Consider the following 224,916-nt stretch of genomic DNA (forward strand, 5'->3'; position numbering starts at 1 on the left):
GGCACCCCACCGAAGTCGCACTCGATAACCATTACACCGGCTCCCTCGAGCAGCCTCGTCAGGTTTCGAACAGGACCGTTAGGCAAATTCCACGCCACGCGTAGCGCCCTAGCGCACGCGCAAGCGGACCCATAGTCATCGATGCTTAACCTTGGCAAAGGCCGAACCTGCTGCACATCTACGTGATCAAGCATCCGCTTGACATGTATGCGCAAGACGTTAACCAGACCTGAGATCTTTCGACGCTCTCCTGCCTTCAACTGGCGAGTGCGCGTGAACACCGAACTGCTACCGTAAGAAAAGCGTTGTTCTGCCAGGCCGAAGAAGCCCACAGGAAAACCAAGTGCCCCCGCAACGGCTTGCATCTCAGCTTCAGTCAAATCTGCGCCTGTCCCTGCTTCAATTCGCGCGACGCGCGGCTGAGTGATACCTGCCGCGCTGGCGAGATCTGACTGAGTCAGCTCTCTAAATTCACGCGCCAGTATCACCATTTCCGGATTGGGCTTCATTGGACTTGTCCTGCTTTGCCTTCGTCGCGATGACCGCGCCGGCGGGCTCTTCATTAGAGGTGTTGCTGGCCCCGAACAGGCTCACAACCGTAGTTGTAGCGGGAGCCTCGTCATTGAGTTCGGAGACCCACATGTTGGAACGTGGTCCGGAAGGACAGATCAAAAACACGCTCTGCAGGTTGCCGAGCACGTCTTCCTCGTATCCCAAGTCCAGATGAACCGCTTGGGGCAGCCCGTCCAAGGCTTGGTGGGTGCGGAACTTTACGACCTGCTGTGTCAGATGACCAGAGGGCAGGAGATCGCGGTCGACCTTTTTGAACCGGATGATGAAACCCTCTGAGAACTGCAGCATGCAGAGCTTCTTCAACTGCTCAAATCGAACCCCAGGTGTCCGATCAGCGTATGCCCTGGCGTGATGGAAGAAGTGATCGTGGATCAGCGAAGCCTTACTGCGACCCGTGTGCACATTTCTGAGGAACGGGCTGTACATCTCCCTGTAGTCCGCTACAGCTCGACCAACCATCTCCCGCAAGGAAGGTAGATAGCTCTCCAGAACGAGATGAACTCGAGACTGATCGATTTCCATGCCAGGTCCGCCGCTGAGGTTGGACGTAGTAGACACCGAAGAACTACTTTGATCAAGCATTTTATGCAGATCCAATTCACTCAGATAATATTGCTATAAGATTCAATAACTTAAACATACAATCCCGGCTTCAGGGCGATGCATCTGGATGATCAAGCGCGGTTGATCCAATAATGGTTGAGCAACATCCGTCCGACGGGCTTGAGCAACTGACGCTAGAACGGCAGGTCCTCGCCCAGATCCAGGCCTACAAGTCGGCTTGCGGCGCGCTGATGACTGCTGGCCGTGGCACGCAGCCGTTGCGCGCTCTGCCGGCGGCGCGCGCGGCTACGCCAAGTCCCCGAGGTATCTCGTTCAAGGTCTGATGCCTGCTGCAGCTTGGCCGCAGCCTTGGCCTCCAGTGAGGCCGGATCCTTTTGCCAGTTCGCCATCGCTGCAGCATGCCGGCGGAGCGTCGCGGAGACCGCGACTGCCGCGGCGCCAGAGACTCCATGCGAAACGCGTTCAGCAAACGGACTGGGCCATGCGCCGGCCATCCATTAGTAATTGCACTAAGATGCGGGCCGTCTCGACCATTGAGACACGCCGCTCCCAGAGTACGCCCATGCAGTCCCTACCCTTCCCCCATAGCCTGGCGCAGCCCATCGGGCCCGCGCTAATCGACGGCCCCGCGCAGTTCGTGCCTCTGGCGGCAGCGCGCGCCCGACTTGGCTTTCCGTCGCCGGCCGACGACTTCATGGATGAGGCCATCGACCTGCACCGGCTGCTGGTCCGCAACCCGGCCGCCACCTTTCTCTACCGTGCCGATGGCTGGTCCATGAGTGGCGCCGGCGTCAGCGACGGCGACATTCTGGTGGTGGATCGGTCCGTCACGCCGCAGGGCGGCGACCTGGTCATTGCCATCTGGGATGGGAATCAGCCCACGTGCAAGGTGCTGCAGCTGTTCGAAAGCCACATGGAGCTGCACTCGGCCAACCCCGACTTCCCGCCCATCGTGCTCGAGCAGGCCACCGAGGTGGAAGTGTTCGCCGTCGTGGGGGTTGTCCGCCAGATCAAGCGCCGAGGCGGCCATGTTCGGGCTCGTTGACGGCAACAACTTCTACGCCAGCTGCGAGCGCGTGTTCCAGCCAGCCCTGCGCGGCGTTCCGCTGGTGGTGCTGAGCAACAACGATGGCTGCGCCATCGCGCGCTCGGCCGAGGCCAAGGCCCTAGGAATCAAGATGGGCCAGCCTGCCCACGAACTGAAGCACTTGGTGCGGCGGCACGGTCTGCAGATGCGCTCTGCCAACTTCGGGCTCTACGGAGATATGAGCGCTCGCGTTGTGACGATCTTGCGGGAGGCCGCGCCACGGGTGGAGGTTTACAGCATCGATGAGAGCTTCATAGATCTGGACGGCGTACGGGACCGCGAACGATTTGCGCGGGACCTCCGGCAGCGCGTGCACCGGTGGACCGGCATTCCCAACTGCATCGGCATAGGGCCGACAAAGACGCTGGCCAAGCTGGCCAACAAGCTGCAACAAGCTGGCTAAGAGCGCTGACGGAGTGATCGATCTCGGGAGCGCTGGCTACAGGGACACCGTGCTGCGCACCTTCCCCGTTGGGGATCTGTGGGGCGTCGGCCGCAGGCTGGCGCCGCGGTTGGAGGCGATGGGCATTGCCACTGCCGCCGCGCTGCGCGACGCGCCGGCGGACGACATCCTGGCGGCCTTCGGAGTCACGCTGGCACGCACCCAGCGCGAGCTCCAGGGGCATCCATGCATGGAGCTGGAGGAAGTCGAGCCGGATCGGCAGCAGATCATGGTGAGCCGATCCTTCGCCGATCGGGTGGAAGATCACGAGGCAGTTGCGCAAGCGCTGGCGACCTTCGCCGTCAGAGCCTGCGAGAAGCTACGCGCACGCGGCCTGGTCGCCGCCGGCGTATGGGTGTTCGCCCATTCCGACACCTTCCGGCCGGAGCTGCGCCAGCACAACGCTACGCGGACGGTAAGCCTGCCCGCCTCCACGGCTGACACGATGGTGGTGCTGGGTGTCGTGCGCCGGCTGCTTCGCGGCCTGCTGCGGGAGGGCATCGGGTACAAGAAGGCAGGTGTGGCGCTGCTCGACCTAGCCCGGCCGGAAGAGCTGCAGGCGGATCTGTTCGGACCGACGGTGGTCGGCAATGAAAAGCTGATGGCCACCATGGACCGGATCAACCAAAAGTTCGGCCGCGGCACTGCGGGCCTGGGCGCATCGGGTTGGCAGGCACGGCCTGCTTGGGGCATGCGGCAGCACTTGCTTTCACCGAACTACACGACCTCCGTTCACGAGATCCCGCCAGCTCGGTGCTGAAAACGGCATTGCACTGCTCCAAAAAAATGCCTTGCCGACAACTGCGGCCGCCAAATGGCGGCCGCAGACTGGGAAGGTCAGACGCTACTTGCAAGCGCCGCCAGCACCGTCTCCTTCCACTTCAACTGCTGCACGTCCGTGCCAGCCTGCTGCTTCTTGTGAACCTGCAGCAAAACGCCGAAGGCCTTGCCCGCTTCAGTGGCACACCATAGCCCATCGCGCTTCTCTTGCAGCCCGTGTTCGACCAGGAGACGGTTGAACTTCTGAGCAGACACACCCAACCGCCGTCCCAAGTCCGTAGGTGTGAAGTAGCGAACCCCGTCGATGTGCACAGGCGTCGGGCCAGGCAGCAAAATTGGAACGACCAGCACAGGCACCGCCGCGTTGGCCGCCGCCTGCAGCTGCGCTGGAGGGACGCCAAGGGTTTCGCTCAGTCGGAAAGATGACATCGGTTCCAATTTCGCAATTTCGGAAATTGGTGAACTCACAACCGGTTGATTTTGTTGCATTTTCTTGCTCCGTCGAGAGCAAGCATGAACCACCGAGACGTTGACGTAACGTCCTAAAACGTTATTATCGGTTTCACTGAAGCTCACAGCCGAGAAGTCGCCTGGGAACATCAGTGGAAGCTTTGATCGACGCCAATCGATCGGGGCTTCTCTGGGTGGCCATGCTGCCCGTACTACCGTTGATGAAATGCGCAGACCCTGAGGCTACCCGTCGAAAGATGGCCTTGGGGTTTTGCGTTCTTGGACCGCACACGGACCCGGCGACTAGAGGTCGCCACACCCGCGAAAATAAAGATAGTGGGGGTATTGTGGTCCGTCAACGCCAAATGTAGTGAAATTCGGCAATCCCTTGCGCCGCAACGATCGTGCCAACGGCGCCCGGTTTGGACACTTTGGACCTGCTGGAACGGGCTGCGCAGTCAAGCCCAGAACGCGCAGTGGTGGTGGCAATCAGCACGCCACAACTGGAACGATGACAGCTTCACATGACAGAGCAAGCGCCACTTCTGAAAGCGTAATAGCGGGCGCCATTCAGGCTGCGATTTGATGCTCGTAGAACGGGTGCCGCTTGTCGTCAAAGATCCGGTACAGCGCTGCCAGGTCGGCAGGATCAGGGTTCAGCCAGGCGTCGACGTGCTCGGGCTTGATGTTGATGATCGTCCGGTCGTGGCCGGCGGCGGCCACCTCGGGTTACCAAGGCGGTCGTTGTACACGGCAATGCAGAGGACATTGCGCTGTCGTTGGATTCCATCCATAGCGATAGGGCCTGACCGGAATCGAACCGGCGACCTCGCCCGTTGCACGGGTGCAATGCGCTCTACCGCTGAGCTACAGGCCGCATCGCTATAGATGGAGCGGGCCATGGAGCCAGACCCGTATTGCGGTGACACCTACTTGCTGCCAGAAACGACGAACCGCAGGTGACTGGACCTCCCGAGTCCAGGCCTGCGGCCGTTGAGTGCGGGAAGGTTGGAACCTCGCCCACGGTATTGATTGGACAACAATGCTGGTTCCCACTGCAACTGCGGTAAGGTTCCTTACCGCATTCGGGCGAATGCGGTAAGTTTCGCGGCGACTGCGGTAATGTTGCTTAAGATCGAAGGCTAGCTAACCTCGCCATCTTTTTCGTCGCCGCTCCGCGAGCCTCGATTTCTGGCAAAGCCAAGGACCTCGGATTTCTGAATCAACACGTCCAGCGACTCGACAACCTCTTTGGCGAGGTCCAGCGTGCGCCGCATGGCTTCAGGCGTAGCAGACGAGTGTTCAACTTCATTGATCATTTCAACGGCGGCCACAATTCCGCTTGCTTGGCTCGGGGTAATCACTGACTTTTTCATCAATTGAGTCATCATGCTCACCGTAGACAACCCGAGCGCCGGTATCGAGTTGATATGGCATAGGTACCGCAGGCTGCGCATCATGATCTCCCTTATGCCAGACAGCTCAGCCCTACTGCTGCTCTTGGCGGGAAGCAGAGATGTGCGCAGCTCCAACTCTGAGAGATCGTCAGCGGGACGTGCGCCGGTTTTGATGCGACTAACGAATGAGCCGTCTATCTGCCAGCGGTGAGCACTTTGCCGGGATTGCGGGCTTCCGCTGGCTTTGTTGGGCTCCTGTTTCTCCGCTTCTGTATTCACGTCATCACACGCAGCTTGGGTGTCTGGTAGAGCACGCCCCAGTTGTTCAGCCTCTTGAATCCCGTCTGGCAAATTTGGCGCATCATCCTGAGTTGGCAACTCGGAGGCTTCAATTGCCTTAGCTACTTTCTCGACGTCATTAAGCTCAATTTTTCCAACTCCAGCCACCTCAATTGACTTGATCGCAGATCTAATCCATGGAGCCACCCCGACGATCAAAAGGCCAATCGAGACAGCGTCCATCTTGAAAATGTTGGGAAATAGATTTCTCAGTACGATCAGCGCCAGACAGAGCATGCTGATGGTGATCCCCACCCACGGCAGGCTCCTAATCCACGTAATTCCCTTTGCCATATCCCGCCCCCTGTCGTTAAGCAAAGGATGAGTCGACCCGTTCATCCGGTCAACCTACCCCCGTTGGCTGGAGAAAAGCCTGGCACTGAACTCTGCGCGGGCATCTTCCAGCGCCTGCGACAACGCGGAGCTGGCAATACCGTAGACTCGTAGATATGCGCTCTTGCGCATCTTGGCCGCCTTAGCCGCCTCCTGCGCAGCGACCCTTCGTTCAGGCCATACCAAGTCATTCACCGCATCCTGCAGTACCAGGCGCATCCGCCAACGGTCTGCAGGCTCGTCCATTCGAAGCGCGAGCTCGGCCCCATTTCGACGTTCCCACTGGATCTGCCGCATCACACGCTTGGCCAGCGTCCGCCCAAGCGTGGATAAGGACACGCCTTGCCCCCGCAGCGCAACAGCTACAGCAGCCTGCTTGGCCACAGGATCCCGCATCAACCCGACGGCTCCTGCAATGTCGGCGGACGTCAATGGCTGTATGGACGACCGGCCGTTCGATGGCTCGCGGAAACTGCCGCCGACCAGCATGCGGGCGATCAACTCGAGCGGATCTCGCTGCAAGGTGGGTGCCGGCATCGGCATTCTGCCGCGCACCACTCCCACTGCCGGCGGCGCCGTAGGCACATGGGGTTTGTGTACCCATGCCCTGGCCGCCTGAGATTCCGCATCTGCGCCGACGCACAGCTCACCGCGGGCGCTGCAACTCGCGCAGATCACCTGCGCGGTGCAACGGCTGCCGGAACTGCCCCGCATGCGCATACGAACTTCGTCGCTGCCGCAGTTGCCGCAAGACGTCAGAGCCACTGCGGACGCGGCCTCAGCCGACATCAGGCCACCTCGCAGTTGTTGACCCAGCGGGACCGGCCGTCCTGCCACACCTCCCACAGACTGCCGTCTACGTGGCACCTGATGGTGCCCTCTTGCCCTGCCAGGTACAGGTGGTGGGTTGCCTCGTCCAGGCTGTGGAATTGAGGAATCATCGGGAGCTCTCCATGGTAGTCACGTTCTTTGTTTCCAGGGCCGCGCCCTGCTGTTGAAGGAATTGCTGGGCCAGCGCGCGGAGCTGGTTCTCGCCAACGTCCAGACGCTCCACCAGGTGTTCACCGGGGCTGCGCACGCCTTCGATCTGCTCCCGCTTCACCCCGAGCACGTCCGACACAATCGGGTCGCTGCCGCTGTCGGACAGCAGGAAGTACGCCATGACCGGCTCGGTCTGGCCGTCGCGGTGCACGCGGCCGATGCACTGCTCGTGCACACCGGGCGACCAGTCCAGCTCGCCGAACACCGCGGTGCTGCACACGTGCTGCAACCCATCGATGCCGGCCCCAGAGCGGAGGCTGATCAGCATCACCTGGCTGTCGCCGGCGATGAATGCCTCCTTCGCGGCCTGCTTCTGGTTCGGCGACTCGCTGCCGGTGTACATGACAGGGTTGTAGGCAGCCAGTTTCTCCTGCCAGATGCTGTAGACCTCCCGGTGCCACCCGAATAGCAGCACCTTCTGGCCGCTCTCCAGCAGCAGCCTGACGAACTCGGCCACGTAGGGTGCCTTGGCCACGCCGGTCGCCTGCCGCAGCAGCCGGTCGAACTCTCCAGCTGCCTGCATCTTCTCGCCCCGGTACTGCTCGTTTGCCCTGAGGATGATCCGCGCCAGCGCTGCGGCGTCACCGGTGATGGCGCCCAGCGCTTTGGCATCGGCCTCGACCTCGTGCGGGATCTTCGACAGCGCCGGCAGCTCGCGCCCCACTTCCTTTCGAGTGCGGCGCAGCATGATCCCTTGGCGCCGCAGGTACTGGCCGAACTGCTCAGCGTCCTGAAGCTTGGCCTTCTCCCCCGGGGCTGAGATGCACCACTCCCGGAGGAACTCGTCATAGGTGCCGAGGCAGCCCGGCAGCAGCGGGTCGACTACGTGGAAGAACTCGCACCCGTAGTTGTAGATCGGGGTGGCGGTCAGCCCCATACGCAGGCGCGCGCGGCTGGCCAAGTAGCGACAGGCGCGGTGGCTGCTGCTGTCTGGGCTGCGCAGCTGCTGGCATTCTTCGAACACCACGTACTGCGCGATCTCCCCCAACGTCTCAGCCCACCCGCGGAGCTTGTGGTAGCTGACCAGGATTACGTCTGGCAGCGTGTCCCACAGATCCTTGATCCTCTGCTTCGGCTGCAGCACGAGCGGGTACGGCGCCCCCTTCCTGATGTGGTGCACGCGCAGCTGAGGCGCGAACTCAGCCAGCTTCTCCGGCCAGTGGTTCGGCAGCGCCGCCGGGTACACCACCACCGCCGGCAGGTTTCCCGGAGCGGCCATCGGACAGATGCCGGTGACCGTCTTGCCGAGGCCCAGATCATCCGCCAACAGCAGGCCGCCACGGATGGACAGCTGCGCCCCCGCCATGCGTTGGTACTCGCGCGGCGGCTTGGCCAGGGTGAACTCCGGGATCTGCACGCGGCCGGCCAGCAGGTCGCCCAGGCTGCGCTCCATGTCCACATGCTCGTCGGCCAGTTGCTGCAGCGCGCGCTGGGTGTCTGCATCCATCGACAGGGGGTAGCGCTGTGTGAACCACTGCAGCTCCCGGCTGTTCTCTGGCGTGGCCGACAGGTCAATGTGCTCTGCGGCGTGCTGACGCACCCGGGGAAACACACGCTTCATCCGCGCACGCACCTGAGGCTCGCAGATCACCCGCCAAGTGTTGCCGGCGGCGCTGTACTGGAGGGTTCCATAGGTCGTCTGCATCACAGTGCCTGCCTCTTCAGGCGGATGATGTTGAAGGGCTTGCCCTGCCAGACCGGCCGGGCCACGAGCGGGCGTTCGCCCCAGCGTTCGGTGGTGGCCAGCAGCACGCCGCGCACCTGCGGGAGAGTGATGTAGCGGCCGACCTGCCGCAGGGCATCAGCGAGCGAGCCGGCCACCTTGACCTCGATCACGAGACCATCCAGCCAGAAGTCAGCGCGGTTGCTGGCGTCCAGCCGGTATTCGCGCACGTGCGCATGGCCCGCCTGGTCCAGAACGGTGGCCAGTGCCTGACCGGAATGAAGAAGAGCTACATCTACCGCGAGATGGAGAGGGGCACCTTCCCACCAAAGCAGAAGGTCGGTGGCGGCACTCGCTGGTACCAGAGCGACATCCAGCGTTGGATTCGCGCACGCAGGAACGCTCCGCAGTGGACGCCCAAAGATGCAGGGCAACCGCGGCCAACTGCGACAGCAGCGGAGCGTAAACGGTCACCGAGCGGTCACCGGGCGGGGATGGCTTGACGAAGAAGGCACCGGGGATGATCCTAAGTGCCTGATTCGATGGTGGGCCCACCAGGATTCGAACCTGGAACCAAGGGATTATGAGTCCCCTGCTCTAACCGTTGAGCTATAGGCCCGGCGCAGCGTCTTAGTGTAGTGGAGCACGGCCAGAGTCGGCTACTCAGTCGGCAGTAGCGAGTGCCGCAGCAACATGCTGCAACCGCTTCTCGGCTATCCCAGCCAACCGCTCCATCTCCTGCAGATGCGCTTGGAATAGCGCCACCACCCTCATGGCCCCCTCCAGGCCCCTCTGATTGCCATTACCGAAGCCCTCGACCAATCCCGCGCCAGACTGCGTCAGCAGCGCGAACGTCGCGCGCCTAGCGAACCCCAGCCGATCCTCCCGCTCGTCCTGCAGCACTTCAACCCAATCCAGCAGGGGCGGGAAGTCACACGTATCTGCGCTAACCCGGTCGCCAGCACGCTTGCCGGCTATCGCCTTCAGTCTCATTTTGGATCTCCTACGATTCGTCGAACCTCTTCCGCCTCCTGTTGAGAGAGGCGACCGGGTGCTTCAACACGGTCGTAGGGCCGCCCGCAGCTTTCCCCTTTGCAGGGTCTTCTATGGCTGCGCGCCACCCGGCCAGAAACCATGGACCCACCACAATGGCGAGATGTGTGGCTTGGCCTTGGACTGTCTGCCGATGCGGTAGACAGTCCGCCTACGTCGGTGTGTTGAGCACCTGCCGGAGACTGTGTGCAAGCCAAGGTAGTAGGTTCAATTGGTGATTGCGACAACACGCCCGAGAGCCGCATCTGGTCGGCGCGCTCTACGCATTGAGGCGGTTGGGGCCTGGACTTTGATCGCACCTAACAGCCGCGACGGGCTCTTCAACAATGCTCAAGCCGGTCGCGTCATAGGGCGCGGGATTTGGTGAGCGAAGAGAGCGGAATTTGGACAGATGCGCCATCGCCAAATACAGCCGAGCATGACTCGGCTCTATAGAAAAGCGGCCTGAGCGGTGAGTGCCCCGGCGCAGCCCCCAAAGAAAAACCCCGCCGAAGCGGGGTTTCCCTCAACACGTCAGCACTACCTGGATATCAATCGATATCCAGGAAGCTGCGCAGCTGCTCCGAACGGCTCGGGTGACGCAGCTTGCGCAGGGCCTTCGCTTCGATCTGGCGGATGCGCTCGCGGGTCACGTCGAACTGCTTGCCGACTTCCTCGAGGGTGTGGTCGGTATTCATGTCGATGCCGAAGCGCATGCGCAGCACCTTGGCTTCCCTCGGGGTGAGGCCGGCCAGCACGTCGCGCACGGTTTCAGACAGGTTGATGTTGGTGGTGTTCTCGATCGGGGACTCCACGTTGGTGTCCTCGATGAAGTCGCCCAGATGGGAATCCTCGTCGTCGCCGATCGGGGTTTCCATCGAGATCGGCTCCTTGGCGATCTTCATCACCTTGCGGATCTTGTCTTCCGGCATGTCCATTTCCTTGGCCAGCTCCTCCGGCGTAGCCTCGCGGCCGTACTGCTGGAGCATCTGGCGGGAAATGCGGTTCAACTTGTTGATCGTTTCGATCATGTGCACCGGAATACGGATGGTGCGCGCCTGGTCGGCGATCGAACGGGTGATGGCCTGGCGGATCCACCAGGTCGCATACGTGGAGAACTTGTAGCCGCGGCGGTACTCGAACTTGTCCACGGCCTTCATCAGGCCGATGTTGCCTTCCTGGATCAGGTCGAGGAACTGCAGGCCGCGGTTGGTGTACTTCTTGGCGATGGAGATCACCAGGCGCAGGTTGGCCTCGACCATTTCCTTCTTGGCCTTGCGCGCCTTGGCTTCGCCATAGGCCATGGCACGGCTGAGTTCCTTCAGCTCGTCCAGGTCCAGCAGGGTGACCTTCTCGATGTCGATGGTGGCCTGCTGCTCGGACACGATCTGGTCCTTCACTTCACGCAGCGCCGAAGACCACTTCTGCTTGCGCTTCAGTGCGTCTTCCACCCACTCCAGGTTGGTCTGGTTGCCTTCCCAGGAGCGGATGAAGTCCTTGCGCGGCATGCGGGCAGTGACGGTGGCCAGGTTCAGCACGCGGCGCTCGTGGGCCTTGATGCTGCCCATGGTGTCGCGCAGCTGCTTGGTCAGCACGTCGGTCAGCGGCAGCGGCAGCTTCAGGGTGACGAACACCGCCGACATCTCCTCGCGGAGCTTCAGCAGGTTCTTCTTGTCGCCCTTGGCGGCAGCCTTCTTGAAGGCGTTGAGGGCATCGCCCAGCGCCTGCATGCGCGCAGCCACTTCCTCCGGATCCGGACCGGTCGGTGCGGCTTCTTCATCGCCGCCGTCGACGTCGTCTTCTTCCTCGTCGGCGTCGGCATCGGCGTCGTCCGCGTCATCGGCCACCACAGCGGCCGGGGCCGGCACGTCGTCGGTCAGGTCGTTGAAGCCGACGATCACTTCGGCAAGGCGCTTGCGGCCTTCCTTGTGCGCTTCGTAATCGGTCAGCAGCGATTCGACCGACACCGGGAACTGGCCGAGTGCGGCCTGGACCTGGGACAGGCCTTCTTCGATGCGCTTGGCAATGGCGATTTCGCCTTCGCGGGTCAGCAGCTCGACGGTACCCATTTCGCGCATGTACATGCGCACCGGGTCGGTGGTACGGCCACCTTCGGTGTCGAGCGCGCTCAGCGCGGCGGCAGCTTCTTCGGCTGCGGTGTCGTCGACCTCACGGTTGCCCGTGTTGCCGTCGTTGAGAAGCAGGGTTTCCACATCCGGAGCAACTTCATGGACATCAATGCCCATGCCGTTGATCATGCCGATGATGTCTTCGATCTGTTCCGGGTCGACCATGTCGTCGGGCAGATGGTCATTGACTTCGGCATAGGTCAGGTAGCCCTGTTCCAGGCCCTTGCTGATCAGTTGCTTGATTTCGGATTGGGCAGGACGTTCGTTGGCCATGTAGTGCTCGCGCCACCGGCTAGGGGGAAATAGGGAACGTAGCATTATACCAGCCCGGGGCCCGGCCTGCCGGGCGGTGGTCCCGGCGGCCTAGGGCCTGAGGAGGAAGGTCACGGGACCGTCGTTGACCAGGCTGACGACCATATGGGCACCGAAGCGGCCCGTTTCCACCCCCGGCGCGTGATTTTCACGACAGATGTCGACAAATCGATTGAACCCGCGTTCAGCCTCCTGCGGCGGTGCCGCGCTGGTGAAGCTTGGCCGCATGCCGGAACGGGTGTCCGCGGCCAGGGTGAACTGGCTGACCAGCAGCAGGCCGCCGCCGGTATCACGCAGCGAGCGGTTCATTTTTCCGGCCTCATCTGCAAACACACGGTAGCCGAGCAGGCGTTCGGCCATCCGCTGCAACTGGGCCTCGTTATCGCCCGGCTCCATGCCGACCAGGGCCAGCAGGCCGGGACCGATCTGCCCCACCGCCTCACCTTCCACATGCACGGCAGCCTGGCTGACACGTTGAATCAGGACGAGCATCGGCGGGCTTCCAGGCAAGGGGCCGGCCACGATAGCAGCGCCCTTGGCTAAACTGGGCCCGATGAATCCACACCGCAAAGCCCGGCTGGTCTACCGCGCCACCACCCTGTTCGCCCGCCTGCCCTGGCCATTGCTGCGCGGGTTCGCGCGCGCCCTGGCCTGGACGTGGGTGCGCCTCGATGCCCGCGAGAGCCGCGTCACCCGCCGCAACCTGGAGCTGGCCTACCCCGAGCTGGACGCGCCGGCGCGCGACCGCCTGCAGCGCGAACTGCTGCGCTCCACCGCCCTGCAGGCCATCGAGACCCTGCGCCTGTGGAGCCGGAAACCCGCCGACAACCTGCGCCTGCACCTGAAGGAGCGCCACGGCCAGGCGCTGTACGACGCGGCCCTGGCCAGCGGCAGGGGCGTGATCGTGGCGGCCCCGCACTACGGCAACTGGGAGCTGCTGAACCAGTGGCTGGCCTCGCGCGGCCAGATCGCCATCGTCTACAAGCCGCCGGAGGACGAGGCCAGCGATGCCTTCCTGCAGATCGTGCGCGGCGGCGACAACGTGCAGCAGGTGCGCGCCGAAGGCCCGGCCGTGCGCCAGCTGTTCAAGGTGCTCAAGGACGGCGGTGCCACCGGCATCCTGCCCGACCAGCAGCCCAAGGCCGGCGACGGCGTGTTCGTGCCGTTCTTCGGCGTGCAGGCACTGACCATGACCCTGGTCAACCGCCTGGCCGAGCGCACCGGCGCGACCGTGCTGTATGGCTGGTGCGAGCGCATCGGCCCGGACATGGAATTTGCCCTGCACATCGAGCCGACCGACCCGGCCGTGGCCGATCCGGACCCGCACGTGGCGGCCACCGCGCTCAACGCGGGCATCGAACGCATCGCCCGCCGCGACCCGGCGCAGTACCAGTGGACCTACAAGCGCTATACGCTGCGGCCACCGGGCAGCGGCGAGGAAGACCCGTACGCGACCGACGAACATCCGCACTGAGAGCCGCTGCACCGGCCTGCGACACACCGCCGCAGCACGTTGAATACGACGCTGGCGCCCCCATAGAGACACCGATGTCCGCCTCCCCCGGTCCTGCCATGTCTGCTTCCTCCCTGTTCGGTGATCCGGCAGCGATCCGCTGCGAGCGCGCGGTCGCCGAACTGCGCGCCGGTCGCCCGGTCCTGCTCCACGATGGCCAGGGCCAGCGCCTGGCGGTGATCGCGCTGGACAGCGCCACTGCCAGCAGCTTCGCCGCCTTCGCCAGTGCCGCGCGCGAGCGCCATTACCTGTACCTGACCGCCACCCGCGCCCGCGTGCTCGGCGTGGAGGCACCCGAGGGCGCACGCCTGCCGCTGGCCGGCGTTGCCTTCGATGCCCTGCCCTCGCTGGGCTACCTGCGCGAACCCGGACCGATGCCCGCGGCCTGGAGCGCAGGCGATGCGTTCGATGCCGGCGCGGTGGAACTGGCCCGGCTGGGCCTGCTGCTGCCGGCGATGGTGGCCGTGCGCCTGGATGCAGACGACGCCACGTTCGATGGCGCGGCCGAGGTTGCCCTGTGCGATCTGGCCGAAGGCGCCGCGCACGCCGCACATGATTACGAACTGGTGGCGCGTTCTCCGGTGCCGCTGCGCGACGTCGGCATGACCACCTTCGCGGTGTTCCGCGGTGGCGTCGCCCAGCGCGACCAGGTAGCGATCATCGTCGGCGAACCGGACCTGTCCGCAGTGGTGCCGGTGCGCGTGCATTCGTCCTGCCTCACCGGCGACCTGTTCGGTTCGCTCAAGTGCGATTGCGGCGACCAGCTGCGGCGCGGCCTGCGCAAACTGAAGGAACTGGGCGGCGGCGTGCTGCTGTACCTGGACCAGGAAGGCCGCGGTACCGGCATCGCCGCGAAGATGCGCGCCTACGGCTACCAGCATGACGGCCTGGATACCATCGACGCCGATGCGCAGCTGGGCTTCGGCGCCGACGAGCGCCGCTATGGCAGCGCGGTGGCGATGCTGCGCGGGCTGGGTGTATCCCGTGTTGCCCTGCTCAGCAACAACCCGACCAAGGCACAGCGCCTGCGCAATGCCGGCATCGAAGTGCTGGACTGCATTCCGGTCACCGGCGAGATCACCGCCGAGAACGAGCACTACCTGCGCACCAAGGCCGACCGCGCCGGCCATCTGCTGGATGTCGATGCGCTGATCCAGGCCGCCCAGTAACGCGGGCGACCTGCTAACGTCTGCGCAGTGCGGTCATCACCGCGCCTGCCCGCCCTGCTGCCCGACGGACGCCCGCGTGACCGAACTGCCCTTGCCTGTTGCTGCTGCCGAAATGCCCCTCGACCACTGGCAACCCCTGCCGCGGCGCGCTGCCCGGTTGGCGGCGCTGGAGGGCGCCTTCGGCGGACTGTTCATCCCCGGCGCACCGCTGGCGGCCCTCTGGTGGTTCTTCGATCTTCCCGGTGGCCTGTGGGCAGCGATGCTGGGCCTGCTGGTCGGCCTCGCCTTCGGCGCCTGGATCGGCCATCGGCGCCTGACCCGCACCCGCTGGCGGCTGGACGCGCAGGGCCTGGGCCTGCGCCGCGACCTGATGTGGCAGCTGGAGACCCGCATCCCCATTTCGCGCGTGCAGCACCTGGACCTGCGTCGCGGGCCCCTGGAGCGGCGTGCAGGCCTGGCCACGCTGATCGTGCATACCGCCGGCACCCGCCTGAGTGCGGTCACCGTCAGCGGCCTGGACGAAGCCGATGCCGAGCGCCTGCGTGACACCCTGGCCCATCAGCTCGACCAGGACGCCGACGCCCTGTGAGCCTGCCCCCGCCCCTGCCGCCCTCGCTGCCCAGCGGTGGCGACGAGCATCGCCTGCATCCGTGGTCGTGGCTGTTCGTGCTGCTGATGCAGCTGCGCCACTATTTCCTGCCGCTGGTCGCGTTGCTGGTGTTCGGCCAACGCGGCGACCGCGACCCGATGTGGGCACAGTTGATCCCGTTGACCGCCATCGCCGCGCTGGTGCTGGTGTCGGTGCTGCAGTACCTCAGCTACCGCTATCGCATCGGCAACGATGCGATCACCGTGCGCAGCGGCCTGCTGGCGCGCAACCGGCGCGAGATTCCCTTCGCCCGCATCCACAACGTTGAAGTGCGGCAGAACCCGTTGCACCGGTTGTTCGGGGTTGCCGAACTGCGCCTGGAATCGGCCGGCGGGGTGCGTCCGGAAGCGGAGATGCGCGTGCTGCGGCTGGACCAGGCGTTGGCCCTGGAACAACTGGTGCGCCAGCGTGGACAGGCGCCCCAGCCGACGCTGGGCGACGTGCCGGCTGCCGATGTCGTGCCATCCGACGACGAGCAGGTATTGCTGCGCCTGTCGAGCTGGGACGTGCTGCGCATGGGCCTGCTGTCCAACCGTGGCTGGGCGCTGGCGATCGCCGCCTTCGGCGTCCTGTTCCAGACCGTACCGCGCCCGGTGATGGACGATGCCATCCAGCGTGGCGGGCGCGAGGCCTTCGGCTACGCCAGCCACCTGCATGCCGGGGTGACCGGCGGGCTGGTGCTGTTGGCGGCCGCGTTGCTGCTGGGCTGGCTGCTGCTGCGGGTGTTGTCGGTGGTGTTGACGCTGCTGCGCTACCACGGCTTCACCCTCAGCGAGCGCGAGCGGCGCCTGACCGTCTCCACCGGCCTGCTCAGCCGCACCCGCAGCAGCGTCGCGCGCCGCCGCATCCAGGCATGGACGCTGGGCGAGAGCACCCTGCAACGCTGGTTCGGGCTGCGCCAGCTGCGTATCGACAGCGCTGCCGGTGGCCCCTCGCGCGACGACGACCGCGCGCTGCGCGAACTGGCACCGCTGGCTGGCGCAAGCGCCTGCGATGGGCTGGTGCGCCACCTGCTGCCGCAGCTGCAATGGCCGCCGCAGCAGTGGCAACCGATACCGCAACGCGGATGGTGGCGATTGTCGCTGTCCACCTTGCTGGTGGTGCCGTTGCTGACCGCCGCGCTGTACTGGCGCTGGGGCCTGCCGGCCCTGGCACTGCTGGCCTGGCTGCCGGTCAGCCTGTTGATCGCGCACCGGCAGATGGCGCAGATGGGCTGGCACCTGGATGGCCAGTTCGTGGCGGTGCGCGGCGGCTGGTGGAAGCGCTGGTGGCGCTGGGCCGAGCTGGACAAGGTGCAGGGCCTGCGCCTGCAGCGCTCGCCGCTGGACAAGCTGTTGGGTACGGCCAGCCTGCAGCTGGACACCGCCGGTGCGCATGGCGATGTGGCACTGGCACTGCGCTACCTGCCGCAGGCGCGTGCACATGCCTTGATGGAAGAACTGGCCACGGCGCTGGCACGGCGCAAGCTGCGCTGGTAGCGCGGCCGATCGTTGAATCGCCATCCACGCATGGCGTGGATCTACTGCACCACCCACGCATGGCGTGGATCTACTGCACCACCCACGCATGCCGTGGATCTACTGCACCACCCACGCATGGCGTGGATCTACTGCACCACCCACGCATGGCGTGGATCTACTGCACCATCCACGCATGGCGTGGATCTACTGCACCACCCACGCATGGCGTGGATCTACTGCCCCCCACGCATGGCGTGGATCAACGGTAGTGCCGGCCGCTGGCCGGCAAACGCAGGCACTCCGGTGGTTGCCGGCCAGCGGCCGGCACTACCCACATCACCGCTGCGACGGACCCCAGTAGCCCAGGTCCTTGCGGATCTGCAGGTCCCGGACCCAACTGCCAAACGGCTTGCGACGCAGCACGCCCATTTCGCCGGACAGGAAATCCTCGGTGGCGGCGATCACCCGCTCGCTGGACCGGCCATCGCGATAGGGGTGGATGGCATCGGCGTAAAGCACGATCTCCGCCTGCAACGCCGCGTCGGGATGCAGCGCGCGCGCCAGCATAGCCGGCAGCTGCTGCGGATCATCGAAATCGATCATGTGCGGCTTCGGCACGCGGTTGCGGAAGGTCACCACCGGCTTGTGCTGGACGATGAACTCCGAAACGATCGATGAGGTGTCCGACACCAGCACGTCGGCGGCGCGCTGGGCGGCCATCACCTGCTCCGGCTCGATGAAACGCGCATTGGCGCCGGCCAGCGCGCGGTAGCGTTCGAACAGTTCCGGCGGGCACTTCGGGTGCAGGGTCAGCAGCCAGTAGTGCTGCCCGGCGGCGATGTCGGCCGCGATCTGCGCATGCAGGTGCGGGGCGGCGCTCAAGCGCTCGGTGAAGGTTGAACCGAACAGGATCACCGGGCGGCCGCCGGCTGCACTGCGCAGCGCGGCACTGTCGCCACCGTCGTCGCGGAACAGCGGGTCCAGCTTCGGCCAGCCGGTTTCCGCCACGGCGAAATGGCCCTGCACTGCCGCGATCTCGCGGAACGGCGCGGTGGTGGCAGGGCCCTGCGTGCAGTACAGGTCGAACATGCCGCGCACCCGGAAGTGGCCACGCGCACTGTCGCGCTTTTCCACGTTGAAGCCATGGAACAGCTGCACCTTGGCCCCCGACAGGAAGGTCGGCACCCAGTTGGCCGCGCTGAACACCGCCCGCGGCCGCATCGCCAGGGCCTGCTTCAGGCCGATGTTCGGCACGCCGGGCAGCTGGCTGCCAGCCGCACCATCTTCGAACCAGGCCGCCACTTCCTGGCCGGAAGCGTGCAAGGCCTGCACCAACGGGGCGAGAATAGGCAGCGCATAGCGCTCCGTCGCAAACAACAGGTACCCGGCCATCATGTCCTCCACGACCGCTCCCATCGAACGGCCTCGCATCTCGGCCTGCATTATCGCGTTCAACGAGGCCGGGCGCATCGGCGACTGCCTGGCCTCGCTGGCCTTCTGCGATGAGATCGTGGTGGTGGACTCGCAGTCCACCGACGCCACGGTGGCCATCGCCGAGGCGGCCGGCGCCCGCGTGCTGCAGCGTCCGTTCGATGGCTTCCGCAGCCAGAAGGCATTCTGCGTCGAGCAGGCCACCCACCACTGGGTACTGTGCCTGGACGCCGACGAGCGCATCAGCCCGGAACTGCGCACGGCCATCGAGCAGGCCCGCGACGGCGGCTTTGCAGGTCATGCGGGTTACCGCTTCGCCCGCCTGTCGGAGTACTTCGGCAGGTTCCTGCGCCACGGCAATGCCTATCCGGACCGGGTGCTGCGCCTGTTCGACCGCCGCCACGGCGGCTGGCGCGGCAAGCGCGAGATCCATGAGGCGGCCAGTGTCGATGGCACGGTCGGCACCCTGCGCGGGGACCTCATCCACTTCCCCTACCGCTCGCTGCAGCAGCAGCTGGCCAAGACCGAGAAGTACGCACGGATGATGGCCGAACACGAGTTCGCGCGCGGCAAGCGGGCCACCCTCGGCAAGCTGGTGCTGGCCCCGGCCTGGCGGTTCTGGCGCGGCTTCCTGTTCCGTGGCGGCTTCCGCGACGGCTGGCATGGCCTGGTGTATGCCTACGTGCGCGCCAACTACGTACGTCAGAAGACCATCATGCTGTGGATGCTGGGCAATGGTCAGGCTGTGTCCGATCCGCCCAACCCCTGAGTGCGGAGCCGAGCGTGGCTGAACGCTACCGGGCGTTCTTTGCCCGGTGCCGGGCACCTTCCACGATCGACAGGCCGGTCAGCAGGCCGACGATGGTGACGTAGAAGCTTGCGGTCATCTGGTGCGCGAACATCGACTGGGTCAGCCCGCACAGGATGTAGGACACCACCACCATCACACCGGCGGCGGCAGGGCCGCGGAAGGTGGCGTGCCCGCTGCGCCGGTGCAGGCGCACGAATACCCACAGGGGCACGCCATACACGGCCAGCAGCAGCAACACGCCCGGCAGGCCCTGGGTAGCCCCCCACTCGGCCAGATCGTTGTGCGCATGGCGCAGGTGGCAGCGGATCTCCTGCGGGTTCTCGCGGCAGGCCGGCACCCGCTTCATGGCCGTGTCGAAGTGGCCGATGCCTACCCCGGTCAGCGGATGATCGAGGAAGGTCTCCCACGCCACCTGCAGGCGCTCGACGCGCGCCCCGGCCGAAGAGTCGCTGTCACCCTGCTCCATGCGCTGCACATCGCTGTGCAGTTCGGACAACCGCACCTGGTGGCGCAGCTCGGGCACCGACAGCAGCAGGGTCGCGCCGATGGTCAACATGCCGGCAAGCACCGACAGACGCGCCACGCCAGTACGCCAGCGCAGGCTCAGTGCCAGCGCCACCAGCAGTGCCAGCAGGGCCGCGAACACGCCCCGGCTTCCGGTCAGGATGATGGTCCCGCAACCAGCAGCCATGCCGACGATCACCAGCGACCAGCGCCGCGACGGCCGGCAGAACACCAGCAGCACCATCAGCATCATCACGATGTCGGCGAGCACGATCGCGTTGGTGAACAGTTCGGCGCGTGCCGCACCCTGGAACACCTGCAGCGCCGAAAGCACGAAGGTGCCCACCAGTCCGGCGAACGCACCGCGCCACAGCCAGCGCATGTCCGGGCGCAGCGCACACACCCACAGTGCGATCCACGGAATGACCAGGAAGCGGGATCGATTGTCGACATCGCGCAGGCCCTGTTCGAACAGCGCGACCGACACGATGGCCATCACCAGCACCGCCAGCATCAGCCAGCTGAGGACCTTGATCGGCTGCTTGTCCATACGCCGGGCCTGCCACAGCAGGCCGGGCACCATCGCCGTGCTGACCAGCAGCAGCAGCGCGTAGGGCAACAGGTTGATCGGGATCGTCAGCACCAGTGCCGGCATGCAGAACAGGCCGATCTGCGCCAGCCAGTGCGCCGCGCGCGGGCGCCGGCCTGCGGGGACGCCCAGCGGATCGCCGATCGTGGATTCCAGGTTGTGCTGTGAAGCTGCCACGTCGAAAAAGTTCGCTGCAATCCGGCGGAATGAACGGGATCACCGGCACGGCCAATCCCACGCTGACGTTTTACTGCCTTTGCTGTCGCTTGGGCAGTCTGGACAAGCACGGGCCAGGATGGTTATTCCTCACGTTGCAGCCGTCGTTCACGTTCGCGTTCCTCCGCGCTGGCCACGCACCGGCCCTGCACGGCAGCAGCCGGTACCAGCCACCAGCGGCGGCGGTTGGCGATCCCGGCCAGCTCGGCACGGTCGCGGTCGATGCAGGGCAGCAGCGCGTCTTCGTGGACCAGCAACCAGCGCCGCCGGGGCGCCAGCTGTTGCCATTCCACCGCCGCAGCCAGCTGTGCATCCCAGGGCTCGTTGAAACCGAAGGTGGCTGCCGGGCGGTCGGCCATCAGCAGATTCTGCTCTTTCCAGGCCACCAGTCCCAGCTCGGCATCGGCGCCGATACGCTGGCCGGTGTGCCGCATCAGGCCGCGGGCGGAACTTGAATCATTCAGCAGCGGATAGCCGATCAGGCTGTACAGCACCCAGACGGCAGTCAGGGTCGAGACCAGGGCCAGCTCGCGGCGGCCGCGCCCGAACAGCAGCAGGCTGGCCACACCCCAGCCGCCCATCGCCATCGCCGCCCAGGCCAGGGCGTTCATTTCGCCATTGCCGATGCCCCGCGTCTGCATCAGCCGCACTTCGAAGCCGGGCTTGCCCATCAGGGCAGACAACCCCGCGGCCAACGTCCCCAGCGACAGCAGCAGGGTGAACGCGCCCAGCAGCCACTGCACATCGCGCCGGCGCAGCAGCCCCGGCAGCAACGGCGCCAGTGCCAGGCAGAACATCGGCAACGCCGGCAGGATGTAGACGTCGCGCTTGCCATTGGGGATCGAGAAGAACAGCACGATCAGCGCCCACCAGCCCAGCAGCAACAGATAGCGTGCGTCCCGGCGCTGCAGCCGGCGCCGCCAGGCGAGGATCGCCCACGGCACCGCCAGGAAGGCCGGAATCCACATCGACGGCATGGTGCCCAGGAAGTACCACCATGGCTGGTGGTGGTCCCACGATTGCGCATAGCGCTTGGCGGTCTGCCGGAACAGGATGTCGTCCATGTAGGCCAGGTATTCGCCGGAACGGGTGGCCAGCGCGGTCATCACCATCGGCACCAGCCACAGCGCGACGGCCAGCACGAACGCCAACGGCGCCAACCAGAAGCGCAGGTCGCGTGCATGCAGCCGCACCCGCGGCCAGTGCAGCGCCGAACCGATCACCGCTGGCACGATCATCAGCAGCGCGATCACGCCCACGCCCTTGGTGATCACCCCGATGCCGGCAAAGAACCAGCCCAGCCACCACCAGCGCCAGGCAGGCCCCAGCAGCAGGTGGCGCAGCAGACCATAGTTGGCCAGGGTGATGAACAACACCACCAGCGGGTCGATCTGCGCTTTCTTCGACTGGAAGGTGAACTGCAGGGCGAACAGCAGCGCCCAGCCAGCGTACAGACCGACCTGGCGTGTCCACAGGCGCCGGCCGAGGTCGACCACGCACCACAGCGTACCCAGTGCAGCGATCAGCGAAGGCAGCAGGAACGCCACGCGCCAGTTGCCGATCACGCTGTACAGCGTGGCCTGCCACCACATCAGCATCGGCGGCTTGTCCGAGTACAGCTCCAGCCCACGGTGCGGGAACAGCCAGTCGCCGCTGTCCACCATCTGCTTGGCGACCAGGGCGAAGCGCGGTTCGTCCGAGGGCCAGGGATCGCGTAATCCCAGGCCGGCACCCAACACCAACAGGGCCATCACAACGAACAGCCATGTCTGGCGTGACGCGCGGGTTTTCAGCATGGGGGCTCGGACAGCGGTTGGGTCAGCCCTTTTTTAGCAGACGCGCGTAGAAAAATCCGTCAGCATCGTTTTCACCGGGCAGGCGCTGGCGAGCAATACCGTCACAATCCAGACCAAATGCGTCATCCAGCGCGACCGCTTCCGCATCCGCGTGCCATTTCAGGAAGCCCTTTACCTGATCGACGTTTTCCGCGCGCAGGATCGAGCAGGTGGCATACAGCAACACACCACCGGGGCGCAGCATCGACCAGCAGGCTTCCAGCAGGCGGGCCTGGATGCCGACCAGCGCATCGATGTCTTCCGCACGGCGATGGAACATCACGTCCGGTTGCCGGCGGATGACGCCGGTGGCCGAGCACGGTGCGTCCAGCAGGATCGCGTCGAACGGAACGCCGTCCCACCATGCCCCCGGATCGCTGGCATCGGCCACCAGGACCTGGGCGCCTTCGCCCACACCGGTGCGGGCGAACGTATCCCTGGCGCGCGCCAGACGACGGGCATCGATATCCAGCGCCAGCAATCGCAGGCTGGGGTCACGCTCGAGCAGGTGCGCCGACTTGCCGCCCGGGGCGGCACAGGCGTCGAGCACGCGGCTGCCTGCCGGCGGCGCCAGCGCGTCAGCAGCACACTGCGCCGACAGATCCTGCACCGACAGCAGGCCTTCGCCGAAGCCGGGCAGCTGGTTCACCGGAACCGGCACGGCCAGCCGCAGCGCATCGGCACTCAGCGCGCTGGCCTCGGCGGCAATGCCCGCCTCGGCCAGGGCCGCCATCATCTTGTCGCGCCCGCCCTGCTGGCGGTTGGCACGCAGCCACAGCGGCGCTGGCTGCAGGCTGGCGGCGAAGATCGCCTCGGCCTGTGCCGGCCAGTCGTGCTCGACGGCCTCGGCCAGCCATGCCGGAAATGCGTCGCGCGCCGGTTGTTCGGGGAAGCCTTCGCGCTGGGCCCGTCGCAGGATCGCATTGACCAGGCCAGCCTGGCGTTCGCGGCCAAGTGCGCGTGCAGCATCGACCGTCGCCGACAGGGCCGCATGGGCAGGCAGTTCCAGCACATCCAGCTGGGCGAAGCCCACCATCAGCAACGTGCGCAGGTCGGCATCGCGTGCGGACAGCGGCTTCTGCATCCATCCCTGCAGGGCGGCGTCATAGGTGCTGCGACGGCGCAGCACCGCAAAGCACAACGCTTCAAGCAGCGCGCGGTCGCGGGTGTCGGACAGCTTCGGCAGCGCCCAGGCCAGTTCCGCCTTGAGCGAACGACCGCGGGTGAACACCTGCGCCAGCACGCGCGCAGCCAGCATGCGGGTGGCCGCGCCCGGCGCCGCCTTGGCGATGGAAAAATCGTTTGCCTTGCTCACCCGTCAAACCCCCACGCGCAGATCACGGCGCGCATTGAGGTAGTCGGCAGCGGTGATTGCCTTGCCGCCTTCGCGCTGCAGCACGCGCAGGCGCAACGCGCCCTGCCCGCAGGCGATGTCGATGCCCTCGCGGCCCGCGGCCAGCACCGTGCCCGGCGCCTGGCCATGCGTCACATCCAGCGCAACCGCGCCGTGGATGCGCACGCGCTCACCGGCCAGCAGTGCCTCGGCAATCGGCCACGGATTGAATGCACGCACCGTGCGCGCCAACGCTTCTGCGTCCTGCGCCCAGTCAAGTTTTGCCTCGGCCTTGTCCAGCTTGTGCGCGTATGTCACGCCCTGCTCCGGCTGCGGCCGTGCGATCGGCTTGATGCCGGCGCGCAGCAGGCCCAGCCCATCGGACAGCACCTGCGCGCCGAGCTCGGCCAGCTTGTCGTGCAGCTGGCCACCGGTATCGGTAGCGGCGATCGGCAGCTCCTGGTGCAGAAGCACCGGGCCCGTATCCAGGCCGGCTTCCATCTGCATCAGGCAGATGCCGGTCTTGCTGTCACCGGCCTGGATGGCGCGCTGGATCGGTGCGGCGCCACGCCAGCGCGGCAGCAGCGAACCATGCACGTTCCAGCAACCGTGGGTCGGAATGGTCAGCACCGCCTTGGGCAGGATCAGGCCATAGGCCACCACCACCATCAGGTCCGGCTGCAGGTCACGCAGCTGCTGCTGGGCCGCTTCGTCCTTCAGCGTTTCCGGCTGGTACACGGGGATGCCACGGGCGACCGCTTCCAGCTTGACCGGCGAAGGTGCCAGCCCACGGCCGCGACCGGCTGGGCGATCGGGTTGGGTATAGACAGCCACCACCTCGTGATGACGCGCGGCCGCGCGCAGCGACGACACCGCGAATTCCGGCGTACCGGCAAAGACAATCCTCATGGCAACCCCACTTGCAGGATGAAATCGTGCAGGAAAAAAAACGGCGCCGTCGGCCGGCGCCATGCAGCCCGCGCGTCACGCGCAGGCGCGGGCCACCCCGAAGGGCGGCCCGGAGCAGCGATCACGCCACGTGCTTGCGCTGCTTGGCCAGCTTCTTGCGGACCATCTCGCGCTTCAGCGGCGACAGGTAATCGATGAACAGCTTGCCGTCCAGATGGTCCATCTCGTGCTGCACGCAGACCGCCAGCAGGCCGTCGGTGGTCAACTCCTGCGGCTGCCCCTGGCGATCCAGGAACTTGACGGTGATGGTGTCGGCACGGGTCACGTCGGCGAAGATGCCGGGCACCGACAGGCAGCCTTCCTGGTACACCTGGCCCCCGTCCTTGGCGACGATTTCCGGGTTGATGAAGACGCGCGGCTCGTTCTTTTCTTCGCTCACGTCGATGACCATGAAGCGCTGGTGCACGTCCACCTGGCTGGCAGCCAGGCCGATGCCCGGGGCGTCGTACATGGTCTCGAACATGTTGTCGAGCAGCTCCTGGAACGCCGGCGTGGTCACTTCGGCGGCATCGATCAACGCAGCCTTGGTACGCAGGCGCGGATCGGGGAACTCAAGGATGGGGAGTAAAGCCATGGCAGTTTCCGGGGTTGGGGCCGGGGTACGCCGGCATACGTCGCAGATTCTAGCTCCAACGCTTGCCTTGCGCCCCGGTTTCTGGACTATAGTGCGCGAACCTGTTGGGGAATCAGGGCTTCACACCTATGTTGCTTCGTTTTCGTACGGTCGTCGCCGCGGCGATGCTGACCGTGGCTGCCTATGCTACCGCCGTGGAAGTGAATGGCGGGCACCCGGACACCTATGTGGTCCGCAAAGGGGACACCCTGTGGGACATCGCAGGACGATTCCTGCAGAAACCATGGCTGTGGCCGGAGATATGGCAGGCCAATCCGCAGGTCGCCAATCCACACCTGATCTATCCCGGTGACGTCCTCAGCCTGGCCTACCTGGACCGCGTGACGGCCCAGCCCGGCCCGCGCCAGGAAGCCCCGGTAACCGGCGTGCCGCTGGCCCAGGTCGAGCCGTTCCTGAAGCAGCTCAGCGTGGTCGACAGCATCGAACAGCTGCCCTATGTGGTCGGCCTGGAAGACAACCGCCTGCGCGCCACCGGTGGGCAGACCGCCTATGTGCGCCTGGCCGACGCCCAGGTCGGGCAGCGCTGGGCCGTGGTCCGCCCGACCGTGCGCTACGCCCAGCCCAAGCCCACCGAGGACCTGACCGCCAACGGCGACGTCACCCCGGGCAGCGGCAATCTCTGGAAGGCGTTCAGCGCACCCAACCACCGCCGCGGCGTGCTGGGTTACGAGCTGGCACAGGTCGGCACCGGCACCATCACCCAGGTGGCTGGCGGCAAGACCGAAGCGTCAACCCTGGTCCTGGACAACGCCAGTGGCGGCCGTGAAGTGCGTGCCGGCGACCGTCTGGTGCCGGTCGAGGCCACGCCGTACGACCTGCAGTTCTTCCCGCATGTCCCCGCCGCCGGCGTGGAAGGCGTGGATGTACGCGTGCTGGCAGTCACCGACATGTTCAGCACCGGCGGTCCGCGCGATGTGATCGCGATTTCGGCTGGCCGCGCCCAGGGCGTGGACAACGGCACCGTGTTCTCGCTGTGGCGCCAGGGCAGCCACGTGGCGCACCGGATGAAGTTCCCGGGGTCCTCGCGCATGGACGACTCGGTCAGCACGGGCGCCGGCCGGGTCAGCCTGCCCGATGAGTACGCCGCGCATGCCATGGTCTTCCGCACCTTCGACAACGTCAGCTACGCGTTGGTGATGCAGGGTGTGAAGCCGGTGCGTGTGGGCTACAGCGCGCTGCATCCGGACACGAAATGATCCGGCGCCGGGCCCCGACCGGCCTCGGCAGGGAGTGCCGGCCGCATCGGCCGGCAACCTCCGGGATACCCTGACAGCAATACGCGAAGGCGCCCTAGGGCGCCTTTGTTGCGTGAGGCCGATAGTCGGGGGATGACTGAGCATGGACATGAGGCGCTGCTGCGCCTGTTGATCGCAGCTGGTTCCCTGGCACCCAGGCGCGCGCTGCTGCAGACCACCGGCAATGCGGATGCAGCGTTGGCGCTCGGTGTTGCCGGCTGGCGGGCCCACGGCTGCACGGCGGAACAATGCGCTGCGCTGGAGCGTCCCGACACCCGCGCCCTCGCGCTTGCGCAGCGCTGGCTGCAGCAGCCTGATCATCATCTGCTGGCCTGCAACGATGCGGCTTTCCCGCCCCTCCTGCTCGATGCACCCAACCCGCCCCTGGCGCTGTTCGTTGCCGGGGATCCAGCCATCGCCTGGCGTCCTGCGGTGGCCCTGGTCGGCAGCCGTTCACCCACCCCCGCCGGCCGTGCCCTGGCCGCCCGGTTTGCCACCTGCTTCGTCGAGGCCGGGCTGGCGGTGACCAGTGGATTGGCGGCAGGCATCGATGCAGCCGCCCACCAGGCGGCACTGGACGCGGGCGGCTGCACCCTCGCGGTGATAGGCACTGGCCCGGACCGCGCCTATCCCACCAGCCATGCCCGCCTGCAGGCAAGAATCGCCACCGACGGCGCGGTGCTCAGCGAGTACCTGCCAGGTACGCCCGCACGGCCGGGTCACTTCCCCGCGCGCAACCGGCTGGTGGCCGGGTTGGCCCTGGCCACGGTGGTGGTCGAGGCCGCACAACGCTCGGGCGCCCTGATCACCGCCCGGCTGGCAGCCGAAGCCGGCCGCGAGGTCTGCGCGATACCCGGGTCGGTGCTCAATCCGCGCGCCGCCGGCTGCCACCGGCTCATCCGTGAAGGGGTTGCCCTGGTCGAACGGCCCGAAGAAGTGCTGGAACTGCTGGCCCCGGCACTGCGTCACCAGCTTCCGGACTTGCAAACCCGGCTTGCCACCCCCACTGAACAGGCAGCGCCGGCGGACCTGCCGGCATGCTGGGCGAACGACGCTGACTACCAGCGCTTGTGGCGGGTGCTGGAGCACGACCCAATCAGTATGGATTCACTGATCACGCAGTGTGGATTGACGGCGTCGGAGGTGTCCTCCATGCTGCTGGCCATGGAACTTGCGGGGATCGTGGTGTGCGTACACGGCCGCTACTGTCGACGTCCCTAGTTTCTTCACCTCCACAGCGTCGCGCGACGCAGGCCGAGGGGCAATGAAAGAGAGCATCCTGGATGTACTGTTGTACCTGTTTGAACACTATTTCAGCGAAGATGCGGACCTGATCCGTGACCGCGACTCACTGCAGAATGGCCTGATCCAGGCCGGTTTCAGCCCCACTGAGATCAACAAGGCATTCGAATGGCTCGATGCCCTGGCAGCGCAGCGCCCAAGCGCGGCCCAGGCCCGGGTCGATGGCCCGGTGCGCATCTATCACGGCCCGGAGCTGGACAAGCTTGACGTGGAGTGCCGTGGTTTCCTGCTGTACCTGGAACAGCACGGCATCCTCGATGCCGGCCAGCGCGAGCTGGTGCTGGACCGGGCGATGGCCCTGGACCAGGACGAACTGGACCTGGACGACCTGAAATGGGTCGTGCTGATGGTGCTGTTCAACCAGCCCGGCGCCGAGGCGGCCTACGCCTGGATGGAAACGCAGATGTTCGTGGACGAGCCAGAACCCCTGCACTGACCGTACACTTGGGGACCGTGCGCATTCAGGAGCGTCCCCGTGAGTGAGTGGTTCCATGCCGAAGGCAACCGCCAGCAAGGCCCGTTGCCCTCGGAACAGTTGATCGAGCTGTTCCGCAGCAACCAGATCACCCTGGACACCCTCGTATGGCGCGACGGCTTGCCGCAATGGCAGCCGTTGCGCAACGCGGTCGACGAACTGGGCCTGATCGTGCCCGCCGTTGATGCAGCCGCCACGGCACCACCGCCGCCGCCTGCCGCCCCTCTGCCGCCCACCCTTCCCCCCGCCTCTCCGTACGCGACCACGCCGATGGACGCTGCCCCGGTCGCGAAGAAGGGCCTGTCCGGCTGCGCGTTGACCGCCATCATCGGCGGCGTCGCACTGCTGGTGGTGGTGCCGATCCTGGCCATCCTGGCCGCGATCGCCCTGCCGGCCTACAACGACTACACCATCAAGGCCAAGGTCGCCGGCGCGGTCACCGTGCTGCAGCCGCTGAAGGACAAGGTCCAGCACTTCGCCGATGACCAGGGCCGCTGCCCGGGCGCCAACGACGCCGGCTTCCCGGCGGCGGACGAATTCGCAGGCCAGGGCCTGTCGGCCGTGCATATCGGCCGCTTCAACAATGGCCACTGCGGCATCGAAGCGACGCTGGCGGTTCCCGGCAAGAGCCAGGATGGCGACCTGCTCTGGCTCGAATACGACCGCGACAGCGGGCGCTGGGAATGCAGCGGCGAAAGCGACGACAAGTATCTGCCCACGCAATGCCGCGGCTGAGCCGCGCACCGGGCAACCCACCAAGGACGACCCAACAGGGGACATGCAATGACTGAGTGGTACTACGCCGAAGGACAGCAACGCCAGGGACCGCTGGAGGTCACCGAGATCCGCCAGCGCTTTCAGCGTGGCCAGTTGAACCTGGACACCCTGGTCTGGCGCGAAGGCATGGGGCAGTGGGCGCCGCTGCGGCAGATGGTGGAAGAGCTGGGCCTGCAGACCCTGGCCGATGCCAGCACATCCACCGCCACCGGTGGCTTCGACCTGCGCAACGACTACGCCGCGATCGACAACGGCACCGCGCCCCTGCCGGGCACCGGCGCCCTCAGCAGCTCGCCGTACACCGCGCCCGGTGCAGGTGGCAGTGACTACTCGCAGCCGGTGCAGGGCGGCGAGGTGGTCTATGCCGGCTTCTGGAAGCGCTTTGCCGCCTACCTGATCGATTACTTCGTCCTGCTGATTCCCAGCGGCGTGGTCGGTGGCGTACTGGGCTTCGTGCTCGGCGCGGGCATGGGCGCTGCCGGCAGCGGCGAAACAGCGGTGGAAGTGGTCACCCAGCTGATCAGTGGCCTGGCAGGCCTGTTCATCGCCGCCGCCTACTACGGCTGGTTCCATGCCTCCCGCGGCGGTGCCACCCTCGGCAAGATGGCCATCGGCATCAAGGTCGTGCGCGGCAATGGCGATCGCCTGACCCTGGGCCGCAGCATCGGCCGCTATTTCGCCACCATCCTCAGTGGCCTGACACTGTGCATCGGCTACTTGATGGCCGCCTTCACCGAGCGCAAGCAGGGCCTGCATGACCTGATCTGCGACACGGTGGTGGTCGACCGCTGGGCCTATACCGACCAGCCGCAGCTGCAGCGCCGCGAGATGGGCACGGTGACCATCGTGATCCTGGTGCTGGGCGGCCTGCTGATGCTGGCCGGTTTCGCCGCGATCATCTTCGCCGTCGGCGTCATCGCCAACATGGCGTCGTGATCGCGGATCGAGGGCCAATGCGCCGTCGCGGACGGCCATCCTCACGCCCCCCTGCTTGACAATGGCAGGCCGGGCGTGATTCCTCTAATAAGGTGAAACCTGAACGCCCGGCACAGTCCCGGGCGTTCAGTTTATTGATTTGCCCGTGGCCGCTTCACTAATGCGGCCGTTTGCTCCACCCTAGCGGCCCTTCCCCGCGGCTTACCCACAGACCCTGCTGCCATGCCCAAGCACCTGCTCATCGTTGAATCGCCGGCCAAAGCCAAGACGATCAACAAATACCTCGGCAAGGACTACACGGTCCTGGCCTCGTATGGGCACGTGCGTGACCTGATCCCGAAGGAAGGCGCGGTTGACCCGGACAACGGGTTCGCCATGCATTACGACGTGATCGAGAAGAACGAAAAGCATGTCGATGCGATCGCCAAGGCCGCAAAGGGCGCCGACGACATCCTGCTGGCGACCGACCCGGATCGCGAGGGTGAAGCGATCAGCTGGCATATCGCCGAGATCCTGAAGGAGCGTGGGCTGGTCAAGGACAAGCCGATGCAGCGCGTGGTGTTCACCGAGATCACCCCGCGCGCGATCAAGGAAGCCATCAGCCAGCCGCGCGAGATCGCCAGCGACCTGGTCGACGCCCAGCAGGCGCGCCGCGCGCTGGACTACTTGGTCGGTTTCAACCTGTCGCCGGTGCTGTGGCGCAAGGTCCAGCGCGGCCTGTCCGCAGGCCGCGTGCAGAGCCCGGCGCTGCGCATGATCGTCGAGCGCGAGGAAGAGATCGAAGCCTTCATCGCCCGCGAGTACTGGTCGATCGCCGCCGAGTGCGCGCACCCCTCGCAGCATTTCAACGCCAAGCTGGTCAAGCTGGACGGGCAGAAGTTCGAGCAGTTCACCGTCACCGACGGCGACACCGCCGAGGCCGCCCGCCTGCGCATCCAGCAGGCCGCACAGGGCGCCCTGCATGTCACCGACGTGGCCAGCAAGGAGCGCAAGCGCCGCCCCGCGCCGCCGTTCACCACCTCCACGCTGCAGCAGGAAGCCTCGCGCAAGCTCGGTTTCACCACGCGCAAGACCATGCAGGTCGCGCAGAAGCTGTACGAAGGCGTGGACATCGGCGGCGACGAAGGCACGGTCGGCCTGATCTCGTACATGCGTACCGACTCGGTGAACCTGTCACAGGACGCGCTGGCCGAAATCCGCGACGTGATTGCCCGTGATTACGGCATCGCCTCGCTGCCCGACCAGCCCAACACCTACCAGACCAAGTCCAAGAACGCCCAGGAAGCGCACGAAGCGGTGCGCCCGACCTCGGCACTGCGCACCCCGTCCCAGGTCGCGCGGTTCCTGACCGACGACGAGCGCAAGCTGTACGAGCTGATCTGGAAGCGTGCAGTGGCCTGCCAGATGATCCCGGCAACGCTCAACACCGTCAGCGTGGACCTGTCGGCCGGCAGCGAACATGTGTTCCGCGCCAGCGGCACCACGGTGGTCGTACCCGGCTTCCTGGCCGTGTACGAGGAAGGCAAGGACAGCAAGAGCGCCGAGGATGACGATGAAGGCCGCAAGCTGCCGGCGATGAAGCCGGGCGACCGCGTGCCGCTGGAGCGCATCGTGGCCGACCAGCACTTCACCCAGCCGCCGCCGCGCTTCACCGAAGCGGCGCTGGTGAAGGCGCTGGAAGAGTACGGCATCGGTCGTCCTTCGACCTACGCCTCGATCATCCAGACCCTGCTGTTCCGCAAGTACGTGGAAATGGAAGGCCGCAGCTTCCGCCCGTCCGATGTCGGCCGTGCGGTGTCCAAGTTCCTGTCCAGCCACTTCACCCAGTACGTCGACTACGACTTCACCGCCAAGCTGGAGGACGAGCTCGATGCCGTCTCGCGTGGCGAGGAAGAGTGGATTCCGCTGATGTCGCGCTTCTGGGGACCGTTCAAGGAACTGGTCGAAGACAAGAAGGAATCGGTCGACCGTGCCGAGGCCAGTGGTGCGCGCGAACTGGGTACCGACCCGAAGACCGGCAAGCCGGTCAGCGTGCGCCTGGGCCGGTTCGGGCCGTACGCGGCCATCGGCAGCACCGCCGAGGATGCCGAGGACAAGCCCAAGTTCGCTTCGCTGCGGCCGGGCCAGTCGATGCACACCATTTCCCTGGAAGACGCGCTGGAGCTGTTCCTGATGCCGCGCGCGCTGGGTGAGGACAAGGGCGAGGACGTCAGCGTCGGCATCGGCCGCTTCGGCCCGTTCGCCAAGCGCGGCAGCACCTACGCCTCGCTGAAGAAGGAAGACGACCCGTACACCATCGACCTGGCCCGCGCCGTGTTCCTGATCGAAGAGAAGGAAGAAATCGCGCGCAACCGGATCATCAAGGAGTTCGAGGGCAGCGACATCCAGGTGCTGAACGGTCGTTTCGGCCCGTACATCAGCGACGGCAAGATGAACGGCAAGATCCCCAAGGATCGTGAACCGGTATCGCTGACCCTGGCCGAGGTGCAGCAGTTGATGGAAGAAACCGGCAAGCCGGTGCGCAAGGGCTTCGGCGCCAAGAAGGCCGCCGCCAAGAAGGCACCGGCAAAGAAGGCGGCAGTGAAGAAGGAAGCCGCGCCGAAGAAGGCTGCTGCCAAGAAGGCGCCGGCCAAGAAGGCGGCTGCGAAGAAGGCCGTGGCCAAGAAGGCACCGGCAAAGAAGGCCGTAAAGAAGGCGGTCAAGAAGGCTGCCAAGTAGATCCACGCCATGCGTGGATGATCTGCCAAGGTGAGCGGACCCACGCGGTCCGCCCCCACCGCTCCACCCGCTCTGCACGCAGCGGGGGGATAATGAAGGCCCACGCCGGGCCCGGTCGCCGCCATGAAAGAACTCACACTGGACACCGCAGTCGCCACGCTCCGCAGTGGCGGGGTGATTGCCTACCCGACCGAAGCGGTCTGGGGCCTGGGTTGCGATCCTGCGCACGAGGCAGCGGTGCACACGCTGCTGCGACTGAAGCAGCGCCCGATCGAGAAAGGCATGATCCTGGTGGCCGCTGACCTGTCGCAGCTGCAGGGCTGGGTGGCCCTGCAGGCGCTGCCCGATGCACGCCAGCGCGCAGTGCTCGCCAGCTGGCCCGGCGCCAACACCTGGATCCTGCCCGCCGGTACCCGCGCGCCCGGCTGGATCACCGGCGAACACAGCGGCATCGCGGTACGCATCAGCGCCCACCCGCTGGTCGCAGCGCTGTGCCAGGCCTGGGGTGGCCCCCTGGTATCAACCAGCGCCAACCTTGCCGGCGAGCCCCCCGCGCGCAGCCGCGAAGAACTGGACCCACGCCTGCTGCGCCTGCTCGACGGCATCCTCGATGGGCAGACCGGCGGCCTGGCCCAACCCACGCCGATCCGCGACGCGCTCAGTGGCAACGTACTGCGCTCCTGACAGGTCGATTGCGTCGGCGTTGCCGATCGCGCACGCTGCGCCCATGACCCTGCTGCGCCCTGTCCTGTCTCTGGCCCTGCTGCTGTCGTTGCCGGCCCTTGCCGCCGACGACGTGCGGGTCTACCGCTGCGTCGCCAGCAATGGTGCCGTCGCGCTGCAGGACAAGCCCTGCACGGCCGGCCGCCAGCAAGTGCGCGACCTGCAACGGCCGCGCGACCCGCCGCCACGGGTGGTCAGCACCGAGGCCGCGCCGCCCGCACCGGTGCAGACGCCAGCGATGCGCGAGCGCGAGGTGCGCCATGTCTACATCCAGCCGCCACAGCCGATGTACGAATGCGTGAGTGAAGACGGCGACCGCTACACCAGCGACAACAACGAAGGGAATCCGCGCTGGGTGCCGCTGTGGACCACGGTCTGGTACCCGCATGGTCATCCTGGCGGTGCGTACCCCGGACCGCATCCGGGGCCGCGTCCGGCCGGCAGCGGCAACACCATCGGTACCCCCATCGGCGGCGGGCCTGCGGTGTATCGCCCGCCGTCAGTGGGCGTCGGTGTCAACGTGCCTGCCGGCAACATCCTGGTGCGCGATACCTGCCACGCCCTGCCCCCGCAGGAAGTGTGCGCACGCCTGCGTGATCGTCGCTGGGAACTGGACCGGCGTTACAACAGCGCGCTGCAGAGCGAGCGCACCGCGATCAGCAAGGAGCAGCGTGGCATCGACGCGCGGCTGGCGCAGGACTGCGGCGGCTGAGCCCTGCGCTGGGGGCCATGCCCCCGCTTTGGTAGACGCCCACCTTGGTGGGCACTGGCAAACAGCGGTGCCAACCAAGGTTGGCAATTACCGGGGCATCTGAGCCCTGCGCTGGGGACGGTACCCCCTCTTTGGTAGATGCCCACCTTGGTGGGCACTGGCAAACAACGGTGCCAACCAAGGTTGGCAACTACCGGGGCATGGACCACCGCTGTAGGCTGCTCGCATGAGAAGACTGATCTGGCTGGCCATGGCCCTGTTGCCCGGCAACGCGTTGGCCGATGACATGGTGATCTACCGCTGCATGGGCAGCAGCGATGTTCCTACGTTGCAGCGCACCCCCTGCCCCGCCGGCACCCGCCAGCAGATCCAGCGCGTCCCTGCGCCAGCCGCCGCAGCACCCGCTGCGCCGGTGCAGAACAGCCCCACTCCGCCGCCTGCAGCGATGCCGTCCGTGGACGTCGCCGCCGAGCCTGCCGCGACGCAGCCACGTGAGGGCCGAACGATCATGGAAGCACGCATGGTCGAGCACGAAGGCGGCGACGCCATACTCGACAGCGCGGTGCTGCCACGTTCGAGCGACGCCACGTCGGGGGATGGCAACACACCGTCAAAGCCACCGCTGCCGGCGATCTATCAATGCCTCGGCAGCGAGGGAAGCTCGTACCTGCATGAGTACGAGGCTGCACCAGGCCGCTGCGAACTGCTGAACGTGCAGGGCCTGGGCGGAGCGACACCGGTGAACGCCGCCAGCTGCGAGGTGGTCCGGGACCGCTGCACTGAAGTGGCCGAAGCGCAGCGCTGCGGCAGCTGGCAGCAGCGCTTCCGCGATGCACGCGGTCGCGAGCGCTTTGCTGCGCCCGAAAACCAACCGGCAGCGCGCGGCGAACGCGAACGCCTGCAGGCCGTGCTGGAAGCCAGCGACTGCCCCGTACCGAAGTAGAGCATCCACGCCCGCCGTGGATGCCTCCATCCGCAGCGGGCGGTCCCGTCAGAACCCGTATCGCAGGAAGCCGCCATCCACCGCGATGCATTCGCCGGTGACATAGCTCGATGCCGGCAGGCACAGGAAGCCCACGGCCGAGGCCACTTCCTCCGGTTCACCGATGCGCCGCATCGGCGTGCGTCCGATCACTTCCTCGTAGTAGTCGGTATCGGACAGCGGGCCCGAAGTGCGACGGGTCCGGATGTACCACGGCGCTACTGCATTGACCCGGATGCCGTCCTCGGCCCACTCCACCGCGAGGTTGCGGGTCATCTGGTGCATCGCCGCCTTGGTCATGCCATAGACCACGCCGCTGCGCACATGGGTCAGGCCGGACACGCTGCCGACGTTGACGATGGCCGATGAAGCGTGGCGCGCGAGCAACGGATGCGCATAGCGCGACAGCTCGAACGCCGAGAACAGATTGGTCTCGAAAATGCCGCGCCACTCGTCTTCGGAATATTCCGTGGCGGGCTTGGTGATGTTGCCACCGGCATTGTTGACCAGGATGTGGAGGCCGTCGGCGTGGTCCTCAACCCAGTCCAGGATCTGCCGGCGATCTTCGTCATCGGACACATCGGCGGCCAAGGCATGCACCTGGTGCTGCGGATACACATCCAGCAGTTCGTCGCGGGCACTCTCCAGCATGTCCAGGTCGCGGCCGACGATCATCAGATCGGCGCCGAGACCCGCCAGTTCATGCGCGATCGCCAGGCCGATACCGGCGCTGGCACCGGTGATCAGGGCCGTCTGCCCATCCAGGCGCCACCGTTGCTGGGTCATATGTCCTCCGGGGCCGCGCCCACTGTGTTTCGATGCGGCAAGGATACGCGCTCACGACCGTCCGCCGCCCGGGATGCGACACTGGCTGCACGTCCCTCGTGGAGAGCTGCCATGCGCGTCCTGATTCCCGTCCTGCTGTCGGCCGTCGCGCTGGCCGGGTGCCAGCGCCCTGCACCGCCCAATCCCGAACGACCACCGCAACCGCAGGCGATGGCCAAGGCGATCAATCAACCGCTGGACCGCGCAAAGGCCGTGCAGAAGACCCTGGACGAGACGGCCGAACGCGAGCGCAAGGCAGAGGCCGACGCGCAGTAGAACCCCGCATGCAACAACGCCCGGCCAAGGCCGGGCGTTGTGCGTTCAGTAGATCCACGCCATGCGTGGATGGGCCATCAGAACCCGCAGAAGCAATACGCCAGCGACTTCACCGGTGCACCGTTGCCCTTCTCGCGGGCCGCGTTCTCAACGAAGCGCAGCTGCGTATCGATTTCCGGCATCGTGCGCGCCAGCATCATCCGGCCCACGCCGGAATCGGCCAGCATCCAGGCGCCGGCGTGGCTGCCAGCGAAGCCGCTGACGAACTGCGCGAACGGCGTCGCCGCCTTCTCGATGTAACGCACGCGGTACTTGTCGGTCGCGCCCAGCTTGGCCCGGCCAGCAGCGTCAGCCACGGCGTCCTTCAGGCCACCGAAGGCATCGACCAGACCGCGCTCCTTGGCCTGCGCACCGCTCCAGACGCGCCCACGGGCCACTTCGTCAATCGCCTCGACCGGCTTCTTGCGGGCCTCGGCAACACGGCCGGTGAAATCGGCATAGCCCTTGTTGATCACCGACTGGATGACCTGGCCCACCGCCGGGTCCATCGGCCGGGTGACGTCGAAGGCACCGGCGAAACGGGTAGTGCCGACGCCATCGGTGTGCACGCCGAACTTGTCCAGCGCACGGCTGAAGTTGGGGATCATGCCGAAGATGCCGATCGAACCGGTGATGGTCGACGGATCGGCATAGATGCGATCGGCGTTCATGCTGATCCAGTAACCACCCGATGCAGCGAGGTCACCCATGGACACCACCACCGGCTTGCCCGCAGCCTGCAGGGCCACCACTTCGCGACGGATCTGCTCGGAGGCGTAGACCTCGCCACCCGGCGAATCCACACGCAGCACCACAGCCTTGACGTCGTCATCGTCGCGCGCCGCGCGCAGCAGCGCCGAGGTCGATTCACCACCGATACGGCCGGCCGGCAGATCGCCGCCGCTGATTTCACCGGAGGCCACCACCACGGCGACCTGCGGACGGGAATCAACCGGGTTGCGACGCGCATCGAGCTGGGCCATGTAGGTGCCGAAATCGATGTTGCGGAAGCCGCCGTCGGCGTCTTCGTCAGCCACGCCGCGCTCGATCATCAGATCCTCGAATTCCTCGCGGGTCTTCAGCGCGGTCACCAGCTTCTGCTGCAGGGCGAACTTGGCCAGGTCGCCGCCGGCGGCAGCGACGCCTTCAGGCAGGGTGTCGATACCGGCCGCCAGCTGTGCCGGATCCAGGCGGCGGGCCTTGGCGATATCGCCGAGGTAGCGCTGCCACACATCGTTCATCCAGAACAGATCGGCTTCCTTGGATGCCGGCGATGCCGCGTCGAGCACGTACGGCTCGGCGGCCGACTTGTACTCGCCCACCTTGAACAGGTGCACGTCCACGCCCAGCTTGTCCTGCAGGCCGGTGCGGAAATACTGGCGGTAGCGACCCAGGCCTTCCAGCACCACCGAACCCATGGGGTCCAGGTAGACCTCGTCGGCCTGTGCGGCAAGCAGATACTGCGACTGCCCCATGCTCTCGCTGAAGGCCACCAACTGCTTGCCCGAAGCGCGCAGTTCCTGCAGCGCGGCGGACACTTCGCGCAGCGAGGCGAAACCGGACGGCTGCAGCTTGTCCAGTTCCAGCACCACCCGCTCGATCTTCTTGTCATCGCGCGCGCTCTCGATCACCCGGATCAGATCGCGCAGCTGCACTTCCTCGGCACCGTTGTCACCGACGGCCTTGGCCAGCGCGCGGCTGACCGGATCGGCACTGTACTGCTCGACCAGGCGGCCTTCCGGCGCGATCACCAGGGTGGTGCGGTCCTGCAGCGCCTTGCTGGCACCAGCGCCCATGCCCGCAGCGACGATGAACATCACCAGCACCAGCAGCAACAGGCCGAAGAACACCAGGTTGAGGATCAACCGGCGGGTGAAATTCATCACGTCCCACAGCCCGATGAAGAAGCTGGCGACAGGATTGCGGTTCGCCGGGGGCAGCGGCGGCACGGGTTGGTTCATGGAGCACTCCGGATGGCTTCTTGCCGTGGTAACAGCATAGCCGGTGCCGCGTGAGGCAGCATCGGACACAAGTCAGGGGATCGCCAGTCACGGTTGCCCGGGACCGGCGTGATGTCAGGCCAGCGTGGACTGGCCAATGCGTTTGCTGCTGCGGCTCAGGCGCCAGCCCATCAGGATGGCGGCGGCGGTCAGGCCGACGATCAGGCCGATCCACATGCCCTGCGGCCCCATGCCCAGGCCCAGGCCGAGCCCGGCGCCCAGCGGCATGCCCAGGCCCCAGTAGGCGAACATGGCGATGAACATCGGCACGCGGGTGTCCTTCAGGCCGCGCAGCGCGCCGGCCGACAGCACCTGGATGCCATCGGGGAACTGGAAGGTGGCCGCGTACAGCAGCAGGGTCGAGGCCAGCCCAGCCACGGCCAGGTCGTTGGTGTAGACGCCGACGATGGCGTCGTGGCCGAACAGCAGTGCCGCCGCCGACAGCGTCTGCGTACCCATGATGATCGCGTAGCCGGCCCACGCCGCACGGCGCACGCCGAAGCCATCGCCACGGCCAACCGCATGGCCGACCCGCACGGTGGTCGCCTCGGCCACGCCCATCGGGATCATGAAGCACAACTGCGCCACGTTGATCGCGATCTGGTGCGCGGCCGCTTCATTGGCGCCCAGGCGACCAATCAGCAATGCGGTGACGATGAACAGGCCACCTTCCATCAGCACGGTGATGCCGATCGGCAGGCCGGTGCGCAGCAGGTCCCAGATCGCTGACCAGCGCGGCCCCTCGAAGTGCGAGAACAGCTGCAGGTGGGCAAAGCGCTTGGTGAACCACAGGTAGGTACCAAAGGCGATCGCCTGCAGCCACATCATCACCGCCGAGGCGATGCCCAGGCCTTCAGCGCCCATTTCCGGGAAGCCCAGCTTGCCGTTGGCCAGCACGTATCCCATCGGCGCCAGCACCAGCAGGCCACCAAAACCGAGCAGCATGGTCGGCAGCGTCCAATGCATGCCTTCACTGAGGTAGCGCATGCAGAAGTACAGCGTCAGCGCCGGGCCACCCCAGCGCACCGCATGCAGGAAGGCCGTTGCGCCGGGCACGATGTCCGGGGCGATGCCGAATGCCGGCAGCAGCGGCGGCACCACGGTGAGGAAGGTGAACATGATCAGGCCCAGGCCCAGCGCCAGCCACAGCGCCTGCCGGAACAGCGGGCCGATCTCGCGCTCACGGCCGGCGCCATGCAGCTGCGACACCGAGGCGGTGAGGGAGATCAGCGTGCCGATCGGGATCAGCATCGGCAGCCACAGCAGCGCAGTGCCGATGGTCACTGCGGCCAGGGTGGATGTCGCATGGTGGCCGGCAATCACGTTGTCGACGAAGGAGATCAGACCGGTGGAGACGTGCCCGAGCACAAGCGGCAGGGCAAGCAGACCGGTAGCGCCGACTTCCTTGCTGAAGCGCGGCGTGGAGGTTGCAGTAGACATAAGGTGCTTGACGCGAACTACGGTTGCGCGCGAAGGGCACAGGCACCGGGTTGCGGCCGGCCATCTTACGCGCGCCGGGCGGTCATTCCCATGACTGCCCCATAAAGGGGACGGAGGGAATTAAGTCGTATCCGGCACAGTCGAGCCAAAAACGACTTAATTCCCTCCGTCTCCTTTTCGCTTATTGGCCGGCCTGGCGCTTGAGCCAGGTGTCGCGTTCGGCGGCGGGGACCGTCAGGAATGCGCTGCGTACGCTGTCGCGTTCCTGCGGCGGCGTGCGCTGGGCGACCAGGGCCAGCTGCCCCAACTGCGACGGACTCAGCTGGCGCAGCACAGCAAGCATGGCGTCGCGCTGTTGCGGCGGTACGAAGCCGAACAGGCCGTGCAGCTTGGGGAATTCGGCGCCCAGTTGCGGGCCCAGCCGCCAGCCTTCGCGGAAGGCCTGGTCCTGTGCCTGGAACTGCGCGCGCAGGCGTTGCTGCTGGTCGGCCGGCAACGCGGCGAAGCGGGCGGCGGCCTGGCGGATGCGTTCGCGCTCGCCCTCGGGCAGGGCGCGCCACGCGGCGTAGTCGCTGCGGCGCTGCCGTTGCTGGGCGGGATCGAGTTGCGCGAATGCCGCCGCGGCAGTGGGCACCGCAGTGGGCGCGGCCGATGGTGTTGCCGACGGTGCGGGCAGCGGCACGTTCACTGATTGCGGAGCGGCCGCCAGCGACAGCGGCAGGGCCAGCAGCAGGCCGGCGAAGAGGAGCTTATTCATCGGCAGCAGAGGTTTCCAGCGCTGCGCCGACCGGTTCCGGACGGGTCGGCTTGGGTTGTGACTCGTCCACCGGCAACGGGCCACCGGCGGCACTCCAGGCATGCATGTCGGCCTCGGCCAGCAGCGGGTAATCGCGGTCGGCCAGCATCGCGGCATCTTCGCTGGCCTGCGCATCGCTGCCCGCAGCGGGGCGGACATCGCTGGCTGGCAGCGCCTCGACGGTGACCGGCCCGGCCTCACCCACCACGCCTTCGGGCAGGGGGCCATCGGCAGTCAGCGCACGGCCCTGCCAATGGCGCCAGCCCAACGCAGCCAGCAGCAGCACTGCCACGGTGATCAACAGGATCACCGGGCCACGCCAGCGCGGCTTGGCATTGGGGCGGCGACGCTTGCCGCTTGCAGATGCGCGTTCGTCGCGCGGCGGTGCACGCCAGCTGGACGCAGGCGCCTGGTTGTTGGCCGCTGGCGCGGACGGTTGCTGCAGTTGCTGCAGGCGCTTGGCCGGCAGGTCGCGGACACGCAGCTGCACCTGTTCGGCCAGAGCGCGCCATGCAGCGGCGTCGGGCTGGCCATCGGCATCGCGTGGGCAGGCCGTGGCCAACAGGCGCTGATAGCCTTCTTCGTCGACATCCAGAACGCGGGTGGCGATGCCCTCGTCCAGACTGCCCCCCACCCGCAGCAGCAGGGCCAGCCGCGGCAAGGGGGCCATCTCGCCCAGCGCGGCCAGCGACGGTGGCCACTGCCCGGTGGCCGGCTCGCGCAGCGCCTGGCGCTGGCCCAGCAGGGTCCAGAAGCGGCTGGGCCACTGTGCCATCGGCAGGTCGCTGGCGACCGCGGCGAAGGCGCGCATCACCGCCACCAGCGTCTGTTCGGCACGGGCGGGGTCACCGCACTGCAGTTCGGCCACGACCAAGGCACGGCGTTCGACGCCACGCAGAAATGCCGACAGCGCGCCGGCCGCGGTCGAGGAAACAGGGGCGGGCACAGCCGTCATCGGTCACTCCAAAGGTCTGCCGGCATGATAGCGGCAGCCCATCACTGCCCGGCAGGACTTGCGATTGCAGACGCTTTCTGCTGCAGGTTGTGCACAGCACCACGCGGGAACCGGGCGATTCCTGCGTGAATGGCTGAATTCACCCTGTTTCAGCAATGTTTCACACTTAAGTTGTTGATTTCAATTGAATTTAAAGTGTGGCTATTTTTTGACCAACCGAAGCGTGAGGCCGTCGCCATCGGCCTCATACGGCGCCATGAGCCGCTAACGCACAGACTTATCCACAGAAGATGTGGATAAGACTGAATCTCCAATAGACACCGATATTTAGGTGACATTTATGATTCGCCGGAGGGCATGCCAGTCGCATCTGCCACTGCCATGCGCCCTCGCATGGGCCGTTACACTGACCCGATGCTCGCCCCTGAATCCGGCCCTGTCCCGACCCTGCAGGTCGCCCTGCCCGTGCCCCTGCCGCGCCTGTTCGACTACCTGCCACCGCAGGGCGAAGGCCCGACGGTAGCGGTCGGCTGCCGGCTGAAGGTGCCGTTCGGCAACCGCGAACTGATCGGCGTGGTGGCCGGCCACGGGCAAACCGAGGACAGCCAGGGCCTGCGCCAGGCACTGGCCTGGTGTGACACGACACCACTGCTGCAGGGCGAGTTGTGGCAGAGCCTGCAGTGGCTGGCCCGCTATACCCACGCCCCCTGGGGCGAAGTACTGAGCACCGCCCTGCCTGGCCCGCTGCGGCATGGCGAACCGCTGCCCGACACCCATCACTGGGGCTGGCAGCTGACAGCCGAAGGCCATGCCCAGCGCGAGAAGCTGCGCGCCGGCAGCCGTCCACGGCAATTGGCCGAGCTGCTGGCCGAAGCCGTGGTGGACGAAGATGTCCTGTCCGCACGCATGCAGGACTGGCGGGTGGCCGCACGCAGCCTGGGCAAGCGCGACCTGGCCGAGCGCATCGCCCTGAGCGTGGCGCCGCAGCACGCCCAGCCCCTGCCCGGCCCCACCCTCAATGCGGAGCAGGCCGAAGCGGTGGCCGCGATCACCGCCGCCGAAAGCTTCCAGGCATTCCTGCTGGACGGGGTGACCGGCAGCGGCAAGACCGAGGTCTACCTGCAGGCCATCATCCATTGCCTGGCGCAGGGCAGGCAGGCCCTGGTGCTGGTGCCCGAGATCGGCCTGACCCCGCAGACCCTGGCGCGCTTCCGCGGCCGTCTCGGCATCGCCGTGCACGCGTTGCACTCGGGGCTGACCGACAACGAACGCGCGCGGGTCTGGGCTGCGGCCTCGCGCGGCGAAGCACGGGTGATCGTGGGCACGCGTTCGGCGGTGTTCATTCCGCTGCCGCAGCCCGGCCTGCTGATCGTGGACGAAGAGCACGACGGCAGCTACAAGCAGCAGGACGGCATCCGCTACCACGCACGTGATTTCGCTCTGGTGCGGGCCAAGGCGCAGGGCATTCCTGTGCTGCTGGGCAGCGCCACGCCGTCATTGGAGACCCTGCACAACGCCTATGCCGGCCGCTATGCGCACCTGCGCCTGAAACAGCGCGCCGGTGATGCCCGACCGCCGCGCGTGCGCATCCTCGACGTCCGCAAGCGTCCGCTGCGCGATGGCCTTTCCGCCGACGTACTGGCCGGCATCGGCGAACACCTGCAGCGTGGCCAGCAGGTGCTGGTGTTCAAGAACCGCCGTGGCTATGCGCCGGTGCTGCTGTGCCACGACTGCGGCTGGACCGCACCCTGCAACCGCTGCGATGCACCGATGACCGTGCATGGCGGTGGCCGTCGCCTGCAATGCCATCACTGCGGTGCGCGGCAGCCGGCACCACTGGCCTGCCCCGCCTGCGGCAGCCTGGCCCTGCAGCCACAGGGCATCGGCACCGAGCGGCTGGAAGAACACCTGGTCAGTGCCTTCGCCGATTTCCCGGTGGTGCGCATCGACCGTGGCACCACCGCCCGCCGCGATGCGCTGGAGCAGCAGCTGGCCAAGCTCGGCAACGCGCCCGGCATCCTGGTCGGCACGCAGATCCTGGCCAAGGGCCACGACCTGCCCAAGCTGACGCTGGTGGTGGTGGTGGGCATCGACGAAGGCCTGTTCTCGGCCGATTTCCGCGCCAGCGAAAAACTGGCGCAGCAGCTGATCCAGGTAGCCGGCCGCGCCGGTCGCGCGCGCGATCCGGGTGAAGTGTGGCTGCAGACCCATCATCCGGGCCATCCGCTGCTGGAGACACTGGTGAACGGTGGCTACCACCCGTTCGCGCAGGCCGAACTCAACCAGCGCCAGGCAGCCGGGTTCCCGCCCTTCGCGCACCTGGCATTGATGCGTGCCGAAGCGCAGCAGGTCGAGCATGCCAACGCGTTCCTGCTCGCTGCGCGGAAACTCCTAGGTGAAAAGGACATGGTGGAGGCCTACGGGCCGATGCCGGCGCCGATGCCACGCCGTGCCGGTTATCAGCGCACGCAGCTGCTGCTGTCGGCGGCACAGCGGCCGCCGCTGCATGGGGTACTGGCACAGCTGGTGCCGCAGTTGTACGCGCTGCCGGAGGCACGCAAGGTGCGCTGGTCGCTGGATGTGGATCCGACGGATCTGTACTGAGGGCAATGCGCTGGGGTCAGAGCCCACCCGCTGGGTGGGATCCGACCCCGATGGCTTGAGGTCGGATCCCTTTCCGCAGAAAAGGGCTCTGACCCCGAACGTCGCGCCTTCGCTTACGTCATCGGTGACATCACGCCGCGCTGGTACGCCGGGCGTTCGCGCAGGCGTGCATACCACTCGGCCAGGTGCGGCAGGTCCGGGCGCTGGATCGGCAGTTCGAACCAGGCGTAGATCAACGAGCCCAACGCGATGTCACCCATGGCGAACGTGTCGCCCGACAGCCACGGCTGCTTGGCCAGGGTTGCGTTGGGCAGCGCCAGGAAATCACCGGCGCGCACGATCGCTGCATTGATGCGCGCCTCATCGCGGTCGGCCGGTGCGGTGCGCATGATGCCCCAGATCAGTTCGGAGTACAGCGGCGCCATCCGCGAGGTGCTCCAGTCCATCCACTTTTCGGCCTGGGCGCGCTCCATCGGATCTTCGGCATACAGCGTGCCCAGCGAATAGCGCGCACAGAGGTAGCGCACGATGGTGTTCGACTCCCACAGCGGCAGGCCGTGGTCTTCGATCACCGGCACCAGGCCGTTCGGGTTCATCGCCACGTACTCCGGCGACTGCGTGCCACCGTGGCTGCCACCCACTTCGATGGACTCGTACGGCAGGCCGATTTCCTCGGCGCACCACAGCACCTTGCGGACGTTGCTGGAATTGCGGCGGCCCCAGATCTTCAACATGCGGGTTTCCTTGCGTGCAGCAGTGCGCCGCGATGGCGCGGAGCCGCTACGATACGCCCATCCGCAGGGAGAGACGACATGACCGCATGGGATGCAGTGAACTACACGCTTCTGGCAGCAGGACTGGTGATGCTGGTGCTCGGGTACCGGCGCTCGAACCGCAACATGCTGCTGTGCGCCGGCGTGCTGCTGCTGGCCTTCAATGGCGTTGAAGACTTCGCCAACGGATTTGCGGAAGGCTATGCCGGCTCCAGCGCACGTACGCTGTAGCCACACCATGTCTTCTGCAGTGCTGCGCGACCGGCACACGCTGGGCAACGCCCGGCGCTACCGGTTCTTCTTCGGCAGCGCGCGTACGTAGGAGGACTTACCGTCCTTCTTCAGTTCGAACAAACCGATCGCCGCAAGCAGGTCACTGAGTTTGCCGTAACCGTAGTTGCGCGGATCGAACGAGGCCTGGTTGCCGATCTGGCTGCCGACCGGACCCAGGTGCGACCAGCCATCCTCGCCTTCTGCCGAGGACACCGCACGGCGCAGCATCTTCACCAGACGCGTGTCGCTGCGCATTTCCGCCCCGCTCTTGCGTGGGCGCGCATCATCGCTGGTGGCCTGCTCGCTGGGCGCCTGTCCGTTCGATGATTGTTCGTTCGCTGCCTGCTCCACATCCTGCACGCTGGCGTGGGTCTGGCCCAACGCTTCGAGGTAGGTGAACTTCGAGCACGCGTTGACGAAGGGTTCCGGGGTTTTCTTTTCGCCGAAGCCATACACCTTCACGCCATCGGTCAGCAGGCGCATCACCATCGGGGTGAAGTCGGCATCGCTGGACACGATTGCGAAGCCATCGAGGTTCCGCGCGTACAGCAGATCCATCGCGTCGATCACCATCGCCATGTCCGACGCGTTCTTGCCCTTGCTGTAGGCGAACTGCTGGATCGGGCGGATCGCGTACTCGTGCAGCACCGCCTCCCAGCCTTTCAGCCGAGGGCTCTTCCAGTTGCCGTAGGCACGGCGGACGTTGGCCACACCGTAGCGCGCGACCTCGGCCAGGACTTCGTCGATCTTCGAGGCCGGTGCATTGTCGGCGTCGATCAACAGGGCGATGCGCTTTTCCGGTTCGCTCATGGACTCCTCACGGGCAGTTGCCTGAACCCGAGTATCGCCGATCCCGATGCACGCTGACGTGACAAGGAGCGGCCGTGCGAAGATGCCAGGCACTTCCCCCATGCCCCCCTGGAGTGAGTCGATGAGTCGTGATCGCGTCCCCCACCTGGTCGTTGTCGGCGGCGGTTTCGCCGGCCTGTGGGCCACCCGTGCGCTGGCCCGCGAACGCATACGCATCACCCTGGTCGACCGTCGCAACCACCACCTGTTCCAGCCGCTGCTTTACCAGGTGGCCACCGCTGGGCTGTCCGCTCCGGATATCGCCGCACCGCTGCGCCACATCCTCGGCCACCAGCGCAACGTGGAGGTGCGGCTGGGCGAAGTGGTGGCCATCGACAAGCAGGCCCGCCAGGTACGCATGGCCGATGGCAGCACGCTGGACTACGACAGCCTGCTGCTGGCCACAGGCGCCACCCACGCCTACTTCGGCCACGACGAATGGGCGGACGATGCGCCCGGCCTGAAGACCCTGGACGATGCCATCGCCCTGCGCCGCAAACTGCTGCTGGCGTTCGAACGCGCCGAAGCCGAACCGGACCCGGAAAAGAAGGCGGCATGGCTGAGCTTTGCCGTGGTGGGGGGGGGGCCGACCGGGGTCGAGCTGGCCGGCACCCTCGCGGAAATCGCCCGACATACACTGCGCAATGAATTCCGCCACATCGATCCGGCCAGCGCCAAGGTGCGGCTGGTCGAGGCCGGTCCGCGCGTGTTGTCCACCTTCCCCGAAGTGCTTTCGCTGAAGGCACGCCGGCAGCTGGAAAAGCTGGGCGTGGAAGTGATGACCGGCACGCCGGTGAGCCACATCGATGGACAGGGCTTCAAGCTGGGCGACCAGTTCGTGCCCGCGCGCACCGTGGTCTGGGCCGCCGGCGTGGCCGCCTCACCGCTGGCGCGCACGCTGGACGTGCCGCTGGACCGCGCCGGTCGCGTGCAGGTGCAGCCCGACCTGACCCTGCCTGGTCATCCGGAACTGTTCGTGGCCGGCGATCTGGCCGCACTGAACCAGGCCAACGGCAAGCCGGTACCGGGCGTTGCGCCTGCCGCCAAGCAGATGGGCAAGTACGTGGCGGACGTGATTCGCGCGCGCCTGCATGGCAAGGCAGCACCCGGGCCGTTCAAGTACGCCGACTTCGGCAACCTGGCCACCATCGGCCGCATGGCCGCGATCGTGCACCTGGGCAAGCTGCAGTTGTCCGGCGTGCTGGCCTGGTGGTTCTGGCTGGCCGCGCACGTGTTCTTCCTGATCGGGTTCCGCAACCGCGTCGTGGTGCTGTTGAACTGGGCGGTGGCGTACTGGAGCTACCAGCGCAGCGCGCGGATCATCTTCGGCGATGACCGCGAAGACCGGCGACCGAAGCGGTAGGTACTGCCGTGGGTGACCTCTCGACCGACAGAGTAGAGCCACGCCATGCGTGGATGAATTTCTGTGCAGGCCGCAGGGAGCGTAGCCACGCATGCAGTGGATTCACCGTTTCATCGGGCCGCCGGGCACACGCCGTTTCGACCATGCCCGGCAGAAATCCTCCTTCCTCGCGGTGTCGGCAATCTGCGCCGCACTCCAATGCCGGGTGATCCAGATCGTCAGTGCGCTGCTGCTCAGGTGCCAGCGCAGCATGTCGTGCTGCGGCTGCCGCATCAGGTGGCGGCGTGCAACCCAGAACGCTTCGCGCTCGATATCAGTCGCTTTCTTCAGCGCTCCAGGATCGAAGAACCGCGTCGTGAAGCTCCATGGATTCATCGGCTGGAATCCCATGCGCGGCTCACCGCTGCATGCGGCCACACCACTGGGCGCGCGATCAGCCGGCTGCGGCCAGCCTTCCACCATCGCCAGCCCCAGCAGGTACAGTAGGCCGGGCAGCAGCGCGATACCGGCTGCCAGCAGGACGACCGAGAGCCACGCTTTACCGGCGGCGCGCATTGCTCACTCCGCCTTCGGCTTCGGGTACCACAGCGCGTTGACGATGACCCAGCGCTGCTCGAAGCGGCCCATGTGGAAGTAGTCGACGAACCACGGGGTTTCCAGCCGCACCGATGCGGCGTTGCCGGTCACGTCCAGCACCGTGCAGCGGCGATCCCATTGATCTTTCGGGGTCTTCAACGCGCCCTGCTTCGTCAGCGCAACCAGCTCTTCCTTCGACATCCGGCGCAGGCCCAGGCGCTCGTCCGGTGTATCACCGAGCACCGCGCGCTTGGCCAGGTCCGGATGCAGGGAGCGGGCGACGCGCTGCGGGTCGGCTTCCAGTTGACCGTCGACGTAGTCGTGGCAGGTGGCTTCGATGGCTGCGATCGTGGCGGCGTCGGCGGCGGGGCTTGCTGCTGCGGAAAGTGCGAACAACAGGGCAACGGTGGACATCCGGGTCTCCAGCGCTGAGGGCTGGGCGATCATGGCATGGCCGGACGCGCCCCATCCAGGCATGGTGTGGATCTACTGCAACAGCCACGCCAGTTTGCGTTCGCGCGGCTGCCGCTTGAGCTCCCATTCGGCGCGCGAGGCCGCTGCCCGGTCCGGGTACTCACGCACCGCCAGGACCCGCAGTGGCGGCCGCGACCGGGTGTAGCGGGCCCCCTTGCCGGCCTGGTGGGCAGCAAAGCGGGCCTGCACGTCGGTGCTGATGCCGGCGTAATAGCTGCCGTCGCGGCATTCGAGCAGGTACAGGAACCACGGGCGGGAGGGCGAAACCATGGCCGGATTATGCCGTGCTGCACTGCAGCGGATATACTGGCGACCGAATGCAGGAGAGAGGCGCCGCGCTGGCGCCCGCCGAAGGCGCAGGCTCCCATGATCGCTCAGGCCGGTGGGCTGGAATCCCACCAACCATGCATTCGACTCGCCGAGCTGGAGAGAGGTCACCGGGCACGCCCGGGACGATCCGCCGAAGGGGCACGCGGCTCACGCCGCTGAACTCTCAGGCAAAAGGACAGCGGGAGCGGCACCGGTCATCGTCATCCCGTCATTGCGCAGGCAGTGGCGGTATGTGCGCATGGCCGGCCCCACCGCGCCCGGAGCTTGTCCCATGCTGCTGTCCATCATCTACCTGATCGCCATTTCCGCCGAAGCCATGACCGGTGCCCTGTCTGCCGGCCGCCGCCGCATGGACCTGTTCGGCGTGGTCATGATCGCCTGTGTTACCGCCCTCGGTGGCGGCTCACTGCGCGACATCCTGCTCGGCCATTACCCGCTGGGCTGGGTGAAACACCCGGAGTACCTGGGCTTCACCGTGTGCGCGGCACTGATCGCCACCTGGGTGGCGCGCTGGATGCATCACTTCCGCCGCACCTTCCTGGTGCTCGATGGCCTGGGCCTGATCGCCTTCACGTTGATCGGCTGCTCGATCGCGCGCGAGGCCGGCCATGCACTGCCGATCGTGCTGATCGCCGGCATGCTCACCGGCGCCTTCGGCGGCGTGCTGCGCGACATCCTCTGCAACGAGGTGCCGTTGATCTTCCAGAAAGAGCTGTACGCCATCATCTCGCTGCTGACCGGTGCGGTGTATCTGCTGTTGCTGCACTGGGGCGTGGCCGATGCTACGGCGATCCTGTGCTGCTTGGGCGGTGGTTTCGCCGTGCGTCTGCTGGCCATCCACTACCGCTGGGAAATGCCCAAGTTCGTGTACCACGACGAAGTGCATTGAGCGGCGCGGGCCGGCACTACCGGCGGGGTGGCATGACCAAGGTCACGCGGCGACCGCCCGCGTAAACCGCTACCATTGGCGCCCCGTCGCACGCGCGACGGCATCCAGCCACGCCGCGCCTGCGGCCCCGCCAGACAATCCCCCTCCCCCGCTGCCCGTGGCCCTTCGTGGTGCCGACGGGCCCGCATGACCCTGCGTGCACGCAGGGCGCAGGATGCCCATGTCTGTCGCCGAAAATTTCCGCTCACCTCGTGCCCGCCTGCTGCTGGTCGTTGCCGGTCTTGCCCTTGTCGCTGGCCTGGCGTGGTGGCTGTGGCCGCGGGTCGAGGCGGGCAGTGGCGAAGCCGGCAGCGGCAAGACGGTGCCTGTACGCATCGCCCTTGCCAGCGCCGAGCCGCTGGTGCTGCGGATGAAGGCGGTCGGTACGGTCACTCCGCTGCACAGCGTGGTGGTGCGCAGCCGCGTGGACGGCGAACTGATGCGCCTGCATTTCCAGGAAGGTCAGCAGGTCAACGCCGGCGACCTGCTGGCACAGATCGATCCCCGCCCCTATCAAGTGAAGCTTGCGCACGCACAGGGTACGCAGCAGCAGAACCTGGCCGAGCTGGAGAATGCCGAGCGCCAGCTGCAGCGCTACCGCGAACTGCAGCGACAGAACTACGTGTCGGCACAGGAACTGAGCGACCAGCAGAGCAAGGTACGGCAGCTGCAGGGGCGCCGCCTCAGCGACCAGGCATCGGTGGACGAAGCACGCCTGCAGTTGCAGTACACGCGCATCATCGCCCCGGTCAGCGGCCGTGTCGGCCTGCGCCGGCTGGACGTAGGCAACCTGGTGCACGCCAGCGATACCGAAGGCCTGGTCACGCTGGCGCAGACGGCGCCGATCAGCGTGCTGTTCACCGTGCCCGAGCCGGAGCTTCCCGCCCTGCTCGATGCCGTGCAGGCGCAGCCGGCGCTGGCGGTGGAAAGCTGGGACCGCGAAGAACGACGGCAGCTCGCCAGCGGCACCCTGTCCAGCGTCGACAACCGCATCGATACCGCCACCGGCACGCTGAAGCTGCGCGCGCAGTTCGACAACGCCGACCAGGCGCTGTTCCCCAACCAGTTCGTCAATGTGCGCCTGCAGCTGGGTGAGCATCCCGCGCTGCTGATTCCCGATGCCGCCGTGCAGTTCGGCAGCCAGGGCAACTACGTGCACATCGTCGACAAGGACAACAAGGCACAACGTCGCTCGGTGGTGCTCGGTCCGGCCGACGACGGACGCGTGGCGGTGCGTTCCGGCCTGGTGGCTGGTGACAAGGTGGTGATCGAAGGCATCGACGGGCTGGAAGACGGCACCGCGGTGGAGATCATCACCGAGGAGGCATCGACCAGGGCCGGCGCATGAACCTCTCGCGCGCCTTCATCCTGCGCCCGGTCGCCACCACCCTGCTGATGGTGGCGCTGCTGCTGTCCGGGGTACTGGCCTATCGCCTGCTGCCGGTGGCGGCGCTGCCGCAGGTCGACTATCCGATCATCCAGATCACCACGCTGTACCCCGGTGCCAGCCCCGAGCTGACCACGCGCACCATCACAGCGCCGCTGGAGCGCCAGCTCGGGCAGATTCCCGGCCTGAAACAGCTGTCGTCCACCAGTTCCGGTGGCGCCTCGGTGATCACCCTGCAGTTCGGCCTGGAGGTGTCGCTGGGCGTGGCCGAACAGGACGTGCAGGCGGCGATCAACGCCGCCGGCAGCTTCCTGCCCGGCGACCTGCCGGTGCCGCCGGTGTATCGCAAGGTCAATCCGGCCGACACGCCGATCCTGACCCTGGCAGTGACCTCGCAGGGCCTGTCACTGCCCCAGGTGCATGACTTGGTCGATACCCGCATCGCCCAGCGCTTGGCGCAGTTGCCGGGTGTGGGCCTGGTCAGCCTGGCCGGTGGCCAGCGCCCCGCCGTGCGCATCCAGGTCAATCCGGCCGCGCTGGCCGCCAACAACCTGGGCATGGACCACATCCGCACAGCGATTGCCGCAGCCAACGTCAACCTGCCCAAGGGCAGCTTCGATGGCCCGATCCGTGCGGTGATGCTCGATGCAAACGACCAGATGCGCAGCGTTGCCGAATACCGCGCACTGGTGCTGGCCTGGCGTGAGGGCGCACCGCTGCGGCTGGGCGATGTCGCCACCATCACCGACGGCGCCGAGAACCGCCAGCTGGCGGCATGGAGCGGCACCACACCGGCGGTGCTGGTGAACATCCAGCGCCAACCCGGCGCGAACGTCATCGCCGTGGTCGGACAGGTGCGTGCGTTGCTGCCGCAGCTGCAGGCCACGCTGCCGGCCGGCGTGCAGATGACCGTGCTCAGCGACCGCACCGAATCGATCCGCGCGTCCGTGCGCGGCGTACAGAAGGAACTGGTGCTGGCCATCGCGCTGGTGGTGCTGGTCACCTGGGTATTCCTGCGCAACCTGCCGGCTACGCTGATTCCCAGCGTGGCGGTGCCGCTGTCGCTGATCGGCACATTTGCGGTGATGCTGCTGGCCGGCTATTCGCTCAACAACCTCACGCTGATGGCGTTGACCATTGCCACCGGCTTCGTGGTGGACGATGCGATCGTGATGCTGGAGAACATCGCCCGCCACTTGGAAGACGGTGAAAGCCCGCGCGAAGCGGCGCTGAAGGGCGCCAGCGAGATTGGTTTCACCCTGGTATCGCTGACGGTCTCGTTGATCGCCGTGCTGATCCCGTTGCTGTTCATGGCCGACCTGGTGGGCGCGCTGTTCCATGAGTTCGCAGTGACGCTGGCGGTGGCCATCGGCATTTCGCTGCTGGTGTCGCTGACCTTGACGCCGATGCTGTGTGCGCGCTTCCTGAAACCACATGCCAAGGGGTCAGCGCCCCACGGGGATCTGACCCCGCCCGGGTCGGATCCGGTCAGGGCTCCGACCCCGAAGCGCGACGTGTTCGATCGCATCATCGCCCTCTACGACCGCCAGCTGCGCTGGGTACTGCAGCGCCAGCCACTGATGCTGTTGGCAACCGTGGCCACGCTTGCGCTGACGGTGGCGCTGTATTTCGCCGTGCCGAAGGGCTTCTTCCCGGTGCAGGATGCCGGCCTGATACAGGGCATCAGCGAAGCCCCGCAGGCGATCTCGTTCCAGGCCATGCGCGAGCGCCAGCTTGCCCTGGCCACGGCCATTGAACAGGACCCGGCCGTGGCCAGCCTGTCTTCCTACATCGGCGTGGACGGCAACAATGCCGCCCTCAACACCGGCCGCCTGCTGATCGAACTGAAGCCACACGGCGAGCGCGAGGGCGCCGACGTGGTGATGGCGCGGCTGCAGCAGCGCGTGGCGAGGATTCCCGGTATCACCCTGTACCTGCAACCGGTGCAGGAGCTGGGCATCGAAGACCGCATCAGCCGCAACCAGTACCAGTTCACCTTGACCACGCCGGACCTGCAGACGCTGGAAACCTGGACGCCGAAACTGTTGCAAGCGCTTCGCCAATCGCCGGCGCTGCGTGATGTGGCCAGTGACCTGCAGATGCAGGGCCGGCAGGCCAGGGTGAGCATCGACCGCGATGCCGCCGCACGCCTTGGCGTGAGTGTGGAAGCGGTGGCCGACGCACTGTACGACGCCTACGGGCAACGGCAGATCTCGACCATATTCACCCAGGCCAGCCAGTACCGGGTGGTGCTTGAGGCCGATCCCGCGCGGCAACCGGGGCCGGAGGCGATCAGCGGCCTGCGCGTGCGCAGCAGCAACGGCCAGACCGTGCCGCTGGGCGCGGTGGCGCGCGTCGAGCAGGGGCCAACGGCGCTGCTACGCAACCATGTCGGTCAGTTCCCGGCGGCCACGCTGTCGTTCAACCTTGCGCCCGGCGCATCGCTGGGCGAAGCGGTGGATGCCGTGCATGCCGCGCAGGCACAGGTGGCATTGCCGCAGAGCATCGAGCTGCGCCTGCAGGGCGCGGCGGCGGCCTTCAGCAGTTCGCTGTCGAGCACGCTGTGGCTGATCCTGGCGGCGGTGGTGGTGATGTACATCGTGCTGGGCGTGCTCTACGAGAGCTTCATCCACCCCATCACCATTCTTTCCACCCTGCCCTCGGCGACCGTGGGCGCCCTGGCCGCGTTGTGGGTGAGCGGACGCAGCCTGGACCTGATCGCAGTGATCGGCATCGTGCTGCTGATCGGCCTGGTGAAGAAGAACGCGATCATGATGATCGACTTCGCGCTGGACGCGCAGCGCACGCGCGGCATGAGCCCGCGTGAGGCGATCCACCAGGCGGCGCTGCTGCGCTTCCGGCCGATCCTGATGACCACCCTGGCCGCGCTGTTCGGCGCGGTACCGCTGATGCTGGCCAGTGGCTCGGGCGCCGAGCTGCGGCAGCCGCTGGGGTGGGTGATGGTGGGTGGCCTGCTGGTCAGCCAGGTGTTGACCCTGTTCACCACGCCGGTGATCTACCTGGCCTTCGACCGGCTGCAGCGTGGCCGCGCGACAGCACCGGCAACCGCTGGCGAGGCCGGCGCATGACCCCTGTGGCACGCCTGGCACAGGCCTGCGTGCAGCGTCCGGTGGCGACCCTCCTGCTGGCGGTGGCGCTGGTACTGGCCGGCCTGCTGGCGCTGCGCCTGCTGCCGGTGGCACCGCTGCCGCAGGTCGACTATCCCGCCATTGAAGTCAGTGCCAGCCTGCCCGGCGCCTCGCCCGAATCGATGGCGGCCACCGTGGCCACGCCGCTGGAGCGTGCGCTGGGCAGCCTGCCCGGCATCTCGCGCATCGACTCGGCCAGCACCCAGGGGCAGACCGAGATCGAGCTGAAGTTCGTGCTCGGCCGCGATATCGACGAGGCCGCGCGCGAAGTGCAGGCCGCGATCAACCTCGCCCGCGGCCAGCTGCCCAGCGGCATGCCGGGCATGCCGCAGTACCGCAAGGTCAATCCGTCGCAGGCGCCGATCCTGGCGCTGGCGCTGACCTCCGATACGCTCTCGCCGGGCCAGCTGTACGACCTGGGTTCGACTGTGCTGGCACAGAAGCTGTCGCAGGTGCCGGGCGTGGGCGAAGTGCAGGTGGGCGGCAGCGCGCTGCCGGCGGTTCGCGTGTCGCTGGACCCCAATGCTCTCAATCACGCAGGCCTGGCACTGGAAGACGTGGCACAGGCGATCAGCCGCGCCAATGCAGTACGCCCACTGGGTGCGGTCGCAGGCGCGCAGCAGCACTGGCAACTGGAGGCGCCGCTGCAGCTGCGCCAGGCCGCGCAGTATCGCCAGCTGGCGCTGAAGTCCAGCGATGACCGCCTGCTGCGGCTGGGCGATGTCGCTGCCGTCGTCGATGGCGTGGAGGACCGCTATGCCAGTGGCTTCCACAACGAACGCCCCGCCGTGCTGCTGATCGTCAGCCGCCAGCCCGGCGCCAACATCATCGCCACCGTCGATGCCATCCAGGCGCAGTTGCCGCAGCTGCACGCCCTGCTGCCCAGCACGGTGGACATGCGCCTGGTGATGGACCGCTCGCCGGTGATCCGCGCCACCCTGCACGAAGCAGAAGTGACCCTGCTGCTGGCGATCGCGCTGGTGGTACTGGTGGTGCTCGGCTTCCTCGGCCACTGGCGCGCAGCACTGGTGCCAAGCGTGGCGATTCCGGTGGTGCTGTTCGGCACGCTGGCGTTGATCGCGCTGATGGGCTTCTCGCTCAATACGCTCTCGCTGATGGCCCTGATCGTGGCGGCGGTACTGGTGGTGGACGACGCCATCGTGGTGCTGGAGAACATCGCGCGCCATCGCGAACTGGGCGCCGACCGCTGGCAGGCGGCGGTGCGCGGTGCATCGGAAGTGGGCGCTACGTTGCTATCGATGAACCTGGCGCTGGCAGTGGTGTTCGTCTCGATCCTGTTCCTGGACGATTTCGTCGAGCGCCTGTTCCGTGAATTCTCGCTGACCCTGGTGGCGGCGATGACGGTGTCGGTGCTGGTGGCACTCAGCCTGGTGCCGATGCTGTGCGCGCGCCTGTTCGTCGATGACGCACAACAGCCCACGCGCTGGCAGCGCGGCAGCAATGCGCTGTTCGAGCGCGTGCGTGGCGCCTATCTGCGCACCCTGCAGGCCAGCCTGCGGCAACTGCGCTGGCCATTGCTGGCCTTCGTGGCAGTGATCGCACTCAATGCCTGGCTGTTCCAGCAGGTACCCAAGGGCATCGTTCCGCAGCAGGACACCGCACAGCTGCGCGGCTTCGCGCGTGGCGATGACGGCCTGTCCTTCCAGGCGATGCAGCCGAAGATCGATGCCTACCGCAGACTGCTGCTGTCCGACCCGGCCATCGAGGACATCATCGGGTATATCGGTGGCAGCAACGGGGTCAACAACGCCTTCATCATGATCAAGATGAAGCCGCTGGCCGAGCGCGGTGTCTCCAGCCAGCAGGTGATCGATCGACTGCGTGCGCGCCTGCCCAAGTTGCCTGGGGGCAACCTCTATCTGTGGGTGGACCAGGACATCCGCCTGGAAGGCGCCGGCAGCAGCGGCAAGTACGAATTCCAGTTGCTCTCGGCCGATACCGCGCCACTGCGCCAATGGGCACCGAAGGTCGCTGCTGCGCTGCGTGGCCTGCCGGAACTGGTGGACGTGGAAGCGCAGGGCGAGGCCGGCATGCGCCAGGTGATGCTGGACATCGACCGCGAGGCAGCGGCGCGCCACGGCGTGGACCTGCGCACCGTAGCCAACATGCTCAACAACGCCTTCAGCCAGCGCCAGGTCGCGACGTTGTACGACAGCCTCAACCAGTACCGGGTGGTGATGGAGCTGGACCCGAAGCACACCCAGGACCCGGGCACGCTGGCACGGCTGCAGGTGATCGATGGCAGCGGCCAGCGCATTCCCCTGTCGAGCATCGCCAGCTGGCGCTATGGCATGGCGCCGGACCGCGTGTACCACAGCGAGCAGTTCGCCTCGATCTGGATCGAGTTCGCGCTGGCACCCGGCGTGGGCCTGGAACAGGCCACTCGGGCGATTGATGCGGCGATGGCCAAACTGATGCTGCCGCGCTCGGTGCAGGCCAAGCTGTCCGGCGAGGCCGGCGGCCTGGAGCAGCTGCGTTCGCGCCAGTTGTGGCTGGTACTGGGTGCGACGCTGGCGGTGTACCTGGTGCTGGGCATCCTCTACGAGAGTTTCCTGCAGCCCTTGGTGATCCTGTCCACGCTGCCGTCGGCCGGCATCGGGGCGCTGTTGGCGCTGTGGCTGTTCGGCAACGAACTGAACCTGATCGCCCTGCTCGGCCTGTTCCTGCTGGTGGGCGTGGTGATGAAGAACACGATCCTGCTGGTCGACTTCGCCCTGGCCGGCGAACGCCGCGGGCTGAGCGCGCAGGATGCGGTGATGGAAGCGGCACGACTGCGCCTGCGGCCGATCCTGATGACCTCGCTGGCGGCACTGCTGGGTACGTTGCCGCTGATGCTGGCCAACGGTGAAGGTTGGGAGCTGCGGCAGCCGCTGGGCATCGCCATCGTCGGCGGGTTGCTGGTCAGCCAGTGGTTGACGCTGTACACCACGCCGGCGATGTATCTGGCGTTGGCGCGAGTACGGGCGGGGCGGTGAGCCGGTCGGCTTCATCCACGCATGGCGCGGATCTACTGCGGCCATCGCCGGAGCGGGTTTCACACCACCCCGGCGATGTACCTGGCGCTGTCGCACATACGCAGCGCCAGGCGCATCGCCGGTGCAGACGGGCCGGTCTCCAACTCCGACCGGCCCTGATCGCGGCCGCACCCCCGCAGGCGCTGGCCGCCATCCACACACGTGCCGCACTCAAGCGGCTTCGGACACCTTCACTTCACGGCGGGCGCGCACGGCAGCGGCGAGCCGCTCCAGCACCTGCACGGTGGTGTCCCAATCAATGCAGCCATCGGTGATGCTCTGGCCGTAGACCAGCGGCTGGCCTTCGACCAGCTCCTGGCGGCCACCCACCAGATGGCTTTCAATCATCACGCCGACGATGCGCTGCTCGCCGTCTTCCAGCTGGATGGCGATGTCTTCGATCACCTTCGGCTGGTTTTCGTGGTTCTTCAGGCTGTTGGCGTGGCTGGCATCGATCATCAGGCGCGTCGGCAGCTTGGCTTTGGCCAGTGCCTGACAGGCATCGGCCACGCTGGCCGCGTCGTAGTTCGGCTGCTTGCCACCACGCAGGATCACATGGCAGTCCGGGTTGCCGGTGGTGGAGACGATGGCCGTGCCACCCTGCTTGGTGACCGACAGGAAGTGATGCGGATTCGAGGCTGCGCCCACGGCATCAGCGGCGATCTTGACGTTGCCGTCCGTGCCGTTCTTGAAGCCAACCGGGCACGAGAGCCCCGACGCAAGTTCACGATGCACCTGGCTTTCGGTGGTGCGTGCGCCGATCGCGCCCCATGCCACCAGGTCGGCGATGTACTGCGGCGAGATCACGTCGAGGAACTCGACGCCGGCAGGCAGGCCCAGCTTGTTGATGTCGCGCAGCAGGCCGCGGGCGATGCGCAGGCCCTTGTCGATCTTGAAGCTGCCGTCCAGGTCCGGATCGTTGATCAGGCCCTTCCAGCCCACCGTGGTGCGCGGCTTCTCGAAGTACACGCGCATGACGATTTCCAGCTCGCCGGCCAGCGCATCGCGCAGCGGCTTCAGGCGCTGTGCGTACTCGATGGCGGCTTTCGGATCGTGGATCGAGCACGGCCCGACCACCACCGCCAGGCGGTCGTCGCGGCCATGCAGGATCTGGTGCAGGGCGGCGCGCGAAGCGCTGACGGTGTCGGAGGCTTCTTCATCGCAGGGCAGCATCGCCAGCAGCTGGGCAGGCGGTGTCAGCGGTTCGATGGTGCGGATACGCAGGTCGTCGGTGTGCGGGGGCATGGTGAGGGGTCTCTACGGAACGTTGGGGGTCCGCAGCGTGGCGACATGAAAAAAGCCGCCAGGTTCGCTGGCGGCTTTCGGGAATGCGTCTGAAGCTTTCTTCAGGGTGAGCGCAATCCTTCCTCCGCCGGGGGCTTCGGAAAGTAATACCAATAAAAGCTGGCGTGGGCTGCGTTCATGGGATCTATTGATAACACAGGGTTTTGGCGGGTGCCAACTGTTTCATCCGCAACTGCGGGCGCGGTTCAGCGGACTATCGGCCGCCATGCACTTCCACATCCAGCAGCAGCGTCTCGTGGATGTCGACCCAACGCTCCACCACGCGGTCCAGTTCCTGCCTGGCCTCATCAAGCTGTTCGGGGTTGAGCATGGACCTGGCCGTATACAGATCGGACACCAGCTGCCGCAGGGTGGCTTCCTGGATGGCCACCACCGGCCCTTCCAGGCCGGGCACCTGCAGCGCTGGACTGCTGCCCAGCGCTCCGTACAACGTCACCTGGATCTTGCTCTGCATGCTCGACTTCCCTGCGGGTGGACACGGCCGAGCGCCATCTTTACCCGGAATGGATGACACGCGCATGTGCCACGAGGGTGCTGGAATGCCGTCCGATGAGGCGATGGCGCATGGGGTTGCCGGCCAGCGGCCGGCACTACCGGGAAACGCGGGTGAACGGTACGGTGCTACAGCGAGCGCAGCGCGCGCTTGCGGATGTATGTATTGGCTGCGCTGTCGTGCGTTGACTGCCACCGTGCGCATACATCGCGCACCCATCCGGGCTGGCTCTTGCCGGCGTCGTTCAGCCAGTTGCCGACCGAGTCCTGCACATAGCGCTCGGGATCGTCAGCAAGGGCCTCCAGCAAGGGCAACGCGTGCTCGGGTTGCTGCTTGAACAGCGCAATGTGCGTGGCCCACACACCGCGGGGGCGAAGCGCCTCACAGGCGAAGCGGCGCTGATTCGGCGAACGCTGCAGCGTCCAGGGTTGCAGCAGGGCAAGCGCTTCCAGCGGCTCGGCGACGATATCGCTGCGCAAGGCCAACCATGCCCATTCGCGCACACCGAAGTGCGGATCATCTGCCAGTGGACGCATCGCCTGCAGCTTGCCGGCCAATGTCGCCTGCGCGTCGGCACCGATCAGATAGCAGGCCCATCCGCGCACGGTGTCCGAGGGATGCGCCTGCCAGCAGTGCACGTCACCCTGCCCTGCCTCGCGCAGCACCGCTGCGGCCAATGCCATGCGCTGGGTGATTCCCTTGCCTGCAGCGGCGCGCATGCGCTGCATGGATGCCTCGGGCAAGGTTGGTGCCACCGCCTGCAGCAATGCGGCGAAATCCACTGCGAGGCACTCGGCCAGGTGCGTGCTGGATACGCTGCCCGCATTGAGTGCCTGCAGGCGTGCCGTGCCGATGGTGCCGCTCATGTGCCTGTTTCCTGGCCTGCGTCGGTGTGTCGCCAGACTTTTTCCAGCAGCAGCGACAACTGCGCCTGCTCGCCGGAATCAAGGCCGTTGAACAGTCCGCCGATCCATTGTGTGTGCTGGTCGAACAGATCGCCGGCCAAGTGCTTGCCGCGGGCAGTCAGCACGATCTGCAGGCGGCGGCCATCCTCGGCATCGCTGCGCCGCTGCAGCAGGCCGTCCCGCTGCAGGCCATCAAGCAGCCCGCTGATGGTGGCGCGGGTGACGCCAGCGCGCTCGGCCAACTCGTGCGGAGGCAACGTGCCACCAGCACCGTGCAGCAGGAACAGCACAATGAAACGGCCCTCGCTGAGGCCGTGCGGCGCCAGGCGTGAAGCGCAGTCACGGTCGATCGCGCTGGACAGCGAAAGCAGCTGGAAGCACAGGCGCAGCTGGGCCAGGTGGGGATCGCCGCGACGGCCAGCCTCCTGGATGAGAGCCGTGTGTTTTGCTTCAAGCATCCATCAAATCCATGATGATTAGGCGCCTTATTATATTTTCTAACCCGCAGGGCGCAAGTCCGGACCGGGCCGCCGCAGGGCATGACGCGGCGCCGCCCCGGGGCCTGGATGGGGTCGACAGGCGCCAACAGCCAAAGCTGCGGTAGCATCGCGCCACGTCCCGCCAGGAGCTCCACGCATGTGCCGTGTCGTCCTGTTGTTGCTGACGCTGTTGCCGATGGCCGTAGTCGCTGCGCCACCACCGCTGCCATCGCCAGCCCGCATTGATGCCCAGGCGCAACGGCTGATGCAGGCCGCACACGCACGTGGCATGGCGCTGGCGGTGATCGACGCTGGCAAGGTGGTGCACGTGGCCGCCTATGGCGAGCGCAACGCCGCCGGCGAACCGCTGCGTACCGACACCGTGATGTACGCCGCTTCGCTGACCAAGATGGCCTTTGGCCACCTGGTCGCGCAGCTGGCGCAGGACCAGGTGATCGCGCTGGACGCCGGCATTGCCACGTATCTGGACAAGCCATTGCCGGACTACCCCGTCGATACGAAGCACTACGCCGATTACAGCGTATTGGCTGGCGACGAACGCTGGCGCCGGCTCACCCCGCGCCTGCTGCTCAATCATGGCAGCGGCTTTGCCAACTTCGCGTTTCTGGAACCGGATGGCAGGCTGCAATTCCATTTCGATCCGGGCAGCCGCTACGGCTATTCCGGCGAAGGCTTGATCCTGCTGCAGTTCGTGCTCGAACGGGGGCGCCTTGGCCAGGACATCGGCGCGCTGATGCAGCGTCGCGTGTTCGACCGCTTCGGCATGCCCCGCACCAGCATGATGTGGCGCGAGGATTTCGCCACCAACCTGGCCGACGGCTGGACCGCCGATGGCACGCCCGAGCCGCATGACGAGCGCAGCCGGGTGCGGGCCGCCGGCTCGATGGATACCACCATCGCCGACATGGCCAACTTCGCAGCGGGCTATGTGCGCGGCGAAGGCCTTTCAGCGGCGATGCGGCAGGAGCTGGTACGTCCGCAGCTGCCGATCACCACGGCCAGCCAGTTTCCAACCCTGCAGGCGGAACTGCCGGTAGCGGAGCGGCGCAGGGACCTGGCAGCCGGCCTGGGCGTGGTCACCTTCCGCGGACCGCAGGGGCCCGGCTTCTACAAGGGCGGCCACGATGACGCGGTGGGCAACACCCTGGTGTGCATCGAGCAGGGCCAGCGCTGCGTGGTGATGCTGGGCAACGATGTCCGCGCCGAGGCGGCGTTTCCGGCGCTGGTGGCGTTCGTGCTTGGCGATACCGGAGTGCCGTGGGACTGGGAGTACGGCGCGGAGAAGGTGTTCGTGCGCTGACGCCATCCACGCATGGCGTGGATCTACTGGCGTGGACCCATGGGCATGGATTCATTGGCATGGACACATGGGTATGGACCCATTGGCGTGTGCCCATTGGCGGCAACACGCCACCCACAAAAAAACCCCGCCTTGCGGCGGGGTTTTTTCATTGCAGCAGTGCAGCGGGACTTAGAAGTCCATGCCGCCCATGCCACCCATGCCGCCCATGCCACCAGCGCCACCCATGGCCGGCTCGTCCTTCTTCGGAGCGTCGGCAACCATGGCTTCGGTGGTGATCATCAGGCCAGCGATCGAGGCTGCGTTCTGCAGCGCCGAACGGGTCACCTTGGTCGGGTCCAGGATGCCGAACTGCAGCATGTCGCCGAACTCGCCGGTAGCGGCGTTGTAGCCGAAGCTGCCGGTGCCTTCCTTGACCTTGTTGACGATGACCGACGGCTCTTCACCGGCGTTGGCAACGATTTCGCGCAGCGGGGCTTCCATCGCGCGCAGGGCGATCTGGATGCCGTGGTTCTGGTCTTCGTTGGCACCCTTCAGGCCAGCCAGTGCGGAGACCGCACGGACCAGGGCAACGCCGCCGCCCGGGACCACGCCTTCTTCAACGGCTGCACGGGTCGCGTGCAGGGCGTCGTCGACGCGATCCTTCTTTTCCTTCATTTCGATTTCGGTCGACGCGCCGACCTTGATCACTGCAACGCCACCGGCCAGCTTGGCCACGCGCTCCTGCAGCTTCTCGCGGTCGTAGTCCGAGGAGGTGTCTTCGATCTGGGTCTTGATCTGCGCAACGCGCGAATCGACCGCAGCCTTGTCACCCACGCCATCGATGATGGTGGTGTTTTCCTTGGAGACCTGCACCTTCTTGGCGCGGCCCAGGTCCTTGATGGTGGCCTTTTCCAGCGACAGGCCGACTTCCTCGGAGATCACGGTGCCGCCGGTCAGCACGGCCATGTCTTCCAGCATCGCCTTGCGACGGTCGCCGAAGCCCGGAGCCTTGACGGCCACGACCTTGACGATGCCGCGGATGGTGTTGACCACCAGGGTCGCCAGCGCTTCGCCTTCGACTTCCTCGGCAACGATCAGCAGCGGCTTGCCAGCCTTGGCGACGCCTTCCAGCACCGGCAGCAGGTCACGGACGTTGGAGATCTTCTTGTCGTGCAGCAGGATGTACGGGTCATCCAGGTCAGCGGTCTGCGACTGCTGGTTGTTGATGAAGTACGGGGACAGGTAGCCGCGGTCGAACTGCATGCCCTTGACCACGTCCAGCTCGTTGTCCAGGCCCGAGCCTTCTTCGACGGTGATCACGCCTTCCTTGCCGACTTCCTTCATCGCGTTGGCGATGATCTGGCCGATCGACTCGTCCGAGTTGGCCGAGATCGTGCCGACCTGGGCAATGGCCTTGTCGTCAGCGGTCGGCTTGGAGATGTTCTTCAGCTCGGCGACGGCAGCCACGACGGCCTTGTCGATACCGCGCTTGAGGTCCATCGGGTTCATGCCGGCAGCAACGGCCTTGGCGCCTTCGCGGATCAGGGCCTGGGCCAGCACGGTGGCGGTGGTGGTGCCGTCGCCGGCGTCGTCGTTGGTACGCGAGGCGACTTCCTTCACCATCTGCGCGCCCATGTTCTCGAACTTGTCAGCCAGTTCGATTTCCTTGGCGACGGACACGCCGTCCTTGGTGATGGTCGGGGCGCCGAAGCTCTTCTCGAGCACGACGTTGCGGCCCTTCGGGCCCAGGGTGGCCTTGACGGCATTGGCGAGAACGTTGACGCCGCGCACCATGCGCGAACGGGCGTCTTCACCGAAACGAATATCCTTGGCAGCCATTGCGTTTACCTCATTGGTAGCGCCGGGCCATGCCCGGCGGCTGGGTGTTGGAATCAGGGGATGAAGCAGGTCGCGCCGACGCTCAGCCGATGACGGCGAGCACGTCGTCTTCGCGCAGGACCTTGTACTCGACGCCTTCGCTCTTGTACGAGCTGCCGGCGTACTGGCCGTAGATGACCTTGTCACCGACCTTCAGCGACGGAGCGCGCACGTTGCCGTTGTCCAGCGGCTTGCCCGGGCCCACGGCCACGACTTCACCCTTGGTGGACTTTTCCTTGGCGGAGTCCGGGATCAGGATGCCACCGGCGGAAACTTCGTCGGCTTCGATCGGCTTGACCACAACGCGGTCGTGCAGCGGCTTGATGCTCATGTGGGACCTCTTAAGTTATTGATTGGTCTGAAAAAGTCCGGCGATGTTAGCACTCGCACCAAGCGACTGCCAGCAACGCGCGTGAAAAAGCCCGACAGGTCGGGAGCACGACAGAGATGGAGACCTCCGGAGGCCTTTCAAGGCCCGCCCCCGAAATTTTTACCGGCGGCCCGGCGGCACTCCATCCCCGCGCGGACGCCTTTATAGGGATGCGTCGCGGCAAGCCAAGGGGGAATTGGCCACCATTTGGTGACCGCCGTCGCACTGTCAGATATCTGGCGTTCATTTACGACAAAGTGTCACCGGATCGGCTTTAGGGTGGCCCGGCATTCCCAATCACAAGGAGTAGTCGATGCGATTGCTGTCCCCGCTCGCCGCCGCCTGCCTGCTGGCCCTGGCTGCCGCGCCGGCCCAGGCCGAGGTCTTCATCAACGAACTGCACTACGACGACAGCACCGCTGCCGGTGACGTCGGCGAAGCCATCGAAGTGGTCGCCACCGCCGGCGAAGACCTGTCCGGCTACCGCCTGTACCTCTACAACGGCAGCAACCCGTCGGCCGCCACGGTCTACGCCAACAACGCGGTGCCGGCCGGAACCGCGGCGAGCTGCGGCAGCGCCACCCTGGCGGTGGTCACCTACCCCAGCAACGGCCTGCAGAACGGTGCCAACGACGGCATCGCCCTGGTCGACGCCAGCGGCAAGGTGGTCCAGTTCCTCAGCTACGAGGGCGCGATCACCGCTTCCGGTGGCCCCGCCGCCGGCATGACCAGCCAGAACATTCCGGTTGCCGAAACCAACAGCACCGCGGCGGGCACCTCGCTGCAGCTGACCGGCAGCGGCAGCCAGTACGCGCACTTCACCTGGGCCGAATCGGCCAGGCAGACCTTCGGCAGCTGCAACAACAACCAGACCTTCAGTGGCGGCGGTACCCCGGGCCCGAACACGCCGCCGTCGGTGTCCACCACCACGCCGGCACAGGGCAGCAGCACCTTCCCTGCCGCCGCCGACCTGGAAGTGGTATTCAGCGAGACGGTCAACCTCGCCAGCGGCGCCTTCGCACTGACCTGCGGCACTTCGGGCAGCGTGCCGCTGACCTGGCCGGCCAGCGGCAAGAGCGTGAAGCTGTCGACCAACACCGCGCTGGTCGCCGGTGAAGCCTGCCGCTTCGACATCCGTGCCGCACGCATCACCGATGCGCAGGGTGCCCGCCCGGCGACCGACAGCCGCATCGCCTTCACCGTGGCCACCACCACCGGCAATCCGGACCCGGGCAATCCCGGCGGCCCGGCCGGTTACTACTCGAAGGTCAACACCAGCAGCCCCAGCCAGCTGCGCTGCTCGCTGCACGCCACCATCAAGGGCCACACCGCGTATCCGTACAGTGGCTCGGGCACCAGCACCTGGACCATCCTGGAAATCGCCGACGAAGATCCGAACAACAGCGGCCGGATCCTCGATGCCTACCGCAACCACAGCTTCGCCAAGGTGACCGACCGTGCAGGCAGTGGCAGCGGCCTGAAGTACAACCGCGAGCACACCTGGCCGAACTCGCTGGGCTTTGCCAGCACCACCGGCGACAAGGGCCTGCCGTACGCGCCCTACACCGATACCCACATGCTGTACCTGACCGACGCACAGTGGAATGCCGACCGCGGCAACAAGCCGTTCGGCAAGTGCGATGCCAACTGCGGCGAGCGTGCCACCGAAGCCAACAACGGCCACGGCGGTGGCAGCGGTGGTTACCCGGGCAATTCGAACTGGGTACGTACACCGGACGGCAATGCCGGTACCTTCGAGGTGTGGGGCCATCGCAAGGGCGACATGGCACGCGCGGTGATGTACATGGCCATCCGCTATGAAGGTGGCAAGGATGCGGCCACCGGCCAGTCCGAACCGGACCTGGAACTGACCGACGACCGCAGCAAGATCGTCAAGACCAGCAGCTCGCCGGCCTACATGGGCCTGCTGTCGACCCTGATCGACTGGCACCTGTCCGATCCGCCGGATGCCGCCGAGCAGGCGCGTAATGACGTGATCTACTCGTTCCAGGGCAACCGCAACCCCTTCATCGACCACCCCGAGTGGGCCACCCCGGGCCTGTTCACCTCGGCCAAGCCGGCCACCTGCCAGCTGGCCAACTGACCGCGCAACGCTGCGGTCCACTGCCGTCGCCGGGCCCTGCCCCGGCGACGGCCCTATACTCGACGGTCATGTCGACCGTCGATCCCGTCCTGCTGCTGTTGACCACCTGCCCGGACCGGGCCAGTGCCGAGCGCATCGCGCATGCGCTGGTCGCCGAGCATCTGGCTGCCTGCGTGACCCGCCTGGACGGCGCTCAGTCGACCTACCGCTGGCAGGGTGAGGTCACCACCGACACCGAGCTGCAGCTGCTGGTGAAGACCACCGCAAGCCGTGTCGATGAAGCCATCGCCCGGATCGTCGAACTGCATCCGTATGAACTCCCGGAGTGCATCGCGGTCGAAACCCGGGCCGGCCTGCCGGCGTATCTGGACTGGATCCGGGCACAGACCCGGGAGGACACTGATTGAAGACTCTGTTTGCGCGTGGCGCCGCCTTGTGCGCTCTGTTGTGGCTTTCATTGCCGGCCTTCGCGCTGGATGAGAAGGATCTGCTGCCGGTGGACCAGGCGTTCGCGCTGACCGCCAGCGCGCCCGAGCGTGGCCAGATCCAACTGCAGTTCAAGATCGCCCCGGGCTACTACCTGTATCGCCACCGCACCACGGTGAAGGCCGATCCGGCGTTCAACGCCGCTGCGCTGCAGATGCCCGCAGGCAAGAAGCACCACGACGATTTCTTCGGTGAGGTGGAGACCTACCGCGAGCGCCTGCAGGCCACCCTGCCTGGCGCGCCCACCGATGCCGCCGGCACCATCAGCCTGGAAGTGCGTTACCAGGGCTGCGCCGATGCTGGTGTGTGCTACCCGCCGCAGAAGCGCGTGGTGCAGGTGACCCTGCCCGGTGCAGGCGTTGCGGCGGCCACGCTGCCGACCGCACGCGCCACCGGCGCCAGTGCATTCAACAACCCGCTGGCCGGGGCCGGCAGTGGCGGTGGCCTGCGACTGCCGGGCACCAGCAACAGCCAGGCACTGCCGCTGCCGTCGGATCAGGCATTCGGCTTCGATGCCATCGCCAGCGATGGCAACACCCTGCTGCTGCGCTTCAGCCCGACACCGGGCTATTACCTGTATCGCGACCGCACCTCGCTGAAGCTGGAAGGCAGCGCCGGGGTACTGGCCGACAAGCCGCGTTGGCCGGCGGCGCAGTCGCACCGCGACGAGCACTTCGGTGATGTGGCGGTCTATTTCAACCAGGTGGAAGTGCCGGTGCCGCTGCGCCGCAGCCGCGCCGAGGCGGTCGACAGCACGCTGGTGGTGACCTTCCAGGGTTGCCAGACCGATGGCATCTGCTACCCGCCGATGACCCGCCGGGTGAAATTGTCGATCCCCGCCGGCAAGGCCAACGCCACCAGTGATGCACCTGCCGCACGCGACGAAGTGATTCGTTCGCTGCCGGCTTCGGCCACTGCCGGCACCCGCGAGGGCGCCAACGGCACACCGCTGCGCCTGCTTCCGACCGTGCCCAACGACGCGCCGGCCGCCACGGGTGGTGCCGACGCCAGCAGCGGCTCGCGCGATGCCTTCGCCGCCGACGCGCAGCAGGACAATGCGCTGCGTACCAAGGCTCCGAGCCGCGTACCGAAAACCGACAGCTCGCTGCTGTGGGTACTGCTGCTGGCACTGGGCGGTGGCCTGGTGCTGAATCTGATGCCCTGCGTGCTGCCGATCCTGTCGCTGAAAGTGCTGAGCCTGGCGCAGAGCGGTGAAAGCGCCGAGCGCGCCCGCAGCCATGCCATGTGGTACACGCTGGGCGTGCTGGTCGCCTTTGCGGTGATCGGCGCGCTGATGGTCGGCCTGCGCATGCTCGGCAATGCGGTCGGCATCGGCTTCCAGCTGCAGCATCCCGGCGTGGTCGCGGCGTTGGCCTACATCATGTTCGCGGTGGGCCTGAGCCTGTCCGGCGTGTTCACCATGGGCGGCGGCATCGGCAACTTCGGCCAGTCGCTGGCGCGACGCAGTGGCCCGGCCGGCGATTTCTTCACCGGCGTGCTGGCCTGCGTGGTCGGCAGTGCCTGCGTGGGACCGTTCTTCGGCCCGGCGGTGGCCTATGCCTTCGTTGCACCGCCGGTAGCGGCGATGCTGGTGTTCCTGTTCCTCGGCCTGGGCCTGGCCCTGCCGTTCCTGCTGATCGGCTTCGTGCCGGCGCTGGCCCGTCGCCTGCCCAAGCCGGGCCAGTGGATGGAAACCCTCAAGCACGTGCTGGCCTTCCCGATGTACGCCGCCGCGTTGTGGCTGCTGTGGGTGCTGGGCAAGCAGCGCGGCGTGGATGGCATGGCGCTGGCGCTGGGTGGCCTGCTGCTGCTCACCGGCGGCCTGTGGCTGTTCGAGCGCAGCCGCTGGCGCAGCCAGCGCGCGGCCGGGCTGCTGGGCGTGCTGCTGGTGATCGCCGCGCTGGTGCCGGTGTGGGCGGTGACCCAGCTGGCACCGCCGGCACGTGCCGCGCAGGCGAGCAGCGAGAACGTGGTGGATTACTCGCCGCAGATGCTGGACCGCCTGCGCGCCGACAACCGCGTCGTGTTCGTCAACATGACCGCCGACTGGTGCGTGAGCTGCAAGGCCAACGAGCGCGCGGTGCTGTCGCGCCCGGAGTTCAAGGAACTGCTCAAGCGCACCAACGCGGTGTACATGCGTGGCGACTACACCAATGTCGACCCGCAGATCACCGCGTTCCTGGATGAGCACAAGGCCGTGGGCGTGCCGCTGTACGTGGTGTACGGCCCCGGCGCCCCGCCGACGGTGCTGCCGACCCTGCTGACGCAGGCGCTGGTGGAAGAAGCGCTGCTGCGCACCGCGCGATGAAGTGGCAACGGCCAGCGCTGCTGTGGACAGCAGTGCTGGCTGCCGGTCTTGGCCTGTGGGCCGGCAACCGGCTGGCGCCGGAGCCGGCGACGGAAGCTGCAGCGCCTGTTGCGGTATCGCCGCCGGCGCTGCCGATGCTGCGGCCCGGTGATCCGCTGCCGGCGCTGGTGCTTGCCGATGCTGAAGGTCACGCGCTGGATATCCGCGAACGCTTCAAGGGCCACCCATTGCTGGTCAATGTGTGGGCCAGCTGGTGCGGCCCCTGCGTGGAAGAGATGCCCGAACTGGCCCGCTTTGCCGAGGGCCAAGGCGCGCACGGCGTGCAGGTGTTGGGCCTGGCACTGGATACGCCGGACGGCGTGCATGATTTCCTGCAGCGGGTGCCGGTGGACTATCCCATCGTGCTCGATACCCCCGGCCCACGCGATGCCAGCGTGCAGTTGGGCAACGGGCAGGGTCTGCTGCCCTACAGCGTGTTGTTCGACGCACAGGGACGGATGGTGAAGGCCAAGCTCGGACCGTTCGCGCACGGCGAAATCGAAGGCTGGGCGAAGTAGGTCGGCAGGGCTGCGCCCTGCACCTGCAGATGCTCTCAGGCAACAGCAACAGCAACAGCCGAAGCAACGGCCAAAGCGGCATTGCGTGGGATGGCGGGGCGGTGTCGGAGTGCGGGGGACGCCGCAAGTACGTCCTTGTAGGCTTGGCAGCCGCTTGCTCGTGTGCGCTGTCCTGCGCACACGGCAAGACCGGGGTTGGGCGTCCTGCCCAGCCCGCCCGAGGCATGCCTCGGGCCCATACGGCTGACACCCCGCACTCCGACACCGCCCCGCCTCTGACAGATTTCCGGTGTCTGATGGATCCACCCCGTGCGTGGATGAATCTTCATCGGAATCGAATATCTCGACAATTGAACGAAGAGCATCCACGCGTGGCGTGGATCTACGTGTCGACCAAGGTCGACACCTACCAACAGCGGCGGGGAATTGTCGAAGGCGGGGCGATGAATCTTCATAGGAATCGAATATCTCGACAATTGAGCGAAGAGCATCCACGCGTGGCGTGGATCTACGTGTCGACCAAGGTCGACACCTACCAAGAGCATCGCAGAACGCCATTCCGGCAGATCGCGGAAAACTGTCGAAGGCGGGGTGGGTCCGGTTGCGGGGGTGTCCGCGGCATGGGCCCGAGGCATGCCTCGGGCGGGTTGGGCAGGACGCCCAACCCCGGCCTTGCCGTGTGCGCAGGACTGCGCACACGAGCAAGCCGCGGCCAAGCCCCCATGGATGGGTTTACGGCGTCCCCCGCAACCGGACCCACCCCGCCTACCCTCAGGAAACCAGCTTCGGCTGTTGCCGTTGCTGTTGCTGTTGAGGTTTCCGGCCAACGGCCGGCACTGCGGCGGGTGCAGGGCGCAGCCCTGCCGGCAAACCCTCCTTGACCGCAGCGGCCCGCGCCCCGGAGAATTACGAGATTAATTCTCATTTGCTGTTGCGCAGGATGCGGGCGGCAGCCTCGACGGCCCTCGATCCCGATGTTCAAGAACGTCCTCTTCCAACTGCACTGGCTGCTGGGCATCAGCGCGGGTGCCATCCTGGCCGTGATGGGCCTGAGCGGTGCAGTCCTGTCGTTCGAGGATGAACTGCTGCGCGCGGCCAATCCCGGCTTCGCCGAGATCGCCGAGCACCATGCCGACAACCAGCAGCCGCTCGCCCTGAGCGAGCTGGTGCCGTTGCTGCAGGCAGGCAGCGAGCGGCCGCTGCAGCGCCTGCGGGTGGATGCCAGCGGCCAGCGGCCGTCGGTGGCACGCTTTGCCGGCGGCAAGGACCACTGGGTCTATTTCGACCCCTACAGCGGCGAGCGCTTCAGCGCGCTGCGTGGACAGGCCTTCTTCGATTTCGTCGAAGACCTGCACCGCCACATGGTCGCCGGTGAACGCGGCTCGTGGATCACCGGCAGCTGTGCGATCGCGCTGTTGTTCTTCACCCTGTCCGGGCTGTACCTGCGCTGGCCACGCCGCTGGTGGCACTGGCGCAGCTGGCTGGCGGTGGAATGGGCGCGCAAGGGCCGGGGCTTCCTGTGGAGCCTGCATTCGGTGATCGGCACCTGGGTGCTGCTGATCTACCTGATGAGCGCACTGACCGGGTTGTGGTGGTCGTTCGACTGGTATCGCAACGGACTGACCCAGCTGCTGGGTGTTGCGCCTCCCGCCAAGCACAAGGTCGCCACGGATCAGCCCCTGGATCTGCACAGGGTCGAGGCCACGCTGTATGCACTGCCCGGCGTGCGCCAGGGCTTCATCGACCTGCGCCTGCCGGAGAAGCCCGGTCAAGCGCTCAACGTACGGGTGATGTCGGCGGATCCCGCACAACGGGGCGGCCATCACGACCGCGCACATGACCTGCTGCAGCTCGACCCGGCCACCGGGGCGGTCCTCGACGCGCGCCCCTACGCGCGCCAGGGTGCCGGCGGCCAGCTCACCACCAGCATGTTCGCCCTGCACTCGGGCAGCTTCTTCGGCATGCCCGGGCGCATCGTGGTGATGCTCAGCAGCCTGGGCATGTGCCTGTTCTTCGTTACCGGCTGGCTGTTGTACCTGGACCGCCGCCGCGGCCAGCGTGCCGCCCGCGCGCTGCGGCAGACCGTGCCGGCAGCAGCACCCCATGCCGCGGGCACGCCGTGGCTGGTGGTGCATGCCAGCCAGAGCGGCCTGGCCGAACAACTGGCCTGGCGTGCGGCGGCGCAGCTGCAGGCGGCCGGCCACGCGGTGCAGGTACTGCCGCTTGCGCGCGTAGCTGCCACGCAGCTGCAGGCCTCCACGCAAGCGCTGTTCGTGCTCAGCACCTTCGGTGATGGCGAACCACCGGACAACGCACGGCGCAGCGCGCGCCAGTTGCTGGCACAGCTTCCGGATCTTTCCGGGCTGCGTCACGGCATGCTCGCGCTGGGTGATCACCAGTACGCGCAGTTCTGCGGATTCGGCGTGCAGATCGACGACTGGTTGACGCGCTCGGGCGCGCAACCCTTGTTCGCCCGCATCGACGTCGATGCTGCTTCGGTGGTGGCGCTCCGCCAGTGGCAGCTGCAGCTGACCGCACTGACTGGCATCGGCACCGACGACAGCGTGTTGCCGGCCGCCACAGTGATGCACGGCTGGCGCCTGCTCGGCCGCACCCTGCTCAACGCTGGCAGCGTCGGCGGCCAGATCTGGAAGATCCGCCTGGCACCGCCGGCCGATGTCGATTGGCAGGCCGGCGACATCCTGCACATCGCGCCCCGCCACGACGCGATGCATGCCAGCGCGGTACTGCGCGCGCATGGCCTGGATCCCCAGCAGCCACAGCTGATCGACGGCGTTGCGAAGACCCTGCTGGAACTGGCCAGCGAACGCGTGCTGCCCGAACCCGGCCGTGCGTTGCAGGTGCAGGATGCAGGCCTGTGGTTGTCGGGCCTGCCGTCACTGCCTGGGCGTGAGTACTCGATCGCCTCATGCGCCGCCGATGGCGAAGTGGAGCTGGTGGTGCGGTTGGTCCACGACGCAGCAGGCCGCGCAGGACTGGGCTCGGGCTGGCTGGCCCTGCATGCGCCGCTGGACGGTGCGATAGCGGCCCGCGTGCATCGCAACTCGGGCTTCCATCGGCAGCCGGGCGCGCCGATGCTGCTGATCGGCAACGGCACGGGCATCGCCGGCCTGCGCAGCCTGCTGCGCGAAGCCGCGCACCAGGGCGAGCACGGTCACTGGCTGCTGTTCGGCGAGCGTCAGCGCGCGCACGATTTCCTGTTCGCCGACGAGATCATCCAGTGGCAGGCTGACGGGCATCTGCTGCGCTTGGATCAGGCCTATTCGCGTGATGTGGACGATGGCAGCTACGTACAGCATCGATTGCGCGCTGCGACAGATCAACTGCAGGCGTGGTTGGCACGGGGTGCAGTGATCCATGTGTGTGGATCGCTGCACGGCATGGCCGAAGGCGTGGACCAGGTGCTGCGCGAGGCACTGGGCGATGAAAGGGTGGAACTGCTGCTGGAGAACGGGCGCTACCGGCGCGACGTGTATTGAATCCGTTCGCCGGGCATTGCCCGGCGCTACCCGTCATGGGTTTCAACGGTAGCGCCGGGCCATGCCCGGCGAAGGCGATCAGGCCATCACGCTGCAGCCCGTGCCCGGCGCTCGGGCTGCAGCCGGAACGCGGCCACCGCTTCGGCCAGCGCGCGCACTTGGGTCTGCATCTGCGCAGTCGACGCGCCGGCCTCTTCCACCAGGCTCGCATTGCGCTGCGTGCTGGCCTCCATCTGTACGACGGTCTGGTTTACCTGGGCAATGCCCGCATGCTGTTCGTGCGAGGCACTGCGGATACCGGCCAGCAGGCCGGCCAACTGCTGCACGCTGCTGACGATCTCGTCCATCGTCGTACCCGCCTGCTCGGCCTGCGTACTGCCCTGGTCGACCCGCGTCACCGAATCCTCGATCAGCCCCTTGATCTGCTTGGCCGCATCGGCACTGCGCTGGGCCAGCAAGCGCACTTCGGCCGCCACCACCGCGAAGCTTCGGCCCTGCTCGCCTGCACGCGCGGCCTCCACTGCCGCGTTGAGGGCCAGGATATTGGTCTGGAAAGCGATGCCATCGATCAGCTGGATGATGTCGCCGATGCGCCGCGATGCGTTGCTGATGCCCTGCATGGTGGCCACCACCTGGCCGACCGCGGCGCCGCCGCGCTCGGCAACCCGGGCGGCCTCACGTACCAGTCCATCGGCGCGCTCCGTCGCATCGGCGTTGCGGCCTACGGTATCGGTCAGTTCATGCATCGATGCAGCGGTTTCTTCCAGGTTGGCGGCCTGCTGTTCCGTGCGCTGGGAAAGATCGTGATGGCCGGCGACGATTTCGCCCACCCCCACATCCAGGCGGACGGTGGCCTGCTGGATGCGGGTGACGATGTGGCCCAGCTGCGCGACAGTGGCGTTGGCATCGTCACGCATGCGGGCGAACACGCCCTGCAGGTCGCCCTCCAGGCGCACGCTCAGGTCGCCGCGTGCCAGTGCGGCCAGCAGTGCCTGCAGATCGCCGAGGTTGGTCTCGAAGGTGGACAGCAGGCGATTGATGCTGGTCGACAGCGTGCGCACGAAGCCTTGCTTGCCCTCCAGTACGATGCGCCCCTGCAGCTCGCCATGCGCCGCCGCGTCGACCAGTGCCGCCACTTCGGTTTCCAGCAGTGTCTCCAGCGCGCGGCTGCGCCATTCCACTGCCACGCCGAGGAAGTGGTCGTCCTCGACGATGGCGTTGGCGATCAGCTGGTAGCGGGTACCGGCGTGGCCGATCTCGCGCTCTTCGCGCTGACGGACACCAATCAGCCCCGCCAGTACCGGGTGCAGGCGGACCGCGTCGCTGCCAAGCAACGTCTCTGCAGGAAGATCCAGCAGCTGCAGCAGCGCTGGATTGGCGTAGGCCACCTGCCCTTCCGCGTCGACCACCATCAAGCCGGTCTGCGCGCTGTCCAGCGCTTGCCGCACGCGCGTATTGCCGCGCGCAACCGCGCGCTCGGTTTCGATCCGCGCACGCAGGCGTTGCTGCATGTCGACCAGGCACTGCGCAAGCTGGCCGATCTCATCGTTGGCGTTGTGCACGCGCAGCGTGGTGTCGAGCCGATCATCGGCGATATCGCCAGCGAAACGCAGGGTGTCCTGGATCGGTCGACGCACCGCGCGGACGACCAGCACCAGGCTGGTGATCAGCACACCGGCCACCAGTAGCAGAGTGGCCACAAACAGCACGCTGGCCATCCGTGCGCCCGACTGTTGACGAAGCTGCGCCTGGGCCAGTGCCGCAGTCTGTGCCTGCTGGAATGCGGCCAGTGCCGGGCCCACGGCTGCCGCCGTCTCGAGCAGCGACTGTGCTTCCACGTCCAGGCCGACACGCGCGGCGGTATAGCCCAGCAGCGCGGCCTGGTAGGCCTCCATGCCCGTGCGCACGTGCTCCTGCACCTCGGCTGGCAGGCCCGCCAATGCCAGATCGAAGGGCAGCTTTTCTTCGCTGGCACGATCGGCGTGGGTGGAATCGCCATCGAGCAGCAGCAGCGCTTCCTGGCGCCGCATCCGCTGCACATGCAGGGAAAGCGCAGGGCGCTCCAGCGCGTCCACCTGTGCCTGCAGTGCGTCGGCGGACTGCTGCAGCTGCGCGGCCAGGCCTGCGTCGCCGCGCCCCATCTCATCCACCCGCTCGAACAACGCGGCGATGCCCTGTGAGAATGCGTCGACGGCTTCAGTCATCGCCTGCAGCACCTTGCGCCGACCCGCATCCATCGGCATTGCACGCAACGCCTGCAGATCCTGCTTCAACATCCGTTGCGTGGCCAGCAACTGGCTGCGGTCGGCATCGTCGAAACTTCGCGCATACTGGGTCTGCAGGCGCCGGGCCTCGGCCACCCGCGCTGCCAGCGAAGCGACGCGGTCACTGCCCTGCTGGTAGCTGGCCTGATCGCGCGCCGCCTGCTTGCTCGCATGGCTGGTCCAGGCATGGACGGCGGCAATGGCCACCAGGCCCAGGCTGCAGACCAGCAGGGTCGCCTTGAGCTTGTCGGCGACGCTCAGCCGATGGGGCTGCAACCAGCGCAGCAGGCCAGGGAAACGCGAACGCAACCCGGCAACGCGGCTACGCAGGGACCGAAGGTGGGGAACGACGGCCGACATGACAGACTCCAGGCGGAAGGACGCACCTTTATCGACTGGTTGCAGCAGAACTTTAGCCCCGGATTGATTCCTGCCACGAGCGGCGGGCAGTTGTCGCTGTTGTACCGGCCGCAGACGACCGGGGGATGACACCGGCGGGATGCGCTTGACCTCAACCCCGGTTGCGGTATCACAGTGGAGCCCCCCGCCCGTGATGCCTGCCATGCCCATCGACGTCCCCCGCTACCTGCAGCGCCTGCAGCTGGATGCCCCGCCCCCGCTCACCCTGGCCGGGCTGACCCTGCTGCAGCAGCGCCACAACGCCCTGCTGCCGTTCGAGACCCTGACCAGCCTGCTGCGCGACGCGGTGGCAATCGACCTGGACAGCGTCCAGCACAAGCTGCTGCACGCGCAGCGCGGCGGTTACTGCTTCGAACTCAATGGCGCGTTCCTGGCGCTGCTGCAGGCCTTGGGCTTCGATGCGCAGCCACTGAGTGCGCGGGTGCTGCTGTCGGCCACCGAGGGCGAGCTGACTGCGCGTACGCATCTGCTCCTGCGGGTGCGTCTGCAGGAAGAGGATTGGCTGGTCGATACCGGCTTCGGCAGCCTGACCCCGACCGTACCGCTGCGCCTGCACGAAACCGCAGTGCAGGACACACCGCACGAGCGTTACCGCGTGCGGACGCTGGATGATGGCGACTTCATGCTCGCCGCCGAGGCGGGGGATGACTGGCGGGCGCTGTACCGCTTCGACCTGCAGCCACCGGCGCCGATCGACAACGAGGTAGGCAACTGGTACGTGTGCACGCATCCGCAGTCGAGCTTTCCCGGCCAGCTGCGTGCATCACTGACCGGGCCGGATTGGCGACGCACCATCGGCAGCGGCAACTACACCGAATACCGCCCGGGCCAGGCGCCGGCCAAGCGCCCGCTGCGTGATGTGCAGGACGTGCGCGAGGTGCTGCAGCAGGGCTTCGGCATGCGCCTCCCCGACGATCCGCGGTTGGATCCGGCCATCGCCGACTGGCTGCAGCGATCACGGGCCACGTCCGTGTAGCGCCGCGCCATGTTCGGCTGCCGTCCTTGCCGCTATGGGTTGACGGGTGCCTGCAAGGCAATCCGGTTGCCCTCGCTGTCGCGGATCTCGGCCACCCGCCATCCACCGGCGACGGCCGGGCCAAAGCACAGCACCGCGCCGGCCTGCAGGGCACGCTGCAGGCTCCGGTCCACATCGTCCACGCCCAGGTAGATGCGCGGGCCGTGCTCCGACGGCACGTAGTCGGTGCCGTGCACCAGCGCCATGCTGGCACCTGCGGCGTCGTCGTTGAACGACAGGTAGGCCATCCGGCAGTCATGCAGGTCGATCGGCGATTCAATGCTCACTTGCAGCCAGTGCTCGTAGAACGCCACGGCGCGTTCGAGATCGGCGACCGGAACTTCAACATGCAGGATGGGATTCATGGTGATCGTGCTCGGCGTGCAGGTGGATGAAAGGCAGCATCGCAGCCCTGTGCACTGCACGATACGGCCCCGACTGGCATGCTGGACAGCCTGCCACCGTACTGGAAGCGCCCATGTCCCTGGCCGATCACCGTCATGCCCTGGCCCCGATGGGCCACCTGCGCGTTGCCATCAACCTGGGCAACCCGGTACTGGCCCAGGGCGACGCCAATTCACCACGTGGGCCGTCGGTGGAACTGGCCACTGCGCTGGCACAGCGGCTGGGTGTGCAGGCACGCTTCAGTTGCCACGACGCGGCCGCATCGGTGGTTGCAGCGGCGAGCGACGATGCATGGGATCTGGCCTTCCTGGCGGTGGACCCGGCACGTGCCGACCGCATTGCCTTCAGCGCGCCGTATGTGGAGATCGAAGGCACCTATCTGGTGCGCGATGACAGTCCAGCGCAACGGGTTGCAGACCTTGATCGCAACGGGCTGCGCATCGCGGTGGGACGCGGCGCCGCCTACGATCTGTTCCTCAGCCGTGAGCTGCGGCACGCGGCGATTGAACGTGCCGACACCTCGGCCGCGGCCATCACCCTGTTCGACCAGCAGCGGCTGGATGCAGCGGCCGGCGTACGCCAGCCCCTGCTGGCCTGGGCGCAGGCACATCCCGGCCATCGCGTGCTGGCCGATCGCTTCACCGTCATCCAGCAAGCGGTTGCCGCGCCCATCGCACGACCCGCAGCGGCGTTGCAGGCGCTGTTTGCGGAAGTGCAGGCGATCAAGGCCGGGCCGCTGCTGGGCGAGGCCTTCGCGCGTGCCGGGCAGGCAGTCACGCTGTTGCGGTGACGCGCACTCCATGGCGTCGCGCCTGCCCGCGTGGCGCTACCCCGCGTCTGCGGCCTGCATGTGCCGCACATGCTCGGCCGCCTGGGCGTGCAACCATTCGCGGAAGGCCAGGAAACCACGGTGCCGCACCGAGCGCTGGGGATACACCAGCCAATGCGGCCATGCGGTTTTCAGGCGCCGGTCCGACAATGCAACCAACTGGCCGGAATCCAGCAGCAGCCGCGCCCGCGTCACCCGTCCCAGCGCAACACCGACGCCATCCAGTGCGGCGCGATGGTGGGCTTCGGAATCATCCAGCACCGCCACGTACCGCGCCGGCGGGCGCTGCCCGGTCAGCGCGAACCATGCACCCCACGCGCCGTCGGGGTCTCCCAGCAGCGGCCACTGTGCCAACGGCAGGTGGCCGATGCCGCCCATGCGCTCGATCAGTGCCGGGCTGGCCATGGGCAGCAGCCATTCGTCGAACAACGGTTCCACCACCAGCCCCGGCCATTGTCCGCTGCCCAGCCGCAGTGCTGCGTCGAACTGCAGTTGCCGGTCGAAGTCGATCAGTCGCTCGCTCGACTGCAGATTGATTTCGATCTGCGGATGCGCCGCCACGAAGTTGCCCAGGCGTGGCACCAGCCAGGCGCTGGCCATCGACGGCACGGCGCTGAGGGTGAGCACATGCTCCGGTCGCGCGGCGTAGGGCTGGAAGGCTTCGTTGATCGCATCCAGATGAGGGCCGATCTGATCCAGCAGGCGCTGCCCTTCCAGGGTCAAGGCCACACCGCGTGCCTGCCGTATCAGCAGCGGCTGGCCCAGGCGTTCCTCGAGCTGGCGCATCTGATGGCTGAGCGCACTGACCGTCAGGTTCATCGACGCGGCGGCGCGGGACAGGTTGCCCAGGCGTGCGGCAGCGACGAAGCCCTGCAGGGCATGCAGCGGTGGGCGGGACATAAGGCTTGAATTCCTCTCAAGTCGACCTTGCGGAAATGTCGCTTTTTGCACCGCCATGCTGCCCGTATCGTGCATTCCACTCAAGTGGAGGCACGATCATGAACATCTTCAGCGGTCTGTTGTTCCTGCAGGGTCATGTGACCAACGTTGCCCTGGCCCAGCGCCTGGCCAGCCCCGTTGCCGCAGCGCCCGATGCACGCCGGGCACCCCGTCCGGGCAACACCCCGGCCGCCCCGGGCAGTGTCACCACCCGCGCTGCAGGTGCTCGGGCAACCACGGCTGCGGATCGATAGCGAGCGCGCGATACGCATTGATGGCGTCGCGCAGTGCGGCCACGCCGACGGGCGAACGCAGGCTTTCCTCTTCCGGCACCTGCACTGCGGCCCAGTCATGCAGCCGGTCCAGGCGCTGGACCATTGCAGCCCGCAGCCACAGCCGCAGCGGATAGGTGTGATAGCCCTGCTGCGCCAGCGCTTGCACAGCCTCGGCCAATGCAGCGTTGGCCCCGCGCACCCACTCGGTGTGCCCACCGGCCTTGTCCTGCACCGTCATCGGTGCCGGCGCACGATGCAGCTTGAAGGGCCGGCGCAACTGCAGTTCCAGGTCACGCGCATCCCGCTCTGATTCCGCCTCGACCAGCGCGCCTGCTTCCAGATCGAAGAACTCGAACCAGCGCCGATGCAGCGCACTGATCCGGCCCAGCGGATCGCGCGAGAAGCCGATCTTCGCGTAGTCCTCCCAGGCACAGGGAAAGACATAGGCGAACACGCGGCCATCGATGCGGATGTCGGAATCCATTTCCACAGGATCGCGTGGCGGGTATTCGCAGGATGTGCAGGCAATGCCCACGGCATGCGTACTTCCGGCTACGCTTGCGCGACCATGTCTTCATTGCACGCCCCTCGCTCGCCCGTGTCATCGATCACGATCGGTGCCGTCTCGCTCGACATCCTGCAGCAGCAGCACGCGGATCTGCGACGACCACCGGCCTCGCTGACCAAGCTGATGACCGCCTACACCGCCTACGACCTGCTCGCGCGGTCGGGCGGTTCGTGGTCGGACATGATCACCATCGACCCGCGCGACGTGCACGAGGTGGCCGACGATGAAACGCGGATGGGCCTGGTGCCCGGCGAAAGCATCGCCCTCGGTAGACTGCTGGAGGGCCTGATGGTGGTTTCCGGCAACGACGCAGCGCTCGCCCTGGCACGTCATCTGACTGGATCACAGGCGGCGTTCGCGCGGCACATGAACGATCACGCGCGAGCGCTGGGCCTGCACGATACGCACTTCATTTCCGTGTCCGGCATCACTACCCCGGGGCATCTGTCGACCGCACGCGACATGGCGATATTGGCCGCGCAGGTGCTTGGCCGCTACCCCGATCTGCTGGCGATCACCGCACAGCGCAGCTTCGTGCACCGCACCCTGCACAAGGCCAACCAGAACGCGCTGCTGGGCGAAGACGGCGTGGATGGTTTGAAGACCGGTTACACACAGGCTGCAGGCTTCTGCCTGGCAGCCACCGCCCGTCGCAGGTGCGCTGGGCACGCGCTGCCACTGCGCCTGATCACCGTGGTGCTGGGCGCTGATTCCCGTGCGTCGCGCGATGAGCAGGTGCGTGCGCAGCTTGATGCAGGCTTCGCCAGCGCCGGAATGGCCGACGCCCAACGCGCGTGACCGGCAGGCTGGGCAGACACCACGGGCAATGCGCTCTATAGTCCAGCGCCCGAAGGAGTACCCCCACCGATGGATCGACGACTGCTGTGCTGGATGCTTGCGCTGTCCTGCATGTTCGCCGCTGCAATCACCCATGCCGGCGAACTCAGCCCTGCCGAGACCGACGCGCTGCAGCAGGATGTGCGTTCTCTGCTCTCCACCTTCGCGCGTGGCGATACCGATGCCATGATCGAGCGCACGCATCCGAGCGTGAAGCGTTTTGCCGGCGGCGACGCGGCGTATGCGAAAGCCGCGCGCGATGCGATGAAGGCACTCGGCGACATGGGCCTGAAGGTCATCAGCGATGATGTCGGCGAACCGACCCGCACCTACGCTGCCGGCGACGAAGAAGTCTGCTTCGTGCCGCGGACCACGGTATTCACCACCGACGCACAGACTGTGAAAAGCCTCACCTTCATGGTCGCCATCCGGCAGGTCGGTGGTACGCAGTGGCGCTACATCGATGGTGCCGCCATGCAGGCAATGCCGGAGCTGCTGCGACAGCTGTTGCCGGACCTGCCGCGTGACGTGCCACTGCCATCAGTCAGCGTCGAGCAACTCTAGGCCGCTTCGCCCACACGATTCAGCTGCCACGCTTGACGATGGCGACGATCACGCGCTCCAGCTCGGCCTCGGCGGCCGTGTGTTCGACCGCACCGGCCGCAACCGCTTCAGACAGGGTTTCGGCGGCACCGAGAATGGCCCACAGCCCGGTAGCCGGCACGGCCTCACCCGCTGCGAACGGGCCGAGCCACTGCGCGCACTTGTCGATGAAATCCTGCTGATAGCAACGGCGTACCGCACGCAGTTCCGGTGATCCGGCCAGCGCGGCGAGAATGTCCTGGATCTCGCTGCCCTGCGACAGCACACAATCGATGTAGCCCGAGGCGATGGCATGCGCGCGATCCTTCAGCCGGGCCTTCGCACTGCCGATGCGCTCATCGAAGACCACGGTCTGCTTGTGGTCATAATCGGCATACAGCGCGGCCAGCAGACCGTTGCGTGTTTCGAAGTGGTCGTAGGCCAGCGGCTTGGTGACACCGGCCGCCTCGGCCAGGCGGGCCAGGGTCAGCGCATCGGTGCCCTCTTCGCCAACCAGCGCCCACGCCGCGTCCAGCAGCTGCCGGGCGCGCTGTTCACGGGTCAGGCGGCGACGGGGCTCGGGCGCGGCAGGTCTGGAAGGCAAGGGAGATCGTCAGGGCGCGGGGGTTCCGATCTTACGTCCGATGTCCACTGCCGTCTGCAGATGCGCTTCGGCCATGCCGCTGTCGGCGTCCAGCAGCAGCGTGGAGGACAGCACCGGCGCCCCGCAGTAGTCGAAGATGCCCTGGTCGATCTGGGTCTTCATCGCCGCGCCATAGCCACGCCGGTCGATCATCTGCTGGCCCGCGCCGCCCAGCCCGACCAGATGCACCTGCAGCCGCTGCAGCTTTTTTTCCACCTTGCCGTCGGCACCTTCGTCATAGGCCCAGCCCTGGGTGAAGACGCGGTCGATCCATCCCTTCAGCAGCGCCGGGAACGACCACCAGTAGAGCGGGTAGACCAGCACCAGCGCATCGGCCGCATCCAGCCGGGCGTGCTCGGCGGCGACATCGGCCGGCAGCGTCGTGGTCCTGCGGAAGAACGCGTGGTCCTGGGCGTTGAAACGTGGATCGAAGCCTTCGGCCATCAGATCCACCGAGGTGACCGTATTGCCGGCATCGGCGTTGGCGATGGCCTCACCGATCCGCGCGGCGACCGCGTGGGTGAGCGAGGCCGGGTCAGGATGTGCCACGACAATATGGGTATGCATGATGGGGCTCTGCTGTTCACTAATTACCAATGGTAACTACGATTGCAGCCAGCACCAGCACCATCGGTGGAATGCTGTTGCGCGCTGCTGTCGCTGTTGTGCACATCACAGCCACACCGGGCTGCCACGGCCTTGATGCCGGTAAGCGGATGCTTGCCGGACCAACGCAGCATTCGCACGACAACACACCATGCAGAGCAACAACGAACGACCCGCACCGCTACCCCGCCTGCTCCTTGTGGAAGACCAGCTCGATCTGGCTGATCTGATGGAACAGGCCCTGACCGACGAAGGCAACGAAATCGCCCACGCCAACAGCGTCTTCGAGGCATTGGGCATGCTCGACAGTGGCCACTTCGATGGCGCCGTGCTGGACGTGGAACTTCGTGATGGCGTGGTATTCCCTGTGGCCGATCGGCTGCTCGAACTGGGCATCCCCTACCTTTTCGCTTCAGCGGTATACGACCAGCTGGTGCCGGTCAGGCATCGGCGCGCGCCCTTCCTGGCCAAACCGTTCCATGTGCAGGGCCTGCAGCGCGCGGTGCGCGAAGCGCTCGGCAGGACGGCCGCCCCGCCGACGCCGCCGCACTAGCCTGCACGCACCTACGGCTTGAACAACCCGTTGAGCTCGGCACCGGACGGGGTGGCCGGCAGCGCATCGAATGATCCACTGGCAAGCAACTGCCGGGAGGCGTCGAGAAAGCCGGACCACGCGCTGCGGGCCAGCGCACCGCCGACACTGACCCGGCGCACGCCCAGACTGGCGGCCTGCTGCAGCGTCATCACGCCGGGCGCACCGATCAGCAGGTTGACCGGCTTGCCACCGGCGGCCTCCACCACGGCGCGGATCTGCTCTGCGGTCCGGATGCCGGGCGCATACAGACAGTCGGCACCCGCCTGCGCATAGGCGCGGATGCGAGCCAATGTATCGTCCAGATCGGGTCGCCCGACGAAGAAGTTTTCCGCGCGCCCCACCAGCATCACGTCGTGCCCGCTTTCATCGATGGCACGGCGCGCGGCCTGCAGCCGGGCCACGCTGTCCTCGATGCTGCGCAGCGGATGGTCCGCATCGCCGGTGGAATCCTCGATCGACAGGCCGGCCACACCGGTAGCGATCGCCATCGACACGCTCTCGTGCACCGCCTCCGGGCTGCGGCCAAAACCATCTTCGAAGTCGGCGTTCACCGGTAGATCGGTCGCCGCCACCATCGCCTGCAGATGAGCGAGGATCTCGCTGCGACCCATCGCCCCGTCAGGCTGCCCGTGGGCCCAGGCATGGCCGGAACTGGTGGTAGCCAGTGCCTGGGCACCCAGCCGCGCCAGCGCCACCGCACTGCCCACGTCCCATGGATTGGGCAGCAGGAAGCAACCGGAGGCATGAAGCGCCCTGAAGGCAGCGCGGCGGTTTCGGATGGCGTCGGCACTCATCACAGACTCCTGGTGGATACGTCTTCCCCGGCTGCTGCCCGCGCAGTGGTCACCTGGCAGCGGGCTTCACGGCGGCGCGGCCCGGCTGCGTTGTCGTCTGCAACTGCAGCCCCTGCAACAGTGCCTTGTCCAGCTTCGCCGCCACGCCCACACTGCGCCCGGCCAGATTGGCCACCTGGTACTGCACCGCCACGCCCAGCACCTGGGTCGCCTCGGACAGTGTCAACCCATAGGCCTGGCGCAGCCACTGCAGCATGCCCGAGGTGGCGGTGCGCAGCGCATCATCGCTGGAGCCGTCCTGGCCCAGGGTCATGATCTGCGTTGCCGATTCCACCCGCGGCGTTGCGATCGCATGCTGCTTCAGCAGCTCGACCTTCACCACCACATCCAGCGATGTCTCCAGCGCCCACTGCGTGGTTTCGCCATCGCCCTGGAGCGCATGGCCATCACCCAGGTACATCAGGGCACCAGGCTGCTGCACGGGCAGGTAGACCGTATTGCCTTCGACCACGGCGTTGAAGTCCATGTTGCCGCCGAAGTCACTGGTATCGCCGGTTGAAAACGGCGGGTAGCCGAAGCCCGGCGCCAGCGCCAGGCCGCCGAGCATCGGCTTCACCGGCACTTCGAAATGCCGCAGGCCACCACCTGCGCCCTGCGGACGGGCGACGCCCCTGCTGCGGTCCAGCTGCCAGCGCACCGGCTTGCCCAGCCCAGTGGCTTCGGCCGCCACCCGCGGCGTCTTCAAGCGTCCCACCAGGCCATCCAGGCTGTCGGCGTAGTCACGGTTGAGCTTCAACGAGGTGAGCGTGATCGCCAGCGTGTCGCCGGGTTCGGCGCCGACCACGAAAAACGGCCCGACCTGTGGATTGCCGAACAGCGCGCGGGTGACGCCCTTCTCGTCCACGCCGCCGGAGTCCAGCGTACGGGTCTGCACCGAGTCCCCCGGCCAGATCACCAGCACCGGCGCACGGTCGGCGCTGAACGTATTGGAGTAGTCCGTCGGCGTGAACACATGGTGCTGAGGTGCGGTCGAAACCCGCGCCGGTACTTTCCAGGCGCTGAAGGCGTGGACGGCACGCGCCTCGCGGTTGTTGGTGTCCGGCTGATCGCTCTGTCCCTGCATCCGCGCCCCGTCAATGCGCCCGTCGAACTGGTAGCGCTGACCCTGGCCGTCGGTTGCGGTGAATACCATCTGCCCGGCACCCAGGGTGCCGGTGACCGGGTCGGCGTCCAGACGGCCGGCGATACGCCCGTCCTGCACGTCCACCTGCAGGGTCTGGTAGTTCCTGTTGCCCCACAGGTCGGTGGCAACGATCCATTGTTCGGCAGCCAGCGCATTCAAGGGCAGCAGCGCCAGCAGCACTGCAGGCAATCGCATGGGGGTGGGCACGGCGCGAGCATCCAGGAGCGCCGACATGGCGGGTTGACCCAGTGTAGGAACACCCTGGCAACCTCCGCAGTGTCGAACGTAATGCGGTCCGGCTGCGGTCTCCGGGGCTGAGGGATGGTCGGCACGCGCAGTTTCCACTGTCTATAGTGAGCAGACATGCGGCGCACGGCCTTTTCAAACAATCGCTTTAAACACCACTAATTTCGCCGAACTGGACAGCATCCTCAGCTTCCGCCAGACTGCCGCCCTTTCCCGTCAATCGGATCCCATGGCGAAGCTGCTGGTCCTGCATGGCCCCAACCTCAACCTGCTCGGCAGCCGCGAGCCGGAGGTCTACGGCCACACCACGCTGGCCGACATCGACCAGGCGCTGGCCGCCCAGGCCGCTGCCGCAGGTCATGCGCTGGAGAGCCTGCAGTCCAACGCCGAGCACGTCCTGGTGGATCGTGTACAGGCCGCACGCACCGACGGAACCGCCTTCATCCTGATCAACCCGGCCGCCTTCACCCATACCTCGGTTGCCCTGCGCGATGCGCTGGCGGCGGTGGCGGTGCCGTTCATCGAGATCCACCTGTCCAACCCGCATACCCGCGAGCCCTTCCGCCAGCACAGCTATTTCAGCGACAAGGCGGTGGGCGTGGTGTGTGGCTTCGGTGCCGACAGCTACCGCTATGCGATGGACGCGGCATTGGCGCGCGTGCAGGCTGCCGCCGCATCATGAGCCTGTCGCGCGTCCTCGCCAGCGTTGTGCTGTGGGCCGGCCTGTGCGGCGCTGCCAGCGCGTTCGACCGCAAGGACGAGGGCATCGACTGCGCGCATCCGACCACCACGATGGAGAGCGACCTGTGCGCCTCGGACGTGGCAGCGGCCGCCGACGTCGAACTCAACACCGTCTACGCCCAGGCACGCAGGCAGCTGCGCACGCCGGCCAACGGCGGCACCTGCAGCTACTGCGGCAACGCCGAACAGGAACTGGTGCTGGCCCAGCGCGCATGGATGCAGCTGCGCGACCACGACTGCCAAGCGGTGTACGCCCTCAACTCCGACGGCACCGCGCGCAATGGCGCACAGATGCGCTGCCTGATCACCCTCGCGCGCGACCGTACCCGGCAGCTGCGCGACTTCTACGAACTGCTTTGACCCGAGCGCAACGCGCTTCCCACCACACTGACATCAAAGAGCAAAGAGGCCACCATGGATCTCCGCAAAATCAAGAAGCTGATCGACCTGCTGGAAGAGTCGAACCTGGCTGAAATCGAAATCAAGGAAGGCGAAGAGTCGGTGCGCCTGTCGCGCGCTCCGGTGTCCGGCTACGGCATGATGCAGGCCCCGCCGCAGATGATGATGGCCGCTCCGGCCGCCGCCCAGCCGGCCACCCCGGCCATGCCGATGCAATCGCCGACCGAAGCCTCCACCGGCGGCACCGCCAAGCCGGGCAACGCGCTGCCGGAAGGCCACGTGCTGCGCTCGCCGATGGTCGGCACCTTCTATGCCTCGTCCGCACCGGACAAGCCGGCGTTCGTCAGCATCGGCCAGCAGGTCAAGGCCGGCGAGACCCTGGCCATCATCGAAGCGATGAAGATGTTCAACCCGATCGAAGCCGATGCGTCGGGCACCATCGTCGCCATCCTCGGCGAGAACGGCCAGCCGGTGGAATTCGACCAGCCGCTGTTCGTGATCGGCTAAGGGGCGGCTGCCATGCTCGACAAAGTCGTCATCGCCAACCGAGGGGAAATCGCGCTGCGCATCCTGCGCGCGTGCAACACCCTGGGCATCCGCACGGTGGCCGTGCACTCCACGGTCGACCGCAATCTCAAGCACGTGGCCATGGCCGATGAATCGGTCTGCATCGGTCCGGCGCCGTCGGCGGAAAGCTACCTCAACATCCCGGCGTTGATCGCCGCGGCCGAGGTCACTGACGCCCAGGCCATCCACCCCGGTTATGGCTTCCTGTCCGAGAACGCCAACTTCGCCGAGCGCGTGGAAGAGTCCGGCTTCATCTTCATCGGCCCGAAGGCAGACACCATCCGCCTGATGGGCGACAAGGTCGAAGCGATCCGTGCCATGAAGTCGGCCGGTGTGCCGTGCGTGCCCGGTTCGGGCGGCCCGCTGGGCGACGACATCGTCGCCAACACCAAGATCGCCCGTGAGATCGGCTACCCGGTCATCATCAAGGCGGCCGGCGGCGGCGGTGGCCGCGGCATGCGCGTGGTGCACGCCGAAGCTTCCCTGAAAACCTCCATCGAAACCACCAAGAGCGAGGCCAAGGCCGCGTTCGGTAATGGCGAGGTCTACATGGAGAAGTTCCTGGAGAACCCGCGCCACGTGGAGATCCAGGTGCTGGCCGACGGCCAGGGCAACGCCATCCATCTCGGCGAGCGCGACTGCTCGATGCAGCGTCGTCACCAGAAGGTGGTCGAGGAAGCGCCGGCACCGGGCATCACCGCCGAGCAGCGCGAGCAGATCGGCAAGGTGTGCGTGGAAGCCTGCATCCGCATCGGCTACCGCGGCGCCGGCACCTTCGAGTTCCTTTACGAAGACGGCCGCTTCTACTTCATCGAAATGAACACCCGCATCCAGGTGGAACATCCGGTCACCGAGATGGTCACCGGTATCGACCTGGTCGCCGAGCAGCTGAAGATCGCTGCCGGCCAGAAGCTGTCGATCAAGCAGAGCGATGTGGTGCTGACCGGTCACGCGATCGAGTGCCGCATCAACGCCGAAGACGCCGAAACCTTCGTGCCGAGCCCGGGCACCATCACCGGCTTCCACGCACCGGGTGGCCCCGGCGTGCGCGTCGATACCCACATCTACAGTGGCTACCGCGTGCCGTCGAACTACGACTCGATGATCGGCAAGCTGATCGTGCACGGTCCGGACCGCGAGACCGCCATTGCCCGCATGCGGGTGGCGCTGAGCGAGATGGTGGTCGATGGCATCAAGACCAACATCGCCCTGCAGCAGCGGATCATGCGTGACAAGGGCTTTCAGGCCGGTGGCCAGAACATCCATTACCTGGAAAAGCGCCTTGCCGAGCGCAAGAGCAAGCCAATCGCGTTGACCTGATCGGCAACTGCAGTCGCTGCACATGAAAAGGGCGGGGTTTTCCCCGCCCTTTTTGCGTTTTTACGGTAGCGCCGGGCCATGCCCGGCGGCCTTCCATCGCCACCGCCCACCCGCCGGGCATGGCCCGGCGCTACCGGCGTGGCGTCAGCGCGCGTCGGCCGCGGTCGCCGGAATCTGCGAGTTCGCCAGAGGACGCACGCCGTTCGGCGAGGTCGGATCGACGATCACCATGGTCTCGCTGGACCCATCGGGCCACACCACCTGGAAGGTGCTGCCGGCCGGCAACGACGAGAACGGCACGCCGCTCTGCGCACGGTAAACGGCGGCAACCTGGCTGGCGCCGGCACGGCGTACGTCCTCCTGTGCCTTCACCGAGGTCAGCTCCACCTTCGACAGATGCCGGTAGCGGTCCTCGTAGGTGTCGATCATCAGCAGGCCTACCGCACCGGCCGAATAGGCCACGAACAACACCACCCAGAACCAGAACTTGGCCCCATGCAGGAATCGACGGTAGTTCATCGCCCGTCCCTCGTTCCAATCAATCGCTTGATCCATTCCTTCATTTTCCCCGCACCTTGCCGCGAAACCGCGGCGTCATACACAAATTCACGGAAGTCCTGCGTTCCATCCGGCGAACAGATCCCTCCATTCGCGCAAAAACTGTTGACCAGCACGCTGTCGGCTCCACAGGGAAGACCGAGTTCGCAGGCCGCAACCCGCCATGCCAGTTCACTCAGCTGTTCACCGGCCACCATGCCGGTCAATGCCTTGTCGCCCGCCGCACGCAATCCCATGCCCGGCGCGATCGCCATGTACGCCTCCGGATCGCGCGAGGTACGTACGCGTTCAACCAGGTCGCGGCGGTACTGCTCGCTGTCCTGCAGTGGCTCACCTTCGGCAAACAACGCCGCTTCGGCCGCCAGGTTGCCCTGCTGGGCCGCACGACGACGCTCGCCGATCACCAGTGCCGGGCCCAGCTTGTCGCCGGGCACGAAGCCACCGCAACGCTGCGCCACCCGTTCGCGCGCCTCCACCATCTCCGGCGCCGCACTCAGGCCGAGGCCGGACAGCACGCTGTTGTCCAGCCGGTAGCCGCCCGGGTCAACGGCGTACTGCGCGCAGTAGTCGTAGACCCGGCTGAGCATCCAGCGCGCCTCGTGGTTGCCCTGGTCGGCCTGCACGCGCAGGCGCTGCGCGTAGGCGTACAGATCGGTGGCACTTTCGATGTCGGCGCGGATATCCAGCGGCAGGCCCGACGGCAGCGCGGTGCCACGTTCGAAAGCCGCGAGGCGGCGTGCCAGCGCTTCGGGCATCACCGGTGCCAGCGCGCCCTGTGCATCGCTGGCCTGGGCGGCCAGCGGCACGTCGACATGCGCGTCCATGGCCCGGCTGTGGCCGTTGGCCCGATAACCGGCCACACCCAGCACGGCCACGGCCGGCAGGACGAGCAACCAGGTTTTCAGGGTCGGGGCGAAAGCCATCGGCAACGTTCGTGGTACGGCGCACAGGAAAGCGCCGAGTTTAGCAAGGCCCGTGAGGCCTGTCTGAATCGGCTTCGTTCATCTCAAGGCATACGGAGACGCCCTGATGGTCTAGCATGGCCCCCTTTCCCGCGATTGCCCTCACCGCCATGCCGTTCCTGGAACTGACCCTGCGTTGCACCGAAGCCACCCAGCCCCGCTATGAGAATGCGCTGGAGGATGTGGGCGCGCTGGCGGTGACCCTGCTTGATGCCGAAGCCGACACCAGCAACGAACAGGCCATCCTCGAACCCGGCGTGGGCGAGACCCCGCTGTGGGACACCCTGGTGCTCAGCGCGCTGTTCCCGGCCGACAGCAATGCCTTGCTGCTGCTGGCCGCGCTGGAAGCCTTCGATCCGGAGCTGGACTGGAGCAACGGCAGCTTCCGCGCCGTGGAAGACGAAGACTGGGAGCGCGCGTGGCTGGACCAGTTCCAGCCGATGGACTTCGGCAGCCGTACCTGGATCGTGCCGTGGAACCACGAGCTGCCGGAAGCCGCGCAGGCCACCGACGCCGCCATCGTGCGCCTCGACCCGGGCCTGGCCTTCGGCTCGGGCACCCACCCGACCACCGCGCTGTGCCTGCGCTGGCTGGACCAGTTGGCCGTTGATGGCCAGCTGCAGGGCCAGCGCGTGCTCGACTTCGGCTGTGGTTCGGGCATTCTCGCCCTGGCCGCGCTCAAGCTCGGTGCCGCCCAGGCCATCGGCGTGGACAACGACCCGCAGGCGTTGATCGCCACCGCCGACAATGCCGAACGCAACGGCGAACAGGCGCGCATGCAGGTGTACCTGCCGCAGGACGAACCGGTCGCCACCTACCCGATCGTGGTCGCCAACATCCTGGCCTCCGCGCTGGATGCACTGGCCGAACTGCTGGCCGCCCGTGTCGCCAGCGGTGGTCGCATCGCCCTGTCGGGCATCCTGCATGGCCAGGAAGACGAACTGCTGCAGCGCTATGCGGCGTGGTTCGACGACCTGCAGGCCACCCAGGATGGCGACTGGATGCGCATCACCGGCGTACGCCGCGCCTGATCGTGGTTGAATGACCGCTGGATCCGAGCCCGCGCCCTGAGCATGTCCGAGCCGAACCCACCGCGCCGCCCCCTGGCCACGTTCCTGCGCACCGCGCCGGGACGCGATGCCACGCCTGAAGCCACCGAACCGCGCGAACCGGCGCCGACCGATGCAGCGCCGGTGATCGAGGACGTCGACCCGGCAACGGACATCGTGGCGGCAACCGAAACAGAACCGCTGGCCGCCGCTGATCCAATCATCGAGCCGGACTTCACCGCCACACCCGGCATCGCTGCCGTTGCCGCCGATGCGCCCAGCTTCCTTGGCGTGCGCCCGCGGGCGCTGCCCACCCCTCGCTGGCATTGGCTGCTGGTGGCCGCGCTGGCGCTGCTGCTGTTGCTGCAGAGCGTGCTTGCCGATCGTGCACGGCTGGCCGCCGATGCCAGTACCCGGCCGTGGATCGGTGCGCTGTGCAGCGTGCTGCGCTGCGAGCTGCCCGCCTGGCGCGAGCCCACTGCATTGACCATGACCAGCCGTGAAATCCGCCCGTTGCCGGCCCAGCCCGGCGTGCTGCAGATCCAGGCCAGCATCCGCAACGATGCGCGCTGGCCGCAGGCATGGCCGGACCTGCGCCTGTCGCTGTCCGATGCCGATGGTCGTGTGATCGGCACCGGCGTGTTCGCACCAGCGCAGTACCTCGGCGAAAACCCGGGTGCGGCCCCTCTGGAACCGGGCCAGAGCGCACGCATCGCCTTCCGCGTGCAGGAGCCTGCCGCATCCACGGTCGCATTCACCTTCGAGTTCCTTTGACCTGGGCCTGACCGTCCGGCCGTGGCAGGTCGGGCACGCTCGCGCTAGACTGACCGCCATCACCTCATCCGGTCCGGCGCCCCGCGTGCATGGACCAACCAGATCGGGAACCCCCTTGAACGCTGTCCTTTCTCGTCCTGACAACAGTCGTGGCGCTGCCCGGCCACCGCTGCGCGAACATGTGGCCCAGTCCGTGCGCCGTTACCTGCGCGACCTCGATGGTTGCGATGCGGACGATGTCTACGAGATCGTACTGCGCGAGATGGAGATTCCACTGTTCGTGGAAGTGCTCAACCACTGCGAAGGCAACCAGAGCCGCGCGGCGGCGATGCTGGGCATCCACCGCGCCACCCTTCGCAAGAAGCTGAAGGAATACGGCATCAGCGCGTAAGCGCAGCATGGGTAGTGCCGGCCGCTGGCCGGCAACCGCAACACACTGTCATCATTCATGGGGTTGCCGGCCAGCGGCCGGCACTACCGGCTCCGGTAGATCCACGCCATGCGTGGATGAATCTCCCCCGCAGCTCAACCGCCACCACCCGCCTTCCAGTAGTAACGCACCACGTGGAAGAACACCGGGGCGGCGAAGCACACTGAATCCAGCCGATCGAGCATGCCGCCATGGCCCTCGATCATGTTGCCCCAGTCCTTGATGCCGCGGTCGCGCTTGATCGCCGACATCACCAGGCCGCCCCAGAACCCCATCAGGTTGATCAGCAGCGACAGGCCGAACGCCTGCAGCGGCGTGAACGGGGTGATCCACCAGAGCGCGGCGCCCAACGCGCTGGCACAGAGCACGCCGCCGACGAAGCCTTCCACCGTCTTCGACGGCGACAGCTTCGGCGCGATCAGGTGCTTGCCCAGCAGCTTGCCCCAGATGTACTGCAGCACGTCCGACGACTGCACCACGATCACCAGGAAGGCGAACAGCAGCACGTTGCGCGCCGGATCGTAGCCCGGCACGCGCAGGTTCAGCAGCAGCGGCACGTGCGAGATGCAGAACACGCAGATCATCAAGCCCCACTGCACCTTCGACGTGCGCTCCAGGTAGTGGGTGGTGTCACCACCGATGGTGGCCAGGATCGGCAGGAACAGGAACGCGTACACCGGGATCAACAGCGTGTACATGCCATACCAGTCGATCCACACCAGGTAGTACTGCCACGGCAGCACGATGTAGAACGCGGCCAGCAACGCGTAGTAGTCACCTGATCGTGTTGGCGCCAGGGTGATGAATTCGCGCAGTGCGAACAGCGAGATGATGGCGAACAGCACGATCACTCCGGCGCGCCCGAAGAACAGCGCCAGCCCGACCACGATGGCCATCACCCACCACGCGCGGATGCGCGAGACCAGGTTGGCGATCACCGCGCTGGGCTGTCCACGCTGGCGCCAGCGCAGGGTTTCGGACACCAGCGTGGCCAGCACCAGCACCGCGCCTACGCCCGCGAACAGCAGCCCTGTCTGCTGGCCCACACTGCGTGCGGCAAGATCACCGGACACATCGATCATGAAGCTCATGCATGGCCTCCGTTCGGGGCAAGGGCCAGCAGCGCCTGCCGGCTGCGTGCCAGGAACGCCGTCTTGTCCTCATCGGCCTGCAGCCGCAGCGGCGTACCGAAGGTTGCCGTGCACAGCAGCGGCAGCGGCAGGAAACGCCCTTTCGGCATCACCCGCTTGAGGTTGTCGATCCACACCGGCACGAACTCCAGCTCCGGGCGTTGCCGGGCCAGGTGGTAGATGCCGCTCTTGAACGGCAGCAGTGGCTCATCACCGATGTTGCGCGTGCCTTCCGGAAACAGGATCAACGAACAGCCCTCGTCCACCGCGTCACGCAGCACCTGCAGCGGATCCTGATGGCGGTTGCCGGCCTCGCGCTCCACCAGTACGCCATTGAATACCGCGTCGATCAGATAACGACGCAGACCGTCGCGCTGCCAGTACTCGGCGGCGGCGACCGGCCGCACCTGGCGCCGCAGCGCCGGCGGCATCGACGACCAGATCAGCACGAAATCACCATGACTGGCATGGTTGCCGTAGTAGACGCGGTGCTCGCTGGACGGCGCGCAGCCAACCCACAGCGCGCGTGCGCCGGTCACTACATGGATGGCCGCGCTGCAGGCGCGGGCGATCAGTTCAGCAAACATCGGCACCTCCGGTCAGGTCTGCGGCCACAGCACGGCCAGCAGCAGGGCAGCGAACTGCAGCAGCGTGGCGGCGTACTGGCGCATCAGCAGACGCCGCATGCCGGTCCAGCGCGCATCCCAGCCACGCGTCGGCGCCTCTGCGTCCAGCCTGCGCAGGCCAGCGGTGTGCAGCGCCTGGTCCACGCGTTGTGCTGCGTCTTCACCCTGCAGGCCCTCCTGCTGCAGCAGGCGCAGCAGGCTGGCGTCCAACTGCACCCGCACCGCGTAGTACGCCTGCACAACACCTGCAACCAGGCTCAGCAGCAGCAGGCCAGCGGCGAACATCGCCAGCCCAGGCTCGATGCCCAGCAGCAACAGGGCCACCAGCAGCAGGCCCAGCGACAACGTGGCAGGCACTCGCCCCTGCCGCAGCAGCAGATGCATCATCGGCAGATCGGGCACGGCGCTCATGCAATGGTCTCCTGCGCGGCAGCGGCCGCGATCACCTGTAGATGAACGTCATGCAGCACGATCGACGGCCGCGCGCCACGCACGATCGACACCGCGTCAGCCACATCGCGCGCACGGCCGGTGCGCAGCAACCAGGTCGCCACGCTGGCCGCGCTACGTGAGTACCCCAGCGCACAGCAGACCAGGACGGGGCCATGGCCGCGCAGGCGTTCAATGGCATCTGCCGCGGCACGCAGCTGCGCCGCCGAAGGCACCACCAGGTCCAGCATCGGCACGCTGGCGTACGCTGCTCCCGGCGCGCGGCAGGACAGCTCCGCACAGGTGTCGACCACGCCCACCAGCGGTGCCGGCAGTGCGGTACCTGGCAGGCGACCCAGCCAGACAGCGTCGACGACCGGCACCGGCTGCGGCGCGCGGCGCGTCCACAACCGCGAGTTGATCCACGCCGCACCCAGGTACGGTGCCAGCAGCCAGCGCGCGGCCATCGTCAACCGGCCATCGGCGCGCTTCTGGAACACCGCTGTGCCCAGCCCGGCATAGGCCAGCGACACCAGCAGCAACGACACCACGGGCCACAGCAGCCACAATGCGGTGCCGCGCAGCATCACCACCGGCACCAGCAGCAGGCCGGCACCCAACACATACAACGCGGCCAGCCGCCAACGCTTCGGGTCACCTGCAGCCTGCCAGGCACGCAACGGCGGCGTGCCCTGCTCTGGCCACAGCCACACGCACAACCAGCCGGCCAGCAGCCCGGTGGGAATGTCGATGAAGTGATGCTGGAACGTGGTCAGCACCGAAATGCCGATCAGCAGCGCCCACACATGCAGCACCAGCCGCCAGACCCCGTGCAGGTACTGCGCGAACTTCACCCACAGCACGATCAGCAGCACGATATGCAGCGACGGCGCCTGGTTGAATGGCTTGTCGAAGCCCAGCAGCACGTCGAACAACCAGCCGAACACACCGCCGATTTCCGGCCGTTCGAAGCTGAAGCGCAACGGCCACAACAGGAAGCACGCCACCGCGATCACCTGCGCGCTGAGCAGGCGCAGCGCGTGCCGGTCCAACTCCAGCCGGCGCCGGCACAGGAAGAACGAGATCGCATAGAACAGGTCGATCGACCAGTACGGCACGATCGTCCACGGCACGAACGGAATCCGCGCCTCCCAGGCAAATGCCATCACCGGCAGCTGGGCATGACGGCCGGCCATCCAGTTGGCGAAGCCATAGCTGGCGAAGAAGAACGGACCGAGCAGGGCCAGCCACAGCAGGGCGCGCCGCCAGGGGCGCGCCTCGCTGGATGATGCGGTTGCCGCCAGCGTCGCCATCACGCGATCCGTCGTGCCAGCGATACGGTGAAGATGCCGAAGTCATCGATGCGCTGGGCCACCTTCTGGAAGCCGGCCAGGCGCACCAGTTCGTCCATCTCGTGCTGGGTACGGCGGCGCATCACCCACGCCGCGCCACCACGATGGCTGGTCAACGCACGCGCGATGAACTCCAGCTGCGGATGCCACGGCTGCCCGGTATAGGCCAGGTAACCGCCCACCGGCACCGTCGCAGCGATGCCCTGCAGTGAACGCAGCACCGCATCGTTGTCGGGGAACAGTTCGTAGAGGCCGGACACCACCGCCAGCGTCGGCGCCGGTTCCACTGCTGCCAGCTGCGCCGGATCGAACGCATCGCCCTGTTCGAAGCGGGCGATGTCGGCCGCGCCGAGGCGCTCGATCAAGGCCTTGCCCTGCGTTACGTTCAGATCGCTGAAATCGCGCAGCACGATGCGGTCGGCACGCTGTTCGCCCTGGCCGAGTGCTTCCAGCACGTAACGGCCATGGCCGGCCGCCACGTCCAGCACGCGCACCGGCGCGCCCTGCCCGCGCAGTCGCTGGGCGGCATCGCGCAGCAGTTCCTGCAGGTGCTTGCCGCGCACGCGGATGCCGCGCCAACCGATCGCATCCAGATAGTCGCGGTCGACCATCCGGCCCAGCGGGCCCTTGCCCCGCGCCTCATCACGGTAGATGTAGTCCAGCGTGCTGCCCGAGTCGAAACCGGTCTGCAGGCCCAGCGCGATGCCCTCCGACAGCGTGCCGCCGAAACGCAGGCCACCGCGCACCACGCGCCAACGCAGGTCGGCCAGGCTGTTGCGCTCCGGTGGCCACGACAGGATCTCCGATTCCTCGAAGGTCGGGCCATGCCGATGCGCATCGCGCCGCGACAGCTCCTGCAGCGGTTCGGCAAAGCGTGCCTGGATGAAGCTGCGGATACGCGCCAGCGCCGGTGCACGGTCACGCTCGCCGAGGGTGTCGTGGAAGAAGCCCGGCAGGTGCACGCGCTCCTTGATCGGGCTGGACAGGCGTTCGTAGAAGCGGTCCTGCGGGCCGCGATGCACCACGAAGTCCGAGCCCGATACCAGCAACTGCACCGGCACGCTGATCGCCTGCGCGTCGGCCACGATGCGGTCGGCCGCTTCGTACAGGCCCAGCAGCACGCGCACCGAGATCGGCCGGGTGATCAGCGGATCGGTGCGGTAGCTTTCCACCCGTGCCGGGTCGTGGGTCAGCCACTGCGGCTTGACGTAGCTGTTGACGAAGAAGTTGCCGCGCAGTTTCTGCATCAGCGCCAGTCCAGCGCGTGCGAACGGCACGTACAGCTTCACCTTGAATGCCGGCGAAGCCATCACCAGCGCGCGCAGCCGCGGCGCATAGTCATGCACCCAGGTGGCGGCAACCACCGCGCCCACGCTCTGCGCGATCACCACGATGTCCTCCACCGCGATGCCATGCTCGGCACTGATGTGGGCGATGAAGCTGTCCAGGTCGCGCACCAGCGCCGGGAAGCCCGGTGCGTCGCCGCGCGTGCCGGGCGAGCGACCATTGCCGCGCGCATCCCACGCGAAGAACGCGGTGTCGGGCAGGTCCAGCTCGTCGACCAGATGGGTGACCCGGCCGGAGTGTTCATGGCCGCGATGCAGCAGCACGATGGCCTTGGCCGGCGTGGTTGCCGTGGTGCTCGGCCAGTACCGGTAGAACAGCGGTACCTGGTCGAAGCTGTGGAATTCCCGTTCCTGCGCCTGACGCATGCAATCTCCGTATGGATAGGGCGTGTAATCGTGTTGTGCTTACCGCTGCGATATCGCCGCGGCTTCCTTCAATCCCTGGCGTACGCGACGGACCACCGTCACCCCACACAGCAGTGCGGCCAGTGCGGCGACCGCGCTGACCACGGTTGCGCCTGCCCAGCCAAACGCCAGCAGCAGGCCCAGCACGCCGATCACGAACGCACGGTCGCTCTTGCCCATCGGGCCGTCATAGCGGCGGCTGGCGCCGACCATCAGGCCCAGCACGCCGGCGTACTCGCTCAGCGCGGCGGCCCAGGCCAGCAGCCACAGTGCCTCGGGGCGCACGCCCGGTACGCTGAGCAGGCTCAGGTACAGCGCCGCGTCGGCGATCACATCGCACAACTCGTTCAGATAGGCGCCCAGCCGCGATTGCTGGCCGAATTCGCGGGCCAGCATGCCGTCGACGGCGTTGAGGGCCATGCGCAGCAGCATCCACAGCGGCAGGGCCAGATACAGCAGCGGCTGGGTGGGAGCGCAGCACCACACCGCAGCGGCCACCAGCAGCGAGACCACGGCCGCAGCCACGGTCACCGTGTTGGCGGTGATCCCCACGCGGTACAGGCCGTGTACGGCCGGACGCAGCAGGTCCTGGAAACGTCCTTTCAATGCATAGATCGACACGATCTGAACCCGCTAATCCTTGGCAGTGCGGGCACAGCCTACCTGATTGCGACAGCGCCACGTATCGAATTGCGCCCAATGCCGGCCCATGCAGGTGCTGCCGGGCGGACCAGGACGGGAGTCTGCACCGGCCAATTTCCCCCACCAGCGCCCGCCACCGGCCCCCACCGCCTACAATATCGGCCCCGCTCCGCTGCCGATTGCCCTGTCCCCATGACTGCTGATCTGTTGCCCGTCCGCCGGGCCCTCCTCTCCGTTTCCGACAAGACCGGCCTGGTCGAGCTGGCCACCGCGCTGGCTGCACGCGGCGTGGAGCTGCTGTCCACCGGCGGTACCGCCAAGGCGATCCGCGATGCGGGCCTGCCCGTGAAGGATGTCGCCGAGGTCACCGGCTTCCCGGAAATGATGGATGGCCGGGTCAAGACCCTGCATCCGATGGTGCATGGCGGCCTGCTGGGCCGCTCCGGCCTGGACGACGCGGTGATGGCCGAGCACGGCATCGGTGCCATCGACCTGCTGGTGCTGAACCTGTACCCGTTCGAATCGGTCACTGCCAAGGCCGACTGCACCCTGGCCGACGCGGTGGAGAACATCGACATCGGCGGCCCGGCGATGCTGCGCTCGGCGGCCAAGAACTTCGCCCGCGTGGCGGTGGCCACCGACCCGTCGCAGTACGCCGAACTGCTGGCCTCGCTGGATGCCAACGACGGCCAGCTGTCGGCCGGCACCCGTTTCGCCTTCTCGGTGGCCGCATTCAACCGCGTTGCCCAGTACGACGCGGCGATCAGCAACTACCTGTCGGCCGTCACCGCCACCGACGCCGCCGTGCCGGTGCGCGCCGAATACCCGGCGCAGATGAATTCCACCTTCGTGAAGGTGATGGACCTGCGCTACGGCGAAAACCCGCACCAGAGCGGCGCGTTCTATCGCGACCTGCATCCGGTGCCGGGCACGCTGGCCACCTTCCAGCAGCTGCAGGGCAAGGAGCTGAGCTACAACAACCTGGCCGATGCCGATGCAGCCTGGGAATGCGTGCGCCAGTTCGACGCGCCGGCCTGTGTCATCGTCAAGCATGCCAACCCGTGCGGCGTGGCCGTTGGCGCCGGCAACGGCGATGCCTACGAGCTGGCCTACGCCACCGACACGACCAGCGCCTTCGGCGGCATCATCGCCTTCAACAAGCCGCTCGATGCAGCCACCGCGCAGGTGATCCTGGACCGCCAGTTCGTTGAAGTCCTGATTGCGCCGGACTACGAACCGGCCGCGCTGGAATACGCGCAGAAGAAGGCCAACGTGCGCGTGCTGCGCATCCCGCACGGCGATGGCCTGAACAACTTCGACAACAAGCGCGTGGGCTCCGGCCTGCTGCTGCAGTCGTCGGACAACCGCGGCATGACCCGCGACGAACTGAAGGTGGTCAGCAAGCTGGCACCGACCGACAAGCAGTTCACCGACCTGCTGTTCGCCTGGAAGGTCGCCAAGTTCGTGAAGTCCAACGCAATCGTCTACGCCAAGGACAACCGCACCATCGGCGTGGGTGCCGGCCAGATGAGCCGCGTCTACTCGGCACGCATCGCCGGCATCAAGGCGGCCGATGCGAACCTGGTGGTCGAAGGTTCGGTGATGGCCTCCGATGCGTTCTTCCCGTTCCGCGACGGCATCGATGCCGCTGCCGCCGCCGGCATCAAGGCAGTGATCCAGCCGGGCGGTTCGATGCGCGATGCTGAAGTCATCGCCGCCGCCGACGAACATGGCCTGGCCATGGTGTTCACCGGCGTCCGGCACTTCCGCCACTGATTACTGGAGCGACACGGATGTCTGCAGTCTCTTTGAAACCGCTTGCCGTGCTCGCCTTCGCTGGCACGACCCTGCTGGCCGGCTGCAAGCCGGCCGCCGAGCCCGCATCTGCCCCGCAGGCAGATGCGGCAAAGCCCGCCGCCAGCGAACCGGCAGCGCATGCCAGTCGCACCGCGCGGCTGCAGGCGTTCCTGACCGAGCGTTACGGCAAGGACGCCAAGCTCTCCGGTCAATGGCGCGGCAGCTGGACCCAGGACAGCGATGTGCGCGCGACCGACTGGCAGGTCTGCGCCGAGCAGCCGGTGGTGACCGGCGACAGCTGGCAGCAGCTGCTGGCGGTGTGTGGTTCGCCGCTCGACGGCGCCCACCCGGATCCGGGCGCCATCGACTTCTTCGTGCTGCGACCCAGCGGCGATGGTTTCAGCATCGCCGCCGAGCTCACCGGGCAGAACTTCGGCAGCCAGGGCCAGCCCGGCACGGTCAGCATCATCCGCGCCGGCAGCGACTTCTACGGTTTCCGCATCGAGCACGGCTGGTTCGGCCAGGGCTATTCGCTGATCTCGCAGAATCTCGTGCTGCCGGGCCCGAACGGACTGATCGACGCTGGCGGCCTGCGCAGCCATATCGACAATGCCGCCGCCTATGACTGCGACGATGCAGAATTCGCCGAAGAGTGCCGGACCGGCGTGTTCAACCTCGACTTCGCCCTGCGCTTCGACAGCAGCGACCCCAGCGCGCGCATCTGGCCGCTGACGGTCGAAGAGGTCGGCAGCAGCTGCGGTGGCAAAACGGTAAGGCAGGAACATCGCTTCACCCTGGACCCGAAGTCCTGGATCTACTCCTTCCCCGAATCGCTGCAACGCGAAGGCTGCGAATGACGCACACGCGCCGCCGGGGACCTGGAACTTCCCTTCCCACGCAATCTGGAATCTCGTGATGAACGTACTTGTCATCGGCTCTGGCGGCCGCGAACACGCCCTGGCATGGAAGCTGGCCCAGTCCTCCCGTGTCACTGAAGTGCTCGTGGCGCCCGGCAATGCCGGCACCGCCAACGAAGACAAGTGCCGCAACGTGGCGGTGAAGGTCACCGACATCGATGGCCTGCTCGCCCTGGCCCAGGCCGAAGGCGTGGCGCTGACCGTGGTCGGCCCGGAAGTGCCGCTGGTGGCCGGCGTGGTCGACCGCTTCCGCGCCGCCGGCCTGCGCATCTTCGGGCCGACGGCGGCAGCCGCGCAGCTGGAAGGCAGCAAGGCCTACGCCAAGGACTTCCTGGCACGCCACAACATCCCCACCGCGTTCTATTCGGTGCACACCGAGGTGGACGCGGCACTGGCCTACCTGCGCGAGAAGGGCGCGCCGATCGTGATCAAGGCCGACGGCCTGGCCGCCGGCAAGGGCGTGATCGTGGCGATGACCCTCGCCGAAGCCGAAGACGCGGTGCGCGACATGCTTTCGGGCAACGCCTTCGGCGATGCCGGCGCGCGCGTGGTGATCGAGGAATTCCTCGACGGCGAGGAGGCCAGCTTCATTTCGATGGTCGATGGCGTGCATGCACTGCCGATGGCCACCTCGCAGGATCACAAGCGCGTCGGCGACGGCGACACCGGTCCGAACACCGGCGGCATGGGTGCGTACTCGCCGGCTCCGGTGGTGACACCTGAAGTGCATGCACGGGTGATGCGCGAGGTGGTGAACCCGACCGTGCAGGGCATGATTGCCGACGGCATCCCATTCACCGGCTTCCTCTACGCGGGCCTGATGATCGATGCCAGCGGCGCGCCGAAGGTGATCGAGTTCAACGTGCGTTTCGGCGACCCGGAAACCCAGCCGGTGATGCTGCGCCTGCAGTCGGACCTGGTGGACCTGGTGGACGCGGCGATCGATGGCTGCCTGGACCAGGTGGATGCGCAGTGGGATCCGCGCCCGTCGCTCGGCGTGGTGCTGGCAGCCAAGCCGTACCCGGAAACGCCGATCACCGGCGAGGTGATCTCCGGCCTGGATGATGTGCCGGCAACGGCCAAGGTGTTCCATGCAGGAACGACGCTGGATGCGCAGGGCCAGGTGCTCAGCGCAGGTGGCCGCGTGCTGTGCGTGGCAGCACTGGGTGACAGCGTGCGCGAGGCGCAGGCGAACGCGTACGCGGGCGTGGCGAAGGTGACCTGGGCCAACGAGTTCCACCGCACCGACATCGGCTGGCGCGCGATCGCGCGGGAAATCTGAGACCGCGCTGATCCACGCGTGGCGTGGATCTACTGGATCGCGACGTAGATCCACGCCAGGCGTGGATCCAGCAGGAAAAAAAAGGCCCGGCAATGCCGGGCCTTTCCATTACTCAAACGCTTCGCCGCCTTATGCGGTGAACAGCGCCTTCATCTTCTTCAGCGCGTTCGCTTCAACCTGGCGGATACGCTCGGCCGATACGCCGTACTCGTCCGCCAACTCCTGCAGCGTCACCTTGCTGTCCGCATCCAGCCAACGGCGGCGGATGATGTCGCGCGAACGCGCATCCAGTTCCGCCAGGCCTTCGCGCAGCAGCTGCATCTGGTTGTCTTCGCTGTCCTCGCGCTCGTAGGCCATCGACGGATCTTCGTCATTGGCCACCAGATACGCAGCCGGCGACGGCGGCGCGTGGTCGTTGTCTTCATCGGTGGGGGCATCGAAACCGATATCGCGGCCGGACAGGCGCGATTCCATTTCCAGCACCTCGCGCTCGGACACGTTCAGGTCCTTGGCCACCGCACTGACTTCGGCCGCGTTCATCCAGCCCAGGCGCTTCTTCGACTTGCGCAGGTTGAAGAACAGCTTGCGCTGCGCCTTGGTCGTGGCGACCTTCACGATGCGCCAGTTTTTCAGGATGAACTCGTGCATCTCGGCACGGATCCAATGCACGGCGAAGGACACCAGGCGCACGCCCATGTCGGGGTCGAAGCGCTTGACCGCCTTCATCAGGCCGATGTTGCCTTCCTGGATCAGGTCGCCCAGCGCAAGGCCGTAGCCGTTGTAACCGCGGGCCACGTGCACCACGAAGCGCAGGTGCGAATGCACCAGCTCACGGGCAGCGTCCAGATCGTTGCCGTCGCGGAAGCGACGGGCCAGGTCCTGTTCGTTATCGACCGACAGCACCGGGATCTGGTGCACGGCACCGATGTAGGCGTCCAGCGAACCGAGCGCACTGGGAATCGGCAGATTGTTTGCCACAAGGGCAGTAGAGGTGTTCTGGCTCATAGGCACCCATCTTAGCAGTCTGGGATTTGGACTGCTAAAGGAGGAAAAAGTTCCAGCATTCCACTGATGAAACACTGGTCCCAAACAGAACCCTACCGTAACGCGATTTGATGACAGTGGCGAGCGCGCTTTTCGGGATACACAATCCCTTGGAATTCAACCCACTAGCCCGGAAAGCGCGGCTATTCCGGGTCAAAGGCAGCTGAACGGGTGGCGGTTTCGCCCAGTCAACAGGGGGCAGCGTTGTTCGCCGTTCAGCCCGATGGCGCCAGGATCGCCCGCGGCGGCAGCGACCAGTCGATCGGCGCCTGCCCGCGGCGTTGCAGGTACTCGTTGGCCATCGAGAAATGACGGCAGCCGAGGAAGCCGCGGTGGGCCGACAGCGGCGAGGGATGCGGGGCTTTCAGCACGCGGTGGCGGCCGGTATCGATCACCTTGCCCTTCTGCTGCGCGTAGGCACCCCAGAGCATGAACACCAGGCCCTCGCGCTCACGGTTCAACACGTCCACCACGTGGTCGGTGAAGCCTTCCCATCCGCGCCCCTGGTGCGCACCGGCCTTGCCCTCTTCCACCGTCAGCACCGCGTTGAGCAGCAGCACGCCGCGCTGCGCCCACGGGATCAGGCAGCCGTGGTCCGGGCGGGCAATACCGAGGTCACCCTCGATTTCCTTGTAGATGTTCAACAACGACGGCGGCACCGGCACGCCCGGCTGCACCGAGAAACTCAGGCCATGGGCCTGTCCACGGCCGTGGTACGGGTCCTGGCCGAGGATGACCACTTTCACCTGATCGAACGGGGTCGCATCAAAGGCGGCGAAGATCTGCGGTCCAGGCGGGAACACCGCCGCACCGCTGGCCTTGCGCTGCCGCAGGAAGCTGGACAGCTCGCGCATCTGCGGCTGCAGCAGGTAATCGCCCACACGCTGTTTCCAGCTCGGTTCCAGCTGGATCGCCGGGGTGTCCACTACTTCATCGATCATCGCAACACGTCATCGCAACAGGGGTCCATCATTCAACCGGGCCAGCCGCAGCTGGAACAGCACCTTGGTGATCAGCAGGCGCTCTTCGATCGGCTTCAGCACCAGATCGTTGGCGCCGGCCTGCAGCAGGCCGGTCTGGTTGTGCGGATTGCCATCGCCGGTCATCACCAGCACCGGCAGGCGGCGCTTGCCGTAGCCGAAGTCCACGCGCACGCGCTGCACCACGTCGCGGCCGCTCAGCTCTCCCTTCAGGGTCACATCGGTCAGCACCAGATCGATGCGATGGCGGCTGCGCCCGAGCGATTCGGCGGTGAGCAGGGTAAACGCTTCTTCGGCGCTGACCACATGCATCACATTGAGCTGCTGGCGCTCGAGCATGCGCTTGGTCGCCTCGGCCACCACCCGGCTGTCCTCGATGTAGAGGATGGTCGCGCCGGGGATGGTCTGCGGCTGCACGTAGCCGCGCACGAAGGTCGCCAGGGCCTCGTGGCCCAGCGATTTGTCGAAGTAGTCGGTGACGTACTCGGTGAAGCGGCGCTGCTCCAGGTGCTGCTGGGCGTCGCCGGAGACCACGATCACCGGCACATAGGCCTGCCCTGCCGCTTCGCGCACCATCCGCGCCAACGCCAGGCCGTCGCCATCGCGCAGGGTCAACGAGGTGGTGACCAGATCGACCGGCCCCTGCGCCAGCGCATGCTGTGCGTCTTCGATGCTGTCGCAGCCGATCACCTCCACGCCCGGCAGATCGCGCTGCAGGACGTCGGCGATCAGCTTGCGCACCAGCTTGGAGCCGTCAACCACCATCACCCGCGTCGCGGGCCCTTCAAGGTGCTTCAGCGCTTGCGGTTGCATGCCGGTCTCAGGTGTCGGTCGGGCGGGTCTGGCGGAGGAAGTGGCCGGTCACCAGCCATGCACCCAGCCAGCCCAGCAACAAGGTGCCAAGCAGCACCAGGCTGCCATGCAGCAGGTCCAGGCCATGCAGCACGAACGGGCTGCCGTAGCTGCGCGACAGCTCGGCCAGCGGCGCGCGCAGGGCGGCACCGGCAATGCCGATCAGGCCCAGCGCGACCGCACCGGCGCCCAGGCCATACCAGGCACCCAGGTACAGGAACGGGCGGCGGATGAAACCATCGCTGGCGCCGAGCAGCTGCAGCACGCCGATTTCCTCGCGGCGGGCCTGGATGTCCAGGCGCACGGTGTTGCCGACCACCAGCGCGGCACCGGCGCCGAGCAGCACCGACAGCACCTGCACCAGCCGCGCACCAAACGCGAGCCAGGCATCCAGGCGCTGCCGCCACAGGGCGTCGTGCTGCACCAGGTCGGCACCGGGCAGGCTTTCCAGCGCGCGTGCCAGCCGTGCATCGTCCTGGCCCTGGCCGGGGGTGACCACCAGCAACGAGGGCAGCGGGTTGTCGTTGAGTGCGTCGATGGCTTCGCCGAGGCCGGCCTGGCGCAGTTCCTCCAGGCCCTGTTCCGGCGTGCGCACGGTGACACTGGCCACGTCCGGGCGATCGCGCAGCTCCCCGGCCAGGCGCAGCGCACCCGGGCCGTCGACGTCCGCCTTCAGGAAGACATTGATGTCGCGCGACTGCTGCACGCTGCCGGCAAACTGCTTGAGGTTGTCCAGCGCGATCGACAGGCCCAGCGGCAGCGCCAGGGCCAGCGCCATGACCATCACGGTCAGCAGCGTCGCCCACGGTTTGCGGCAGGCACGGCCGAGGCTGAACACCACGCTGTGCACGTGGTGCTGGAACCACACGCCCAGGCGCGACGGCGCAGCGGCTTCGGTGTTTTCGTTCTTGGCCATGGTTACTCCGCCAGATCCTGCGGCGAGATGTCGTCCACCAGCCGGCCGTGGTCGAGGATCAGCACGCGCTTGCGCATGTGGCGCAGCAGCGGCAGGTCATGGCTGACCACCAGCACGCTGGTGCCGCGTGCGGGCAGCTCGGCGAACAGGGACATGATCTCGGCCGCCAGGGTGGGATCGAGGTTGCCGGTCGGCTCGTCGGCCACCAGCAGCTTGGGCTCGCCGACGATCGCACGGGCGATGCCGACGCGCTGCTGCTCACCGGCCGACAGCTGCGAGGGCAGCGCCTTCTCGCGGTGGCCAAGGCCCATGCGCTCGAGCACCGAACGCACGCGCTTGTTGATGTCGCCACGGCGGGTACCGCGCAGGATCAGCGGCAGGGCCACGTTCTCGGCGATGGAGCGGTCCATCAGCAGGCGGTGGTCCTGGTAGACCGCGCCGACCGCGCGTCGATGCCGCGGCACATCACCGCCGCGCACCTTCAGCAGGTTGCGCTCGTCGAACATCACCGCGCCGCGGCTGGGCCGCTCGTCGAGGTGGATCAACTTGAGCAGGGTGCTCTTGCCCGCCCCGGAGTGACCGGTGACGAACAGCATTTCGCCCGGCGCGACCTCGAAGCTGACATCGGTCAGGGCTTCGTGGCCACCGGCGTACTGTTTGCTGACATTGTCGAAGCGCAGGACACTCATGCGCCGATTATGCAGGACCGGCGCGACAGATCGGTAGCGCCGGGCCATGCCCGGCGAAAACCTTCCGGCATCGCGGCCCCGGACGGAGGCCGCTGCGCTCGCCGGGCGTGGCCCGGCGCTACCGGCTTAATTGCCGGACAGCATCCGGCGGATCTTGCGGCCGATACGGGTCAGGAACGAGTCGCCGGCATCGGCGCTGGTACGCACCGGCTTGGCCACCACCTGCACCGGGGTGACCGGGCTGGCGCCGTTGCCGGCGTTGCTTGCCACACCTTCGGCGCCCTCGACCGGACGGCCGTGGCGACGACGACGACGCTTGCGCGGCTTGCGCTCGCCGTCCACCGCACCTTCCGGCGCAGCTTCAGCGCGCGGCGGACGCGGGGCCTGCACGGCAGCAGCTTCAGCCGTCACTGCACCCTCGACTGCGGCGGCAGCAACCTGCTCACCTTCCACACGCGGCTTGCGCGGGCCACGCGGACGGCGTTCGCCGCTGCGCTCGCCATCGCGGCCACCACGCCCAGCGCCAGCACCACTGCCGGAACGACCGCCACTACGGCCGCCGCCACGACGCTCTTCCTCGGCGGCGCGCGCTTCGCGTGCTTCGCGGAAGATCTGGCCGACGCTTTCATTCTCGTCACCTTCCTCGCCCGGTGCCGGGGCGGCACGCTCAGGGCGCGGCAGCGAAGTCAGGATCTCGCTGGTGACCGCTTCGACCGGGATCTTCTGTTCGATGTAGGCCTCGATGTCCGGCAGGCCCATCGCATAGCGCTCGCAGGCGAAGCTGATGGCATCGCCTTCCTCGCCCAGGCGGGCGGTACGGCCGATGCGGTGCACGTAGTCTTCGGCGTCGAACGGCAGGTCGTAGTTGTAGACGTACTTGATGCCGTCGATATGCAGGCCGCGGGCGGCCACATCGGTGGCCACCAGGATTTCCAGCTGGCCCTTCTGGAAGCGGTTGAGCAGGCTCTCGCGCTTCTTCTGCGGCACGTCGCCGGACAGCACGCCGACGCGGTAGCCGGAACGCTCCAGCGAACGGGCCACGCGCTCGACGAACACCTTGGTGTTGACGAAGACCATGGTGCGCGCGCCTTCGCTGCGCGACAGCAGGCCCAGCAGCAACGGGATCTTCTCTTCGTCGGCCGGGAAGTAGATGCGCTGGCGCACGCGCGCGGCGGTGATGGTCTCGGCTTCGACCACCAGCTTCTGCGGCTCGTTCATGTGCTCATAGGCCAGCTCGAGCACGCGGTGGCTCAGGGTGGCGCTGAACAGCAGGGTCTGCCGGGTGGAGCGCTCGGGCATGCGGCGCAGCAGGAAGCGGATGTCCTTGATGAAGCCCAGGTCGAACATGCGGTCGGCTTCGTCCAGCACGCAGATTTCGCAGGCGTGCAGCGACACCACCTTGTGCTGCTTGACGTAGTCGATCAGGCGGCCGGGGGTGGCGATGATCACGTCCACGCCCTGCTGCAGGATCTCGCGCTGCTTGTCGTAATCAACGCCGCCGTAGACCAGCGCGAAACGCAGACCCAGGTCCGAACCGAACTTGACCGCATCCTTGTGGATCTGGATGGCCAGTTCGCGGGTGGGGGCCAGGATCAGCGCGCGCGGGTCTTCCGGCTTGCGATCGGCCAGTGCCGGGCGGGTCAGCAGGCGGTTCACGACAGCGACCAAGAAGGCCAGCGTCTTGCCGGTGCCCGTCTGGGCCTGGCCGGCGACGTCGCCACCAGGCAGCGCGACCGGCAGGGTCAGCGCCTGGATGGGCGTGCAGCGGGTGAATCCGGCTCCTTCAAGACCGGCCTGCAGGGCCGGATGCAGATCAAAGGAGGAAAAAGTCAAATCGGTCAGCGGTTTGTCGCTCATGTGTCCGTCTTGGTATGGCCACGCGCCTGCGGGCGGCGGCACTGAAATCTGTCTGGGGCTCCGTCGCAAACTGCGGCCCCTGCGGCGGGTCGGGCTGGCCGGGACCCCTCGGGTCCGCGCGCCGCACAATGCCCCAGTTTACCGCACTCGGGCCAGCAAACCGGAATCGGGCGTCTCATGACCAACGGAGACGCACTTCTTCACCCCGCAGTACCGCGCTTGAACAGCGGCGCGGGCTCCCATGGCCTACCGCGCCAGCACCCCCATTTCAGCCATGGACAGTGACATCGGACACATACCGGGCTCAGCATCGATCACGATACGCTGGGTTCCAGCCAGCATCTGTCCCTGCCCTGCGATAGGGGTACACTGCCGGCCGTGAGCGTCCAGGCATCCCGCCGAACGCACCGTGGCAGTCCGCCGCGAGGCAACGACGAGGGTCACGCCACCGGGCATGGCCCAGTTCACCCACCTCCGGCCTGGCCGGGTGCAATCCAAGACGAGAAACCAAGATGAGCGACAAGGTTGTACACGTCGGCGATGCCGACTTTGATAGCGCCGTACTGAATTCCAAGGAACCGGTGCTGGTCGATTTCTGGGCCGAGTGGTGTGGCCCGTGCAAGATGATCGCCCCGGCGCTGGATGAACTGGCCGATGCCTACCAGGGCCGCGCCAAGATCGCCAAGGTCAACGTGGACAACAACCGCGCCCTGGCCGCCAAGTACCACGTGCGTTCGATTCCCTACCTGGTCGTCTTCAAGGACGGCGAGAAGGTGGGCGAGCAGATCGGTGCCGTTGGCAAGGCCCAGCTGGCCGGCCTGCTGGACAAGGCCCTGGCCTGATCCCGCGCTTTCCGGCAGCCGTTTTCGACGGCTGCCGGGCAGGCGCCCCGGCGCCTGACTGAATACCGTATCCGGCGACCCTTGCGTGGCGCCGCGGGCCGATGATAGTGTCGGCACATCCGGCCGCGTTCGCGTGCCGCATCTTCTGGACGCAGTTTCTTCCAGACCCATTCCCAATGTTCGCCGCCCCAGCCGGGCGCTCGCACCTTCAAGCGAGGAATAACGCTCTTGTCCGATAACACTCCCGAAACCGGTAGCGCTGATGCGCCCGCCGAAAAGCGCGTGCGCAAAGCCCGCGTAACCAAGGCTGCCGCTCCGGCCGCCGCCGAAACCAGCGCCGCCCCTGCGCAGCCTGCCCTGCCGCTGGCAGCCGCGCCCGAGGCGCCGGCACCGGCCGCAGCGCCTTCCGCGCCGAGCGCACCCGCCGCCGAGGCCCCTGCCAGCAGTGGCGGCGGCGAAGGTGGCGAGGGCCGCGAATCCGGCCAGCCGCGGCAGTCGCAGCAGAACAACCAGGGCGGTGGCCAGAACCAGAACCCCTACAACCAGGGCGGTCAGCAGGGCCAGCAAGGCCAAGGCAACCGCCGTGACCGTTTCCGCAACCGCCGCGACCGTGATCGCAATGGCGGCGGTGGTGGTGGCGGTGGTGGCAACGGCGGTCGCTTCCGCGACGACGGCATGCCCAACGACAACGGCGAACAGCAGCCGTTCGTACCGCGTCCGCACGCCAACGTCCCCGAAGGCTTCCCGGTCTATTCGCTGAGCGACCTCAAGCGCATGCCGGCCCAGAAGCTGCTGGAGATCGCCGAGCAGCTGCAGATTTCCGAAGGCGTGGCCCGTGCCCGCAAGCAGGACGTGATCTTCGCGCTGCTGAAGGTGCTGACCCGCCACGGCGACGGCGTTGCCGCCGACGGCGTGCTGGAAATCCTGCCGGACGGCTTCGGCTTCCTGCGCGCGGCCGAGGCCAGCTACCTGGCCGGCCCGGACGACACCTACATTTCGCCCAGCCAGATCCGCCGCTTCAACCTGCGTACCGGCGACCACCTGTCCGGCCGCATCCGCTTCCCGAAGGACGGCGAACGCTACTTCGCGCTGTCGATCGTGGACACCATCAACGGTGAGCCGCTGGAAGCGTCGAAGAACAAGGTGCTGTTCGAGAACCTGACCCCCCTGTTCCCGCGTCGCCGCTTCACCCTGGAGCGCGGCAACGGTTCGTCGGAAGACATCACCGGCCGCATCCTCGACCTGATGGCACCGCAGGGCAAGGGCCAGCGCTCGCTCATCGTGTCCCAGCCGAAGGCCGGCAAGACGATGATGATGCAGCAGGTGGCCACGGCCATCACCACCAACCATCCGGACGTGCACCTGATCGTGCTGCTGATCGACGAGCGCCCGGAAGAAGTGACCGAAATGCAGCGCACCGTGCGCGGCGAGGTCATCAGCTCGACCTTCGACGAACCGGCCGCGCGCCACGTGCAGGTGGCCGAAATGGTCATCGAGCGTGCCAAGCGCCTGGTCGAGCACAAGAAGGACGTGGTGATCCTGCTCGACTCGATCACCCGCCTGGCGCGTGCCTACAACAACGTCGTGCCGAGCTCGGGCAAGGTGCTGACCGGTGGTGTGGACGCCAACGCCCTGCATCGCCCCAAGCGCTTCTTCGGTGCCGCGCGCAACGTGGAAGAAGGCGGCAGCCTGACCATCATCGCCACCGCGCTGGTCGATACCGGCTCGAAGATGGACGAGGTGATCTACGAAGAGTTCAAGGGCACCGGCAACAGCGAAGTGCACCTGAGCCGTCGCATCGCTGAAAAGCGCGTGTTCCCGGCCATCGACATCAACCGTTCGGGCACCCGTCGCGAAGACCTGCTGATCGAGCCGGAGCTGCTGCAGAAGATCTGGATCCTGCGCAAGCTGCTGCATCCGATGGATGAAATGACGGCGATGGAATTCCTGCTCGACAAGATGAAGAACACCAAGTCCAACGACGAGTTCTTCGGTTCGATGAAGCGCTGATCGCGCGGCATTGATGGAATACGGAAAGGCCCCGCAGTGCGGGGCTTTTTCTTTCAGACCGACGACGATCCACCGCGCGGAAGGGTTCTATTGGCAGACCTGCCGGGGATCCAGCCCCAGGTCGCGGCAGACCTGATCGTGGACCCTGCACACCCCCCGCGATCCCGAATGGATCATGTGCATCCAGATCGGCAGCGGTGGAATGTAATACTCCCAGAATTCCGCCTGGAGCCGACCGCGCAGTGCTGTGAACAGCAGGCGCGCCTCATTCGTGGCTCCGCAGAAATAGGCGGCGAGTGCGAATGATTCGAGGCAGACCACATGGTAGTCATCACCATGGGTGGCGATGATCGAGCCAATGCGGCGCTGCAACGTCTCGGGCGTGGCGCCAGCCCACTTCAGGATGGCCTGCCGGAGCCAAGCGGCAGCATCCTCATCACGGAGATGCTGGGCGATCTGTCTGATGTCATCGATCTCTTCGGATGCGCTCAGCGCATCATCCAAAACCGCCTGCGCCGCAATCACCAGCGAGCAACTGCCGGCAGGCGCGTTCTCCACTACCCAGGCGGCAAACTGGTAGTGTTCGTCCACCTCTCCACCCCATCGTGCATATGTACCTCGCGCGTACTGCACGATGACCGGACAGTGAAACGGCTGGGCCAGCATCGCCGCATGCATCCATTGGTCCCGATGACCGTCACCAGCGCCGATCACCACATTGCAATGGATCAGGCCGGCCAGCGCCATCGGATTGCCGGGATCGGTCTCGATGATGCCGAGGAACTTCTCGTAAGCCTGATTCATGATCTTCGGAAACCTGCGCCGGCGCAGGAACGGAATGTCCCTTGCGTAGGTTTCACCGCGAACTTTCCATGCGTTGGAGATGTCGACATAGGCCGAAAGCAGCGCTGGATGAGGCGACTGCGGCATTGCCCGTGACCACGTCTTGAGCCATCCAGGTGTCTGACGATCATCTGCCAGACGCCAGACGAAGTGCTCATAGGATTCGGCAGGCAACTGCGCAAGCTGCGACTCAAGCAGCGCGAAATCCCCCGTTTTGAGATGAATGCGCGCCTGTGCAAGAAAAGGTTCGATGAAGCGAGGGACAACGCGCGCACAGGGGGTTAGTCGGAGAGTCTGCAGAAGACGTCGCATGGAATTGGGACCAGCCAAAGAATCAATGTTCCCAGCCTCATGGTCCCCGTTCCATTCAACAAATTGCAGATTGTCCGTCGATGACCAGCGGCTTCACTTCGCGACTCGTTGATTTGGCGATAATCTGCGGGACAAATGCCTGACTCTCCGCCCCGGCCGCGCTGGCCGGGCCGCCGATTCCCGCTGTTGCCCCATCCGGAGGATCCGGCGGGTCCAGCCCTGCCCGATCCTTCAACCGCATGCGCACACTGTCTCCCCGGCTCAACCTGGGCAAGCTGATCCTTGCCCTGGCCCTGCTCAGCGCCGTCATTGCCCTGGCCAATACGCTGCTTGCCAGCTATCGCGTGCAGCGCGACCAGCTGGTGGGCAACACCCTGGAAGCCAACCGCGTGTACGCCACCAAGCTGGCCGAGACCACGCAGAACTTCCTGCTGGCCGCGCAGCAGCAGCTGGCCTATGCCGCCACCCGGCTTGGCGACAGCGACATGGATCCGGCCCAGGCGCAGGATGAGGCCCGTCGTCTGCAGCTGCAGTCCAGCAGCTTCAACTCCTCGCTGGTGGTGGCCAACGACGGGCGGGTGATCGCGACCTCGCCGCAGAGCCTGCAGCTGCAGGGCGAGATCCTGCGCAGCGCTGGCAACAAGGCAGCGTTGGAACGGCGCCAGCCGATGATCAGCGATCCCTACCAGTCAGCCACCGGCAAGCTGCTGATCTCGATCTCGCACCCGGTATTCGACCGCAGCGGCCAGTACCGGGGCTATGTGAGCGGCACCCTGTACCTGCGCCAGCGCAGTGCACTCAACACCCTGCTGGGTACGCACTACTACCGCGATGGTTCCTACCTGTACGTGGTGGATCGCCATGGCCGCCTGATCTATCACAACAACCCCAAGGAAGTGGGCACCTACGCGTTGAACAACCCGGCGGTGAAAGAAGTGATGCGCGGCCAGCGCGGTGCGCAGCAGGTGCGCAACAACCACCAGGTGGCGATGCTGGCCGGTTACGCGCCCGTGGCGGCAACCGGCTGGGGCATCGTCGCGCAGCGCCCGACCGAGGCGACGCTGCAGCCGCTGTCACGCCTGATGTCGGCGGTGATCTGGAATGCCATTCCGCTGGGCGTGCTGTCGCTGCTGATCACCTGGTGGTTCGCCCGCCGCATTTCGCTGCCGCTGTGGCAGCTGGCACGCAACGTGCAGGACGGCGAAGACACCGGCAATGCGATCAGCCACGTCAATGGCATCCGTGCCTGGTACTTCGAAGTGGCGCAGCTGAAACAGGCCGTGCTGTACAGCTTCAATGCGCTGCAGGACCGGATCGGCACGCTCAACCGCGCCAGCCGTACCGATCCGCTGACCGGCCTGCTCAACCGTCGCGGGCTGCAGCAGGCGCTCGACGCGCTGCAGGCGCAGGGCCTGCCGTTTGCGATCCTGACGCTGGATATCGACCGCTTCAAGTCGATCAACGACAGCCACGGTCACGACGTCGGTGATGCGGCCATCGTCCATATCGCCGAACAGATGCGCCGCCATTCGCGCGAGACCGACGTGCTGTGCCGCGCCGGTGGCGAGGAGTTCCTGGTGCTGCTGCCGGGCGTTGGCATCGAAGCGGCCCGGCAGACCGGCGAGCGCCTGCGCCAGGCCATCGCCGACGAACCGTTTGCTCCGGTGGGCACCATCACCGTGTCACTGGGAGTGGCCCACTTCCCCAGTTTCCATACCGATCCGGAACAGGCACTGCGCTTGGCCGACAAGGCCCTGTACCTGGCCAAGGAACAGGGCCGCAACCGGGTGGTGGTGTACCCGCACGCCGATTGAGCACATCGATTCAAGCGGGATGCACCGGGGCAGGCCCGGCGCATCCCGAAATGACGCATCAGCCCAGCGGGGTGAGCAGGCGCGGGCCTTCCTGCGCACGACCCACCATGTACACACCGCCTTCGGGCAGCAGATCGCTTCCGGCGGCCAGGGTTTCCTCACCGGTCTTCCACGGCGCCTGCTGGCGCGGGCCGGGAATGTACGCGGTCCAGCGGCCGTAACGCTCACGCGAATCCTGGAAGGCGAAGCGCACCGGTACGCGCACGGTCCAGAACTCGCGATCCTTGTCCTCGCCGGTTGTGGGCGGGTTGAACGTCCAACGCTTGGCGCTATTGACGCTGGCCTTGGCCAGGATATCGCGCAGCTGGTTCATCGCGCGCGCCGTACCAATCACGGTCAGATTGGTCTGCTCGGCAATCACATCAGCTACCCTGCCATCGCGGCCGACCTTGACCATCAGCATGACCGTGCCCTCCCCCTGCATGGTCACCGCCTGCGGTGGGTAATCCGGTCCCCGCAGTGCATTGCTGGTCACCCTGTCGGTGCCGACCTCACGCTCGCCATCCACCTTGCTGAAATTGGCATCGACCAGGCGGACCCGCATGGTGCCCTCGGCAGCATTGTCGGCCATCAGCCGCAGGCGCACCGCAGTGCGTGCCTGCACGGGCGCACCATTGACCAGCACCGGGTCGAAACGCCAGCCCTGCACGGCCTTGTCCACGAAATCGGCAATACCCGCGTCGATCTTCTCGCGACGATCGAGCTGGAACCCTTCAACCTGGCCTTCGCGGCCGATGTCGATGACGCCACCAAGGGTCATGCTGGCCTCGGCCTGCCTGCGTACCTCGCGCGCGGTCTGCGCATCGGCGGTATCGATCAGGGCGGCACCGCCCGACACCGCAAGGGCCAGTGCCAGGAAAAGAGAAGAACGCATCACAGCCACTCCTTGTGCATGAAGATGATGAAGTCTGACCCCCGGGCAGGGGCCGATGAAACGTGGGGGCGGTTGACCGGCATCATTGCTCGGCAAGCGGAGTCAACAGACGCAGCCCGCGGGTAGCGCTATCGACCATGTAGACGCCACCGGCCGGCAACAGATCGGTACCGACCTGCGCGGCATCGTCGGTGGTGCGCCACGGGGCCTGCTGGCGGGGGCCGGGAATGTAGGCCTGCCAGCGGCCGTAAGGAGTGGGGGGTTGCTTGCTGCCCTTGTCGTTCAGCGCGAAGGTGACCGGCACGCGCACGGTCCAGAACGCCAGGCCTTTGTCCCCGCCGGAGGTCGGCGGAGTGAACGTCCACTTGCGGGCCTCGCTGATGCTGGCCTTGGCCAGCATGTCGCGCATCTTCTGCATCGCGTGCTCGGGTGCCACCACGCCCATGTTCACCTGTTCGGCGATGACGTCGGCAACCGCACCATCACGCTCGACCTTGACCAGCAGCATCACCTCGCCCTGTGCGCCGACGCGGAATGCCGCCTCCGGATAGCGCGGAGGCCTCATCCGGTTTCCGGTCACTGCGTCGGTGGCCTTGTCGTCATACTCGCTGAAATCCACGCTGGTCATGCGCACTTCCGTGCTGCCATCGGCGCCGGGCCTGCCCAGCAGACGTACGCGCAACGGTGCATGTTTCGCCACCGGCTTTCCGTCCACCACGGTAGGTTCAAACTGCCACCTGCGGATCGTGCCATCCACGAACGCGGCGATGGCCGGTGCGATGGACGCCTGCTGGTCCAGCACAAGGCCACTGACCGCGCCATCTGCAGCGACATCGATGTTGCCGGTCAAGACCATGCTGGCTTCGGCGGTGGCACGCACCGCGCGTGTGCTCTGCGCTGCCGCATCTGTGCTGAGCAGGGCGCCAGCCGAGCCGATCGCAAGCGCGAAGGCGAGAAACAGGGGAGAACGCATCATTGCCGATCCTTGGTGATGAAAGTGCCGAGATTACCCGAGTTCCTCGCAGTCGGCGCGGCCAATCACGCCAACCGCTGCGCAGCCGAATACGGTGGCGTGTCCGGATAATCGCCCGCCGCAAAGCGCGCCTGCAGCCCCTGCCACCAGGCGGGATCGAACAGATGGCGATAGTGCTCGCGCACCGCTGCCAGTTCCTGCGCCGGCAGGCCCATGAACGGCCCGAACCGCTCGGGGAAAACATCGCGCGGACCGACATGGAACCAGGGCTCATCGGCCATCGCTTCTTCCGGAGAGCTTGGCTTGGGCCAGGCCCGGAATACGCAGTCGCTGACCAGGCACAACTCGTCGTAGTCGTAGAACACGGCACGGCCGTGGCGCGACACGCCGAAGTTCTTCGGCAGCATGTCACCGGGGAAGATGTTGTTGCGCGCCATGTCGGTGATCGCCTGCGCGTAGTCGAGTACCGCTGCGCGCACGGCCTCGCCAGCCTGTTCGCGCAGATAGAGATTCAATGGCCGGAAGCGACGCTGCACGTAGCACAACGCAATCTCCACCTCGTCGCCATCCACGCGCACACTCTGCGCGCACTGCTGCAGCAGCTCGTCCAGCAGCACCGGGGCGAAGCGTTCGCGCGGGAAACGCAGATGCCGGTAGGGCTGTGCGTCAAGCAGGCGACCGACACGGTCGAGGTTGAACACCAGGGCGTACTTCTCCTCCACCTGCTGCCGCGACATCGTCTTGGGCCAAGCGAAACGATCGCGGATCAGCTTGAACACCAGCGGGTAACTGGGCAGGGTGAACACCGCCATGACCATGCCCGGCGTGCCTTCGGCATGCGCCAGACGCTCGTTCGGATGTTCATTGAAGTGGCGGAAGAACGTCCGGTAGCGCTCGGTCTTGCCCTGTTTGGCGCGTCCGAGCACGGTATAGATCTCGTCGATCGGCTTGCCCGGCAGCAGGCTGCGCAGGAACACCACCGCATCGCCAACCGTACCCAGGTCAGCCTGGAAATAGCTGCGCGACACGCCGAACAGATGGGCCACATCGCGACGCCGGGTCAGCACGGCATCGGCGCGCAGGCCATGGTCGTCATTGACCAGCGCGATCACGCACGGCGAGAAACGGTGTTCACCGAACACGCGCCCGACCAGATAGGCGCGGCGCTCGCGGTAGAACACGGTATCTAGCAGTTCAATGCTGCGTACCGGCGTGTCGCCCCAGTGCGCCAGATCGTCCTGCAGGCGCACGGCGATGGCGGCGGCACAGCGCAACTGGTGCGCATACGGAACATCGAAGCGGTAGTCGGCCAGCACCCGTTGCAGCGCCTCTACCGGCCGCGTCGGCGAGACCGCGTAGGTGTGGCGCGCCACCGGATGGGTGATCGCATCGGAGGGCTCGACATCGAAGGCGATGAACTCCACTTCCGGATCCACACCGCGGATGGCGAACAGCCGCCGCGACAGCGTGTTGTAGAAGGTCTTGTAGAGCTCGGCGTCGATCAGGCCCTGCAGCAGGGCACTGAAGTGCGCGTGCACCTGCAGCCACAGCGCGCGTTCGCTGATGGCGTCACCAGCCAGCCGACGCAGCGCATCCATCTGCTCGGCGATGCACTGGTCGTACAGGGCGATGCGCTCCACCGCATCGTGGCGCGCCGCCGCCCAGTCGCGCTGCTGGAAACGCAGCCGGGCACGCGCCGTGATCGCGGCAAAGCGGGCGTGATACTGCTCGAAACCATCGCGGATGGCCTCGGCGATGCGCGGTGCCAGTTCGGTTGCAGTGACAGGATCGGACATGCACGACGTATCCGGGGAAACCGATCTCACCATACGCTGGCGTGGGGTAGCTTGTGTAGAGCCGAGCCACGCTCGGCTGCTGCTGCCTCAGAGAACCAGACAAACGCAACCATTCCTACAGACCCCGGGCGACTGCATTGCCTACTCTTTCAGGCCCATAACGGCATGAGGTGACGCATGCAGCAAATGACCCTGATCCCACGCATGGAGGAAGGCAACGTAATCCCGCAACGGGTACGCGACGGCTACATCAGCGCGACGGCGCTCTGCCAGTCAGTGGGCAAGCGCTGGTCGGACTATCGGTCGCTGAAATCCACCGGTGAGTTCATCGAGGAGCTGACCCTGCAGACCGGCCTCCCGGAGGACCAGCTCATCCATGTGGTGTCCGGGGGCAATGCGGCGATGCAGGGCACCTGGATCCACCCTTACCTGGCCATCAATCTCGGCCAATGGTTGTCACGCAAATTCGCGGTGAAGGTGTCGCAATGGGTGGTGGAATGGCAGCAGGGCCGGGCGAACGCCGTCATGCCCGCCCACATCGAGCGCTACATGCAGAACCGCTCGAAAGTGCCCTACACGCATTTCTCGATGTTGAACGAGCTGACCCTGAACCTGATCGCGCCACTGGAGCAGGCGGGCTATACGCTGCCGCAGGAGCTGGTGCCGGACATCTCCGAGGGCCGGCTGTTCTGCAAGTGGCTGCGCGATCACAAGGGCATCGATCCCAACACCTTCGACACCTATGAGCACAGCTATCCAGACGGCCGCAACGTGCAGGCAAAGCTCTATCCGAACGAGCTCTACGAAGACTTTCGCCGGCACTTCAACGAAACCTGGCTCCCACTGCATGCGCCCAGATACTTTGCTACGCGCGACAGGCAGGCGCTGACCTTCGTACGCACGCTTCTGCTGCCTTCGACATGACATCACAGCGGACCGATCCCTGGGCTGCCGTGCAGCACCAGGGATCGGTCCCACCGAGCCGGCTCAGATCGCCAGTTCGGCCTCCACGTCCTGCACCTTGCGCCGCGCCAGGGCGAGGTTGGACTTGGTCCGGTCCAGCACGATGTAGAAGAACAGGCCCTTCTTCTTCGCCACCGGGCGCATGATGTGATACGCCTTGCCGAGCGAGATCAGGATGTCCTCGATGCCATCGTTGAGGTTGAGCGAGGCGGCGGTTTTCATCTTCGCGCGGATCACTTCGGTGTTGCCGGCCGCCGCCACTTCCATGTCCATGCCCGAACCGGCCTCGCCCAGCAGCATGCCGCTTTCGTAGTCGACCAGCGCCACGGCCTGCGCGCCATCGATACCCATCAGTGCAGTCAACGAATCATTCAATCCAGCCACGTTGCACCCCTCTCAATGTTGGTTCGAGCCCCTCGTTCCCCTGCGGCCGGGCTCACGATCCGCTGAGTTCGGCCAGGATCGCCTGGCCACATTCCCTGCTCTGCCACAGCACCTGGCCGATCACGCTGCGCTGGTCGCAGGCCGCCATCAGCAGCAACGGCGCTCGCCCCTCGGCCTGGATGGCCAGCATCAGCACCTTGCCACCGGCGGCCTCCAGCATCAGCGTCTGCAGATCGCCCAGTGCCAGTTCGCGCCCCACTGCTGCAGCCAGGGCCAGCATCGCGCTGGTCATCGCCGCCAGGCGTTCGCCACGCCCCTCCGCACCAGCACTGACCAGGGCAAAGCCATCGACGCTGGCCAGCACCACGGTCCGCACCCCTTCCACCCGCTGCTGCAGGTCCTGCAGCAACGGCCGCAGGCGCTCGCGCTGCTGCGCGTCCGGCAACGGCGCGCCTTGTCCATCAGCCATGTGCGGCCACCAGTGCATGCGCTTCCATTTCGCTCATCAGTACGTCCATCAGCAGCAGTCCTTGTTCACGATCACGGGCATCCACCGCCAGCAACGGCAGCGGCTGGCCATCGAGCCGGGCGCGCTCGGCCCAGTCATCCAGTGCCGCTGCCGGCACCTGGTCAAGATGGGTCACCGCCACCACCAGGGCCAATGCCGGACCGAACGGGCGCAGCACCTGCAGGTAGGCGTCCAGCTCGGCGGCCACCCCGGCACGGCGCGCGTCCAGCAGCAACACCGCACCGCGCGCACCCTGCAACAGGATCGGCCACAGGAAATCAAAGCGCTGCTGGCCAGGCGTGCCATACAGGCGCAGCCTCTCGCCGTTGGGCAGGTCGATATCGGCGTAGTCCAGCGCCACCGTGGTAGAAGCCTTGTCGGCACCCGCGCGGTCACTGTTGGCTACGTCGGTGTCGACCACCGCACCGGCGGCGATGCTGCGTACCAATGTCGACTTGCCGCTGCCCATGCCACCGAGCACCACCACCTTGTGCTCACGCATCGCGATCACTCCCGCGCAGCGTGCGCCACAGGCGTGCGAGCAGGCCGTTGTCGGCATTGCTGGCACGCGCACCCGCCAGCGGTACTGCAGGTGCGACCTGCAGCTGCGCATAGCCGCACAGGTAGGCGGCGTGGATGAAATCGCGCACCGCGGCGGCGGGAAGATCCAGCAGCATCGCGCATTCGTCCACCGTGCAGGCACGCTTGAGCAGCAGCGAACAGAGACGGAAGCCATCGTGATCGTGGCCGAGCACGCGGAAGTCCGGCCAGCGCAGCAGCTTCACCGACGCCCCGCGCAGGCGCTCATCCAACGCCTGCCAGTGACGGCTGCGCTGCGCCCATTGCCACAGCAACGGACGCAACGGCAGTCGCGCGCGGTCACCCGCCAGTGCCTGCAGCTGCGCCGGCAGCAGCGCATCCAGATACAGGTGCTCGAAGCCCTGCGCCAGCCGTTCCACCAGCACCGTAGCCGGCTCGTGCAGCAGCACCGCCTGGTCCTGTTCCAGATCCAGCAGCAGCAGCGGTTCTCCACCCTCGCCCAGCAGCGCCTGGCCCTGCCGCGATGGCAGCCGCTCGCGCAGCAGGCGGGTGATCGCATGCGCGCCGTCAGCCAAGCGGATCGGTGTCGCATCGGTGCCGGTCTGCATGCCGCGCAGCGCCCGTCCTATCGCGCCATCATCCAGTACGTCCTGGCCGCCATCGCCTTCGCGCAACTGGCCGCCGAGGTCCTCGATCCAGCAGTGCAGGCGCGGGCGCTGCTGGCGCATGCGCAGTGCCGCGTTGCGCAGCGCCGGCGTATCGCGGATCACCAGCAGATCGCAGTCGTCCAGGTCCTGGCTGCGGCGGATCTGCCCGTCCGGCAGCGCCGAGGCCAGCCGCAGCCTCTGCAGCAGGGCCTGTTCGCCCTGGATGTCGGTTCCCACTACGAGCACGCGTGCCATCCGTGTTCCCCGTGCGACCACCTCCCCGGCGGTCTCGCATCGCCAAGGCTAGGCCATGGCTTGCCGCCATCGTCGTGATCGACTGCTCATATTGGGGGCGGTGGTGAACATGCATGCGTCCGTTCTGCGACGGCCATCGCGGGCAAGTTTCATGCCGTGTTGACGGCGTTCCGACAGATGACGGATTTCACGGTTCCGGGCCCGAGTACATCCACGCCATGGGTGGGGTCAGATCCCTCTGCGGTACAGAGGGATCTGATCCCAGGCCCGCAAAAAAGAAACCCGCGCCGAGGCGCGGGTTTCTTTCCAGGTCTCAACCGGGCGGCGATGAATCAGCCGCGCAGCTGCTCCAGCGCGGCATTGAAAGTCGCGCTCGGACGCATTGCGGCAGCGGCCTTGGCCACATCCGGACGGTAGTAGCCGCCGATGTCCACGGCCTTGCCCTGCACCGCGATCAGCTCGTCAACGATCTTCTGCTCGTTGTCGGCCAGCGCCTTGGCCAGCGGAGCGAAGCGTGCCTGCAGTGCGGCATCTTCGTTCTGCGCTGCCAGGGCCTGCGCCCAGTACAGGGCGATGTAGAAGTGGCTGCCACGGTTGTCGATGCCACCGAGCTTGCGCGACGGCGACTTGTCGTTGTCCAGGAACTGGCCGTTGGCCTCGTCCAGTGCCTTGGCCAGCACGCGGGCGGCAGCGTTGTCGTAGCGGTTGCCCAGATGCTCCAGCGACGCGGCCAGGGCCAGGAACTCACCCAGCGAATCCCAGCGCAGGTAGTCCTCTTCGACGAACTGCTGCACGTGCTTCGGTGCCGAACCGCCAGCACCGGTCTCGAACAGGCCGCCACCGGCCATCAGCGGCACGATCGACAGCATCTTGGCGCTGGTGCCCAGCTCCATGATCGGGAACAGATCGGTGAGGTAATCGCGCAGCACGTTGCCGGTCACCGAAATGGTGTCCTCGCCCTTGCGGATGCGGGCCAGCGAGAAGGTGGTCGCTTCCACCGGCGGCAGGATGCGGATATCCAGGCCGGTGGTGTCGTGGTCCTTCAGGTACGTCTCGACCTTGGCGATGACCTGCGCGTCGTGGGCGCGGGCGGCGTCCAGCCAGAACACGGCCGGGGTGCTGCTCAGGCGCGCGCGTTCGACGGCCAGCTTGACCCAGTCCTGGATCGGCGCGTCCTTGGTCTGGCACATGCGCCAGATGTCACCGGCTTCCACGGCGTGTTCGAACACCACGTTGCCGGCCTCGTCGGTGACCTTGACCAAGCCGTCGGCAGCGATCTGGAAGGTCTTGTCGTGCGAGCCGTACTCTTCAGCCTTCTGCGCCATCAGGCCGACGTTGGGCACCGAGCCCATGGTTGCCGGGTTGAAGGCACCGTTGCTGCGGCAGTCGTCGATGACAGCCTGGTACACGCCGGCATAGCAGCGGTCCGGAATGACCGCCTTGGTGTCCTGCAGCTTGCCTTCGGCATTCCACATCTTGCCGGAGTCGCGGATCATCGCCGGCATCGAGGCGTCGACGATCACGTCGCTCGGCACGTGCAGGTTGGTGATGCCCTTGTCCGAGTTGACCATGGCCAGGCCCGGACGCTGCGCGTACTCGGCCTGCAGGTCGGCTTCGATGGCGGCACGGGTGGCTTCGGGCAGCGACGGCAGGCGCGCGACCAGATCACCGATGCCGTTGTTGGCATCGAAACCGGCCTGCTTGAGCGTGTCGGCGTGCTTGGCGAGCACGTCCTTGTAGAACTCGTTGACGACCACGCCGAACATGATCGGGTCGGAGACCTTCATCATGGTCGCCTTCAGGTGCAGCGAGAACAGCACGCCCTGCGACTTGGCGTCGGCGATCTGCGCATCGATGAAGGCGGCCAGCGCCTTGCGGCTCATCACTGCCGCGTCGACGATCTCACCGGCCTTGACCGCGGTCTTTTCCTTCAGCACGACGGTGCTGCCGTCCTTGCCGTGCAGGGTGATCTTCAGCGCGCCGGCGTTGGACAGGGTGGCCGACTTCTCGCTGCCGTAGAAATCACCCGCGTCCATGTGCGCAACGTGCGACTTCGAATCGGACGCCCAGGCGCCCATGCGGTGCGGGTGCTTGCGGGCGTAGTTCTTCACCGACAGCGGCGCGCGCCGGTCGGAATTGCCTTCGCGCAGCACCGGATTGACTGCGCTGCCCTTGACCTTGTCGTAGCGCGCCTTGTAGTCGCGCTGCTGGTCGTCGGCCGGGGTTTCCGGGTAATCCGGCAGCGGATAGCCCTGGTCCTGCAGTTCCTTGATGGCGGCCTTCAGCTGCGGCACCGAGGCGGAGATGTTCGGCAGCTTGATGATGTTGGCGTCGGGGGTGGTCGCCAGCTGGCCCAGCTCGGCCAGGTCATCGTTGACCTTCTGCGCATCGCTCAGCAGTTCCGGGAACAGCGACAGGATGCGGCCGGACAACGAGATGTCACGGGTTTCCACTGCGATGCCCGCGGTGGAGGTATAGGCGTCGACGATCGGCAGCAGCGACTGGGTGGCCAGGAACGGTGCTTCGTCGGTCAGCGTGTAGAGGATCTTGGACATGGGGGACTTGGACTCTGTAGCAGTGCTCAGGGGAAGGCCGGCGCCAGCGCCGGGCCACGTGCAACCGTGTCACTTTCCCCGCCGCCGTCAGGGTGGGCGCGCGCCGGGGAAACCCCTGCATTGTCGCGTTTTCAGCCGCGCGGGGCAAAGCCGTGCCATACGCGGCGGTACTGCACGCCGGCAACGCTGTGATCCATCCACGCATGGCGTGGGTCTGCGGAAACATCGCCGCGCGAGGAACGGCCAGGTGCCTGCACCCGTACCCGTAGATCCACGCCATGCGTGGATGAGGCCTTCCCGCAAAGCCGCCAACAAAAAAGGACGCAGCCTCGCGGCTGCGTCCATCGTGAGTCCAACCGGGAGAGAGTCGGCGGGACTTACTTGACCTCGAACTCCTGCGGCGTTCCGGCCGCCTTACCATCAACCATGACTTCGGCGCGGTACTTGCCGGCCGGCCAGCCATTGGCATTCTTGAAGGTGATGTTGGTGGTCTCTGCACCGCTGGTGTTCAGGGTTGCGTTCTGCTCACCGGCCACCTGGCCGTCCTGGAAGGTCAGCTTGGCGCCGACGGTGACATTGTTGGCCGCGCCATCGGTCTTCACCGAGACGATGACATCGTCCTTCGGCGCGAACAGGGCGGCCGTGGCAACCGACTTGTCAGCTGCGGCGGTCTTGCCGACAGTGACCGCCGATACCGCTACGGCCGATGCAGCCATCGGCGGCGGCGCGCCGGTCATCGGCGCGGGCGCCTCGGCCGGCGTGGTTGCCGCCGGAGCTGCGTTGTTGTCTGCGGTTTCTTCCTTCTTCTTGCAGCCCACCAGGGCGACGCTGCCCAGCAGCGCGGCCAGCAGGGCATTCTGAAGCGGGGTCGTCTTGATCATTCGGGGTTCCTCCAAGGATTGTTCGGACGGCGATTGGATCGCCGGTATTACTTCGGCGGCAGTTTCAGGGTCTGGCCCGGGAAGATCTTGTCCGGGTCGTCGAGCACATCGCGGTTGGCTTCGAAGATCTTCTTCCAGGCGTTGGCATCGCCCAGGTGCTGCTTGGCGATCTTCGACAGCGAATCACCCTTCTGCACGGTGTAGGTGCCACCGCTGACCACCTCGGCGGTACTGTCCACCGAAGCACTGACGCCGGAAAAGTCCGCCTTGGGGACCTGCTGGGCGGTACTGTCGACGCTGCCACTGACGCCGGAGAAATCGGCTTTCTTCTCGGTACTCATCCACACACTCCCGTCTGTATGACTACATGGCTGGCACGGTGTCATAGAGGTTGTTAAATGGGGATGGTGCCGATGTGAAGCCGCCCCCCGGGACGGCTGAACAATCGGGGCCCAACCGGTTTGCCGGGCCATGCCGGGCGGCTCCGTATGGGGCCGCTGCGCTCGCCGGGCATGGCCCGGCGCTACCTGTAAGGGCCGCTGCGCTCGCCGGGCATGGCCCGGCGCTACCTGTAACCGCCTGCGGCGGTTACTGCCGCAGTTCGCGGTAGGTCGCGGCCGGGGCGGCAATGCCAGGGCTGGCGCGCCACGGGTTGATGTCCAGGCCACCGCGACGGGTATAGCGGGCTTCGACTTCCAGCCACTGCGGCCGGCAGCGCGCGGACACTTCACTGAAGATGCGCTCGACGCACTGCTCATGGAACTCGGCGTGCTCGCGGTAGCTGACCAGGTAGCGCAGCAGGCCGGCACGATCGATCTGCGGGCCGCGGTAGCGCAGGCTGACAGTGGCCCAGTCCGGCTGCCCGGTGACCGGGCAGTTGGACTTCAGCAGGGCCGAGACCAGGGTCTCCTCCACCAGCGCATCGGCGTTGGCCGACAGGTAGTCCGCCTGCGGCGGGCCATAGCAGTCGATGTCCACCTCAAGGCCGTCGATCGACTCGCCCAGCGGTGATTCGCGCAACGCCGGCAGGCCGAACGTGACCTGGACCGGGGCGCCGGCGCAGGCCGACAGGTCGGCGACGAGGCGCTCGCGCAGGGCTTCGGCACTGTCGATGCGGGTGCTGTTGAGGGAGTTCAGGTACAGCTTGAACGACTTCGATTCGATCAACCGCGGCGAGGTGCACGGCACCTGCACGGTGGCGACGGCGACCTGCGGTTTGCCACGCGGGTCAAGCCAGCTCAGCTCGAAGGCGTGCCAGCGGTCATGGCCGACGAAGGGCAGCGCGGCCTCGTCCAGACCGATCTCGGCGCGGGCGCCGACGCGCGGGATGGGAAACAGCAGGCCGGGATCGTACTGCGACGGGTAACTGACCTCGCGACCGAGGCTGGAATCCTGTGGGGTGTTCATGGTGCTTATTGTATCGCGCGCAGAGCGGGCCTTCGGCCGGGTCGGCCAACGGCGGAGCCCCTCCGTGGTGGGGTTGGTTGGTCGGCAGAGCGGTCTATCGGGTTGGCCGGGAGGGTGGGTGGGCTGGGGGACGCCGTGAATACGTCCTTGTAGGCTCGGGCGCGCCATCCATGGCGCTTACGCCCCCAGCCCACCCACCCTCCCGGCCACGGTCAATTTCCCGCGCCACCACGGGAAAGATCAGGAAAGAATCAAAATCAAAAACAGGATCAAAAACCGATCCTTCAGACATTCATGGCATCTGCCATCCACGCATGGCGTGGATCTACCGTGTCGACCAAGGTCGACACCTACCAAAGCAGGATGTCGTTCCGACAGCCGCGGGAAGCTGTCGAAGGCGGGGTGGGTCCGGTTGCGGGGGTGTCCGCGGCATGGATGCCGCGGCCAAGCCCCCATGGACGGGTTTACGGCGTCCCCCGCAACCGGACCCACCCCGCCATCCCACGGATAGCCCGCTTCTGCTGTTGCTGTTGCTGTTGCTGTTGCCGGCCAGCGGCCGGCACTACCGCTTCGGCGGGTGCAGGGCGCAGCCCTGCCGGAAACCCTCAACCCGCCGGGGTGCCCGCACCATGCAGGTAATCCAGGCTCACCTGCAGCAGCGCACGGAATCCAACATCCAGCGCCTTCTCATCCAGCAGGAACTTCGGCGAATGGTTGGCCGGCGCCGTCGCCGGGTCGATGCCCACGCTGGTGGAACCGACGAAGAAGAACATGCCCGGCACTTCCTTGGCGTACAGCGAGAAATCCTCCGCGCCCATCTGCAGCGGCGGCTCGTACACGTTGTCCTTGCCCACCACCGCCTGCAGGCTCGGCAGCATCTTCGCGGTCAGCGCCGGGTCGTTCACCGTGGCCGGGTTGCCTTCCGATTCGTAGATGTCGGTCACCGCCTTGGCCCCATGCGCGGCAGCGGTGTGGTCGGCCACGTTGCGCAGGTCGGCGAAGATCTGCTGGCGCATGCCTTCGTCGAAGGTGCGGATGGTGCCGACCATCTCCACTTCATCGGGAATGATGTTGTAGCGGATGCCGCCGTTGATCGCGCCGAAGGTCAGCACCGCCGGCTGCTTGGACAGGTTGGCGCGGCGGCTGACGATGGTCTGTGCGGTGCCGATCAGATCAGCAGTGGCCACGATCGGATCCACGCCGTTCCACGGTGCCGAGCCATGGGTCTGGCGGCCGATCACCTTGATGCCGAAACGATCGGACGCGGCCATCAGCGGGCCACCGCGCACCGCGATCTGCCCTGCCTGCACGCTGGAGAACACATGCAGGCCGAACACCGCCTCGGGCTTGAAGTCGGCAAACAGGCCTTCCTTCAGCATCAGCGCCGCACCGCCCTCTTCCGGCGGCGGCGCACCTTCTTCGGACGGCTGGAAGATCAGCATCACCTGGCCCGGCAGATCCTTCTTCATCGCCACCAGCGCTTCGGCCACGCCCAGCAGGGTGGCAGTGTGCGCGTCATGGCCACAGGCATGCATCACGCCTACGGTCTGCCCGCGGTACTGCGCGGTGGCCTTGGAAGCGAACGGCAGGCCGGTCTGCTCGGTCACCGGCAGTGCGTCCATGTCCGCGCGCAGGGCGATCTTCGGGCCCGGCTTGCCGCCTTCGATGATCGCCACCACGCCGTGATGGGCAATGCCGGTCTTCGGCTTCAGGCCCATCGCTCGCAGGCGCTTGGCGACCTCGGCGGAGGTGCGTTCCTCGCGATTGGACAGTTCCGGGTGCTGGTGGAAATCGCGCCGCCATTCCACCACCTTGGCCTGCAGGCGCTGTGCGGCAGCGGTCACTTCCGGGCGCTGCGCGTCCTCGGCGTGGGCAAGGGCCGGCAGGGCCAGCAGCAGGGCGGACAGCAGCAACGAACGGCGCATCTCGATCTCCACGGAAGGGGTCTGCACCTGAATGTAGGGCAACCTTGCCGTTACGGGAACCTCCAGCGTCGTCCATCTGTCTGAGCGCCCGTCCCATCCGTCATGCAGGAAACCCGGTGGGCCACAGGTATGCTTTGCGCATTGCCACCCGGGGTGCCACCCCGTCCAGCCCTCTTGGAGTCTTGAATGTCACGTGTTTGGAAGATCGTGCTGCTGGTCGTGGCGGTGCTGGTGCTGGCCGTGGTCGGCCTGCGCGTACTCGGTGGCGGCAAGGACAAGGCTGCCGGGCAGCAGGCAGGCGCCGGCCAGGGGGGCGAAGATCCCGATGCCGGCCCGGTGCCGGTGACCGTGGTCGATGCCGCGCGCCAGGACGTGCCGGTGTATGCCAGCGCACTGGGCACGGTGACCGCGATGAACACCGTGACGGTCAGCCCGCAGGTGGGCGGCCAGCTGATGAGCCTCAATTTCCGCGAAGGCCAGGAAGTGAAGAAGGGCGACGTGCTGGCGGTGATCGACCCGCGCACCGCCCAGGCCAGCTATGACCAGGCCGTTGCATCCAAGCGCCAGAACGAAGCCCTGCTGGCCACCGCACGCTCGAACTACCAGCGCTCGAACGCGCCGGAGTACCGCCAGTTCGTGGCCAAGACCGATCTGGATACACAACGAAACCAGGTGGCACAGTACGAAAGCGCAGTGGCGGCCAATGAAGCCAGCATGCGTTCGGCGCAGGTGCAGCTGCAGTACACCCGGGTCACCGCGCCGATCACCGGTATCGCCGGCATCCGCGCAGTCGACGCCGGCAACGTGGTCAACGCCGGTACCGCACTGGTCACCCTGACCCAGATCCATCCGATCCACGTGCTGTTCAACCTGCCCGAACGCCAGCTCGGCGACGTGCGCCAGGCGCAGGCCGCCGGCAGCGTGCCGGTCGCAGCGCTGGACCGCGCCGATTCGCACGTGCTCAGCGGCGACGGCAAGCTGGACGTGGTCGACAACCTGATCAGCGCCGACAGCGGCACCTTCAAGGCACGCGCGGTGTTCGACAACACCGACAACGGCCTGTGGCCGGGCCAGTTCGTCAATGTGCGAATGCAGCTGCGCACCATCGGCGGCGGCGTGGTGATCCCGACCCAGGCAGTGCTGCGTGGCCCGGACGGCGAGTACGTCTACGTCGTGCAGGGCGACAACACGGTGAAGATGCAGACCGTGCGCAGTGGCGTGGAAGTGGGCGACAGCCAGGTGCAGATCGCCGAAGGCCTGAAGGGCGGCGAGCGCGTGGTCAGCGAAGGCCAGTTCCGCCTGAAGCCGGGCAGCAAGGTGACCGCGCTGAAGCCGGGTGAGACCCCGGCCGCACCGACCGAGGCCGAACTGAAGGCCGCCGAACAGAAGAGTAGCGGCGGCCGCCGCGGTGGTGGCCCGCGCTGAGCGCAGGCCCCTGCTCTTCCCCGCGCCGGCGATCCCGCCGGCGCTGCCATTGAAGTGCCAGCAAGGATCAGTCCGTGGGCTTTTCGACGATCTTCATCCGCCGCCCGATTGCCACCTCGCTGTTGATGGCGGGCTTGTTGCTGCTGGGCATCCTCGGTTACCGCAAGCTGCCGGTGTCGGCGCTGCCGGAAATCGATGCGCCCAGCCTGGTGGTGACCACGCAGTACCCCGGTGCCAACGCCACCACCATGGCCTCGCTGGTGACCACGCCGCTGGAGCGCCAGTTCGGGCAGATCTCCGGGCTGGAACTGATGACCTCCGATTCCTCGGCGGGGTTGTCGACGATCATCCTGCAGTTCTCGATGGACCGCGACATCGACATCGCCGCACAGGACGTGCAGGCGGCGATCCGCCAGGCCACCCTGCCCTCGTCGCTGCCGTACCAGCCGGTCTACAACCGGGTGAACCCGGCCGACGCGGCCATCGTCACCCTCAAGCTGACCTCCGATACGCGGCCGCTGCGCGACGTCAACAACTACGCTGACTCGATCCTCGCCCAACGCCTGTCGCAGGTGCAGGGCGTGGGCCTGGTGTCGATCGCCGGCAACGTGCGTCCGGCCGTGCGCATCCAGGTCAATCCGGCGCAGCTGTCCAACATGGGCTTGACCCTGGAAGAGCTGCGCAGCGCGCTCACCCAGGCCAACGTCAATGCGCCGAAGGGCTCGCTGAACGGCAAGACCCAGTCCTACAGCATCGGCACCAACGACCAGCTGGCCAGCGCCGCCGAGTACCGCGACACCATCATCAGCTACAAGAACGGCCGCCCGGTGCGGCTGTCCGACGTGGCCGAAGTGATCGATGGCGTGGAGAACGACCAGCTGGCGGCATGGGCCGACGGCAAGCCGGCCGTGCTGCTGGAAGTGCGCCGGCAGCCGGGCGCCAACATCGTGCAGACCGTCGAGCGCATCCGCGCGCTGCTGCCGCAGCTGCAGGGCGTACTGCCGGCCGACGTGCACCTGGAGGTGTTCTCCGACCGTACCGAAACCATCCGCGCCTCGGTGCATGAAGTGCAGTTCACCCTGATCCTGACGATCGGCCTGGTGGTGGCGGTGATCTTCGTGTTCCTGCGCCGGTTCTGGGCCACCATCATTCCCTCGGTGGCGGTGCCGTTGTCGCTGGCCGGCACCTTCGCGGTGATGGCCTTCACCGGCATGTCGCTGGACAACCTCTCGCTGATGGCGCTGGTGGTGGCCACCGGCTTCGTTGTCGACGATGCGATCGTGATGATCGAGAACATCGTGCGCTACATCGAACAAGGCAAGAGCGGCAAGGAGGCGGCCGAGATCGGTGCGCGCCAGATCGGCTTCACCGTGCTGTCGCTGACGGTTTCACTGGTGGCGGTGTTCCTGCCGCTGCTGCTGATGCCCGGCGTCACCGGCCGCCTGTTCCACGAGTTCGCCTGGGTGCTGAGCATCGCCGTGGTGCTGTCGATGCTGATCTCGCTGACGCTCACCCCGATGATGTGCGCCTACCTGCTCAAGCCCGATGCGCTGCCCGAGGGCGAAGACGCGCACGAACGTGCGGCCGCGGCCGGCAAGCAGAACCTTTGGACGCGCACCGTCGGCCTGTATGAGCGCAGCCTGGACTGGGTGCTGGAACACCAGCCGCTCACCCTGGCCGTGGCCGCGGCCGCGCTGGTACTGACCGTGCTGCTGTACGTGCTGATTCCCAAGGGCCTGCTGCCCGAGCAGGACACCGGCCTGATCACCGCCGTGGTCCAGGCCGACCAGAACATCGCCTTCCCGCAGATGGAGCAACGCACCCAGCAGGTGGCCGAAGCGCTGCGCAGGGATCCGGACGTGACCGGCGTATCGGCCTTCATCGGTGCCGGCAGCATGAACCCCACGCTCAACCAGGGCCAGCTGTCGATCGTGCTGAAAGAGCGCGGCGAACGTGATGGGCTGGAAGACATCCTGCCGCGCCTGCAGAAATCCGTCGCCGGTATTCCCGGCGTGGCGCTGTACCTGAAGCCGGTACAGGACGTGACCCTGGACACCCGCGTGGCCGCCACCGAGTACCAGTACTCGCTGTCGGACGTGGACAGCGCGGAAGTCGCGCTGCAGGCCAACCGCCTGACCCAGGCGCTGCGCCAGCGCCCGGAACTGGCCGACGTCGACAACAACCTGTCCAACCAGGGCCGCGCACTGGAACTGAACATCGACCGCGACAAGGCCAGCGTGCTGGGCGTGCCGATGCAGACCATCGACGACACCCTCTACGATGCGTTCGGCCAGCGCCAGATCTCGACCATCTTCACCGAGCTCAACCAGTACCGGGTGGTGCTGGAAGTGGCGCCGCAGTTCCGCACCAGCACCGCGCTGATGGAACAGCTGGCGGTCGCCTCCAACGGCGCCGGCGCCCTCACCGGCACCAACGCGACCAGCTTCGGCCAGGTCACCTCGTCCAACTCGTCGACCGCCACCGGTATCGGTGCGCAGAACACCGGCATCACCGTCGGTGCGGGCGGCATCATCCCGTTGTCGGCGCTGGCCGAGGCGAAGGTTTCCAGCGCGCCGCTGCTGGTCAGCCACCAGCAGCAGCTGCCTGCGGTGACGGTTTCCTTCAACGTCGCGGCTGGCTATTCGCTGTCCGATGCGGTCAAGGCCATCGAAGAGACCAAGGCCAGCCTGGACATGCCGGCGCACGTGCATGCGCAGTTCATCGGCAAGGCCGCCGAATTCACCGGCAGCCAGACCGACGTGGTGTGGCTGCTGCTGGCCTCGCTGGTGGTGATCTACATCGTGCTGGGCGTGCTGTACGAGAGCTACATCCACCCGATCACGATCATCTCGACCCTGCCGCCGGCCGGCGTCGGTGCGCTGCTGGCATTGATGGTCTGTGGCCTGAGCCTGTCGGTGGACGGCATCGTCGGCATCGTGCTGCTGATCGGCATCGTCAAGAAGAACGGCATCATGATGGTCGACTTCGCCATCGAGGCGCGGCGCACCGGCGCCAACGCGCGCGAAGCCATCCGCCGCGCCTGCCTGCTGCGCTTCCGCCCGATCATGATGACCACCGCTGCAGCCATGCTTGGCGCGTTGCCGCTGGCGCTGGGCACCGGCATCGGCTCGGAACTGCGTCGGCCGCTGGGCATCGCCATCGTCGGCGGCCTGCTGCTGTCGCAGCTGGTAACCCTGTACACCACGCCGGTGATCTACCTGTACATGGAACGCTTCTCGGAATGGCTCGCCCGTCGCCGTGAACAGCGTGCGCTGCGCGATGGCACGGTGCAGGAGCCGCAGGCATGACCCTGGCCCCGCACCTTCGGGGGGCTGCACGATGAACCTGTCCGGCCCCTTCATCCGTCGCCCGATCGGCACCGCCCTGCTGGCCATCGGCTTGTTCATGGTCGGCGTGATCTGTTACCTGCGGCTCGGCGTGTCGGCGTTGCCGAACATCGAGATCCCGGTGATCTTCGTGCACGCCAGCCAGTCCGGTGCGGATGCGGCGACCATGGCCTCCACGGTGACCGCGCCGCTGGAGCGCCACCTCGGCCAGCTGCCGGGCATCGACCGCATGCGCTCGTCGAGTTCGGAAGGCAGCTCGCTGGTGTTCATGATCTTCCAGAGCGACCGCGACATCGATTCTGCCGCGCTGGACGTACAGACCGCGATCAATTCGGCGCAGGCCGACCTGCCCTCGGGCATGGGCTCGCCGATGTACCAGAAGGCGAACCCGAACGACGATCCGGTGATCGCCATCGCGCTGACCTCGCAGACGCAGTCCGCCGATGAGCTGTACAACGTCGCCGATTCGCTGCTGGCCCAGCGCATCCGCCAGATCGGCGGTGTCGCCTCGGTGGATATCGCCGGTGCCTCGACGCCGGCGGTGCGTGTGGACGTCAACCTGCGCCTGATGAACGCGCTGGGACTGACCGCCGACGACCTGCGCAATGCCGTGCGCGCGGCCAACGTGACCTCGCCCACCGGCTTCCTCAGCGATGGCAACACCACCACGGCGATCATCGCCAACGATTCGGTCGCACGCGCCGCCGACTTCGCCGATCTGGTGGTCAAGACCCAGGGCGATGGCCGGGTGATCCGCCTGAAGGACATCGCCAACGTCTACGACGGCCAGCAGGATGCCTACCAGGCCGCGTGGTTCGACCACAAACCGGCCGTGGTGATGTATGTGTTCACCCGCGCCGGCGCCAACATCGTCGAGACCGTGGACCGGGTGAAAGCGCAGATTCCCGCGTTGCGCGACTACCTGCAGCCGGGCACCACGATGACGCCCTACTTCGACCGCACCCCGACCATCCGGTCGTCGCTGCATGAAGTGCAGATCACCCTGCTGATCAGCCTGGCGATGGTGGTGCTGACCATGGCGCTGTTCCTGCGCCGGTTGGCGCCGACGCTGATCGCGGCGGTCACCGTGCCGCTGTCGCTGGCCGGTGCCGCGCTGGTGATGTACGTGATGGGCTTCACCCTGAACAACCTGAGCCTGCTGGCGCTGGTGATCGCGATCGGCTTCGTGGTCGACGATGCGATCGTGGTGATCGAGAACATCATGCGCCACCTCGACGAGGGCATGCCGCGGATGCAGGCGGCCTTCGCCGGTGCGCGCGAAATCGGCTTCACCATCGTCTCGATCACCGCTTCGCTGGTGGCGGTGTTCATCCCGCTGCTGTTCGCCAGCGGCATGATGGGCGCGTTCTTCCGCGAATTCACCGTGACCCTGGTGGCGGCGATCGTGGTGTCGATGATCGTTTCGCTGACGCTGACCCCGGCGCTGTGCAGCCGCTTCCTCAGCGCGCACGACCACACGGCGGCACCGTCGCGCTTCGGCCGCTGGCTCGATGCCGGTCACGAGCGGATGCTGCGCGTCTACACCGTGTTCCTTGATTTTTCGCTGCGCCATGCACTGCTGCTGTCGTTGACGCCGTTGATCCTGATCGGCGTCACCATCTTCCTGTTCGGTGCGGTGAAGAAGGGCGCGTTCCCGCCGCAGGACACCGGCCTGATCTGGGGCCGCGCCAATTCCAGTGCGACGGTGTCCTTCGAGGACATGGTCAGCCGCCAGCGCCGCATCACCGACATGCTGATGGCCGACCCGGCGGTGAAGACCGTGGGCGTACGCCTGGGCAGCGGCCGCCAGGGCTCCAGCGCGCAGTTCAACGTGGAACTGAAGTCGCGCAAGGAAGGCCGCCGCGAAACCACCGCACACGCACTGGCACGGCTGAGTGCGAAGGCCGACCGCTACCCGGACCTGCAGCTGCGCCTGCGCGCGATCCAGGACCTGCCCAGCAACGATGGCGGTGGCAACAGCCAGGGCGCGCAGTACCGCGTCTCGCTGCAGGGCAACGACCTGGCCGCACTGCAGGAATGGCTGCCCAAACTGCAGGCGGCATTGAAGAAGAACCCGAAGCTGCGTGATGTCGGCACCGACGTCGACAACGCTGGCCTGCGCCAGAACATCGAGATCGACCGGGCCAAGGCCGCGCGCCTGGGCATCTCGGTCGGCGCCATCGACGGTGCGTTGTACGGCGCCTTCGGCCAGCGCCAGATCTCCACCATCTACTCGGACATCAACCAGTACAGTGTGGTGGTCAACGCGCTGCCGTCGCAGACCGCTACGCCTTCGGCGCTGGACGAAGTGCATGTGCGTGCACGCAACGGCGAGATGGTGCCGATCACGGCGGTGGCCCGCCAGGCGCCGGGCCTGGCGCCCTCGCAGATCACCCATGAAAACCAGTACACGACGATGGACCTGAGCTACAACCTCGCCCCCGGCGTCAGCATGGGCGAGGCCAAGGCCATCATCGACAGCACCGTGGCCGGCATGCGCATGCCCGGCGACATCCGCTTGGCCGACGACGCCGGCTTCGGCTTCAACTCCGACCCCAGCGACATGCTGATCCTGGTGCTGGCAGCCATCCTCACCGTCTACCTGGTGCTGGGCATCCTGTACGAAAGCCTGATCCACCCGGTGACGATCCTGTCCACCCTGCCGGCCGCCGGCGTCGGTGCGTTGCTGGCGCTGTTCGGCACCAACACCGAACTGTCGGTGATCTCGATGATCGCGCTGGTGCTGCTGATCGGCATCGTCAAGAAGAACGCGATCATGATGATCGACTTCGCCCTGGTGGCGCAGCGCGAACATGGGCTGACTCCGCGCGATGCTGCCCGTGAAGCCAGCATCGTGCGTTTCCGCCCGATCATGATGACCACGATGGTGGCGATCCTGGCGGCGGTGCCGCTGGCGATCGGCCTGGGCGAAGGTTCAGAGCTGCGTCGCCCGCTGGGCATCGCGATGATCGGCGGCCTGCTGTTCTCGCAGAGCCTGACCCTGCTCAGCACGCCGGCGCTGTACGTGATCTTCTCGTGCCTGGCCGAGCGCTGGAAGGCGCGGCGCGCGCGCAGGCGTGAAGCGAAGCTGCTCAGGCGCGCACAGCGGGCCTGACTTCGGTAGCGCCGGGCCATGCCCGGCGGCCTTTCAGCAATCCGCGCTGCGCGCTCGCCGAGCATGGCCCGGCGCTACCGGCCTCTGGTGGGTGCGGACCGTTGGTCCGCACGCCGATGGCATTTGACGCGCTGTAACGAAAAGAGAACAATTCTCATCCAGCCATGGTCCTGCGCCCCCTTGTGGCGCCCCGCTGCCGTCCCCGGCACGCCTGCGTGATCCCAGCCACCGACCTTTCCCCCCTGCATGGGCGGATGGCCCGTGGCCGCCCGCCGAGGATCTCCATCGATGTTGCCGATTCGCTCCCCCCGCCTGGCCGTACTGGCCGTCGCGCTGTCCGCCGCCTGCACTGCACACGCCGAAGCCCCGGCCGGATCCCGCAGCGCCACCGATCTGGACGCGGTCAAGGTCATCGCCGAGCGTACCCACACCGAGGCTGGCGCCCTCGGCGATCGCGCCCTGCGTGATACCCCGTTCGCGATCACCGCCGTCGGCCGTGAGCAGATCGAACAGCGCCAGGTCGTGTCGCTGGGCGAAGCCTTCCTGCTCGACCCCTCGGTCACCACCCAGGTCAGCGCCTATGCCAGTGGCTGGAGCTCGCCGATCCGCAACCGTGGCATCGACCTGAATTTCGACAGCTACCGGGTCAACGGTCTGCAGGTCTCGTCCTGGGGCACCGAATGGCCGCTGGAAGTGATGGAACAGGTCGACCTGCTGAAGGGTCCGGGAGGTTTCCTGTACGGCTTCGGCGCGCCGGGCGGCATCGTCAACTACATCACCAAGAAGCCAACCGACGTACCGACCTTCTCCGCCCAGCTCGGCTGGCGCGAGCAGGGCATCGTCAGCGGCGGCATCGACGTCGGCGGCCGCTTCGGCAACGAGCAGATGTTCGGCTACCGCTTCAACGCATACCAGGAAAAGGGCGAAACCTTCAACGGTGGCCATGTCGATCGCAAGGTCGGTGCACTGTCGCTGGACGCGCGCCTGAGCGATGCGCTCACCTGGACCTTCGACGGCGTGTTCCAGTCCCGCGACCTGCGCGAGGAATCACCGCAGTACTACTTCCGTGGCCTGACCTCACTGCCGCGGCCGATCGCCGGCGATGTCGACAACAGCGTGCCCGGCACCTACTACGACACCCGCTCCAGCCTGCTGTCCACCGCGCTGAACTGGCAGATCAACAGCGACTGGAAGGCCAGCCTGAGCTATGGCGTCACCACCGCGTGGAACGACGTCAACAAGATCTTCGCCTACATCGACGATACCAACGGCGACTACGCCGTCAACGTCTATGAGCTCGGCGGCAAGAGCGAGTGGAAGCTGGCACAGGCACTGGTGCAGGGCCGCTTCGGCACCGGCCCACTGCAGCACCAGCTGGTGGCCGGTGTCAGCCACCAGACCGGGCTGGGCTGGGACCGTCCCTACGAGTTCAGCCTGATCGGCCGCGCCAACCTCTACCAGCGCCATGGCATCCGTCACGACGCGGTGGGTTCCCGGGTGATGACCCGCGGTGACGAGACCGTGCAGCAGGCGGTGTTCGTCAGCGATACCGTCGATCTCGGCCATGGCTGGTCGGTGCTGGCCGGTTGGCGCTACAACGACTTCGAGACCAAGGGCGCCTACCACACCTATCCGGTCACCCCGACCTATGCGGTCATGTTCAAGCCCAGCGAGGCCGTCACCCTGTATGCCAGCTACATCGAGTCGCTGGAAGCAGGCAGCCGCGTAGGCAACAGCTACATCAATGCCGGCGATGTGCTCGACCCCACCATCAGCAAGCAGTACGAGATCGGCGCCAAGGTGGAAGCGAATCGCTGGAACGCGAACGTCGCTGCGTTCCGCCTGGAACGTGGCGCCAACATCGATCAGCTGACCGATGCAGGCAAGCGCCTGGTGCAGGATGGCATCACCCTGTACGAAGGCGTCGAAGCCAGCGCCGACCTGCACCTGACCGATGCGCTGACCGTGGGCGGTGGCGTGACCTGGCTGGACCCGACCTACGACAAGCTGTCACCGGGCAGCGCGGCGCAGGAAGGCAACCGTACCGTCGGTGCTGCGCGCTGGAGCGGCGTGCTGCACGCCACTTACCAGCTGCCGTGGGTGGAAGGGCTGGAGACCTATGCCGCCGTGCGCTACTACGGCGATGTCTGGTACGACGCCGACAACACCCTGAAGCTGCCCGACTACACCCTCGTCAACGCCGGCATCGGTTACCGCCTGCTGGCCTCCGGCCATCCGGTGACCCTGCGGGCCAGCGTGGAGAACCTGGCCAACCGCAGGTACTGGTCCAATGCCGGCGTCGGCCTGCCGCGCACCTTCGCGCTCAGCGTGCGGTTCGACATGTAACGGGCCTCGGTAGCGCCGGGCCATGCCCGGCGGCTGCATGCCACGCCGCGCCGCGCGCTCGCCGCGCATGGCGCGGTGCTACCGGATTTCACGCGTGGCCCGTAATAATGGTGGCCGATCCTTTCGCCGAGCCTGCATGTCCGCACGCGAATCCCGCCTCAGCCGCCTGTGGGCCCACGAGAAGGCCAGCTATGGCCTGCGGGTGTTCATTGCCCTGACCGCGGCCATGGCCGTGTGCTGGCATCTGGATGCGCTGACCGCGCTGCCCGGCGTGTTCCTCGGCATCATCGCCAGTGCGATTGCCGAGACCGATGACAACTGGTGGGGCCGGACCAAGGCCGTGCTGCTGTCGCTGTTGTGCTTCTGCCTGGCAGCGGCCTCGGTGATCTGGCTGTTCCCCTGGCCGTGGATATTCATCGCGGCACTGGCGCTGTCCACGTTCGGCCTGACACTGCTCGGTGCACTGGGCGAGCGCTACGCGTCCATCGCCCAGGCGACCGTCACGCTGGCCATCTACACCATGATCGGCCTGGAACAGCATGGCGCCCATGACCTGCACAGTGCGCTGGATGCGGTCAGCCACCTGCTTGCGGGTGCGGTCTGGTACGGGCTGCTGTCGATCCTGTGGACCACGTTGTTCGCCAACCGGCCGGTGCGCGAGCGCGTGGCCCGCCTGTACGTGGAACTGGGCCGTTACCTGCAGCTCAAGGCCGCGCTGTTCGAACCCGTACGCGAGGCGGACCTGCAGCGCCGCCAGCTCGACCTGGCCGAACAGAACCGCCGCGTGGTCGGCGCGCTGAACGAGGCGAAGACGGCGATCCTGGCGCGCTTTGGCCGCTCCGGACGGCCCGGCGTCAACTCCGGCCTGTACCTGCGCCTGTACTACATGGCACAGGATTTCCATGAGCGCGCCAGTTCCTCGCATTACCCGTACGGCGCGCTGGTCGACGCGTTCTTCCACAGCGACGTGCTGTACCGCTGCCAGCGCCTGCTCGACCTGCAGGGCCAGGCCTGCGCACGGCTGGGCGAAGCGATCCGGCTGCGTCGTCCGTTCGTCTACGGCGAGAGCAACCAGCAGGCCGGGCGCGATCTGGCCGATGCTCTGGCCTACCTGCGCGACCAGCAACGCCCGCAGTGGCAGCGCCTGCTCGGCTCGCTGGACCTGCTGGTGCACAACCTGCGCAGCATCGAGCGCCGCCTGCTCGATGCCGAACGATCCGAAGCCAGCCTGGACAACGTCGACACCCGCCTGCGCGACAGCAACCCGCACACGCTGCGCGAAATGGGCGTGCGCGTGCGCCAGCAGCTCACCCCCGGCTCGGTATTGTTCCGCCATGGCCTGCGCATGGCGCTGGCACTGATCGCCGGTTTCGTTGCCATCCGTCTGTTCAATGCACAGAACGGCTCGTGGGTCCTGCTGACCATCGTGTTCGTGTGCCGGCCCAGCTTCGGTGCCACCCGCCAGCGCCTGGCCCAGCGTATCGTCGGTACGCTCGCCGGCCTGGTGCTGACCTGGGCGCTGCTGCAGCTGTTCCCAACGCTGGAGATCCAGCTGCTGATCGCACTGCTGTCGGCACTGCTGTTCTTCTTCACCCGTACCGACCGCTATCTGGTCGCCTCGGCCGCCATCACGGTGATGGCGCTGACCTGCTTCAACCTGATCGGCGACGGCTTCGTGCTGATCGTGCCGCGCATGGTCGATACGATCCTGGGGTGCGCGATCGCCGCAGCGGCCGCGTTCCTGATCCTGCCGGACTGGCAGGGTCGACAGCTGCACCGCGTGCTGGCGCGGGTGCTGGATACCGCCGCCCGTTATCTGGAATCGGTGCTGGGCCAGTACCGCAGCGGCATGCGCGACGACCTGGCCTACCGCATCGCCCGCCGCGACATGCACAACGCCGATGCCGCACTGTCCACCGCATTGTCGAACATGCTGCGCGAACCGGGCCACGTGCGCCGCAACCTCGATTCGGGTTTCCACTTCCTGGCGTTGTCCAACACCCTGCTCGGGCATCTGTCAGCGCTGGGTGCGCACCGCGACCAGGTCGACAGCTACGCGGGCGATCCACTCGCGCTGGCCGCCGGCGAGCGGGTGCGTAAAGCGCTGCAGCAGCTGGCATCGGCATTGACGGCGCAGCAGCCGGTGTCGGAGGAGGACAACGACGCCGATCGTGCGGTGGCCGCGGAACTGGAGCAGCTCGATGAGACGATGCCGCCGAAACTGCAGTTGATCCGCACGCAGATGGCGCTGGTGCTGCGGATGTTGCCGAAGGTGAGGGCAGCGGCCAATGGCGCGGTGCGCGGTCTGGCCTGAGCGGACGGCATCCACGCATGGCGTGGATCTACTGGAACGGCATCCACGCGTGGCGTGGATCTACTGGAGTGGCATCCACGCATGGCGTGGATCTACTGGAGCGGCATCCACGCGTGGCTTGATCTACTGGAGCGGCATCCACGCGTGGCGTGGATCTACTGGAGCGGTATTCGGGCGTGACCCTGTCGGCCGTGCAACATCGTGTTGCGTGCACGGGGGCATTCCGATCACGCCGCGGCGCCGATACTGCCGTGTCGCCCACGCAGGATCTCCCCATGAAGATCGAACTCAACGACCGCACCGCGCTGGTCACCGCCTCCACCGCTGGCATTGGCCACGCCATCGCACAGGGGCTCGCCGCTGCCGGTGCGCAGGTCATCCTCAATGGCCGCAGTGCCGACAGCGTGGAACGCGCGCGCCAGCGCCTGCTGGCTGCCATTCCCGACGCCAACGTGCTGGGCGTGGCCGCCGACCTGTCCGACGCCCGCGGGGTCGACGCGCTGCTGGCCGGCCTGCCGGGCAACGTCGACATCCTGGTCAACAATGCCGGCATCTTCGGCCCGCAGGACTTCTTCGAGACCGACGATGCCACCTGGGAACAGTACTGGCAGACCAATGTCATGTCCGGCGTGCGCCTGTCGCGCGCCCTGCTTCCGGCGATGGTCGACGCCGGTTGGGGCCGCGTGCTGTTCATCTCCTCCGAATCGGCACGCAACATTCCTGCCGACATGATCCATTACGGCGTCAGCAAGACCGCGCAGCTGTCGTTGTCGCGCGGCTTGGCCAAGCGCGTAGCCGGCAGCGGCGTCACCGTCAATGCGGTGCTGCCCGGCCCAACGTTGTCCGACGGCTTCGCAACAATGTTCGAAGAAGAACGCGCACGTACCGGCAAGCCGCTGGAACAGATCGGCCGTGAGTTCGTGATGGCCCATCGTCCTGCATCGGTGATCCAGCGCGCGGCCACGGTCGAGGAAGTGGCCAACATGGTGGTCTACCTCGCCTCGCCGCAGGCGTCGGCCACCTCCGGCGCAGCGCTGCGGGTCGATGGCGGCGTGGTCGACGATATCGTGTGAGCGTTGGTGGGGTGTGTGGACCAACGGTCCGCACCTACCGCATCCCTGCCTGACAGGCAGGGATGCTAGGCTGCGCCGGTCCAAGGAGGTTCCATGTCCGGTCACAACCAGTTCGCCCTGCTGCGCCAGCGCCGTTTCCTGCCATTCTTCATCGTGCAGGGGTTGGGTGCCTTCAACGACAACGTGTACCGGCAGGCGATCATCGGCCTGCTGTTCTACCTGGGCGTAGCCGAGAGCGAGCGCACGCTCTACACCAACCTGGCGCCGGCGCTGTTCATCCTGCCCTACTTCCTGTTCTCCGCCCTGGCCGGGCAGATCGCGGAAAAGCTGGAGAAGTCGCGGCTGATCGTGATCACCACCACCATGGAGATCGTGATCATGACGCTGGCTGCGGTGGGCTTTCTCACCGAGAGCCTGCCGGTGCTGCTGGTGGCCCTGTTCTGCACGGGCCTGCAGTCCACCTTGTTCGGCCCGGTGAAGTACTCGGTGCTGCCCTCGGTACTGCGTCCGGAAGAACTGACCGGTGGCAATGGCCTGGTCGAGATGGGCACGTCGATGTCGATCTTGACCGGCATGATCGTCGGCGGCCTGGTGTTCACCCTGGCAGGCACCCATGGCCCGATCGTGGCCGCCACCGCGGTCATCGCGCTGGCGATCTGCGGCAACCTGGCCGCGCGCATGATCCCCAAGGTGGATGCCGGCGCCCCGGACCTGAAGATCAACTGGAACCCGATCCCCGAATCGCTGGCCGTGCTGCGCATGGCCAGGAAACAGAAGGCGGTACGCAACGCCATCCTCGGCGTGTCCTGGTTCTGGTTCGTCGGCACCATCCTTACCGCGCAGCTGCCGTCCTATGCGGTCACCAACCTCGGTGGCGAGCCCACCCTGTACATCTTCGCCCTGGCACTGTTCTCGGTCGGCACCGGTGTCGGTTCGCTGCTGTGCGAAAAGCTGTCGGCGCGCACGGTGGAGATCGGCCTGGTGCCGCTGGGTGCGTTCGGCATGACCGCCTTCCTGCTGGACCTGTACTTCGCACGCGCCGGTGAGGCCACCGCGCAGGGCCTGTCGGTCACCCAGTTCGTGCACCAGGCCGGCAGCATCCGCATCATCATCGACCTGCTCGGCATCGGCCTGTTCACCGGCTTCTTCGTGGTGCCGCTGTTTGCGTTGATCCAGAGCCGCACGCCGAAATCGGAGATGTCGCGCGTATTCGCCGCGCTGAACATCCAGAACTCCGGCTTCATCGTCGCTGCGGCCGTACTCGGCCTGCTCACCCAGCGCCTGCTCGGCTGGACCATCCCGCAGCTGTTCCTGGCACTGGCCATCGCCAATGCCGTGGTGGCGATCTACATCTTCACCATCGTCCCCGAATTCCTGATGCGCTTCCTCAGCTGGGTGATGGTGCGCACGCTGTACCGGCTGCGCCCGCACGGCATCGAAGCGAACGTGCCCGATGAGGGCGCCGCGCTGCTGGTCTGCAACCACGTCAGCTACATGGACGCGCTGATCCTGTCGGCGACGATCCCGCGCCCGGTGCGCTTCGTCATGTACTACAAGATCTTCAACATCCCGGTCATGCGCTGGATCTTCCGCACCGCCAAGGCGATTCCGATCGCTGGTGCGCGCGAAGACCCCGCCCTGATGCAGCGCGCGTTCGATGAAGTCGACGCCGCACTCGCCGAGGGCGAGCTGGTATGCATCTTCCCGGAAGGCGCACTGACCCGCGACGGCACGATGGCAGCGTTCAAATCCGGCGTGGAGAAGATCCTCGAACGCCGTCCGGTACCGGTGGTGCCGATGGCCCTGCGCGGCATGTGGTCGAGCATGTGGAGCCGCCGCGATACCCGTCTGGGCCGCATGCGCGTGCCGCGCCGGTTCCGGGCGACAGTGGAGGTGGTCGCCGCCCCGGCGGTGGATGGCCATTCAACCGATGCCGCCGCCCTGGAAGCGCAGGTCCGCACCCTGCGCGGCGACCTCGCCTGACGCAATCGCCCCCATCCGGGGGCGATGACGGTACGCTGCATACGCCACCGTCCAAGGGCGATGCGAGGCCTGACGGGGCTGAAAACGCATACATGCGTCGTTGGTTGCGGTAGATTACGCACCCACAGGGGGGAGGTTCGGCCCGTTCACACGGCCGACCACCAAGGAATGGAGTCTTGCTTTGAATCAACCGCCACCGCTCAGCCGTCCGGTCTACATCCCCAACCATCTGGTCTGGGCGATCCTGACGACGCTGTTCTGCTGCCTGCCGTTGGGCGTGGTGTCGATCGTGTATGCCGCCCAGGTCGATGGTCGCAATGCGGCCGGTGACCTGCCGGGGGCCTATAGCGCGTCGCGCAAGGCGGGCTGGTGGGCGGTGGCTTCGGCCGCAGCCCTGCCGGTCCTGTTGCTGTTGTGGTTCGGGCTGTTCGGCGGCTTGGCCGCGCTGGGCGCTCTATCCGACCTTTGATTCACCACCACCACCCATCGAGGAGCTTGAACCATGAACACCACCACTGCGCAGGTCCCCAACAATCTGGTCTGGGCCATCCTGTCCACCCTGTTCTGCTGCCTGCCGGCCGGCATCGTGTCGATCGTCTACGCCGCGCAGGTCAACGGCAAGCTGGCTGCCGGCGACGTCGCCGGTGCCCGTGATTCGGCCGACAAGGCCAAGAAGTGGGCCATCTGGTCGGCCATCGCTGCCGTTGTGGTTGGCGTCCTGTACTTCATCATCATCATGGCCGTTGGCGGCCTGGGCGCCCTGAGCGGCGGCAACGGCAGCTACTGATGCCCGCGACGGGGTCCGGCCATGCGCCGGATCCCGCCCCCGCATGTCCGCACTTCCTGCTCGTTCCCGACTCACCCGCTGGGCTCCGCTGCTGGCCGCGTCCGGCCTGGCTGCGGGTGCCGCCGTGGTCCTGCGCCACGTCAATCCGTATGTCTCCGGCAATCCGCTGCCGGGCTGTCCGCTGTACGCACTGACCGGCTTCTACTGCCCCGGCTGCGGCAGCACGCGCTGCCTGTACTCACTGGTCCACTTCGACCTGCCCGGCGCGATGGCGATGAACCCGTTGCTGGTCATCAGCCTGCCCTTCCTGTTCCTGATGCTGCTCAACACCGCCGGCGTACGCCCGCGCGTGCTTGATCCACTGATGCGGGTACTGGCCAGCCCCACGTTCTGGCTGTGGCTGCTGCCCGGCTATGCCGTGCTGCGCAACCTGCCGTGGGCTCCGTTCACCGCACTGGCTCCGGTGTAGGTTTCCAGCCAACGGCGCAGCCCCTCGTGGTGGAAGGCAGAAGCTGGGGTTGGCCGGGCGGGTGGGTTGCGCAGGGGCCGCTGCAAGTACGTCCATGTAAGCTCGGTCGCGCCATCCATGGCGCTTACGCCCCTGCGCAACCCACCCGCCCGGCCACGGACAATTTCCGTGCGCGTCCACCACGGAAAAGAAAGAGAAGATCAAAAGCCGAAGCGGGTCGCTCCGCTCGGCATCCACGCATGGCGTGGATCTACTGGCCGTCATCGGAAACTGTCGTGGGTGGGGCGGTGTGGGGCTGCAGGACCGTTGGCGCCATGGATGGCGCCATCGAGCCCCCATGGATGGGTTAACGGCGTGTCCTGCAGCCCCACACCGCCCCACCAAACCCACAGAAATCCAGAGCCGCTGTTGCAGTTGCAGTTGCTTCCAGCGGGTGCAGGGCGGCAAGCCCTGCAGAAAAGCACAACTAGGTCACCCAGCCCGCGATCACCAGCAGGGCCAGCACCGCCAGCCACAGCAGCAGCATCCGCCACACCAGGCTCATCGCATCCCGCAGGTCCGGCAACCGCTGCCACACCGGCAGCAGACCGGCTTCGGTGTAATCGTGCGCATCTTCGCGCAGCTCGGCGTTGACGCTGGCGCGCGCCACCGCACCCAGGAAACCAATGCCACCGGCCAAGCGCTCACCATGCGCCTGGCGCCATGCCTTCCAGGCCGTGTCGAAGTTGCCGACCAGGGCCATCGAGAACGCCATCAACTGTGCCACCGGCCACTCGATCCAGCCCAGCAGCCGCTGTGCCAGCGCCAGCGGCTCCACCGGCACGCGCGCACGCATCGGGCTTTCCGCCATCAGTGCCAGCAGGCGATAACCGAGAGCCCCCACCGGGCCCAGCAGCAGGAACCAGAACAGCACCGCGAACCAGCGCCGCAGGGCGTTGAGCACGGTCGCCTCGACCAGTGAAGGAACATCCTCGCGCAGGCTGCCACCGGCCGACTGCAGGTTGCGTACCGCCGCCTGCCGGGTCGGCGCATCGTCGGCATCGATGATCGCCTCGATGTCGCGGTCCAGATCGCGCGGGCCCCAGCACCAGGCCAGCACGGCCACGCCCAGCAGCAGCGCCGGAAGGCCGAACAGCACCCCGCGCAGCAGCCAGGCGACCAGCGCCATCAGCAGCAGTGGCGGTACGATCGCCAGCGCCACGCCGGCGGCCCCCTGCCAGGTCCGACCACCGCGCGCGTCCAGCCAGCCCAGCCAACGCCGGAAGCCGTCGAAACGGCGCAGCGACGCGGCAGCGGCCGGGGCGACATGGCCAAGGGCCAGTGCCACCAACACGGCGACCAGGGTGGTGAACATGGCAGGTCTCCCTACGAGCGAGCGTTCGGCGTCGCTACCTTACCTGTCGCAGCGTCGCCGTCAGCGGTGAACCGTACTGTAACCGGCAGCGTGTTCAGGTGGCGGCAATGCTGGCACCGCCGGATGCCGGTTGCTGGCGGTACCAATGCTCGATCAGGCCCCGCGAAATGGAAATCGGCGGTGACAGACGGATGCCTTCTCCATCGTCCTCGACGTCACGCGCGAGGGCCGCGCCAACTTCCTCGGCGCTGAACCAGCGCGCGTCTTCCAGTTCGCCATCCACGGTCGGCACGTCGTCGTGTGCCTGCGCACGGAATCCGACCATCAATGCGCCGGGGAACGGCCAGGGCTGCGAGCCCAGGTACTGGCAGGCGGTCACCCGCACCTTGCTCTCTTCGTGCACTTCGCGCGCTACGGTCTGCTCGAAGGTCTCGCCCGGCTCGACAAAGCCGGCCAGCACCGAATAGCGGCGCGGCGCCCAGTTCGACTGGCGGCCCAGCAACAGCCGGCCCTGGTTTTCCACCGCGACGATCACCGCCGGGTCGACGCGCGGATAGTGCTCGGTCGCGCACTGCGGGCAGCGGCCGACGAAGCCACCCCGGGCGAACGTCACGGCACTGCCGCAGACACCGCAGAAGCGGGTACGCGATTGCCAGTAGGACATGCCACGGGCGTAGCTGAAGGCGGTCGCATCGGCCACGGTCCACAGCAGCGCGGCCTGGCGCAGATCGAGCCGGCGTGGCGCGGTGACCGTCACGCTGGCCGCTTCCACCGAGAACCACGCCTGCTCGCCACGCAGGCCGAGGAAAATCGCGACACCCGGCCCGCCACCGACATCGGCGCCGGTCAACGCCAGCGGCTGGTCGTCATCACCGGTGAAGGCGGTGCCGTCCTGGTCCAGGACAAGAATGCGCGCATCGGGCCACAGGCGCGCCAGAGCATCGGCATCTTCGCGCATGGCATCGGCGCGCTCCAACGGTTCACCCACGAAGGCAAAACCGGAAAGCGGCGAAGGAGAATTGAGCATCCAGCTAGCCTGCCGCCAATCACGGCAAGTGGCAAGCCGCAGACTGTGCAGAAACCCGCCTGTGGTTGCAGAAACGGTCATCCACGCATGGCGTGGATCCAGCGAAGGCAGCGCGCGGGGTGCATGCCCCACGCCCTGCAATTACATGCTGAAACTGCTGCCGCAGCCGCAGGTGGTCTTGGCGTTCGGATTGCGGATCACGAACTGCGCACCGGTCAGGCTCTCGGTGTAATCCACTTCGGCACCCATCAGATACTGCAGGCTGAGCGGATCGACCAGCAGGGTGACCCCGCTGGTCTGCACCGCCAGGTCATCGCCGGCACGGTTCTCGTCGAACTCGAACCCGTACTGGAAGCCCGAACAGCCGCCACCCTCGATGTACACACGCAATGACAGGTCGGGGTTGCCCTCGTCCTGGATCAGTTCCTTGACCTTGGCCGCAGCGGCCTCGGTGAAGTTCAGCGGCCGATCCAGCGACTGGTAGTCGGGCGCAGCGGCCGGCGTGGCGCCGGGGAGGGAGACGAGCGTGTTCATGGGCTCAGCATGGGGGCGCCGGCGCTGGCTTTCAAGCCATCGCCTCGGCCAGCTTGCGGCGGGCGGCGGTGTCGCCCTTGCCGTCAGCGGACGTTTCGCCTTCCGGCGCCGGCAGGGCCTGCATCGGGGCGCTGGCATGGATCAGCCGGCCGTTCAGCTGGGCACCCGCATTCATTTCCACCACCTGGTAGTGAACGTTGCCGTTGACCCGCGCACTCGGGGTCAGTTCGACCTTCTCGGTGGCATGGACATCGCCGTCCAGGCGGCCACTGATGACCACCACCTGGGCGCGGATCTCGCCTTCGATCACGCCATGCTCGGCGAGGGTCAGGGTCGCCGCGCTGGCGCCCTCCTGGGCAATCACCTTGCCGTGGATGCGACCTTCCACGTACAGGCCACCACTGAATTCCACATCGCCACGGATCACCACCTGGTTGCCGATCAGGGCATCCACCACCAGTTGGCCATCACGGCTGGATTTGCTGCTTCCGAACATCTGCCTACTCCCCTTTGCTGGCCGGTGCGCCGGCCTGTTTCCAGTCGAATACCTGCGTGGTGCCCCCCGCACCACTCCCCAATGTCACCTTCACCCGTTGCGGGGTGAAGTCAGCCGGCAGCATCACGCTGCCGGTGAGCTGCTGGAAGTACCGGAACGAGTAATCCTGTCCCGGCACCTTGCTGCGCTGGTGCAGCTCGTCCCAGCTGATGGTGGCCAGCTTGCCGTTCTTCACGCCTTCCACCGTGAAACGCATCTGCCCTTGGCTGATCGCTCCGCGGTTGAGGTTCTGCGTCAGCACCACGCTGTACTGCCAGGTGCCGGCCGATTCCGGGCTGAATTCAATCGAATGGGTGTTCAGGCCCTTGCGCTGGCTGGTCGAGCCCACCAGGCGTTCGTAGAAGGCGACGTCAGCGCGCAGGCCGGCGATCTCTTCATCGCGCTCGGCCAGCGAAGACTGCACTTCGTTGTTGGCGGCGCGGCTGATGCGGTCCGACGCTTCCAGCGTGGCCTGCTTCTGGCGCAGTTCGGTCAACTGCGTCTGCAGCGTATCGGCGCGCTTCTCGGCAGCCTGCACGCGCTGGCCCTGTTCACCGCGCGGCGTGCCCAGCCAGCAGCCACCCAGCACCGCAAGCACCAGGCTCAGCAGCCAGATGCCGGCGATCACCAGCAGGCGACGGCGGTCGGCGGGTGGTTGCGCGGCACCGGGAAGGCGGACCTGCACGCGCATGGGAGGGCGGTTGTTCATGGGTAGTCTCCGTGGCATCGCAGTGGCGACGCCAGTACGGCCCCTGGGGCAAACGACGGGCTAGTGTATGACAGGAACGGCAGGTTTCCCCGGTGCCGGCCGGTACCGGGCGGTGGCATTCAGCCACTCCATGGTCGATAGTGTGGCACCCCGCACAGTTCCGCCGCCGGAGCCCGCCATGACCGAAGCCCACCTGTTCGTGATCGGCATCCTGCTGGCCTGGCTGGCCGGCATCCGTGTCTACCTCACCGTGTTCGGCGTCGGCATCGCCGGCCTGCTCGGCTGGGTCGACCTGCCACCGGCGCTGCAGGCCACCGAGTCGTGGTGGGTGCTCGGCACGTCGGCGGCGCTGGCCATTGCCGAATTCTTCGCCGACAAGATTCCCGGCGTGGATTCAGCCTGGGACCTGGTGCAGACCCTGGCGCGCGTGCCCGCCGGCGCCTTCCTCGCGGCAGCGACACTGTCGCCCGATGGCGACCTGGGTACCGGTGCACTGGTCGCCGGCGCGGGCGTTGCGCTGGCCAGCCATGGCCTGAAGGCCGGCACCCGCGCCCTGCTCAATACCTCACCGGAACCGGCCAGCAACTGGGTCGCCTCTGCGGCCGAAGATACCGTGGTGATCGGCGGCTTGGCGCTCGCGCTGGCGCATCCATGGATCGCGCTGGTGGTGGTGCTGGCCTGCAGCCTGGCCGGCGCATTGCTGGTCTGGCTGGTCTGGCGCACCCTGTGGAAAAGCGTGCGCTGGTTGGCACGTGGCGGCAGCGACGACGGACAACGGCAACCGCGTACCGGCTGATCGGCAGGCTTGTCGCATAATGGCCGCGAACACCAGGAGCATCGATGGCCGCAAACGAATCCGCCGCGGGCCCCCGCCCGGGACGCGCTGAAACCCCTCCGGCCGATCATTGGCAACGTTGGGCCGCCCCCTTGGCCGCGGCAACGCCTGCCGAAGCAGTACCGGCGGTGTCAGAGACACCCGCCCTGTCGGTGCCCGGCGACGGCGCCCGACTGGCGGCTCCGCCGCCCCTGCCCTCCACCGCCGCACTGCCCGAGGCGGGCAACAGTGACATCCCGCCTGTCGATGCCGACTCGCCCTACCGCGTGCTGATCGTCGAAGACGATCGTGCCCAGGCGCTGTTCGCACAGAGCGTGCTGCATGGCGCCGGCATGCAGGCGATCGTGCTCGGCGATGCCGATGGCGTGCAGCAGGCCATCCGCGAGCAACGCCCTGACCTGATCCTGATGGATCTGCACCTGCCCGGGCTGGATGGCATGCGGCTGACCGCGATGATCCGCCAGCAGCCCGGCATGCAGCTGCTGCCGATCGTCTTCCTCAGCGGCGACCCGGATCCGGAGCGCCAGTTCGAAGTGCTCGACTGTGGTGCCGACGATTACCTGAGCAAGCCGATCCGGCCGCGCCACCTGATTGCCGCGGTGGCCAACCGTATCCGCCGCGCACGCGCGCAGGCAGCGACCCTGCCCGGTGCCAACGGTGCACCGGCCACCAGCAACCCGGAAACCGGGCTGCCCACGCGCCACCACGTGCTGCAGCAACTCAACGCGACGCTGGCGCAGCACGACCGCGGTGGCGTGTTCTTCGTGGAAATCTCCAGCGCGCTGGGCCTGCGCGAGCGCTATGGCTATGCGGCCTTCGAGCGGCTGATGGTGCAGGCCGGGCAACGCCTTGCCGAGGCTGGCCATCCGCACCTGCTGGCGCGCCTGAACGACAACAGCTTCCTGCTGCTGGCGCGCAACGCCGATGAGGACAGCCTGGAAGCGATCGCCGGCACCCTGCGTGAGCAGCTGTCCGCGCGCGCCTTCGTGATCCGCGACGACGAATCGGTACACCTGCGTGGCGTGGTCGGCTACGCGCCGCTGTCGCCGGGTTTCGACGATGCCAGCAGCGCCCTGGAAGCGGTCGAACGTACCACCCTGCAGGCACGCCTGCTCAGCGCCGGCGTTGCCGGCCATGTGCATCGCCAGGTCACGACCGAGCAGGAGCACCTGGCGTTGCTGGAAGGCCAGCTCGAGCTCGCTTACCAGCCGATCGTCGCCGTCGCCGGCGGCAGCAGCGCGCAGTACCAGTTGCTGCTGCGCCTGCGCAGGTCCGATGGCAGCGTACTGACCGCCGGCCAGGTGATTCCGGCAGCCGAGGCGGCCGGCCGCATCGCCGACCTCGACCAGCAGGTGCTGGAGCATGCGATGGGTCTGCTCGACCTGTATCGCCACGCCACCCAGCCGCTGAACCTGTTCGTCTCGCAGTCGCTGCGTACCCTGCAGCGCGATGCCTTCGCCGACTGGCTGCTGGAATCGCTGCAGCAACGCCGCCTGCCCGGCAGCGCGCTGGTGATCGACGTGCGCCTGCCCGACGCGCTGATCCACACCGTGCCGTTGCAGCAGTTCTGCCAGCGCATGGCCAGCGTCAGCGTGCGCTTCTGCCTGAGCCAGTTCGAACCGGGCAGCGAAGCCCTGGCCCTGCTCACCCAGCTGCCACTGTCGTTCGTGCGCATGGCCGCACGCTTTTCCAGCAGCCACTCCAACCCCGATACGCGCGAAGAACTGCGCCGATCGATCGAGCAGGCGCATGCAGCCGGCCTGCAGATCATCGGCCAGCAGATCGAGGACCCGCAGGCAGCGGCCGCGATGTGGGTCGGCGGTGTCGATTACATCCAGGGCAATATGGTGCAGTCGGCCGGCAGCGACCTGAACTTCGACTTCCACAACGCGGTGCTCTGAGTGTCACCGACGGTCGCGCTGTTGGCGGTACTGGCGCTGGCCATCGTCGCCCTGCTGGTACTGGGCCTGCGATTGCGTTCGCGCAATCGCGCGCTGGCGACACTGCAGCGCGAACGCATCACCCTGACCAGTGAACGCGACCAGCTGCGGCGCACCACCGAGCGCCAGGGCCAGCTGGAACATCAGCTGCTGCAGGCCAAGCAGGCTGCAGAAGCAGCCGTGCTGGCCAAGGGCGAATTCCTGGCCACCATGAGCCATGAAATCCGCACGCCGCTCAACGGCATCCTGCCGATGCTGGAGCTGATTGCCCGCGGCCCGCTCGGCGAAGACCAGCGGCAGATGCTGGCCACCGCCTCGGCCAGCTCGCAGCAGCTGCTGCGCATCGTCGATGACATCCTCGATTACTCGCGCCTGGAAGCCCAGGCGCTGGAGCTGGAGATCACCAGCTTCAACCTGCGCGAACTGCTCGACGGCGTGGTGCAGCTGCTGCAGCGCGCCGCCGAAGCCAAGGGCCTGACGTTGAGCCTGCAACTGGATCCGGCCGTGCGCCTGCCGGTACGCGGCGACCCCGTGCGCCTGCGCCAGATCCTGGGCAACCTGCTGGCCAATGCCATCAAGTTCACCGCACGCGGCCAGGTGCAGTTGCGCGTGCAGCGGCTGGGCGAAGGCCCCGCCCAGCACCAGCTGCGTTTCGAAGTGGTCGACACCGGCATCGGCATCGATGAGGCCCTGCAGGCGCGGCTGTTCCAGTCCTTCAGCCAGGCCGACGCGTCCACCACCCGCATCTACGGTGGCACCGGCCTGGGCCTGGCCATCTGCAAGCGCATCACCGACCTGATGCATGGCGACATCGGCGTGCATTCCACCCCAGGCCAGGGCGCAACCTTCTGGTTTGAAATACCGCTGCTGAAGGTTCCCGGCGACCTGCCGGCGCTGGCCCGCTCGCCGGCAGCGCTGCTGCTGTACACCGCCGATGCACAGCTGCAGCCACGCGTCGAACGCATCGCCGCGCACCACGGCCTGCAGGTGCAGCCGCTGGCCAGCATTGATGAGGCAATGGAACGCCTGCGCGCAGCACCACGCCCGGGCCAGAGCACACCGGCATGGTTGCTGGTCGACGCGCGCCACCGCCGCAATGGCGAGGTGGCCCTGCAGCGCGCCTTGGCCGAGCGCGGTGCCGACGACGCACTGCAGGTGCTGTGGCTGCAGGATGATCCGGTTGCAGCACGGCCGCGCCAGCAGCAGTTGCACAGCACATTCAACGATGCCGACCTGCACGCGCTCCTGGCCCAGCCAACAGCCACTGCACGCCCGGCAGCCCTGCTGGCCAACGCCGAAGACGCCAGGCCGGCCGCCGCGCTGCCACCGCTGGATCTGCATGTGCTGCTGGTCGAAGACAACACGGTCAACCGGATGGTGGCCGAGCACCTGCTGCGGGTCTTCCAGTGCCGGGTGCGCAATGCCGCCGACGGCGAGCAGGCCCTCGCACTGCTGCGCGAAGGTGGAATCGACGTGGTGCTGATGGATTGCCAGATGCCGGTGCTCGACGGCTACAGCGCGACACAGCGCTGGCGCAGGGAGGAAGCCGAAGCCGGGCGCACGCGGTTGCCGATCATCGCGATGACCGCCAACGCCATGGCCGGTGATCGCGAACGCTGCCTGCAGGCGGGCATGGACGACTATCTTTCCAAGCCGATCACGCGTGAAGCGCTGCATGCGCTGCTGCAGCGCTGGGGCCGGATTTCCGTGGATCGCGGACATGCACCGCTGCCGGAACCCGTGCAACCTGCCGCAACCCCGAGCGTGCCCGACGGCGAAAGCCTGGACGATGAACGAACGCGCGCGATCCCGATTCCACAGCCGGTGCTTGATCGCAGTGTGCTGGATGAACTGCAGGCGGTGATCGGCGATGCCGCCGCGCAGATCGTAACGGTGTTCCTGGAAGACGCACCGCAGCTGGTGCAGCAGCTGCAGCAGGCGGCGCAGGGCAACGACATCGAACGCCTGCAGGCGCTGTCGCACAGCCTGAAATCCTCCAGCGCCAACGTCGGCGCGCTGTCGCTGTCAGCGGTGGCGCGGCGGATCGAACTCGAAGCCCGCAGTGGCAGCCTGCAGCGCCCTGCCGTGGCAGTGGCGCTGCTGGTGGCGGAGTTCGCCCGCGCGCGCGTGGCGCTGACCGGCTACCTCGCCGACCAGGCCCGTTGAATCACTCTTCGAGCTTGCTCAGCAGGTACTTCGGCTCACCGATGCGCTCGATCAGCTCCAGCTGGGTTTCCAGCCAATCGATGTGCTCTTCCTCGGAGTCGAGGATCTTCACGAACAGCTGGCGGCTGACATAGTCACCGACCGAATCGGCATAGGCCACGGCCTCGCGCAGGGTGACCACGCCATCGCGTTCCAGCGACAGATCGCACTGCAGGATCTCGGTCGGGTTCTCACCGATGCGCAGCTTGCCCAGCGCCTGGAAGTTCGGCAGGCCTTCAAGGAACAGGATGCGATCGGCAAGCATGTCGGCATGCTTCATTTCCTCGATCGATTCCTTGTACTCGTGTTCGGCCAGTTCCTTGATGCCCCAGTTCTTGAGCATCTTGGCGTGCAGGAAGTACTGGTTGATCGCGGTCAGCTCGTTGTAGAGGACCTTGTTGAGGAATTCGATGACCTTGGTGTCGCCCTTCATGGGGATGCTCCTGCACGCTGAAATCGCGGGCACTGTAGCGCCTTGCGCGCGCGCGTGAAGGAACGCGAATCGTGCGCATTGGCCACTGCAGCCAACAATGAAGACCAGGAGAGCGCGGCGTCAACGCGCCGCGAAACGACTCAGGCGACCTGCGCCAAGCCCAACACCGGCAACGGCAGATCGTGGGTGGCACGCGCCTTGGCCAGCAGTTCGCCGGCCATGTCCAGGCAGGAACCGCAGGTCGCGCCGCATCCGGTGCGCATGGTCAGCTCGGCCACCGACGTGACGCCATGGCTGGCGGCTTCGCGGATCTGGTGGTCGGTAACACCGTTGCAGATGCAGACGTACACGGGCGGGAACCAGGGCAGCAGGCCAGTAGCGGCCTGGTCGCTATTCCAATGGAAACGAGAATGGTTGTCAATCAGAGACCTGAACCATTCTCGATACGGTTCAGAGTGCCGTCGAATCCAGCCGGTACGAGGCGGCTACAGGCACAACAGCCCAAGCGCCAGCACCGGTGTACTGAAGAAGACGATCAGCCACTGCACACCACCACCTGCCGCTCTCAGCCGCAGCAGGTAGTCCGCCAGGAACAGCGCACCCGCACAGGTCGCGAAGGCGAGGCAAACGCCCAGCGCAAGCGGCATCCATGCGATGCCGCCGAGGACCACCACGCTCAACAACAGCCAGGGGAGGCTTGCCAGACGGACAGCCAGTTGCTGCCGGAAATACCCGGTAGACGTGCGTTGCGACCGTTCGGCCCGCTCTTTGCGCAACCTGCCCGTCAAACGGCTCCCGGTTCACCCTTTGCTTTCCGCGGCCAGTACCCGCCGCGCATGGGCGTGCGCTTCCTGGGCCTGTCGTGGCCGGCCGCGTGGCCTGGCATCCAGGCCTCGGCAGCGCTCTTGGGCATGGCACTGATGCCCTGCCCCGCTACCCCCTGGGCCAACGGCGCCAGATGTCGCAGGGCGCGCGCGTAGACGCCACGCTTGAACACCACCACATGCTCCACCGGATACCAGAAGTCGACCCAGCGCCAATGATCGAACTCAGGCGAGTCGGTATGGTCCAGGCTGACGTGGGCCTCATCACCGGTCAGGCGCAGCAGGAACCAGACCTGCTTCTGGCCGATGCAGACCTGGCGTTCATTGCGGCGGATGGCACGCGCCGGCAGCTTGTAACGCAGCCAGCCCGGTGTCGCCCCAAGCACTTCAACGTGCTCCGGCAACAGCCCGGTCTCTTCCTGCAGTTCACGATACATGGCCTCGACAGGCGTCTCGTCGGTGTTCATGCCACCCTGCGGGAACTGCCAGCCATCCCGGCGCACACGTCGTGCCCAGAACACCTGCCCGTCCTGCCGCATCAGCACGATGCCGACGTTCGGTCGATAGCCGTCCGGATCGATCACGATGCGGACTCCTAAGAAAATCTACTGGTTGGGACTATCCCATGCCGTCTGTCGGGCCACAAGCACGATACAAAGGTGTTGACAGTCCTTGTACACATCAGCAGAATAGCGGGCTCACCAAGGCTATGTAGCTCAGCCGGTTAGAGCACAGCACTCATAATGCTGGGGTCGGTGGTTCGAGTCCACCCATAGCCACCACGTTGAAGTTGTTTTTCAACGTGAAAAGTGAGAAAATAGTTACACGTTACATTGCCCCTTAGCCAAGCGGTAAGGCACCTGACTCTGACTCAGGCATCGGTGGTTCGAATCCATCAGGGGCAGCCAAATTAAAAAGAAAAAGGCCTGATCGAAAGATCAGGCCTTTTTCTTTTTAATTTGGTCACGCATCCCACCTTATCCCCGCGCCTGTCGGCGCACCCCCTTGAACAACAAGGGGGCTCTCCTCCAGAGAGGGATCCGGGGTCGGATCCTTTTCCAAAGGAAAAGGCCCTGACCCCACCCCATCGCCAGCCGCTAGCCGGCAACCTTGAAATGCGCAGCCCCAGAACGACAAAAGCCCGGCCGAAGCCGGGCTTTTGCTTTTCCATCCAGCGGGCTCCCGAAGGAGCCCAACCAGGCGCGGTAAATCAGCGCTTGGAGAACTGGGTGGCGCGGCGGGCCTTGTGCAGACCGACCTTCTTACGTTCGACTTCGCGGGCGTCGCGGGTCATGAAGCCAGCCTTGCGCAGCTCGGACTTCAGGGTCTCGTCGTACTCGACCAGAGCACGGGCGATGCCCAGACGGATCGCACCGGCCTGGCCGGTGGTGCCGCCGCCAGCGGCGGTGACCAGGATGTCGAAGCTCTCGGTGTTCTTGGTCAGCTCGAGCGGCTGGCGCACGATCATGCGAGCGGTCTCACGGCCGAAGAACTCGTCCAGCGGACGGCCATTGACGGTGATGTTGCCCGAACCCTTGCGCAGGAACACGCGAGCGGTGGAGGACTTGCGGCGGCCAGTGCCGTAGTTTTGAGTGATAGCCATGATTAGATATCCAGAACCTGCGGCTGCTGTGCGGCGTGCGGATGCTCAGTGCCGGCGTAGACCTTGAGCTTGCGGTACATCTGGCGACCCAGCGTGCCCTTCGGCAGCATGCCCTTGACGGCGGTCTCGATCACGCGCTCCGGGTGGCGCTCAAGCGCCTGGGCGAGGGATTCGGTCTTCAGGTTGCCGATGTAACCGGTGAAACGGTGATACATCTTGTCCTGCAGCTTCTTGCCGGTGACGACAATCTTTTCTGCATTGATGACGACCAGGTAGTCGCCGGTATCAACGTGCGGGGTGTAGACCGGCTTGTGCTTGCCACGCAGACGGCGGGCCAGCTCGGTGCAGAGACGGCCCAGGGTCTTGCCCTCGGCGTCGACGAGGTACCAGTCGCGCTGGACGGTCTCGTTCTTGGCAGTGAAAGTGCTCATGAAGAACTCTTGGTTAGGTCGGGCTCATTGCGGCGAAGGACTCGCCGGAACTCTGCCACGCGTTGTGAAAGGTGGAGCGTAAGGGGCGGCATTCTACGCAGCTTGGCTGGCGGGTGCAAGCCGCCGCCCGCCCCGGGTTGGCAGGGGACCGGGGCCGGGCGAGAATCGGGCTTCCCCCGCTCCACGCCGTGCCGACATGACCGTGCTTCGCCAGACCACCCCGCTGGACCATCTGCTGACCGAGGCGCAGCGCGCCCTGGACACGGTGTTCGGCAACCCGCCGGCCAGCCGCCCCTATCCGGCCACGGACACCGGCGAGCCCGGCATGGACAGCGCCCAGCGTCGCCACGCGGCCGGGCTGATGCGCATCAACCATGTCGGTGAGGTCTGCGCCCAGGGCCTGTACTTCGGCCAGGCCGCGGTGGCACGCGACCCGGCGACCCGCGAACATCTGCTGGAAGCGGCCCAGGAAGAGACCGACCACCTGGCCTGGTGCGCCACCCGCCTGGGCGAGCTGGACAGCCGCCCCAGCCTGTTCAATCCGCTCTGGTACGCCGGCAGCTACACCATCGGCACCCTGGCCGGGCTGCGCGGCGACGGCTGGAACCTGGGCTTCGTGGTCGAGACCGAGCGCCAGGTGGAAGCCCATCTGGACGAACATCTGGTCGACCTGCCGGCCGGCGACCTGCGCAGCCGCGCGGTCATCCGGGTGATGAAGGAAGACGAGGCCCGGCATGCCGAGCATGCCGAACAGGCCGGCGCACGCCGCCTGCCGTTCCCGATTCCGGGCGCGATGGCGCTGGCCTCCAGGGTGATGAAGACCATTGCTTACCGCATTTGAAAGGGCAACCCCCACCAACGGTGGGGGCCTACCAAACCACACGGTGGGGCCCGACCGTTGGTCGGGTCGCCCTTCAATTCGGTGACACCAGCTTCAGGCCGATCACGCCGGCCACGATCAGGCCCACACAGGCCAGGCGTGCCGGCGAGGCGCTGTCGTTGAACAAGTAGATGCCCAGTACGGTCACGCCCATGGCGCCGATGCCGGTCCAGATCGCATAGGCCGTGCCGACCGGAATGTTCTTCATCGCCTGGCTCATCAGATACAGGCTGATCAGGGCCGACACCACCGTCAGGGCGGTCGGCACGGGTTTGCTGAAACCTTCGGAGTACTTCATTCCAAGGGCGAATCCGATCTCGAACAGACCGGCCAGCAGCAGATAGATCCAGGGCATGGGTGGGGGCTCCTTACCTTTTTGGGAAAAACGAAACGGCCCGGTGTTTTCACACCGGGCCGTAAGTCGGTACATCGCCGTGGAACTGAAGATTGCGCCAAGCGCAGGTTCCACGGGGCGGGGCGTCCCGCCTGGGTGGCGATGCCTGACGGCATCGCGCATGGGTCACTCAGCCAGGTTGCGGCCGTGGAACAGCTCTTCGATCTCACGACGCAGCAGCGCTTCGATCTTCATGCGTTCCTTGAACGAGATGTTCTTGGCCTTCTCCTCGAACAGGTACTGGTCCAGGTCGAAGTCCTTCAGGTGCATCTTCGTGTGGAAGATGTTTTCCTGGTAGACGTTGACGTCGAACATCTCGTAACGCGACTTGATGTTCTTGGCCAGGAAGTTCTGGATCGAGTTGATCTTGTGATCGATGTAGTGCTTCTTGCCCTTCACATCACGCGTGAAGCCACGGACACGGTAGTCCATGATCACGATGTCCGATTCCAGGCTCTCGATCAGGTAGTTCAGTGCCTTCAACGGCGAAATGACGCCGCAGGTAGCCACGTCGATATCGGCGCGGAAGGTGGCAATGCCTTCCTGCGGGTGCGTTTCCGGATAGGTGTGCACGGTGATGTGCGACTTGTCCATGTGCGCGACCACGGCATCGGAAATCAACTCCTTGCCGGCCTGCTTCTTGTCGATCACCGGCTCTTCGGAGATCAGGATCGTCACCGAGGCACCCTGCGGATCGTAATCCTGGCGCGCCACGTTGAGGATGTTGGCGCCGATGATCTCAGCGACATCGGTCAAGATTTGAGTAAGCCTGTCGGCGTTGTACTCTTCATCGATGTATTCAATGTAACGCTGACGCTCCTCTTCGGTGCGCGCGTAACACACGTCATAGATGTTGAAGCTCAGCGCCTTGGTGAGGTTGTTGAAACCCTGCAACCTCAGGCGAGGCAACGGCTTGACCACGGCGGTCGATTCCTGTGTAAGAAGGGAAAGGGGGAATTATGCGGCATAAGTGTCTCCAGGGGGAACGTGAAGACGCTCAGGTTCTGGCACACTGTTTGCCCTTAACAATTGCGCTGGTTAAGCTCCGCTATCGACCCCGTGAATCCGTTCATGCGCAGAGGGAGCGCCCCTATCGTGTCAACCGTGCGCCTAGCTAGCAGCCCATTGGCCTTGGACATCGCAACAATCGACCGCTTCCTGGCACACAGCCACAGGCGGCGCTATCCCACCCGTACCGACGTCTTCCGACCCGGTGATCCGGCAGGCACCCTGTATTACGTCATCAGCGGCTCGGTTTCGATCATGGCCGAGGAGGAAGAGGACCGTGAGCTGGTGCTGGGCTATTTCGGCGCCGGTGAGTTCGTCGGCGAGATGGGCCTGTTCGTGGAGTCGGACCGCCGCGAGGTGATCCTGCGCACCCGCACCGCCTGCGAGCTGGCCGAAATCAGCTACGAGCGCCTGCATCAGCTGTTCCTCGGCCCGCTGTCGGCCGATGCCCCGCGCCTGCTGTACGCGCTGGGCCAGCAGATCTCCAAGCGCCTGCTGGACACCAGCCGCAAGGCCAGCCGCCTGGCGTTCCTGGATGTCACCGACCGCATCGTGCGCACCCTGCACGATCTGGCGCAGGAGCCGGAGTCGATGAGTCATCCGCAGGGCAGCCAGCTGCGCGTCTCACGCCAGGAACTGGCCCGCCTGGTCGGCTGCTCGCGCGAAATGGCCGGCCGGGTGCTGAAGAAGCTGCAGACCGACGGCCTGCTGCACGCCCGCGGCAAGACCGTGGTGCTGTACGGCACCCGTTGACCACCCGGTGTCCGCCGGGCATGGCCCGGCGCTACCACAAGACCTGCGCCGGTAGCGCCGGGCCATGTCCGGCGGGTCGCCATACGTGCGACGTACCATCGCATGTCCCGCACACCCGCTTCCGCTAGGCTCGATCCATGGAACTGAGCAGCGAATTCTGGTGGTTCATCCTCATCGGCCTTGGCGCACAGCTGGTCGATGGTGCGCTGGGCATGGCATTCGGGCTGGTTTCTTCATCGGTGCTGCTCAGCATGGGGCTGCCTCCCGCACAGGTCAGCGCCAGCGTCCATACCGCTGAGGTGTTCACCACCGGCGCATCCGGTGTGTCGCATCTGGTTGCAGGAAATGTCGACAAACGCCTGTTCTTCCGCCTCGCGCTGCCCGGCGCACTGGGTGGTGCACTCGGCGCGTACGTCCTGACACAGGTCCCTGGCGACCTGATCCGCCCGCTGATCTACCTGTACCTGCTGGTGCTGGCCATCATCATCCTGGCCCGCGCGGCCGGCCGCTGGATGCCCAAGGGCGAGATCCGCCGGGTGCCGGTGCTGGGCTTCTTCGCCGGCCTGCTCGATGCCAGCGGCGGCGGTGGCTGGGGCCCGGTGGCCACCTCCACCCTGCTCGCCCGCGGCGGTCAGGCGCGGACCACGATCGGCACCGTCAACGCGGCCGAGTTCGTGGTCACCTTGACCATCTCGGCCACGTTCCTGCTGTCGATGGGGGTGCAGCACCTGCAGATCGTCGCCGGCCTGCTGATCGGCGGCATGATGGCCGCGCCGGTGGCGGCGGTGCTGGTGAAACGGGTGAAGGAACGCTGGGTGCTGGTCGCAGTGGGCGTGCTGGTGCTGGGCATCAGCCTGTTCCAGGTGGGCCATGCGCTGTTCGGGTACCTGGGCCGCTGACCGCCCGCCGGGCGTGGCCCGGCGCTACCCGCGCGGGCTTCGGTAGTGCCGGCCGCTGGCCGGCAACCTGGCACGCGTTTCCGCAGTTCATGAGGTTGCCGGCCAGCGGCCGGCACTACCGGGTCCCTGCCCGGCGGGCAGGCGGGATCGATTACGCCTTGTCGCCACCGCGGTCCACGCAGCCCCAGTTGAGGATGCGGGTACCGGCTGGCAGCACGCGGCGGAAGAATTCCACCTTGGCCGGCTTCGGGTTGACCACCACCGGCGCTTTCGCCGCCAGCAGCAGCGGGAGATCGGCGGTGCTGTCGGAATAGGCGATGTCGATGTCACCGTAGCCGCGCTCGCGCAGCATGCGCATCTTCTCTTCGTTGTGGCAGTGACGGGTCGGCCCTACCCCGCCCAGCCGCGGCCCCACTTCGGTGCCGATCACCGGCACGTCCTGGTGAGCGACGAAGGCCAGGATCGCGCGGGCAAGCTCCGGCGGTGCGCCGGTGGCCACCACCACGCGATCGCCCTTGGCACGGTGCGCGGCGAACACCTCCAGCGCCTGCGGCAACAGCTTGGCGCGCATCTGCGCCTCGTTGCGCAGCACGTAGGCGTCGATCACCTTGTTGAACTCACGCGCGCGGTGCAGGCCGAAGCTGCCGATCCAGACATAGACCGAGATACCGGCACGGCGGGTCGGCAGCATCGCCACCATTGGCCCGGCAATCGGGGTGACCAGCAGCGCCGCCAGCATCCGCAGCGGGTTGCGCTTGATCAGCGACGCGAACAGGTGGGTACCCGAATCGCCGTCATACAGGGTGTGGTCGAAGTCGAAGACCACCAGCGGCGCATCCTCGCGCGGCGTTGGATAGTGCGTTTTCATGCTGCGAAGAATAGCTGACGCAGACCCTCGCCCGGCTCTTCCACGCGCATGAAGGCCTCGCCGACCAGGAACGAGTGGATGCCGGCATCGCGCATCAACGCCACGTCCTGCGGGCCGAGAATGCCACTCTCGGTAACCAGCAGGCGGTCGCGCGGCACGGCCAGGCGCATGTCCAACGTGGTCTGCAGCGACACCTCGAAGGTGCGCAGGTTGCGGTTGTTGATGCCGATCATCGGCGCCGGCACCTGCAGCGCACGCTCCAGTTCGTCGATGTCATGCACTTCCACCAGCACGTCCATGCCCAGCGACATCGCCAGTTCGGACAGCGTGGCCAGCTGCGTATCGTCCAGCGCGGCGACGATCAGCAGGATGCAGTCGGCGCCGAGCACGCGCGCCTCGACCACTTGGTAGGGGTCGATCACGAAGTCCTTGCGCAGCACCGGCAGCGTGCACGCTTCGCGCGCCTGCTGCAGGTAGGCGTCGGCCCCCTGGAAGAAGTCCACGTCGGTCAGCACCGACAGGCAGCTGGCGCCGCCAAACTCGTAACTGACCGCGATGTCGGCCGGGCGGAAGTCGGGGCGGATCACACCCTTGGACGGGCTGGCCTTCTTCACTTCGGCAATCACCGCTGGATCGCCATTGGCCACTGCAGCCTGCAGCGCGCGCACGAAGCCGCGCACCGGTGGCGCATCGGCCAGCGCGGCCTGCAGCTCCTCAAGCGGCCGCTGGGCGCGGCGCTGGGCTACTTCTTCGGCCTTGCGGGCCAGGATCGTCTGCAGGATATCGCTCATCGTCGTCGGGTCGGTGCTGGGGCGGTGAGGACGACCATTATCGGCCATCGGGTGGGTCAGGCTGAACCGCGCGCTCAGGCAACCAGCGCGCGGGTGGTATCGACATACTGCTGCAGGCGGGCACGGGCGCTGCCATCGGCGATGACCGCGCGGGCGCGGGCCAGGCCGTCGCCGATATCGCTGGCCACCCCGGCCACATACAACGCTGCGCCCGCATTCAGGGCGACGATATCCAGCGCTGGGCCCGGCTCGTTGTCGAGCACGGCGCGCAGCATGGCAATGGATTGCTCCGGGCCGTCCACGCGCAGGTTGCGGCTGGCCGACATGGCGATGCCGAAGTCTTCCGGATGGATCTCGTACTCGCGCACCTTGCCGTCGCGCAGCTCACCCACCAGGGTGCCGGCGCCCAGCGAGATCTCGTCCATGTTGTCGCGGCCCCAGACCACCATCGCACGCTCGGTACCCAGCTCGCGCAGCACGCGCGCCTGGATGCCCACCAGGTCGGGATGGAACACGCCCATCAGCACCGACGGTGCGCTGGCCGGGTTGGTCAGCGGCCCGAGGATGTTGAAGATGGTGCGCACGCCCATCTCGCGACGCACCGGCGCCACCACCTTCATCGACGGATGGTGGATCGGCGCGAACATGAAACCGATGCCGGTCTGTTCGATGGCCGCCGCCACCTGCGCCGGCTGCAGCTCGATCGCTGCGCCCAATGCCTCGACCGCATCAGCGCTGCCGGACTTGGACGACACGCTGCGGTTGCCATGCTTGGCCACGCGCGCGCCGGCGGCAGCAGCAACGAACATCGCGCAGGTTGAGATGTTGAAGGTATGCGAGCCATCGCCACCGGTGCCGACGATGTCGACCAGGTGGGTGGTATCGGCGACCGGCACGGCCAGCGCGAATTCGCGCATCACTGTCGCCGCGGCGGCGATCTCGTCGATGGTTTCCTTCTTCACGCGCAGGCCGGTGAGGATGGCGGCGGTCATCATCGGCGAGACATCGCCGCGCATGATCTGCCGCATCAGGTCGACCATTTCGTCGAAGAAGATTTCGCGGTGTTCGATGGTGCGTTGCAGGGCTTCCTGGGGGGAGAAGCTCATCGGAATACTCCTTGGATCAGGCAGCCGGGCGCTGCAGGAAATTGCGCAGCAGCGCGTGACCATGCTCGGTGAGGATCGATTCGGGATGGAACTGCACGCCCTCCACCGGGAACTGGCGGTGGCGCAGGCCCATGATCTCTTCGATCGAGCCATCCTCGTTCTCGGTCCACGCGGTCACTTCCAGCGCATCGGGCAGGCTGTTCTTGTCCACCACCAGCGAGTGGTAGCGGGTGGCCTGGTAACCGTCCGGCAGGCCGGCGAATACGCCCTTGCCCTCATGGCGGATCGGCGAGGTCTTGCCGTGCATGATGTTGCCAGCACGGATGACCGTGCCGCCGTAGACCTGGCCGATACCCTGGTGGCCCAGGCACACGCCGAGGATCGGCGTGGTCGGCCCCAGGCGCCGGATCAGCTCCAGCGACACGCCCGCTTCGTTGGGCGTGCACGGGCCGGGCGAGATGACGATGCGCTCGGGTTTCTGCGCGGCGATCTCGTCCACGCTCATCGCATCGTTGCGCACCACCTTCACTTCGGCACCCAGCGTCTGCAGGTACTGCACGAGGTTGTAGGTGAAGCTGTCGTAGTTGTCGATCATCCACAACATGGTCAGGTTCCGTCGCTTATCAGGAAAATGGCGTACACGTTTTCGGTGTAGGTGATGGGGCCCGCTTCGATGGATTCGGGCAGGCGCGAGCCCGTGGTCTCGATGCTGTTCATCGGCGCCTCGGGCGAGGGCGGCGAAGGCGGCGTCACCAGATCGCCGCTGCTGGGCCAGCTGCCTGCCTGGATGCCGTAGGCGAAGTTCGGCGCCACATCGGAAATGCTGTACAGACCGCGCAGATGGGTGCCGTAGGCCTTGGCCAGGCCCTGCGCGGACTCGCGGGTCTTGGCTGCGGCCTCGCCCTTGAGTTCACGGCGCAGCGCCACCTCGCCCGAGTACGTCGGGGCCAGGCTGCTGACCTGTACGTTCTCGTTGGCCTTCAGCGCACCCAGCACATCCTGCATCGCCTTCACACTGGCAAAGCTGGCGCGCAGCTGGCGTGACACGCGCGTACCGATGAAGACCTGCCGGTTCTGCTCATAGCGCGTCGCTGGGCCGATGCGCAGGTTGTCCGCGCGCACGCTGCCGTCCACCGCTTTGTGCTGCTTGAACAGCGCCAGCACGCGGGCGACGTTGTCCTGCACGCGGCGACGCGCGGCATCGGTATCCATATCGGTCTCTTCGATGTTCAATTGCAGGCCGAACCGGTCAGGCATCACCAGACGGCGCGCCTCGCCCTTCACCAGCAGGTGCGGCTGCGAGGGAATGGTGTTGGCCTGCGCCCAGGCAGACGGGGCCATCGTGGCCAGCAGCGACGACCACAGCAATGCGCTCAGCAGCTTCATGCGGTACTCCTTGTCTTGAATGGAAACAGCGAGGGGTGCTGCGGCGCAGGCCACAGCACGGGGAAACTCACAGGCCCTTGGCGGCCTGGGCGACGGCACGGAACAGCGCGCGGCCCTTGTTCATCGTCTCGTCCCATTCCTTGTCCGGGTCCGAGTCGTAGACGATGCCGGCGCCGGCCTGCACGTACAGGCGGCCGTCCTTGATCACGGCGGTGCGGATCGCGATCGCGGTATCGGCATCGCCGTGCCAGCCGATGTAGCCGATGCTGCCGGCGTAGACATTGCGCTTGATCGGTTCCAGTTCGCGGATCACTTCCAGCGCGCGGATCTTCGGCGCGCCGCTGACCGTACCGGCCGGGAAGGTGGCGCGCAGCACATCGGCGTAGCTCAGGCCCGGCTGCAGCTGCCCGGTCACTTCGCTGACGATGTGCATGACGTGGCTGTAGCGTTCGATCACGAACTGCTCGCCCACTTCCACGGTACCGGCTTTGGACACGCGGCCGGCGTCGTTGCGGCCCAGGTCGATCAGCATCAAGTGCTCGGCGCGTTCCTTCGGATCGGCCAGCAGCTCGACTTCCAGCGCCTGGTCCAGTTCCGGCGTGGCGCCGCGCGGGCGGGTGCCGGCGATCGGGCGCACGGTCACTTCACCGTCCTGCAGACGCACCAGGATTTCCGGCGAGGAGCCGACCACCTGCAGGTCGCCGACATCGAGGAAGTACATATAGGGCGAGGGATTCAGTGCCCGCAGCGCGCGGTACACATCCACCGGGCGTGCCTTGAACGGCACGCTCAGGCGCTGGCTGAGCACCACCTGGAAGATGTCGCCGGCACGGATGTACTCCTTGCTGCGCTGGACCGCATCGACGAAGCCTTCGCGGGTGAAACCGGAAACGAAATCGGACTCGTCCAGCACGTCGCTGGTGAGTGGTGCCGGATAGCCGGCACCCGGCGCGCGCAGCCTGGCCGCCAATGCGTCCAGGCGCGCCTGCGCCTGCTCGAATGCGCCCGCTTGGCGCGGGTCGGCGTGCACGATCAGGTACAGCCGGCCCTTCAGGTTGTCGAACACCGCCAGCTCATCGGAGTGCAGCAGCAGGATGTCCGGAGTGCCCAGTTCGTCGCGGCCGGCCGGCGATGCCAGGCGCGGCTCGATGTAGCCGATGCACTCGAACCCGAACCAGCCGACCAGGCCACCGGTGAAGCCCGGCAGGCCTTCCAGCTTCGGCACCGAGTGAGCACTGCGCAGCGCCTCGACCTCGGCAAACGGATCGGCCACCTCGCGGGTTTCCACCACCTGGCCGTCCTCGCGCACCGTCAGGGTGTGGCCGTGGAAGGCGTACACGCGACGTGCCGGCAGGCCGATGATCGAGTAACGACCAAAGCGCTCGCCGCCTTCGACGGATTCAAACAGGTAGGTATTGGGGCCGTCGGCGAGCTTCAGATAGACCGAAAGCGGCGTGTCCAGGTCGGACAGCACTTCGCGGACAACGGGAATATGGGTGTGGCCTTCAGCGGCCTGCTGCTGAAACTGAGCGTGCGAGATCAAGACGACTTTCCTTCCGGGACACAGCGTTATGGGGACGGACGACGGCAACAGGCCACCATCGCCACCAACGGCGTGCGGAAGAAAGGGTATGCGGGGTCGTCAGGCTGGACACCCAATGACTGTATCGCAGCTTTGGCCGCAGGGAAACCCTTTGGCGACGGGCGGTTTACGCCGCCCTAGCCCATCCGCCGTGCCTGTTCCTGGGTCTCGTGCACCTGCTGCTGGGCCAGCGACACCCCCTGCGCCTGCTCGCGAGTGGCATTGATCGCGTCCATCTGGGCGGTGCTCGCGCTCAACGGCTGGGCCATGCCCGCCGCCACTTCGACGTGGGCATGGCGACGGTGCGCGGCGTTCAGGTCGGGCGTATCCACCGCGAAGGCGCGGCTATGGTCGTCGCTGAGCACCACGTGGGAAATGGACTCCAGCCCCTCGCGCCTGGCCTGCACGGCCAGTGCGCCGGCGAGCTGGTCGCTCTGCAGGTCAGGCACCCGGTTGTGGGCGCGGTCCAGCGCGTGGACCCCGGTCTGGGCACCCACAAACAGGGGGTTGCCGGCATGGGAGGGATGATCGATGCCGATCGCCTGCGCCGAGGGTTCGGCGGCAGGCTGGACGTGCGGGGGCCGCTCGACCAGTTTCCGGGCGGCGGCCTCCTGCTTGATCAGTTCCGAGTCCAGACTGGGGATGACCGTCGGATCCATGCCATGGCGGGCGGTCGCCTCACTGAAGGCCGGCATCATTCCGCGGATGACGCGTTCGGACTTGTCGAGGTTGTGCAGCTTCGCTGCGTCCAACGCCAGGTTGCCGGTCGGCAAGTGGGTCGCAGCAGCAGCCCCGATGCCCACCGCAGCACCACCTACCGCGGACAGGGTGATCGGCGCCTTGTCGGTAATGCCCTTCACATGGGAGGCCACCAGGTCATAGCCGCGGTCAACATGGGCGCCAGCGGTCGCGAAACCGTTCTGCAGCTTGCCAGCGACCCATTGGCCGTCGTGGTTGATGGCGGCGGCCACGCGCTCGCCCGCCGCGCGCGTGCCTGCGGCATCGGCAAGGGCCTGCTTCGTCGCATGCTGCGCATGTTGCTCGCCGTGGTCACGGACGTCTTCGGCCTGCTTGGCAAGCCTGCCGGCGACGTTGTCCGCGCCCACCCGGTCAGCGACCCACGATAGTGCGGACAGGCCATGGGAGCGGGTCTGCGATTCGACGCGGTGCAGGGTGGATTCGATGCTTCCGGTCAGTTCGCGCCCCGAAGCAACCACCGTGCTCGTCGCCCGGGTACCCAACTGCAGGCTGGCCGAGCCCATGTTCACTACCTGGCCGATGACCATGCCCTCGGTCTTCAGCACGCGCTCGACGCCATCGCCCGTTCTGTCCAGCACCTGGGCAGTGGCAGCGCCCGCCCGCTCGACCTGCTCGCCGGCCAGGCGACCGCTACGCATGCCGTAGGCCGTGGCGTGCAGCACAGTGGACAACGGCCCCGCCAGTTCCGCCACCTGGCTGGGCGGCGCCACGTGCGGGCGATCGACGAGCGCCCCTTGCGCATCGCGGGTCTTGGGCTCAAGCAACAATTCCAGGCGCCCTGCCGCGAGCGGAATATCGCGCAGCGCCTGCTGGCCCGGCTGGCTCGCCAGTTGTTCGATGAACTGTGCGGCGGAGGTCTGCGCCCCCGGGGGCAGCATCTCGCGCAGCTTTTCACCGACGACCTTCTGCATGGCCGGATCCTTCAGCACCATGCCCAGCTCGTTGGCAAGCACGCCGTAGCCACGACGCTGCTGCTCGCTCAGGCGGTGCATGCCGTTCTGCACATCGTTCAGCACTTCACCGGTGGTCTGGTAGGTATGCACGGTCTGCTGCGTGTCGAAGGTCGGCAGGCCGTTGTCCTTGGCGAAACGCGCCGGGGTAGCCGGATGCAGGCCGGCGGCGTTGAACGTGGTGGCACGTGCGCCGGTCACTGCGGACGCGGCGGACGCCATGCCGCCACCGAGGGAGTGACCGGCCATTTCGAAGCCACCGGGGCGCTCCTGATTGATGATGGAGGCAAGACGCATGGCGCGATCGTAGTAATCGCTGCGCATGCCGATGCCCTGCTGACCGTTGTTGAGGAAATCCTCGCCACCGGATTCGCGTTTTCCATCGGGCGCCAGAGGATCAACAATCTCACCCGTAGATCCCTTGTAGACCACGACAGGTTTCGCATCCTCGCCGAAGACGCGCTTGTCAGGGATGTAGATTTCGGCACGGAATCCCGATTCAGGTGGCTGTAACAGGTCACGGACGGTTGCGTCCGACAGTTCGAAGCCCGCCGCACGCAAAGCTGCAGGATCCGTGCTTGCGCGAGTCCAGCCCGCCGGCGGTTCGCCAGCATGCTTGGCTGACTGATACACATCGGAGGCAAGTCCAGACATCTCACGTGCGTGGTATGTCTCCTGCAAACGATCTGCATCTTCATTGTGGCCGCTTGCGCGCAACTGCTCCACAAGCTCGCGCTGTTCCTGGACTGCGCGTGCCCGCGCGTCAATGTCGTGATCCTTCATGGCAAGCTCCATCCACCTTGAGGGGACATGCCCCCGCGACACATATCGATTATCAGATCCGTTTGCTAATGTCACGTCTCGAGCACCGTTGCGGAATCAACATGCCCATTCATGTTTTTGAAAGTTTGAAAAGGACGTTCCCGATAATGCTCTACGCCATCTTTCTGATGGTGAGCGGATGCGCCCTTTCATCGAGCCATGGCGCCGAACAGTACTTCGACGGAAAAAACCTCGAGCTTGCGATAGCAACCGAGCATGGCGATTCGGACACCGTTCGGCGCCTGATAAAGAACGAAGGAGTTAATCCCGACAGAGTCTTCGCTCGTGACACTGGAATCCCCCTGATGGCGTGGCCCATTCGGGCGAGGAATCTTGATGGGTTGCGCGCTCTCCTGGACAACGGCGCAGATCCGAATGCACGCGTATACAAGACGGTGGACGGGCGCAGGCTTGGTTACAACAATGCGATGGTCTACGCGGCAAAGATGGACGACCCTCGCTTCCTGGAGCTGCTCCTGAAGCATGGCGGAGACCCCAACACCCGCAACTCAGCCAACGAGACTCTACTGCTGCAGGCATTCCTCAGCGGAAATCAGTGGAAGAACATCCAGGTACTGATTGAGAACGGGGCCAACATCAATGAATCAAGCCTGGACCTGGGCGATGACACGGTCCTGAGCTGGTACACAGCGCGAGGCGGCTTCGACTACGCTTACTGGCTACTGGAACATGGTGCTGATCCAGCGATTGCAAAGCCGGAAGGGTCCAGCCAGCCTGGCCGGCAGAAGATGGTCGAGGACATCTACTGGGAAATCACCACGCCGGACAACCTGCCGTGGCAGAAGAAATGCCAGCAATGGCTGGCTGAGCGCAACATCCCCCGCCCGCCGATGCCCGAACACATCCGCAGGAAGCGCGAGGCCTTCAAATTCCCGAGCAAGGAAGAAGACATTCCGCTGCTCTGATTCCTGTCTCAGCTGCCGGAAAGCAGCACGCAGTCATCCGGCAGATGCATCCGCACCCTGCCCGCCACGCAGTCGATGCGGAAGCGGCGTGCCTGCACCGGTTCGCCGTCCAGGTTCAACGTCAACGGCTGCGGTGCGTCGATCTGCAGCCACGGCAGCTGCGCGCGCGTGGCGACACGTTCAAGCGCCGCCTCCTTGCCGCCGGTCAGCATCTGTCCAAGGGTGGCTGCGACTTCACCCTCCAGTTCCGGCACCACGGTGACGTCCAGCAGGCCGTCATCGATCAGTGCCTGGGGGCACAGCTGCTGGCCGCCACCGGCCTGACGGCCGTTGCCGATACCCAGCGCGATGAACCCACCTTCCCACTGGAAGTCCGGCCCGCTCAGGCGTGCGGTGATGGGTTCGATGCGGCCGAGCTTGGCGATACCGGTGATGACATAGGCCAGTCCGCCAAGCATCTTCTTCAAGCCGGCATCGGTTTCCACCGTGACCTGAGTACCGAAGCCACCGCTGGCGAGGTTTGCGCACCACCATGGCTTGCCGTCGGCATCGACGCGCAGCAGGTCCATGGGGCGTGGGTGGCCGCCGGCAATCAGCGCGAAGGCCTCCTGCGGCTCCACCGGAATGCCCGCAGCGGTGGCGAAATCGTTGGCGGTGCCCATCGGCACCAGCGCCAGCGAAGGCAGCGCCTCAGCCGGCTCGTCGCGATGGGCCAGCGTCTCGGCCACCGCGCTGAGCGTGCCGTCGCCGCCGGCCGCCACGATCACGTCCACGCCGTGGTCGATGGCTTCGGCGACGTAGCGCTCGGCATCACCGTCTTCCCAGGTCACCCGCACTTCCAGCTGCACGCCGCGTTCGCGCCAGTGGCCCACGGCCTCGCGCAGGTCATCGTTGCCTGCGGACTTGCCGTTGAGGATCAGGCGCCAGCGGGGGGTGCTCATGCGGTGCTTCCAGGGAAGGGCGGCACAGGCTAGCAACCGCGCGTTCGGGGCCAGTGAAAGGCGGCGGCCACCGTTCAGGTCAGGGCGCTGGGCTCGCCCGCGCGGCATGTCATGCAGGTGTCATCGGCCACCGGGAGAATGGAAGGCCATAGCAGGGACGACGGATGGAGGCAGGATCAGCCTCCCACGCATGCAGCAAGGCCACGCCAGCGTTTGGCGTGGCTTTTTTTTGCTGCGCGGCGCTGCATATCGGCTTACAGGTAAGCCTCGATGGGACCGTGCAGGAGGCAGCTGTCGAAGGCATCGATGCTGCACAACATCGCTTCATCAATTGCGTACTCCTGCAACAGAAGGTCGAGCGCCGGAATTCCGGTCACGAACCTGCGTTCCACCCTGGTCTGCGCGTCCTGCATGGCGTAGTCGTAGTCGAAGCCATAGGCGGTCTCGGTGAAGCGTGCGGCATGGGTGATCATGCGCAGCTCGTAGGTGTCTTGTTCGCCAGGAATGACATGGGCGAAGCAGCGCAACCCGGCGCCCACCGAAGCCAGCTCCGCTGCCAGCGCCCATCCCTTTTCAAGCGCCGCGAATGGCCGCGGCGGCGGCGATGGGTGGCGGCGACGCCAAAGCACCATGGCGTGTTCCACGTCATGGCCAGCGGCCTGCAGCTCGATGGCCGCCTCGGCGGCACCCAACCCTGTGCGGTGCCCGTAATCGGCCACGAGCTGATCAACCACCAAGGCGTGCGCCTGTGACAGGTCACCGCCGGCAGCCTCCAGCGCCTGCCTGCAGACGGCAATCGGGGCCGGCAGCCGCTGGCGGAGTGCGGCAATGGCGTATTTCATCGGCACACCAGTCACCAGGAAACGGCCTACCCGGCGAATGCCTTCAGCGCCTCACCTTCCAACCGGTACACCGTCCACTCGTCCTGCGGTCTGGCGCCGGCTGCGGTGTAGAACTCGATGGCCGGCGTGTTCCAGTCCAGCACCGACCATTCGAAGCGACCACAACCTTCAGCTACCGCCTGGCGGGCGATGTACTTCAGCAGCGCTTTGCCCGCGCCGGAGCCGCGTTTTTCCGGGCTCACGTACAAGTCTTCCAGGTAGATGCCCTTGCGCCCCAGCCAAGTGGAATAGTTGTAGAAATACACCGCGTAGCCGATGGCTTCACCGTTGGCCTCGCAGACCAGCGCGCGGGCGGTGGCGTCGGCGCCGAACAGGCTTTCGGCGATGCCGATCTCATCGGTCTGCACCGACTGCTCGGCCTTCTCGTAGATCGCCAGTTCGCGGATGAACCGAAGGATCAGGCCGGCGTCGGCGACGGTGGCCGGGCGGATGTTCAACAGTGCCATGGGCGAAGAGGGAACGGAGGGAATTGAACGAGCTTAATCCCCTCCGTCCCCTTTTTGTCAGCGCGCTGCAGCGACGTTGGCGCGCATCTGCGCGATCACGTCCTGGTAGCTGGTCTTGGCGTTGAAGATGGCCGAGCCGGCGACGAACGTGTCGGCGCCAGCGGCGGCGATCTCGCCGATGTTGTCGGCCTTCACGCCACCATCGATCTCCAGGCGGATGTCACGGCCGCTGGCATCGATCTTCTGGCGCACCACGCGCAGCTTGTCCAAGGCCGACGGAATGAAGGCCTGGCCGCCGAAGCCCGGGTTGACCGACATCAGCAGCACCAGGTCGAGGTCGTCCAGCACCCAGTCGAGGATGTCCACCGGGGTGGCCGGGTTGAGCACGATGCCCGGCTTGCAGCCCAGCGAGCGGATCAGCTGGATGGTGCGGTGCACGTGGCGGCTGGCCTCCGGGTGGAAGCTGATGTAGGTGGCACCGGCCTCGGCGAAGTCCGGGATGATGCGGTCGACCGGCTCGACCATCAGGTGCACGTCGATCGGCGCGGTGACGCCGTGCTTGCGCAGCGCCTGGCAGACCATCGGGCCGATGGTCAGGTTGGGCACGTAGTGGTTGTCCATCACATCGAAATGGACCCAGTCCGCACCTGCGGCCAGGACGTTGTCGACTTCCTCGCCCAGGCGGGCGAAGTTGGCCGAGAGGATGGAAGGAGCGATGAGGCAGTTGGACATGGCCGGGGCCTTCGGAACGGGGAAAGGGGTCTCCCGCCCGCAGGCGGGGCAATGGGGTCAGCGCTTGCGCAGGGTCTTGATGCGGTCGTAGGCGGCGTTGATGCGCCGCGACTTCTGCTCGGCCTGCTGCTGCAGCTCAGGGGCGGCGCCGCCCAGCTTGTCGGGGTGGTACTGGGAGATCAGCTTGCGGTAGGCGCGCTCGACCTCGGCATCGGTGGCCTCGGAGGTCAGCCCCAGCTCGCGGTACGGGTTCTCCTTGTTCAGGCGGAACCAGTCGCTGTCGAAGGCATGCCCCAGCAACAGGCCGACCACCGCGCCGAACAGCGGATTGGGCCGGAACAGCAGGGCGCCGGCGATGAATCCGAGCAGTTTTCCGTACCAGCGCATGGCGCTCCGGGGTCGGCCGACGAAATGGACGCTCATTTTACGTCACAGCGGGCCCGGACCGCTTTACACTAGGCCGCCCGCTGACCAGTTGCGGGCCCGCCGGGTCCCCTGGGCAGCCGTCTCGACGAAGCCCCAGGAGTGCCCGTGCCAACCACGCTGTTGCAATCCGATCTCCCCGGCCTGCCCTTGCGCCACCGCGGCAAGGTGCGTGATGTGTTCGATATCCCGCGCGAGCGACTGCCGGCCGGTACCCCACCGGGGGACTACCTCTTGATGGTCGCCACCGATCGCCTGTCGGCGTTCGATGTGGTCCTGCCCGACCCGATCCCGGGCAAGGGCGAGATGCTCTGCCAGGTGTCCAACTTCTGGTTCGCCAAGACCGCGCACCTGATGCCCAACCACCTGACCGGCATCGATGTGGCCAGCGTGCTGCCCGAGGGCGTGGACGCGGCCCTGTACGCCAAGCGCGCGGTGGTCACCCGCAAGCTGAAGCCGGTACCGGTGGAAGCCATCGCCCGTGGCTACCTGATCGGCAGCGGCTGGAAGGACTACCAGCGCACCGGCAAGGTCAGCGGCATCGAGCTGCCCGACGGCCTGCGCCAGGCCGAGCAGCTGCCCGAGCCGATCTTCACCCCCTCGACCAAGGCCGCCGTTGGCGACCATGACGAGAACATCGACTTCGACGCGATGGTGAAGACGGTCGGTGCGGAGATGGCCGAGCGGGTGCGCGACGCGACGCTGCGCATCTACAAGTTCGCGGCCGATTACGCACGCGAGCACGGCATCATCCTGGCCGACACCAAGTTCGAGTTCGGTACCGACGCCGACGGTCGCCTGTACATCATGGACGAGATGCTGACGCCGGATTCCTCGCGCTATTGGCCTGCCGACGAGTACGAAGTGGGCACCAGCCCGCCGAGCTACGACAAGCAGTTCGTGCGTGACTACCTGGAGACGCTGGACTGGGGCAAGACCGCCCCGGGCCCGAGCATCCCGGCGGAGATCATCGAGCGCACCCGCGCCAAGTACGCCGAGGCGCTGCAGCGCCTGGCCGGGATCAGCGTCGACTGATTCCCCTGCGCCCCCGGCCCGCGTGGCGGGGGCGTTCTGAGTGCGGTAGTGCCGGCCGCTGGCCGGCAACCCGGCGAAACTGCAGCCAGGCATGGCCTGGCTCTACTGGCGGTTGGTAGTGCCGGCCGCTGGCCGGCAACCTCGGCGAACCTGCCGCCAGGCATGGCCTGGCTCTACTGGCGGTTGGTAATGCAGGCCGCTGGCCGGCAACCCCGGCGAACCTGCAGCCAGGCATGGCCTGGCTCTACTGGCGGTTGGTAGTGCCGGCCGCTGGCCGGCAACCTCGGCGAACCTGCAGCCAGGCATGGCCTGGCTCTACTGACGGTTGGCAGTGCCGGTCGCTGGCTGGCAACCCCGCGAACCTGCAGCCAGACATGGCCTGGCTCTACTGGCGGTTGGTAGTGCCGGCCGCTGGCCGGCAACCCCGGCGAAACTGCAGCCAGGCATGGCCTGGCTCTACTGGCGGCCCCGCCCGGGGTATGCTGGCCACATGCAGACCAGCACCCAGCTTGCGCGTCCGATCGACCGCTATTTCGCCAGCTACTCCGACGACCACCGCAATGTGGTCAACCAGCGCATCCACGTGGTGGCGGTGCCGGCGATCCTGTGGTCGGTGGTGGCCCTGCTGTGGTGCGTGCCGCCGCTGATCACCTGGTTCCAGTACGGCATCTGGTCGGCGTTCGCGATGTTCAGCGCGTGGTGCTTCTACAACAAGCTGTCGCGTCCGCTGGGCATCGGCATGCTCATCCAGTTCTTCGTGTTCGGCTGCCTGTGCCGGCTGCTGGAAGCGGAAATCGGCCTGCACAACCTGCGCTCGCTGGCCATCGGCGTATTCGTCGTCGCCTGGATCGCGCAGTTCATCGGCCACAAGTTCGAAGGCCGCAAGCCCAGCTTCCTGACCGACCTGACCTACCTGCTGATCGGCCCGGCGTGGGTGATGGCCAAGGCCTATCGCAAGCTCGACTGGCGTTACTGACCAGCGTCGCCGCGTCGACGCCTTCGTTTCCTGAACGGGCAGATCCCGTCACCGACACTGCACGGCGCGCCTGCCAGCCTGCCGCGGTGACCTCCTCACCTTGCCCCGCCCAGCGGCGGCGGTCCCTGTGCGACAGGGGCTGCGCTGTCCCTGCGTGTGCGTAGGGTGGACCTGCCCACCGGGTCCTGATGGGTCATCCGCGCGGCATGCTGCATCGCAGAAAAAATGAATCAGCGCACGTTACATGCAATTGATCGCTGTTCAATGGGTTTCGGCGACATTTGGCAGCCTGTTATGCTCCCTGACCTGCTCGTGAATCATGGATTCCCTGCATGCTCCCCAGCCTGCCCCTGCTGCTGGCCCTGCCGTTCCTCATGGCAGTGGCTGTCGCAGCCTTCCCCCGTAGTTCGCGCTCGACTGCTGCCTGGCTGGCGGCGCTGGCGCCGTTGGGCGGGCTGGCGATTCTCGCCTGGCTGACCCCATCGGTGCTTGATGGCCAGGTGGTGCGCACGATGGTTCCGTGGCTGCCGCAGATCGGCCTGGACTTCACCCTGCGCCTGGATGGCTTGGCCTGGATGTTCGCCGGGCTGGTGCTGGGCATCGGCGCGCTGGTGGTGCTGTATGCGCGCTATTACCTCAGCAGCCAGGACAACGCGCACCGCTTCTATACCTACCTGTTGCTGTTCATGGGCGCCATGCTGGGCATGGTGCTGTCGGGCAACCTGTTGCTGCTGATGGTCTTCTGGGAAATGACCAGCATCAGCTCGTTCCTGCTGATCGGTTTCTGGTCGCACCGCCAGGACGCGCGCGAGGGCGCGCGGATGGCGCTGGTGATCACCGGTGGCGGCGGCCTGGCGCTGCTGGCCGGCGTGCTGCTGATCGGCCGCATCGTCGGCAGCTTCGACCTGGACGTGGTGCTGGCCGCCGGCGAGCAGATCCGCGCCAGCGCGCTGTACCCCTATGCCCTGTTCCTGGTGCTGGCGGGCATCTTCACCAAGAGCGCGCAGTTCCCGTTCCACTTCTGGCTGCCGCATGCGATGGCCGCGCCCACCCCGGTGTCGGCCTACCTGCACTCGGCCACCATGGTGAAGGCGGGGGTGTTCCTGCTGGCGCGCCTGCATCCGGCATTGGCCGGCAGCGATCTGTTCTTCTATACGGTCAGCGGCATCGGTGCGATCACCCTGCTGATCGGTGCCTGGAACGCGATCTTCCAGCATGACCTGAAGGGCCTGCTGGCCTATTCGACGATCTCGCACCTGGGCCTGATCACCCTGCTGTTCGGCCTGTCCACGCCGATGGCGGTGGTCGCCGGCGTGTTCCACATCATCAACCACGCCACCTTCAAGGCCTCGCTGTTCATGGCCGCCGGCATCATCGACCACGAGACCGGCACCCGTGACATGCGCAAGCTGGGTGGCCTGCGCAGGCTGATGCCGTTCACCAGCGCGCTGGCGATCATCGCCTCGCTGGCGATGGCCGGCATCCCGCTGCTCAACGGCTTCCTGTCCAAGGAAATGCTGTTCGCCGAAGCGCTGTCGGCCGGTGGCACCGACACCATGCGCACGGCGGTGTCGATCGCCGCGCTGCTGGCTGGTGTGTTCGGCGTGGCCTACAGCCTGCGCTTCGTGCACGACACGTTCTTCGGCAAGGGCCCGCATGGCCTGGACCGCGTGCCGCATGAGCCGCCGCGCTGGATGAAGGTGCCGGTGGAGATCCTGGTGGTGATCTGCGTGGCGGTGGGTATCGCCCCGGCCGTGACCGTGGCCCCGGTATTGCACGCGGCAGCCGCCTCGATCCTCGGCAGCGCGATGCCCGAGTACAACCTGTCGATCTGGCATGGCTTCAACCTGCCGCTGGCGATGAGCGCCGCTGGCGTGGTCGGTGGCGTGGCCCTCTACTTCGGCCTGCGCAAGCTGATCGATCTGCACGCGGTAACCAACACCACGCCCGGACGCAACGTCTTCCACCACCAGCTGGACCTGCTGTCGGCCGGTGCGCAGCGGTTGACCGCCGGCATCGCCAACGGCAGCCTGCAGCGCATGCTGCTGGGCCTGGTGCTGGTGGCGATCGTGGTCGCCGCCGCGCCCTACATTGCCAACCCGGCCTCGCCGGAATGGACCAGACCGCAGCCGATACCGCTGCTGGGCTGGGCGTTGTGGCTGGTGATGATGTCCTGCGCGGTGGCGACCCTGCGCATGTACAAGCAGCGCCTGCTGGCCGTGCTGCTGGTCGGCGGCGTCGGCCTGATGGTGGCGCTGACCTTCGTGTTCCTGTCCGCACCGGACCTGGCGCTGACCCAGCTGCTGGTGGAGATGGTGACCCTGGTGCTGATGCTGCTGGGCATGAACTACCTGCCGGCACAGTCCGGCCCGGAGCGGCCGCGCTGGCGCAAGCGCCGTGATGCGCTGATCGCGATCGTGGCCGGTGCCGGCCTGGGCGCGCTGGCCTACAGCGCGATGACCCTGCCGCCGAACACCATGGCCGGCGAGCTGCTTGCCCGCGCCCTGCCCGAGGCGTACGGCCAGAACGTGGTCAACGTGATCCTGGTCGACTTCCGCGGCTTCGATACCTTCGGCGAGATCACCGTGTTCGGCATTGCCGCACTGGTCGTGCATGCGCTGCTGCGTCGCACGCGGATGGCGCCGGAGCAGATCATGCCCGGTCCGCCGATCAAGCTGCCGGTGCCGGCCGATCTGGCCCAGATCATGTTCCCGCTGACCCTGACGGTCTCCATCTTCCTGTTCCTGCGCGGCCACAACGCGCCGGGCGGCGGCTTCATCGCCGGCCTGGTGCTGGCGGTGCCGCTGCTGATCCAGTACGTGATCCAGGGCACCGCCTCGGTGGAGTCACGCTTCGGCTTCGACTACATCCGCTGCATCGGTACCGGCCTGCTGATCGCCATCCTCAGTGGCGCCGCGTCGATGCTGTTCGGCGTGCCGTTCCTGACCAGCGGCCACCTGGACCTGCACCTGCCGTTGATCGGCGATGTACCGCTGGCCAGCGCGATTGGTTTTGATATCGGCGTGTACCTGGTGGTGTTCGGTGGCGCGATGCTGATGCTGTCGATGATGGCCACCGTCAAACCCTCGCGGACGCGCACCGCGCGCAAGGGCGAGATCGACCTGCAACGCCGCTCGGCACGAACGGGGGAGATGCACTGATGGAACTGGCCCTGGCCTCTGCGATCGGCGTGCTGACCGCCATCGGCATCTACCTGCTGCTGCGCGCGCGCAGCTTCGATGTGATCCTCGGCATGACCTTCCTGTCCTACGCCACCAACCTGCTGATCTTCGCCGGCGGCCGCGTGGTGCAGGGCAAGGCGCCGGTGCTGCAGGAAGGCGTGGAGAGCCACCTGGGCAACTACACCGATCCGCTGCCACAGGCGCTGGTGCTGACCGCCATCGTCATTGCCTTTGCGATGACCGCCGTCAGCATCGTGCTGGCCATGCGCAGCCGCAGCGACAACCACAGTGACCACGTGGACGCGCACGAGCCGGACGACGATGCACCGCCGCGCCGGGGCGAGGACCGCGCATGAATCATCTGGTGATCCTGCCGATCCTGGTACCGCTGCTTGGCGCTGCGCTGTCGCTGTTCGTCGAACACCGCCGCTATGGGCCGAAGGTGCAGCGCGCCGTGGCGTGGACCGCACTGGGCGCGCTGGCGGTGGTGGTCGGCCTGTTGTTCGCCGACACCGCTGGCGGCGACATCCGCGTGTACCTGCTGGGTGACTGGCCGTCGCGCCTGGGCATCGCACTGGTGGCCGACCGGCTGTCGGCGTGGATGCTGCTGACCACCCTGCTGCTGGCCATCCCCTGCCTGCTGCATGCGTGTTCGGGTTGGGACCGGCGCGCACCGCACTTCCATGCGCTGTTCCAGTTCCAGCTGGTCGGCCTCAACGGCGCCTTCCTGACCGGCGACATCTTCAACCTGTTTGTATTCTTCGAGGTGATGCTGATCGCCTCCTACGGCCTGCTGCTCAGTGGCGGCCGTGGCCTGCGCATGCGCATCGGCCTGCACTACGTGGTGTTCAACGTCACCGCCTCGACCCTGTTCCTGATCGCACTGGGCCTGCTGTACGCCTCGCTGGGTTCATTGAACATGGCCGAGCTCTCGCAGCGCATCGCCGAAGTGCCGCCTGCGCAGCTGACCCTGGTGAAGGCGACCATGGGCCTGTTGCTGCTGGTGTTCTGTGCCAAGGCCGCGCTGATGCCGCTGTACCTGTGGTTGCCCGAATCGTATGCGCGTGCGCCGGCGGCGGTGGCGGCGCTGTTCGCGATCATGACCAAAGTGGGCCTGTATGCCGTGCTGCGCATCCAGATGCTGTGGTTCGGCGAGGATGCGGGGGCGATGGCCGGCTACGGCCGCGACTGGCTGCTGTGGGCCGGCGTAGCGACGCTGGTGCTGGGTGGCCTGGGCGCGTTGGCCGCCGCGCGCCTGCGCGTGCTGATTTCGTATCTGGTGATCGTCTCGGCGGCCACGTTGTTCATCGCCTTCTCGGTGGGCACGCCTGAGGTGCTGTCGGCCGGCCTGTACTACCTGCCGCACAGCAGCTTCGTCGCCGCCGCACTGTTCCTGGTCGCCGACCTGATCCGACGCCGCCGTGGCGGCGCCAGCGACCGCAAGGAAGTGATCGCACCGATGCCCGGCAAGGAGACCCCGGCCGTGCTGTTCCTGATCGCAGCGGTGTCGGTGGCCGGCCTGCCGCCGCTGTCCGGCTTCCTGGCCAAGGCCGCGCTGTTGGCCGGCATGCCGGCGCAGTACACCGGCGCGGTGTGGACCGCAGTGCTGGTCAGCAGCCTGCTGGTCATCATGGGCCTGACCCGCGGCGGCATCCGCCTGTTCTGGCGCGTGCCGCTGCCCGATCCCGATGCACCGCCACCGCGCAAGGCACCACTGCGCCGTGTGGAGCTGTTTGCGGCCTGCATCCTGCTGGCGTACGGCATCGGCATGACCTTGTTCGCTGCCCCGCTGATGCAGCACACCGACGCCATCGCCACCCAGCTGCTGCAGCCGGGCGACTACGTGCAGCAGTTGCGCGCGACCACGCCGGAGATCCGCCAGCCATGACCGCCAAGCGTTCCCCGATCCGCCGCCTGCTGCCCTCGCCCGCGCTGAGCGTGATGGTGGTGGTGTTCTGGCTGTTGATGTCCGACAGCTTCACGCTCGGCCAGTTCCTGCTGGGCCTGCTGCTGGGCGTGATCATTCCGCTGTTCGCCGCGCGCCTGGACCGCGAGTTCGCCCGCATCGGCACACTGCGGCCGCTGCCGAAGCTGCTGTTCGTGACCCTGTGGGACATCCTGATGTCCAACATCCGCGTGGCCATCCAGGTGCTGGGCCCGGAAAAGAACATCCACCCCGGTTTCATCTGGCTGCCGCTGGACATCGCCAACATCCACGGCATCGCCGCGCTGACCAGCATGATCACTCTGACCCCCGGCACGGTGTCGGCCGCCCTCAGCGATGACCGCAAATTCCTGCTGGTGCACGTGCTGCACCTGGAAGACCCGCAGGAGCTGATCGACACGATCAAGCGCCGTTATGAAGCCCCGTTGATGGAGATCTTCCCATGACTGGATTCCAGATCATCCAGACCACCCTGGTGGTGTGCATGCACGTGGTCGGCCTGGCCATGCTGCTGGCCACCTGGCGCCTGCTGCGCGGGCCGACCGTGCCCGACCGCATCCTTGCACTGGATACGCTGTCGGTGACCGCCATCGCCGAGCTGATGCTGTTCGGCATGTACCTCAATTCGGCGATCTACTTCGAGGCGGCACTGATCATCGCCATGCTCGGCTTCGGCAGCACCGTGGTGCTGAGCAAGTTCGTGCTGCGCCGGGACATCGTCGAATGATCACCTTCATCCAGATCGCGCTGTCGATCCTGCTGCTGTTCGGCTGCTTCTTCATCCTGGTCGGCGCACTGGGCCTGGTGAAGCTGTCCACCTTCTTCAAGCGCCTGCACGCACCGACCAAGGCCAGCACGCTGGGCGTGGGCTGCGTGCTGGTGTGCTCGGTGTGCTACCACATCTTCCTGGGCCAGGACCCGCAGCCGCGCGAGCTGCTGATCACCGTGTTCCTGTTCATCACCGCACCGATCAGCGCGCACCTGATGGCCAAGGCCGCACTGTCGCTGCTGATGGAAACGCGCCCCAGCCTGCCGGGCAACGAGCGTGCCGAAGACGAGCAGCTGCCCCCGCCGGAACCGGAGCGGGAAGAGGAAACCACCGCGCGTTGACGGTGGGTGCCGACCGTTGGTCGGCACGACCCCGGATAACCGCCAGTAGAGCCAGGCCATGCCTGGCTGCGAGTTCGCCGAGGTTGCCGGCCAGCGGCCGGCACTATCTCAGACCGGTGTGACCAGCGCGATTTCCAGCCCCAGCCAGGCCACGAACGCGCCCAGCAGTACCGCACCTTCGATGCGGCTGATGCGAAGGTCGCCGCGCAGCATCGGGTACAGCACCAGTGCGAAGGCCAGCACCGCCGGCAGTTCCAGGCGCACGAACGAGGCTGGCAACGCCAGCGGCTGCAGCAGCCCCATCGCACCGATCACCAGCATCAGGTTGACCACGCTGGAGCCGAGCACGTGGCCCAGCACCATGTCGCCGTGACCACGGCGTGCTGCCGCGACCGCGGCCGCCACCTCCGGCAACGCAGTGCCGATCGCCACCGGCAGCAGACCCACCAGCAGCGGCGTCCAGCCCAGCGCGGCGCCGAAATCAGCGGCGGCACCGACCACCAGGCGCGCGCCCCAATACAACGCCAGTGCCGCAACCAGCAGGCGCAGTACGTTCAACGGCAGGCTGGTGCGGCTCAGGGCTGACTCGGCAATGATCGCCTGTACCTCGGCGCTCTCATGGCGTCCGCGACGCAGCAGCAGGAACTGCACCACCACGAACCCGGCCACCAGCACGCCGGCCTCCCAGCGCAGCAGGCGGCCATCGAGCCCGAACACGATCAGCAGCAGGCCCGCGGCCAGCAGCCCCCACCACAGCACGGCCTGCAGGCGCGCGCGCAGCAGCAACGGCGCGACCATCGCGGCCACCGCCAGGGTCAGGCCGAGGTTGACCACGCTGCTGCCGACGGCATTGCCCAAGGCCAGCTCCGGCTGGCCCACCACCAGCGCGCGGGCGTTGACCGCCAGCTCCGGCAGCGAGGTGGTGATACCCAGCAACAGCAGGCCTGCGGTGAATGCACTGGCGCCGAAACGCTGCGCCAGGCCGGACACGGCTTTGACGATGGAGTCCCCACCCAGGGCCAGCAACAGCAGGCCGAGCAGGAACCAGGCAATAGCAATAGCGATCATCGGGCGCTCCCCAGCGGTCGTGGCGCGATTCTACGCTCGGCCCACCCGCGGCGGGTGAGCCGAGGATGGCCGATCAGCCGCAGCCTTCGGCGTAGTCCACCTGCGGGGTCCTGCCGACCCGCCAGGCGCCGACCTTGCCGTCAGCGCCGAGGGCGAAATCGATGATCGCCGCTCCGTCCTGCGCCGGGCGCACGCGCAGGTGCTGGGCCTTGTCGTCGTACTTGTCAGGACCGACGTCGGCGCGCTCGGGATAGAGCACCTGCAGCTCGCCCAGGGTCATGCCGACCCGGCCGCCACCGGGAGCGACGATGGACGGGCTGCGTACGTCGTAGCGGACCAGCTTGCGCGCTTCGAACATCAGGCGCGGGTCTTCGGCCCCCTGCGGGCGCAGGAAGTAGCAGCCTTCATTGGCATCGTCGGCAGGCAGCGGCTTGCCAGTGGCGTCGGTACCCAGACCCTGCAAGGGGGTGCCGAAGCCACTGCGGACCTCGGCGATGCCTGCGCCCAGCGTGGCGCCGCCGAAGCCATCCAGGCGTGCCGGGCTGTCGCTGCGCGGATCCACCGGCGAAGCGGTGGCCAGGTCGGCGTCGGCGGGAACGGAGGCATCCTTCGCCGGTGCGGTGGCCGCGGGCGGCGCTGCCGGTGCGGCGGTGTCGGGACTACGGTTGCAGGCGGCCAACGACAACAGCAGCAGGCCGGCCATCGGGAGATGCTTCATCGGTGCGGATCCTTGGCACAGGGTGGGTGCACGCTACCGCAGCCGGCGTGCAGGCGCTGCATTGTCATCGCGGTTTCATCGCCCTCATTCAGGCTGGGCGAGCACCGACTTGGCTGTCCTCCCCATGCAACCGCGCAAGACCGACCTCGCCCGAACCGCGCTGCAGGCCCACCGCGCACCGCTGGACATGCGCCAGCGACGCCTGCTGATCCTGTGTGATGGCCAGCGCAGCATCGCCGAGCTGACCGCACTGCTTGGGCAGGACGCGGCAGCGATGGTGATCCAGCTGATCCAGGGCGGCTACCTGGTGACCGCTGCGGACGCACCCGCCTCCACGCCACCTGCGCCGGTTGCGATGCCGGCTCCACTGGCGCCGTCAGTCACTGCCGCTTCTGCGGCGGTCGAGCGCCGCCGCTCGCTGGTCGCCGCGCGCATCTATGTGCTGGGAATCCTGGAGATGCAGCGGCATCCCAACGCAGCGGCGCTGTTCCGCGACCTGCAGCAGGCGCGTGCCGAAGGCGAGGTGCTGCGGGTGATGCAATCGGCGCTGCAGGTGCTGCCGGCGCTGACCTCGGAAGGGTACTGCCAGCGCGTGCGGCAGCGGCTGATGGAGGCGCTGCCGGTGGAGCATTGCAGTGCGTTCGCGGCCATTGCCTGAACCGGTGAACAGCATCCACGCATGGCGTGGATCTACTGCATCACGTGCCCGGATGGATCCACGTCACGCGTGCACGCGATATCGCGATTCCCGGTAGATCCACGTCATGTGTGGATGCGATATCGCGCTTCCCGGTAGATCCACGCCATGCGTGGATACGGCATCGCGCTTCCCGGTAGATCCACGCCATGCGTGGATACGGCATCGCGCTTCCCGGTAGATCCACGCCATGCGTGGATGCGATATCGCGCTTTCCGGTAGATCCACGCCATGCGTGGATACGGTATCGTGATTCCCGATAGATCCACGCCATGCGTGGATGCAGACGATCAACGGAAATTGTTGCGCAGGCCGTTCCAGCACTGCTGGTAATCGCCCTGCCGGTGGCTTGCTGCCAGCGCCTGCGCGGTCGGGCGGATCACCCCGCGGGTCTCGAACATGAAGGCCATGGTGTCCTTGATCACATCCGGCTTGGACAGGTCCGCATTGGAGGCTTTGTCGAAGGTCGGGGCATCCGGACCGTGGCCGCTCATGCAGTTGTGCAGCGACGCACCGCCCGGCACGAAGCCTTCGGCCTTGGCGTCGTAGGCACCATGCACCAGGCCCATGAACTCGCTGGCGATATTGCGGTGGAACCACGGCGGGCGGAACGTGTTCTGCGCCACCAGCCAGCGCGGCGGGAAGATCGCAAAGTCCATGTTGCTGGTGCCCGGGGTGTCGCTGGGCGAGTGCAGCACCAGGAAGATCGACGGATCCGGGTGGTCGTGGCTGATCGAGCCGATGGTGTTGAAGCGGCGCAGATCATAGCGGTACGGCGCGTAGTTGCCGTGCCAGGCGACCACGTCCAGCGGCGAATGATTGATCGGCGCACGCCACAGGCGGCCGTCGAACTTGGCAATCAGTTCGAAATCGCCGTCGACGTCTTCGAACGCGGCATGCGGAGTCTCGAAATCGCGCGGATTGGCCAGGCCGTTGGAACCGATCGGGCCCAGGTCGGGCAGCTTCAGCAGTGCGCCGAAGTTCTCGCAGATGTAGCCGCGGCTCGGGCCATCCGGCAGCTCGACGCGGAAGCGCACGCCGCGCGGAATCACCGCGATCTGCTGCGGTTCGATTTCGATCACGCCCAGCTCGGTCAGCAGGCGCAGGCTGCCCAGCTGCGGCACGATCAGCAGTTCGCCGTCGGCGTCGTAGAAGTAGCGGCCGACCATGTCACGGTTGGCCGCGTACAGATGGATGCCGACACCGGCATGCGCGTCGGGCGAGCCGTTGCCGCCCATGGTGTACAGGCCTTCGACGAAATCGGTGGGCAGTTCCGGCAGCGGCAGCGGGCTCCAGCGCAGCTGGTTCGGCGAAGCCGGCTGTGCACTGAAATCGCACTGCAGCTGCGATTGCGCGAAGGGAGTGAACTCACCGTGGGTAACCGCCGGACGGATCCGGTACAGCCAGCTGCGGCGATTGCTGCCGCGCGGTGCGGTGAATGCGGTACCGGTCAGCTGCTCGGCATACAGGCCATGGGCCACCTTCTGCGGCGAGTTCTGGCCGACGGGCAGCGCACCGGGCACGGCCTCGCTGGCGAACTCGTTGCCGAAACCGGACTGGTAGCCGCGGGCGGTGATGGAGGAAGACATGGGGGTTCCTGGAAGCCTGGGGAAAGCCGCCGGGCATGGCCCGGCGCTACCGGTGGAGAAGGTGCCGTTGTGGAAACCTTACAGCACGCCGCGGCGGATCTGGTCGCGTTCGATGCTCTCGAACAGCGCGGTGAAGTTGCCTTCGCCGAAGCCTTCGTTGCCCTTGCGCTGGATGATCTCGAAGAAGATCGGGCCGATGCAGTTCTGGGTGAAGATCTGCAGCAGCTTGCGCTGGTGGGTTTCCGGGTCGGCGTCGATCAGGATCTTGTTCTTCGCCAGGCGGGCGACGTCCTCACCGTGGTTCGGCACGCGCTGGTCGATCACATCGAAGTAGGTCTCCGGCGTGTCGAGGAAATCCACGCCCTGCGCGCGCATGGCTTCGACCGTTTCGTAGATGTTCTCGGTGAAGCAGGCGATGTGCTGGATGCCCTCGCCCTTGTACGCATCCAGGTACTCGTTGATCTGGCTCTTCGGGTCGGACGATTCGTTCAGCGGAATGCGCACGATGCCATCCGGCGCGGTCATCGCCTTGGACACCAGGCCGGTCTTCAGGCCCTTGATGTCGAAGTAGCGGATCTCGCGGAAGTTGAACAGGCGCTCGTAATAGTCCGACCACTGCTGCATGTTGCCGAAGTACAGGTTGTGGGTCAGGTGGTCGATGAAGGTCAGGCCGAAGCCCTTCGGGCGCAGCTCGGCGCCGGCGATCAGCTCGTAGTCGCCATCGAAGATGCTGCCGGCTTCGCCGTAGCGGTCCACCAGGTACAGCATGCAGTCACCGATGCCCTTGATGACCGGGGCGCTCACCGCCTTGCTCTCCGGCTTGAAGGCGATGGCTTCGGCGCCATTGCCCAGCGCGGTCTGGTAGACCTCCGCGCCCGGCTTCTTGAAGCGGATGGCGAAGCCGCAGGCGCACGGGCCGTGCTTTTCAGCGAAGTCGGCGGCGAACGAATCGGGGTCTTCATTGACCAGGAAGTTGACGTCGCCCTGGCGATAGACGGTAATCGGACGCTGCTTGTGCTTGAGCACCGCGCTGAAGCCCATCTTGCGGAAGTACTCGTGCAGCTCGGCACCACGGCCGGCCGGTGCGGCGAATTCGACGAACTCGAAGCCGTCGATGCCCATCGGGTTTTCGAAGGTGGTGACCTGCATGCCGGGGTTGGGATGCGAGGCGGACGGGACTGCGGTATTCATGGCGTGGCTCCGAATCGGTGCCGCATCGGCACAAACCAGGTGCGGGCGGGGTTGGACCCGGCGAGAATGCAGGGTACGGACCCAACACTTATAGTTACACTTGAAACCACCAGCAAGGTGCACCGCAACATGAGCCCCGCCGATCCCGTTTCCACCCGCCTGCGTGCCTCCCACGTCCTGCTCGACCTGGAACAGTTCCTGCCGTACCGGCTGAGCGTGCTGTCCAACCGGGTCAGCGGCAACATCGCCAAGCTGTACGGCGACCGCTATGGCCTGGCCATTCCGGAGTGGCGGGTGATCACCATCCTGGCGCTGTACCCCGGGTCGTCCGCCAGCGAGGTCTCCGACCGCACGGCAATGGACAAGGTCGCGGTCAGCCGCGCGGTGGCCCGCCTGCTGGAGCGCGGTTTCATCAAGCGTGAGACGCATGGCGATGACCGCCGCCGTTCGGTGTTGGCGCTGTCGGCGGCGGGGTTCGAGGTATACGAAACGATCGCGCCGATGGTGATCGAGATCACCCGCAAGTTGATGTCGGTGCTGAGCGAGGAAGAGGAGCAGGTGCTGGAGAAGCTGATCCTGCGCCTGGCCGGCGATGGCCTGGAGCGGATGGGCGAAGGGGTCTGACCCCTTCGGGGCGGCGCCCTCGCCGCCCTTGGTAGGTGTCGACCTTGGTCGACACATGGATCCACGCCACGCGTGGATGATGTCGCGGGCTGCGCTGTGAGGGATCCGGCGCAGGCCATTGATGACGTGCAACGCGCGGCGTTCATGGCCCGCCGACGAACGGTCTTTCGGCCGGGTTCGACTCAACATGTCGCGTTTACCGCCTGATGTCTCGGAATGGGGCCGGTAGAGTCCTGATCCACAGAGCGGCTGTATCGACATTCGCGCATCGAGTGGCATGGCCTATTGGACGGCGGGCTGCACAGGCCTGAGGGTGGGAACGCAGCGGCGCTCCGCTGCCGGGGTTGAAAGCCCGATGATCCGAAGGAAACCACGCCGCACCCGTCGCCGCCCATCGCGGGCGGCAACGACTCGCGCTGCCCTGCTCTGGCGGGCGGTGCGTGGGGCCGCATGGCCGCCGTTCTCCTTCGGATCACGGTCTTTCAACCACGCACCGCCTGCCGCCTTCCCGGCGGCCCGCTACGGAGCTTCGCCATGACACGCCCCCATCACCCCACCACCGGGCCCATCGACCGCGATGCCGACCTGCAGCGCATCGATGAGGCCTTGGCCACATTGGAAACCGTCACCGAGGCCTGGCTTGAGCATCATCGCCTGAAGGCCTGCCAGCCAGGCTTGCTGCTGTCGTTGAACCGGCTGCTTGACCTGACCAGTCTCGCCAAGGGCTATGCCAGTGCGTTGCGGGTGATTGCCGAACCCTGAGAGGCGGATGGAGGAGCATCCACGCATGGCGTGGATCTACCGCATCACGCACACGGATGGATCCGCACCATATGTGGGTGCGCTATGGCGCTTCCCAGTAGATCCACGCCATGCGTGGATGACCCACTCGATCAGCTCAGATGCTTGCGCCGCGCATGGATCCACGGCACCGCAAGCGCGCCGATGGCGCCACCGGCAAAGCCCAGCGAGGCGGCAACAGTGGCCGCTTCGACCGCCCCAGGCAACGCCAGTGCGGCAGTGACCAGCAGCAGCGACGGCAGGCCGACGAAGGTGCCCAGGAAGAACGGCCAGCGCGGCGACCAGGTGTTGAGCTGCAGCAGGCTGACCGGCTGCCACGCTTCGGACGAGGCATCTTCGGCGATCTTCGCTACCACTTTGCCCAGATCCACTTCCGGCAACAGCTTGCCCGGACGCGCGGCGGCAATCGCCTCGGCCACGGCCTCGACGGGCGGGAAGCTGCCCGGCCACGCCACCGGTGCCGGCACGCCATAGGCGGTCAGCAGCGGCACGCTCAGCCATGGCGCCACCAGCGGACGCAGCCTGCGCCGCCCATGCACACACCAGATCTGCGGCTGGCCGTGTGCGGTCACGCTGTACAACGCCAGCTCGCTCGGCGGCGGGTAGCCCAGCATGGTCACCCGGGCCGCCAGGCTGTCCTGGTCCATCGCACGCAGGAAGCCGGGACGGCTGCGCCCTTCCTGCATCCAGGCCAGGCCAAGCGCGCCGACCAGATAGGCCTCGGCGACATCCTTGCTGCCCGCGTTGGCGCGGTCATCGCTGGCCAGGTACCAGGCCAGTGACTTCGGTTCGGGCACGTCGGCCAGGCCCCAGCGGCTGTCGTCGCCCAGCACATGGCGCACCGGCAGGCGGGCTGGTGCGGTTTCACCACGCTCAGCGGGCTGCAGGAACGGCAGCACGCCCTGCACGAAACTGGACAGGTCGATGGCACGCACGCCGTTGCCGTGCCATTCCGGCGGCAGCAGGCCGGCCAGCTGTCCTTCGGCGGCGAGTCGATCCAGCCGCGCCTTCTGTTCCACCAGCTTCTGCACCGCGCCTTTCAGCACCACGTTGTCGGGCAGGGCGATCTGCGGCAGCCGATGCCGCGGCGGTGCCAACTCCAGCGTGTCGTCGCCGGTGCCGGCGTCATCCAGCAGGGCTTCCTGCGCAGGCAGGCTCACGCCATCGGGTGCCTCTCCTTCGGCCAACGGGCTGGCAGGTTCGGGCAGGCGTTCGGCGTGGTCGCTGTGCATGGGCGCTCCGGTCGCGCCGGGTGGCGCAGTGAGGTCCTTGCCATTAACGGCCGAAGGGTAATGATCTGTAGATCCACGCCACGCGTGGATGGCCGGGCAGCGGGCGGGAAACGCCGGGCGCTACCGATCAGGTACCCACTGCTTGAGGAACGCCATCACGCGTGCGGTCTGCACGGCATTGCCCTTGCGCATTGCTTCGCTGGGCTGCGGCGCCAGCAGGGTGCCGTCGGCATCGATCACCAGCAGGTGCGGGTGCTCGCCTTCGAGCGGCGGGAACTGGCCGAGGAACGCCGCGTTCGGGTTCTCGGCGCTGTCGTTGACCTTCACCCACACGTAGTGGGCATCACGGAAGCGGCGCAGATCGCCATTGCCTTCCACGGCTTCATCCAGCGCATGGCAGGGCTCGCACGCGGCGTTGCCCACTTCCAGAATGATGCGTTTGTTGCCGCGCTGGGCCTCGACCTTGGCCGTTTCCAGGTCGGCAACGGGATTGCGGGCCGGGTCGAACTGCGCGCCAAGCCCGGCAATGGCGGCGATGTCGGCCGCCGCCGGGGTGTTCCCCGAGGCCACCGGTTCGCTGGGGTCAGCGACCGGTGGCTCGGTGGGGCGGGTGTCGAGGGGCCGCGTGGGCTCGGGGGCCGCGGGAGGTTGAGGCTGCGAACAGGCGCCGATCAGCGCCGCACACACCACTGCCACCACTGCACCACCGAACGTTGTACGCATGCCCACTACCCTCTCATTACTTCACGCCATGCATCAGCTTGTTGATCAGCGGCGCGACCAGGAACAGGACCACACCCGAACCGATCAAGGCCCAGAACCCGAAGGTATACCCCTTCAGGGCCGATTCGACCGTCATGCCGCCTTCACCGCTGACCGCACCGGCAAAGATGCCCGACAGGTTGTTGCCGATGCCGGTGGACAGGAACCAGCCACCCATGCCGAAACCGACCAGGCGCACCGGGGCCAGCTTGGTCACCATCGACAGGCCGATCGGCGACAGGCACAGCTCACCGACGGACTGGATGACGTAGACCATGAACAGGGTCCAGAACGGGATCTTGCCGTCCACGACCATGGTCGACAGGGCGAACATCAGCAGGGCGAAGGCTGCGCCGTTGAACAGCAGGCCGAGGCCGAACTTGCGCGGGATGGATGGATTGGCGCGGCCCAGGGCCACCCAGATCCAGGCGATGATCGGCGCCAGGGTGATGATCGCCACCGAGTTGACCGACTGGAACCACGCGGTCGGGAAGGTCCAATCACCCAGCTGGCGGTTGACGATGTTCTCGGCCAGGAAGGTGAAGGAGCTGCCGGCCTGTTCGAAGAACATCCAGAACATGACGTTGAAGGCGAAGATGATCAGCATGGCGATCACGCGGTCGCGCTGCACCTTGCCCTCGCGGATGCCTTCCACCAGCAGCAGCACGGCCAGCGCGGCAAACATCACGCCGAGGATCCAGGCCAACGCGGTGGCGCCGGTGGCGAGCAGGAAGTAGGCCACCGGAATGGCGAACAGCGAACCGACCAGCACCATGACGATGCGGCCGAAGCCTTCGGCACCGGCCGGCGGTGCGCCGATGCCCTTCAGGCCGGCACGACCGATGTAGAACCACACCAGCGAGATCAGCATGCCCACGCCGGAAGCGATGAACACGACCTTGTAGGACGGCATTTCCGAGGTGCCGAAGACCTTGCGGGCCAGGTACTCGGTCAGCACCGGGGCGATCATCGCGCCGATGTTGATGCCCATGTAGAAGATGGTGAAGCCCGAGTCGCGGCGTTCGTCCTTCAGGCCGTACAGCTTGCCGACCATGGTCGAGATGTTGGGCTTGAACAGACCGTTGCCGACGATGATCGTGGCCAGGCCGAGCTTGAAGATGTGCTCCTGCGGCAGCGAGATCATGAACAGGCCGACGGCCATGATGATCGCGCCGGTCAGGATCGATCGCTGGTACCCCAGCACGCGGTCGGCCACGTAACCGCCGAAGATCGCTGCGGCGTACACCAGCGCCAGGTAGGCGCCGTAGATGCGGCTGGCGTCGCCTTCACCGGCGGCATTGCCGTTGTAGAACTGGGCAACGATGTACAGCACCAACGCCCAGCGGATGCCGTAGAACGCAAAGCGCTCCCAGAACTCGGTCATGAACAGCATCCACAACGGGCGCGGATGGCCCATCGTGGTGTTGAAGTCCGGCAGCGCCGGCTCTGGGGTGTTCGCAGTGGCGTTTACGCTCATGCGGAATTCCTGGTTCGGTGGATGGAGGCACGTCCGATGTGCGGTGAAGCAACGCGCGAGGATCACCGACTTCTGGCGTTCACGTCAAATACACGCCGTTTGAGGCAGGTCGCAGCCTGCTCGCTGAACTTGCATCTGAAACGATCCAGCCAGCCGCGGGCGGCCAAGCTGAATGGGGATCAGGCCAGATCCGGCGGGGGCGCGGCCTGCAGGGTGGTGCGTACCTGGAACAATTCAGGGAAGAAGGTCAGTTCCAGCGCCTTGGCCAGGAAGCCCACGCCGGACGAGCCGCCGGTGCCGCGCTTGAAGCCGATCACCCGCATCACCGTGCGCATGTGGCGGAACCGCCACAGCTGGAAGGCCGTTTCCAGGTCCACCAGGTCCTCGCACAGCGCGTACTCGCGCCAGTAGCGGTCGGTGTCCTGGTAGATGCGTTCGAAGACCGGCTGCAGGCTGTCGTCGGCCACGTGTGGCTGGGTCCAGTCGTGCGCCTCGTACACCGCCGGCACGGCGTGGCCGAAGCGGGCCAGGTACTTCAGGAATTCCTCGTACAGGCTCGGCGCCTCCAGCACGGTGCGCAGCTGCGCCTGCCCGGCCGTGTCGTGCTCGAACACCTGCAGCATCTGCGCGTTCTTGTTGCCCAGCAGGAACTCGATGTAGCGGTACTGCAGCGACTGGAAGCCCGAGGACGGACCCAGCACGTCGCGGAAGCCCATGTACTCGGACGGGGTGAGCGTTTCCAGCACCGACCACTGCTCGGTCAGCTGGCGCAGCACCTGCTTGCTGCGCGCCAGCACCTTGCGGCACTGCCAGACCTCATCGCGCTGCAGGAAGCCGATCGCCGCACCCAGCTCGTGGCCCAGCAGCTTCAACCACAGCTCGGAGGTCTGGTGCTGGATGATGAAGAGCATCTCGTCGTGATGCGGCGGGTTGGACAGCGGCTGCTGCGCGCTGAGCAGCTGGTCCAGCCGCAGGTAGCCGCCGTAGGTCAGCCGCCCCTGCAGATCGGTGTGGATACCGGCTTCGAGATCGCGTTGGTTGTTGTCGACGGACATGGGCGGGACCAGATCGGGGGCGGCAAGGGTAGCGCGTTGCCGCCGCGCTGGCAGCCGCGATGACCGTACCGGGGCGTGCGGTAGGCCTGTGGAACGGTGGTTGCGCGTGGAACCGTTTGCGCCGTTCTACTGGCGCTCAGCCCAGCGTCGCTTGTGATGCTTTGCAGCAATGGCTGAATACGTTGAAGTTATTGGCATCATGCGCCCGGAAGGGGGTACAAAGGCCGGTGGGCCGTGCTGCGCCGCAGGACGGCTTTTTCGTACGCATTCCTTAACATGGCGATTCATATCATTTGTAACTTCTCTGTCGAAGGTGCAGTACGCAATGACGGTTGCCGCTGAGTTCAAGATCGAATACCTGCAGTATCTGGACACGGACGGCACGCTCGTCCGCGATGACCTGCCCGAAGCCCTGCGCGACCCACGCGCGTTGCTGCCGATGTTCAAGCAGATGCTGTTCGTGCGCGTGTTCGACGGCAAGTCGATCGCGCTGCAGCGCACCGGCAAGCTGGGCACATACGCCGCATGCCTCGGCCACGAAGCCGCGCATGTGGGCATCGGCGCCTCGATGCAGAAGGACGACGTGTTCGCACCGTCCTACCGCGAGTACGGCGCGATGTTCATGCGTGGCGTGCGCCCGCACGACGTGCTGATGTACTGGGGCGGCGACGAGCGCGGCAACGACTACGGTGGCAATGCCGCCAAGGACTTCCCGTTCTGCGTGCCGATTTCCACCCAGTGCCTGCACGCCGCAGGCGCTGCGCTGAAGTTCAAGCTCAACAAGGAACCGCAGATCGCGGTGGCCGTATGCGGCGACGGTGGCAGTTCCAAGACCGACTTCTACGCGGCCCTGAATTCGGCCGGTGCCTACAAGCTGCCGCTGATCCTGTGCATCGTCAACAACGGCTGGGCCATCTCGGTCCCGCGTTCGGCGCAGACCGGTGCCGAGACGCTGGCACAGAAGGGCCTGGCCGGCGGCCTGCACTGCCTGCAGGTGGACGGCAACGACCTGATCGCGGTGATGGCCGCCATGCTGCAGGCGCGCGAGCGTGCGCTGGCCGGCGACGGCGGCACCGTGCTGGAACTGATGACCTACCGCCTGTCCGACCACACCACCGCCGATGACGCGCGCCGCTACCGCGACGACGCCGAAGTGAAGGATGCCTGGCAGCGCGAGCCGATGCTGCGCCTGCGCAAGTACCTGACCAACGCCGGTGTCTGGAGCGAGGAAGAAGAAGCTGCCTGGACCGCCGAATGCGGCAAGCGCGTGGACGAGGAAGTGAACCTGTACCTCAACACGCCGGTGCAGCCGGTCGAGGCGATGTTCGATTTCCTCTATGCCGACCCGCCGCAGGACCTGCTGGCCCAGCGTGCCCAGGCGATCGCCCTGGAGCAGCGCCATGGATGAGATCAAGAACGGCGCGTCCAGCGCGCATACCAACGCCGCCGACAGCGCTGCCGTCGCGCGCGGAGAACAGAACATGACCGACACCCCGATCACCCTCATCGAAGCCATCACCCAGGCGCTGGCCTGGGAGCTGGAGCACGACAAGTCGGTGCTGGTGCTGGGCGAAGACGTGGGCGTCAACGGCGGCGTGTTCCGCGCCACCGCCGGCCTGCAGCAGCGCTTCGGCGCCGACCGCATCCTCGACACCCCGCTGGATGAAACCACCATCGCCGGCCTCACCATCGGCCTGGCCGCACAGGGCATGAAGCCGGTGGCCGAAGCGCAGTTCGATGGCTTCATGTACCCGATGGTCGACCACATCATCTGCCACGCCGCGCGCCTGCGTTACCGCACCCGTGGCCGCCTGCACTGCCCGATGGTGCTGCGCGTGCCGTGGGGTGGCGGCATCCGTGCGCCGGAGCACCACAGCGAGGCCAACGAAGCGATCTTCACCAACGTGCCGGGACTGCGCGTGGTGCTGCCGTCCTCGCCGCAGCGCGCCTATGGCCTGCTGCTGGCCGCGATCCGCGAGCCGGATCCGGTGATCTACATGGAACCCAAGCGCATCTACCGCCAGTACAAGGAAGTGGTCGTCAACGACGGCGAAGCCCTGCCGCTGGACGTGTGCTTCGTGCTGCGCGATGGCACCGACGTGACCCTGGTGACCTGGGGTGCGCAGGTGAAGGAAGCGCTGGAAGCGGCCGACAAGCTGGCCGGCGAAGGCATCAGTGCCGAAGTCATCGACGTGGCTACGCTGCGTCCGCTGGACTTTGCCACCATCGCCGAGTCGGTGGCCAAAACCGGCCGCTGCGTGATCGTGCAGGAGGCCCCGAAGACCGCGGGCTTCGGCGCGGAAATCGCCGCACGCCTGGCCGAGGAATCGATCTACGACCTGCTGGCTCCGGTCGAGCGCGTCACCGGTTACGACACCCACATTCCGCTGTTCCGCCTGGAGATGAAGTATCTGCCGAGCGTGGAGCGGATCGTGGCGGCGGCCAAGCGCGCGGTGGCGGCAGGCTGACATGCGGGCCCGCCTTCTCGGGGCTTACCGCAGCCAGTATCCCAACCCGCTCCGGTTCCGCACCGGCCAGATCGTCGAAGTAGGTGTACGTGACGAGGAATGGCCGGCGTTTGCCTGGGTGCGCACCAGCGATGGGCGCGCCGGATGGGCACCGGTAGCGTGGTTGCAGCTGTTGGACGATGGTCGCGCGGAAGCCCTGCGCGACTACGACGCCCGCGAGCTGGATGTGGAGAACGGCGAGATGGTCAAGCTTCATCACGAACACGGCGGGTGGTGGTGGTCCGAGCGCGCCAATGGCGCGACGGGCTGGTTGCCTGCCCGCGAACTGGAACTGCTGGAAGAGAACTGCAAATGAGCCAGACCAAGAACTTCAACCTGCCCGACCTGGGCGAAGGCCTGCCGGACGCGACCATCGTCGAGTGGTTCGTCAAGGAAGGCGATGTGATCAAGCTGGACGAGCCGCTGGTCTCGATGGAGACCGCCAAGGCCGTCGTCGAAGTGCCCTCGCCGTTCTCCGGCACGGTGCTGAAGCTGTCCGGCGCTGCCGGCGACATCATCCCGACCGGCGCGGTGCTGGCCAGCTTCGCGCTGGACCCGAACCTGCCGCAGCGTGCTGACGGCCAGGACACCGGCCACAGCCACGGCCATGCCGCTCCGGCTGCCGCCGCAGCTCCGACGCCGCCGCCGCTTCCCACCGCAGCCGCCCCGGTAGCTGCAGAAGAAGCCAAGCCTGCTGCCGCCGAGCGTGATGACGCCGGCACCGTGGTCGGCGCGATGCAGAGCTCCAACGCTGTGCATGCCGAACAGGCGCTGGCCGTGGGCGGCGTCAAGGCCGTGCCGGCGGTGCGGGCCACCGCGCGCAAGCTGGGCGTGGACCTGAGCCGCGTACGTGCCACCGGCGCCGATGGCGCGGTGACCATGGCCGACGTCAAGCAGGCCGCAGCCGACGGCAGCGCGAAGATCGGCGCGGCTCCGGCAGCGGTTGCTGCACCGGCTGCCGCCGCACCGGCGCCGGCCCAGGTGGCCGCACCGGTACAGTCCGACGCACGCACCCCGCTGTCTGCTGCCGGCAAGCCGATGCGCACCCAGCCGCCGGGCGTGGTCGCCAAGGGCCAGCCGGAACCGCTGAAGGGCGTGCGCCGCAACATGGCCCGCGTCATGGCCGATGCGCACAGCAAGGTCGTGCCGACCACGCTGAACGACGACGCCGACATCCACGCCTGGTTGCCGGGCAACGACGTCACCGCGCGCCTGGTGCGCTCGATCGTGGTCGCCGCGCAGAAGGTGCCGGCGATGAACGCCTGGTTCGACGGTGAAGCGCTGACCCGCACCCTGCACGCGCAGGTGGACATCGGCATCGCCGTGGATACCGACGACGGCCTGTTCGTGCCGGCCCTGCGCAACGCCGACATGCTCGACGCGCGTGGCATCCGTGAAGGCGTGAACCGTCTGCGCGAGCAGGTGGAAGCGCGTTCAATCGCGGCCTCGGAATTGAGCGGCTACACCATCTCGCTGTCCAACTTCGGCATGTTCGCCGGCCGCTACGCGACCCCGGTCGTGGTGCCGCCGTGCGTGGCCATCGTCGGTGCCGGCCGTGCCCGCCACCAGATGACCCCGGTGATGGGCGGCGTGGAAGCGCACAAGGTCATTCCGCTGTCGGTGACCTTCGACCACCGCGCCGCCACCGGCGGTGAAGCGGCCCGCTTCCTGCGCGCGATGATGGACGATCTGGCGCTGGCCAGCTGATCGGTAGGTGCCAACCTTGGTTGGCACATGAGTTGAAAAGACGCCGGGCATTGCCCGGCGTTTTTTTGTGCCTGCTCCACTATGTCGCCCAGCCATGCTCGGCTGCTTTTCAGTAGATCCACGCCATGCGTGGATGAAGGCATGAAACAAGCCGAGCTTGGGCTCTGCTATACGAAATTCCTGGATCAATCGCGCGCGACCATGCCCTCGGCGCGGCTGTAGACACGCAGGCGGTGCCCATCAGGATCGGCGCCGACGAAGGTGTGGCCGAATTCCAGCGTTACCGGTGCCTGCAGGATCTGCACACTGAGTGCGACCCACGCATCATGCGTCTGCTGCACAGCGTTGGGGTTGGCCACCACCATCGCCAGTTCAGCGGCGCCGGCCTGCGCATCCACCGGCGGCTGCACGTCATCGCGCTGCCACAGGCCGAGTGCGGCGCCATCGCCGAGCAGGAACAGGGCAAAGCCGGGTGACTGTTCGACCGGTGCCGTGCCGAGGATGCCGCTGTAGAAGGTGGCACTGGTGGCAACGTCGCGCACGTACTGCAGCAGGGTGCTTGGCTTGAACATGGGAAAGCTCCGTGGTTGGGAGCGGTCATGGTGGCCCTGCCCTGCTGACAGATCCTGTCAGCAGCGTCGAGCAGGCTCGACTGCCTTTGCTCTGGCTTTGGTAGATGTCGAGCTTGCTCGACTGCTCTCCGCGAAGAGCGAGAGCGTCGAGCAAGCTCGACATCTACCAAAGCCAGAGCAACGACCAGAAGCGGTCGAGCAAGCTCGACCTCGTCACGAACGGTCCAGCCAATCCGGAGCGATGCCCTGCGCCTTCTGCCAGCGCCGCAACAAGGTCGCGCGTGGCACCAGGTAGTGCTCTTCCAACGCACGAGCATGGCGAATGCGATCCAGGCGGAAATGACGGAAGTCCTCGCGGCCCTCGCACCACGCCGCCAGCATCGGCACTTCATCGAAGTACCCCAGTGCGAACGGCCAGACCACGCGCTCGGTACGCCGGCCCTGCGCATCTTCATAGGCGAACTGCAGCCGCTGCTGCGTGCCCACCGCTTCGCGTACGGCCTGCAGCCGCGCCGGGGGTACCTTGGCCGTCGTTCGCGATGGCCCCACCCGCAGGCCGCTGTCACGCAGCGCATCGCGTCGCGCCGCCGGCAGCACGTGCGCGATCCGCGCCAGGGCATCACGTGCAGCCTCGGCCAAGGCCGGCTCGGTGCGTGCCGCCACCCAGCGCAGGCCCAGCACCAGCGCGTCGATCTCGGCCGGTGGCAAGGTCAGCGGCGGCAGCACATCGCCCGGTTCCAGCTGGTAGCCGACACCGGCTTCCCCGCGCAGATCGGCGCCCTGCTCGCGCAGCGTTTCAATATCGCGGTACAGCGTACGCAGGCTGATGCCCAGTTCTTCGGCCAGCGCCTGCCCGGCCACCGGCCGGCGGTGGCGGCGCAGCACCTGCAGCAGCTGGTTCAGGCGCAGCGCGCGGGACATCAGCCGACCAGATCGCGCGACGGCACCACGCGCTCGCCCGGCTTTGCCGCCAGCGCCGCATCCACCAGCGCGTGGGCAATCTCCGGTGCCGGATTGATCCGCCACGCACGTGGCAATACCGGCCCCAGCACACCCAGCACCTGCAGCGCGAAGTGTTCGCCACGGCGGACCTCCTGCCGCTCACCGCCGATCAGCCCCGGCCGCACCAGCGTCAGCGACGGGAAACCCAGCGCGCGCAGGTCGCGCTCCAGCTCGCCTTTGACCCGGCTGTAGAAGATCGACGAACGCGGGTTGGCGCCTGCGGCCGAGTTCAGCGCGAAGGCCTGGGCCCCCTGCGCAAGGGCCAGGCGGGCGAAGGCCAGCGGGTAATCGTGGTCGATGCGATGGAACGCCTCGCGGCTGCCGGCCTGGGCGATGGTGCTGCCCAGGGCGCAGATCACCGCGTCCACCCGGGCCCAGTCCGGCGCATCGGGCAGCCGGGCGAAGTCGAGCACCGGGTTGTGCAGTTTCCCGTGCGGCGCAGCCAGCGGGCGACGGCTGGGCGCGACCACGGCGCTGCAGCGGGGGTCGGCCAGCAGCTGCGACAGGGCGTGGCCTCCGACCAGTCCCGTCGCCCCCAGCAACATCACACGCATACCCACCTCCACTGCGGCATCCTGTCGACCATCCTATCGGTTCAAGCCACCGCCGGTTGCGCCGATATGCTGTGACCAGCCCCCCTGCCATCCCAGGATGCGTTCCATGACGGACCAGCCCGACCCCCGCCCTGCCCCCGGCACCGCCATCGGGCCGCCTGCGCGCGTACGCGCGGTGGTCGATGACGGGCGCGGCGATCGGGTGGTACTGCAGGGCGGTAGCAGCGTGGCGTTGCAGCAGCTGTTTGCCGGGGCCGATGCCCCCGAGCCGCTGCTGGCCGCCTTCGCCAATGGCATGGCCACCCTGCCGGGCGAGCTGGGCGACATGGGTGATCGCCTGCAATCGGCGCAGGCCAGTGCCGATTGGCCGCGCTATGGCCGGGCGATGCGGCAGCTGATCGATAAATACATCCGCACCATCGACCAGCACTCGCCCGATGGGCAGCCCGACAGCCTGCGCCTGTCCGAGCAGCTGCGGTTGCTGCTGGGCGGCGCGGTGGTTGCGCTGCTGCAGCACGATCCCGACCTGCGCGAGCAGGCGCAGGCCTTGGCCGTACGCCTGCGCCAATGGCAACCGGGCGCGGCACTGGAACCGATCGAACAGGGCGCGCGCGAGCTGGGCCACCAGATCGGTGTGCGCGCCGAAAGCTGGCAGGAGCAGCAGGCGTTGTTGCTTGAGTTGTTCGCCCTGCTGCTGGAGAACGTCAGCGAGCTGCTGGATGACCGCAGTTGGCTGCAGGGCCAGATCGCGGCCGTGCGCCAGTTGCTGGCCGGGCCGCTGGAAGCCGAATCGGTCGAGCGCACCCGCGCCGAGCTGCGCGAGGTGATCTACAAGCAGGGCCTGCTGCGGCAGGGAATCGACGATTCGAAAGCGGCCATGCGTAGCTTGATGGGCGAGTTCATCGAGCGCATGGATGGCATGGCTGCCAGCACCGGTGAATACCACGACCGCATCGGCAGCTACGCGCTGCAGTTGCGCGAGGCGCGCAGCATCGCCGACCTCAACCACCTGCTGCAGGAAGTGATGCAGGACACCGGCAAAGTGCAGCAGCAGGCGGCGCAGGCGCGCGATCACCTGGCCAGCGCGCGGCAGGAAGTGGAACGCGCCGAACAGCGCATCAACCAGCTGGAACAGGATCTGCGCGCGGCCGGCGATCTGGCGCGTATCGATCCGTTGACCCAGGCCCTGAACCGGCGTGGCCTGGATGAACTGCTGCAGCGCGAGCTGGCCCGCGCCGCACGCAACCACTCGCCGCTCGGACTGGCGGTGTTCGACCTGGATGATTTCCACCAGACCAACGACGAACACGGCCATGCCGGTGGCGACGCGCTGCTGCAGCACCTGGTGGCGGTGTGCCGCCTGCTGCTGCGTGCCACTGATGGCATCGCCCGGCTGGGCGGCGACGAGTTCGTGCTGGTGCTTCCCGAAACCCCCGGCGCGGACAGCATGGCCACGGTGCAGCGGCTGCAGCGCTCACTGGCGCATCGCGTGCTGACCCTGCAGGAGCGGCGCATCCCCGTGCATTTCAGCGCGGGCCTGGCGCAATGGCAGCCGGGAGACGATGCCGATACGCTGCTGCGGCGCGCCGATGACGCGCTGTACGCGGCCAAGCGCCAAGGCAAGAACCGGGTACACGCGGGCTAGCTCGCGGGTAGGTGCCAACCTTGGTTGGTGCTTGCGGGAACAAAACCGCCGACCAAGGTCGGCCTCTACCGGGCAAGGCACCGGAAACCGCTGGGTAGGTGCCAACCTTGGTTGGCACGCGCGGACAACAAACCGCCGACCAAGGTCGGCCTCTACCGGGCAAGGCGCCGGAAACCGCTGGGTAGGCGCCAACCTTGGTTGGCACGCGCGGGCAACAAACCGCCGACCAAGGTCGGCCTCTACCGGGCAAGGCGCCGGAAACCGCTGGGTAGGTGCCAACCTTGGTTGGCACGCGCGGGCAACAAACCGCCGACCAAGGTCGGCCTCCACAGGGCAAGGCGCCGGAAACCGCTGGGTAGGTGCCAACCTTGGTTGGCACGCGCGGACAACAAACCGCCGACCAAGGTCGGCCTCTTCCGGGCAGCGGGCCGGCGCTTACTTGCCGCGCAGCTTCTGGAACCCGGTCACCGCCGCCAGCACGATGGCACCGGCGATGATGCCGACCACCATGTTGCCCAGCGCGTTGACCAGCCAGCCCCACTGGCCTTCACCGCCCAGCGCCTGCACCGCGTGGTGCAGCGCCGGCACGTTGTGCACCAGGATGCCGCCACCAACCAGGAACATCGCTGCGGTACCGGCCACCGACAGGAACTTCATCAGCCACGGTGCCGACACCAGCAGGCCACGGCCGACTGCCGCCAGCGCCGCGCCCTTGCGCGACAGGTACAGGCCCAGGTCGTCCAGCTTGACGATGCCGGCGACCAGCCCGTAGACGAACACGGTCATCGCCAGCGCGATCACCACCAGGGTGCTGACCTGGTTGATGAACGACGCCGTGGCAACCACGCCCAGCGACAGCACGATGATTTCGGCCGAGAGGATGAAGTCGGTGCGGATCGCGCCCTTCACCTTGTCCTTTTCCCACGCGACCATGTCCACCTGCGCATCGGCCAGCGCCTTGCGCCGCTCGGCCTGGTGCTCGGCGTCCTCATCGGCGGAATGCAGGAACCGGTGCGCCAGCTTCTCCACGCCCTCGAAGCACAGGAAGGCGCCGCCGATCATCATCAGCGGCACGATCAGCGGCACGTTCCAGCCGCGGCTGTGCAGCCAGGCTTCCAGCGCGCTGATCGCCAGCGCCGCCGGCACCAGGATCACCTTGTTCACCAGCGAGCCCTTGGCCACCGCCCACACCACCGGCAATTCACGGTTGGCGTTGACGCCGGTTACCTGCTGCGCGTTCAGCGCCAGGTCGTCGCCCAGCACGCCGGCGGTCTTCTTGGCAGCGACCTTGGTCAGCACCGAGACGTCGTCGAGCAGGGAGGCGATATCGTCAAGCAGGGCAAACAGGCTGGCACCGGCCATGGGGGATCCAGTAAAGGGAATGAGCGGATTCTGACCGATCAGGCGCCACCTGCGGTAGCGGGTTCACCGCGCGCCCACCGGGCGGCAGGGACACTGGAAGCGTAATCCGGTCCCGCCGGCGGCGGGATCACGGACACCGGGTCGTCGTCTTCGAGGAGTGTCGTTTGAGCAATCCGTCCACCGCCACGGGCAATCCCCCGCTGATCCGGGGCATGAACCGGCGCAGCCAGATCCTGCGCCTGCTGATGCGCTACCGCCATTCCGGCGTGTTCTCCGGCATGAACCTGGACGCTGCCGGCAGCCACACCGACGTGCCACCGGACGGCAATCCGGAGCAGTTCGTCAGCGACCTGGAAGCGCTGGGGCCCACCTTCGTCAAGCTCGGGCAGATGCTGTCGACCCGCCCGGACATGGTGCCGGTGGAGTTCGCCACCGCGCTGGAGCGCATGCAGGAGAAGGTGGCGCCGATTCCGGTCGAACGCATCCACGCCATCGTCGAGCAGGAGCTGGGGGCGCCGGTGAACAAGCTGTTCGCCGCATTCGACCCACAACCGCTGGGCTGCGCATCGATCGCCCAGGTGCACCGCGCGGTGCTGCACGACGGTCGCGAGGTGGCGGTGAAAGTGCAGAAGCCCGAAGTGGCCGCGCAGCTGCGTTCGGATCTGGAAGTGCTGCGCAGCTTCGCCCTGGCCGCCGACCATCTGACCCAGATCGGTCGCCGCGTGCGCCTGCGCGACTGGCTCAACGAATTCGCCAAGACGCTGATGCAGGAGCTGGACTACCACGCCGAGGCCGAGAACCTGTCGCGCTTCGGCCGGCATTTGAAACCGTTCCGGCGCCTGTGGATTCCGCAGCCGCTGTGGGACTACAGCAGCCATCGCGTGCTGACCATGGAACTGGCGACCGGCGTGCGCGTGGATGCCATTCCCGATGTGCGCCGCACCGAACAGGCGATGGACCCGCTGGCGGCGGCGCTGATCCGCGGCTATCTGGACCAGATCTTCGTGCACGGCGAAATCCATGCCGACCCGCATCCCGGCAACCTGCGGGTGATGCCTGATGGGCGCTTGGCCATCTTCGACCTGGGCATGGTCGCGCACATGCCGCCGCGGCTGCGCGAGCGCCTGCTGAAGATCCTGTTTGCCGCCGTCGATGGCCGCGGCGAGGAAGTGGCCGACGACCTGATCAGCATCAGCACGCGGCTGGAGGCATTCGATGAGGAGCGCTACCTGCGCGAGACCGGCCAGCTGATCGCACGCTATGCCGCCAGCGCGAACTTCTCCGAAGGGCGCGTGGTGCTGGACATGGTGCGCATCGCCACCTCGTCCGGATTGCGTACGCCGCCGGAGCTGAGCCTGCTGGGCAAGGCGCTGCTCAACCTGGAAACCGTATGCCGCCTGCTGGCACCGGATCTGGACACGCGCCGCATCGTCGAACGCCAGCTGCAGCACGTGATGCGCGCGCGCCTGAAAAAATCGCTGTCGGCCGCCAACCTGGCCAGCGAGGCGATGGAGCTGCAGCAACTGCTGCGCGACGGGCCGCGCAAGCTGTCGGACATCATGGCGCTGCTGGCCGAGAACCGCCTGCAGATGAAGGTGACCGGGCTGGAAGAATCGCGGCTGATGGAGAACCTGCAGAAGATCGCCAACCGCGTAGCCGCCGGCATCATCAGCGCCGCGTTGATCATGGCGGCGGCAATGATGATGAAGATCGACACCGGCTGGCATGTGCTGGGCTATCCCGCCATCGCACTGGTGCTGTTGCTGATCGGCGTGGTGCTTGGGCTGGGCATCGTGACCAGCGCATTGTTGTTCGATCGCCGTGCGCGTTCGCGCGAGGAACGCGGGCATCGATAGTGTCGCATCCACGCTCGACGTGGATCAGCGAAAACAGTGCATTCATGCAGTTTTTTAATGCAATCGAGAGTGAGTTTTCACGCTCGATTTACGTTCGCAGCGTGATATCGCGCGCACGATTTCAACAAACATTTCAGTCAGGTTCGTGCATGCACTATCGGGTCATCGGCCTGTCATGCAGATGTGCTTGCAGCAGCGCCGGTCGGATGGACACGCGTCGGTACGACGTCCATCGCCACCCCGTCACTGCCGAAGCTGCCTATGCTCTGGATTCTGCTGCTGTCGCTGTTGCTGCTGTCCTGGTTGTTCCTCGCGTCCGCAAAGTGGGTGTGGTGGAAAGCAGGCTTGTTCTCGCTGTTGCTGCTGGCGCTCAGTGCCTGGTGGCTGATCGACAAGCTGTCCGGCGACGGACTCAACGCCGCCACCCTGTACCACCTGGGTGCGGACATGGAAGGCGCCGGTGTCGCCGACTTCAAGGGCTATATCGCCGGCTTCATCGTGCTGGCCGCCGTGTCGCTGCTGCCGCTGTTCGCTACGCGGGTGAAGCGTTGGCGCCGCCCCACGGCCGGTGGTGCATGGTTTGCCGGTTTCGCCGCGCTGTGGGTGGCCACGATCATGATCAGCCCACTGGCCCGCGATGGCCAACGCCTGTACCAGCAGCTGCGCCCGGTGGATTTCGCCCGTATCGCCCCCGAATACCAGGTGCCCACGCAGGCCCTGCAGCGCCCACGCAACATCGTCTGGATCTACGGCGAGAGCCTGGAGCGCACCTATCTGGATGAGGCCGTGTTTCCCGGCCTGATGCCCAATCTCAACCGCCTGGCGGCCAGGTCGCTGGATGTGCGCGGGCTGGCCTCGGCCGAAGGCGGTGGCTGGACCATCGCCGGCCTGGTGTCGTCGATGTGCGGCGTGCCGCTGACCACCTCGCAGGGTGATGAGAACAGCATGGACCGCATGGGCAGCTTCCTGCCCAAGGCCGTGTGCCTGGGCGATTACCTCAAGCAGCAGGGCTACACCAACCATTACCTGGGTGGTGCCAACGGCCAGTTCGCCGGCAAGGGCCAGTTCCTGGCCAGCCACGGCTTCGATGAAGTGCATGACCTGGCGTGGTTCAAGCAGCAGAAGAAGATCGGCCGCATCCACTACTCGGCGTGGGGCGTGCATGACGACGTGCTGCTGGACACCGCCTACCAGCGCTTCGAGCAGCTGTCGCGACAGGATGCGCCGTTCATGCTGACCACGCTGACCATGGACACGCACCACCCGGCCGGGCACCTGCCGGTGGCCTGCAAGGGCGAGCGCTACCAGAGCCAGTACGGCAACATCGGCATGCTCAATGCGCTCAAGTGCACCGACCGCCTGATCTCGCAGCTGGTCGAACGCATCCAGGCCAGCCCGTACGGCAAGGACACGTTGATCGTGATCGCCTCCGATCACCTGGCCATGCCCAATGACCTCAGCCATATCCTGACCAAGCAGAAGCGCGAGAACCTGCTGTTGTTCCTCGGTGATGGCGTCGCCCCGCGCCAGCTGGCCGCTGAAGACGGCTCGACCCTGGATTCCGGGGCCACCCTGCTCAGCCTGCTCGATCCGAACCTGCAGACGATGGGCTTTGGCCGGTCGCTGCTGGACGACAAGCGCGCGCCAAGTGCCAGCGCCGCGGCACGCCGCGATGGCGGCCGCGACTATCCGCAGTACCTGGCCTTCGCCCGCTCGCTGTGGCTGGGTGAGCCGACGCGGCAGCTGAAGATCGACGGCGACGACCAGGTGGTGGTGGGCCTGCAGCACGTGCAGCCGCCGGTGCTGCTGGAATACGACAAGGACTGGGACCTGAAATCGGTGTACCTGGAAAACACCTCGCGCCAGTTCGACGATGCCGACCCGGACAACACGCTCGCCTACGTCGATCGCTGCACCGCGTTCGAGGATGGCTCGGCCGACGGCGACTGGTGCGCGCTGCTGGTGAACCGCGATAACGGCATCAAGCTGTACCGCGATGGCCAGCTGCGCAACGGCATCGACGTGGATGCACCACTGGATGCCTTCCAGGGCCCCCGCCCCAGCGTGCGCCAGGCACACATGATCACGCAGAAGGGCCGCCGTACCCGCGCCGGCCAGTACATGCTGCAACTGGTGGCGAGCACGCGCCCGGATCGCGGTTTCTGGATCGAAGCGGTGTCCTCGCAGCGCAAGGTGGTGCTGGCCCAGCAGTGGGTGCAGCCCGATGCGGACGGCAAGATCAACGTAGCGTTCGGGCTCGACCACGAAGTGGATGATCTGGAAATCCGCGCGTGGTTGAACCATGCCGAGAAGCTGGCGGTGGATACCTTCGCATTGGTGCCCTCGCGCGGCCGACCGCGGGGGTAAAGGGGGTTCGGCAGGGCTGCGCCCTGCACCTGCCGAAGCAGTAGTGCCGGCCGCTGGCCGGCAACCTCAACGGCAACAGCCGAAGCAACAGCAACAGCTGGGGTTCCGTGGGGTGGCGGAGCGGTGTGGGTTGGCAGAACACGCCGTAAACCCGTCCTTGGGGGCTCGATGGCGCCATCCATGGCGCCAACGGTCCTGCCAACCCACACCGCCCCGCCTCTGACAGATTCCTGCAGCTGTCGGTAGGTGTCGACCTTGGTCGACACTTCTGTCAGATATGGAAATCAATCCGGGGTCAGATCCGTTTTCTTGCGGAAAACGGATCTGACCCCATCTGCATGAAATCGAATATTTCGATAGTTCATCGAAGAGCATCCACGCATGGCGTGGATCTACGTGTCGACCAAGGTCGACACCCACCAAAAGCAGGCCATGCCATCCCGCCAGATCGCAGAAATCTGTCGAAGGCGGGGTGGGTGCGGTTGCAGGGGTGTCCGCGGCATGGATGCCGCGGCCAAGCCCCCAAGGACGGGTTTACGGCGTCCCCCGCAACCGGACCCACCCCGCCATCCCACAGGAAACCCGCTGTTGCTGTTGCTGTTGCTGTTGCTGTTGCTCCTGAGGTTGCCGGCCAGCGGCCGGCACTACCGCTTCGGCGGGTGCAGGGCGCAGCCCTGCCGCCCCACCCTCTTACTGCGGCGGATCGCGGGTGATGTGGATGTCGGTCGGCGTGGACAGCGGGATGTTCCGCTCGGCCAGGATCTGCAGCAGGCTGAAATACAGATCGCTGCGCGTGCCATACACCTGCCGCGGGCTGGCCACGTAGGCGAAGCTGTTGATGGTGATCTGGCCGCCAGCGATGCTGTCGATGTACACCGACGGCGCCGGCTGCTGCAGCACCGTGTTGTGGGCACCGTAGGCATCCAGCAACGCCTGCCGCAGGCCCGCGACATCGGTGCTGGCCGGCACCGCGAACTGGATCTGGATGCGCCCCTGGTTGTTGCCCATCGTCATGTTGCGGATGGTCTTGGTGATCAGTTCCGAGTTGGGCACGATCAGCGTGGACTTGTCGCTCACCTGGATCTCGGTGGAGCGCACGTTGATGCGGCGGATGTCGCCTTCCTGATCGCCCAGCTTCACCCAGTCACCGATCTTCACCGGCCGCTCGGTCAGCAGGATCAGGCCGGAGACGAAGTTCTGGATGATCGCCTGCAGGCCGAAGCCGATACCTACCGAGAGCGCACTGACCAGCAACGCCAGGTTCTTCAGGTTCAGGCCCATGGCGGTCAGCGCCCACAGCGCCACCAGGATGATGCCCACGTAGCGGGTGATCGTGCTGATTGAATTGCGCGCGCCCAGGTCCAGTTCGGTCTTGGGCAGGTAGGTGTCGGTCAACCAGCGCTGCAGCAGCTGCGTCAGCCCCAACCCGACCAGCATCACCAGCAGGGCGATGGCGATACGCGCAGGCTTGAGCGTGATGTCGCCGATGGAAATGCCGTTGGCCAGCGAAGCGACGCGCTCGACCACCGAGCCGATGTTGCCGAACGGCGCCGCCAGTGCCAGCAGCGCGATCAGCACCACGAACGTGCGCAGCACGGCAGACAGCAGCACACCGGCCTGCTCCAGCCGCGACACGCTCAGGCCGGTGCTGAGCAGGATGGTCTGGCCGACCTTGCTGTCGGCGTTGAGCAGCCAGGTGGAGAAATCATCGACGAACTTGAACAGCAGCGTCGCCGCCAGCACCACGATGCTGCCGCCGATCAGCTGCTGGTTGACGAACTTGGCGAAGTTCACATAGCCCATCAGGGTGGCGATGATCGCGGCCACCACGGCGATGTTGCCGGCCACCCGTGCCAGCACCAGCCAGCTGCTGCGCCGCACCGGAACGGCCGCGCCCTGGCCGTCGGCCTGCGCTTCCAGCTTCGCCTCGGCCTCGGCGGTCTGGCGCCGATGCAGGCGCGCCAGGGTGACCAGCATGGCCATGATCAGGCCCAGATAGGTCAGCGCGATCACGCCGTCCAGCGCCACCGTGGTGACGTCGCTGGTGCGGGTGGCTTGGTCGACAGCCACCAGCACCGTGCTCAACCAGGCCAGGGCCGCCGCACCCCAAGCGTATTTGCGCAGCTTCAGCGCGGCGGTGTCATCGAGATTCAACAGGCGCCATGACGGGCGCTGGGGCACCAACATGCAGGCGCTGAGCGCGGCAATGAAGGCCGCGCGGAAGGTGGCAGTCTCAATCCCCTCGGCCACCACCTGCAGGCGCGGTGCGATCGCATTGATCGCATCCAGTGCCGCCATCAGCACCACCACGGCGTAGCCGGGCAGCAGCGTACCGACCAGCAGCAGCCACATGGCGAGCCCGGAACGGCGCAGTCGGCCGTCAGGCGCACGTTCGGATGCAGCAAACCGCCGTCCCAGCGCGCGCAGCCACAGGCGCAGCGGGAACATCATCACCAGTGCAGCTGCCACGCCCAGCAGCAGGGTGCCCCAACCATGGGTACGGATGCCGGCGACCAGCGCATCCCGGCCCATCTGCGCCAGCGGGGCGACGCGTGCGATATCGATCGGCAAGCGCTCGGCCACCTTGGTCCACAGCGCAGGAGACAGCGGCGAGGCCACCTTCTGCCCCAGTTCCTCCGTGCGCTGTGCCGTGCGTTGCTGGTCGATGTCGGCCGCCATCTGCTGGGCGCGCACCGCGCTGGCCTTTGCCTGCGCCATTGAGGCCATCAGGCCATCGCGCTGGCGGGTAATGGTCCGCCGTTGCGTCACCAGCTCCGGCGGCTCGGTGGTTCCCTCGGCGGGCGTACCCAACTGCGCCAGCTGTTCGTCGAGCCGATCCAGCTGCGGCTGCAGCGCTTTCTCCAGGGCTTCAGCATCGCGTCGCGCCTGCGAAGCCTCCTCGGACAGCATCGACAGGGTTTCCACCGCTGCAGCATCAACGCGCTTGCGCTCAACATCCTTCAGCGTGCTGTCGATCTGCGCCAGCTGCTGCTTGGGCGTGGGGTCGTCATCCTGGGCCAGCGCCGGCACAGCCAGCAGCAGCGTGCAGCACAACAGCAGGGCCAACCAGGGGCCACGCACCAGGATCGTTCGGAAGAAGGAAGACAAGCCAGCCATACCGTTTTGCGCGGACCACCGCGCCTGCGCGCGACTATACGGCAGGTACTGTAAACGGCGGATGCGCAGGCGCTGGCCGCTGGCTGCGGCTCAGTACTTCAGGCGCAGCTCTTCCACCTGCGGCTGCTGCAGCGCGTACCAGTCCTGGAATTCTTCCTCGGTGATCTCATCCGGCGCATACACCGCGATCGGGTGCCAGGCGTGGTCGGTCGGCAACGGCTGGCGCGGCCCGGCGCGCAGGCTGTAGGCCACGCCTTCGTAGTCCACCAGATCGTCCACCTGCGGCCACTGCTCGCGGGCGAACTGGGTTTCACTCTTCAACAGGATCACCTGGTACATCGGCACCTCCACTTCGGTTGGATCGGAAAAACGCGGCGCTGGCGGAAGCATACCGCTGCGCCGATGACGGCACGCGCTCCGCCCGGGCGATGGAATGTTCTGGACATGGCCCTCGCCCCGGCTTCACCCGCCCGTGGCAGTGTCCTCGGCATCGTGGAGGTCCTCTCCTGCCACGCCTGACAATGACCGACCTGCCTCCCCTGAAGACCGTCACCGACCTCAAGCTGCCCCGCTACCTGGGCACCTGGTACGAGATCGCCCGCCTGCCGATGCGCCACGAGCCGGAGGGCTGCACCGATGTGTCGGCCCATTACCAGCTGCTCGACAACGGCAACGTGGGCGTCACCAACCGCTGCCGCATGGACGGCGAGATCGAGGAAGCCACCGGAGAGGCCTGCGCGATCGACAACGACAGCGCGCGGCTGGAAGTCAGCTTCCTGCCCAAGGGCCTGCGCTGGCTGCCCTTCGCCAAGGGTGACTACTGGGTGATACAGGTGGCGCCGGACTACAGCGTTGCCCTGGTCGGCAGCCCGGATCGCAAGTACCTGTGGCTGCTGGCACGTGAGCCCCGGCTCGATGCCACCGTGCAGGAACATTATCTGGCCAGCGCGCGCCTGCAGGGCTTCGATCTGTCCGAACTGATCCTGACCCCGCATACCGGCCACCCCACCGCCTGAGCACGAACCCGCATGGACCTGAAGAGTGGCTACCCGTGGTGGGCGGTGCGCAACGGCCTGATCCAGGCCTTTCCGCCGCTGGAACAGGATCTGCAGTGCGATGTGCTGGTGGTCGGTGGTGGCATCACCGGCGCGCTGATCGCCGATGAGCTGTCGGCCCATGGCCACGACGTTGCGCTGATCGAGCAGCGTGACATCGGCTGGGGCAGCACCGCAGCCAGCACCGCGCTGCTGCAGTACGAGATCGATACCCACCTGCTGGAGCTGGCCTCGCAGTATGGCCAGGATGCTGCGGCGCTGGCCTACCAGGCCTGTGCGGACGCGATCCCTGCATTGGGCGAGGTCGCGCGCGGCCTGAAGGACGTCGACTTCAAGCAGATGGACAGCCTGTACTTGGCCAGCCGTCGCCGTGACGTACCGCGGCTGATGGCCGAAGGCGAGGCGCGCCGTGGCATCGGCCTGGATGCGCGCTGGCTGGACCGGGATGCGCTGCAGGAACGTTTCAGCGTCGATGCCGGAGGCGCCCTGCTGACCCGCCAGGCCGCACGGGTTGATCCCTACTGCTTCACTTACGGGCTGCTGCGGCGGTTGCAGCGGCGCGGCGGCACTGTGCATGACCGCACCGTGCTGCATGCCCTCACCCCCACCGCGCGCGGCGTAACCGCCCGCACCGAATCCGGCATGCAGATCCGCGCCCGCCACGTGGTGCTGGCGATGGGCTATGCCAACCAGCAGTGGCTGGACCCGCGCGTGGCCCGCAACCGCAGCAGCTATGCGTTCATCACCGACCCGATCAACGCCGATGAACTGGGCTGGCTGCAGCGCACGATGGTCTGGGAGAGCGCGCGCCCCTACCTGTACCTGCGTGCCACTGGCGACCGCAGGCTGTTGGTGGGCGGGCTGGACGATGCCATCGATATTCCCGCCCGCCGCGATGGCCGGGTGGACAGCAAGGCCCGCAAACTGATGAAGCAGCTGCTGCAATGGTTCCCGCACCTGCAGCCGACCCCGGCGTTTTCATGGGCGGGCACCTTTGCCGAGACCGCTGACGGCCTGCCGTTCTTCGGGCCGCATGCGCAATGGGGGCCACGGGTACAGTTCGCCATGGCCTATGGTGGCAACGGCATCACCTATTCGATGATCGGCGCCGGGCTGCTGCGGGCGCGGATCGAGCGGCGACGGCACCCGCTGCAGGACCTGTTCGGGTTCGGGCGGTTGTAGCGTGAAGCCAGGCATGGCCTGGCTCTACCGCAAACGGGCGCCGACAGGCATCATTCAAGCAACGCCTGCTAGCGTCGGCCTGTACCGCCGCGTGCTGCGCGGCCCCTCTGCGCTGGAGTGCCGTCATGATCCGCCCCCTGACCCTGCTGCTGTGCCTGGCCGCCCTGCCCGGGACCGCGTTGGCGCAGTCCGCTGCCGGCGCCACCGCGCCGCAGGCGTCCGGCCTGGACCTGTCCGTGCCGCAGACACCGATGCGCTATCTCAACGATCCGACGCTGCAACAGGATCCGCCCGGCACGTTCTACGGCGACAAGACCGGCCCGCGCGTGCACGGCGACGGCAGGATCGCCGACGTGCAGGACGACAAGGTCAAGGTCTCCGGCAGCTTCACCACCGGCATCGGCTATGCCAAGAATTACGGCAACACCCACTACAACGCCGCCACGCTGAATCTCAGCAAGAACTACACCAACGATGAAGGCAAGACCCGTGGGGTCAACGTCAACATCCACGTGAGCGAAGGCAAGGGCCCGGGCTTCTTCGGGCCGTACGGCGGTGGTGGGTATTACGGTGGTGGCCCGGGCTATTGGGATTACCCGCCGCCTTACGGCTGGTAAGCCCCGCGTCGGGCCTGGGCCGACCAAGGTCGGCCTCTACTGGTAACAGCGGAAGGTAGCGCCGGGCCATGCCCGGCGGCCTGATGCGTCCGCTGCGCTCGCCGGGCATGGCCCGGCGCTACCAGCGACACGCCCCATCCCGAAGCAGGCGTCAATCCAGCCAGCCATCGCGCTCGCTGTGCAGGATGCGGCCGTCATGACCGCTCAGGCGCACTTCCACCTTCTGGTTGCGGGCATTGCGCGCTTCCAGCGACCACGTCGCACCATCGCGTTCCAGCGAATGGATCTCGCGCAGGCCCTGCGACTGCGCCTTGGCCAGCACCTGCTCGGTGCTCAGCTGCGCACGCCCATCGTGCTCGTCGAAGATCTCGCCGGTCTTCGGGTCCACATACACCTCGCTGAAACGACCGTCGGCACGGCTGACATCGGCTTCCCACAGGCCATCATCCCGCTCGATCTCATGGATCTGGGTGTAGCCGGCCTTGCGCAGGGTCTGTTCGACCTGGGCCATGCCCAGCGGCGCGGCCTGTACGGCGGGGGCCACGGCCAGGGCGACAACGGTGGCGAGGGTGAGCGATTTCAACATGGGGGTTCTCCTGTTCGTTGCCGGACCATCCCGGCAACGCCACGATGCACGGCGTGGTTAACAGCGGCCTAGCCGGCGCTGTTAGCCAACCGTTAGTCGGCCGCGGCACACTCGCGCCTGTCACTTGTTCCCCCATGCTTCCAGCCACTCACGTGCCGATCCTGCCCTCCCTGTCCCTGCTGCTGGCCCTGGCCAGCGCCCCGACCGCCGCCGGCCCTGCCCAGGACCCGGCGCAGCAGGTCGCACGTCGCGCGGTGCAGCAGGGCCGCTACGTGCCGCTGGAAGGCGTGGTGCGCGATGCGCTCAAGCGCCACCCCGGCCAGCTGCTGGAAGTGGAACTGGACGATGGCGTGTACGAAGTGGAGATCCTGCGCGCCGACGGCGTGGTGGTGGAGCTGGACTATGATGCGCGCAACGGCAGGCTGTTGAAGACGGAGCTGGACGACTGATGCGCATCCTGTTGGCCGAAGACGATGCCGCATTGGCAGAGCGCCTGCAGCCGCTGCTGGAGCAGGCCGGTTACGTGGTCGAGGTGGTGGCCGATGGTCGCCAGGCCGAGGAGATCGGCCAGGTGGAAGACCTGCAGGCCGCCATCGTCGATCTGGGCCTGCCCGGGCTGGACGGCCTGAGCGTGATCGAACGCTGGCGCGGCAACGGCCGCGACTTTCCCGTGCTGGTGCTGACCGCGCGCGGGCGCTGGCATGACAAGCTGGCCGGCTTCGACGCCGGCGCCGACGACTACCTGACCAAACCCTTCCAGGCCGACGAACTGGTGCTGCGCCTGCGCGCGTTGATCCGCCGCAGCCACGGCCATGCCAGTCCACGGTTGCAGTGCGGTCCGCTGCAGCTGGACGTCAATGCCGGGCGCTTCGACCTGGATGGGCAGGCGTTGGCGCTGAGCCCGCAGGAATTCCGCCTGCTGAGCTACTTCATCCACCACAGCGGCCAGGTGATCGGCCGCGACCGCCTGGGCGAACATGTGTTCGATGGCGGTCATGACCCGGATTCAAATGCGCTGGACGTATTGCTGGGGCGGGTGCGCCGCAAGCTCGGCACCGACCTGATCCAGACCGTACGCGGCCAAGGCTGGCGGTTGGCCGCGCCGTGAGCCGGCAGCCGTCATTGCGACGCCGGCTGCTGCTGGCCGGTGGCATCGGCCTGCTGCTGGTCTCGGCACTGGCCAGTGCGCTGCTGGGGGAACTATTCAAGCGCAGCGCGCGCGACCGCCTAGACAACGAACTGCAGCAGGACATGCTGACCCTGCTGGCGCAGGCCGAGATCGATGCCGATGGCCAGCTGCAGCTGCGCCAGGAACCCAACGATGCGCGCTTCCAGCGCGTGTTCTCCGGCGCGTACTGGCAGATCGCCGATGGCAGCGGCAAGGTGCTGCTGCAGTCACGTTCGTTGTGGGACGAAACGCTGCCAGTGGCCGCCACTGGCACGGCCGAACGCAATCTGCCGGGCCCGCTGCAGCAATCGCTGCGCGCGCGCGTGCAGCCGGTGCGCCTGCCCCGCGCCAACCAACCCTATGTCGCCGTGGTCGCCACCGACCGCAGTGCACTGGATGCGGACGTCGCCGCATTCCGCCAGCGCAGCGCAATGGCGTTGGCCGTGCTGGTGGCGGCGTGGCTGGCGGTACTGGCCAGCCAGGTGCATTTCGGCCTGCGGCCCCTGCAGCGTCTCGGTGCGCAGCTGGAACGCGTGCGCCGCGGCGATGCACAGCGCGTCGATACGGCCGGATTGGGCGCTGAAATCGCACCGCTCGGCGAAGAGCTCAATACCCTGCTCGACCACCAGCAACGGATGGTGGGCCGCGCCCGCACCAGCGCACAGGATCTGGCGCATGCGCTGAAGACACCGCTGAGCGTGCTCGCCGCCGAAGCCGATGGCGAGGGCCGCGCGTGGCGCGCGACGCTGCGCGAACAGGGCGCACGCATGCAGGCCAGCGTCGATCGCTACCTTGCCGCCGGGCTGACCGCCGACCATCGCGAACGCACGCCGGTGGCCACGGTGGCACAGGCGCTGTGCGGGCTGATGGCACGCGTGCATGGCGACCGTGCGCTGCAGTTCCAGGCCGAAGGCATTGCCGACGACCTGCAGTTCGCCGGTGCCAGCGCCGACCTGGAAGAGATGCTTGGCAACCTGCTCGACAACGCCGGCAAGTGGGCACAGCGGGAGGTGACAGTCACTGCGCGCGTGGACGACGAACAGTTGCGCATTGATGTGCGCGACGACGGTCCCGGGCTGGCAGCCGAAGCGCTGGCGCAGGTGACCCAGCGTGGCGTGCGGCTGGATGAGCGCGAAAACAGCAGCGGCCTGGGCCTGGCCATCGTCGGTGATATCGCCGCCAGTTATGGTGGACGGCTGGCGCTGGAGAATGCACAACCGGGATTGCGCGCCACGTTGTGGTTGCCGATGGGGTGACGCGCCGCTGCGCTCGCCGGGCATGGCCCGGCGCTACCGGATCACGCGCGCGCCGGCAGGTGTCGACCGTGGTCGACGCGCATCAAGAGCGCCGACCAAGGTCGGCATCTACCAAGCCTCAGCGGTGATGCATCCACCAGCAGTCGATGGCATCGAGCACGATGTGGATCATCAAACCGATGCCCACCAGCCGCGTTTTCTTCGGCACGCACAGCCCGGCATACACGGCAATCGCCGGTGCGGTATGCAGCGGGTGGAAGCCGATGCTGCAGCGGTTCGGGGCGTAGATCGGATCGGCCAGCAGGTGGTCCAGATCGATGATCCAGCCCAGCAGCAGCAACACCCACGCCGAGGCGAAGCGCTTGCGCCAGAACAGCCATGCCAGCAGAGCTGGCACGGCGGCATGCAGGAACAGATGAAAGATCGCGCGGGCGCCCATCAGCACCGGTAGCGCCGGGCCATGCCCGGCGTTACCGTCACCCTTAGATCAACGGTTCGTCGGACAGGTAGGTGTAACCGGTCAGGCCCGCTTCCAGCGCTTCGGACAGCTCCTGCGCGCGTTCCGGCGACAGGTCTGCCGATGCCACGCGCTCGGCGTAGGCCGCACGCAGGTCATCCAGCTTGTAGCCCACGTAGTCCAGCATCACGTCGGTGGTATCGCCGCGGCGCTGCTGGGTGATGGCATAGCCATCGGCATCGGCCAGCACTTCCACCGCGTCGGTATCGCCGAACAGGTTGTGGATGTCGCCGAGGATTTCCTGGTAGGCACCGACCATGAAGAAACCGATGCGGTAGCTCTCGCCGTGCTTGATCGCGTGCAGCGGCAGCGAGCTGTCCAGGCTTTCGTTCTCGACGTAGGTCTTGACCATGCCATCGGAATCGCAGGTCATGTCGGCGATGATGCCGCGGCGATCCGGCGCCTCGTTCAAGCGCTCGATCGGCACGATCGGGAACACCTGGTCGATCGCCCACGCATCAGGAATCGATTCGAACACGCTGAAGTTGACGAAGTACTTGTCGACCAGGCGCTCGTTCAGTTCATCCAGCGCCGGGCGATGGCTCTTCTCGTCGTAGCTCAGGCGCGCACGCACGCCATGGGCGATGGCATAGAACAGATCGTCGATGCGTGCACGCTGCGGCAGGTCGATCTGGCCCAGCGCATAGCTGGACAGGCCTTCGGCGTGGAAGTGCTGTGCTTCCTGGAACAGCTCCACCGCCGGGCGCACGTCCAGTTCTTCGTGGATCTCGCGCAGGTGGCGGATCGAAGCCGGCTCGTCATCGTGCTGGTCCGGCACGCGGCCTTCCTGCGCCTGTTCCACTTCAGACACGTTGGCGATCAGCACCGCGTGGTGCGCGGTCATCGCACGGCCACACTCGGTGACGATGCGCGGTGGGGTCAAGCCGTGTTCTTCGCAGGCATTGGCCAGCGGCTGAACGATGTTGCTGGCGTACGAATTGAGGCCGTAGTTGATCGAGCAGAAGCTGCGCGAACGGGTGCCTTCGTAGTCCACGCCCAGGCCACCGCCCACGTCGACGTGGGTGATCTTCGCACCCAGCTGTGACAGCTCGACGAAGTAGCGGGTGGCTTCGCGCATGCCGTTGGCGATGTCGCGCACGTTGGAGATCTGCGAGCCCATGTGGAAGTGCAGCAGGCTCAGGCAGTCGGCGTATTCGGTATCGCGCAGCGACTTCCACAGGTCCAGCAGCTGGCGCGGGGACAGGCCGAACTTGGCCTTGTCGCCACCGCTGTTCTGCCACTTGCCGGCGCCCAGCGAGGCCAGGCGCATGCGCACGCCCAGGCCCGGCTTCACGTCCAGTGCCTTGGACTCTTCCAGCACCAGCTTCAGCTCGGACGGCTTCTCGATGACGATGAAGGTCTGCAGGCCCAGCTTGCGGCCGATCAGGGCCAGGCGGATGTACTCGCGGTCCTTGTAGCCGTTGCAGACGATCAGGCCACCCGGGCGCGACAGCGCCAGCACTGCCATCAGTTCCGGCTTGCTGCCCGCTTCCAGGCCGAAGCCTTCACCGTGGTGGCTGGCCAGAGTGCCGGCCACGCCGCGGTGCTGGTTCACCTTGATCGGGTACACGGCGGTGTAGCCGCCCGGGTAGTCCCAATCCTGCTGGGCCTGGGCGAACGCCGCCTGCAGCTTGCCTAGGCGCTGGCCGAGGATGTCCGGGAAGCGCACCAGCAGCGGCAGCTTGGCACCGGCCGCGCGCGCGGCATCGACCACCTTGGGCAGCGACACCACCGGGCCATCCGCCCCGGTCGGTCTCACCACCATGTGCCCGGCCTGATCCACGTCGAAATAACCATCCGCCCAGTGCGGGATCGAGTAGGTCTTGCGGGCTTGGTCGAGGGACCAATCGGTCATTGCAGTCGGCCTTGTGGCAAATAAAAGGGGGGGCATGATAACGCCTATATGCCCACAGGTTCGTTATCATGCGCGCCCGCGCCCGTGGCAGGTCTGAACCTGAACGGGCCGATCCGTCCGGATGCGTGGCACCCCGCCTTCAGCCCGGCTCCATCCCCTCCGAACAGGAATGCTTTCCCATGACTGACAACAGCAACTGGTACATCGAACACTTCGAGCGCACCGGCTCGGCCATCGGCTACCGCATCACCGGCAAGCTGGACGAAGTGCAGTCGCCCTTCCAGAAGATCGAGATCTTCCAGACCACCGACTGGGGCAACCTGATGACCATCGATGGGGCCATCATGCTGACCAGCAAGGACAACTTCTTCTACCACGAGATGATCAGCCACCCGGTGCTGTTCACCCACGCCGCGCCCAAGCGCGTGGTGATCATCGGCGGCGGCGACTGCGGCACCCTGCGCGAAGTGCTCAAGCACAAGGGCGTGGAGAGCGTGACCCAGTGCGACATCGACGAGCAGGTGACGGTGATGGCGCGCAAGCACTTCCCGGAACTGTGCGATTCCAACGACGACCCGCGCGCCGAGCTGATGTTCGACGACGGCGTGGCCTACATGGCCAACTGCCCGGCCGGCAGCGTGGACGTGGTGATCGTCGATTCGACCGATCCGGTCGGCCCGGGTGAAGGCCTGTTCAACAAGGCGTTCTACGAGAGCTGCTTCAAGGCCCTGAAGGACGACGGCATCCTGGTGCAGCAGTCCGAGTCGCCGCTGATGCAGCTGGAACTGATCAACGAAATGCGCACCGAGATGGGCAAGGCCGGCTTCGGCTCGTTCAAGACCCTGCCGTTCCCGCAGCCGTGCTACCCCACCGGCTGGTGGAGCGTGACCCTGGCGCGCAAGGGCGACAGCAGCTTCGACTTCCGCCAGGCCGATTCGGCCGCCAAGACCTTCGATACCCTGTACTACACCGCCGCGCTGCACACCGGCGTGCTGGTGACCCCGCCGTTCGTGAAGGCGGCGCTGAAGTAAGGCGTGCCGACCAACGGTCGGCACCCACCCAAAGAAGAACCCGCGCTGGCGACAGCGCGGGTTTTTTCGTTTTCCGGTAGCGCCGGGCCATGCCCGGCGGCCGTTCGCTTACAGCGCCCAGATACCGGCGATCACCGCCACCACCAGGCCCCACTTGATCACCTGATAGGCCACCACGCTGCGCTCGCGCAGCGCCTTGGCCTTCAGCCGCACCTTGTACACGCTGCCGAAGGCCTTGTTGACGCCACCGGTCGGGTCGCCCGGCAGGTTCGGCGAGGCGCCACCGGCCAGCAGCGTGGACGCCACCAGGCGGTTGAACAGGCCCGGCAGGCCGAAGCGCAGCGGGCGGGCGATATCGCAGAACAGGATCACCCGGTCATCGGGCGTCTCGTTGTGCGCATGGTGGATGTAGGTCTCGTCGAACATCATCCACTCACCGTCGCGCCAGCTCTTCTTGATGCCGTCCACTTCGATGTAGCAGGCATCGTTGTTGGGCGTGGCCAGGCCCAGGTGCAGGCGCAGCGAACCGGCGAACGGGTCGCGGTGCGGGCGCAGCTCGCTGCCCGAGGGCAGCTGCGCGAACATCGCCGCGCGCACGTCCGGCAGCGATTCCAGCAGCGCGGTGGTCTTGGGGCACATCGCCTTGGCCGACGGGTGCGAGGGGCCGTACCACTTCAGGTAGAAGCGCTTCCAGCCGCGGCGGAAGAACGAATTGAAGCCTGCATCATTGAACGTGCTGGAGGCAGCGATCGCCTGCGCATCGCGCAGCGCCAGTGCCTCGTCGCGGATCATCTGCCAGTTCTGCCGCAGCGGCTCCAGCTGCGGGAATTCCTTGCCCGGGTCCAGGAACGGCGTGGTCGGCACCTTGGAGAACATGTACATGACCACGTTGATCGGGGCCATGAAGCTGGAATGGTCCAGCAGCTGGCGCGACCAGCGCGCACGGACCTTGCCACGGAAGTGGATGTATAGCACGCAGGACACGAACAGCGCCGCAAGTACGATTTTGATGATCAAAGCACTTTCCTCCAGCACGCGCCGGACAGGGAAACAGGGCGATGCGGCCGCAGGGCCGGCATCAGTGGGGGAACGCGGCAGGAGACGGGGACGTGCCGGGTGGGTGCGGCCGTCGATGTCGCGTGTAACAGCTTATGGTCGGCAGGCCGTGCGCCGGGGTCAAGCCAAGCGTGCGTGGGCCGCAGCGCCGCGCCGCGAGCGCTGCCGGACGCATCTGCAAGCTATTGAAATCAAATTGCTTTTCGAAAAGTGAGACAGAATTGTCCGAAAAAGCGCGACGAACTGTTCCAGCCACGACGCCGACATTTCTCCGACAAATCGTGGAATAGCGAACTTGCCGGTACTAAAATTGACTTAACGAAAGTTTAGCCAGTTCCCCCGTCGTACCGGTTCGCTTGACGCTTCAGCGCCGCCCACCGGGTCGCCCGAGACCCCCACATGATCCCTTCCATCACTCCCTCCCCGTCCTGCGGCGATGACGCCGTGGCGCCGCTGCTGCTCAAGCGCGGCGAGCGCTTCCTCGCCCCCGATGTCTACCGCACCTGCCTGGACGGCCGTCCGGCGGTGGTGAAGGACTACTCCCGCTACCGTGGCACCCCGGTGTCGCCGATCGCCCGGCTGATGGTGCGCCGCGAGGCACGCATGCTGGAGCGGCTGGGCGGCTGGAAGCACGCCCCGGCCCTGCTCGGCACACTCGGTGGCCTGGCCCTGGGTATGGAATTCATCCCCGGCCAGACCCTCAGCACCGCGCAGGCCGTGGGCAATGAAGTGTTCGAACAGCTGCAGCACGCGCTGAGCCGCCTGCATGCCGCCGGCATCACCCACAACGACCTGCATGGCACCAACGTGGTGGTCAGCGCCGGCGTGCCGGTACTGCTGGATTTCACCTCGGCCTGGCGCGTACCGCGCTGGCTGCGCCGCAACCCGCTGAGCCGGCAGCTGAGCCGCAGCGACATGAAGAACCTGCTGAAGATGCGCCAGCGCGTGACCGGGCAGGCGCCGAGCCCTGCGCAGGCGGCCATGGTGGCCGACCCCGGTTGGGTGGCGGCTGTGCGCCAAGGCTGGAAGCGGTTCTACAAGTGGGCCAAGCGCCGGTAGGCGCTTCGCTCTGGTAGGGGTCGAGCTTGCTCGACCGCTCTTCGTTCCGGCGACGCAAAACCTCGCCGGTCACGTCCCTCTCGGCGGCTTACAACGCGTCCGCGTCCAGCTCACCAGTACGAATACGCACCACGCTGCCCAGGTCGTACACGAACACCTTGCCATCGCCGATCTTGCCGGTGCCCGCCGCTTTCACGATGGCTTCCACCACCACCTCCACCTGATCGTCGGTGACCGCCACTTCCAGCTTCACCTTCGGCAGGAAGTCGACCACGTACTCGGCGCCACGGTACAGCTCGGTATGGCCCTTCTGGCGACCGAAGCCCTTCACTTCCGTCACCGTGATCCCGGTAACCCCGCGCTCGGCCAGCGCTTCGCGCACGTCGTCGAGCTTGAACGGCTTGATCACCGCCATGACCATCTTCATCGTCTATCTCCTGTATTCCGGCGTGGAGGATAGCGCCTGAACGCGGCCGGTGCGAAACCCGCAGCGCCTGTCCGGCGGGCCGGGGCCAGCAGTATCCTTAGCGCCGAACAGCCGTGGCCGCGCCGGATGCGCAGGCCCACCACCCCACGGAGCACCCCATGATCGACCTGAACCAAATCGATGACCTCGCCCGTCGCCTCAGCGACCTGGTGCCGCCGGGCCTGCGCGAATCGCGCGAAGAACTGCAGGCCACCTTCAAGAGCGCGCTGCAGGCCGGCCTGGCCAAGCTGGACCTGGTGACGCGCGAGGAGTTTGAAGTGCAGCGCGCAGTGCTGCTGAAGACCCGCGAGAAGCTGGATGCACTGGAAACGGCGGTGCGCGAGCTGGAAGGCCGCTCGAAATCACATTGAGGTGACGCCGCTCCCATCACAGAGCGAGGCGAAAAGCGGACCATCGCTCATTCGTCAAATGTGAAGTACCTCACCTCCTCCAGATCGAATACAGCGCGATCCTGCGTCAGCCGAATCCGCCCCGACACCTGCACGTTGGCAGCGGTGTTGCATAGGCCGGGAGTGTTGCGCTTCAGGCAAATGCGCTTCTGTTCAGTGTAGAAACGTGCAACCGAACTGGAAGCCCCATGCCTGCCGATATCGAGGATTTGTGCACCGTCGCTGCAGCGGGAGTTGCGCAGAACCTCTTCGTGGCGGTTGTCCGTTACGTAACGGGCTGACAACACGACCTCATCTCGATCATATGCGCTGGGATTCTTGGCAATGGCACACAGCACCTCGTCATTGGCATCGTCTTTTACAGCTGTTGCGCCTCTATTGGCACATGCAGACAGGAGTAGGCCCAGCATGAACATCAGTGATGTTGATTTCATGTTCATTTGTCCTTCTCGGTCTTGGGCTGACGCGCCTCCCAGTTTGTAACAGAACCTTCCACCCCCTTGGCCTGTTCATCCTTGCTAATGTTGATCCCAAGGCCCTTTGCAACAATCGCCTCAGTGCCATAGGCACTCACCTCAGTGGCTCGAACCTCATCACTGGTGGCTGCGGGACGTCCGCGCTCCGCCGTCTCAATATCGTGCTGGTCTTCATGTGCTATCACCTGCGCGCCCGTTTTCGGGCTGTCGACCTTACTTAGATCGACGGTGACTGTTCCTTTCTGGTTGGTATTGGCAATCGTCTTGCCCTCCAGCTCGCCGGACACATAATGCGGCCCTGGAGAGCCCTCGGTTCCTATACTACGCAGTATCTTGTCTACGACGCGCTGCTCCCGTCGGTCTCTAAGGTTAGCGCGCGACTCCCTAAGTTGCCCGACATAGGCCTTGATCGGCGCGCACATCGCGGCATCACAGCTGTAGCGACCATCGGGATCGATGAATCGATAAGGATTATTGCTCGCGTACCAATATCGATTGAATGCGTTCATGGGGCTGGCATGGGCCGTAACTGGATCAACGGAGAGGAAGCGACCAACCACCGGATCGTAATAGCGCTGCTGCATGTAAGAGATACCATTCTGGCTATCACTAACATGGCCTGAAAATCCGACTTCGTCTCTCAGCCCACGATTCAACAGTTCGCCGTAGGGATCATAAAAACTTCGTTCAATCACACTTCCGGAGGCATCGGTGGTAGCAATGGGTGAGCCAAGTACATCTGCGTGTGCGTACTTCGGGTGGACCACCCCGTCGGCCCCTGTCTCCAATGTTGCAACTAGCGTTGACCCGATGTAAAGGTATTCCCGAATCTTTCCATCCCGTTCACTCTGTTGTCTACGCAGCTTCCCCTCACTGTCGTACATGGAGAGAATCGAGCCACTGCCCTGCAACCACGCCAGAACGCGACGCCCATGGCCGTCATAGCGATAGTTCTCTGGACCTGGCGCCGAGCGCAGTCGATTTCCGAAGTCGAACGCGAATGCCTGGCCATTCCGCATCGACAGGTTCCCCTGCACGTCGTACGCCAAGCCCGTCGTCGTCGCACCGTCACTTGACATCACATTGGTGAGCCGATTACGGGCATCGTAGGCATAAGTGTGATCTTTGCGTCCGGACAACTTGGCGCTCACCATATTGCCAAGAACATCATATGCGTAGCGAATCACTCCATCGCCACCGAAGGCAACCGACGTGGCTTGCGTCAGGCGTCCGATGCCGTCGTAGATCATCTGCCGGTTACGACCCGCATCCATTGAATCAAGGATAGCGCTGACATTTCCGCTCGCGTCATATGCGTAGCTCAGACCGAGCACGTTTGGTGACGCAGTGATCCGAGAAGGCAGGTGCCGTGCATTCAATTCCTGCACGAACTGGACTCCGTTACCGTAAGTAAATCGCCATGGGCTTCCGTTGGAATGGTATTCAGCGCCATTCACGTAAATGCCGACGCGGCTTGGCTGGCCCAGAGCATTCGGATCCAATGCAATGAACATACCACTCGGGTACTGGATGCCGGAACGCGATGCGTTGGCGTCGTAAGAATAGCCGAGCCCCCAAGTGAACCAGCCGGGCTGTGATGTGGATTCGCCCGTCATCAGCCTCCGCTTGTTGTAGCTGTACGCATTGGTAGTCTGGGTCGCTCCACCGTCGTTGAGCGTGACTATCTGTGTTGGAAGCCCATCTGCGGCGTAACTCCAAGCCTGGTTTCCGTTCCCATCGGGGAACGTCAGCGTCGAAATCCTGTTACGCGCATCGTACGCCCGATCAATACGTCGCCCGGATCCCTGGGCCGCCGCCAGATCACAGTTGGCGGCATCCGGAAGGTTCAAACCACTGGCGGTCCAGAGAGTGTTGCCAGCGCCATCCTGGGCGATGACAGTAGCCCCAGACTCAGGCTCTATGGCCTTGCACAATTCCCCGCCAGCGCCGTACACAAGCGTGCGTTGCAAGCGCACGCTGCCGTCTGCATTGCGACGTACGATCGCCGCCGGCCGCCCATAGCGATCCCGGGGAATATCGGTAAATTCCCCTTCGGGCGCGCCGATGGCAATTGCATCAGACTGCGCCGGTGTACCGAACGCAAGGTACTGCACGCGGGTGGTATAGCCTCGCGGATCCACCGTGGTGCGTCGATTGCCCGCCTCGTAGGTGATGACGCTCGTTGCCACTCCGGACTCGGTATCCTGGGAAACCGATGTGGGGCGTCCCAGTGCATCGTACTCGGTCCAAGTACCCTTCAGAGGCGGAAGCGTTACGCGGGTATTGGTATTGGCCGTTGCATCGCCAAATCGACCTACCCCATCCTGGTTCATCCGCCACTGCAGCGGGTATTGCCCGGCGACCGAAGGTGCAGTGATCGTGAATAGAAATTCGACGATGCCGTTCGGCGGCACATCATACGGCAGGGGAATGCGTGCGGCACTC

General features: G+C 66.5%; 208 protein-coding genes, 4 tRNA genes and 2 riboswitches (2 of these 214 cut by a window edge). Of the genes, 96 read left to right on the top strand and 116 right to left on the bottom strand.

The window, feature by feature from the left end; translation table 11 throughout:
* Both CLM74_RS18820 and CLM74_RS21565 read right to left on the bottom strand, forming a co-directional pair.
* Positions 1 to 509, bottom strand: partial view of an XRE family transcriptional regulator gene (locus CLM74_RS18820; protein WP_158684165.1) — the 5' portion only. It extends 562 nt beyond the left edge of the window; the window shows 509 of its 1,071 coding nt (coding positions 1–509); the start codon lies at positions 507 to 509; the stop codon falls past the left edge of the window.
* On the bottom strand, positions 472 to 1,095 hold the full coding sequence (locus CLM74_RS21565; protein ID WP_134833137.1) for a hypothetical protein: 624 nt from the start codon (positions 1,093 to 1,095) through the stop codon (positions 472 to 474). Before CLM74_RS21565 ends, CLM74_RS18820 begins: the two co-directional genes overlap by 38 nt.
* 604 nt (positions 1,096 to 1,699) lie before the next feature.
* On the opposite strand from CLM74_RS21565, the gene umuD reads away from it, so the two are divergent.
* Genes umuD through CLM74_RS21785 form a run of 3 tightly spaced genes read left to right on the top strand, consistent with a single transcriptional unit; the run spans position 1,700 to position 3,426 of the window.
* Positions 1,700 to 2,182: a translesion error-prone DNA polymerase V autoproteolytic subunit gene (gene umuD / locus CLM74_RS18830; protein ID WP_105165049.1), complete on the top strand. Its 483-nt coding sequence runs from the start codon at positions 1,700 to 1,702 to the stop codon at positions 2,180 to 2,182.
* The gene (locus CLM74_RS21780) at positions 2,166 to 2,627 is read left to right on the top strand and encodes a hypothetical protein (protein WP_234003388.1); all 462 of its coding nucleotides are present in this window, start codon (positions 2,166 to 2,168) and stop codon (positions 2,625 to 2,627) included. The genes umuD and CLM74_RS21780 overlap by 17 nt, the downstream gene beginning before the upstream one ends.
* 49 nt (positions 2,628 to 2,676) lie before the next feature.
* A complete protein-coding gene (locus CLM74_RS21785; RefSeq protein ID WP_234003389.1) occupies positions 2,677 to 3,426 on the top strand; it encodes a DUF4113 domain-containing protein in 750 nt (249 codons plus the stop codon).
* 77 nt (positions 3,427 to 3,503) lie between these two features.
* On the opposite strand, the gene CLM74_RS18840 is transcribed toward CLM74_RS21785, so the two are convergent.
* The 11 genes from CLM74_RS18840 to dtd form a co-directional block, all read right to left on the bottom strand.
* Positions 3,504 to 4,046 (bottom strand): hypothetical protein, encoded by a 543-nt coding sequence (locus tag CLM74_RS18840; protein ID WP_134833140.1) that lies wholly within the window; start codon positions 4,044 to 4,046, stop codon positions 3,504 to 3,506.
* A gap of 420 nt (positions 4,047 to 4,466) precedes the next feature.
* On the bottom strand, positions 4,467 to 4,619 hold the full coding sequence (locus CLM74_RS21570) for a hypothetical protein (protein WP_158684166.1): 153 nt from the start codon (positions 4,617 to 4,619) through the stop codon (positions 4,467 to 4,469).
* Positions 4,620 to 4,696: 77 nt separating this feature from the next.
* Positions 4,697 to 4,772: transfer RNA gene (locus CLM74_RS18845), tRNA-Cys, on the bottom strand.
* A 266-nt stretch (positions 4,773 to 5,038) separates the two neighbouring features.
* Positions 5,039 to 5,887 carry a hypothetical protein gene (locus CLM74_RS18850; RefSeq protein ID WP_134833141.1) on the bottom strand — a complete coding sequence of 283 codons (849 nt, stop codon included), beginning with the start codon at positions 5,885 to 5,887 and terminating at the stop codon, positions 5,039 to 5,041.
* Positions 5,888 to 5,980: 93 nt separating this feature from the next.
* A complete protein-coding gene (locus tag CLM74_RS18855) occupies positions 5,981 to 6,754 on the bottom strand; it encodes a hypothetical protein (RefSeq protein WP_234003390.1) in 774 nt (257 codons plus the stop codon).
* A gap of 148 nt (positions 6,755 to 6,902) precedes the next feature.
* The gene (locus CLM74_RS18860; RefSeq protein ID WP_105164713.1) at positions 6,903 to 8,651 is read right to left on the bottom strand and encodes a DEAD/DEAH box helicase; all 1,749 of its coding nucleotides are present in this window, start codon (positions 8,649 to 8,651) and stop codon (positions 6,903 to 6,905) included.
* On the bottom strand, positions 8,651 to 8,899 hold the full coding sequence (locus tag CLM74_RS18865; protein WP_189487019.1) for a hypothetical protein: 249 nt from the start codon (positions 8,897 to 8,899) through the stop codon (positions 8,651 to 8,653). Before CLM74_RS18865 ends, CLM74_RS18860 begins: the two co-directional genes overlap by 1 nt.
* A 313-nt stretch (positions 8,900 to 9,212) precedes the next feature.
* A tRNA-Ile gene (locus CLM74_RS18875) sits at positions 9,213 to 9,288 on the bottom strand.
* Between the two features lie 44 nt (positions 9,289 to 9,332).
* Positions 9,333 to 9,662 carry a hypothetical protein gene (locus tag CLM74_RS18880; RefSeq protein ID WP_105164714.1) on the bottom strand — a complete coding sequence of 110 codons (330 nt, stop codon included), beginning with the start codon at positions 9,660 to 9,662 and terminating at the stop codon, positions 9,333 to 9,335.
* A 590-nt stretch (positions 9,663 to 10,252) separates the two neighbouring features.
* A complete protein-coding gene (gene rpoD / locus CLM74_RS18885) occupies positions 10,253 to 12,103 on the bottom strand; it encodes an RNA polymerase sigma factor RpoD (RefSeq protein ID WP_032976684.1) in 1,851 nt (616 codons plus the stop codon).
* A 90-nt stretch (positions 12,104 to 12,193) separates the two neighbouring features.
* Positions 12,194 to 12,634 carry a D-aminoacyl-tRNA deacylase gene (gene dtd, locus CLM74_RS18890; protein WP_025879048.1) on the bottom strand — a complete coding sequence of 147 codons (441 nt, stop codon included), beginning with the start codon at positions 12,632 to 12,634 and terminating at the stop codon, positions 12,194 to 12,196.
* 61 nt (positions 12,635 to 12,695) lie between these two features.
* On the opposite strand from dtd, the gene CLM74_RS18895 reads away from it, so the two are divergent.
* The 4 genes from CLM74_RS18895 (at position 12,696) to CLM74_RS18910 (ending at position 16,951) form a co-directional block, all read left to right on the top strand.
* On the top strand, positions 12,696 to 13,616 hold the full coding sequence (locus CLM74_RS18895) for a lauroyl acyltransferase (protein WP_105164715.1): 921 nt from the start codon (positions 12,696 to 12,698) through the stop codon (positions 13,614 to 13,616).
* Positions 13,617 to 13,690: 74 nt separating this feature from the next.
* Positions 13,691 to 14,824, top strand: coding sequence for a GTP cyclohydrolase II RibA (ribA, locus tag CLM74_RS18900; protein WP_105164716.1), 1,134 nt, complete (start codon positions 13,691 to 13,693; stop codon positions 14,822 to 14,824).
* 112 nt (positions 14,825 to 14,936) lie between these two features.
* Positions 14,937 to 15,413, top strand: a complete 477-nt coding sequence (locus CLM74_RS18905) for a PH domain-containing protein (protein WP_088101515.1) — start codon at positions 14,937 to 14,939, stop codon at positions 15,411 to 15,413.
* Entirely contained in the window at positions 15,410 to 16,951 is a 1,542-nt protein-coding gene (locus CLM74_RS18910; protein WP_105164717.1) for a PH domain-containing protein, read from the top strand. Before CLM74_RS18905 ends, CLM74_RS18910 begins: the two co-directional genes overlap by 4 nt.
* A gap of 318 nt (positions 16,952 to 17,269) precedes the next feature.
* On the opposite strand, the gene CLM74_RS18915 is transcribed toward CLM74_RS18910, so the two are convergent.
* Positions 17,270 to 18,328 (bottom strand): CDP-glycerol glycerophosphotransferase family protein, encoded by a 1,059-nt coding sequence (locus tag CLM74_RS18915; protein ID WP_105164718.1) that lies wholly within the window; start codon positions 18,326 to 18,328, stop codon positions 17,270 to 17,272.
* Between CLM74_RS18915 and CLM74_RS18920 the strand changes: the two genes are divergently transcribed.
* On the top strand, positions 18,327 to 19,133 hold the full coding sequence (locus tag CLM74_RS18920) for a glycosyltransferase family 2 protein (protein ID WP_032976680.1): 807 nt from the start codon (positions 18,327 to 18,329) through the stop codon (positions 19,131 to 19,133). The genes CLM74_RS18915 and CLM74_RS18920 overlap by 2 nt on opposite strands.
* A gap of 25 nt (positions 19,134 to 19,158) precedes the next feature.
* Here CLM74_RS18920 and CLM74_RS18925 read toward each other — a convergent pair whose 3' ends face one another.
* The 5 genes from CLM74_RS18925 to def form a co-directional block, all read right to left on the bottom strand.
* Positions 19,159 to 20,445, bottom strand: coding sequence for an O-antigen ligase (locus CLM74_RS18925; protein ID WP_234003391.1), 1,287 nt, complete (start codon positions 20,443 to 20,445; stop codon positions 19,159 to 19,161).
* 122 nt (positions 20,446 to 20,567) lie between these two features.
* Positions 20,568 to 22,280: a glycosyltransferase family 39 protein gene (locus tag CLM74_RS18930; RefSeq protein ID WP_105164719.1), complete on the bottom strand. Its 1,713-nt coding sequence runs from the start codon at positions 22,278 to 22,280 to the stop codon at positions 20,568 to 20,570.
* 22 nt (positions 22,281 to 22,302) lie between these two features.
* Complete coding sequence (rsmB, locus tag CLM74_RS18935) at positions 22,303 to 23,634, bottom strand: 16S rRNA (cytosine(967)-C(5))-methyltransferase RsmB (RefSeq protein ID WP_105164720.1); 1,332 nt, start codon at positions 23,632 to 23,634, stop codon at positions 22,303 to 22,305.
* A 3-nt stretch (positions 23,635 to 23,637) separates the two neighbouring features.
* Positions 23,638 to 24,561: a methionyl-tRNA formyltransferase gene (gene fmt, locus CLM74_RS18940; RefSeq protein ID WP_025879058.1), complete on the bottom strand. Its 924-nt coding sequence runs from the start codon at positions 24,559 to 24,561 to the stop codon at positions 23,638 to 23,640.
* 121 nt (positions 24,562 to 24,682) lie between these two features.
* Positions 24,683 to 25,195 (bottom strand): peptide deformylase, encoded by a 513-nt coding sequence (gene def / locus CLM74_RS18945; protein ID WP_025879059.1) that lies wholly within the window; start codon positions 25,193 to 25,195, stop codon positions 24,683 to 24,685.
* A 128-nt stretch (positions 25,196 to 25,323) separates the two neighbouring features.
* Here def and CLM74_RS18950 point away from each other — a divergent pair, with 128 nt between their 5' ends.
* The 9 genes from CLM74_RS18950 (at position 25,324) to CLM74_RS18990 (ending at position 35,076) form a co-directional block, all read left to right on the top strand.
* Positions 25,324 to 26,451, top strand: a complete 1,128-nt coding sequence (locus CLM74_RS18950; protein ID WP_105164721.1) for a LysM peptidoglycan-binding domain-containing protein — start codon at positions 25,324 to 25,326, stop codon at positions 26,449 to 26,451.
* A 132-nt stretch (positions 26,452 to 26,583) separates the two neighbouring features.
* On the top strand, positions 26,584 to 27,711 hold the full coding sequence (gene dprA / locus CLM74_RS18955; protein ID WP_105164722.1) for a DNA-processing protein DprA: 1,128 nt from the start codon (positions 26,584 to 26,586) through the stop codon (positions 27,709 to 27,711).
* Positions 27,712 to 27,754: 43 nt separating this feature from the next.
* Positions 27,755 to 28,228 (top strand): DUF494 family protein, encoded by a 474-nt coding sequence (locus CLM74_RS18960; RefSeq protein WP_025879062.1) that lies wholly within the window; start codon positions 27,755 to 27,757, stop codon positions 28,226 to 28,228.
* A gap of 39 nt (positions 28,229 to 28,267) precedes the next feature.
* A complete protein-coding gene (locus tag CLM74_RS18965; protein WP_105164723.1) occupies positions 28,268 to 29,002 on the top strand; it encodes a GYF domain-containing protein in 735 nt (244 codons plus the stop codon).
* Positions 29,003 to 29,050: 48 nt separating this feature from the next.
* The gene (locus CLM74_RS18970; protein WP_059065258.1) at positions 29,051 to 29,980 is read left to right on the top strand and encodes an RDD family protein; all 930 of its coding nucleotides are present in this window, start codon (positions 29,051 to 29,053) and stop codon (positions 29,978 to 29,980) included.
* 222 nt (positions 29,981 to 30,202) lie between these two features.
* Positions 30,203 to 32,698 carry a DNA topoisomerase I gene (locus CLM74_RS18975; protein ID WP_105164724.1) on the top strand — a complete coding sequence of 832 codons (2,496 nt, stop codon included), beginning with the start codon at positions 30,203 to 30,205 and terminating at the stop codon, positions 32,696 to 32,698.
* Between the two features lie 123 nt (positions 32,699 to 32,821).
* Positions 32,822 to 33,382 carry a Sua5/YciO/YrdC/YwlC family protein gene (locus CLM74_RS18980; protein ID WP_105164725.1) on the top strand — a complete coding sequence of 187 codons (561 nt, stop codon included), beginning with the start codon at positions 32,822 to 32,824 and terminating at the stop codon, positions 33,380 to 33,382.
* 43 nt (positions 33,383 to 33,425) lie between these two features.
* The gene (locus CLM74_RS18985) at positions 33,426 to 34,133 is read left to right on the top strand and encodes a hypothetical protein (RefSeq protein ID WP_105164726.1); all 708 of its coding nucleotides are present in this window, start codon (positions 33,426 to 33,428) and stop codon (positions 34,131 to 34,133) included.
* 226 nt (positions 34,134 to 34,359) lie between these two features.
* On the top strand, positions 34,360 to 35,076 hold the full coding sequence (locus CLM74_RS18990; protein WP_105164727.1) for a hypothetical protein: 717 nt from the start codon (positions 34,360 to 34,362) through the stop codon (positions 35,074 to 35,076).
* 48 nt (positions 35,077 to 35,124) lie between these two features.
* Here the strand turns inward: CLM74_RS18990 and CLM74_RS18995 are convergent, their stop codons facing one another.
* Positions 35,125 to 35,901 carry an SDR family oxidoreductase gene (locus tag CLM74_RS18995; protein WP_025879399.1) on the bottom strand — a complete coding sequence of 259 codons (777 nt, stop codon included), beginning with the start codon at positions 35,899 to 35,901 and terminating at the stop codon, positions 35,125 to 35,127.
* Between the two features lie 111 nt (positions 35,902 to 36,012).
* On the opposite strand from CLM74_RS18995, the gene CLM74_RS19000 reads away from it, so the two are divergent.
* Positions 36,013 to 36,216 (top strand): hypothetical protein, encoded by a 204-nt coding sequence (locus tag CLM74_RS19000; protein ID WP_105164728.1) that lies wholly within the window; start codon positions 36,013 to 36,015, stop codon positions 36,214 to 36,216.
* A gap of 77 nt (positions 36,217 to 36,293) precedes the next feature.
* Here CLM74_RS19000 and sppA read toward each other — a convergent pair whose 3' ends face one another.
* The 4 genes from sppA to CLM74_RS19020 form a co-directional block, all read right to left on the bottom strand.
* Positions 36,294 to 38,216: a signal peptide peptidase SppA gene (gene sppA / locus CLM74_RS19005; protein ID WP_025879397.1), complete on the bottom strand. Its 1,923-nt coding sequence runs from the start codon at positions 38,214 to 38,216 to the stop codon at positions 36,294 to 36,296.
* Positions 38,217 to 38,330: 114 nt separating this feature from the next.
* A complete protein-coding gene (locus CLM74_RS19010) occupies positions 38,331 to 39,695 on the bottom strand; it encodes an MATE family efflux transporter (RefSeq protein ID WP_032976478.1) in 1,365 nt (454 codons plus the stop codon).
* A 181-nt stretch (positions 39,696 to 39,876) separates the two neighbouring features.
* Positions 39,877 to 40,452 carry a DUF3106 domain-containing protein gene (locus tag CLM74_RS19015; protein ID WP_105164729.1) on the bottom strand — a complete coding sequence of 192 codons (576 nt, stop codon included), beginning with the start codon at positions 40,450 to 40,452 and terminating at the stop codon, positions 39,877 to 39,879.
* Positions 40,445 to 41,446 (bottom strand): hypothetical protein, encoded by a 1,002-nt coding sequence (locus tag CLM74_RS19020; RefSeq protein ID WP_080149737.1) that lies wholly within the window; start codon positions 41,444 to 41,446, stop codon positions 40,445 to 40,447. Before CLM74_RS19020 ends, CLM74_RS19015 begins: the two co-directional genes overlap by 8 nt.
* 393 nt (positions 41,447 to 41,839) lie before the next feature.
* Between CLM74_RS19020 and CLM74_RS19025 the strand changes: the two genes are divergently transcribed.
* Positions 41,840 to 44,050, top strand: coding sequence for a primosomal protein N' (locus CLM74_RS19025; RefSeq protein ID WP_105164730.1), 2,211 nt, complete (start codon positions 41,840 to 41,842; stop codon positions 44,048 to 44,050).
* A 113-nt stretch (positions 44,051 to 44,163) separates the two neighbouring features.
* Here CLM74_RS19025 and CLM74_RS19030 read toward each other — a convergent pair whose 3' ends face one another.
* Complete coding sequence (locus tag CLM74_RS19030) at positions 44,164 to 44,784, bottom strand: glutathione S-transferase (protein ID WP_105164731.1); 621 nt, start codon at positions 44,782 to 44,784, stop codon at positions 44,164 to 44,166.
* A 78-nt stretch (positions 44,785 to 44,862) separates the two neighbouring features.
* Here CLM74_RS19030 and CLM74_RS19035 point away from each other — a divergent pair, with 78 nt between their 5' ends.
* On the top strand, positions 44,863 to 45,054 hold the full coding sequence (locus CLM74_RS19035) for a hypothetical protein (protein WP_025879391.1): 192 nt from the start codon (positions 44,863 to 44,865) through the stop codon (positions 45,052 to 45,054).
* 57 nt (positions 45,055 to 45,111) lie between these two features.
* Here the strand turns inward: CLM74_RS19035 and CLM74_RS19040 are convergent, their stop codons facing one another.
* A complete protein-coding gene (locus tag CLM74_RS19040) occupies positions 45,112 to 45,906 on the bottom strand; it encodes an NYN domain-containing protein (RefSeq protein ID WP_025879390.1) in 795 nt (264 codons plus the stop codon).
* 121 nt (positions 45,907 to 46,027) lie between these two features.
* On the opposite strand from CLM74_RS19040, the gene CLM74_RS19045 reads away from it, so the two are divergent.
* The gene (locus CLM74_RS19045; RefSeq protein WP_099785558.1) at positions 46,028 to 47,308 is read left to right on the top strand and encodes an NAD(P)/FAD-dependent oxidoreductase; all 1,281 of its coding nucleotides are present in this window, start codon (positions 46,028 to 46,030) and stop codon (positions 47,306 to 47,308) included.
* A gap of 102 nt (positions 47,309 to 47,410) precedes the next feature.
* Here CLM74_RS19045 and CLM74_RS19050 read toward each other — a convergent pair whose 3' ends face one another.
* From CLM74_RS19050 to CLM74_RS19060, 3 genes are all read right to left on the bottom strand, one after another.
* Positions 47,411 to 47,863 carry a hypothetical protein gene (locus CLM74_RS19050; RefSeq protein ID WP_105164732.1) on the bottom strand — a complete coding sequence of 151 codons (453 nt, stop codon included), beginning with the start codon at positions 47,861 to 47,863 and terminating at the stop codon, positions 47,411 to 47,413.
* Positions 47,864 to 47,866: 3 nt separating this feature from the next.
* A complete protein-coding gene (locus CLM74_RS19055; RefSeq protein ID WP_032952085.1) occupies positions 47,867 to 48,298 on the bottom strand; it encodes a nuclear transport factor 2 family protein in 432 nt (143 codons plus the stop codon).
* Positions 48,299 to 48,370: 72 nt separating this feature from the next.
* Positions 48,371 to 48,628, bottom strand: a complete 258-nt coding sequence (locus CLM74_RS19060) for a GIY-YIG nuclease family protein (RefSeq protein ID WP_032952084.1) — start codon at positions 48,626 to 48,628, stop codon at positions 48,371 to 48,373.
* A 40-nt stretch (positions 48,629 to 48,668) separates the two neighbouring features.
* Positions 48,669 to 48,758, top strand: a riboswitch (glycine riboswitch).
* A 13-nt stretch (positions 48,759 to 48,771) separates the two neighbouring features.
* A riboswitch (glycine riboswitch) is annotated at positions 48,772 to 48,875 on the top strand.
* An 84-nt stretch (positions 48,876 to 48,959) separates the two neighbouring features.
* Here CLM74_RS19060 and CLM74_RS19065 point away from each other — a divergent pair.
* From CLM74_RS19065 to CLM74_RS19080, 4 genes are all read left to right on the top strand, one after another.
* Positions 48,960 to 49,577, top strand: a complete 618-nt coding sequence (locus CLM74_RS19065; RefSeq protein ID WP_032952083.1) for a trimeric intracellular cation channel family protein — start codon at positions 48,960 to 48,962, stop codon at positions 49,575 to 49,577.
* 220 nt (positions 49,578 to 49,797) lie between these two features.
* The gene (locus CLM74_RS19070; RefSeq protein ID WP_105164733.1) at positions 49,798 to 50,964 is read left to right on the top strand and encodes an MdtA/MuxA family multidrug efflux RND transporter periplasmic adaptor subunit; all 1,167 of its coding nucleotides are present in this window, start codon (positions 49,798 to 49,800) and stop codon (positions 50,962 to 50,964) included.
* Positions 50,961 to 54,092, top strand: a complete 3,132-nt coding sequence (locus CLM74_RS19075) for a multidrug efflux RND transporter permease subunit (protein ID WP_105164734.1) — start codon at positions 50,961 to 50,963, stop codon at positions 54,090 to 54,092. The genes CLM74_RS19070 and CLM74_RS19075 overlap by 4 nt, the downstream gene beginning before the upstream one ends.
* Entirely contained in the window at positions 54,089 to 57,148 is a 3,060-nt protein-coding gene (locus tag CLM74_RS19080; RefSeq protein ID WP_105164735.1) for an efflux RND transporter permease subunit, read from the top strand. Before CLM74_RS19075 ends, CLM74_RS19080 begins: the two co-directional genes overlap by 4 nt.
* 210 nt (positions 57,149 to 57,358) lie before the next feature.
* Here the strand turns inward: CLM74_RS19080 and CLM74_RS19085 are convergent, their stop codons facing one another.
* The 4 genes from CLM74_RS19085 to CLM74_RS19100 all read right to left on the bottom strand — a co-directional run bounded on the left by CLM74_RS19085 (position 57,359) and on the right by CLM74_RS19100 (position 60,348).
* Complete coding sequence (locus tag CLM74_RS19085) at positions 57,359 to 58,432, bottom strand: 3-deoxy-7-phosphoheptulonate synthase (protein ID WP_105164736.1); 1,074 nt, start codon at positions 58,430 to 58,432, stop codon at positions 57,359 to 57,361.
* 253 nt (positions 58,433 to 58,685) lie between these two features.
* Positions 58,686 to 58,946: a hypothetical protein gene (locus CLM74_RS19090; protein WP_025878654.1), complete on the bottom strand. Its 261-nt coding sequence runs from the start codon at positions 58,944 to 58,946 to the stop codon at positions 58,686 to 58,688.
* 167 nt (positions 58,947 to 59,113) lie between these two features.
* The gene (locus tag CLM74_RS19095; protein ID WP_105164737.1) at positions 59,114 to 59,851 is read right to left on the bottom strand and encodes a DNA alkylation repair protein; all 738 of its coding nucleotides are present in this window, start codon (positions 59,849 to 59,851) and stop codon (positions 59,114 to 59,116) included.
* The gene (locus CLM74_RS19100) at positions 59,848 to 60,348 is read right to left on the bottom strand and encodes a MarR family transcriptional regulator (protein ID WP_105164738.1); all 501 of its coding nucleotides are present in this window, start codon (positions 60,346 to 60,348) and stop codon (positions 59,848 to 59,850) included. The genes CLM74_RS19095 and CLM74_RS19100 overlap by 4 nt, the downstream gene beginning before the upstream one ends.
* A gap of 178 nt (positions 60,349 to 60,526) precedes the next feature.
* Between CLM74_RS19100 and CLM74_RS19105 the strand changes: the two genes are divergently transcribed.
* Positions 60,527 to 61,690, top strand: coding sequence for a serine hydrolase domain-containing protein (locus CLM74_RS19105; RefSeq protein WP_099843869.1), 1,164 nt, complete (start codon positions 60,527 to 60,529; stop codon positions 61,688 to 61,690).
* Positions 61,691 to 61,861: 171 nt separating this feature from the next.
* On the opposite strand, the gene groL is transcribed toward CLM74_RS19105, so the two are convergent.
* Positions 61,862 to 63,511 carry a chaperonin GroEL gene (gene groL / locus CLM74_RS19110; RefSeq protein WP_025878650.1) on the bottom strand — a complete coding sequence of 550 codons (1,650 nt, stop codon included), beginning with the start codon at positions 63,509 to 63,511 and terminating at the stop codon, positions 61,862 to 61,864.
* Between the two features lie 82 nt (positions 63,512 to 63,593).
* Entirely contained in the window at positions 63,594 to 63,881 is a 288-nt protein-coding gene (locus CLM74_RS19115; RefSeq protein WP_025878649.1) for a co-chaperone GroES, read from the bottom strand.
* Positions 63,882 to 64,233: 352 nt separating this feature from the next.
* Here CLM74_RS19115 and CLM74_RS19120 point away from each other — a divergent pair, with 352 nt between their 5' ends.
* The 5 genes from CLM74_RS19120 to CLM74_RS19140 all read left to right on the top strand — a co-directional run bounded on the left by CLM74_RS19120 (position 64,234) and on the right by CLM74_RS19140 (position 72,875).
* Positions 64,234 to 66,024 carry an endonuclease gene (locus CLM74_RS19120; RefSeq protein WP_059065293.1) on the top strand — a complete coding sequence of 597 codons (1,791 nt, stop codon included), beginning with the start codon at positions 64,234 to 64,236 and terminating at the stop codon, positions 66,022 to 66,024.
* Positions 66,025 to 66,092: 68 nt separating this feature from the next.
* Positions 66,093 to 66,431, top strand: a complete 339-nt coding sequence (cutA, locus tag CLM74_RS19125; protein WP_032976461.1) for a divalent-cation tolerance protein CutA — start codon at positions 66,093 to 66,095, stop codon at positions 66,429 to 66,431.
* The gene (locus CLM74_RS19130; RefSeq protein ID WP_105164739.1) at positions 66,428 to 68,818 is read left to right on the top strand and encodes a protein-disulfide reductase DsbD domain-containing protein; all 2,391 of its coding nucleotides are present in this window, start codon (positions 66,428 to 66,430) and stop codon (positions 68,816 to 68,818) included. The genes cutA and CLM74_RS19130 overlap by 4 nt, the downstream gene beginning before the upstream one ends.
* Positions 68,815 to 69,375, top strand: coding sequence for a TlpA disulfide reductase family protein (locus CLM74_RS19135; RefSeq protein ID WP_105164740.1), 561 nt, complete (start codon positions 68,815 to 68,817; stop codon positions 69,373 to 69,375). Before CLM74_RS19130 ends, CLM74_RS19135 begins: the two co-directional genes overlap by 4 nt.
* A gap of 974 nt (positions 69,376 to 70,349) precedes the next feature.
* Entirely contained in the window at positions 70,350 to 72,875 is a 2,526-nt protein-coding gene (locus CLM74_RS19140) for a sulfite reductase flavoprotein subunit alpha (protein ID WP_105164741.1), read from the top strand.
* 86 nt (positions 72,876 to 72,961) lie between these two features.
* Here CLM74_RS19140 and CLM74_RS19145 read toward each other — a convergent pair whose 3' ends face one another.
* Positions 72,962 to 75,499 carry a methyl-accepting chemotaxis protein gene (locus tag CLM74_RS19145; protein WP_105164742.1) on the bottom strand — a complete coding sequence of 846 codons (2,538 nt, stop codon included), beginning with the start codon at positions 75,497 to 75,499 and terminating at the stop codon, positions 72,962 to 72,964.
* A gap of 202 nt (positions 75,500 to 75,701) precedes the next feature.
* On the opposite strand from CLM74_RS19145, the gene CLM74_RS19150 reads away from it, so the two are divergent.
* Complete coding sequence (locus CLM74_RS19150) at positions 75,702 to 76,535, top strand: arylamine N-acetyltransferase (RefSeq protein WP_088101518.1); 834 nt, start codon at positions 75,702 to 75,704, stop codon at positions 76,533 to 76,535.
* 32 nt (positions 76,536 to 76,567) lie between these two features.
* On the opposite strand, the gene CLM74_RS19155 is transcribed toward CLM74_RS19150, so the two are convergent.
* On the bottom strand, positions 76,568 to 76,939 hold the full coding sequence (locus CLM74_RS19155) for a VOC family protein (protein WP_105164743.1): 372 nt from the start codon (positions 76,937 to 76,939) through the stop codon (positions 76,568 to 76,570).
* 113 nt (positions 76,940 to 77,052) lie between these two features.
* On the opposite strand from CLM74_RS19155, the gene CLM74_RS19160 reads away from it, so the two are divergent.
* Positions 77,053 to 77,769, top strand: a complete 717-nt coding sequence (locus CLM74_RS19160) for a transporter substrate-binding domain-containing protein (protein ID WP_105164744.1) — start codon at positions 77,053 to 77,055, stop codon at positions 77,767 to 77,769.
* Positions 77,770 to 77,805: 36 nt separating this feature from the next.
* Here the strand turns inward: CLM74_RS19160 and CLM74_RS19165 are convergent, their stop codons facing one another.
* Positions 77,806 to 78,708, bottom strand: a complete 903-nt coding sequence (locus CLM74_RS19165) for a LysR substrate-binding domain-containing protein (protein WP_032976453.1) — start codon at positions 78,706 to 78,708, stop codon at positions 77,806 to 77,808.
* 243 nt (positions 78,709 to 78,951) lie between these two features.
* Complete coding sequence (locus tag CLM74_RS19175) at positions 78,952 to 79,506, bottom strand: GIY-YIG nuclease family protein (protein ID WP_105164746.1); 555 nt, start codon at positions 79,504 to 79,506, stop codon at positions 78,952 to 78,954.
* 84 nt (positions 79,507 to 79,590) lie between these two features.
* On the opposite strand from CLM74_RS19175, the gene CLM74_RS19180 reads away from it, so the two are divergent.
* Positions 79,591 to 80,388 (top strand): D-alanyl-D-alanine carboxypeptidase family protein, encoded by a 798-nt coding sequence (locus CLM74_RS19180; protein WP_105164747.1) that lies wholly within the window; start codon positions 79,591 to 79,593, stop codon positions 80,386 to 80,388.
* Positions 80,389 to 80,457: 69 nt separating this feature from the next.
* Positions 80,458 to 80,991: a hypothetical protein gene (locus CLM74_RS19185; RefSeq protein ID WP_099785582.1), complete on the top strand. Its 534-nt coding sequence runs from the start codon at positions 80,458 to 80,460 to the stop codon at positions 80,989 to 80,991.
* A 19-nt stretch (positions 80,992 to 81,010) separates the two neighbouring features.
* On the opposite strand, the gene CLM74_RS19190 is transcribed toward CLM74_RS19185, so the two are convergent.
* Both CLM74_RS19190 and CLM74_RS19195 read right to left on the bottom strand, forming a co-directional pair.
* Positions 81,011 to 81,613 carry a TetR/AcrR family transcriptional regulator gene (locus CLM74_RS19190; RefSeq protein WP_234003392.1) on the bottom strand — a complete coding sequence of 201 codons (603 nt, stop codon included), beginning with the start codon at positions 81,611 to 81,613 and terminating at the stop codon, positions 81,011 to 81,013.
* A gap of 9 nt (positions 81,614 to 81,622) precedes the next feature.
* On the bottom strand, positions 81,623 to 82,219 hold the full coding sequence (locus CLM74_RS19195) for an NAD(P)H-dependent oxidoreductase (protein WP_025878634.1): 597 nt from the start codon (positions 82,217 to 82,219) through the stop codon (positions 81,623 to 81,625).
* A 190-nt stretch (positions 82,220 to 82,409) separates the two neighbouring features.
* Between CLM74_RS19195 and CLM74_RS19200 the strand changes: the two genes are divergently transcribed.
* A complete protein-coding gene (locus CLM74_RS19200; protein ID WP_025878633.1) occupies positions 82,410 to 82,811 on the top strand; it encodes a response regulator in 402 nt (133 codons plus the stop codon).
* An 11-nt stretch (positions 82,812 to 82,822) separates the two neighbouring features.
* Here CLM74_RS19200 and CLM74_RS19205 read toward each other — a convergent pair whose 3' ends face one another.
* Both CLM74_RS19205 and CLM74_RS19210 read right to left on the bottom strand, forming a co-directional pair.
* On the bottom strand, positions 82,823 to 83,650 hold the full coding sequence (locus CLM74_RS19205) for an isocitrate lyase/phosphoenolpyruvate mutase family protein (RefSeq protein WP_199776057.1): 828 nt from the start codon (positions 83,648 to 83,650) through the stop codon (positions 82,823 to 82,825).
* A gap of 46 nt (positions 83,651 to 83,696) precedes the next feature.
* A complete protein-coding gene (locus tag CLM74_RS19210) occupies positions 83,697 to 85,037 on the bottom strand; it encodes an acetamidase/formamidase family protein (RefSeq protein ID WP_199776058.1) in 1,341 nt (446 codons plus the stop codon).
* Positions 85,038 to 85,305: 268 nt separating this feature from the next.
* Here CLM74_RS19210 and aroQ point away from each other — a divergent pair, with 268 nt between their 5' ends.
* Genes aroQ through accC form a run of 4 tightly spaced genes read left to right on the top strand, consistent with a single transcriptional unit; the run spans position 85,306 to position 88,103 of the window.
* Positions 85,306 to 85,758, top strand: coding sequence for a type II 3-dehydroquinate dehydratase (aroQ, locus tag CLM74_RS19215; protein WP_025878630.1), 453 nt, complete (start codon positions 85,306 to 85,308; stop codon positions 85,756 to 85,758).
* Positions 85,755 to 86,177 (top strand): lysozyme inhibitor LprI family protein, encoded by a 423-nt coding sequence (locus CLM74_RS19220; protein ID WP_032976445.1) that lies wholly within the window; start codon positions 85,755 to 85,757, stop codon positions 86,175 to 86,177. Before aroQ ends, CLM74_RS19220 begins: the two co-directional genes overlap by 4 nt.
* 54 nt (positions 86,178 to 86,231) lie before the next feature.
* The gene (accB, locus tag CLM74_RS19225) at positions 86,232 to 86,723 is read left to right on the top strand and encodes an acetyl-CoA carboxylase biotin carboxyl carrier protein (RefSeq protein WP_025878628.1); all 492 of its coding nucleotides are present in this window, start codon (positions 86,232 to 86,234) and stop codon (positions 86,721 to 86,723) included.
* A gap of 12 nt (positions 86,724 to 86,735) precedes the next feature.
* Entirely contained in the window at positions 86,736 to 88,103 is a 1,368-nt protein-coding gene (accC, locus tag CLM74_RS19230; protein WP_032976444.1) for an acetyl-CoA carboxylase biotin carboxylase subunit, read from the top strand.
* 144 nt (positions 88,104 to 88,247) lie between these two features.
* Here accC and CLM74_RS19235 read toward each other — a convergent pair whose 3' ends face one another.
* Both CLM74_RS19235 and CLM74_RS19240 read right to left on the bottom strand, forming a co-directional pair.
* A complete protein-coding gene (locus CLM74_RS19235; protein WP_105164750.1) occupies positions 88,248 to 88,622 on the bottom strand; it encodes a hypothetical protein in 375 nt (124 codons plus the stop codon).
* A complete protein-coding gene (locus tag CLM74_RS19240) occupies positions 88,619 to 89,584 on the bottom strand; it encodes a hypothetical protein (RefSeq protein ID WP_105164751.1) in 966 nt (321 codons plus the stop codon). Before CLM74_RS19240 ends, CLM74_RS19235 begins: the two co-directional genes overlap by 4 nt.
* A 149-nt stretch (positions 89,585 to 89,733) precedes the next feature.
* Here CLM74_RS19240 and prmA point away from each other — a divergent pair, with 149 nt between their 5' ends.
* The 3 genes from prmA to fis all read left to right on the top strand — a co-directional run bounded on the left by prmA (position 89,734) and on the right by fis (position 91,837).
* On the top strand, positions 89,734 to 90,654 hold the full coding sequence (gene prmA, locus CLM74_RS19245; RefSeq protein WP_025878624.1) for a 50S ribosomal protein L11 methyltransferase: 921 nt from the start codon (positions 89,734 to 89,736) through the stop codon (positions 90,652 to 90,654).
* A 42-nt stretch (positions 90,655 to 90,696) separates the two neighbouring features.
* Entirely contained in the window at positions 90,697 to 91,446 is a 750-nt protein-coding gene (locus CLM74_RS19250; protein ID WP_105164752.1) for a DUF3426 domain-containing protein, read from the top strand.
* 115 nt (positions 91,447 to 91,561) lie between these two features.
* Positions 91,562 to 91,837, top strand: a complete 276-nt coding sequence (gene fis / locus CLM74_RS19255) for a DNA-binding transcriptional regulator Fis (protein WP_006397198.1) — start codon at positions 91,562 to 91,564, stop codon at positions 91,835 to 91,837.
* Positions 91,838 to 91,971: 134 nt separating this feature from the next.
* Here fis and CLM74_RS19260 read toward each other — a convergent pair whose 3' ends face one another.
* From CLM74_RS19260 to CLM74_RS19285, 6 genes are read right to left on the bottom strand one after another with little or no spacing between them, the layout of a single operon-like run.
* Positions 91,972 to 92,967, bottom strand: a complete 996-nt coding sequence (locus CLM74_RS19260; protein WP_025878622.1) for a phosphatidate cytidylyltransferase — start codon at positions 92,965 to 92,967, stop codon at positions 91,972 to 91,974.
* Entirely contained in the window at positions 92,964 to 93,593 is a 630-nt protein-coding gene (locus CLM74_RS19265; RefSeq protein ID WP_105164753.1) for a lysophospholipid acyltransferase family protein, read from the bottom strand. The genes CLM74_RS19260 and CLM74_RS19265 overlap by 4 nt, the downstream gene beginning before the upstream one ends.
* A 12-nt stretch (positions 93,594 to 93,605) precedes the next feature.
* The gene (locus CLM74_RS19270) at positions 93,606 to 94,043 is read right to left on the bottom strand and encodes a hypothetical protein (protein WP_105164754.1); all 438 of its coding nucleotides are present in this window, start codon (positions 94,041 to 94,043) and stop codon (positions 93,606 to 93,608) included.
* A complete protein-coding gene (locus CLM74_RS19275) occupies positions 94,040 to 95,374 on the bottom strand; it encodes a phosphatase PAP2/dual specificity phosphatase family protein (protein WP_032976438.1) in 1,335 nt (444 codons plus the stop codon). The genes CLM74_RS19270 and CLM74_RS19275 overlap by 4 nt, the downstream gene beginning before the upstream one ends.
* Positions 95,374 to 97,125, bottom strand: a complete 1,752-nt coding sequence (locus CLM74_RS19280; RefSeq protein WP_105164755.1) for a bifunctional alpha/beta hydrolase/class I SAM-dependent methyltransferase — start codon at positions 97,123 to 97,125, stop codon at positions 95,374 to 95,376. The genes CLM74_RS19275 and CLM74_RS19280 overlap by 1 nt, the downstream gene beginning before the upstream one ends.
* A 39-nt stretch (positions 97,126 to 97,164) precedes the next feature.
* Positions 97,165 to 97,785, bottom strand: coding sequence for a CDP-alcohol phosphatidyltransferase family protein (locus CLM74_RS19285; RefSeq protein WP_033832378.1), 621 nt, complete (start codon positions 97,783 to 97,785; stop codon positions 97,165 to 97,167).
* A 213-nt stretch (positions 97,786 to 97,998) separates the two neighbouring features.
* Here CLM74_RS19285 and purH point away from each other — a divergent pair, with 213 nt between their 5' ends.
* Genes purH through purD form a run of 3 tightly spaced genes read left to right on the top strand, consistent with a single transcriptional unit; the run spans position 97,999 to position 101,802 of the window.
* Positions 97,999 to 99,582, top strand: a complete 1,584-nt coding sequence (gene purH, locus CLM74_RS19290; protein ID WP_105164756.1) for a bifunctional phosphoribosylaminoimidazolecarboxamide formyltransferase/IMP cyclohydrolase — start codon at positions 97,999 to 98,001, stop codon at positions 99,580 to 99,582.
* A gap of 17 nt (positions 99,583 to 99,599) precedes the next feature.
* Positions 99,600 to 100,460, top strand: a complete 861-nt coding sequence (locus tag CLM74_RS19295; RefSeq protein WP_105164757.1) for a hypothetical protein — start codon at positions 99,600 to 99,602, stop codon at positions 100,458 to 100,460.
* A 58-nt stretch (positions 100,461 to 100,518) separates the two neighbouring features.
* The gene (gene purD / locus CLM74_RS19300; RefSeq protein WP_105164758.1) at positions 100,519 to 101,802 is read left to right on the top strand and encodes a phosphoribosylamine--glycine ligase; all 1,284 of its coding nucleotides are present in this window, start codon (positions 100,519 to 100,521) and stop codon (positions 101,800 to 101,802) included.
* 129 nt (positions 101,803 to 101,931) lie between these two features.
* Here purD and rpoH read toward each other — a convergent pair whose 3' ends face one another.
* The 6 genes from rpoH to rhlB form a co-directional block, all read right to left on the bottom strand.
* Complete coding sequence (gene rpoH / locus CLM74_RS19305) at positions 101,932 to 102,807, bottom strand: RNA polymerase sigma factor RpoH (RefSeq protein ID WP_025878613.1); 876 nt, start codon at positions 102,805 to 102,807, stop codon at positions 101,932 to 101,934.
* Between the two features lie 254 nt (positions 102,808 to 103,061).
* The gene (gene ung / locus CLM74_RS19310) at positions 103,062 to 103,787 is read right to left on the bottom strand and encodes a uracil-DNA glycosylase (protein WP_105164759.1); all 726 of its coding nucleotides are present in this window, start codon (positions 103,785 to 103,787) and stop codon (positions 103,062 to 103,064) included.
* 9 nt (positions 103,788 to 103,796) lie between these two features.
* On the bottom strand, positions 103,797 to 104,639 hold the full coding sequence (locus CLM74_RS19315; protein ID WP_025878611.1) for a response regulator: 843 nt from the start codon (positions 104,637 to 104,639) through the stop codon (positions 103,797 to 103,799).
* A gap of 7 nt (positions 104,640 to 104,646) precedes the next feature.
* Entirely contained in the window at positions 104,647 to 105,594 is a 948-nt protein-coding gene (ftsX, locus tag CLM74_RS19320; RefSeq protein ID WP_025878610.1) for a permease-like cell division protein FtsX, read from the bottom strand.
* 2 nt (positions 105,595 to 105,596) lie between these two features.
* Entirely contained in the window at positions 105,597 to 106,283 is a 687-nt protein-coding gene (gene ftsE, locus CLM74_RS19325; RefSeq protein ID WP_025878609.1) for a cell division ATP-binding protein FtsE, read from the bottom strand.
* A 126-nt stretch (positions 106,284 to 106,409) separates the two neighbouring features.
* A complete protein-coding gene (rhlB, locus tag CLM74_RS19330; RefSeq protein ID WP_025878608.1) occupies positions 106,410 to 108,140 on the bottom strand; it encodes an ATP-dependent RNA helicase RhlB in 1,731 nt (576 codons plus the stop codon).
* Between the two features lie 512 nt (positions 108,141 to 108,652).
* Between rhlB and trxA the strand changes: the two genes are divergently transcribed.
* Together trxA and rho are read left to right on the top strand one after the other, a co-directional pair.
* On the top strand, positions 108,653 to 108,982 hold the full coding sequence (gene trxA, locus CLM74_RS19340) for a thioredoxin (RefSeq protein WP_025878607.1): 330 nt from the start codon (positions 108,653 to 108,655) through the stop codon (positions 108,980 to 108,982).
* Between the two features lie 228 nt (positions 108,983 to 109,210).
* Positions 109,211 to 110,992, top strand: coding sequence for a transcription termination factor Rho (rho, locus tag CLM74_RS19345; RefSeq protein WP_033832384.1), 1,782 nt, complete (start codon positions 109,211 to 109,213; stop codon positions 110,990 to 110,992).
* An 87-nt stretch (positions 110,993 to 111,079) separates the two neighbouring features.
* Here rho and CLM74_RS19350 read toward each other — a convergent pair whose 3' ends face one another.
* Positions 111,080 to 112,147 (bottom strand): hypothetical protein, encoded by a 1,068-nt coding sequence (locus tag CLM74_RS19350; RefSeq protein WP_105164760.1) that lies wholly within the window; start codon positions 112,145 to 112,147, stop codon positions 111,080 to 111,082.
* A gap of 239 nt (positions 112,148 to 112,386) precedes the next feature.
* On the opposite strand from CLM74_RS19350, the gene CLM74_RS19355 reads away from it, so the two are divergent.
* Positions 112,387 to 113,961, top strand: a complete 1,575-nt coding sequence (locus CLM74_RS19355; RefSeq protein WP_099785608.1) for a sensor domain-containing diguanylate cyclase — start codon at positions 112,387 to 112,389, stop codon at positions 113,959 to 113,961.
* 58 nt (positions 113,962 to 114,019) lie between these two features.
* Here the strand turns inward: CLM74_RS19355 and CLM74_RS19360 are convergent, their stop codons facing one another.
* The 3 genes from CLM74_RS19360 to aceK form a co-directional block, all read right to left on the bottom strand.
* Entirely contained in the window at positions 114,020 to 114,895 is an 876-nt protein-coding gene (locus tag CLM74_RS19360; RefSeq protein ID WP_313446726.1) for an energy transducer TonB, read from the bottom strand.
* Between the two features lie 82 nt (positions 114,896 to 114,977).
* The gene (locus CLM74_RS19365; RefSeq protein WP_105164762.1) at positions 114,978 to 115,871 is read right to left on the bottom strand and encodes a TonB-dependent receptor; all 894 of its coding nucleotides are present in this window, start codon (positions 115,869 to 115,871) and stop codon (positions 114,978 to 114,980) included.
* Positions 115,872 to 115,933: 62 nt separating this feature from the next.
* Positions 115,934 to 117,664, bottom strand: a complete 1,731-nt coding sequence (gene aceK / locus CLM74_RS19370) for a bifunctional isocitrate dehydrogenase kinase/phosphatase (RefSeq protein ID WP_105164763.1) — start codon at positions 117,662 to 117,664, stop codon at positions 115,934 to 115,936.
* A 177-nt stretch (positions 117,665 to 117,841) separates the two neighbouring features.
* On the opposite strand from aceK, the gene CLM74_RS19375 reads away from it, so the two are divergent.
* Positions 117,842 to 118,588: a KilA-N domain-containing protein gene (locus CLM74_RS19375; RefSeq protein WP_105164764.1), complete on the top strand. Its 747-nt coding sequence runs from the start codon at positions 117,842 to 117,844 to the stop codon at positions 118,586 to 118,588.
* 63 nt (positions 118,589 to 118,651) lie between these two features.
* On the opposite strand, the gene CLM74_RS19380 is transcribed toward CLM74_RS19375, so the two are convergent.
* The 9 genes from CLM74_RS19380 to CLM74_RS19420 form a co-directional block, all read right to left on the bottom strand.
* Complete coding sequence (locus CLM74_RS19380; protein ID WP_025878601.1) at positions 118,652 to 119,011, bottom strand: hypothetical protein; 360 nt, start codon at positions 119,009 to 119,011, stop codon at positions 118,652 to 118,654.
* A 52-nt stretch (positions 119,012 to 119,063) separates the two neighbouring features.
* On the bottom strand, positions 119,064 to 119,480 hold the full coding sequence (locus CLM74_RS19385; protein WP_025878600.1) for a roadblock/LC7 domain-containing protein: 417 nt from the start codon (positions 119,478 to 119,480) through the stop codon (positions 119,064 to 119,066).
* On the bottom strand, positions 119,473 to 120,021 hold the full coding sequence (locus CLM74_RS19390) for an ATP/GTP-binding protein (protein ID WP_025878599.1): 549 nt from the start codon (positions 120,019 to 120,021) through the stop codon (positions 119,473 to 119,475). The genes CLM74_RS19385 and CLM74_RS19390 overlap by 8 nt, the downstream gene beginning before the upstream one ends.
* A complete protein-coding gene (locus tag CLM74_RS19395) occupies positions 120,014 to 120,961 on the bottom strand; it encodes a hypothetical protein (RefSeq protein ID WP_105164765.1) in 948 nt (315 codons plus the stop codon). Before CLM74_RS19395 ends, CLM74_RS19390 begins: the two co-directional genes overlap by 8 nt.
* Positions 120,962 to 121,293: 332 nt before the next feature.
* On the bottom strand, positions 121,294 to 123,516 hold the full coding sequence (locus CLM74_RS19400; protein WP_105164766.1) for an NADP-dependent isocitrate dehydrogenase: 2,223 nt from the start codon (positions 123,514 to 123,516) through the stop codon (positions 121,294 to 121,296).
* A 377-nt stretch (positions 123,517 to 123,893) separates the two neighbouring features.
* The gene (locus tag CLM74_RS19405) at positions 123,894 to 124,397 is read right to left on the bottom strand and encodes a hypothetical protein (RefSeq protein ID WP_080149696.1); all 504 of its coding nucleotides are present in this window, start codon (positions 124,395 to 124,397) and stop codon (positions 123,894 to 123,896) included.
* 47 nt (positions 124,398 to 124,444) lie between these two features.
* A complete protein-coding gene (locus CLM74_RS19410) occupies positions 124,445 to 124,738 on the bottom strand; it encodes a LysM peptidoglycan-binding domain-containing protein (RefSeq protein ID WP_025878595.1) in 294 nt (97 codons plus the stop codon).
* 247 nt (positions 124,739 to 124,985) lie between these two features.
* Positions 124,986 to 125,804 carry an NADPH-dependent 7-cyano-7-deazaguanine reductase QueF gene (queF, locus tag CLM74_RS19415; protein ID WP_032976417.1) on the bottom strand — a complete coding sequence of 273 codons (819 nt, stop codon included), beginning with the start codon at positions 125,802 to 125,804 and terminating at the stop codon, positions 124,986 to 124,988.
* A 605-nt stretch (positions 125,805 to 126,409) separates the two neighbouring features.
* Positions 126,410 to 127,729, bottom strand: a complete 1,320-nt coding sequence (locus tag CLM74_RS19420; protein ID WP_025874644.1) for a M20 family metallopeptidase — start codon at positions 127,727 to 127,729, stop codon at positions 126,410 to 126,412.
* Positions 127,730 to 127,915: 186 nt separating this feature from the next.
* Here CLM74_RS19420 and CLM74_RS19425 point away from each other — a divergent pair, with 186 nt between their 5' ends.
* The 10 genes from CLM74_RS19425 to CLM74_RS19470 all read left to right on the top strand — a co-directional run bounded on the left by CLM74_RS19425 (position 127,916) and on the right by CLM74_RS19470 (position 144,588).
* A complete protein-coding gene (locus CLM74_RS19425) occupies positions 127,916 to 129,154 on the top strand; it encodes an efflux RND transporter periplasmic adaptor subunit (RefSeq protein ID WP_105164767.1) in 1,239 nt (412 codons plus the stop codon).
* A gap of 74 nt (positions 129,155 to 129,228) precedes the next feature.
* Positions 129,229 to 132,462, top strand: a complete 3,234-nt coding sequence (locus CLM74_RS19430) for an efflux RND transporter permease subunit (RefSeq protein ID WP_025874642.1) — start codon at positions 129,229 to 129,231, stop codon at positions 132,460 to 132,462.
* 31 nt (positions 132,463 to 132,493) lie between these two features.
* Positions 132,494 to 135,616: an efflux RND transporter permease subunit gene (locus CLM74_RS19435; RefSeq protein WP_025874641.1), complete on the top strand. Its 3,123-nt coding sequence runs from the start codon at positions 132,494 to 132,496 to the stop codon at positions 135,614 to 135,616.
* 288 nt (positions 135,617 to 135,904) lie between these two features.
* The gene (locus CLM74_RS19440) at positions 135,905 to 137,962 is read left to right on the top strand and encodes a TonB-dependent receptor (RefSeq protein ID WP_105164768.1); all 2,058 of its coding nucleotides are present in this window, start codon (positions 135,905 to 135,907) and stop codon (positions 137,960 to 137,962) included.
* A gap of 136 nt (positions 137,963 to 138,098) precedes the next feature.
* Positions 138,099 to 140,276: a YccS family putative transporter gene (gene yccS, locus CLM74_RS19445; RefSeq protein WP_025874639.1), complete on the top strand. Its 2,178-nt coding sequence runs from the start codon at positions 138,099 to 138,101 to the stop codon at positions 140,274 to 140,276.
* Between the two features lie 275 nt (positions 140,277 to 140,551).
* Positions 140,552 to 141,349 carry an SDR family oxidoreductase gene (locus CLM74_RS19450; RefSeq protein WP_105164769.1) on the top strand — a complete coding sequence of 266 codons (798 nt, stop codon included), beginning with the start codon at positions 140,552 to 140,554 and terminating at the stop codon, positions 141,347 to 141,349.
* A gap of 93 nt (positions 141,350 to 141,442) precedes the next feature.
* Complete coding sequence (locus tag CLM74_RS19455; protein ID WP_105164770.1) at positions 141,443 to 143,332, top strand: MFS transporter; 1,890 nt, start codon at positions 141,443 to 141,445, stop codon at positions 143,330 to 143,332.
* A gap of 181 nt (positions 143,333 to 143,513) precedes the next feature.
* Positions 143,514 to 143,801, top strand: a complete 288-nt coding sequence (locus tag CLM74_RS19460) for a CD225/dispanin family protein (RefSeq protein ID WP_025874636.1) — start codon at positions 143,514 to 143,516, stop codon at positions 143,799 to 143,801.
* Between the two features lie 33 nt (positions 143,802 to 143,834).
* Positions 143,835 to 144,119 carry a CD225/dispanin family protein gene (locus tag CLM74_RS19465; protein ID WP_025874635.1) on the top strand — a complete coding sequence of 95 codons (285 nt, stop codon included), beginning with the start codon at positions 143,835 to 143,837 and terminating at the stop codon, positions 144,117 to 144,119.
* A gap of 43 nt (positions 144,120 to 144,162) precedes the next feature.
* Positions 144,163 to 144,588, top strand: a complete 426-nt coding sequence (locus CLM74_RS19470; RefSeq protein ID WP_025874634.1) for a DUF2752 domain-containing protein — start codon at positions 144,163 to 144,165, stop codon at positions 144,586 to 144,588.
* Positions 144,589 to 145,054: 466 nt separating this feature from the next.
* On the opposite strand, the gene ampE is transcribed toward CLM74_RS19470, so the two are convergent.
* From ampE to CLM74_RS19495, 5 genes are all read right to left on the bottom strand, one after another.
* On the bottom strand, positions 145,055 to 145,942 hold the full coding sequence (ampE, locus tag CLM74_RS19475) for a regulatory signaling modulator protein AmpE (RefSeq protein ID WP_105164771.1): 888 nt from the start codon (positions 145,940 to 145,942) through the stop codon (positions 145,055 to 145,057).
* A gap of 94 nt (positions 145,943 to 146,036) precedes the next feature.
* Positions 146,037 to 146,969: an NAD(+) diphosphatase gene (gene nudC / locus CLM74_RS19480; protein WP_025874632.1), complete on the bottom strand. Its 933-nt coding sequence runs from the start codon at positions 146,967 to 146,969 to the stop codon at positions 146,037 to 146,039.
* Positions 146,970 to 147,110: 141 nt separating this feature from the next.
* On the bottom strand, positions 147,111 to 147,503 hold the full coding sequence (gene erpA, locus CLM74_RS19485) for an iron-sulfur cluster insertion protein ErpA (protein WP_025874631.1): 393 nt from the start codon (positions 147,501 to 147,503) through the stop codon (positions 147,111 to 147,113).
* A 31-nt stretch (positions 147,504 to 147,534) separates the two neighbouring features.
* On the bottom strand, positions 147,535 to 147,999 hold the full coding sequence (locus tag CLM74_RS19490) for a polymer-forming cytoskeletal protein (protein ID WP_105164772.1): 465 nt from the start codon (positions 147,997 to 147,999) through the stop codon (positions 147,535 to 147,537).
* Between the two features lie 4 nt (positions 148,000 to 148,003).
* Positions 148,004 to 148,747 carry a DUF6776 family protein gene (locus CLM74_RS19495; RefSeq protein ID WP_025874629.1) on the bottom strand — a complete coding sequence of 248 codons (744 nt, stop codon included), beginning with the start codon at positions 148,745 to 148,747 and terminating at the stop codon, positions 148,004 to 148,006.
* Between the two features lie 178 nt (positions 148,748 to 148,925).
* On the opposite strand from CLM74_RS19495, the gene CLM74_RS19500 reads away from it, so the two are divergent.
* From CLM74_RS19500 to CLM74_RS19510, 3 genes are read left to right on the top strand one after another with little or no spacing between them, the layout of a single operon-like run.
* Positions 148,926 to 149,543, top strand: coding sequence for a DUF4126 domain-containing protein (locus tag CLM74_RS19500; protein ID WP_025874628.1), 618 nt, complete (start codon positions 148,926 to 148,928; stop codon positions 149,541 to 149,543).
* Positions 149,544 to 149,587: 44 nt separating this feature from the next.
* A complete protein-coding gene (locus CLM74_RS19505; RefSeq protein WP_105164773.1) occupies positions 149,588 to 151,483 on the top strand; it encodes an EAL domain-containing protein in 1,896 nt (631 codons plus the stop codon).
* Positions 151,484 to 153,688 (top strand): ATP-binding protein, encoded by a 2,205-nt coding sequence (locus tag CLM74_RS19510; protein WP_105164774.1) that lies wholly within the window; start codon positions 151,484 to 151,486, stop codon positions 153,686 to 153,688. It abuts the gene before it with no gap.
* A gap of 1 nt (position 153,689) precedes the next feature.
* On the opposite strand, the gene bfr is transcribed toward CLM74_RS19510, so the two are convergent.
* From bfr to CLM74_RS19530, 4 genes are all read right to left on the bottom strand, one after another.
* On the bottom strand, positions 153,690 to 154,160 hold the full coding sequence (bfr, locus tag CLM74_RS19515; protein ID WP_025874625.1) for a bacterioferritin: 471 nt from the start codon (positions 154,158 to 154,160) through the stop codon (positions 153,690 to 153,692).
* Between the two features lie 140 nt (positions 154,161 to 154,300).
* Complete coding sequence (locus tag CLM74_RS19520) at positions 154,301 to 154,510, bottom strand: bacterioferritin-associated ferredoxin (RefSeq protein ID WP_032951724.1); 210 nt, start codon at positions 154,508 to 154,510, stop codon at positions 154,301 to 154,303.
* 135 nt (positions 154,511 to 154,645) lie between these two features.
* On the bottom strand, positions 154,646 to 154,948 hold the full coding sequence (locus tag CLM74_RS19525; RefSeq protein ID WP_234003393.1) for a hypothetical protein: 303 nt from the start codon (positions 154,946 to 154,948) through the stop codon (positions 154,646 to 154,648).
* A complete protein-coding gene (locus CLM74_RS19530; protein WP_025874624.1) occupies positions 154,945 to 155,568 on the bottom strand; it encodes an RNA pyrophosphohydrolase in 624 nt (207 codons plus the stop codon). Before CLM74_RS19530 ends, CLM74_RS19525 begins: the two co-directional genes overlap by 4 nt.
* Before the next feature lie 121 nt (positions 155,569 to 155,689).
* Here CLM74_RS19530 and CLM74_RS19535 point away from each other — a divergent pair.
* Together CLM74_RS19535 and CLM74_RS19540 are read left to right on the top strand one after the other, a co-directional pair.
* Positions 155,690 to 155,766: transfer RNA gene (locus tag CLM74_RS19535), tRNA-Met, on the top strand.
* A 52-nt stretch (positions 155,767 to 155,818) separates the two neighbouring features.
* Positions 155,819 to 155,892, top strand: a tRNA-Gln gene (locus tag CLM74_RS19540).
* Between the two features lie 302 nt (positions 155,893 to 156,194).
* On the opposite strand, the gene rpsI is transcribed toward CLM74_RS19540, so the two are convergent.
* Positions 156,195 to 156,587: a 30S ribosomal protein S9 gene (gene rpsI, locus CLM74_RS19545; protein ID WP_005411311.1), complete on the bottom strand. Its 393-nt coding sequence runs from the start codon at positions 156,585 to 156,587 to the stop codon at positions 156,195 to 156,197.
* 2 nt (positions 156,588 to 156,589) lie between these two features.
* Complete coding sequence (gene rplM / locus CLM74_RS19550; protein ID WP_025874623.1) at positions 156,590 to 157,018, bottom strand: 50S ribosomal protein L13; 429 nt, start codon at positions 157,016 to 157,018, stop codon at positions 156,590 to 156,592.
* Between the two features lie 196 nt (positions 157,019 to 157,214).
* On the opposite strand from rplM, the gene coq7 reads away from it, so the two are divergent.
* Positions 157,215 to 157,859 (top strand): 2-polyprenyl-3-methyl-6-methoxy-1,4-benzoquinone monooxygenase, encoded by a 645-nt coding sequence (gene coq7, locus CLM74_RS19555; RefSeq protein WP_033832396.1) that lies wholly within the window; start codon positions 157,215 to 157,217, stop codon positions 157,857 to 157,859.
* Positions 157,860 to 157,932: 73 nt separating this feature from the next.
* Here coq7 and sugE read toward each other — a convergent pair whose 3' ends face one another.
* Complete coding sequence (gene sugE, locus CLM74_RS19560) at positions 157,933 to 158,253, bottom strand: quaternary ammonium compound efflux SMR transporter SugE (protein ID WP_025874621.1); 321 nt, start codon at positions 158,251 to 158,253, stop codon at positions 157,933 to 157,935.
* Positions 158,254 to 158,418: 165 nt separating this feature from the next.
* Positions 158,419 to 159,213 (bottom strand): adenosylmethionine decarboxylase, encoded by a 795-nt coding sequence (gene speD / locus CLM74_RS19565; RefSeq protein WP_025874620.1) that lies wholly within the window; start codon positions 159,211 to 159,213, stop codon positions 158,419 to 158,421.
* Between the two features lie 150 nt (positions 159,214 to 159,363).
* Here speD and crp point away from each other — a divergent pair, with 150 nt between their 5' ends.
* Together crp and CLM74_RS19575 are read left to right on the top strand one after the other, a co-directional pair.
* Entirely contained in the window at positions 159,364 to 160,053 is a 690-nt protein-coding gene (gene crp / locus CLM74_RS19570) for a cAMP-activated global transcriptional regulator CRP (RefSeq protein WP_025874619.1), read from the top strand.
* 137 nt (positions 160,054 to 160,190) lie between these two features.
* Positions 160,191 to 160,952, top strand: coding sequence for a sulfite exporter TauE/SafE family protein (locus CLM74_RS19575; RefSeq protein ID WP_025874618.1), 762 nt, complete (start codon positions 160,191 to 160,193; stop codon positions 160,950 to 160,952).
* Positions 160,953 to 161,103: 151 nt separating this feature from the next.
* Here CLM74_RS19575 and CLM74_RS19580 read toward each other — a convergent pair whose 3' ends face one another.
* From CLM74_RS19580 to CLM74_RS19610, 7 genes are all read right to left on the bottom strand, one after another.
* Complete coding sequence (locus tag CLM74_RS19580) at positions 161,104 to 161,820, bottom strand: haloacid dehalogenase-like hydrolase (protein WP_025874617.1); 717 nt, start codon at positions 161,818 to 161,820, stop codon at positions 161,104 to 161,106.
* Positions 161,817 to 162,611 (bottom strand): indole-3-glycerol phosphate synthase TrpC, encoded by a 795-nt coding sequence (trpC, locus tag CLM74_RS19585; RefSeq protein ID WP_105164775.1) that lies wholly within the window; start codon positions 162,609 to 162,611, stop codon positions 161,817 to 161,819. The genes CLM74_RS19580 and trpC overlap by 4 nt, the downstream gene beginning before the upstream one ends.
* Positions 162,612 to 162,685: 74 nt before the next feature.
* Entirely contained in the window at positions 162,686 to 163,717 is a 1,032-nt protein-coding gene (trpD, locus tag CLM74_RS19590) for an anthranilate phosphoribosyltransferase (protein ID WP_025874615.1), read from the bottom strand.
* 16 nt (positions 163,718 to 163,733) lie between these two features.
* On the bottom strand, positions 163,734 to 164,321 hold the full coding sequence (locus CLM74_RS19595) for an aminodeoxychorismate/anthranilate synthase component II (protein ID WP_025874614.1): 588 nt from the start codon (positions 164,319 to 164,321) through the stop codon (positions 163,734 to 163,736).
* A 2-nt stretch (positions 164,322 to 164,323) separates the two neighbouring features.
* Complete coding sequence (locus CLM74_RS19600; protein WP_105164776.1) at positions 164,324 to 165,103, bottom strand: SIMPL domain-containing protein; 780 nt, start codon at positions 165,101 to 165,103, stop codon at positions 164,324 to 164,326.
* A 67-nt stretch (positions 165,104 to 165,170) separates the two neighbouring features.
* A complete protein-coding gene (trpE, locus tag CLM74_RS19605; protein ID WP_099785640.1) occupies positions 165,171 to 166,646 on the bottom strand; it encodes an anthranilate synthase component I in 1,476 nt (491 codons plus the stop codon).
* Between the two features lie 176 nt (positions 166,647 to 166,822).
* Positions 166,823 to 168,826, bottom strand: coding sequence for an XVIPCD domain-containing protein (locus CLM74_RS19610; protein WP_234003394.1), 2,004 nt, complete (start codon positions 168,824 to 168,826; stop codon positions 166,823 to 166,825).
* Between the two features lie 452 nt (positions 168,827 to 169,278).
* Here CLM74_RS19610 and CLM74_RS19615 point away from each other — a divergent pair, with 452 nt between their 5' ends.
* Positions 169,279 to 170,142, top strand: coding sequence for an ankyrin repeat domain-containing protein (locus CLM74_RS19615; protein WP_234003395.1), 864 nt, complete (start codon positions 169,279 to 169,281; stop codon positions 170,140 to 170,142).
* An 8-nt stretch (positions 170,143 to 170,150) separates the two neighbouring features.
* On the opposite strand, the gene yegS is transcribed toward CLM74_RS19615, so the two are convergent.
* From yegS to CLM74_RS19640, 5 genes are all read right to left on the bottom strand, one after another.
* Complete coding sequence (yegS, locus tag CLM74_RS19620; protein WP_105164779.1) at positions 170,151 to 171,083, bottom strand: lipid kinase YegS; 933 nt, start codon at positions 171,081 to 171,083, stop codon at positions 170,151 to 170,153.
* 254 nt (positions 171,084 to 171,337) lie between these two features.
* Positions 171,338 to 171,925 (bottom strand): hypothetical protein, encoded by a 588-nt coding sequence (locus CLM74_RS19625; RefSeq protein WP_105164780.1) that lies wholly within the window; start codon positions 171,923 to 171,925, stop codon positions 171,338 to 171,340.
* A gap of 26 nt (positions 171,926 to 171,951) precedes the next feature.
* Positions 171,952 to 172,431, bottom strand: coding sequence for a GNAT family N-acetyltransferase (locus CLM74_RS19630; protein ID WP_025874607.1), 480 nt, complete (start codon positions 172,429 to 172,431; stop codon positions 171,952 to 171,954).
* Positions 172,432 to 172,488: 57 nt separating this feature from the next.
* Entirely contained in the window at positions 172,489 to 173,163 is a 675-nt protein-coding gene (gene rpe, locus CLM74_RS19635; RefSeq protein WP_025874606.1) for a ribulose-phosphate 3-epimerase, read from the bottom strand.
* A gap of 57 nt (positions 173,164 to 173,220) precedes the next feature.
* Positions 173,221 to 173,550 (bottom strand): DnaJ domain-containing protein, encoded by a 330-nt coding sequence (locus CLM74_RS19640; RefSeq protein ID WP_025874605.1) that lies wholly within the window; start codon positions 173,548 to 173,550, stop codon positions 173,221 to 173,223.
* Between the two features lie 144 nt (positions 173,551 to 173,694).
* On the opposite strand from CLM74_RS19640, the gene CLM74_RS19645 reads away from it, so the two are divergent.
* The 8 genes from CLM74_RS19645 (at position 173,695) to CLM74_RS19680 (ending at position 181,834) form a co-directional block, all read left to right on the top strand.
* Positions 173,695 to 174,621 (top strand): phosphoribosylaminoimidazolesuccinocarboxamide synthase, encoded by a 927-nt coding sequence (locus tag CLM74_RS19645; RefSeq protein ID WP_032976644.1) that lies wholly within the window; start codon positions 173,695 to 173,697, stop codon positions 174,619 to 174,621.
* 490 nt (positions 174,622 to 175,111) lie between these two features.
* Positions 175,112 to 175,597 (top strand): Mpo1-like protein, encoded by a 486-nt coding sequence (locus tag CLM74_RS19650; RefSeq protein WP_025874603.1) that lies wholly within the window; start codon positions 175,112 to 175,114, stop codon positions 175,595 to 175,597.
* A 332-nt stretch (positions 175,598 to 175,929) separates the two neighbouring features.
* Positions 175,930 to 178,758, top strand: coding sequence for a monovalent cation/H+ antiporter subunit A (locus CLM74_RS19655; protein WP_032976643.1), 2,829 nt, complete (start codon positions 175,930 to 175,932; stop codon positions 178,756 to 178,758).
* Entirely contained in the window at positions 178,758 to 179,135 is a 378-nt protein-coding gene (locus CLM74_RS19660) for a Na+/H+ antiporter subunit C (RefSeq protein WP_025874601.1), read from the top strand. The genes CLM74_RS19655 and CLM74_RS19660 overlap by 1 nt, the downstream gene beginning before the upstream one ends.
* Positions 179,132 to 180,667, top strand: coding sequence for a monovalent cation/H+ antiporter subunit D (locus tag CLM74_RS19665; protein WP_025874600.1), 1,536 nt, complete (start codon positions 179,132 to 179,134; stop codon positions 180,665 to 180,667). The genes CLM74_RS19660 and CLM74_RS19665 overlap by 4 nt, the downstream gene beginning before the upstream one ends.
* Positions 180,664 to 181,170, top strand: a complete 507-nt coding sequence (locus CLM74_RS19670) for a Na+/H+ antiporter subunit E (protein WP_105164781.1) — start codon at positions 180,664 to 180,666, stop codon at positions 181,168 to 181,170. The genes CLM74_RS19665 and CLM74_RS19670 overlap by 4 nt, the downstream gene beginning before the upstream one ends.
* Positions 181,167 to 181,451: a K+/H+ antiporter subunit F gene (locus tag CLM74_RS19675; protein WP_025874598.1), complete on the top strand. Its 285-nt coding sequence runs from the start codon at positions 181,167 to 181,169 to the stop codon at positions 181,449 to 181,451. Before CLM74_RS19670 ends, CLM74_RS19675 begins: the two co-directional genes overlap by 4 nt.
* A complete protein-coding gene (locus tag CLM74_RS19680; RefSeq protein ID WP_025874597.1) occupies positions 181,448 to 181,834 on the top strand; it encodes a Na+/H+ antiporter subunit G in 387 nt (128 codons plus the stop codon). Before CLM74_RS19675 ends, CLM74_RS19680 begins: the two co-directional genes overlap by 4 nt.
* 108 nt (positions 181,835 to 181,942) lie before the next feature.
* Here CLM74_RS19680 and CLM74_RS19685 read toward each other — a convergent pair whose 3' ends face one another.
* Positions 181,943 to 182,902, bottom strand: coding sequence for a sodium:calcium antiporter (locus CLM74_RS19685; RefSeq protein WP_033832407.1), 960 nt, complete (start codon positions 182,900 to 182,902; stop codon positions 181,943 to 181,945).
* A 73-nt stretch (positions 182,903 to 182,975) separates the two neighbouring features.
* Positions 182,976 to 183,620, bottom strand: coding sequence for a hypothetical protein (locus CLM74_RS19690; protein ID WP_025874595.1), 645 nt, complete (start codon positions 183,618 to 183,620; stop codon positions 182,976 to 182,978).
* Positions 183,621 to 183,744: 124 nt separating this feature from the next.
* Here CLM74_RS19690 and CLM74_RS19695 point away from each other — a divergent pair, with 124 nt between their 5' ends.
* The gene (locus tag CLM74_RS19695) at positions 183,745 to 184,278 is read left to right on the top strand and encodes a hypothetical protein (RefSeq protein ID WP_105164782.1); all 534 of its coding nucleotides are present in this window, start codon (positions 183,745 to 183,747) and stop codon (positions 184,276 to 184,278) included.
* 329 nt (positions 184,279 to 184,607) lie between these two features.
* On the opposite strand, the gene hmgA is transcribed toward CLM74_RS19695, so the two are convergent.
* Together hmgA and hppD are read right to left on the bottom strand one after the other, a co-directional pair.
* Complete coding sequence (hmgA, locus tag CLM74_RS19700; protein WP_033832408.1) at positions 184,608 to 185,906, bottom strand: homogentisate 1,2-dioxygenase; 1,299 nt, start codon at positions 185,904 to 185,906, stop codon at positions 184,608 to 184,610.
* Positions 185,907 to 185,984: 78 nt separating this feature from the next.
* Positions 185,985 to 187,097, bottom strand: coding sequence for a 4-hydroxyphenylpyruvate dioxygenase (gene hppD / locus CLM74_RS19705; protein WP_199776059.1), 1,113 nt, complete (start codon positions 187,095 to 187,097; stop codon positions 185,985 to 185,987).
* 129 nt (positions 187,098 to 187,226) lie between these two features.
* On the opposite strand from hppD, the gene CLM74_RS19710 reads away from it, so the two are divergent.
* On the top strand, positions 187,227 to 187,721 hold the full coding sequence (locus CLM74_RS19710) for a MarR family winged helix-turn-helix transcriptional regulator (protein ID WP_049467584.1): 495 nt from the start codon (positions 187,227 to 187,229) through the stop codon (positions 187,719 to 187,721).
* 534 nt (positions 187,722 to 188,255) lie between these two features.
* Entirely contained in the window at positions 188,256 to 188,483 is a 228-nt protein-coding gene (locus tag CLM74_RS19715; RefSeq protein WP_033832409.1) for a hypothetical protein, read from the top strand.
* Between the two features lie 131 nt (positions 188,484 to 188,614).
* Here the strand turns inward: CLM74_RS19715 and CLM74_RS19720 are convergent, their stop codons facing one another.
* The 4 genes from CLM74_RS19720 to CLM74_RS19735 all read right to left on the bottom strand — a co-directional run bounded on the left by CLM74_RS19720 (position 188,615) and on the right by CLM74_RS19735 (position 193,048).
* Positions 188,615 to 189,754 (bottom strand): hypothetical protein, encoded by a 1,140-nt coding sequence (locus tag CLM74_RS19720; protein ID WP_105164783.1) that lies wholly within the window; start codon positions 189,752 to 189,754, stop codon positions 188,615 to 188,617.
* Between the two features lie 120 nt (positions 189,755 to 189,874).
* Positions 189,875 to 190,477: a thioredoxin family protein gene (locus tag CLM74_RS19725; protein WP_105165054.1), complete on the bottom strand. Its 603-nt coding sequence runs from the start codon at positions 190,475 to 190,477 to the stop codon at positions 189,875 to 189,877.
* 16 nt (positions 190,478 to 190,493) lie between these two features.
* The gene (locus CLM74_RS19730) at positions 190,494 to 191,993 is read right to left on the bottom strand and encodes an oligopeptide:H+ symporter (protein ID WP_033832413.1); all 1,500 of its coding nucleotides are present in this window, start codon (positions 191,991 to 191,993) and stop codon (positions 190,494 to 190,496) included.
* A gap of 179 nt (positions 191,994 to 192,172) precedes the next feature.
* On the bottom strand, positions 192,173 to 193,048 hold the full coding sequence (locus CLM74_RS19735; RefSeq protein WP_025874586.1) for a tryptophan 2,3-dioxygenase family protein: 876 nt from the start codon (positions 193,046 to 193,048) through the stop codon (positions 192,173 to 192,175).
* Positions 193,049 to 193,373: 325 nt separating this feature from the next.
* On the opposite strand from CLM74_RS19735, the gene pdhA reads away from it, so the two are divergent.
* The 4 genes from pdhA to CLM74_RS19755 are packed head-to-tail and all read left to right on the top strand — an operon-like array spanning position 193,374 to position 197,262.
* Positions 193,374 to 194,456 (top strand): pyruvate dehydrogenase (acetyl-transferring) E1 component subunit alpha, encoded by a 1,083-nt coding sequence (gene pdhA, locus CLM74_RS19740; RefSeq protein WP_032976633.1) that lies wholly within the window; start codon positions 193,374 to 193,376, stop codon positions 194,454 to 194,456.
* Complete coding sequence (locus CLM74_RS19745; protein WP_025874584.1) at positions 194,449 to 195,516, top strand: alpha-ketoacid dehydrogenase subunit beta; 1,068 nt, start codon at positions 194,449 to 194,451, stop codon at positions 195,514 to 195,516. The genes pdhA and CLM74_RS19745 overlap by 8 nt, the downstream gene beginning before the upstream one ends.
* Before the next feature lies 1 nt (position 195,517).
* The gene (locus tag CLM74_RS19750; RefSeq protein ID WP_025874583.1) at positions 195,518 to 195,871 is read left to right on the top strand and encodes an SH3 domain-containing protein; all 354 of its coding nucleotides are present in this window, start codon (positions 195,518 to 195,520) and stop codon (positions 195,869 to 195,871) included.
* Positions 195,868 to 197,262 (top strand): dihydrolipoamide acetyltransferase family protein, encoded by a 1,395-nt coding sequence (locus tag CLM74_RS19755; protein WP_099785666.1) that lies wholly within the window; start codon positions 195,868 to 195,870, stop codon positions 197,260 to 197,262. Before CLM74_RS19750 ends, CLM74_RS19755 begins: the two co-directional genes overlap by 4 nt.
* Positions 197,263 to 197,447: 185 nt before the next feature.
* On the opposite strand, the gene CLM74_RS19760 is transcribed toward CLM74_RS19755, so the two are convergent.
* From CLM74_RS19760 to CLM74_RS19770, 3 genes are all read right to left on the bottom strand, one after another.
* Positions 197,448 to 197,834 carry a VOC family protein gene (locus CLM74_RS19760; protein ID WP_105164784.1) on the bottom strand — a complete coding sequence of 129 codons (387 nt, stop codon included), beginning with the start codon at positions 197,832 to 197,834 and terminating at the stop codon, positions 197,448 to 197,450.
* 213 nt (positions 197,835 to 198,047) lie between these two features.
* Positions 198,048 to 198,755: a YafY family protein gene (locus CLM74_RS19765; RefSeq protein ID WP_088101778.1), complete on the bottom strand. Its 708-nt coding sequence runs from the start codon at positions 198,753 to 198,755 to the stop codon at positions 198,048 to 198,050.
* On the bottom strand, positions 198,755 to 199,390 hold the full coding sequence (locus CLM74_RS19770) for an NAD-dependent epimerase/dehydratase family protein (protein ID WP_105164785.1): 636 nt from the start codon (positions 199,388 to 199,390) through the stop codon (positions 198,755 to 198,757). Before CLM74_RS19770 ends, CLM74_RS19765 begins: the two co-directional genes overlap by 1 nt.
* Before the next feature lie 106 nt (positions 199,391 to 199,496).
* Here CLM74_RS19770 and CLM74_RS19775 point away from each other — a divergent pair, with 106 nt between their 5' ends.
* Positions 199,497 to 201,035: a GGDEF domain-containing protein gene (locus CLM74_RS19775; protein WP_105164786.1), complete on the top strand. Its 1,539-nt coding sequence runs from the start codon at positions 199,497 to 199,499 to the stop codon at positions 201,033 to 201,035.
* A 435-nt stretch (positions 201,036 to 201,470) separates the two neighbouring features.
* Here CLM74_RS19775 and CLM74_RS19780 read toward each other — a convergent pair whose 3' ends face one another.
* The gene (locus CLM74_RS19780; protein WP_025874576.1) at positions 201,471 to 202,397 is read right to left on the bottom strand and encodes a DUF808 domain-containing protein; all 927 of its coding nucleotides are present in this window, start codon (positions 202,395 to 202,397) and stop codon (positions 201,471 to 201,473) included.
* A gap of 212 nt (positions 202,398 to 202,609) precedes the next feature.
* Here CLM74_RS19780 and CLM74_RS19785 point away from each other — a divergent pair, with 212 nt between their 5' ends.
* A complete protein-coding gene (locus tag CLM74_RS19785; RefSeq protein ID WP_223483053.1) occupies positions 202,610 to 204,253 on the top strand; it encodes an AarF/UbiB family protein in 1,644 nt (547 codons plus the stop codon).
* A gap of 261 nt (positions 204,254 to 204,514) precedes the next feature.
* The gene (locus tag CLM74_RS19790) at positions 204,515 to 206,620 is read left to right on the top strand and encodes a phosphoglycerol transferase I (RefSeq protein WP_100437014.1); all 2,106 of its coding nucleotides are present in this window, start codon (positions 204,515 to 204,517) and stop codon (positions 206,618 to 206,620) included.
* A 690-nt stretch (positions 206,621 to 207,310) separates the two neighbouring features.
* Here CLM74_RS19790 and CLM74_RS19800 read toward each other — a convergent pair.
* Both CLM74_RS19800 and CLM74_RS19805 read right to left on the bottom strand, forming a co-directional pair.
* Positions 207,311 to 209,737 (bottom strand): DUF3772 domain-containing protein, encoded by a 2,427-nt coding sequence (locus tag CLM74_RS19800; RefSeq protein ID WP_105164788.1) that lies wholly within the window; start codon positions 209,735 to 209,737, stop codon positions 207,311 to 207,313.
* A 90-nt stretch (positions 209,738 to 209,827) separates the two neighbouring features.
* Positions 209,828 to 210,076, bottom strand: coding sequence for a hypothetical protein (locus CLM74_RS19805; RefSeq protein WP_025874572.1), 249 nt, complete (start codon positions 210,074 to 210,076; stop codon positions 209,828 to 209,830).
* Positions 210,077 to 210,258: 182 nt separating this feature from the next.
* Here CLM74_RS19805 and CLM74_RS19810 point away from each other — a divergent pair, with 182 nt between their 5' ends.
* From CLM74_RS19810 to CLM74_RS19820, 3 genes are all read left to right on the top strand, one after another.
* A complete protein-coding gene (locus CLM74_RS19810; RefSeq protein WP_025874571.1) occupies positions 210,259 to 210,753 on the top strand; it encodes a lipocalin family protein in 495 nt (164 codons plus the stop codon).
* 12 nt (positions 210,754 to 210,765) lie between these two features.
* Positions 210,766 to 211,974: an FAD-dependent oxidoreductase gene (locus tag CLM74_RS19815; RefSeq protein WP_088101773.1), complete on the top strand. Its 1,209-nt coding sequence runs from the start codon at positions 210,766 to 210,768 to the stop codon at positions 211,972 to 211,974.
* 125 nt (positions 211,975 to 212,099) lie between these two features.
* On the top strand, positions 212,100 to 212,591 hold the full coding sequence (locus tag CLM74_RS19820; protein ID WP_025874569.1) for a hypothetical protein: 492 nt from the start codon (positions 212,100 to 212,102) through the stop codon (positions 212,589 to 212,591).
* A gap of 151 nt (positions 212,592 to 212,742) precedes the next feature.
* On the opposite strand, the gene CLM74_RS19825 is transcribed toward CLM74_RS19820, so the two are convergent.
* Positions 212,743 to 213,177 (bottom strand): PepSY domain-containing protein, encoded by a 435-nt coding sequence (locus tag CLM74_RS19825; RefSeq protein ID WP_025874568.1) that lies wholly within the window; start codon positions 213,175 to 213,177, stop codon positions 212,743 to 212,745.
* 158 nt (positions 213,178 to 213,335) lie between these two features.
* On the opposite strand from CLM74_RS19825, the gene CLM74_RS19830 reads away from it, so the two are divergent.
* Genes CLM74_RS19830 through CLM74_RS19840 form a run of 3 tightly spaced genes read left to right on the top strand, consistent with a single transcriptional unit; the run spans position 213,336 to position 215,601 of the window.
* Entirely contained in the window at positions 213,336 to 213,626 is a 291-nt protein-coding gene (locus CLM74_RS19830) for a PepSY domain-containing protein (protein ID WP_025874567.1), read from the top strand.
* Complete coding sequence (locus CLM74_RS19835) at positions 213,626 to 214,285, top strand: response regulator transcription factor (protein ID WP_025874566.1); 660 nt, start codon at positions 213,626 to 213,628, stop codon at positions 214,283 to 214,285. The genes CLM74_RS19830 and CLM74_RS19835 overlap by 1 nt, the downstream gene beginning before the upstream one ends.
* Positions 214,282 to 215,601 (top strand): sensor histidine kinase, encoded by a 1,320-nt coding sequence (locus CLM74_RS19840; protein ID WP_059065410.1) that lies wholly within the window; start codon positions 214,282 to 214,284, stop codon positions 215,599 to 215,601. The genes CLM74_RS19835 and CLM74_RS19840 overlap by 4 nt, the downstream gene beginning before the upstream one ends.
* Before the next feature lie 118 nt (positions 215,602 to 215,719).
* On the opposite strand, the gene CLM74_RS19845 is transcribed toward CLM74_RS19840, so the two are convergent.
* Both CLM74_RS19845 and speA read right to left on the bottom strand, forming a co-directional pair.
* Positions 215,720 to 216,040, bottom strand: a complete 321-nt coding sequence (locus tag CLM74_RS19845; RefSeq protein ID WP_105165055.1) for a DUF6122 family protein — start codon at positions 216,038 to 216,040, stop codon at positions 215,720 to 215,722.
* Positions 216,041 to 216,083: 43 nt separating this feature from the next.
* On the bottom strand, positions 216,084 to 217,973 hold the full coding sequence (gene speA, locus CLM74_RS19850; protein WP_025874563.1) for an arginine decarboxylase: 1,890 nt from the start codon (positions 217,971 to 217,973) through the stop codon (positions 216,084 to 216,086).
* A 179-nt stretch (positions 217,974 to 218,152) separates the two neighbouring features.
* Here speA and speE point away from each other — a divergent pair, with 179 nt between their 5' ends.
* The gene (gene speE, locus CLM74_RS19855) at positions 218,153 to 219,004 is read left to right on the top strand and encodes a polyamine aminopropyltransferase (RefSeq protein ID WP_025874562.1); all 852 of its coding nucleotides are present in this window, start codon (positions 218,153 to 218,155) and stop codon (positions 219,002 to 219,004) included.
* 108 nt (positions 219,005 to 219,112) lie between these two features.
* On the opposite strand, the gene CLM74_RS19860 is transcribed toward speE, so the two are convergent.
* Entirely contained in the window at positions 219,113 to 220,018 is a 906-nt protein-coding gene (locus CLM74_RS19860; RefSeq protein ID WP_049465655.1) for an aspartyl/asparaginyl beta-hydroxylase domain-containing protein, read from the bottom strand.
* Between the two features lie 441 nt (positions 220,019 to 220,459).
* On the opposite strand from CLM74_RS19860, the gene CLM74_RS19865 reads away from it, so the two are divergent.
* Positions 220,460 to 221,119 (top strand): RIO1 family regulatory kinase/ATPase, encoded by a 660-nt coding sequence (locus tag CLM74_RS19865; RefSeq protein WP_032951715.1) that lies wholly within the window; start codon positions 220,460 to 220,462, stop codon positions 221,117 to 221,119.
* 88 nt (positions 221,120 to 221,207) lie between these two features.
* Here the strand turns inward: CLM74_RS19865 and CLM74_RS19870 are convergent, their stop codons facing one another.
* Complete coding sequence (locus CLM74_RS19870; RefSeq protein WP_032977217.1) at positions 221,208 to 221,546, bottom strand: P-II family nitrogen regulator; 339 nt, start codon at positions 221,544 to 221,546, stop codon at positions 221,208 to 221,210.
* A 158-nt stretch (positions 221,547 to 221,704) separates the two neighbouring features.
* On the opposite strand from CLM74_RS19870, the gene CLM74_RS19875 reads away from it, so the two are divergent.
* On the top strand, positions 221,705 to 221,956 hold the full coding sequence (locus CLM74_RS19875) for an accessory factor UbiK family protein (protein ID WP_100437018.1): 252 nt from the start codon (positions 221,705 to 221,707) through the stop codon (positions 221,954 to 221,956).
* A gap of 47 nt (positions 221,957 to 222,003) precedes the next feature.
* Here the strand turns inward: CLM74_RS19875 and CLM74_RS19880 are convergent, their stop codons facing one another.
* Together CLM74_RS19880 and CLM74_RS19885 are read right to left on the bottom strand one after the other, a co-directional pair.
* Positions 222,004 to 222,435, bottom strand: a complete 432-nt coding sequence (locus tag CLM74_RS19880) for a hypothetical protein (protein WP_157804423.1) — start codon at positions 222,433 to 222,435, stop codon at positions 222,004 to 222,006.
* Positions 222,432 to 224,916, bottom strand: the 3' portion of a protein-coding gene (locus CLM74_RS19885) for an RHS repeat-associated core domain-containing protein (RefSeq protein WP_105164789.1). Its footprint extends 1,265 nt past the window's final position; the window shows 2,485 of its 3,750 coding nt (coding positions 1,266–3,750); its start codon lies off the right edge, out of view; its stop codon occupies positions 222,432 to 222,434. Before CLM74_RS19885 ends, CLM74_RS19880 begins: the two co-directional genes overlap by 4 nt.

The organism is Stenotrophomonas sp. MYb57, from assembly GCF_002966815.1.
Lineage (GTDB): Bacteria > Pseudomonadota > Gammaproteobacteria > Xanthomonadales > Xanthomonadaceae > Stenotrophomonas > Stenotrophomonas indicatrix.

What these genes read in the sequence shown, in the direction of transcription:
- CLM74_RS21565 (WP_134833137.1), bottom strand. Translation starts at nt 1,095, where the DNA reads ATGGAAATCGATCAGTCTCGAGTTCATCTCGTTCTGGAGAGCTATCTA.
- umuD (WP_105165049.1), top strand. Translation starts at nt 1,700, where the DNA reads ATGCAGTCCCTACCCTTCCCCCATAGCCTGGCGCAGCCCATCGGGCCC.
- CLM74_RS21780 (WP_234003388.1), top strand. Translation starts at nt 2,166, where the DNA reads ATGTTCGGGCTCGTTGACGGCAACAACTTCTACGCCAGCTGCGAGCGC.
- CLM74_RS18840 (WP_134833140.1), bottom strand. Translation starts at nt 4,046, where the DNA reads ATGTTCCCAGGCGACTTCTCGGCTGTGAGCTTCAGTGAAACCGATAAT.
- CLM74_RS18855 (WP_234003390.1), bottom strand. Translation starts at nt 6,754, where the DNA reads ATGTCGGCTGAGGCCGCGTCCGCAGTGGCTCTGACGTCTTGCGGCAAC.
- CLM74_RS18860 (WP_105164713.1), bottom strand. Translation starts at nt 8,651, where the DNA reads ATGCAGACGACCTATGGAACCCTCCAGTACAGCGCCGCCGGCAACACT.
- CLM74_RS18880 (WP_105164714.1), bottom strand. Translation starts at nt 9,662, where the DNA reads ATGAGACTGAAGGCGATAGCCGGCAAGCGTGCTGGCGACCGGGTTAGC.
- rpoD (WP_032976684.1), bottom strand. Translation starts at nt 12,103, where the DNA reads ATGGCCAACGAACGTCCTGCCCAATCCGAAATCAAGCAACTGATCAGC.
- dtd (WP_025879048.1), bottom strand. Translation starts at nt 12,634, where the DNA reads ATGCTCGTCCTGATTCAACGTGTCAGCCAGGCTGCCGTGCATGTGGAA.
- CLM74_RS18895 (WP_105164715.1), top strand. Translation starts at nt 12,696, where the DNA reads ATGAATCCACACCGCAAAGCCCGGCTGGTCTACCGCGCCACCACCCTG.
- ribA (WP_105164716.1), top strand. Translation starts at nt 13,691, where the DNA reads ATGTCCGCCTCCCCCGGTCCTGCCATGTCTGCTTCCTCCCTGTTCGGT.
- CLM74_RS18905 (WP_088101515.1), top strand. Translation starts at nt 14,937, where the DNA reads ATGCCCCTCGACCACTGGCAACCCCTGCCGCGGCGCGCTGCCCGGTTG.
- CLM74_RS18920 (WP_032976680.1), top strand. Translation starts at nt 18,327, where the DNA reads ATGTCCTCCACGACCGCTCCCATCGAACGGCCTCGCATCTCGGCCTGC.
- CLM74_RS18915 (WP_105164718.1), bottom strand. Translation starts at nt 18,328, where the DNA reads ATGATGGCCGGGTACCTGTTGTTTGCGACGGAGCGCTATGCGCTGCCT.
- CLM74_RS18930 (WP_105164719.1), bottom strand. Translation starts at nt 22,280, where the DNA reads ATGCTGAAAACCCGCGCGTCACGCCAGACATGGCTGTTCGTTGTGATG.
- fmt (WP_025879058.1), bottom strand. Translation starts at nt 24,561, where the DNA reads ATGAGGATTGTCTTTGCCGGTACGCCGGAATTCGCGGTGTCGTCGCTG.
- def (WP_025879059.1), bottom strand. Translation starts at nt 25,195, where the DNA reads ATGGCTTTACTCCCCATCCTTGAGTTCCCCGATCCGCGCCTGCGTACC.
- CLM74_RS18950 (WP_105164721.1), top strand. Translation starts at nt 25,324, where the DNA reads ATGTTGCTTCGTTTTCGTACGGTCGTCGCCGCGGCGATGCTGACCGTG.
- dprA (WP_105164722.1), top strand. Translation starts at nt 26,584, where the DNA reads ATGACTGAGCATGGACATGAGGCGCTGCTGCGCCTGTTGATCGCAGCT.
- CLM74_RS18960 (WP_025879062.1), top strand. Translation starts at nt 27,755, where the DNA reads ATGAAAGAGAGCATCCTGGATGTACTGTTGTACCTGTTTGAACACTAT.
- CLM74_RS18970 (WP_059065258.1), top strand. Translation starts at nt 29,051, where the DNA reads ATGACTGAGTGGTACTACGCCGAAGGACAGCAACGCCAGGGACCGCTG.
- CLM74_RS18975 (WP_105164724.1), top strand. Translation starts at nt 30,203, where the DNA reads ATGCCCAAGCACCTGCTCATCGTTGAATCGCCGGCCAAAGCCAAGACG.
- CLM74_RS18980 (WP_105164725.1), top strand. Translation starts at nt 32,822, where the DNA reads ATGAAAGAACTCACACTGGACACCGCAGTCGCCACGCTCCGCAGTGGC.
- CLM74_RS18985 (WP_105164726.1), top strand. Translation starts at nt 33,426, where the DNA reads ATGACCCTGCTGCGCCCTGTCCTGTCTCTGGCCCTGCTGCTGTCGTTG.
- CLM74_RS18990 (WP_105164727.1), top strand. Translation starts at nt 34,360, where the DNA reads ATGAGAAGACTGATCTGGCTGGCCATGGCCCTGTTGCCCGGCAACGCG.
- CLM74_RS18995 (WP_025879399.1), bottom strand. Translation starts at nt 35,901, where the DNA reads ATGACCCAGCAACGGTGGCGCCTGGATGGGCAGACGGCCCTGATCACC.
- CLM74_RS19000 (WP_105164728.1), top strand. Translation starts at nt 36,013, where the DNA reads ATGCGCGTCCTGATTCCCGTCCTGCTGTCGGCCGTCGCGCTGGCCGGG.
- sppA (WP_025879397.1), bottom strand. Translation starts at nt 38,216, where the DNA reads ATGAACCAACCCGTGCCGCCGCTGCCCCCGGCGAACCGCAATCCTGTC.
- CLM74_RS19010 (WP_032976478.1), bottom strand. Translation starts at nt 39,695, where the DNA reads ATGTCTACTGCAACCTCCACGCCGCGCTTCAGCAAGGAAGTCGGCGCT.
- CLM74_RS19015 (WP_105164729.1), bottom strand. Translation starts at nt 40,452, where the DNA reads ATGAATAAGCTCCTCTTCGCCGGCCTGCTGCTGGCCCTGCCGCTGTCG.
- CLM74_RS19020 (WP_080149737.1), bottom strand. Translation starts at nt 41,446, where the DNA reads ATGACGGCTGTGCCCGCCCCTGTTTCCTCGACCGCGGCCGGCGCGCTG.
- CLM74_RS19025 (WP_105164730.1), top strand. Translation starts at nt 41,840, where the DNA reads ATGGGCCGTTACACTGACCCGATGCTCGCCCCTGAATCCGGCCCTGTC.
- CLM74_RS19030 (WP_105164731.1), bottom strand. Translation starts at nt 44,784, where the DNA reads ATGTTGAAGATCTGGGGCCGCCGCAATTCCAGCAACGTCCGCAAGGTG.
- CLM74_RS19035 (WP_025879391.1), top strand. Translation starts at nt 44,863, where the DNA reads ATGACCGCATGGGATGCAGTGAACTACACGCTTCTGGCAGCAGGACTG.
- CLM74_RS19040 (WP_025879390.1), bottom strand. Translation starts at nt 45,906, where the DNA reads ATGAGCGAACCGGAAAAGCGCATCGCCCTGTTGATCGACGCCGACAAT.
- CLM74_RS19045 (WP_099785558.1), top strand. Translation starts at nt 46,028, where the DNA reads ATGAGTCGTGATCGCGTCCCCCACCTGGTCGTTGTCGGCGGCGGTTTC.
- CLM74_RS19050 (WP_105164732.1), bottom strand. Translation starts at nt 47,863, where the DNA reads ATGCGCGCCGCCGGTAAAGCGTGGCTCTCGGTCGTCCTGCTGGCAGCC.
- CLM74_RS19055 (WP_032952085.1), bottom strand. Translation starts at nt 48,298, where the DNA reads ATGTCCACCGTTGCCCTGTTGTTCGCACTTTCCGCAGCAGCAAGCCCC.
- CLM74_RS19060 (WP_032952084.1), bottom strand. Translation starts at nt 48,628, where the DNA reads ATGGTTTCGCCCTCCCGCCCGTGGTTCCTGTACCTGCTCGAATGCCGC.
- CLM74_RS19065 (WP_032952083.1), top strand. Translation starts at nt 48,960, where the DNA reads ATGCTGCTGTCCATCATCTACCTGATCGCCATTTCCGCCGAAGCCATG.
- CLM74_RS19070 (WP_105164733.1), top strand. Translation starts at nt 49,798, where the DNA reads ATGTCTGTCGCCGAAAATTTCCGCTCACCTCGTGCCCGCCTGCTGCTG.
- CLM74_RS19075 (WP_105164734.1), top strand. Translation starts at nt 50,961, where the DNA reads ATGAACCTCTCGCGCGCCTTCATCCTGCGCCCGGTCGCCACCACCCTG.
- CLM74_RS19080 (WP_105164735.1), top strand. Translation starts at nt 54,089, where the DNA reads ATGACCCCTGTGGCACGCCTGGCACAGGCCTGCGTGCAGCGTCCGGTG.
- CLM74_RS19085 (WP_105164736.1), bottom strand. Translation starts at nt 58,432, where the DNA reads ATGCCCCCGCACACCGACGACCTGCGTATCCGCACCATCGAACCGCTG.
- CLM74_RS19090 (WP_025878654.1), bottom strand. Translation starts at nt 58,946, where the DNA reads ATGCAGAGCAAGATCCAGGTGACGTTGTACGGAGCGCTGGGCAGCAGT.
- CLM74_RS19095 (WP_105164737.1), bottom strand. Translation starts at nt 59,851, where the DNA reads ATGAGCGGCACCATCGGCACGGCACGCCTGCAGGCACTCAATGCGGGC.
- CLM74_RS19100 (WP_105164738.1), bottom strand. Translation starts at nt 60,348, where the DNA reads ATGCTTGAAGCAAAACACACGGCTCTCATCCAGGAGGCTGGCCGTCGC.
- CLM74_RS19105 (WP_099843869.1), top strand. Translation starts at nt 60,527, where the DNA reads ATGTGCCGTGTCGTCCTGTTGTTGCTGACGCTGTTGCCGATGGCCGTA.
- groL (WP_025878650.1), bottom strand. Translation starts at nt 63,511, where the DNA reads ATGGCTGCCAAGGATATTCGTTTCGGTGAAGACGCCCGTTCGCGCATG.
- CLM74_RS19115 (WP_025878649.1), bottom strand. Translation starts at nt 63,881, where the DNA reads ATGAGCATCAAGCCGCTGCACGACCGCGTTGTGGTCAAGCCGATCGAA.
- CLM74_RS19120 (WP_059065293.1), top strand. Translation starts at nt 64,234, where the DNA reads ATGCGATTGCTGTCCCCGCTCGCCGCCGCCTGCCTGCTGGCCCTGGCT.
- cutA (WP_032976461.1), top strand. Translation starts at nt 66,093, where the DNA reads ATGTCGACCGTCGATCCCGTCCTGCTGCTGTTGACCACCTGCCCGGAC.
- CLM74_RS19135 (WP_105164740.1), top strand. Translation starts at nt 68,815, where the DNA reads ATGAAGTGGCAACGGCCAGCGCTGCTGTGGACAGCAGTGCTGGCTGCC.
- CLM74_RS19140 (WP_105164741.1), top strand. Translation starts at nt 70,350, where the DNA reads ATGTTCAAGAACGTCCTCTTCCAACTGCACTGGCTGCTGGGCATCAGC.
- CLM74_RS19145 (WP_105164742.1), bottom strand. Translation starts at nt 75,499, where the DNA reads ATGTCGGCCGTCGTTCCCCACCTTCGGTCCCTGCGTAGCCGCGTTGCC.
- CLM74_RS19150 (WP_088101518.1), top strand. Translation starts at nt 75,702, where the DNA reads ATGCCCATCGACGTCCCCCGCTACCTGCAGCGCCTGCAGCTGGATGCC.
- CLM74_RS19155 (WP_105164743.1), bottom strand. Translation starts at nt 76,939, where the DNA reads ATGAATCCCATCCTGCATGTTGAAGTTCCGGTCGCCGATCTCGAACGC.
- CLM74_RS19160 (WP_105164744.1), top strand. Translation starts at nt 77,053, where the DNA reads ATGTCCCTGGCCGATCACCGTCATGCCCTGGCCCCGATGGGCCACCTG.
- CLM74_RS19165 (WP_032976453.1), bottom strand. Translation starts at nt 78,708, where the DNA reads ATGTCCCGCCCACCGCTGCATGCCCTGCAGGGCTTCGTCGCTGCCGCA.
- CLM74_RS19175 (WP_105164746.1), bottom strand. Translation starts at nt 79,506, where the DNA reads ATGGATTCCGACATCCGCATCGATGGCCGCGTGTTCGCCTATGTCTTT.
- CLM74_RS19180 (WP_105164747.1), top strand. Translation starts at nt 79,591, where the DNA reads ATGTCTTCATTGCACGCCCCTCGCTCGCCCGTGTCATCGATCACGATC.
- CLM74_RS19185 (WP_099785582.1), top strand. Translation starts at nt 80,458, where the DNA reads ATGGATCGACGACTGCTGTGCTGGATGCTTGCGCTGTCCTGCATGTTC.
- CLM74_RS19195 (WP_025878634.1), bottom strand. Translation starts at nt 82,219, where the DNA reads ATGCATACCCATATTGTCGTGGCACATCCTGACCCGGCCTCGCTCACC.
- CLM74_RS19200 (WP_025878633.1), top strand. Translation starts at nt 82,410, where the DNA reads ATGCAGAGCAACAACGAACGACCCGCACCGCTACCCCGCCTGCTCCTT.
- aroQ (WP_025878630.1), top strand. Translation starts at nt 85,306, where the DNA reads ATGGCGAAGCTGCTGGTCCTGCATGGCCCCAACCTCAACCTGCTCGGC.
- CLM74_RS19220 (WP_032976445.1), top strand. Translation starts at nt 85,755, where the DNA reads ATGAGCCTGTCGCGCGTCCTCGCCAGCGTTGTGCTGTGGGCCGGCCTG.
- accB (WP_025878628.1), top strand. Translation starts at nt 86,232, where the DNA reads ATGGATCTCCGCAAAATCAAGAAGCTGATCGACCTGCTGGAAGAGTCG.
- accC (WP_032976444.1), top strand. Translation starts at nt 86,736, where the DNA reads ATGCTCGACAAAGTCGTCATCGCCAACCGAGGGGAAATCGCGCTGCGC.
- CLM74_RS19235 (WP_105164750.1), bottom strand. Translation starts at nt 88,622, where the DNA reads ATGAACTACCGTCGATTCCTGCATGGGGCCAAGTTCTGGTTCTGGGTG.
- CLM74_RS19240 (WP_105164751.1), bottom strand. Translation starts at nt 89,584, where the DNA reads ATGGCTTTCGCCCCGACCCTGAAAACCTGGTTGCTCGTCCTGCCGGCC.
- prmA (WP_025878624.1), top strand. Translation starts at nt 89,734, where the DNA reads ATGCCGTTCCTGGAACTGACCCTGCGTTGCACCGAAGCCACCCAGCCC.
- CLM74_RS19250 (WP_105164752.1), top strand. Translation starts at nt 90,697, where the DNA reads ATGTCCGAGCCGAACCCACCGCGCCGCCCCCTGGCCACGTTCCTGCGC.
- CLM74_RS19260 (WP_025878622.1), bottom strand. Translation starts at nt 92,967, where the DNA reads ATGAGCTTCATGATCGATGTGTCCGGTGATCTTGCCGCACGCAGTGTG.
- CLM74_RS19265 (WP_105164753.1), bottom strand. Translation starts at nt 93,593, where the DNA reads ATGTTTGCTGAACTGATCGCCCGCGCCTGCAGCGCGGCCATCCATGTA.
- CLM74_RS19270 (WP_105164754.1), bottom strand. Translation starts at nt 94,043, where the DNA reads ATGAGCGCCGTGCCCGATCTGCCGATGATGCATCTGCTGCTGCGGCAG.
- CLM74_RS19275 (WP_032976438.1), bottom strand. Translation starts at nt 95,374, where the DNA reads ATGGCGACGCTGGCGGCAACCGCATCATCCAGCGAGGCGCGCCCCTGG.
- CLM74_RS19280 (WP_105164755.1), bottom strand. Translation starts at nt 97,125, where the DNA reads ATGCGTCAGGCGCAGGAACGGGAATTCCACAGCTTCGACCAGGTACCG.
- purH (WP_105164756.1), top strand. Translation starts at nt 97,999, where the DNA reads ATGACTGCTGATCTGTTGCCCGTCCGCCGGGCCCTCCTCTCCGTTTCC.
- CLM74_RS19295 (WP_105164757.1), top strand. Translation starts at nt 99,600, where the DNA reads ATGTCTGCAGTCTCTTTGAAACCGCTTGCCGTGCTCGCCTTCGCTGGC.
- purD (WP_105164758.1), top strand. Translation starts at nt 100,519, where the DNA reads ATGAACGTACTTGTCATCGGCTCTGGCGGCCGCGAACACGCCCTGGCA.
- rpoH (WP_025878613.1), bottom strand. Translation starts at nt 102,807, where the DNA reads ATGAGCCAGAACACCTCTACTGCCCTTGTGGCAAACAATCTGCCGATT.
- ung (WP_105164759.1), bottom strand. Translation starts at nt 103,787, where the DNA reads ATGATCGATGAAGTAGTGGACACCCCGGCGATCCAGCTGGAACCGAGC.
- CLM74_RS19315 (WP_025878611.1), bottom strand. Translation starts at nt 104,639, where the DNA reads ATGCAACCGCAAGCGCTGAAGCACCTTGAAGGGCCCGCGACGCGGGTG.
- ftsX (WP_025878610.1), bottom strand. Translation starts at nt 105,594, where the DNA reads ATGGCCAAGAACGAAAACACCGAAGCCGCTGCGCCGTCGCGCCTGGGC.
- ftsE (WP_025878609.1), bottom strand. Translation starts at nt 106,283, where the DNA reads ATGAGTGTCCTGCGCTTCGACAATGTCAGCAAACAGTACGCCGGTGGC.
- rhlB (WP_025878608.1), bottom strand. Translation starts at nt 108,140, where the DNA reads ATGAGCGACAAACCGCTGACCGATTTGACTTTTTCCTCCTTTGATCTG.
- trxA (WP_025878607.1), top strand. Translation starts at nt 108,653, where the DNA reads ATGAGCGACAAGGTTGTACACGTCGGCGATGCCGACTTTGATAGCGCC.
- CLM74_RS19350 (WP_105164760.1), bottom strand. Translation starts at nt 112,147, where the DNA reads ATGCGACGTCTTCTGCAGACTCTCCGACTAACCCCCTGTGCGCGCGTT.
- CLM74_RS19355 (WP_099785608.1), top strand. Translation starts at nt 112,387, where the DNA reads ATGCGCACACTGTCTCCCCGGCTCAACCTGGGCAAGCTGATCCTTGCC.
- CLM74_RS19360 (WP_313446726.1), bottom strand. Translation starts at nt 114,895, where the DNA reads ATGCGTTCTTCTCTTTTCCTGGCACTGGCCCTTGCGGTGTCGGGCGGT.
- CLM74_RS19365 (WP_105164762.1), bottom strand. Translation starts at nt 115,871, where the DNA reads ATGATGCGTTCTCCCCTGTTTCTCGCCTTCGCGCTTGCGATCGGCTCG.
- aceK (WP_105164763.1), bottom strand. Translation starts at nt 117,664, where the DNA reads ATGTCCGATCCTGTCACTGCAACCGAACTGGCACCGCGCATCGCCGAG.
- CLM74_RS19375 (WP_105164764.1), top strand. Translation starts at nt 117,842, where the DNA reads ATGCAGCAAATGACCCTGATCCCACGCATGGAGGAAGGCAACGTAATC.
- CLM74_RS19385 (WP_025878600.1), bottom strand. Translation starts at nt 119,480, where the DNA reads ATGGCTGATGGACAAGGCGCGCCGTTGCCGGACGCGCAGCAGCGCGAG.
- CLM74_RS19390 (WP_025878599.1), bottom strand. Translation starts at nt 120,021, where the DNA reads ATGCGTGAGCACAAGGTGGTGGTGCTCGGTGGCATGGGCAGCGGCAAG.
- CLM74_RS19395 (WP_105164765.1), bottom strand. Translation starts at nt 120,961, where the DNA reads ATGGCACGCGTGCTCGTAGTGGGAACCGACATCCAGGGCGAACAGGCC.
- CLM74_RS19400 (WP_105164766.1), bottom strand. Translation starts at nt 123,516, where the DNA reads ATGTCCAAGATCCTCTACACGCTGACCGACGAAGCACCGTTCCTGGCC.
- CLM74_RS19405 (WP_080149696.1), bottom strand. Translation starts at nt 124,397, where the DNA reads ATGATCAAGACGACCCCGCTTCAGAATGCCCTGCTGGCCGCGCTGCTG.
- CLM74_RS19410 (WP_025878595.1), bottom strand. Translation starts at nt 124,738, where the DNA reads ATGAGTACCGAGAAGAAAGCCGATTTCTCCGGCGTCAGTGGCAGCGTC.
- queF (WP_032976417.1), bottom strand. Translation starts at nt 125,804, where the DNA reads ATGAACACCCCACAGGATTCCAGCCTCGGTCGCGAGGTCAGTTACCCG.
- CLM74_RS19420 (WP_025874644.1), bottom strand. Translation starts at nt 127,729, where the DNA reads ATGCGCCGTTCGTTGCTGCTGTCCGCCCTGCTGCTGGCCCTGCCGGCC.
- CLM74_RS19425 (WP_105164767.1), top strand. Translation starts at nt 127,916, where the DNA reads ATGTCACGTGTTTGGAAGATCGTGCTGCTGGTCGTGGCGGTGCTGGTG.
- CLM74_RS19435 (WP_025874641.1), top strand. Translation starts at nt 132,494, where the DNA reads ATGAACCTGTCCGGCCCCTTCATCCGTCGCCCGATCGGCACCGCCCTG.
- CLM74_RS19440 (WP_105164768.1), top strand. Translation starts at nt 135,905, where the DNA reads ATGTTGCCGATTCGCTCCCCCCGCCTGGCCGTACTGGCCGTCGCGCTG.
- yccS (WP_025874639.1), top strand. Translation starts at nt 138,099, where the DNA reads ATGTCCGCACGCGAATCCCGCCTCAGCCGCCTGTGGGCCCACGAGAAG.
- CLM74_RS19450 (WP_105164769.1), top strand. Translation starts at nt 140,552, where the DNA reads ATGAAGATCGAACTCAACGACCGCACCGCGCTGGTCACCGCCTCCACC.
- CLM74_RS19455 (WP_105164770.1), top strand. Translation starts at nt 141,443, where the DNA reads ATGTCCGGTCACAACCAGTTCGCCCTGCTGCGCCAGCGCCGTTTCCTG.
- CLM74_RS19465 (WP_025874635.1), top strand. Translation starts at nt 143,835, where the DNA reads ATGAACACCACCACTGCGCAGGTCCCCAACAATCTGGTCTGGGCCATC.
- CLM74_RS19470 (WP_025874634.1), top strand. Translation starts at nt 144,163, where the DNA reads ATGTCCGCACTTCCTGCTCGTTCCCGACTCACCCGCTGGGCTCCGCTG.
- ampE (WP_105164771.1), bottom strand. Translation starts at nt 145,942, where the DNA reads ATGTTCACCACCCTGGTCGCCGTGTTGGTGGCACTGGCCCTTGGCCAT.
- nudC (WP_025874632.1), bottom strand. Translation starts at nt 146,969, where the DNA reads ATGCTCAATTCTCCTTCGCCGCTTTCCGGTTTTGCCTTCGTGGGTGAA.
- erpA (WP_025874631.1), bottom strand. Translation starts at nt 147,503, where the DNA reads ATGAACACGCTCGTCTCCCTCCCCGGCGCCACGCCGGCCGCTGCGCCC.
- CLM74_RS19490 (WP_105164772.1), bottom strand. Translation starts at nt 147,999, where the DNA reads ATGTTCGGAAGCAGCAAATCCAGCCGTGATGGCCAACTGGTGGTGGAT.
- CLM74_RS19495 (WP_025874629.1), bottom strand. Translation starts at nt 148,747, where the DNA reads ATGAACAACCGCCCTCCCATGCGCGTGCAGGTCCGCCTTCCCGGTGCC.
- CLM74_RS19500 (WP_025874628.1), top strand. Translation starts at nt 148,926, where the DNA reads ATGACCGAAGCCCACCTGTTCGTGATCGGCATCCTGCTGGCCTGGCTG.
- CLM74_RS19505 (WP_105164773.1), top strand. Translation starts at nt 149,588, where the DNA reads ATGGCCGCAAACGAATCCGCCGCGGGCCCCCGCCCGGGACGCGCTGAA.
- bfr (WP_025874625.1), bottom strand. Translation starts at nt 154,160, where the DNA reads ATGAAGGGCGACACCAAGGTCATCGAATTCCTCAACAAGGTCCTCTAC.
- rpsI (WP_005411311.1), bottom strand. Translation starts at nt 156,587, where the DNA reads ATGGCTATCACTCAAAACTACGGCACTGGCCGCCGCAAGTCCTCCACC.
- rplM (WP_025874623.1), bottom strand. Translation starts at nt 157,018, where the DNA reads ATGAGCACTTTCACTGCCAAGAACGAGACCGTCCAGCGCGACTGGTAC.
- coq7 (WP_033832396.1), top strand. Translation starts at nt 157,215, where the DNA reads ATGACCGTGCTTCGCCAGACCACCCCGCTGGACCATCTGCTGACCGAG.
- sugE (WP_025874621.1), bottom strand. Translation starts at nt 158,253, where the DNA reads ATGCCCTGGATCTATCTGCTGCTGGCCGGTCTGTTCGAGATCGGATTC.
- crp (WP_025874619.1), top strand. Translation starts at nt 159,364, where the DNA reads ATGCGCAGAGGGAGCGCCCCTATCGTGTCAACCGTGCGCCTAGCTAGC.
- CLM74_RS19575 (WP_025874618.1), top strand. Translation starts at nt 160,191, where the DNA reads ATGGAACTGAGCAGCGAATTCTGGTGGTTCATCCTCATCGGCCTTGGC.
- CLM74_RS19580 (WP_025874617.1), bottom strand. Translation starts at nt 161,820, where the DNA reads ATGAAAACGCACTATCCAACGCCGCGCGAGGATGCGCCGCTGGTGGTC.
- trpC (WP_105164775.1), bottom strand. Translation starts at nt 162,611, where the DNA reads ATGAGCGATATCCTGCAGACGATCCTGGCCCGCAAGGCCGAAGAAGTA.
- trpD (WP_025874615.1), bottom strand. Translation starts at nt 163,717, where the DNA reads ATGAGCTTCTCCCCCCAGGAAGCCCTGCAACGCACCATCGAACACCGC.
- CLM74_RS19595 (WP_025874614.1), bottom strand. Translation starts at nt 164,321, where the DNA reads ATGTTGTGGATGATCGACAACTACGACAGCTTCACCTACAACCTCGTG.
- CLM74_RS19600 (WP_105164776.1), bottom strand. Translation starts at nt 165,103, where the DNA reads ATGAAGCTGCTGAGCGCATTGCTGTGGTCGTCGCTGCTGGCCACGATG.
- CLM74_RS19615 (WP_234003395.1), top strand. Translation starts at nt 169,279, where the DNA reads ATGCCCATTCATGTTTTTGAAAGTTTGAAAAGGACGTTCCCGATAATG.
- yegS (WP_105164779.1), bottom strand. Translation starts at nt 171,083, where the DNA reads ATGAGCACCCCCCGCTGGCGCCTGATCCTCAACGGCAAGTCCGCAGGC.
- CLM74_RS19625 (WP_105164780.1), bottom strand. Translation starts at nt 171,925, where the DNA reads ATGAAATACGCCATTGCCGCACTCCGCCAGCGGCTGCCGGCCCCGATT.
- CLM74_RS19630 (WP_025874607.1), bottom strand. Translation starts at nt 172,431, where the DNA reads ATGGCACTGTTGAACATCCGCCCGGCCACCGTCGCCGACGCCGGCCTG.
- rpe (WP_025874606.1), bottom strand. Translation starts at nt 173,163, where the DNA reads ATGTCCAACTGCCTCATCGCTCCTTCCATCCTCTCGGCCAACTTCGCC.
- CLM74_RS19640 (WP_025874605.1), bottom strand. Translation starts at nt 173,550, where the DNA reads ATGCGCTGGTACGGAAAACTGCTCGGATTCATCGCCGGCGCCCTGCTG.
- CLM74_RS19650 (WP_025874603.1), top strand. Translation starts at nt 175,112, where the DNA reads ATGCAGACCAGCACCCAGCTTGCGCGTCCGATCGACCGCTATTTCGCC.
- CLM74_RS19655 (WP_032976643.1), top strand. Translation starts at nt 175,930, where the DNA reads ATGCTCCCCAGCCTGCCCCTGCTGCTGGCCCTGCCGTTCCTCATGGCA.
- CLM74_RS19660 (WP_025874601.1), top strand. Translation starts at nt 178,758, where the DNA reads ATGGAACTGGCCCTGGCCTCTGCGATCGGCGTGCTGACCGCCATCGGC.
- CLM74_RS19665 (WP_025874600.1), top strand. Translation starts at nt 179,132, where the DNA reads ATGAATCATCTGGTGATCCTGCCGATCCTGGTACCGCTGCTTGGCGCT.
- CLM74_RS19670 (WP_105164781.1), top strand. Translation starts at nt 180,664, where the DNA reads ATGACCGCCAAGCGTTCCCCGATCCGCCGCCTGCTGCCCTCGCCCGCG.
- CLM74_RS19675 (WP_025874598.1), top strand. Translation starts at nt 181,167, where the DNA reads ATGACTGGATTCCAGATCATCCAGACCACCCTGGTGGTGTGCATGCAC.
- CLM74_RS19680 (WP_025874597.1), top strand. Translation starts at nt 181,448, where the DNA reads ATGATCACCTTCATCCAGATCGCGCTGTCGATCCTGCTGCTGTTCGGC.
- CLM74_RS19685 (WP_033832407.1), bottom strand. Translation starts at nt 182,902, where the DNA reads ATGATCGCTATTGCTATTGCCTGGTTCCTGCTCGGCCTGCTGTTGCTG.
- CLM74_RS19690 (WP_025874595.1), bottom strand. Translation starts at nt 183,620, where the DNA reads ATGAAGCATCTCCCGATGGCCGGCCTGCTGCTGTTGTCGTTGGCCGCC.
- CLM74_RS19695 (WP_105164782.1), top strand. Translation starts at nt 183,745, where the DNA reads ATGCAACCGCGCAAGACCGACCTCGCCCGAACCGCGCTGCAGGCCCAC.
- hmgA (WP_033832408.1), bottom strand. Translation starts at nt 185,906, where the DNA reads ATGTCTTCCTCCATCACCGCCCGCGGCTACCAGTCCGGTTTCGGCAAC.
- hppD (WP_199776059.1), bottom strand. Translation starts at nt 187,097, where the DNA reads ATGAATACCGCAGTCCCGTCCGCCTCGCATCCCAACCCCGGCATGCAG.
- CLM74_RS19710 (WP_049467584.1), top strand. Translation starts at nt 187,227, where the DNA reads ATGAGCCCCGCCGATCCCGTTTCCACCCGCCTGCGTGCCTCCCACGTC.
- CLM74_RS19715 (WP_033832409.1), top strand. Translation starts at nt 188,256, where the DNA reads ATGACACGCCCCCATCACCCCACCACCGGGCCCATCGACCGCGATGCC.
- CLM74_RS19720 (WP_105164783.1), bottom strand. Translation starts at nt 189,754, where the DNA reads ATGCACAGCGACCACGCCGAACGCCTGCCCGAACCTGCCAGCCCGTTG.
- CLM74_RS19725 (WP_105165054.1), bottom strand. Translation starts at nt 190,477, where the DNA reads ATGCGTACAACGTTCGGTGGTGCAGTGGTGGCAGTGGTGTGTGCGGCG.
- CLM74_RS19730 (WP_033832413.1), bottom strand. Translation starts at nt 191,993, where the DNA reads ATGAGCGTAAACGCCACTGCGAACACCCCAGAGCCGGCGCTGCCGGAC.
- CLM74_RS19735 (WP_025874586.1), bottom strand. Translation starts at nt 193,048, where the DNA reads ATGTCCGTCGACAACAACCAACGCGATCTCGAAGCCGGTATCCACACC.
- pdhA (WP_032976633.1), top strand. Translation starts at nt 193,374, where the DNA reads ATGACGGTTGCCGCTGAGTTCAAGATCGAATACCTGCAGTATCTGGAC.
- CLM74_RS19745 (WP_025874584.1), top strand. Translation starts at nt 194,449, where the DNA reads ATGGATGAGATCAAGAACGGCGCGTCCAGCGCGCATACCAACGCCGCC.
- CLM74_RS19750 (WP_025874583.1), top strand. Translation starts at nt 195,518, where the DNA reads ATGCGGGCCCGCCTTCTCGGGGCTTACCGCAGCCAGTATCCCAACCCG.
- CLM74_RS19755 (WP_099785666.1), top strand. Translation starts at nt 195,868, where the DNA reads ATGAGCCAGACCAAGAACTTCAACCTGCCCGACCTGGGCGAAGGCCTG.
- CLM74_RS19760 (WP_105164784.1), bottom strand. Translation starts at nt 197,834, where the DNA reads ATGTTCAAGCCAAGCACCCTGCTGCAGTACGTGCGCGACGTTGCCACC.
- CLM74_RS19765 (WP_088101778.1), bottom strand. Translation starts at nt 198,755, where the DNA reads ATGTCCCGCGCGCTGCGCCTGAACCAGCTGCTGCAGGTGCTGCGCCGC.
- CLM74_RS19770 (WP_105164785.1), bottom strand. Translation starts at nt 199,390, where the DNA reads ATGCGTGTGATGTTGCTGGGGGCGACGGGACTGGTCGGAGGCCACGCC.
- CLM74_RS19775 (WP_105164786.1), top strand. Translation starts at nt 199,497, where the DNA reads ATGACGGACCAGCCCGACCCCCGCCCTGCCCCCGGCACCGCCATCGGG.
- CLM74_RS19780 (WP_025874576.1), bottom strand. Translation starts at nt 202,397, where the DNA reads ATGGCCGGTGCCAGCCTGTTTGCCCTGCTTGACGATATCGCCTCCCTG.
- CLM74_RS19785 (WP_223483053.1), top strand. Translation starts at nt 202,610, where the DNA reads ATGAACCGGCGCAGCCAGATCCTGCGCCTGCTGATGCGCTACCGCCAT.
- CLM74_RS19790 (WP_100437014.1), top strand. Translation starts at nt 204,515, where the DNA reads ATGCTCTGGATTCTGCTGCTGTCGCTGTTGCTGCTGTCCTGGTTGTTC.
- CLM74_RS19800 (WP_105164788.1), bottom strand. Translation starts at nt 209,737, where the DNA reads ATGGCTGGCTTGTCTTCCTTCTTCCGAACGATCCTGGTGCGTGGCCCC.
- CLM74_RS19805 (WP_025874572.1), bottom strand. Translation starts at nt 210,076, where the DNA reads ATGTACCAGGTGATCCTGTTGAAGAGTGAAACCCAGTTCGCCCGCGAG.
- CLM74_RS19810 (WP_025874571.1), top strand. Translation starts at nt 210,259, where the DNA reads ATGACCGACCTGCCTCCCCTGAAGACCGTCACCGACCTCAAGCTGCCC.
- CLM74_RS19815 (WP_088101773.1), top strand. Translation starts at nt 210,766, where the DNA reads ATGGACCTGAAGAGTGGCTACCCGTGGTGGGCGGTGCGCAACGGCCTG.
- CLM74_RS19820 (WP_025874569.1), top strand. Translation starts at nt 212,100, where the DNA reads ATGATCCGCCCCCTGACCCTGCTGCTGTGCCTGGCCGCCCTGCCCGGG.
- CLM74_RS19825 (WP_025874568.1), bottom strand. Translation starts at nt 213,177, where the DNA reads ATGTTGAAATCGCTCACCCTCGCCACCGTTGTCGCCCTGGCCGTGGCC.
- CLM74_RS19835 (WP_025874566.1), top strand. Translation starts at nt 213,626, where the DNA reads ATGCGCATCCTGTTGGCCGAAGACGATGCCGCATTGGCAGAGCGCCTG.
- CLM74_RS19845 (WP_105165055.1), bottom strand. Translation starts at nt 216,040, where the DNA reads ATGGGCGCCCGCGCGATCTTTCATCTGTTCCTGCATGCCGCCGTGCCA.
- speA (WP_025874563.1), bottom strand. Translation starts at nt 217,973, where the DNA reads ATGACCGATTGGTCCCTCGACCAAGCCCGCAAGACCTACTCGATCCCG.
- speE (WP_025874562.1), top strand. Translation starts at nt 218,153, where the DNA reads ATGACTGACAACAGCAACTGGTACATCGAACACTTCGAGCGCACCGGC.
- CLM74_RS19865 (WP_032951715.1), top strand. Translation starts at nt 220,460, where the DNA reads ATGATCCCTTCCATCACTCCCTCCCCGTCCTGCGGCGATGACGCCGTG.
- CLM74_RS19870 (WP_032977217.1), bottom strand. Translation starts at nt 221,546, where the DNA reads ATGAAGATGGTCATGGCGGTGATCAAGCCGTTCAAGCTCGACGACGTG.
- CLM74_RS19875 (WP_100437018.1), top strand. Translation starts at nt 221,705, where the DNA reads ATGATCGACCTGAACCAAATCGATGACCTCGCCCGTCGCCTCAGCGAC.
- CLM74_RS19880 (WP_157804423.1), bottom strand. Translation starts at nt 222,435, where the DNA reads ATGAACATGAAATCAACATCACTGATGTTCATGCTGGGCCTACTCCTG.